This window comes from Pseudomonas sp. B21-056, from assembly GCF_026016325.1.
In the GTDB taxonomy this organism is placed as follows: domain Bacteria; phylum Pseudomonadota; class Gammaproteobacteria; order Pseudomonadales; family Pseudomonadaceae; genus Aquipseudomonas.
The window spans coordinates 343,795-574,480 of the sequence record NZ_CP087203.1 but is presented as its reverse complement, the minus strand read 5'-3'; the positions used below and the strand labels follow the sequence as shown (position 1 = coordinate 574,480).

At 61.3% G+C, this 230,686-nt stretch carries 194 protein-coding genes, 2 tRNA genes and 3 pseudogenes (2 of these 199 running past the window's edge); 97 read left to right on the top strand and 102 right to left on the bottom strand.

The window, feature by feature from the left end; translation table 11 throughout:
• From LOY67_RS02480 to glnE, 11 genes are all read right to left on the bottom strand, one after another.
• Nucleotides 1-577: the 5' portion of an antimicrobial resistance protein Mig-14 gene (locus LOY67_RS02480; protein ID WP_265065800.1), read on the bottom strand. Its footprint begins 320 nt before the window's first position; the window shows 577 of its 897 coding nt (coding positions 1-577); its start codon is at nt 575-577; its stop codon lies off the left edge, out of view.
• The gene (locus LOY67_RS02475) at nt 577-1,707 is read right to left on the bottom strand and encodes a glycosyltransferase (RefSeq protein WP_265065799.1); all 1,131 of its coding nucleotides are present in this window, start codon (nt 1,705-1,707) and stop codon (nt 577-579) included. Before LOY67_RS02475 ends, LOY67_RS02480 begins: the two co-directional genes overlap by 1 nt.
• Nucleotides 1,691-3,448: a carbamoyltransferase gene (locus LOY67_RS02470; protein ID WP_265065798.1), complete on the bottom strand. Its 1,758-nt coding sequence runs from the start codon at nt 3,446-3,448 to the stop codon at nt 1,691-1,693. Before LOY67_RS02470 ends, LOY67_RS02475 begins: the two co-directional genes overlap by 17 nt.
• Nucleotides 3,449-3,736: 288 nt before the next feature.
• Nucleotides 3,737-5,188, bottom strand: coding sequence for a lipopolysaccharide kinase InaA family protein (locus tag LOY67_RS02465; RefSeq protein ID WP_265065797.1), 1,452 nt, complete (start codon nt 5,186-5,188; stop codon nt 3,737-3,739).
• On the bottom strand, nt 5,188-5,940 hold the full coding sequence (locus tag LOY67_RS02460) for a lipopolysaccharide kinase InaA family protein (RefSeq protein WP_265065796.1): 753 nt from the start codon (nt 5,938-5,940) through the stop codon (nt 5,188-5,190). The genes LOY67_RS02465 and LOY67_RS02460 overlap by 1 nt, the downstream gene beginning before the upstream one ends.
• Nucleotides 5,937-6,671: a lipopolysaccharide kinase InaA family protein gene (locus tag LOY67_RS02455; RefSeq protein ID WP_265065795.1), complete on the bottom strand. Its 735-nt coding sequence runs from the start codon at nt 6,669-6,671 to the stop codon at nt 5,937-5,939. Before LOY67_RS02455 ends, LOY67_RS02460 begins: the two co-directional genes overlap by 4 nt.
• Entirely contained in the window at nt 6,671-7,477 is an 807-nt protein-coding gene (rfaP, locus tag LOY67_RS02450; protein WP_265065794.1) for a lipopolysaccharide core heptose(I) kinase RfaP, read from the bottom strand. The genes LOY67_RS02455 and rfaP overlap by 1 nt, the downstream gene beginning before the upstream one ends.
• Nucleotides 7,477-8,598, bottom strand: a complete 1,122-nt coding sequence (locus tag LOY67_RS02445) for a glycosyltransferase family 4 protein (RefSeq protein WP_265065793.1) — start codon at nt 8,596-8,598, stop codon at nt 7,477-7,479. The genes rfaP and LOY67_RS02445 overlap by 1 nt, the downstream gene beginning before the upstream one ends.
• Complete coding sequence (gene waaC, locus LOY67_RS02440) at nt 8,598-9,656, bottom strand: lipopolysaccharide heptosyltransferase I (protein ID WP_265065792.1); 1,059 nt, start codon at nt 9,654-9,656, stop codon at nt 8,598-8,600. The genes LOY67_RS02445 and waaC overlap by 1 nt, the downstream gene beginning before the upstream one ends.
• Before the next feature lies 1 nt (nt 9,657).
• The gene (waaF, locus tag LOY67_RS02435; protein ID WP_265065791.1) at nt 9,658-10,692 is read right to left on the bottom strand and encodes a lipopolysaccharide heptosyltransferase II; all 1,035 of its coding nucleotides are present in this window, start codon (nt 10,690-10,692) and stop codon (nt 9,658-9,660) included.
• 599 nt (nt 10,693-11,291) lie between these two features.
• A complete protein-coding gene (gene glnE / locus LOY67_RS02430; RefSeq protein WP_265065790.1) occupies nt 11,292-14,228 on the bottom strand; it encodes a bifunctional [glutamate--ammonia ligase]-adenylyl-L-tyrosine phosphorylase/[glutamate--ammonia-ligase] adenylyltransferase in 2,937 nt (978 codons plus the stop codon).
• 382 nt (nt 14,229-14,610) lie between these two features.
• Between glnE and aceE the strand changes: the two genes are divergently transcribed.
• The 5 genes from aceE to msrA all read left to right on the top strand — a co-directional run bounded on the left by aceE (nt 14,611) and on the right by msrA (nt 24,159).
• Nucleotides 14,611-17,256, top strand: coding sequence for a pyruvate dehydrogenase (acetyl-transferring), homodimeric type (aceE, locus tag LOY67_RS02425; RefSeq protein ID WP_265065789.1), 2,646 nt, complete (start codon nt 14,611-14,613; stop codon nt 17,254-17,256).
• Between the two features lie 11 nt (nt 17,257-17,267).
• Nucleotides 17,268-18,902 carry a dihydrolipoyllysine-residue acetyltransferase gene (gene aceF / locus LOY67_RS02420; RefSeq protein ID WP_265065788.1) on the top strand — a complete coding sequence of 545 codons (1,635 nt, stop codon included), beginning with the start codon at nt 17,268-17,270 and terminating at the stop codon, nt 18,900-18,902.
• A gap of 264 nt (nt 18,903-19,166) precedes the next feature.
• Complete coding sequence (locus LOY67_RS02415) at nt 19,167-20,546, top strand: alkaline phosphatase D family protein (RefSeq protein ID WP_265065787.1); 1,380 nt, start codon at nt 19,167-19,169, stop codon at nt 20,544-20,546.
• Nucleotides 20,547-20,739: 193 nt separating this feature from the next.
• Complete coding sequence (locus LOY67_RS02410) at nt 20,740-23,433, top strand: GGDEF and EAL domain-containing protein (protein ID WP_265065786.1); 2,694 nt, start codon at nt 20,740-20,742, stop codon at nt 23,431-23,433.
• Nucleotides 23,434-23,511: 78 nt separating this feature from the next.
• Nucleotides 23,512-24,159 (top strand): peptide-methionine (S)-S-oxide reductase MsrA, encoded by a 648-nt coding sequence (gene msrA / locus LOY67_RS02405; protein WP_265067681.1) that lies wholly within the window; start codon nt 23,512-23,514, stop codon nt 24,157-24,159.
• Nucleotides 24,160-24,573: 414 nt separating this feature from the next.
• On the opposite strand, the gene LOY67_RS02400 is transcribed toward msrA, so the two are convergent.
• From LOY67_RS02400 to LOY67_RS02390, 3 genes are all read right to left on the bottom strand, one after another.
• Nucleotides 24,574-25,413 (bottom strand): 23S rRNA (adenine(2030)-N(6))-methyltransferase RlmJ, encoded by an 840-nt coding sequence (locus LOY67_RS02400; RefSeq protein WP_265065785.1) that lies wholly within the window; start codon nt 25,411-25,413, stop codon nt 24,574-24,576.
• 82 nt (nt 25,414-25,495) lie between these two features.
• Entirely contained in the window at nt 25,496-26,227 is a 732-nt protein-coding gene (locus tag LOY67_RS02395; RefSeq protein ID WP_265065784.1) for a DUF4123 domain-containing protein, read from the bottom strand.
• Nucleotides 26,224-28,281, bottom strand: coding sequence for a type VI secretion system tip protein VgrG (locus LOY67_RS02390; RefSeq protein ID WP_265065783.1), 2,058 nt, complete (start codon nt 28,279-28,281; stop codon nt 26,224-26,226). The genes LOY67_RS02395 and LOY67_RS02390 overlap by 4 nt, the downstream gene beginning before the upstream one ends.
• Before the next feature lie 262 nt (nt 28,282-28,543).
• On the opposite strand from LOY67_RS02390, the gene LOY67_RS02385 reads away from it, so the two are divergent.
• Nucleotides 28,544-29,038 carry a DUF2165 family protein gene (locus LOY67_RS02385; RefSeq protein WP_265065782.1) on the top strand — a complete coding sequence of 165 codons (495 nt, stop codon included), beginning with the start codon at nt 28,544-28,546 and terminating at the stop codon, nt 29,036-29,038.
• A gap of 142 nt (nt 29,039-29,180) precedes the next feature.
• On the opposite strand, the gene putP is transcribed toward LOY67_RS02385, so the two are convergent.
• Complete coding sequence (gene putP, locus LOY67_RS02380; RefSeq protein ID WP_265065781.1) at nt 29,181-30,665, bottom strand: sodium/proline symporter PutP; 1,485 nt, start codon at nt 30,663-30,665, stop codon at nt 29,181-29,183.
• 453 nt (nt 30,666-31,118) lie between these two features.
• Here putP and putA point away from each other — a divergent pair, with 453 nt between their 5' ends.
• The 3 genes from putA to LOY67_RS02365 all read left to right on the top strand — a co-directional run bounded on the left by putA (nt 31,119) and on the right by LOY67_RS02365 (nt 38,175).
• Nucleotides 31,119-35,072, top strand: coding sequence for a trifunctional transcriptional regulator/proline dehydrogenase/L-glutamate gamma-semialdehyde dehydrogenase (putA, locus tag LOY67_RS02375; RefSeq protein ID WP_265065780.1), 3,954 nt, complete (start codon nt 31,119-31,121; stop codon nt 35,070-35,072).
• Nucleotides 35,073-35,314: 242 nt separating this feature from the next.
• Nucleotides 35,315-37,117, top strand: a complete 1,803-nt coding sequence (locus LOY67_RS02370; RefSeq protein WP_265065779.1) for an acyl-CoA dehydrogenase — start codon at nt 35,315-35,317, stop codon at nt 37,115-37,117.
• A 710-nt stretch (nt 37,118-37,827) separates the two neighbouring features.
• On the top strand, nt 37,828-38,175 hold the full coding sequence (locus tag LOY67_RS02365; RefSeq protein WP_265065778.1) for a DUF6124 family protein: 348 nt from the start codon (nt 37,828-37,830) through the stop codon (nt 38,173-38,175).
• 112 nt (nt 38,176-38,287) lie between these two features.
• Here LOY67_RS02365 and LOY67_RS02360 read toward each other — a convergent pair whose 3' ends face one another.
• Nucleotides 38,288-38,590, bottom strand: a complete 303-nt coding sequence (locus tag LOY67_RS02360; RefSeq protein WP_265065777.1) for a cell division protein ZapA — start codon at nt 38,588-38,590, stop codon at nt 38,288-38,290.
• Nucleotides 38,587-38,817 (bottom strand): hypothetical protein, encoded by a 231-nt coding sequence (locus LOY67_RS02355; RefSeq protein ID WP_265065776.1) that lies wholly within the window; start codon nt 38,815-38,817, stop codon nt 38,587-38,589. Before LOY67_RS02355 ends, LOY67_RS02360 begins: the two co-directional genes overlap by 4 nt.
• Before the next feature lie 258 nt (nt 38,818-39,075).
• On the opposite strand from LOY67_RS02355, the gene LOY67_RS02350 reads away from it, so the two are divergent.
• From LOY67_RS02350 to LOY67_RS02340, 3 genes and pseudogenes are all read left to right on the top strand, one after another.
• The gene (locus LOY67_RS02350; RefSeq protein WP_265065775.1) at nt 39,076-40,701 is read left to right on the top strand and encodes a methyl-accepting chemotaxis protein; all 1,626 of its coding nucleotides are present in this window, start codon (nt 39,076-39,078) and stop codon (nt 40,699-40,701) included.
• 107 nt (nt 40,702-40,808) lie between these two features.
• Nucleotides 40,809-40,988: pseudogene (locus LOY67_RS02345) on the top strand (DUF3077 domain-containing protein); the annotation flags it as partial.
• The gene (locus tag LOY67_RS02340; protein WP_265065774.1) at nt 40,970-41,407 is read left to right on the top strand and encodes a hypothetical protein; all 438 of its coding nucleotides are present in this window, start codon (nt 40,970-40,972) and stop codon (nt 41,405-41,407) included. The pseudogene LOY67_RS02345 and the gene LOY67_RS02340, both read left to right, overlap by 19 nt.
• A gap of 112 nt (nt 41,408-41,519) precedes the next feature.
• Here the strand turns inward: LOY67_RS02340 and LOY67_RS02335 are convergent, their stop codons facing one another.
• Genes LOY67_RS02335 through LOY67_RS02325 form a run of 3 tightly spaced genes read right to left on the bottom strand, consistent with a single transcriptional unit; the run spans nt 41,520 to nt 51,391 of the window.
• Entirely contained in the window at nt 41,520-42,107 is a 588-nt protein-coding gene (locus LOY67_RS02335; RefSeq protein WP_265065773.1) for a hypothetical protein, read from the bottom strand.
• A gap of 8 nt (nt 42,108-42,115) precedes the next feature.
• The gene (locus LOY67_RS02330; protein ID WP_413776159.1) at nt 42,116-49,645 is read right to left on the bottom strand and encodes a DUF637 domain-containing protein; all 7,530 of its coding nucleotides are present in this window, start codon (nt 49,643-49,645) and stop codon (nt 42,116-42,118) included.
• Between the two features lie 39 nt (nt 49,646-49,684).
• Nucleotides 49,685-51,391, bottom strand: a complete 1,707-nt coding sequence (locus LOY67_RS02325) for a ShlB/FhaC/HecB family hemolysin secretion/activation protein (RefSeq protein ID WP_265065771.1) — start codon at nt 51,389-51,391, stop codon at nt 49,685-49,687.
• A gap of 303 nt (nt 51,392-51,694) precedes the next feature.
• On the opposite strand from LOY67_RS02325, the gene LOY67_RS02320 reads away from it, so the two are divergent.
• Genes LOY67_RS02320 through selO form a run of 3 tightly spaced genes read left to right on the top strand, consistent with a single transcriptional unit; the run spans nt 51,695 to nt 58,336 of the window.
• Nucleotides 51,695-53,437, top strand: coding sequence for a potassium/proton antiporter (locus LOY67_RS02320; RefSeq protein ID WP_265065770.1), 1,743 nt, complete (start codon nt 51,695-51,697; stop codon nt 53,435-53,437).
• A 36-nt stretch (nt 53,438-53,473) separates the two neighbouring features.
• Complete coding sequence (mscK, locus tag LOY67_RS02315) at nt 53,474-56,836, top strand: mechanosensitive channel MscK (RefSeq protein WP_265065769.1); 3,363 nt, start codon at nt 53,474-53,476, stop codon at nt 56,834-56,836.
• Nucleotides 56,837-56,872: 36 nt separating this feature from the next.
• Nucleotides 56,873-58,336: a protein adenylyltransferase SelO gene (selO, locus tag LOY67_RS02310; protein WP_265065768.1), complete on the top strand. Its 1,464-nt coding sequence runs from the start codon at nt 56,873-56,875 to the stop codon at nt 58,334-58,336.
• A gap of 58 nt (nt 58,337-58,394) precedes the next feature.
• Here selO and LOY67_RS02305 read toward each other — a convergent pair whose 3' ends face one another.
• From LOY67_RS02305 to LOY67_RS02295, 3 genes are all read right to left on the bottom strand, one after another.
• Nucleotides 58,395-58,796 (bottom strand): helix-turn-helix domain-containing protein, encoded by a 402-nt coding sequence (locus tag LOY67_RS02305; RefSeq protein ID WP_265065767.1) that lies wholly within the window; start codon nt 58,794-58,796, stop codon nt 58,395-58,397.
• Nucleotides 58,793-59,089 (bottom strand): type II toxin-antitoxin system HigB family toxin, encoded by a 297-nt coding sequence (locus LOY67_RS02300; protein ID WP_265065766.1) that lies wholly within the window; start codon nt 59,087-59,089, stop codon nt 58,793-58,795. The genes LOY67_RS02305 and LOY67_RS02300 overlap by 4 nt, the downstream gene beginning before the upstream one ends.
• A 167-nt stretch (nt 59,090-59,256) precedes the next feature.
• Nucleotides 59,257-59,535 carry a hypothetical protein gene (locus tag LOY67_RS02295; RefSeq protein WP_265065765.1) on the bottom strand — a complete coding sequence of 93 codons (279 nt, stop codon included), beginning with the start codon at nt 59,533-59,535 and terminating at the stop codon, nt 59,257-59,259.
• A 146-nt stretch (nt 59,536-59,681) separates the two neighbouring features.
• On the opposite strand from LOY67_RS02295, the gene trxC reads away from it, so the two are divergent.
• Nucleotides 59,682-60,116: a thioredoxin TrxC gene (gene trxC / locus LOY67_RS02290; protein ID WP_265065764.1), complete on the top strand. Its 435-nt coding sequence runs from the start codon at nt 59,682-59,684 to the stop codon at nt 60,114-60,116.
• A 120-nt stretch (nt 60,117-60,236) separates the two neighbouring features.
• Here the strand turns inward: trxC and LOY67_RS02285 are convergent, their stop codons facing one another.
• Nucleotides 60,237-61,007 carry a ParA family protein gene (locus LOY67_RS02285; protein ID WP_047700450.1) on the bottom strand — a complete coding sequence of 257 codons (771 nt, stop codon included), beginning with the start codon at nt 61,005-61,007 and terminating at the stop codon, nt 60,237-60,239.
• A 349-nt stretch (nt 61,008-61,356) separates the two neighbouring features.
• Here LOY67_RS02285 and LOY67_RS02280 point away from each other — a divergent pair, with 349 nt between their 5' ends.
• The 21 genes from LOY67_RS02280 to LOY67_RS02180 all read left to right on the top strand — a co-directional run bounded on the left by LOY67_RS02280 (nt 61,357) and on the right by LOY67_RS02180 (nt 83,223).
• Entirely contained in the window at nt 61,357-62,085 is a 729-nt protein-coding gene (locus tag LOY67_RS02280; RefSeq protein ID WP_265065763.1) for a beta-ketoacyl synthase chain length factor, read from the top strand.
• Entirely contained in the window at nt 62,061-62,870 is an 810-nt protein-coding gene (locus LOY67_RS02275) for a lysophospholipid acyltransferase family protein (protein ID WP_265065762.1), read from the top strand. The genes LOY67_RS02280 and LOY67_RS02275 overlap by 25 nt, the downstream gene beginning before the upstream one ends.
• Nucleotides 62,851-63,108 (top strand): phosphopantetheine-binding protein, encoded by a 258-nt coding sequence (locus LOY67_RS02270; protein WP_024779865.1) that lies wholly within the window; start codon nt 62,851-62,853, stop codon nt 63,106-63,108. The genes LOY67_RS02275 and LOY67_RS02270 overlap by 20 nt, the downstream gene beginning before the upstream one ends.
• 9 nt (nt 63,109-63,117) lie before the next feature.
• Entirely contained in the window at nt 63,118-63,372 is a 255-nt protein-coding gene (locus tag LOY67_RS02265) for an acyl carrier protein (protein ID WP_024779866.1), read from the top strand.
• Nucleotides 63,369-63,914, top strand: coding sequence for a hypothetical protein (locus LOY67_RS02260; RefSeq protein ID WP_265065761.1), 546 nt, complete (start codon nt 63,369-63,371; stop codon nt 63,912-63,914). Before LOY67_RS02265 ends, LOY67_RS02260 begins: the two co-directional genes overlap by 4 nt.
• Nucleotides 63,911-65,590, top strand: a complete 1,680-nt coding sequence (locus tag LOY67_RS02255) for an AMP-binding protein (RefSeq protein WP_265065760.1) — start codon at nt 63,911-63,913, stop codon at nt 65,588-65,590. The genes LOY67_RS02260 and LOY67_RS02255 overlap by 4 nt, the downstream gene beginning before the upstream one ends.
• A gap of 176 nt (nt 65,591-65,766) precedes the next feature.
• Nucleotides 65,767-66,501, top strand: a complete 735-nt coding sequence (locus LOY67_RS02250) for a glycosyltransferase family 2 protein (protein ID WP_265065759.1) — start codon at nt 65,767-65,769, stop codon at nt 66,499-66,501.
• Nucleotides 66,498-67,442, top strand: coding sequence for a glycosyl transferase (locus LOY67_RS02245; protein ID WP_265065758.1), 945 nt, complete (start codon nt 66,498-66,500; stop codon nt 67,440-67,442). Before LOY67_RS02250 ends, LOY67_RS02245 begins: the two co-directional genes overlap by 4 nt.
• Nucleotides 67,423-68,967, top strand: coding sequence for an HAL/PAL/TAL family ammonia-lyase (locus LOY67_RS02240; protein ID WP_265065757.1), 1,545 nt, complete (start codon nt 67,423-67,425; stop codon nt 68,965-68,967). The genes LOY67_RS02245 and LOY67_RS02240 overlap by 20 nt, the downstream gene beginning before the upstream one ends.
• Nucleotides 68,960-69,385 (top strand): acyl-CoA thioesterase, encoded by a 426-nt coding sequence (locus LOY67_RS02235; RefSeq protein WP_265065756.1) that lies wholly within the window; start codon nt 68,960-68,962, stop codon nt 69,383-69,385. Before LOY67_RS02240 ends, LOY67_RS02235 begins: the two co-directional genes overlap by 8 nt.
• Nucleotides 69,382-69,975: an outer membrane lipoprotein carrier protein LolA gene (locus LOY67_RS02230; protein WP_265065755.1), complete on the top strand. Its 594-nt coding sequence runs from the start codon at nt 69,382-69,384 to the stop codon at nt 69,973-69,975. Before LOY67_RS02235 ends, LOY67_RS02230 begins: the two co-directional genes overlap by 4 nt.
• A complete protein-coding gene (locus LOY67_RS02225) occupies nt 69,959-72,298 on the top strand; it encodes an MMPL family transporter (RefSeq protein WP_265065754.1) in 2,340 nt (779 codons plus the stop codon). Before LOY67_RS02230 ends, LOY67_RS02225 begins: the two co-directional genes overlap by 17 nt.
• Before the next feature lie 51 nt (nt 72,299-72,349).
• Complete coding sequence (locus tag LOY67_RS02220; RefSeq protein WP_265065753.1) at nt 72,350-73,597, top strand: NAD(P)/FAD-dependent oxidoreductase; 1,248 nt, start codon at nt 72,350-72,352, stop codon at nt 73,595-73,597.
• A 5-nt stretch (nt 73,598-73,602) separates the two neighbouring features.
• Nucleotides 73,603-74,331, top strand: a complete 729-nt coding sequence (locus tag LOY67_RS02215; protein WP_265067680.1) for a class I SAM-dependent methyltransferase — start codon at nt 73,603-73,605, stop codon at nt 74,329-74,331.
• Nucleotides 74,328-74,822, top strand: coding sequence for a DUF3261 domain-containing protein (locus tag LOY67_RS02210; protein WP_265065752.1), 495 nt, complete (start codon nt 74,328-74,330; stop codon nt 74,820-74,822). Before LOY67_RS02215 ends, LOY67_RS02210 begins: the two co-directional genes overlap by 4 nt.
• The gene (locus LOY67_RS02205) at nt 74,819-76,015 is read left to right on the top strand and encodes a beta-ketoacyl-[acyl-carrier-protein] synthase family protein (RefSeq protein WP_265065751.1); all 1,197 of its coding nucleotides are present in this window, start codon (nt 74,819-74,821) and stop codon (nt 76,013-76,015) included. Before LOY67_RS02210 ends, LOY67_RS02205 begins: the two co-directional genes overlap by 4 nt.
• Complete coding sequence (locus tag LOY67_RS02200) at nt 76,012-76,479, top strand: hotdog family protein (RefSeq protein WP_265065750.1); 468 nt, start codon at nt 76,012-76,014, stop codon at nt 76,477-76,479. The genes LOY67_RS02205 and LOY67_RS02200 overlap by 4 nt, the downstream gene beginning before the upstream one ends.
• Nucleotides 76,476-77,204, top strand: coding sequence for a 3-oxoacyl-ACP reductase FabG (fabG, locus tag LOY67_RS02195; RefSeq protein WP_265065749.1), 729 nt, complete (start codon nt 76,476-76,478; stop codon nt 77,202-77,204). The genes LOY67_RS02200 and fabG overlap by 4 nt, the downstream gene beginning before the upstream one ends.
• Nucleotides 77,204-78,430: a beta-ketoacyl-ACP synthase gene (locus LOY67_RS02190; protein WP_265065748.1), complete on the top strand. Its 1,227-nt coding sequence runs from the start codon at nt 77,204-77,206 to the stop codon at nt 78,428-78,430. Before fabG ends, LOY67_RS02190 begins: the two co-directional genes overlap by 1 nt.
• Before the next feature lie 30 nt (nt 78,431-78,460).
• A complete protein-coding gene (locus LOY67_RS02185) occupies nt 78,461-78,907 on the top strand; it encodes an excinuclease (protein ID WP_265065747.1) in 447 nt (148 codons plus the stop codon).
• A gap of 386 nt (nt 78,908-79,293) precedes the next feature.
• A complete protein-coding gene (locus tag LOY67_RS02180; RefSeq protein ID WP_265065746.1) occupies nt 79,294-83,223 on the top strand; it encodes a dermonecrotic toxin domain-containing protein in 3,930 nt (1,309 codons plus the stop codon).
• Nucleotides 83,224-83,275: 52 nt separating this feature from the next.
• Here the strand turns inward: LOY67_RS02180 and LOY67_RS02175 are convergent, their stop codons facing one another.
• Genes LOY67_RS02175 through LOY67_RS02165 form a run of 3 tightly spaced genes read right to left on the bottom strand, consistent with a single transcriptional unit; the run spans nt 83,276 to nt 84,824 of the window.
• Nucleotides 83,276-83,563 (bottom strand): addiction module antidote protein, encoded by a 288-nt coding sequence (locus LOY67_RS02175; RefSeq protein ID WP_041021981.1) that lies wholly within the window; start codon nt 83,561-83,563, stop codon nt 83,276-83,278.
• Nucleotides 83,560-83,865, bottom strand: coding sequence for a type II toxin-antitoxin system RelE/ParE family toxin (locus LOY67_RS02170; RefSeq protein WP_265065745.1), 306 nt, complete (start codon nt 83,863-83,865; stop codon nt 83,560-83,562). Before LOY67_RS02170 ends, LOY67_RS02175 begins: the two co-directional genes overlap by 4 nt.
• Nucleotides 83,866-83,909: 44 nt before the next feature.
• On the bottom strand, nt 83,910-84,824 hold the full coding sequence (locus LOY67_RS02165) for a LysR family transcriptional regulator (RefSeq protein WP_265065744.1): 915 nt from the start codon (nt 84,822-84,824) through the stop codon (nt 83,910-83,912).
• Between the two features lie 140 nt (nt 84,825-84,964).
• Between LOY67_RS02165 and LOY67_RS02160 the strand changes: the two genes are divergently transcribed.
• Nucleotides 84,965-86,221: an MFS transporter gene (locus LOY67_RS02160; RefSeq protein ID WP_413776193.1), complete on the top strand. Its 1,257-nt coding sequence runs from the start codon at nt 84,965-84,967 to the stop codon at nt 86,219-86,221.
• A 163-nt stretch (nt 86,222-86,384) separates the two neighbouring features.
• Here the strand turns inward: LOY67_RS02160 and LOY67_RS02155 are convergent, their stop codons facing one another.
• The 23 genes from LOY67_RS02155 to LOY67_RS02045 all read right to left on the bottom strand — a co-directional run bounded on the left by LOY67_RS02155 (nt 86,385) and on the right by LOY67_RS02045 (nt 113,411).
• Nucleotides 86,385-86,840 carry a type II secretion system protein M gene (locus LOY67_RS02155; protein ID WP_265065742.1) on the bottom strand — a complete coding sequence of 152 codons (456 nt, stop codon included), beginning with the start codon at nt 86,838-86,840 and terminating at the stop codon, nt 86,385-86,387.
• Nucleotides 86,840-87,943, bottom strand: a complete 1,104-nt coding sequence (gene gspL, locus LOY67_RS02150) for a type II secretion system protein GspL (RefSeq protein WP_265065741.1) — start codon at nt 87,941-87,943, stop codon at nt 86,840-86,842. The genes LOY67_RS02155 and gspL overlap by 1 nt, the downstream gene beginning before the upstream one ends.
• On the bottom strand, nt 87,915-88,787 hold the full coding sequence (locus LOY67_RS02145; RefSeq protein WP_265065740.1) for a type II secretion system protein GspK: 873 nt from the start codon (nt 88,785-88,787) through the stop codon (nt 87,915-87,917). Before LOY67_RS02145 ends, gspL begins: the two co-directional genes overlap by 29 nt.
• A complete protein-coding gene (locus tag LOY67_RS02140) occupies nt 88,784-89,317 on the bottom strand; it encodes a type II secretion system protein GspJ (RefSeq protein WP_265065739.1) in 534 nt (177 codons plus the stop codon). The genes LOY67_RS02145 and LOY67_RS02140 overlap by 4 nt, the downstream gene beginning before the upstream one ends.
• Nucleotides 89,310-89,693: a type II secretion system minor pseudopilin GspI gene (gspI, locus tag LOY67_RS02135; RefSeq protein WP_265065738.1), complete on the bottom strand. Its 384-nt coding sequence runs from the start codon at nt 89,691-89,693 to the stop codon at nt 89,310-89,312. Before gspI ends, LOY67_RS02140 begins: the two co-directional genes overlap by 8 nt.
• Nucleotides 89,686-90,153 (bottom strand): type II secretion system minor pseudopilin GspH, encoded by a 468-nt coding sequence (gspH, locus tag LOY67_RS02130; RefSeq protein ID WP_265065737.1) that lies wholly within the window; start codon nt 90,151-90,153, stop codon nt 89,686-89,688. The genes gspI and gspH overlap by 8 nt, the downstream gene beginning before the upstream one ends.
• Nucleotides 90,154-90,155: 2 nt before the next feature.
• Nucleotides 90,156-90,611 (bottom strand): type II secretion system major pseudopilin GspG, encoded by a 456-nt coding sequence (gene gspG, locus LOY67_RS02125; RefSeq protein WP_265065736.1) that lies wholly within the window; start codon nt 90,609-90,611, stop codon nt 90,156-90,158.
• 3 nt (nt 90,612-90,614) lie between these two features.
• Complete coding sequence (gspF, locus tag LOY67_RS02120) at nt 90,615-91,823, bottom strand: type II secretion system inner membrane protein GspF (protein ID WP_265065735.1); 1,209 nt, start codon at nt 91,821-91,823, stop codon at nt 90,615-90,617.
• A gap of 4 nt (nt 91,824-91,827) precedes the next feature.
• Nucleotides 91,828-93,300 carry a type II secretion system ATPase GspE gene (gene gspE / locus LOY67_RS02115; RefSeq protein WP_265065734.1) on the bottom strand — a complete coding sequence of 491 codons (1,473 nt, stop codon included), beginning with the start codon at nt 93,298-93,300 and terminating at the stop codon, nt 91,828-91,830.
• The gene (gspD, locus tag LOY67_RS02110; RefSeq protein ID WP_265065733.1) at nt 93,297-95,213 is read right to left on the bottom strand and encodes a type II secretion system secretin GspD; all 1,917 of its coding nucleotides are present in this window, start codon (nt 95,211-95,213) and stop codon (nt 93,297-93,299) included. The genes gspE and gspD overlap by 4 nt, the downstream gene beginning before the upstream one ends.
• 8 nt (nt 95,214-95,221) lie before the next feature.
• On the bottom strand, nt 95,222-95,737 hold the full coding sequence (locus tag LOY67_RS02105; RefSeq protein ID WP_265065732.1) for a type II secretion system protein N: 516 nt from the start codon (nt 95,735-95,737) through the stop codon (nt 95,222-95,224).
• Between the two features lie 67 nt (nt 95,738-95,804).
• Nucleotides 95,805-97,271: an N-acetylglucosamine-binding protein GbpA gene (gene gbpA, locus LOY67_RS02100; protein WP_265065731.1), complete on the bottom strand. Its 1,467-nt coding sequence runs from the start codon at nt 97,269-97,271 to the stop codon at nt 95,805-95,807.
• Nucleotides 97,272-97,607: 336 nt separating this feature from the next.
• On the bottom strand, nt 97,608-98,675 hold the full coding sequence (gene hemE / locus LOY67_RS02095) for a uroporphyrinogen decarboxylase (RefSeq protein WP_265065730.1): 1,068 nt from the start codon (nt 98,673-98,675) through the stop codon (nt 97,608-97,610).
• A gap of 271 nt (nt 98,676-98,946) precedes the next feature.
• Nucleotides 98,947-100,365, bottom strand: a complete 1,419-nt coding sequence (locus LOY67_RS02090; protein WP_003196992.1) for an FAD-dependent oxidoreductase — start codon at nt 100,363-100,365, stop codon at nt 98,947-98,949.
• Between the two features lie 33 nt (nt 100,366-100,398).
• The gene (gltB, locus tag LOY67_RS02085) at nt 100,399-104,847 is read right to left on the bottom strand and encodes a glutamate synthase large subunit (RefSeq protein WP_265065729.1); all 4,449 of its coding nucleotides are present in this window, start codon (nt 104,845-104,847) and stop codon (nt 100,399-100,401) included.
• A 349-nt stretch (nt 104,848-105,196) separates the two neighbouring features.
• Nucleotides 105,197-106,768 carry an AAA family ATPase gene (locus LOY67_RS02080; RefSeq protein WP_265065728.1) on the bottom strand — a complete coding sequence of 524 codons (1,572 nt, stop codon included), beginning with the start codon at nt 106,766-106,768 and terminating at the stop codon, nt 105,197-105,199.
• Nucleotides 106,769-106,778: 10 nt separating this feature from the next.
• Nucleotides 106,779-107,879, bottom strand: coding sequence for a 3-dehydroquinate synthase (gene aroB, locus LOY67_RS02075; RefSeq protein WP_265065727.1), 1,101 nt, complete (start codon nt 107,877-107,879; stop codon nt 106,779-106,781).
• Nucleotides 107,880-108,027: 148 nt separating this feature from the next.
• Nucleotides 108,028-108,546 (bottom strand): shikimate kinase AroK, encoded by a 519-nt coding sequence (gene aroK / locus LOY67_RS02070; RefSeq protein ID WP_265065726.1) that lies wholly within the window; start codon nt 108,544-108,546, stop codon nt 108,028-108,030.
• 4 nt (nt 108,547-108,550) lie between these two features.
• Nucleotides 108,551-110,623 (bottom strand): type IV pilus secretin PilQ, encoded by a 2,073-nt coding sequence (gene pilQ, locus LOY67_RS02065; RefSeq protein ID WP_265065725.1) that lies wholly within the window; start codon nt 110,621-110,623, stop codon nt 108,551-108,553.
• 13 nt (nt 110,624-110,636) lie between these two features.
• The gene (locus tag LOY67_RS02060; RefSeq protein ID WP_265065724.1) at nt 110,637-111,164 is read right to left on the bottom strand and encodes a pilus assembly protein PilP; all 528 of its coding nucleotides are present in this window, start codon (nt 111,162-111,164) and stop codon (nt 110,637-110,639) included.
• A complete protein-coding gene (pilO, locus tag LOY67_RS02055; protein ID WP_265065723.1) occupies nt 111,161-111,784 on the bottom strand; it encodes a type 4a pilus biogenesis protein PilO in 624 nt (207 codons plus the stop codon). Before pilO ends, LOY67_RS02060 begins: the two co-directional genes overlap by 4 nt.
• Nucleotides 111,781-112,347 (bottom strand): PilN domain-containing protein, encoded by a 567-nt coding sequence (locus tag LOY67_RS02050; protein WP_265065722.1) that lies wholly within the window; start codon nt 112,345-112,347, stop codon nt 111,781-111,783. Before LOY67_RS02050 ends, pilO begins: the two co-directional genes overlap by 4 nt.
• Complete coding sequence (locus tag LOY67_RS02045; protein ID WP_265065721.1) at nt 112,347-113,411, bottom strand: pilus assembly protein PilM; 1,065 nt, start codon at nt 113,409-113,411, stop codon at nt 112,347-112,349. Before LOY67_RS02045 ends, LOY67_RS02050 begins: the two co-directional genes overlap by 1 nt.
• A gap of 208 nt (nt 113,412-113,619) precedes the next feature.
• On the opposite strand from LOY67_RS02045, the gene LOY67_RS02040 reads away from it, so the two are divergent.
• A complete protein-coding gene (locus LOY67_RS02040; RefSeq protein ID WP_413776192.1) occupies nt 113,620-116,064 on the top strand; it encodes a penicillin-binding protein 1A in 2,445 nt (814 codons plus the stop codon).
• Nucleotides 116,065-116,270: 206 nt separating this feature from the next.
• A complete protein-coding gene (locus tag LOY67_RS02035; RefSeq protein WP_265064268.1) occupies nt 116,271-117,440 on the top strand; it encodes an IS4 family transposase in 1,170 nt (389 codons plus the stop codon).
• A 182-nt stretch (nt 117,441-117,622) separates the two neighbouring features.
• Here LOY67_RS02035 and LOY67_RS02030 read toward each other — a convergent pair whose 3' ends face one another.
• From LOY67_RS02030 to rpmE, 3 genes are all read right to left on the bottom strand, one after another.
• Complete coding sequence (locus tag LOY67_RS02030) at nt 117,623-118,891, bottom strand: malic enzyme-like NAD(P)-binding protein (RefSeq protein ID WP_265065719.1); 1,269 nt, start codon at nt 118,889-118,891, stop codon at nt 117,623-117,625.
• A gap of 171 nt (nt 118,892-119,062) precedes the next feature.
• The gene (locus LOY67_RS02025) at nt 119,063-119,857 is read right to left on the bottom strand and encodes a thermonuclease family protein (protein WP_265065718.1); all 795 of its coding nucleotides are present in this window, start codon (nt 119,855-119,857) and stop codon (nt 119,063-119,065) included.
• Nucleotides 119,858-119,898: 41 nt separating this feature from the next.
• On the bottom strand, nt 119,899-120,117 hold the full coding sequence (rpmE, locus tag LOY67_RS02020) for a 50S ribosomal protein L31 (RefSeq protein ID WP_024779913.1): 219 nt from the start codon (nt 120,115-120,117) through the stop codon (nt 119,899-119,901).
• A 280-nt stretch (nt 120,118-120,397) separates the two neighbouring features.
• On the opposite strand from rpmE, the gene LOY67_RS02015 reads away from it, so the two are divergent.
• The 10 genes from LOY67_RS02015 (at nt 120,398) to LOY67_RS01970 (ending at nt 133,401) form a co-directional block, all read left to right on the top strand.
• Nucleotides 120,398-122,617, top strand: coding sequence for a primosomal protein N' (locus tag LOY67_RS02015; RefSeq protein ID WP_265065717.1), 2,220 nt, complete (start codon nt 120,398-120,400; stop codon nt 122,615-122,617).
• A 210-nt stretch (nt 122,618-122,827) separates the two neighbouring features.
• Nucleotides 122,828-124,564 (top strand): arginine--tRNA ligase, encoded by a 1,737-nt coding sequence (argS, locus tag LOY67_RS02010; protein WP_265065716.1) that lies wholly within the window; start codon nt 122,828-122,830, stop codon nt 124,562-124,564.
• A gap of 1 nt (nt 124,565) precedes the next feature.
• The gene (locus tag LOY67_RS02005) at nt 124,566-125,261 is read left to right on the top strand and encodes an SPOR domain-containing protein (protein ID WP_265065715.1); all 696 of its coding nucleotides are present in this window, start codon (nt 124,566-124,568) and stop codon (nt 125,259-125,261) included.
• Between the two features lie 175 nt (nt 125,262-125,436).
• The gene (gene hslV / locus LOY67_RS02000; RefSeq protein ID WP_025110273.1) at nt 125,437-125,967 is read left to right on the top strand and encodes an ATP-dependent protease subunit HslV; all 531 of its coding nucleotides are present in this window, start codon (nt 125,437-125,439) and stop codon (nt 125,965-125,967) included.
• A gap of 44 nt (nt 125,968-126,011) precedes the next feature.
• Nucleotides 126,012-127,349 (top strand): ATP-dependent protease ATPase subunit HslU, encoded by a 1,338-nt coding sequence (hslU, locus tag LOY67_RS01995; RefSeq protein ID WP_265065714.1) that lies wholly within the window; start codon nt 126,012-126,014, stop codon nt 127,347-127,349.
• 170 nt (nt 127,350-127,519) lie between these two features.
• A complete protein-coding gene (locus LOY67_RS01990; protein WP_265065713.1) occupies nt 127,520-127,897 on the top strand; it encodes a DUF971 domain-containing protein in 378 nt (125 codons plus the stop codon).
• A gap of 273 nt (nt 127,898-128,170) precedes the next feature.
• On the top strand, nt 128,171-129,850 hold the full coding sequence (phaC, locus tag LOY67_RS01985; RefSeq protein WP_265065712.1) for a class II poly(R)-hydroxyalkanoic acid synthase: 1,680 nt from the start codon (nt 128,171-128,173) through the stop codon (nt 129,848-129,850).
• Nucleotides 129,851-130,074: 224 nt separating this feature from the next.
• Nucleotides 130,075-130,929, top strand: a complete 855-nt coding sequence (gene phaZ / locus LOY67_RS01980) for a poly(3-hydroxyalkanoate) depolymerase (RefSeq protein ID WP_265065711.1) — start codon at nt 130,075-130,077, stop codon at nt 130,927-130,929.
• A 108-nt stretch (nt 130,930-131,037) separates the two neighbouring features.
• Nucleotides 131,038-132,720 carry a class II poly(R)-hydroxyalkanoic acid synthase gene (phaC, locus tag LOY67_RS01975; RefSeq protein WP_265065710.1) on the top strand — a complete coding sequence of 561 codons (1,683 nt, stop codon included), beginning with the start codon at nt 131,038-131,040 and terminating at the stop codon, nt 132,718-132,720.
• Nucleotides 132,721-132,780: 60 nt separating this feature from the next.
• Nucleotides 132,781-133,401 (top strand): TetR/AcrR family transcriptional regulator, encoded by a 621-nt coding sequence (locus tag LOY67_RS01970; RefSeq protein ID WP_265065709.1) that lies wholly within the window; start codon nt 132,781-132,783, stop codon nt 133,399-133,401.
• A 170-nt stretch (nt 133,402-133,571) separates the two neighbouring features.
• Here the strand turns inward: LOY67_RS01970 and LOY67_RS01965 are convergent, their stop codons facing one another.
• The 3 genes from LOY67_RS01965 to LOY67_RS01955 form a co-directional block, all read right to left on the bottom strand.
• Nucleotides 133,572-134,495 carry a phasin family protein gene (locus LOY67_RS01965; protein ID WP_265065708.1) on the bottom strand — a complete coding sequence of 308 codons (924 nt, stop codon included), beginning with the start codon at nt 134,493-134,495 and terminating at the stop codon, nt 133,572-133,574.
• Between the two features lie 10 nt (nt 134,496-134,505).
• On the bottom strand, nt 134,506-134,928 hold the full coding sequence (locus LOY67_RS01960; RefSeq protein ID WP_265065707.1) for a phasin family protein: 423 nt from the start codon (nt 134,926-134,928) through the stop codon (nt 134,506-134,508).
• Between the two features lie 247 nt (nt 134,929-135,175).
• Entirely contained in the window at nt 135,176-135,451 is a 276-nt protein-coding gene (locus LOY67_RS01955) for a polyhydroxyalkanoic acid system family protein (RefSeq protein ID WP_265065706.1), read from the bottom strand.
• 140 nt (nt 135,452-135,591) lie between these two features.
• Between LOY67_RS01955 and ubiE the strand changes: the two genes are divergently transcribed.
• The 12 genes and pseudogenes from ubiE (at nt 135,592) to LOY67_RS01900 (ending at nt 144,383) form a co-directional block, all read left to right on the top strand.
• The gene (gene ubiE, locus LOY67_RS01950) at nt 135,592-136,362 is read left to right on the top strand and encodes a bifunctional demethylmenaquinone methyltransferase/2-methoxy-6-polyprenyl-1,4-benzoquinol methylase UbiE (RefSeq protein WP_024779926.1); all 771 of its coding nucleotides are present in this window, start codon (nt 135,592-135,594) and stop codon (nt 136,360-136,362) included.
• Nucleotides 136,362-136,986: pseudogene (locus tag LOY67_RS01945) on the top strand (SCP2 domain-containing protein). The gene ubiE and the pseudogene LOY67_RS01945 overlap by 1 nt, the downstream one beginning before the upstream one ends.
• Complete coding sequence (gene ubiB / locus LOY67_RS01940; protein WP_265065704.1) at nt 136,983-138,587, top strand: ubiquinone biosynthesis regulatory protein kinase UbiB; 1,605 nt, start codon at nt 136,983-136,985, stop codon at nt 138,585-138,587. Before LOY67_RS01945 ends, ubiB begins: the two are co-directional and overlap by 4 nt.
• Before the next feature lie 82 nt (nt 138,588-138,669).
• On the top strand, nt 138,670-139,068 hold the full coding sequence (gene hisI / locus LOY67_RS01935) for a phosphoribosyl-AMP cyclohydrolase (protein WP_024779928.1): 399 nt from the start codon (nt 138,670-138,672) through the stop codon (nt 139,066-139,068).
• On the top strand, nt 139,061-139,393 hold the full coding sequence (locus tag LOY67_RS01930) for a phosphoribosyl-ATP diphosphatase (protein WP_003186671.1): 333 nt from the start codon (nt 139,061-139,063) through the stop codon (nt 139,391-139,393). Before hisI ends, LOY67_RS01930 begins: the two co-directional genes overlap by 8 nt.
• A 24-nt stretch (nt 139,394-139,417) precedes the next feature.
• Nucleotides 139,418-139,705, top strand: a complete 288-nt coding sequence (locus tag LOY67_RS01925) for a twin-arginine translocase TatA/TatE family subunit (RefSeq protein ID WP_265065703.1) — start codon at nt 139,418-139,420, stop codon at nt 139,703-139,705.
• A 10-nt stretch (nt 139,706-139,715) separates the two neighbouring features.
• On the top strand, nt 139,716-140,132 hold the full coding sequence (gene tatB, locus LOY67_RS01920) for a Sec-independent protein translocase protein TatB (protein WP_265065702.1): 417 nt from the start codon (nt 139,716-139,718) through the stop codon (nt 140,130-140,132).
• The gene (tatC, locus tag LOY67_RS01915; RefSeq protein WP_265065701.1) at nt 140,129-140,935 is read left to right on the top strand and encodes a twin-arginine translocase subunit TatC; all 807 of its coding nucleotides are present in this window, start codon (nt 140,129-140,131) and stop codon (nt 140,933-140,935) included. Before tatB ends, tatC begins: the two co-directional genes overlap by 4 nt.
• The gene (locus LOY67_RS01910) at nt 140,932-141,639 is read left to right on the top strand and encodes a 16S rRNA (uracil(1498)-N(3))-methyltransferase (protein ID WP_265065700.1); all 708 of its coding nucleotides are present in this window, start codon (nt 140,932-140,934) and stop codon (nt 141,637-141,639) included. Before tatC ends, LOY67_RS01910 begins: the two co-directional genes overlap by 4 nt.
• Nucleotides 141,640-141,736: 97 nt before the next feature.
• Nucleotides 141,737-142,798 (top strand): annotated as a pseudogene (locus LOY67_RS28380) (methyl-accepting chemotaxis protein); the annotation flags it as partial.
• Nucleotides 142,790-143,653, top strand: coding sequence for a methyl-accepting chemotaxis protein (locus LOY67_RS28375; RefSeq protein WP_413776191.1), 864 nt, complete (start codon nt 142,790-142,792; stop codon nt 143,651-143,653). The pseudogene LOY67_RS28380 and the gene LOY67_RS28375, both read left to right, overlap by 9 nt.
• A gap of 454 nt (nt 143,654-144,107) precedes the next feature.
• On the top strand, nt 144,108-144,383 hold the full coding sequence (locus LOY67_RS01900; protein ID WP_265065698.1) for a DUF6124 family protein: 276 nt from the start codon (nt 144,108-144,110) through the stop codon (nt 144,381-144,383).
• 201 nt (nt 144,384-144,584) lie between these two features.
• Here the strand turns inward: LOY67_RS01900 and mdoH are convergent, their stop codons facing one another.
• The 15 genes from mdoH to hutC all read right to left on the bottom strand — a co-directional run bounded on the left by mdoH (nt 144,585) and on the right by hutC (nt 164,231).
• Nucleotides 144,585-147,155, bottom strand: a complete 2,571-nt coding sequence (mdoH, locus tag LOY67_RS01895; RefSeq protein WP_265065697.1) for a glucans biosynthesis glucosyltransferase MdoH — start codon at nt 147,153-147,155, stop codon at nt 144,585-144,587.
• Nucleotides 147,148-148,890 (bottom strand): glucan biosynthesis protein G, encoded by a 1,743-nt coding sequence (locus LOY67_RS01890; RefSeq protein ID WP_265065696.1) that lies wholly within the window; start codon nt 148,888-148,890, stop codon nt 147,148-147,150. The genes mdoH and LOY67_RS01890 overlap by 8 nt, the downstream gene beginning before the upstream one ends.
• 350 nt (nt 148,891-149,240) lie before the next feature.
• Entirely contained in the window at nt 149,241-149,678 is a 438-nt protein-coding gene (gene dtd, locus LOY67_RS01885) for a D-aminoacyl-tRNA deacylase (RefSeq protein WP_265065695.1), read from the bottom strand.
• Complete coding sequence (pip, locus tag LOY67_RS01880; protein ID WP_139646454.1) at nt 149,675-150,646, bottom strand: prolyl aminopeptidase; 972 nt, start codon at nt 150,644-150,646, stop codon at nt 149,675-149,677. Before pip ends, dtd begins: the two co-directional genes overlap by 4 nt.
• 248 nt (nt 150,647-150,894) lie before the next feature.
• Nucleotides 150,895-151,698, bottom strand: coding sequence for an N-formylglutamate deformylase (hutG, locus tag LOY67_RS01875; RefSeq protein WP_265065694.1), 804 nt, complete (start codon nt 151,696-151,698; stop codon nt 150,895-150,897).
• Between the two features lie 11 nt (nt 151,699-151,709).
• Complete coding sequence (hutI, locus tag LOY67_RS01870) at nt 151,710-152,912, bottom strand: imidazolonepropionase (RefSeq protein WP_265065693.1); 1,203 nt, start codon at nt 152,910-152,912, stop codon at nt 151,710-151,712.
• Between the two features lie 100 nt (nt 152,913-153,012).
• Nucleotides 153,013-154,545 (bottom strand): histidine ammonia-lyase, encoded by a 1,533-nt coding sequence (hutH, locus tag LOY67_RS01865; protein ID WP_265065692.1) that lies wholly within the window; start codon nt 154,543-154,545, stop codon nt 153,013-153,015.
• 112 nt (nt 154,546-154,657) lie between these two features.
• Entirely contained in the window at nt 154,658-156,181 is a 1,524-nt protein-coding gene (gene hutH / locus LOY67_RS01860; protein ID WP_265065691.1) for a histidine ammonia-lyase, read from the bottom strand.
• Between the two features lie 180 nt (nt 156,182-156,361).
• Nucleotides 156,362-157,192, bottom strand: coding sequence for a quaternary amine ABC transporter ATP-binding protein (locus LOY67_RS01855; protein ID WP_265065690.1), 831 nt, complete (start codon nt 157,190-157,192; stop codon nt 156,362-156,364).
• Nucleotides 157,189-158,040, bottom strand: coding sequence for an ABC transporter permease (locus LOY67_RS01850; protein WP_265065689.1), 852 nt, complete (start codon nt 158,038-158,040; stop codon nt 157,189-157,191). Before LOY67_RS01850 ends, LOY67_RS01855 begins: the two co-directional genes overlap by 4 nt.
• 71 nt (nt 158,041-158,111) lie before the next feature.
• Nucleotides 158,112-159,080 (bottom strand): ABC transporter substrate-binding protein, encoded by a 969-nt coding sequence (locus LOY67_RS01845; protein WP_024778089.1) that lies wholly within the window; start codon nt 159,078-159,080, stop codon nt 158,112-158,114.
• Nucleotides 159,081-159,149: 69 nt separating this feature from the next.
• Nucleotides 159,150-160,616, bottom strand: a complete 1,467-nt coding sequence (locus tag LOY67_RS01840; RefSeq protein ID WP_265065688.1) for a purine-cytosine permease family protein — start codon at nt 160,614-160,616, stop codon at nt 159,150-159,152.
• Nucleotides 160,617-160,756: 140 nt separating this feature from the next.
• Nucleotides 160,757-162,442, bottom strand: coding sequence for a urocanate hydratase (gene hutU, locus LOY67_RS01835; RefSeq protein ID WP_265065687.1), 1,686 nt, complete (start codon nt 162,440-162,442; stop codon nt 160,757-160,759).
• Between the two features lie 473 nt (nt 162,443-162,915).
• Entirely contained in the window at nt 162,916-163,485 is a 570-nt protein-coding gene (locus LOY67_RS01830) for a HutD family protein (RefSeq protein WP_265065686.1), read from the bottom strand.
• Nucleotides 163,482-164,231, bottom strand: a complete 750-nt coding sequence (gene hutC / locus LOY67_RS01825; protein ID WP_265065685.1) for a histidine utilization repressor — start codon at nt 164,229-164,231, stop codon at nt 163,482-163,484. The genes LOY67_RS01830 and hutC overlap by 4 nt, the downstream gene beginning before the upstream one ends.
• Nucleotides 164,232-164,336: 105 nt before the next feature.
• Here hutC and LOY67_RS01820 point away from each other — a divergent pair, with 105 nt between their 5' ends.
• Entirely contained in the window at nt 164,337-165,701 is a 1,365-nt protein-coding gene (locus LOY67_RS01820; RefSeq protein ID WP_265065684.1) for a formimidoylglutamate deiminase, read from the top strand.
• 118 nt (nt 165,702-165,819) lie between these two features.
• Here the strand turns inward: LOY67_RS01820 and LOY67_RS01815 are convergent, their stop codons facing one another.
• Together LOY67_RS01815 and bamE are read right to left on the bottom strand one after the other, a co-directional pair.
• Complete coding sequence (locus LOY67_RS01815; protein WP_265065683.1) at nt 165,820-166,389, bottom strand: lipocalin family protein; 570 nt, start codon at nt 166,387-166,389, stop codon at nt 165,820-165,822.
• A 31-nt stretch (nt 166,390-166,420) separates the two neighbouring features.
• Complete coding sequence (gene bamE, locus LOY67_RS01810; protein ID WP_024778082.1) at nt 166,421-166,675, bottom strand: outer membrane protein assembly factor BamE; 255 nt, start codon at nt 166,673-166,675, stop codon at nt 166,421-166,423.
• Nucleotides 166,676-166,959: 284 nt separating this feature from the next.
• Between bamE and LOY67_RS01805 the strand changes: the two genes are divergently transcribed.
• The gene (locus tag LOY67_RS01805) at nt 166,960-168,852 is read left to right on the top strand and encodes a methyl-accepting chemotaxis protein (protein WP_265065682.1); all 1,893 of its coding nucleotides are present in this window, start codon (nt 166,960-166,962) and stop codon (nt 168,850-168,852) included.
• Nucleotides 168,853-168,977: 125 nt separating this feature from the next.
• Here LOY67_RS01805 and LOY67_RS01800 read toward each other — a convergent pair whose 3' ends face one another.
• From LOY67_RS01800 to LOY67_RS01780, 5 genes are all read right to left on the bottom strand, one after another.
• A complete protein-coding gene (locus LOY67_RS01800) occupies nt 168,978-169,574 on the bottom strand; it encodes a DUF924 family protein (protein ID WP_265065681.1) in 597 nt (198 codons plus the stop codon).
• A gap of 3 nt (nt 169,575-169,577) precedes the next feature.
• Nucleotides 169,578-170,588: a class 1 fructose-bisphosphatase gene (locus LOY67_RS01795; RefSeq protein WP_265065680.1), complete on the bottom strand. Its 1,011-nt coding sequence runs from the start codon at nt 170,586-170,588 to the stop codon at nt 169,578-169,580.
• Nucleotides 170,589-170,800: 212 nt separating this feature from the next.
• A complete protein-coding gene (locus LOY67_RS01790) occupies nt 170,801-172,186 on the bottom strand; it encodes a DUF3999 domain-containing protein (protein WP_265065679.1) in 1,386 nt (461 codons plus the stop codon).
• Nucleotides 172,183-175,812, bottom strand: coding sequence for a DUF2339 domain-containing protein (locus LOY67_RS01785; protein ID WP_265065678.1), 3,630 nt, complete (start codon nt 175,810-175,812; stop codon nt 172,183-172,185). The genes LOY67_RS01790 and LOY67_RS01785 overlap by 4 nt, the downstream gene beginning before the upstream one ends.
• A 290-nt stretch (nt 175,813-176,102) precedes the next feature.
• Nucleotides 176,103-178,553, bottom strand: coding sequence for a glycogen/starch/alpha-glucan phosphorylase (locus LOY67_RS01780; protein ID WP_265065677.1), 2,451 nt, complete (start codon nt 178,551-178,553; stop codon nt 176,103-176,105).
• A gap of 254 nt (nt 178,554-178,807) precedes the next feature.
• On the opposite strand from LOY67_RS01780, the gene LOY67_RS01775 reads away from it, so the two are divergent.
• Nucleotides 178,808-179,245: a YkgJ family cysteine cluster protein gene (locus LOY67_RS01775; protein ID WP_024778075.1), complete on the top strand. Its 438-nt coding sequence runs from the start codon at nt 178,808-178,810 to the stop codon at nt 179,243-179,245.
• A gap of 176 nt (nt 179,246-179,421) precedes the next feature.
• Here the strand turns inward: LOY67_RS01775 and typA are convergent, their stop codons facing one another.
• Nucleotides 179,422-181,242, bottom strand: coding sequence for a translational GTPase TypA (gene typA, locus LOY67_RS01770; protein WP_139646412.1), 1,821 nt, complete (start codon nt 181,240-181,242; stop codon nt 179,422-179,424).
• A gap of 138 nt (nt 181,243-181,380) precedes the next feature.
• A complete protein-coding gene (gene thiI, locus LOY67_RS01765) occupies nt 181,381-182,835 on the bottom strand; it encodes a tRNA uracil 4-sulfurtransferase ThiI (protein WP_265065676.1) in 1,455 nt (484 codons plus the stop codon).
• Nucleotides 182,836-183,163: 328 nt separating this feature from the next.
• On the opposite strand from thiI, the gene glnA reads away from it, so the two are divergent.
• From glnA to ntrC, 6 genes are all read left to right on the top strand, one after another.
• On the top strand, nt 183,164-184,570 hold the full coding sequence (glnA, locus tag LOY67_RS01760) for a glutamate--ammonia ligase (RefSeq protein ID WP_265065675.1): 1,407 nt from the start codon (nt 183,164-183,166) through the stop codon (nt 184,568-184,570).
• Nucleotides 184,571-184,688: 118 nt separating this feature from the next.
• A complete protein-coding gene (locus LOY67_RS01755; protein ID WP_265065674.1) occupies nt 184,689-185,243 on the top strand; it encodes a chorismate mutase in 555 nt (184 codons plus the stop codon).
• Nucleotides 185,244-185,439: 196 nt separating this feature from the next.
• Nucleotides 185,440-185,955 (top strand): DUF4124 domain-containing protein, encoded by a 516-nt coding sequence (locus tag LOY67_RS01750; RefSeq protein WP_265065673.1) that lies wholly within the window; start codon nt 185,440-185,442, stop codon nt 185,953-185,955.
• A complete protein-coding gene (locus LOY67_RS01745) occupies nt 185,952-186,572 on the top strand; it encodes a DUF4124 domain-containing protein (protein ID WP_265065672.1) in 621 nt (206 codons plus the stop codon). The genes LOY67_RS01750 and LOY67_RS01745 overlap by 4 nt, the downstream gene beginning before the upstream one ends.
• A gap of 253 nt (nt 186,573-186,825) precedes the next feature.
• A complete protein-coding gene (gene glnL / locus LOY67_RS01740) occupies nt 186,826-187,911 on the top strand; it encodes a nitrogen regulation protein NR(II) (RefSeq protein ID WP_265065671.1) in 1,086 nt (361 codons plus the stop codon).
• The gene (ntrC, locus tag LOY67_RS01735) at nt 187,908-189,344 is read left to right on the top strand and encodes a nitrogen regulation protein NR(I) (RefSeq protein WP_265065670.1); all 1,437 of its coding nucleotides are present in this window, start codon (nt 187,908-187,910) and stop codon (nt 189,342-189,344) included. The genes glnL and ntrC overlap by 4 nt, the downstream gene beginning before the upstream one ends.
• Nucleotides 189,345-189,770: 426 nt before the next feature.
• Here the strand turns inward: ntrC and LOY67_RS01730 are convergent, their stop codons facing one another.
• Complete coding sequence (locus LOY67_RS01730) at nt 189,771-190,211, bottom strand: hypothetical protein (RefSeq protein ID WP_265065669.1); 441 nt, start codon at nt 190,209-190,211, stop codon at nt 189,771-189,773.
• On the opposite strand from LOY67_RS01730, the gene trmL reads away from it, so the two are divergent.
• Nucleotides 190,210-190,665, top strand: coding sequence for a tRNA (uridine(34)/cytosine(34)/5-carboxymethylaminomethyluridine(34)-2'-O)-methyltransferase TrmL (gene trmL / locus LOY67_RS01725; RefSeq protein ID WP_265065668.1), 456 nt, complete (start codon nt 190,210-190,212; stop codon nt 190,663-190,665). The two genes, LOY67_RS01730 and trmL, sit on opposite strands and share 2 nt — an antisense overlap.
• A gap of 135 nt (nt 190,666-190,800) precedes the next feature.
• On the opposite strand, the gene secB is transcribed toward trmL, so the two are convergent.
• Genes secB through LOY67_RS01710 form a run of 3 tightly spaced genes read right to left on the bottom strand, consistent with a single transcriptional unit; the run spans nt 190,801 to nt 191,989 of the window.
• Nucleotides 190,801-191,283 (bottom strand): protein-export chaperone SecB, encoded by a 483-nt coding sequence (gene secB / locus LOY67_RS01720; protein ID WP_041024716.1) that lies wholly within the window; start codon nt 191,281-191,283, stop codon nt 190,801-190,803.
• A gap of 36 nt (nt 191,284-191,319) precedes the next feature.
• Nucleotides 191,320-191,574, bottom strand: a complete 255-nt coding sequence (grxC, locus tag LOY67_RS01715; RefSeq protein WP_265065667.1) for a glutaredoxin 3 — start codon at nt 191,572-191,574, stop codon at nt 191,320-191,322.
• 1 nt (nt 191,575) lies between these two features.
• On the bottom strand, nt 191,576-191,989 hold the full coding sequence (locus LOY67_RS01710; protein ID WP_265065666.1) for a rhodanese-like domain-containing protein: 414 nt from the start codon (nt 191,987-191,989) through the stop codon (nt 191,576-191,578).
• Between the two features lie 152 nt (nt 191,990-192,141).
• On the opposite strand from LOY67_RS01710, the gene gpmI reads away from it, so the two are divergent.
• From gpmI to LOY67_RS01690, 4 genes are all read left to right on the top strand, one after another.
• Nucleotides 192,142-193,671: a 2,3-bisphosphoglycerate-independent phosphoglycerate mutase gene (gene gpmI / locus LOY67_RS01705; RefSeq protein WP_265065665.1), complete on the top strand. Its 1,530-nt coding sequence runs from the start codon at nt 192,142-192,144 to the stop codon at nt 193,669-193,671.
• Between the two features lie 344 nt (nt 193,672-194,015).
• Nucleotides 194,016-195,308, top strand: coding sequence for a murein hydrolase activator EnvC family protein (locus tag LOY67_RS01700; RefSeq protein ID WP_265065664.1), 1,293 nt, complete (start codon nt 194,016-194,018; stop codon nt 195,306-195,308).
• A 32-nt stretch (nt 195,309-195,340) separates the two neighbouring features.
• The gene (locus LOY67_RS01695; protein WP_265065663.1) at nt 195,341-196,657 is read left to right on the top strand and encodes a S41 family peptidase; all 1,317 of its coding nucleotides are present in this window, start codon (nt 195,341-195,343) and stop codon (nt 196,655-196,657) included.
• Nucleotide 196,658: 1 nt separating this feature from the next.
• Entirely contained in the window at nt 196,659-197,441 is a 783-nt protein-coding gene (locus LOY67_RS01690) for a divergent polysaccharide deacetylase family protein (protein ID WP_265065662.1), read from the top strand.
• Nucleotides 197,442-197,546: 105 nt separating this feature from the next.
• On the opposite strand, the gene LOY67_RS01685 is transcribed toward LOY67_RS01690, so the two are convergent.
• From LOY67_RS01685 to LOY67_RS01655, 7 genes are all read right to left on the bottom strand, one after another.
• Nucleotides 197,547-198,293 (bottom strand): substrate-binding periplasmic protein, encoded by a 747-nt coding sequence (locus tag LOY67_RS01685; RefSeq protein WP_265065661.1) that lies wholly within the window; start codon nt 198,291-198,293, stop codon nt 197,547-197,549.
• A gap of 63 nt (nt 198,294-198,356) precedes the next feature.
• Nucleotides 198,357-199,127, bottom strand: a complete 771-nt coding sequence (hisF, locus tag LOY67_RS01680; RefSeq protein ID WP_265065660.1) for an imidazole glycerol phosphate synthase subunit HisF — start codon at nt 199,125-199,127, stop codon at nt 198,357-198,359.
• A 9-nt stretch (nt 199,128-199,136) separates the two neighbouring features.
• Nucleotides 199,137-199,874 carry a 1-(5-phosphoribosyl)-5-[(5-phosphoribosylamino)methylideneamino]imidazole-4-carboxamide isomerase gene (gene hisA / locus LOY67_RS01675; RefSeq protein ID WP_265065659.1) on the bottom strand — a complete coding sequence of 246 codons (738 nt, stop codon included), beginning with the start codon at nt 199,872-199,874 and terminating at the stop codon, nt 199,137-199,139.
• A gap of 42 nt (nt 199,875-199,916) precedes the next feature.
• Nucleotides 199,917-200,171, bottom strand: a complete 255-nt coding sequence (locus LOY67_RS01670; protein ID WP_033034336.1) for a DUF2164 domain-containing protein — start codon at nt 200,169-200,171, stop codon at nt 199,917-199,919.
• Entirely contained in the window at nt 200,171-200,809 is a 639-nt protein-coding gene (hisH, locus tag LOY67_RS01665; RefSeq protein WP_265065658.1) for an imidazole glycerol phosphate synthase subunit HisH, read from the bottom strand. The genes LOY67_RS01670 and hisH overlap by 1 nt, the downstream gene beginning before the upstream one ends.
• Nucleotides 200,809-201,402 carry an imidazoleglycerol-phosphate dehydratase HisB gene (gene hisB / locus LOY67_RS01660; RefSeq protein ID WP_024778052.1) on the bottom strand — a complete coding sequence of 198 codons (594 nt, stop codon included), beginning with the start codon at nt 201,400-201,402 and terminating at the stop codon, nt 200,809-200,811. The genes hisH and hisB overlap by 1 nt, the downstream gene beginning before the upstream one ends.
• A 301-nt stretch (nt 201,403-201,703) precedes the next feature.
• Nucleotides 201,704-203,365, bottom strand: a complete 1,662-nt coding sequence (locus tag LOY67_RS01655) for an OFA family MFS transporter (protein ID WP_265065657.1) — start codon at nt 203,363-203,365, stop codon at nt 201,704-201,706.
• A 262-nt stretch (nt 203,366-203,627) separates the two neighbouring features.
• On the opposite strand from LOY67_RS01655, the gene panM reads away from it, so the two are divergent.
• The 9 genes from panM (at nt 203,628) to LOY67_RS01610 (ending at nt 210,659) form a co-directional block, all read left to right on the top strand.
• A complete protein-coding gene (gene panM / locus LOY67_RS01650; RefSeq protein ID WP_265065656.1) occupies nt 203,628-204,026 on the top strand; it encodes an aspartate 1-decarboxylase autocleavage activator PanM in 399 nt (132 codons plus the stop codon).
• Nucleotides 204,027-204,117: 91 nt separating this feature from the next.
• A complete protein-coding gene (locus LOY67_RS01645) occupies nt 204,118-206,334 on the top strand; it encodes an AsmA family protein (RefSeq protein WP_265065655.1) in 2,217 nt (738 codons plus the stop codon).
• Complete coding sequence (mutY, locus tag LOY67_RS01640; protein ID WP_265065654.1) at nt 206,331-207,398, top strand: A/G-specific adenine glycosylase; 1,068 nt, start codon at nt 206,331-206,333, stop codon at nt 207,396-207,398. Before LOY67_RS01645 ends, mutY begins: the two co-directional genes overlap by 4 nt.
• Nucleotides 207,395-207,667: an oxidative damage protection protein gene (locus LOY67_RS01635; RefSeq protein ID WP_265065653.1), complete on the top strand. Its 273-nt coding sequence runs from the start codon at nt 207,395-207,397 to the stop codon at nt 207,665-207,667. The genes mutY and LOY67_RS01635 overlap by 4 nt, the downstream gene beginning before the upstream one ends.
• Nucleotides 207,668-207,769: 102 nt before the next feature.
• Nucleotides 207,770-207,845: transfer RNA gene (locus tag LOY67_RS01630), tRNA-Phe, on the top strand.
• Between the two features lie 125 nt (nt 207,846-207,970).
• On the top strand, nt 207,971-208,300 hold the full coding sequence (locus LOY67_RS01625) for a DHCW motif cupin fold protein (RefSeq protein ID WP_265065652.1): 330 nt from the start codon (nt 207,971-207,973) through the stop codon (nt 208,298-208,300).
• Between the two features lie 66 nt (nt 208,301-208,366).
• On the top strand, nt 208,367-208,774 hold the full coding sequence (locus tag LOY67_RS01620; protein ID WP_265065651.1) for a hypothetical protein: 408 nt from the start codon (nt 208,367-208,369) through the stop codon (nt 208,772-208,774).
• Between the two features lie 241 nt (nt 208,775-209,015).
• Nucleotides 209,016-210,068, top strand: a complete 1,053-nt coding sequence (locus LOY67_RS01615) for a PDDEXK nuclease domain-containing protein (protein ID WP_265065650.1) — start codon at nt 209,016-209,018, stop codon at nt 210,066-210,068.
• A 144-nt stretch (nt 210,069-210,212) separates the two neighbouring features.
• Nucleotides 210,213-210,659, top strand: coding sequence for a hypothetical protein (locus tag LOY67_RS01610; protein WP_265065649.1), 447 nt, complete (start codon nt 210,213-210,215; stop codon nt 210,657-210,659).
• Nucleotides 210,660-210,668: 9 nt separating this feature from the next.
• On the opposite strand, the gene LOY67_RS01605 is transcribed toward LOY67_RS01610, so the two are convergent.
• On the bottom strand, nt 210,669-211,118 hold the full coding sequence (locus LOY67_RS01605; RefSeq protein ID WP_265065648.1) for a carboxypeptidase regulatory-like domain-containing protein: 450 nt from the start codon (nt 211,116-211,118) through the stop codon (nt 210,669-210,671).
• 161 nt (nt 211,119-211,279) lie between these two features.
• Between LOY67_RS01605 and LOY67_RS01600 the strand changes: the two genes are divergently transcribed.
• The 7 genes from LOY67_RS01600 (at nt 211,280) to LOY67_RS01570 (ending at nt 216,464) form a co-directional block, all read left to right on the top strand.
• Nucleotides 211,280-211,474, top strand: a complete 195-nt coding sequence (locus LOY67_RS01600) for a hypothetical protein (protein WP_265067852.1) — start codon at nt 211,280-211,282, stop codon at nt 211,472-211,474.
• 262 nt (nt 211,475-211,736) lie between these two features.
• Entirely contained in the window at nt 211,737-212,510 is a 774-nt protein-coding gene (locus LOY67_RS01595) for an ABC transporter ATP-binding protein (RefSeq protein WP_047699852.1), read from the top strand.
• 13 nt (nt 212,511-212,523) lie between these two features.
• A complete protein-coding gene (locus tag LOY67_RS01590) occupies nt 212,524-213,279 on the top strand; it encodes an ABC transporter substrate-binding protein (RefSeq protein WP_265065647.1) in 756 nt (251 codons plus the stop codon).
• 78 nt (nt 213,280-213,357) lie between these two features.
• Entirely contained in the window at nt 213,358-214,053 is a 696-nt protein-coding gene (locus tag LOY67_RS01585; RefSeq protein ID WP_265065646.1) for an ABC transporter permease, read from the top strand.
• Complete coding sequence (locus LOY67_RS01580; RefSeq protein WP_265065645.1) at nt 214,050-214,739, top strand: ABC transporter permease; 690 nt, start codon at nt 214,050-214,052, stop codon at nt 214,737-214,739. The genes LOY67_RS01585 and LOY67_RS01580 overlap by 4 nt, the downstream gene beginning before the upstream one ends.
• Complete coding sequence (locus LOY67_RS01575; RefSeq protein WP_265065644.1) at nt 214,720-215,973, top strand: SAM-dependent methyltransferase; 1,254 nt, start codon at nt 214,720-214,722, stop codon at nt 215,971-215,973. Before LOY67_RS01580 ends, LOY67_RS01575 begins: the two co-directional genes overlap by 20 nt.
• Nucleotides 215,974-216,388: 415 nt before the next feature.
• Nucleotides 216,389-216,464, top strand: a tRNA-Thr gene (locus tag LOY67_RS01570).
• A gap of 181 nt (nt 216,465-216,645) precedes the next feature.
• Here the strand turns inward: LOY67_RS01570 and LOY67_RS01565 are convergent.
• Both LOY67_RS01565 and LOY67_RS01560 read right to left on the bottom strand, forming a co-directional pair.
• A complete protein-coding gene (locus tag LOY67_RS01565; protein WP_265065643.1) occupies nt 216,646-217,287 on the bottom strand; it encodes a BRCT domain-containing protein in 642 nt (213 codons plus the stop codon).
• 161 nt (nt 217,288-217,448) lie between these two features.
• Complete coding sequence (locus LOY67_RS01560; protein ID WP_265065642.1) at nt 217,449-219,188, bottom strand: hypothetical protein; 1,740 nt, start codon at nt 219,186-219,188, stop codon at nt 217,449-217,451.
• A 615-nt stretch (nt 219,189-219,803) separates the two neighbouring features.
• Between LOY67_RS01560 and LOY67_RS01555 the strand changes: the two genes are divergently transcribed.
• On the top strand, nt 219,804-220,793 hold the full coding sequence (locus LOY67_RS01555) for an Abi family protein (protein ID WP_265065641.1): 990 nt from the start codon (nt 219,804-219,806) through the stop codon (nt 220,791-220,793).
• A 61-nt stretch (nt 220,794-220,854) separates the two neighbouring features.
• Here the strand turns inward: LOY67_RS01555 and LOY67_RS01550 are convergent, their stop codons facing one another.
• The 3 genes from LOY67_RS01550 to LOY67_RS01540 form a co-directional block, all read right to left on the bottom strand.
• Entirely contained in the window at nt 220,855-221,829 is a 975-nt protein-coding gene (locus LOY67_RS01550) for an alpha/beta fold hydrolase (protein ID WP_265065640.1), read from the bottom strand.
• A gap of 186 nt (nt 221,830-222,015) precedes the next feature.
• Entirely contained in the window at nt 222,016-222,330 is a 315-nt protein-coding gene (locus LOY67_RS01545) for a type II toxin-antitoxin system YafQ family toxin (RefSeq protein WP_265065639.1), read from the bottom strand.
• Nucleotides 222,296-222,586, bottom strand: a complete 291-nt coding sequence (locus LOY67_RS01540) for a type II toxin-antitoxin system RelB/DinJ family antitoxin (protein ID WP_265065638.1) — start codon at nt 222,584-222,586, stop codon at nt 222,296-222,298. The genes LOY67_RS01545 and LOY67_RS01540 overlap by 35 nt, the downstream gene beginning before the upstream one ends.
• A gap of 460 nt (nt 222,587-223,046) precedes the next feature.
• Here LOY67_RS01540 and LOY67_RS01535 point away from each other — a divergent pair, with 460 nt between their 5' ends.
• The 3 genes from LOY67_RS01535 to LOY67_RS01525 all read left to right on the top strand — a co-directional run bounded on the left by LOY67_RS01535 (nt 223,047) and on the right by LOY67_RS01525 (nt 226,484).
• Nucleotides 223,047-223,325, top strand: coding sequence for a DUF3077 domain-containing protein (locus LOY67_RS01535; RefSeq protein ID WP_265065637.1), 279 nt, complete (start codon nt 223,047-223,049; stop codon nt 223,323-223,325).
• Nucleotides 223,326-223,559: 234 nt separating this feature from the next.
• Nucleotides 223,560-225,167: a methyl-accepting chemotaxis protein gene (locus tag LOY67_RS01530; protein WP_265065636.1), complete on the top strand. Its 1,608-nt coding sequence runs from the start codon at nt 223,560-223,562 to the stop codon at nt 225,165-225,167.
• 159 nt (nt 225,168-225,326) lie between these two features.
• Entirely contained in the window at nt 225,327-226,484 is a 1,158-nt protein-coding gene (locus LOY67_RS01525) for an ATP-binding protein (RefSeq protein WP_265065635.1), read from the top strand.
• Nucleotides 226,485-226,517: 33 nt separating this feature from the next.
• On the opposite strand, the gene LOY67_RS01520 is transcribed toward LOY67_RS01525, so the two are convergent.
• Complete coding sequence (locus LOY67_RS01520; protein WP_265065634.1) at nt 226,518-227,195, bottom strand: RES family NAD+ phosphorylase; 678 nt, start codon at nt 227,193-227,195, stop codon at nt 226,518-226,520.
• Nucleotides 227,195-227,605 (bottom strand): MbcA/ParS/Xre antitoxin family protein, encoded by a 411-nt coding sequence (locus LOY67_RS01515; protein ID WP_265065633.1) that lies wholly within the window; start codon nt 227,603-227,605, stop codon nt 227,195-227,197. The genes LOY67_RS01520 and LOY67_RS01515 overlap by 1 nt, the downstream gene beginning before the upstream one ends.
• A gap of 959 nt (nt 227,606-228,564) precedes the next feature.
• On the opposite strand from LOY67_RS01515, the gene LOY67_RS01510 reads away from it, so the two are divergent.
• Entirely contained in the window at nt 228,565-229,491 is a 927-nt protein-coding gene (locus tag LOY67_RS01510; protein WP_265065632.1) for a LysR family transcriptional regulator, read from the top strand.
• Here the strand turns inward: LOY67_RS01510 and LOY67_RS01505 are convergent.
• The 3 genes in view from LOY67_RS01505 to LOY67_RS01495 are tightly spaced (each overlapping or abutting the next) and all read right to left on the bottom strand, a layout consistent with a single transcriptional unit that may run on beyond the window.
• Nucleotides 229,408-229,725 carry an AzlD domain-containing protein gene (locus tag LOY67_RS01505; protein WP_265065631.1) on the bottom strand — a complete coding sequence of 106 codons (318 nt, stop codon included), beginning with the start codon at nt 229,723-229,725 and terminating at the stop codon, nt 229,408-229,410. The two genes, LOY67_RS01510 and LOY67_RS01505, sit on opposite strands and share 84 nt — an antisense overlap.
• Nucleotides 229,704-230,417: an AzlC family ABC transporter permease gene (locus tag LOY67_RS01500; protein ID WP_041023453.1), complete on the bottom strand. Its 714-nt coding sequence runs from the start codon at nt 230,415-230,417 to the stop codon at nt 229,704-229,706. The genes LOY67_RS01505 and LOY67_RS01500 overlap by 22 nt, the downstream gene beginning before the upstream one ends.
• Nucleotides 230,414-230,686, bottom strand: the 3' portion of a protein-coding gene (locus tag LOY67_RS01495) for a GNAT family N-acetyltransferase (RefSeq protein ID WP_265065630.1). The gene runs 165 nt beyond the window's last position; only the last 273 of its 438 coding nucleotides appear in the window; the start codon falls outside the window, past its right edge; it ends in the stop codon at nt 230,414-230,416. Before LOY67_RS01495 ends, LOY67_RS01500 begins: the two co-directional genes overlap by 4 nt.

Genomic DNA, 230,686 nt, shown 5'->3' with positions numbered 1-230,686 from the left:
CGCCGGTCGCCGCAAACCCCCAACGGCGCAGGAACAGGTCGCAGTAGATCGAGGCCAACTGCGCGCTGGACAACTCATCGACCGAGCGCACCACGCCACCGGCCTCTTCCAGCAAACGCAATTCACGGCGCTGGTTGTAGCGAAATTTTTTGGAAAGCTCTTCCGGCGTACGTGCCATGGCCAGTTGTTCTGGCTGCACTTTCAGGCCACTGAAACGCCCTTCGTTGAGGGCCGACAGGTAACGCCCGCGATGGCGCAATGGTGCCTGGGTGTCGGGCGCCGCCGGCAGGATCAGTTCGGCATTGCCCAGGTCGAACAAGCCTTTCTTGCCGCGGCGCTTGAGCACATCCTTGGACAGCGCCAGATCCCGCCCCCAGGTGGGAATTGCCGCCTTCAACTCACCCTGATGTTCGTATGCCAGGTAACGCACGGGAATGCCGGCCAGGGCCGCCAGGCGCTCGACCACCAGGGGATGGGTCGCCACACTGCCACCAAAGCGCTGCCAGGCCTGGGCATAGGTGGACGCATCGATGACCGTCCAGCCGCGCTCGCGCCAGCCTTGAAATCGATTGAGCATCAGGCCCTCGGCGCCGGTTCGGTGACTTGGGGCAAACGCCAGAATGCCTCGCGTACCGCGCGATCCGAGAAGCGTTCACGCAGGCGGTCAAGCATCAGCTCGGCGCATTGGCGACGCTGCAAATCGTCCATGGCTGCCAGGTGTTGCAGCCCCTGGGCCAGGTGTTCGGCGTCGCCCAGCGGAAACAGAATGCCTACACCTTCGACCACTTCCTTCGCCCCGCCACAGGCCGTGGCCAGCAATGGCACGCCGGCGGCCATGGCTTCGAGCAACACCATGCCGAACGGCTCGTGATCGGAACTCAGGGCAAACACGTCGAAAGCCCGGAAGTAACGGCGCGCCTCAGGCACCTGGCCGAGCAACAGCACACGGTCGGCGATGCCCAGCTCCAGGGCCAGCTCCCGCAGGTCCTGTTCCAGGCGCCCCTTGCCGAGGATGGCCAACTGACTGTGGCCGGGCAGATACGCCAGTGCCGCGGCAAAACCTCGCAACAACGTGGCCTGATCCTTGTCCGGATGCAGGCGGCCGACGTTGCCGACGATCCAGGCGTGCGCATCCAATCCCAGGACGTGCCGCGCCTCCTCCCGCGACACCAGGCCAGCCCGCGCGGCCTCCAGGTCGATGCGGTTGTAGAGGGTCTGGATCCGGCCCGCTGGCCAATTCGGCAGGCAGCGGCGCATGTCGTCACGCACCGCATCGGAGACCCCGAGCAGGCTCAGGCGCTTGCGAAAGACATGGGCGAACAGCCGGCGAGTACGCCGCTGGTAATCCCCAAAGGCATGGTGCACGCCAATCACCGGCAGCCCGGTGCCGAGCAGAGCGATATAGATAGGCTTGAAACGGTGGGCGATGCAGAAGCTGAAATTGCGCGAAGCAGCGATCTTGCGCAGATCGCCAATGGCACCTAGCTTCAGGCCTCTCACGGCACTGGAGCTGTACTCCATGAACAGCACTTCGTCCGAGGCGCAACCGGCAGCGACCTCGGCATCGGCGGCCCCGGTAAGAAACACCGTGGTCACGCGATAGCCGGTGCCCGCGAACAGGCTGGCGTATTGACGGGCGCAGTCGAGGAACGGCCCGTCATAACCGTGGCAGAACTGCAGCACATGTCGCTCAGCCGAGCGTGTCATAAGCGTCCACGCCGTCTTTGACCACCAGAATGTCTTCCATGATCAGGTACTGCAGGTCGGAGCCATAGAACATGTTCAGCGCGTCAGTCGGCGAGCAGATCATCGGCTCGCCACGGCGGTTGAGCGAGGTGTTCAGGGACACACCGTTGCCGGTCAGGACTTCCAGGGCCTTCATCATGTCGTAGTAGCGCGGGTTGTATTCACGCTTGAGCACCTGGGCCCGGGAAGTACCGTCTTCATGGACGACTTCCGGCACGCGGGTTTTCCATTCTTCGGCCACTTCGAAGGTGAAGGTCATGAAGGGTGCGGGATGATCGACCTTGATCATCTGCGGCGCGACGGTGTCGAGCATCGACGGGCAGAAAGGCCTCCAGCGCTCGCGGAACTTGATCTGCTCGTTGATGCGATCCGCGACGCCGCTGGCGCTCGGGCAACCGATGATCGAACGCCCGCCCAGGGCCCGCGGGCCGAACTCCATGCGGCCCTGGAACCAGGCCACCGGGTTGCCGTCGACCATGATTTTGGCAATGCGCTCGGGGGTGTTGTCGATCTTGCGCCATACCGGTTTGCTCGGATGACGGGCACACGCGGCGATCACGTCTTCGTTGCTGTAGGCCGGGCCGAGGTAGACGTGTTCCATCTTCTCCACGGGCACGCCACGGGCATGGGAGACATACGCCGCCGCGCCCACCGCAGTACCGGCGTCGCCGGAAGCCGGCTGCACGAACAGCTCCTTGACGTCGTCACGGGCGATGATCTTCTGGTTCAGCTTGACGTTCAACGCGCAACCGCCGGCGAAAGCCAGCTTGCCGGTTTCCTTGAGCACGTCGCCCAGGTAGTGGTCGATCATCTGCAGCGCGAGCTTCTCGAACAGCGCTTGCATGCTGGCCGCGTAGTGGATGTACGGCTCGTCGGCGATGTCGCCTTCGCGTTTCGGGCCGAGCCATTCGATCAGTTTCGGCGAGAAGTAGAAGCCCTTGCCCTTCTCTTTATAACGACGCAGGCCGATCACGTTGGCGTATTCGGTATTGATCACCAACTGGCCGTTCTCGAACGAAGCCAGGCGGGAGAAATCATATTTGCTGGCATCGCCGTAAGGCGCCATGCCCATGACCTTGAATTCACCGTCGAGCATTTCAAAGCCGAGGAACTCGGTGATCGCGCCGTACAGGCCGCCCAAAGAATCCGGATCGTAGAATTCCTTGATCTTGTGGATCTTGCCGTTTTCGCCATAACCGAAGAAGGTCGTGGCGTACTCGCCCTTGCCGTCAATGCCCAGGATCGCGGTTTTTTCCTGGAAACCCGAGCAGTGGTAGGCGCTGGAAGCATGGGCCAGGTGGTGCTCGACCGGCTCGATCTTGATCTTTTTCGGATCGAAGCCCAGTTGCTCCAGGCACCAGACGATCTTGCGGCGATAGCGCTTGTAGCGACGGTTACCCATCAGGATCGCGTCGAGGGCGCGGTCCGGGGCGTACCAGTAGCGCTTGGCGTAGTGCCAGCGCGCTTCGCCGAACAGGCTGATCGGGGCGAACGGGATCGCCACCACATCGACGTCGGATGGCTTGATGCCGGCCTGTTCCAGGCAGAACTTCGCCGACTCATAGGGCATGCGGTTCTTTGCATGTTTATCGCGTACGAAGCGCTCTTCCTCGGCCGCCGCGATCAGCTTGCCGTCTATGTACAGCGCTGCGGAAGGATCATGGCTAAGGGCGCCGGACAGGCCAAGAATCGTCAATGCCACAGGGTCTAGCCTCTTATGTCTGCATACGGGCGACAAGCGCCGCAAAAAATGAATGTGCCGCTCGCTGGGGCGTGGGGCAGCTAAAGGGCGGGATTATAGCGTAAAAGCGGCGGTAAGCCTCTAGCGGTGAGTGGTGGGCGGTTTGGTGCCTGTAAACCTGGGCAGGCCCTGAACGCCCAGGTGCCTGGCACGCCGTCTTCGCGAGCAGGCTCGCTCCCACACTGGATTGAGTACGCTGCCGACCCATTGTGGGAGCGAGCCTGCTCGCGATAGGGCCGCAGGCCCGATTCAGGACTCGCCGGAAGTATCCTTGGGCAATCGCTGATCAATCACCCGATACAACGCACTGCCCTCAGGCCAGTTGCGCATGAACCGCGCCCGATCCCGGGCGTAGGCTGGGGCGAAGCTGGCGTGGGTGCGGTGCTGACACATGGAGTCCAGATCGATCAGTGCCCAGCGGTCCTGCTGCCAGAACAGGTTGTGGCCCTTGAAGTCGCCGTGGCTGATGCGTTCGCGGATCAGGTCGGCGAACAATCGGTCCAAAGCCAATAATTCCGATTCGGGCGCCTCGCCGCTTTCCACGTAAGGGGCAAAGCGCTCGATGATGTCCGGTCCAGACAGATGCTCGGTCACCAGGTAGGCACCACGACGCAACCACAGGCAACGCTTTTCCAGCAACGCCAGGGGCTTGGGCGTGGCGATACCAAGAAACATCAGGCGATGACCTTCGCGCCAGGAGTGCCAGGCACGGCTGGGGCGCCAGAAGCGCTTGAGCCAATGGGCGAAGTTCTTGATGTTGTAACGCTTGATGACCAAGGTGCGGCCACTGGCATCGACCTTGCCGACACTCGCCGCACCACCGGTCTTGTACAAATGGCCCCGGTCAAGCAAGGCATCGGCCTGCGCCAGCACCGGCGTCATGGCGACCTCTTCATCGCGACGGATTGCCCGCAGGCCGAACGGCCCATTTTGCACACTGAACAGGCTGCATTCGCGCCCGACCTTTTCCATGAAGTCCTTCAGACGCCAGGCGTGCACCTTGTCGATCTGCTTTTGCAGCGCTTCCATGGGCAGCGCGTGCTCGGCATTGCCCAGCAGATAATACACCAGCAACTCTTCGTTGAACGGCTCGATGGACTTGGGCAACTGGGCGAAAAACACCCCGAGGTTTTCCAGCACTTTCTGTCGCGACAGCGGCTTCCCGGGTGTCTCGGCACGGATGCCGGCACCGTCGATCAAATAGAGTTTGCCGTCGTGGCGCAGCAGGTTGTCCAGGTGCAGGTCTTCCTGCCATAAACCTTTGCCATGCAATTGGGCAATGGCTCCCAGGGCCTCGGCCAACACCGCCGTCTGCTCGTCGGCCAGCAGGGGCAGGTGTTCGACCTGTTTCCAGGCATCTCCCAGACTCTCGGCACCTTCAAGCAACTCGAACAGCAGCCAGCCGCCCTCACCTTCTTTCAGGCCATCGGCCAATAGCGCTGGCGTGGTCAGCCCTTGTTCGGCCAACAGATGCACGCCTTGGCGTTCACGCTGAAAATGCCGTGCGGCCCTGCTGCCCACCAGCAGCTTGGCCAGCACCGGCCGGCCGCGCCAGACGCCGGCGCCGACATAACGCTGCCCCGGCAATACTCGCAGCAGCGAAAGCAGTTGCAACCGCGCAGGCCCGGCAGCGTCTGCCAGTTCCAGACTCAGGGGCAGACCGGGGCTGCGGCCGGCGCTTTTCAACTCGGACAAATGCATCAATGGGCTTCCTTGTGGCTGCGCCGGGCGGTCAGGCGGGTCATCCAGCCGTCAACCAGCGCACCCTCGAGCGGCTGGTCCAGATACACAGACAGCAGTTGACGCACATCGTTGTCACTCCAGACGGACGCACGACGCAGCAAAGGCTCAAGATCCTTGACCCTGTCGCGCTGACCGAACAGCAGCGGGCGGGTCTTCTCCAGGTCGATCAACTGCGCCTGATAGCCATCGGCAGTCGCTTGCAGAAAGATGTGCTTGGGGTAAAAGCAACCATGAACCTGACGCATGCCGTGCAGGCGCCGCGCCAACTGACCGCAGGCTTTCAAGATGGTCGAACGTTGCACTGTCGTCAGCGCCGGCCAGTCCTGCAACAGCGAATCCAGGTCGTTCCAGCCGTCCAGGGCCCGGGTCAGCAGGATTGCCCGCACTTCGCCATCCACCTTGCGCTGGCCGTAGAACACTGCCTGCAAGGCCGGAATCCCCAACTGGCGATAACGGCTGATGTTGCGAAACTCCCGGGAAAAACTCGGCTCGCCGAACGGGTGCGACAGCGTACGTGTCAGGTAATTGCTCTGACGCTTGAGGTAGAAACCCCGTCCTTCCAGATCCAGCCGGAACACGCTGCTCCAGCCCTCGCCGGAGGTGTTGGGTTCGTCCACGGCCTCCAGTTGCCGCGCCCACAAGGCTTCGAAGCTGTCCAGGCCATGACGCTGCAACAGCGCACGGTCTTCAGCGGCCAGGAAATCAGTCATTCACGCCCCTCGAAAAATCTCAGCACGTGACGGATGCGTTTCTTGTCGTACGCATCGAGTCGGTCGCGCTGTCGGTACTGCAGGTAGAAGCGCAGGCGCTGGGTGGCCGACAAGTGATACTTGGCGACTTTATCCAGACATGCCAGATCCTTGGTGATTCGGTACTTGAGCCAGAAGCCACGCCAGAAATCACCGTTCGGGCAATCAATGAGGAACAACCGCGATTGGTCGTCGATCAGCAGATTGCGCCACTTCAGATCGTTATGGGTGAAGCGATGCTGGTGCATGGTCCGCGTATAGCCTGCCAGTTGCTGGCTCACGCCATCGACCCAGGCGCGATCGGCCAACCGCGAGTCATGACGGTCGGCCAGGGCCGAGAGGTCTTCGGTGTGGGGCAGTTCGCGGGTGATCATCGCTCCCCGGGCATAGGCCGCGCCGTGACGCTCCAGACCCCATGCCACGATCTCGGCCGTGGGGATGCCCCACTTGGCAAAGCGCTTGAGGTTCTGCCATTCGGACTTGACCCGCGGCCTGCCCAGGTAACGACGCAAACCCTTGCCGGCCCCGACGTAACGCTTGACGTAATAATTGACACCATTGCGCTGTACGCGGATCACCTCCGACAGCGGGTCACGGGTCAAGCGCTCCCCTTGCAAGGCAAACACCGCGTCGAGGCTGCCGAAATCCTGCGCCAGCTCGGCGTAGGCCGGTTCCAGTTTCCAACCCGACATCAGAGCGCATCCCCGTAACGCTGTTTGCGGGCGTAGAGCTTGTTGGCCTTGCCTTCGAGCCAGCTCAGCAACGCTGCCTCTTGCGCGAGGATCTGGCGCAGCGGTTGCTGAAAGTAGCCCTTTAAAAAGCGCAGCTTGTCGCGACGGGTCAGGCCGATATCCAGCGCCGAGAAATACAGCGCCGCCAGGTCCTTGTTGCGCCAGCGGGTGGTGATGGTCGGACGGGTCTGGGCGCGGTGCAGGTCGATCACCGAGAGCTTGAAGTCCTGCGGGGTCACCGGCTTGTCGGTGTGCAACAGGAAATGACAGATGTAGCAGTCGCGATGGTTGACCCCGGCACGGTGCATCATCCCGGTCATGCGCGCCACTTCGGCGATCAGGGCCCGCTTGAGTGTCGGTTGCGGTGGATGCCTGACCCAGTCGATGCTGAAGTCTTCAAGACTGATGGTCGGCGCCAGCTCTTCGGTGACGATGAAGGAATGCTGGTCCGCCGGATTCTGGCCCTTTTCGCCATACGCGACGGCGGTCATGGTCGGCACACCGACTTCCTGCAAGCGCTGGATGGCCTTCCATTCCTGTCCCGCGCCGAGTACCGGCAGCTTGGCGGTGACCAGGTTCTTGAGGATCTCGCCCCAACCGATGCCACGGTGGATCTTCACGAAAAAGCCGCGCCCGTCCACCTCCGTGCGCAAGGTGCGCCGGGCTTCCAGTTCGCGATAGACCTCGCCCTTGAGCGCCTCGACTTCGGCGAACGCATCGCGCCCGGCCCAAAGGCTCTTGAACGGTTCGGCCAGCATCAATTTCATTACGGGTGCTCCGCCAATATCACATCGGCCGCGTGCTGCGGCATGCTGTAGAGGTCGGCCGTTTCGGCGAAGGCCAGACCATTGCGGCTCCAGGCCGCCCGCGCGCCGGCATCACCCAGCATCCGCTGCAGATACTCGGTGAGCTGCGCCTGTTCGAACGGCTCGTCCAGCACCAGCCCACTGTCGGCCTCGGCGATGTAATGGGCATACCCGCACACCGCGCTGACCAGTACCGGCAAGCCGGCCACCAGTGCCTCGAGCAGCACGGTGCCGGTGTTCTCGTTGTACGCCGGATGGATCAACAGGTCGGCACCCAGGAGGAAGCGCGGGATATCGCTGCGTCCCTTGAGGAACCGTACATTGTCGCCGAGCCCCAACGCGGCACTCTGCAATTGGAATACCTTGGGGTCGTCCTGGCCGATTACAAACAGCCGGGTACGTTTTTTCAGTTCGGCGGGCAGCGCGGCGAGGGCCTTGAGGCTGCGATCCACGCCCTTGGTCTTGAACCCGGATCCGATCTGTACCAACAACAGATCGTCATCGGCCAGCTCGAACTCGGCACGGAACGCGGCACGGATCGCGTCGGCATCGGCGGGACGGCGGCGGTCCTGGGCGATACCCGGCGGCAACAGGTGGAAGCGCTCCAGCGGCGTGCCGTAATGCTTGATGAACAATGGCTGCTGGACTTCGGAGATCATCAGCACGTCAGTCTTGGCGTCCCTGGCGAACACCGCCCGCTCGTACTCGGCGAAATGCCGGTAGCGACCCCAGCGCCGATACAGGGAGTTGCGCAGGTTCTGCGCCTTGTCTTCGAAACAGCCGTCGGCGGCGTAATACACATCCAGGCCAGGCATCTTGTTGAAGCCGATCAGGCGGTCCACCGGGCGCTTGGCCAGGTCGGCTTCCATCCACGCACTGAGTTTCTCGTTGCGACGGTGGTTGAACAGCGCCTTGACCGGCGCCACCAGCACTTCAAAACCCGGTGGCACGTCACCTTCCCAGATCAACGTGTAGACACGGATCTCATGACCACGCCGCTGGCACTCCAGGGCGATGCGCATGAAGTCACGCTGCAGGCCGCCAAAGGGAAAATATTTATAAAGGACAAAAGCCAATTGCATCAGCGCGGCTCCTCAGCCAATAACGTGCTCAGGTGGCTGGCAACACGCTCGGGGTTCAGTCGCGTAAAGCACAAGGGCTGCTCGCGTTTCAGGTCAAACCGACGTGCGTCTTCGGCGGTCGGCGGATAGGTACATTGTTTCTGCATGCAGGGCGCACAGGGGAAATCGCTGGCGAGATGGATCTGGCCCTTGCCATAGGCGCCAGTCAGCACCGGGTTGGTAGGGCCGAGCAGCGAGATGGTCGGCACATCCAGGGCGGCGGCCAAATGACCGAGGCCGGTGTCTACCGCCACACAGGCCTGGGCACCGGCCAGCACCTTGCCCATCCCACCCAGGTTCAGTTTCGGCAATACCAAGGCATTGCGCAGCCCTTTGGCGATCCGTTCGGCCCGGGCCTTTTCCAGCGGGTTACCCCACGGCAACTTCACCACCACGCCGAACTGGCCCATGCGCTCGGTGAGCTGGCGCCAGTACAACTCCGGCCAGTGCTTGGATTCCCAGGTCGTGCCATGCAGGAACACCACATAAGGGTACGCGCGCGGCAGTTCCACCAGACGATCGACGCTCAGGCCGTAGTTGCCCAGGCTCTGGGGCAAGTCATAGCCCAGCGCCACGGCGAACAGTTGTCGCACGCGCTCTACCGCATGCTGACCGCGTGCCACCGCCAGGCGACGGGAATAGAAACGTGCAGCCAGGGGTTCACGGGCCGAGTTCTTATCCAGGCCAGCCACCGGGGCCTTGACGTAGCGGGTCAGCCAGGCGCTTTTCAGCAGACCCTGGGCATCGATCACCAGGTCATACTTTTCGGCACGCATGCCTTGCTTGAAACGGCGCCACTCGCCGCTCTTGATAGTCTGCCAGAGGTTCTTGCGCCAGCGACGGATCGCCACCGGGATGACTTTGCCCACGGCCGGGTGCCAGGTCGGAATCTCGGCGAAACCTTCCTCCACCACCCAATCGAAACGGATGCCGGGAATCGCCCGCGCCGCGTCGGTCAGCGCCGGCAGCGTGTGGACCACATCGCCCAACGACGAGGTCTTGATCAGCAATACCCGCAAGTTACTGGACCTCCACGGGGGTGCCCTGCAAACGTGCCAGGGCATCGTTCACCGACGACGGCATGAGCTGGCGCAGGCAATTGTAATGACCGAAGCGGCAGGTACGGTCGAAGCACGGGCTGCATTCGATGCCCAGGCGCACGACTTCGACCTTGTCGGCCAATGGCGGCGTAAAGCCCGGCGAGGTGGAGCCGTAGACCGCCACCAACGGACGGTTCAGGGCAGCGGCCACGTGCATCAGCCCGGAATCGTTGGACACCACCGAGTCGGCGCAGGACAACAGGTCGATGGCCTCCGCCAGGGAAGTGTCGCCACTGAGGTTTACCGACTCTTCCCGCAGGCCCGGGATCAGCCGCGAGCGGATGTCTTCACCCACCGAGTGATCGTTTTTCGAACCGAAGAGCCAGACTTGCCAGCCTTCACGGATCTTGGCTTCGGCCACCTGGGCGTAATGATCCGCCGGCCAGCGCTTGGACTCGCCGAACTCGGCACCGGGGCACAATGCCAACACCGGGCGGTCCAGGCTCAGGCCGAACTTGGCCAGCGCCGTTTCGCGGGTCACCGGGTCGATCCGTAGGTCGGGGCGTGGGTAGGGCTTGGGCAACTCGGCACCCGGCGCGTAGGCCAGGGCCATGAAACGCTCGATCATCAGCGGATAGCGCTCTTTGTCCAGCGTGCGCACGTCGTTGAGCAAGCCATAGCGGAACTCGCCGCGCCAGCCGGTACGCTTGGGAATACCGGCGAAGAACGGCACCAGCGTCGACTTCAACGAGTTGGGCAGCAGGATTGCCTGGTCATATTGACCGGCCAGGGACTTGCCGATGCGTCGACGGGTCGCCAGCTCCAGCACACCGTGACCGAGCGGAAAGCTCAAGGCCTTGCGTACTTGCGGCATACGCTCCAGGATCGGCCGGCTCCATTCCGGGGCCAGGACGTCGATTTCGCATTGCGGGTGGCGCTGCTTGAGACACTGGAACAGTGTCTGCGCCATCACCATGTCACCGACCCAACTGGGCCCAACGATCAGAATATTCATGTGCTTTCCAAAAACGATACGGGGAGGCCTACGCCTCCCCGCCTCGAGAATCACTGTGGCCCAGGTCGTTGCCTTTTGCCTTCAAAACACTCTCCCCCTGTGGGAGCGAGCCTGCTCGCGATGAGGCCGGCACATCCAACATCAATGTCGCCTGACACTCCGCTTTCGCGAGCAGGCTCGCTCCCACAGGGGGTCTCATCTACCCCAAGTGCCTCAAACACCACAAATCCATTGTGGGAGCGAGCCTGCTCGCGATGAGGCCGGCACATTCAACATCAATGCCGCCTGACACGCTGCTTTCGCGAGCAGGCTCGCTCCCACAGGGGTCTTCATCTACCCCAAGTGCCTCAAACACCACAAATCCATTGTGGGAGCGAGCCTGCTCGCGATGAGGCCGGCACATTCAACATCAATGTCGCCTGACACTCAGCTTTCGCGGGCAAGCCCGCTCCCACAGGGGGCCCTCATCTACCCCAAGTGCCTCAAACACCACAAATCCATTGTGGGAGCGAGCCTGCTCGCGATGAGGCCGGCACATTCAACATCAATGTCGCCTGACACTCCGCTTTCGCGAGCAGGTTCGCTCCCACATTCAATACTCAACTCAATCCCAGCTCACGCCAGATCCGCAGCACCTCTCGGCGCTCATTCACAAACTGGTCGCCGGTGATCACCCCGGCCTCTTTCTGCAAGGCCTGGCGGTGGGCGGCGGAGCGGTAGGCCTTATAGGCCTCGCGCAGCAGGGTGGCGTCTTCGGGCGGCATCAGGCCAACCTCTTGCAACCCCTCCAGAATGCGGATGTTATCGGTGTAGCGCGCCAGCGACGGGTGTTCCTCGGACCACGCCAGGGCCGCGTATTGCACCATAAATTCAATATCGACGATACCTCCGGCATCCTGCTTGAGATCGAAGGGCGCCGTGGCCTCGAAAGCGTTGGGCGCAGTCCCGGCGGCGGTGCCCTTGCTACCAAGGTTGTCGCGCATCTTGGCCCGCATCTCGCTGACCTCCTGGCGCAGCGTCGGCAGGTCACGCTTGCGCCCCAGCACCTGGGCGCGGACTTTCTCGAAGGCCTGGCCCACATCCTGGCTGCCCACCAGCACCCGGGCCCGCACTAGCGCCTGATGCTCCCAGGTCCAGGCTTCATTCTCCTGATAACGGGCAAATGCCCCAAGGGAACTGACCAGCAACCCCGATGCCCCCGACGGCCGCAGGCGCATGTCCACTTCATACAACTGTCCGGAGTTGGTCTGGGCCGTCAGCAAGTGGATGATCCGCTGGCCGAGCCGGGTGAAAAACTGGGCACCGTCGATGGGTTTCGGCCCGTCGGTTTCCGCCTGGGGGTCGCCGTCGTGGATGAACACCAGGTCCAGGTCGGAACCATGCCCCAATTCCAGGCCGCCGACTTTCCCGTAACCGACAATAATGAAGCCGGGATCGCACAGGCTGCCGTCAGTGCGCAACGGTACGCCATGCTTGGCCGCCGTCTGGCGCCAGGCCAGGGCCAGGACTTGTTCGAGAATCGCCTCGGCCAGCCAGGTCAGGTAGTCGCTGACCTTCATCAGCGGCAGGCTGCCGGCGATTTCCGACGCCGCCACCCGCAGCCGGTGCGCCAGTTTGAAATGCCGCAGGGCTTCCATCTGCTGCTCGAGGTCATCCTCGGGAATCCGTGTCAGGCGTTCGCGCAACTCCGCCGCCAGCTCCGGTGCCAGGGGCGGCTTGAACAGACGGCCTTCATTGAGCAATTCATCCAGCAGCAAGGGGAAACGGGTGATCTGCTCGGCGATCCACGGGCTCGCCGCGCACAGCGTCAGCAAGCGCCGCAGGGCGCCGGGGTTTTCCGTGAGCAGCACCAGATAGGCCGAACGACGAGCCACCGCCTCCACCAAGGGCAGTACCCGCTCAAGCACCAGGTCTGGATCGGCGTGCTCTACCGCCTGGGCCAGCAGGCGCGGAATGAACGCATCCAGACGCTCGCGTCCCAGGCGCTGCATCGCGCGCAACTGCGGGCTGCTGCGCAGGACAGCCAGGGCTTTCAGCGCTTTGGGCGCATCGACGAAACCACCTTCCTCCAACTGGCGGCACGCGGCTTCTTCATCCTGGCTGTCCTCCCACAACGGCAACCATTCGCCACCTACCACCACTTCACTCTGGCTGCCCTCTTCATCCGGATCAGCGATGACCTGGCCGAAATGCCAGGCCACGCGTCCACGCCAATACATCAACTGCTCATGGAACGCCGCCCAGTCGGCAAAGCCCAGCATGAATGCGATGCGCGCCTGATCCTGGGGACTGTCCGGCAGCATCTGGGTCTGGCGGTCGGCAATGGCCTGGATCGCGTGCTCGGTATAACGCAGGAATTCATAGCCCTGGCGCAACTCGTCGATCACTTTGGCAGGCAGATAACCTTGGCCTTCCAGGGTGCCCAGTACTTTCAGCAGGGGCCGCTGTTGCAGACTCAGGTCGCGCCCGCCGTGAATCAGCTGGAAAGCCTGGGCAATGAACTCCACTTCACGGATACCGCCCGACCCCAGCTTGATGTTGTCGGCCATGCCCTTGCGCCGCACTTCCTGCTGGATCAGCTGCTTCATGGTGCGCAGCGCTTCGATGGCGGAAAAATCCAGATACCGGCGATAAACGAACGGGCGCAGCATGTCGAGCAGTTGCGCGCCGGCCACCTGATCGCCTGCCACCACCCGCGCCTTGATCATCGCGTAGCGTTCCCAATCACGCCCCTGATCCTGGTAATACTGCTCCAGGGCGTTGAAGCTCAACACCAGCGCACCGGCCGAGCCGTAGGGACGCAGGCGCATGTCGACGCGAAACACAAAGCCGTCGACGGTCATCGGGTCCAGGGCCTTGATCAGCCGCTGGCCAACGCGGATGAAGAACTCCTGGTTATCCAGCGGCCGCTTCACGCCGACGGTTTCGCCGCCCTCGGGGTAGGCGAAGATCAGGTCGATGTCCGACGACAGGTTCAGCTCCACCGCGCCAAGCTTGCCCATGCCCAGGATGACCATATGCTGCGCGGTGCCGCTGCGCCGGCCGGTGGGCGTGCCGAATTGCAGGCAGAGACGCTGGTACAGCCATTGATAGGCCTGGTCGATGCAGGTATCGGCCATGTCCGAGAGATCGCGGCAGGTCTGGACGAGGTCTGCCTTGCGGTTCAGGTCGCGCCAGATGATCCGCACCTGCTGGCGGGTACGCTGGCGACGCAGCACACGTCCCAGCTCATCCTCACTCTCGGCGGCCTGCACGGCCGCGCCGATCTGCGCGCACATTTCGCCGGCGGCCAGGCTGCGGTCCAGTTCGCCACTGCGCACCAGTTCCAGTAGCATCGACGGCTCGCGGACGCTCTGCTCGATGACAAAATCACTGGCGGCCGCGACGCGATGGAACTCCTTCCAGCGTTCAGGCGTCCAGGTGGACAGTCCAAGGTCGTCGCCCAGCAAGGCAACCGCCGCACGGAACGACTGCTCGGCACGGCTGACCAATGACTGGAAAATTGCCGGCATTTCGGCAAGCAGGGGCAGGCTCATGGTCTATCCTTGATCGGCGCGGGAAAGGCTGGATGTAGTGTTTTTTCAAAAGCCACTACCTGATTGACTGTCGAACAAAGATGATAAATAGCTGAAAATCTGATTTTATTGGCAGCCGACATCAAGTTTTTACCTGTTCGAGTTAGCAAAAGACCAACAGTAACGATTATTCTCACAACGAAACGAGGGGCCAAAAGCCTTTCATGTGTAGTTTTACTACTCGTCTATACATCCGAAAGGCTGAAACAGCCGACGATTTGTAGTAAAACTACACGCCGCCGAAACAACCTTCGGCAATCCAAGAATTTATACCGTCTGCCCACAAGGCCAGTCGCAAACTCAGGCAACCGATTCTGGTAGCCTTTCCGCCCTGGAGCAAGCCATGCAAGACCTCGATCCCGTCGAAACCCAGGAATGGCTGGACGCCCTGGAATCGGTTCTCGACAAAGAAGGCGAAGACCGTGCTCATTATCTGATGACCCGTATGGGCGAACTCGCGACCCGCAGCGGTTCGCAACTGCCCTACGCCATCACCACGCCGTACCGCAACACGATCCCCGTTACCCACGAAGCACGCATGCCTGGCGACCTGTTCATGGAACGCCGCATTCGCTCGCTGGTACGTTGGAACGCGTTGGCCATGGTCATGCGCACCAACCTGAAAGATTCTGACCTGGGCGGTCACATCTCCAGCTTCGCCTCCAGCGCGACGCTGTATGACATCGGCTTCAACTACTTCTTCCAGGCCCCGACCGACGAACACGGCGGCGACCTGATCTACTTCCAGGGTCACGCATCGCCAGGCGTCTACGCCCGTGCGTTCATGGAAGGTCGTATCTCCGAAGACCAGATGAACAACTTCCGCCAGGAAGTGGACGGCAACGGCCTGTCCTCGTACCCGCACCCTTGGCTGATGCCAGATTTCTGGCAGTTCCCGACCGTTTCCATGGGTCTGGGCCCGATCCAGGCGATCTACCAGGCGCGCTTCATGAAGTACCTGGAAGCCCGCGGCTTCATCCAGCCAGGCAAGCAGAAAGTCTGGTGCTTCATGGGTGACGGCGAGTGCGACGAGCCGGAATCCCTGGGTGCGATCTCCCTGGCCGGCCGCGAGAAGCTGGACAACCTGATCTTCGTCATCAACTGCAACCTGCAGCGCCTCGACGGCCCGGTTCGCGGCAACGGCAAGATCATCCAGGAACTCGAAGGCGTGTTCCGTGGCGCCCAGTGGAACGTCAACAAGGTCATCTGGGGCCGTTTCTGGGACCCACTGCTGGCCAAGGACGTCGACGGTATCCTGCAACGTCGCATGGACGAAGTCATCGACGGCGAATACCAGAACTACAAGGCCAAGGACGGCGCGTTCGTCCGCGAGCACTTCTTCAACACGCCTGAACTCAAGGCGATGGTTGCCGATCTGTCCGACGACGAGATCTGGAAACTCAACCGTGGCGGCCACGATCCGTACAAGGTCTACGCGGCGTACCACGAAGCGGTCAACCACAAGGAACAGCCAACCGTCATCCTGGCCAAGACCATCAAGGGTTATGGCACCGGCGCCGGCGAAGCGAAGAACACCGCGCACAACACCAAGAAGGTCGATGTCGACAGCCTGAAGCTGTTCCGCGACCGCTTCGACATTCCGGTGAAAGACAGCGAGCTGGAAAACCTGCCGTTCTTCAAGCCTGAAGAAGGCAGCGCCGAGGCCCGTTACCTGGCCGAGCGCCGTGCCGCACTGGGCGGTTTCGTACCCCAGCGTCGCGCCAAGAGCTTCAGCGTTCCGACCCCGCCACTGGAAACCCTCAAGGCGATCCTGGACGGTTCGGGCGACCGCGAAATCTCCACCACCATGGCTTTCGTGCGGATCCTCGCGCAACTGGTCAAGGACAAGGAAATCGGCTCGCGCATCGTTCCGATCATCCCGGACGAAGCCCGTACCTTCGGTATGGAAGGCATGTTCCGCCAACTGGGCATCTACTCGTCCGTCGGCCAGCTCTACGAGCCAGTCGATAAAGACCAGGTAATGTTCTACCGCGAAGACAAGAAGGGCCAGATCCTCGAGGAAGGCATCAACGAAGCGGGCGCCATGAGCTCCTTCATTGCCGCCGGTACTTCGTACTCCAGCCACAACCAGCCGATGCTGCCGTTCTACATCTTCTACTCGATGTTCGGCTTCCAGCGTATCGGCGACCTGGCCTGGGCCGCCGGCGACAGCCGCACCCGTGGCTTCCTGATCGGCGGTACCGCCGGCCGGACCACGCTGAACGGCGAAGGCCTGCAGCACGAAGACGGCCACAGCCACATGCTGGCCGGGACCATCCCGAACTGCCGCACCTATGATCCGACCTACGGCTACGAGCTGGCGGTGATCATCCAGGACGGCATGAAGAAGATGACCGAAGAGCAACAGGACGTCTTCTACTACATCACCGTGATGAACGAGTCCTACCAGCAGCCAGCCATGCCGGCGGGTGTCGAGGAAGGCATCGTCAAGGGCATGTACCTGCTCGAGGAAGACACCCGCGAAGCGGCGCACCACGTCCAGCTGATGGGCTCCGGCACCATCCTGCGTGAAGTGCGTGAAGCGGCGAAGATCCTGCGTGAAGAGTTCAACGTCGGCGCCGACGTCTGGAGCGTTACCAGCTTCAACGAACTGCGTCGCGACGGCCTGGCTGTCGAGCGCAGCAACCGCCTGCACCCGGCCCAGAAGCCGAAGCTGAGCTACGTCGAAGAGTGCCTGAACGGCCGTAAAGGTCCGGTCATCGCTTCTACCGACTACATGAAGCTGTTCGCCGAGCAGATCCGCCAGTGGGTTCCATCCAAGGAATTCAAGGTGCTGGGCACCGACGGTTTCGGCCGTAGCGACAGCCGCAAGAAGCTGCGTCACTTCTTCGAAGTCGACCGTAAGTTCGTTGTGTTGGCAGCCCTGGAAGCCCTGGCTGACCGTGGCGATATCGAACCGAAGGTGGTGGCCGAGGCCATCGTCAAGTTCGGCATCGATCCGGAAAAACGCAACCCACTGGACTGCTGAGGAGAATTTCCGTGAGCGAACTCATTCGCGTACCTGACATCGGCAGCGGTGAAGGTGAAGTAATTGAACTGTTTGTGAAGGTCGGCGACCGCATCGAAGCCGACCAGAGCATCCTGACGCTTGAATCGGACAAGGCCAGCATGGAAGTGCCTGCGCCGAAGGCCGGGGTCATCAAGAGCCTGAAAGTGAAGCTGGGCGATCGCCTGAAAGAAGGCGACGAACTGCTGGAACTGGAAGTCGAGGGCGCCGCTGCGGCGCCTGAAGCTGCAGCGCCTGCGGCTGCCCCGGCTGCCGCTGAGAAGCCTGCCGCCGCTCCGGCTGCCGCAGCTGCTCCGGCTCCGGCCGCTGCGCCTGCCGCCGCCACTGTCCAGGACATCCATGTCCCGGACATCGGCTCGTCGGGCAAGGCCAAGATCATCGAAGTCCTGGTCAAGGTCGGCGACACCGTCGAAGCCGACCAGTCGCTGATCACCCTGGAATCCGACAAGGCCAGCATGGAAATCCCTTCGCCGGCCGCCGGCGTGGTGGAAAGCGTCGAGATCAAGCTGGAAGACGAAGTCGGCACCGGTGACCTGATCCTGAAACTGAAAGTGGCTGGCGCCGCCGCGCCTGCCGCTCCAGCACCTGCTGCTGCACCTGCCAAGGCTGAAGCCGCGCCGGCTCCGGCTGCCGCGCCCGCCGCCAAGGCCGAGGCTGTGCCAGCCCCGGTCGCCGCACCTGCACCAAGCGGCGCCAAGGTGCACGCCGGCCCAGCGGTACGTCAGCTGGCCCGCGAGTTCGGCGTCGAGCTGTCCGCCGTCGGCCCGAGCGGCCCACACGGTCGTGTGCTGAAGGAAGACGTGCAGGCCTACGTCAAGGCCATGATGCAGAAAGCCAAGAATGCACCGGCCGAAGGCGCCACCGGCGGCGCGGGCATCCCGCCGATCCCGGCGGTGGACTTCAGCCGCTTCGGCGAAACCGAAGAAGTGGCCATGACCCGCCTGATGCAGATCGGCGCGTCGAGCCTGCACCGCAGCTGGCTGAACATTCCCCACGTGACTCAGTTCGACCAGGCCGACATCACCGAGCTGGAAGCCTTCCGCGTCGCGCAGAAAGCCGTGGCGGAAAAGGCCGGCGTGAAGCTGACCGTGCTGCCGCTGTTGCTCAAGGCCTGTGCGCACCTGCTCAAGGAACTGCCGGACTTCAACAGCTCCCTGGCGCCAAGCGGCAAGGCTGTGATCCGCAAGAAATACGTGCACATCGGCTTTGCCGTCGACACCCCGGAAGGCCTGCTGGTACCGGTCATCCGCAACGTCGACCAGAAGAGCCTGCTGCAACTGGCTGCCGAAGCGGCTGCCCTGGCCGAAAAAGCCCGGAACAAGAAGCTCACCGCAGACGACATGCAGGGCGCCTGCTTCACGATCTCCAGCCTCGGCCATATTGGCGGCACCGGCTTCACGCCGATCGTCAACGCGCCGGAAGTGGCGATCCTGGGTGTGTCCAAGGCCACTATCCAGCCGGTCTGGGACGGTAAAGCCTTCCAGCCGAAGCTGATGCTGCCACTGTCGCTGTCCTACGATCACCGTGTGATCAACGGCGCCGCCGCCGCACGCTTCACCAAGCGTCTGAGCGACCTGCTGGGCGATATCCGCACCATCCTGCTGTAACCCGGACGGCCCTCCTTCACGGAGGGCCATTCGAACCGCTGTTTTCCGAGCGCCACGCTCGTACCTCAACCCCGCCGATGGCGGGGCTTTTTTTGCCTGCTATTCGACCAGCCCGGGGGCAAAGCGGATTGACTCCTACATCCGGCAGAGTCATTTCCCACAACCTCCGTCCCCTCTCCTTCGAATCTTCAGTGCGCATCGGGCATTAGCATGACCTCGGCGCAACACCGCCAGACCTCACTGAACTTTCGAATGGACTCGAACATGCTCAAACCTACCGTCGGCCCGATTGTCGGCCACACCACCACCGATCACGCACGCATATTCCTGCGCGGCGACAAGGACCCCAGGCAGCCGGTATTCGCAGGACTTCGTTACCGGCGCCAGGGTGATGCGAGCTGGACGAATGAGCACTTCATTCAATTGCATGCCTTTCGCGACATGACCGATGTAATCATTTTGAGGGGACTGCAAGCCGGCACCGTCTATGAGTATCAGGCCGGCTGGTTCAGTGCACCTCACAGCACCGTCCCGGAACCGGCGCGGCAATGGCCCATGGAGATCCATCGATTGCGCACGCCGGCCGCGGAAGCCAACACGCCTCGCGCTTACATCGTGGGGTCTTGCCGTTACCTGCGAATCACCGCCGGCAGCCCCTCAGCCCCCGAACTCGGGGACCGCACGTTCGCCGGCATCCAGCGCATCGTGGAGCAGGCCGATCCGCCGATCAGCGGCGTACTGATGACCGGAGACCAGGTTTATCTCGACGATTTGAACATCGTTGCCCCGGACCGGACCTATAAAGACATTCTGTTCAAATACCGCACTGTCTTTTCCCAGCCTCACATCAGCAAGTTGATGTCCGCCGTACCGACTTACATGATCCTCGACGACCATGAAATCGAAGACAACTGGCCGGCCAACAAACACGTCGATGACGACATTCTCTACGCCAATGCCATGAGTGCTTATGGCCTCTATCAAGCCAGCCATAGCCCGGCCCATGAACTGTCGAGCGACGGCCTGTTGAGCAGGTCGTTGTCGCACTACTGGTATCAGTTCGCTCACGGCGATATCGAATGGTTCGTCACCGACAGCCGGACCCGACGCAACTTGTCGATGGCCGACCGGCGCATCCTGGATGTCGAGCAGGAGCAGTCATTGCTCGAATGGCTCGTGAGCAGCACTGCCCGGGTCAAATTCATCGTCACCAGCGTCATGTTCTACCCCGACAGCAAACTCGACGATGGCGACGCCTGGCAGGCGTTCCCGCAACAACGCCTGCGACTGCTGGAATGCATTCGCCGCCACGGGGTTAAAAACGTGATTTTCGTGTCCGGTGACGTCCACGGCTCCATGACCAGCCGACTGTGTCACAGCCAGGATCCCGACTTCGAGGTGCATACCCTCGTTGCCTCGCCGTTCTGCAACAGTGAACTGCTGCCTTACGCCAGCGCCTCGGATTTTATTTTCGAGCCTCCCATGGCCCGGACTGAAAACGGTGACTACCACTATGAACTGACCAGTACGGTAGTCAGCCAGGATAACTTCGCGCATCTGCATGTCGCGGCCCAGAGTGTTCACGTGACTTTTCACGACCGCGATGGTTACCCTTTGCAGGTGGTCGAGATCCCGTTGCGCTGACGAACGGTATCCCCCGCCAGGCCCTCTGATCGGCTGGCGACTGGAGAAATCCGCTTGTCGGCCGATAAGGTTTATAGCACTTAGCCTTCATCTCTCTTGTCAGTCGGTGTCGCAATGATGCAACCTTGCGGCAATCCTTGATAACGAGGGGCGTCAGCCCGGCGCGATCAGCATTCTCGAAGCGAGTCTCCCCATGAAAAGCCAACCCGATGCCGCCAGCCGTATGGCGGCCGAGGTAGTGACGCAGTTACCGGTGCCCTCGCGGCTCGGTATGCTGCGTTTCGAGCGGCTGAATGAAGCGAGCTGGGCGCTGCTGTTCCTCGATCCAAACTGTGAACGTTACTTCGGCCTGCCGGCAGTGGAGCTCTGCTCGCTGGTCAGCTCGCCCTATGCCAGCCTGATGGAGCCTGAAGCGCGCTATCAACTGCATGATGCCATTCAAGAACAACTGGCCCAGGCCCCGCACTACCTGATCCGCTATACGCTGCACACCGCCAAGGGCCCCATGAACCTGCTGGAAATGGGTGAAGCGTACAAACAGCACAATCGCCACCTGCTGCGCGGCTATCTACTGGCGGTGGACGGCCTGCTGCAAAACGAGCCTTCGATGCCGGCCCTGGATCTGGAAACCCAGAACTCGCGCCTACAGATTGCGCTGGAGCTGAACCAGCGCGCCCAGCAAGAGCAACTCCAGCATCTGGACCGGGTGCGCGCCCAACAGGACCTCATCCTGCTGCTGACCCGCCAACGCTACAGCGCCACCAATTCCCTGCTGGAAGCCGCCGAACTCATCACCCGCAGCGCCTGCGACATCTACCAGATCGATTGCGCCAGCATCTGGAACCTGGACGATAGCAAGCTGGTACCGATCTCCGCCTATAACCGCGCCTCCCAGGAATACTTTCGACCGGACGTGATCGACGTCAACGAGTATCCCGACTACATGGAAGCGCTGCAGACCTGCCGCGCCATTGATGCTCATAACGCGCTACGCGACCCACGCACCCGCGAACTGGTTGAAAGCCTGCGTGCGCGCAACGTCAATGCCATGCTCGACGCCAGCGTGCGGATCGACGGTCAGGTGGTCGGTGTGCTGTGCCTGGAACAGGTGGGCGCCACCCGCGCCTGGCAGTCGGACGAGATCGCTTTTGCCGGTGAACTGGCGGACCAGTTTGCCCAGGTCATCAACAACCACAACCGCCGCATCGCCACCAGCGCCCTGCACTTGTTCCAGCGTGCCGTGGAGCAAAGCGCCAATGCGTTCCTGCTGGTCAACTGCGACGGCGTGGTGGAGTACGTCAACCCGAGCTTCACCGCCATCACCCAATACACCACCGAAGAGGTCCACGGCCAGCGTCTGTCCGAACTACCGGCGCTGGAAAACCTCAGCGAGCTGCTGTTCGACGCGCCCTCGGCCCTGGCCCAGAGCAATAGCTGGCAAGGCGAGTTCAAGAGCCGGCGCAAGAACCTGGAACCCTACTGGGGCCAGCTGTCGATTTCCAAGGTCTACGGCGACAACCGTGAACTGACCCACTACATCGGCATCTACGAAGACGTTACCCAGACCAAACTGGCCCAGCAGCGCATTGAACGCCTGGCCTACACCGACAACCTGACCAACCTGGGCAACCGCCCGGCGTTCATTCGCAACCTCGATGAACGCTTCGCTCGGGACAGCGACTCGCCCATCAGCCTGCTGCTGGTGGACATCGACAACTTCAAGCGCATCAACGACAGCCTCGGCCACCAGACCGGTGACAAACTGCTGATCAGCCTGGCCCGGCGCTTGCGCAACAGCCTGAGCCCGGGCGGCAGCCTGGCGCGCTTCGCCAGTAACGAATTCGCCGTGCTGCTGGACGACTCCGATCTGGAGGCCGGGCAGCAGGTCGCCAGCCAGTTGCTGATGACGCTCGACAAGCCGATGTTCGTCGACAACCAACTGATCAGTGTGACCGGCTCCGTGGGCCTGGCCTGTGCGCCGCTGCACGGCCGCGACCCCCAGACCCTGATGCGCAACGCCGGGCTCGCCCTGCACAAGGCCAAGGCCAACGGCAAGCATCAGGTCCAGGTCTTCACCGAAGCGCTGAACGCCGAGGCCAGCTACAAACTGTTCGTGGAAAACAACCTGCGCCGCGCCCTGACCCAGAACGAGCTGGACGTGTTCTACCAGCCCAAGCTGTGCCTGCGCAGTGGCCGCCTGCTGGGGATGGAAGCGCTGCTGCGCTGGAATCATCCGGAAAAAGGCATGATCCGACCGGACCAGTTCATCAGCGTGGCCGAGGAAACCGGGCTGATCATCCCTATCGGCAAATGGATCGCCCGCCAGGCCTGCCGCATGAGCAAGCAACTGACCGCCGCCGGCCTGGGCAACCTGCAGGTGGCGATCAACCTGTCACCCAAGCAGTTCTCCGACCCGGACCTGGTCGCCTCGATCGCCAGCATCCTCAAGGAAGAACAACTGCCCTCACGGCTGCTTGAGCTGGAGCTGACCGAAGGCCTGCTGCTGGAAGCCACCGAAGACACCCACCTGCAACTCGACCAGCTCAAGCGCCTGGGCCTGACCCTGGCCATGGACGACTTCGGTACCGGCTACTCGTCCCTGAGCTACCTGAAGAAATTCCCGATCGACATCATCAAGATCGATCGCAGCTTCATCCATGAAATCCCGGACAACCAGGACGACATGGAGATCACCTCCGCGGTGATCGCCATGGCCCACAACCTGAAACTCAAGGTGGTGGCCGAGGGGATCGAAACCGCCCAGCAACTGACGTTCCTGCGCCGCCATCGCTGCGATGTCGGCCAGGGCTACCTGTTCGACCGGCCCATCCCCGGCGCGGAGCTGATCGAGAAGCTCAAGCGCTACCCGCGCGGTCCAATTGACTGACAGCGCTGTAACACTCGGGCACACTGACAGTCTTATTGCTTGAACTCGCTCAACTCAATCTGACTGAGAGGACTGATGATGGTCTTGCGCTCGGAAATTCTGGTGAACAAAAACGTGCTCCCTACTCAAGAACAAGCTCTGCCTGGCCGCGAAACCCCGATCAAGGTTCCGGATCAACACTTCGTCAACGGCAACCCGCTGCTCGGCCCGTTTCCGGGCAACGTAGAGTTCGCGATTTTCGGCCTGGGCTGCTTCTGGGGGGCGGAACGTCGCTTCTGGCAACGTGATGGGGTCTACAGCACCTCGGTGGGCTACGCCGGCGGCTTCACTCCCAACCCGACCTACGAAGAAGTCTGCTCGGGCCTGACCGGCCACAGCGAAGTCGTGCTGGTGGTCTACGAACCGGAAAAGGTCAGCTACGAAGAACTGCTGGCGATGTTCTGGGAACTGCACAACCCGACCCAGGGCATGCGCCAGGGCAACGACATCGGCACCCAGTATCGCTCGGTGATCTATTGCACCAAACCCGAACAACTGGAAGCGGCGAAGAAGAGCAAGGCGGTGTTCCAGGCTGAACTGACCAAGGCCGGCCTCGGTGAAATCACCACCGAAATCGATGAAGCGCCGACGTTCTACTATGCCGAGGCTTACCACCAGCAGTACCTGGCGAAGAATCCCGAGGGATATTGCGGCATTGGCGGGACCGGCGTGACCTGCCCGATCTGACTTCGAGCCTCGAAAAGCTTCGCGAGCAAGCTCGCTCCCACAAGTGATTTGCGTTCAGACGCAGATACCGGACTCACCCGGATCAGTGTGGGAGCGAGCCTGCTCGCGATGGCGGCGGCACAGTCAACATCGATGCAAGCTGACCCACCGCTATCGCGAGCAGGCTCGCTCCCACAGGGGATTTGTGTTCAGGCGCAGATGCCGGATTCACCCCGGATAACTGTGGGAGCCGGGCTTGCCCGCGATGGCGGCGGCACAGCCAACACCCATGCAAGCTGACCCGCCGCTATCGCGAGCAGGCTCGCTCCCACAGGGGATTTGTGTTTCAGGCGCAGATACCGGATTCACCCGGATCAGTGTGGGAGCGAGCCTGCTCGCGATGGCGTCCTGCCAGACACCTGAGCACTTGCCCGATCAACTCTCGGCAATCAACCAGTCCATCTGCCACCCACCCTGGGTCTGCCCGAGCTTTTTCGACAGCCACGGCAACAGCTCACGCAACTCCTCTTCCAGCCCCCATGGCGGATTGGCAATCGCCAGGCCGGAGCCGTTCAGGCTGTCGGGCGTGGCAAGCGGGTGCACCAGCAACTCCACTCGCAACAGCTTGGGCGCGCCCGTGCCGGCCAGGTCCTGGTAGAAGCGACGCAGCATCCGCTGATCCTTCACCGGGTACCAGATCGCTGCCACCGTCTGACGCATCCGCCCAATGGCCTCCTTGAGAGAGGCGGCGCAGCGCTGCATTTCGTCGAGCTTCTCGAAGGGCGGATCGATCAGCATCAAGCCGCGCTTTTCCGCCACCGGCAGCAAGGCACGAGGCACATGCCAACCTTCGCCCAGATGCACCGCGACGCGGCGGTCGCCCTTCATGTTGTCCTTGAGCAACACACCGTCTTCAGGGTGCTTTTCATTGAGCAGGACCCGATCCTGCGAACGCGTCAGGCGCCGCGCCAGCTCCGGTGAGCCCGGGTAATAGCGCAACTGTCCGTCCGGGTTCATCTCGTGCAGCACGTTCATGTAGTCGGCGGTCAGCGGCGGCAGATCGTCCTGCCCCCATAAGCGTGCGATGCCTTCCAGGTATTCACCGGTACGATTGGCCTGGTCGCCCTGCAAGTCATACAACCCGATGCCCGCATGGGTATCGAGGTAGGCGAAGGGCTGCTCCTTGCGCGCCATCAGCGCGATAAGGCGGGTCAGGGTCAGGTGTTTGAACACATCGGCGTGATTACCGGCGTGGAAGGCGTGGCGATAGTTCATGGCGGCTCCTGCGAAGGGCGACGAGTTTACCTCGAAGCGCGTCGAACGTCAGGGTCCACAGCCGAGCGGACGCAGCCGCCGCTCAGCCGAGTTCTTGCAGCAAGTACCCATGCAACAGCGCCTTGGGATCATGGAGCGGCCCATGCGTCCCAAGAAAATTGACGATCTTGCACCGCAGGATGCGCTCATCGACCCGCTCGGACAGGTACGGATGCTCTTCCCCCAGCCACCTGAGCAGGTTATCCAGCAGGCAGTCCGTCGTGCCGCCAGCCAGTTCTTTCAATAGTGCAGCGGGCACCTCCCACCAGGGAAAAGTCCGTGGCGGCCGCTGAGCATTTCCCCCGACCTCCAGGGCTCGACCGTTGATCAGGTAACGGCTGATGACCGGCAGCAACTGCCCTGCCTCGACTTCGTCGGACTGCAGGATGGGTTGCACGAAACGCCCATCCCAAAAACGGAAAAAACTCGACTTGCCGCCAGGCAACAGCACCTGGGTGAGCCCACGCAAATGTTCGACGAGAACTTCCTGGCCGACCGAAGACACCGCCAACCAACCCCAATCGAGCGAGTCGGTCGTCGCGATCCATTGAAGAAACTCACTGTCTACCGCGACCACGCCGACATAAGGCATGACGGGCTCCCAGTCAGCGTAAGGCGTATCGGCCCAGATCGGCCTGGGCACCAGTCCCATCGAGCGCCGCCAGGCCGTCAACGGCCTGGCGCTGCTGGCGTTGCCGAAAATGGCGAAGAGCTGCTCGGATGCTTGCAACGGATGCTGCCGAAGCCAGGCATGGGGCGACAGATCCGTACTCATGGACGCTCCTGAATATCAGTGGGTTTGGAAAACATGGGCAACGGCGAACAGACGCCGTCCTTGCACCGCTCACACTCTTCGCAGAACGGCGCCGGACCTTGCAGGCTGAGGATTTGCGCCAACGACAGTGGAGCGGTCACTGCGGCGACCAGCTTCTCGGCGTTACCCGGCGAGCCCGGCGCCGCGCGGGTGGCTGCCATCGGCGCGCCACCGACTTCGATCGGCACGCTGCTGAAAATGCCCCCGGCGCCGATGCTGATCCAATGCCCGCCGGCCTGGATGGTCGCACTGGCGCCGCCATCCAGCACGATCTGCTGGCCGGCGCTGACATGGAAATGCTGGCTGGCACTGAAAGCCTGGCTGGTCACGCGGATGTGCCGTTCGCCACTCACTATCAGATGGTCGTCCTGCCTGACTTCGACCTGGCGCCGCCCATGGGTGACACGCAGCTCTTCGGCCTTGAGTTCATGCCGCGCGGTGCCGGCAACGACAATGCTGCGCTCATGATCGACCTGCACGCGCTGGTCATGGAGCACATGCTGGGTCCAGTTTCGCTGGGCCCGCAGGTAGATTTCCTCGGCCCCCTTGCGATCCTCGATGCGCAACTCGTTGTAACCGCCCCCGCCGGGGCTGCTCTGGCTGCGCAATAAGCTGCGGGTCTTGTCCGCCGGCAGGTCCAGCGGCAACGGGTTGGCACCATTGGGCAAGCAACCCACCACCAGGGGCTTATCCACGTCGCCATCCATGAAACCCACCAGGACTTCCATGCCGACCCGGGGAATCATCACACTGCCATAGCGATCATGGGCCCAGCCGGTCGCTACCCGCAGCCAGCAACTGGAATGCTCGTCACCCTTGCCGTCGCGGTCCCAGATCAGTTGCACCTTGACCCGTCCGAACTCATCGCAATGAATTTCGCTGTCGACAGGCCCGGTCACCACCGCAGGCTGAAAACCGTGGGCCGGAGGTTTCTCATGCTGCAGCGGCGGACGAAAGAAAACCTCCCATGGCGTCGCAAGAAAGGTATTGCTGTAGCCTTGGAACTCATCCGCGCTGTCCGTGACTGTGTCCTCCAGCACTTGCGGCTGGCGACCACGGTGGGTGATCTGCGTCAGGAGCCAGAGGTCATTCCACTGCGCACGCGGGTGCCCGTTGATTTGCATGAAGTGCCCGCTGACGAGGGCGCTTTGATCGCTGCGAGCCTCGGCCAGACGGAAATCGGCACCATGACGTTCCAGGGCGCGCCGGGTCAGGTGCCGTCCATGATCGCGTTCCGAAAAAAGACCAGGGTAACGATAGTCTTCCAGCACGGGTTTCTGCTGGCTGTCGAGGCTGGTATGCAAGGACAGGCCAGGGTTGCGGAAATTGTAGTCGCACAGCGTCACAACGCTGGTCCGGGTCTGGAGCCGGACCGCCAGCCGCTTGATCGCCGGCTCCCCAGCGGCCATGCCACTGCCCGGCAGATACAGCGTCGACTCGGGCAAGCGCGGGAACACCGTCTGGTCGTCACCGAAGACCAGCAGGTGGCCGTCGGGACTGTGACGAAAGTGGTAATGAATACCGACCTCGGCACAGATCCGCTCGATGAAGGCCAGGTCACTTTCACCGTATTGCACGCAGTATTCCCGCTCGGGGTATTGCCCGCCGAGGCTGAACTGAAACGCATCGCCTTGGATGCCATGGTCTTTCAAGACCTGTGCAATGATCGACGGCACGCTCAAGTGCTGGAAAATCCGCCGGTTGATACGGTGATGCAGGTACGCCAGGCGCGGCACCAGGCTGATCTGGTAGCGGGTCAGGCGTTTTCCCGAATCGCCTTGGGCTACGCTGTAGACCTGGCCGTGGATGCCATGCCCCTGCTGATCGAAAGCCAGGTAGGCCTGGCGATGCAGCAGCGTTTCCAACGCCAGGTCCGGGCGCTCACTCACCAGTTCCAGGTCAAAGCGATAGGGTTGGCTGATGGCTTCCTGGCCTGTGAACTCAAGCACCTTGAGCTCATTCGGCGCGCTGTCGAGCGTCAGGGTGAAACGCGGTTGGTTGGCAGGCGCGAACATCCGATGTATCTCAGCAGAATGAAAGGCGGGGGATTCTGCATGAGCCGCACGGAGAGTTGATGGGACGTCATGAAAAACAGATTTCCCTTACAAGCAGCAAGATAAAAACCACAAAAACGCGCTGCATTTTCCGATAGACACTTTCTGCGTCGCCGCCAGCCGTCGCACGAATGAATCAGCGCTTTCTTACACCATGACGGCCCTCGGTACTTCACGGTGGCGTGATACCGTTCTTTCGTCGCAAAAAGCAAAGGATGCCCCCATGACGACTCGCTACGCAAAAATCGCAATGACCTTGGCACTCGCCGCATTCGCCTTCCTGACCGTGTTCAACAACGTCACGGACTACCGCTCCAATTTCAACTTCGTCCAGCATGTGCTGAGCATGGACACCACCTTCCCGGACAACGCCGCCCGTTATCGCGCCATCGTCCAGCCCTGGATGTGGCATGGCGCCTATTGGCTGATCATCCTCGGCGAAGCGATCACAGCCGGATTACTGGGCTATGGCGCCCTGGAGTTGTGGTTGGCACGCCGGGCTGAAAGCAGGGTTTTCGCGCAAGCCAAACGCTGGGTGATCGCCGGCCTGACGGTGGGATTCTTCGTCTGGTTCTTTGGTTTCATGGTCATTGGTGGCGAATGGTTTCTGATGTGGCAATCAGAGGTCTGGAACGGCCAGGATGCGGCGTTCAGGTTCTACATGGCGCTGCTGGGTGTGCTGATATTTCTCAATCAGCCTGATGCGGATCCGAGCTGACCCACCGCTATCGCGAGCAGGCTCGCACACAGGGTGGCGGTGTTCTCGGGAAATCGGGCATAAAAAACGGCCCGTCTCCATTGGCGACGGGCCGTTTTTTTGTACAACCTTCAGCGAGCCATCAAGGCCTCGCCGACAGGGCTTACTGGTTCAGGCGGAAATCTTTTTCGGCCGCTTCGAAGCGCTGCACCATACCGGCGGTAGGCGTGCCCATCTTGCTGACGAAGTAGATGGCCAGGCTGGCGAAGATGAAGCCCGGGATGATTTCGTACAGGCCCAGCAGTTCGAAATGCTTCCAGACGATCACGGTGACCGCGCCGACCAGGATACCGGCCAGTGCGCCGTTACGGGTCATACCTTTCCAGACCACGGAGATCAGGACAACAGGCCCGAAAGCGGCACCGAAACCGGCCCAGGCGTAACTCACCAGGCCCAGCACGCGGTTCTCCGGGTTGGCGGCCATGGCGATGGCGATCAATGCCACCAGCAGCACCATGGCGCGGCCGACCCAGACCAGCTCCAGTTGGGAAGCACTCTTGCGCAGGAAGGTCTTGTAGAAGTCTTCGGTCAGCGCGCTGGAGCACACCAGCAACTGGCAGCTCAGGGTGCTCATCACGGCGGCCAGGATGGCCGACAGCAGTACACCGGCGATCCATGGGTTGAACAGCAGCTTCGCCAGTTCGATAAACACACGCTCATGGTTCTCGGTCACGGGACCGGCCACTTCCGGGTGGGCCGAGAAGTAGGCGATACCGAAGAAGCCGACAGCCACGGTACCGCCCAGGCACAGGATCATCCAGGTCATGGAGATGCGACGGGCATTGGCGATGGATTTGACCGAGTCAGCCGCCATGAAGCGCGCCAGGATGTGTGGCTGGCCGAAGTAGCCCAAGCCCCAACCCATCAGCGAGATGATGCCGATGAAGGTGGTGTTCTTCAGCATGTCGAACGAGGTCGGGTCTTTCGCCTCGATGGCCAGGAACGTGGTGTCCACGCCGCCGGTGGCCAGCAGCACGATGATCGGTGTCAGGATCAGCGCAAAGATCATCAGGGTGGCTTGTACCGTATCGGTCCAGCTCACGGCCAGGAAACCGCCCACGAAGGTGTAGGCAATGGTCGCTGCAGCACCGGCCCACAGCGCGGTCTCGTAGGACATGCCGAAGGTGCTTTCGAACAGACGGGCGCCGGCCACGATGCCCGAAGCGCAGTAGATGGTGAAGAACACCAGGATCACCACCGCAGAGATGATCCGCAGCACGCCGCTTTTGTCTTCGAAACGGCTGGAGAAGTAGTCCGGCAGCGTCAGTGCATCGCCGTTATGCTCGGTCTGTACCCGCAGGCGACCGGCCACGAACAGCCAGTTCAGGTAGGCACCGACGATCAGGCCGATGGCGATCCAGCTTTCCGAGAGGCCAGACATATAGATGGCACCGGGCAAGCCCATCAACAACCAGCCACTCATGTCCGAGGCACCGGCGGACAATGCGGTCACGACGCTGCCCAGGCTACGACCGCCCAGGATGTAATCGGAAAGGTTGTTGGTGGAGCGGTAAGCCATCAGGCCGATCAGGACCATGGCTGCGATGTAGATCACGAAGGTGATCAGGGTGGGATTACTAACACTCATGAGTTACGCCCTGGCTTTGTTTTTATGTAGCGGTGGCAGTTGCAAGCGTCGACAGCAGGTGGCGACGATTTGCAGGCCCGCAAATGTATGACTGATGTTTCCCCAGGAAAGCCATCAGCCGATGCCCCGGTTTGGAACCGGTTGCACCTTGGCCACGAATCCTATTCAACAAACGAAATAAGGTGCAACCTGTTTCGCTCGAATCAGTTGCACCTGATCGGTTTTCTCAAAAAAAACCTGCTTTTTGCTCCTTTTTAGTGCAGTCAACTGCCTCTCGCTAGAAGCCAAAGCACTAAGGCAGTGCGAGATAGACGTGCTGGCGATTTATTCCGGATGAGCTACCTGATATTTCGTCAAAAAAAGGGTTGCACCCGGTTGCACCTCAATCAGCTCGCAGCTAATCTTGCCCGCAGCTGATGCCACGCCGTACGTGGTAAACATGAGGATAAAAATATGGCTACCACCACCCTTGGGGTCAAACTCGATGACCCGACCCGCGAACGCCTCAAGGCGGCCGCAACCTCGATTGATCGCACGCCTCACTGGCTGATCAAACAGGCAATTTTCAATTACCTGGAAAAACTCGAGGGTGGTGCAACCCTGACCGAGCTGAACGGCTCGGTCCGCGCCGATGGCGATGACGCTGGCGATGTCCAGGCCGACCACGCCCACCAGTGCTTCCTGGAATTTGCCGAGAGCATCCTGCCGCAATCGGTGCTGCGCGCCTCCATCACCGCCGCTTACCGCCGCCCCGAGCCGGAAGTGGTGCCGATGCTGATCGAACAGGCGCGCCTGCCGGCCGAAATGGCCGAGGCCACCAACAAGCTGGCGGCGTCGATTGCGGAAAAACTGCGCAACCAGAAGAGTGCCGGCGGACGTGCCGGTATTGTCCAAGGTCTGTTGCAGGAGTTCTCCCTGTCGTCCCAGGAAGGCGTGGCGCTGATGTGCCTGGCCGAAGCACTGCTGCGCATCCCGGACAAAGGCACACGTGATGCGCTGATCCGCGACAAGATCAGCACCGGCAACTGGCAACCGCACCTGGGCAACAGCCCGTCGCTGTTCGTCAATGCCGCGACCTGGGGCCTGCTGCTGACCGGCAAACTGGTCGCCACCCACAACGAAGCCGGCCTGACTTCGTCCCTGAGCCGTATCATTGGCAAAAGCGGCGAGCCGATGATCCGCAAGGGTGTCGACATGGCCATGCGCCTGATGGGCGAGCAGTTCGTCACCGGCGAAACCATCGCCGAAGCCCTGGCCAACGCCAGCAAATTCGAGTCCAAGGGTTTCCGCTATTCCTACGACATGTTGGGTGAAGCCGCGCTCACCGAACACGACGCCCAGAAGTACCTGGCTTCGTATGAGCAAGCCATCCATTCGATCGGCAAGGCCTCCCATGGCCGTGGGATCTATGAAGGCCCGGGCATTTCCATCAAGCTGTCGGCCCTGCATCCGCGCTACAGCCGCGCCCAGTACGAACGCGTCATGGACGAGTTGTACCCGCGCCTGCTGTCGCTGACCCTGCTGGCCAAGCAGTACGACATCGGCTTGAACATCGACGCCGAGGAAGCCGACCGTCTCGAACTGTCCCTGGACCTGCTGGAGCGCCTGTGCTTCGAGCCGAAGCTGACCGGCTGGAACGGCATCGGCTTCGTCATCCAGGCGTACCAGAAGCGCTGCCCGTATGTGATCGACTACGTCATCGACCTGGCCCGCCGCAGCCGCCACCGCCTGATGATCCGCCTGGTAAAAGGCGCCTACTGGGACAGCGAGATCAAGCGCGCCCAGGTCGAAGGCCTGGAAGGCTATCCGGTGTATACCCGCAAGGTGTACACCGACGTTTCCTACATCGCTTGCGCGCGCAAGCTGCTGTCGGTACCGGAAGTCATCTACCCGCAGTTCGCCACGCACAACGCCCACACGCTGTCGGCCATTTACCACATCGCCGGTCAGAACTATTACCCGGGCCAGTATGAGTTCCAGTGCCTGCACGGCATGGGCGAACCGCTGTACGAACAGGTTGTAGGCAAGGTTTCCGAAGGCAAGCTGAACCGTCCGTGCCGCGTGTACGCTCCGGTCGGTACCCACGAGACACTGCTGGCCTACCTGGTTCGTCGCCTGCTGGAAAACGGCGCCAACACCTCGTTCGTCAACCGCATCGCCGACCAGTCGATTTCGATTCAGGAACTGGTGGCCGACCCGGTTGCCAGCATCGAGCAGATGGCAACCCTGGAAGGTGGTTTCGGCCTGCCGCACCCGCGCATTCCCCTGCCGCGTGACCTGTACGGCAGCGAACGCGCCAACTCCAGCGGCATCGACATGGCCAACGAACATCGCCTGGCTTCGCTGTCCTGCGCCCTGCTGGCAACCGCTCACAACGAATGGAAAGCCGCGCCGATCCTTGGTTGCGCCGCCAGCGAAGAAACGCCGGCACAGGTTTTGAACCCGTCCGATCATCGCGACGTGGTTGGCCAAGTGCAGGAAGCCACGGTCACCGACGTCGACAACGCCATCCAGTGCGCCCTCAACGCCGCGCCGATCTGGCAAGCCACGCCACCGGCCGAGCGCGCGGCGATTCTCGAGCGTGCCGCCGACCTGATGGAAGGCGAGATCCAGCCACTGATGGGCCTGCTGGCCCGCGAAGCCGGCAAGACCTTCGCCAACGCCATCGCCGAGGTCCGTGAAGCAGTGGACTTCCTGCGCTACTACGCAGTGCAGGCGCGCAACGATTTCAGCAACGATGCCCACCGCCCGCTGGGCCCGGTGGTCTGCATCAGCCCATGGAACTTCCCCCTGGCGATCTTCAGCGGCCAGGTCGCTGCCGCGTTGGCCGCCGGTAATCCGGTACTGGCCAAACCTGCCGAGCAGACCCCATTGGTGGCGGCCCAGGCCGTGCGCCTGATGCTCGAAGCCGGTATTCCGGAAGGTGTTCTGCAACTGCTGCCGGGTCGCGGCGAAACCGTCGGTGCCCGCCTGGTGGGTGACGAGCGGGTCAAGGGTGTGATGTTCACCGGTTCCACTGAAGTCGCCCGCCTGCTGCAACGCAACATCGCCGGTCGCCTGGACAACCAGGGTCGTCCGATCCCGCTGATCGCCGAAACCGGCGGCCAGAACGCCATGATCGTCGACTCCTCGGCCCTGACCGAACAAGTGGTGATCGACGTGGTGTCGTCGGCCTTCGACAGCGCCGGTCAGCGTTGCTCGGCCTTGCGGGTCCTGTGCTTGCAGGAAGATTCCGCAGACCGTGTCATCGAAATGCTCAAGGGCGCCATGGCTGAATCGCGCCTCGGTAACCCTGAGCGCCTGTCCGTCGACATCGGCCCGGTGATCGATGCCGAAGCCAAGGCCGGCATCGAGAAGCACATCCAGGCCATGCGCGACAAAGGTCGCACCGTGTACCAGATGGCAATCGCCGACAGTGACGAGTGCAAGCGCGGCACGTTCGTGATGCCGACCCTCATCGAACTGGAAAGCTTCGATGAGCTGCAACGCGAGATCTTTGGCCCGGTGCTGCACGTGGTGCGCTACAAGCGCAAGGAACTGGACCAGTTGATCAGCCAGATCAATGCCTCCGGCTATGGCCTGACCCTGGGCGTGCACACCCGCATCGACGAAACCATCGCCAAGGTGATCGACAACGTCCATGCCGGTAACGTCTACGTGAACCGCAACATTGTCGGTGCCGTGGTTGGTGTCCAGCCGTTCGGTGGCGAAGGCCTGTCGGGCACCGGTCCGAAAGCCGGCGGTCCGCTGTACCTGTACCGTTTGCTGTCGACACGTCCTACCGATGCGATCCAGCAGTCCTTCGTGCGTGGCGATGCCGTCAGCGCACCGGACATGCGTTTGCGTGAAGCCATGAGCAAACCGCTGACCGCCCTGCAAGCCTGGGCCGACAGCCAGAAGCTCGCCGAACTGAGCGCCCTGTGCGTGCAGTTCGCGGCCCAGTCGCAAAGCGGCATCACCCGCCAACTGACCGGCCCGACCGGCGAACGCAACAGCTACGCCATCCTGCCACGCGAACACGTGCTGTGCCTGGCCGACGTGGAAGGCGACCTGCTGACGCAACTGGCGGCCGTACTGGCCGTGGGCGGCTCGGCCGTGTGGCCGGAAACCGATACGAGCAAGGCCTTGTTCGCACGCTTGCCGAAGGACATTCAGGCGCGCATCCAGCGGGTTTCCGACTGGACCAAGGACGATGTGGTGTACGACGCGGTCCTGCATCACGGCGACTCGGATCAACTGCGCAGCGTTTGTCAGCAAGTGGCCAAGCGTGCCGGCGCCATCGTCGGGGTCCATGGTCTATCCCAGGGCGAAACCGGCATCGCACTGGAGCGCCTGGTGATCGAGCGGGCGTTGAGCGTCAACACCGCTGCGGCGGGTGGTAACGCCAGCCTGATGACCATCGGCTAACGCCATAGGCTGGGTGGCCGCAATGACCGCCCAGCCTGCACAGCCTTTGTGGGAGCGAGCCTGCTCGCGATAGCGGAGTCACACCCAAAGCAGATGTGACTGACAGACCGTCATCGCGAGCAGGCTCGCTCCCACATGGGATTAGTGTTGCCCTCGCCCCTCCATCACTGTCATCAATCATCCTGTTCAACCTCTATTCCCGGTTCTAGACTCGGCCCCATTCCAAAGAAAGGTAGGCCGCCATGTCCGAGACGCTGCTCAGTTCCCGCAATCTGGCTTTCGAGCTGTATGAAGTCCTCGATGCCGAGGGCCTGACCCAGCGCGAGCGGTTCGCCGAGCACAATCGCGAGACCTTCGATGCGGCCATCGGTACGGCCCGCAACATCGCCGAAAAGTACTTCGCGCCCCACAACCGCAAGAACGATGAAAACGAACCGCGCTACGAAGACGGCCAGGCCATCCTGATTCCAGAGGTGAAACCCGCCGTAGACGCCTTCCTGGAGGCCGGTTTCCTCAACGCCGCACGCAGTTTCGAGGCGGGCGGCATGCAACTGCCGACGCTGCTGTCCCAGGCCTGCTTCGCACATTTTCAATCGGCCAACGCCGCATCGACCTCCTACCCGTTCCTGACCATGGGCGCAGCGAACCTGATCGAAAGCTTTGGCGACGAGGCGCAGAAACGCCGCTTCCTGCAGCCGATGATCGAGGGTCGCTTCTTCGGCACCATGGCCCTGACCGAGCCCCATGCGGGTTCTTCGTTGTCGGATATTCGTACGCGTGCAGAACCGGCGTCCGACGGCACTTATCGACTCAAGGGCAACAAGATCTTCATCTCCGGTGGCGATCACCCACTGTCGGAAAACATCGTGCACATGGTCCTGGCAAAACTGCCGGACGCACCGCCGGGCGTTAAGGGCATCTCGCTGTTTATCGTGCCCAAGTTCCTGGTCAACGACGACGGCAGCCTCGGCCGGCGTAACGACGTGCTCCTGGCCGGGTTGTTCCACAAGATGGGCTGGCGCGGGACGACTTCCACGGCGCTGAACTTCGGTGACAACGGTGAATGTGTCGGTTACCTCGTGGGAAAACCGCACCACGGGTTGAGCTACATGTTCCAGATGATGAACGAAGCGCGGATCGGTGTCGGCATGGGCGCGGTGATGCTGGGTTATGCCGGCTACCTGTACTCCCTCGAATACGCCCGCGAACGCCCGCAGGGCCGGGTGCCCGACAGCAAGGATCCGACCACCGCGCCCGTGGCAATCATCCAGCACGCCGACGTGCGTCGCATGTTGCTGACCCAGAAAGCTTACGTTGAAGGCTCGTTTGACCTGGGCCTGTACGCGGCGCGGTTGTTCGATGACACCACCACCCTTGAAAGCGAGGCCGAGCGCAGGCGCGCCCATGAGCTGCTGGATTTACTGACCCCGATCGTCAAATCCTGGCCCTCGGAGTTCTGCCTGAAGGCCAACGAACTGGCGATCCAGATACTTGGCGGGCACGGCTACACCCGCGAGTACCCGGTCGAGCAGTATTACCGCGACAACCGTCTGAACCCGATTCACGAAGGTACCCACGGCATCCAGTCCCTGGACCTGCTGGGGCGCAAACTGGCGCAGAACGGCGCCGCCGGGCTCAAGCAGTTGATCCGCCTGGTGGCCGACACCACCGAACGCGCCCAGGCGCATGCATCATTGACGCCCCTGCGTCAGCCGCTGGAAGCCTTGGTGGCACGGCTGCAATCGGTCACCCTTGGGCTGCTGACCGACCTGGCCCAAGGCAAGGTCAACAGCAGCCTCGCCAACTCGGCGCTGTACCTCAAGGTGTTTGGGCATATGGTGATTGGCTGGCGTTGGCTGGAGCAGGCGATCCGTGCCGAGGAAGGCCTGGCCAGGGGTAATGCAGCCGATAGCGACTTCTATAACGGCAAGTTGCAGGCGGCGCGGTATTTCCTGACGTGGGAAGTGCCCGGTTGTCATCATGAGCTGGCGCTGCTCGAGGCTCGGGATGACACTTGTCTGGAGATGCGGGATGAGTGGTTCTGAGGCGGATCGGCCTATCTGTTATGGACTAAGTACATATCCATTGCTGCGGTAACGGCCACTTAGGGTTCCGCCCTGACGGCGGCTCACTTTTGAACAGCGCAAAAGTAAGCAAAACGCTTTAGCCCCACCACTCGGTGCCTCGCCTAGGCTCGGCATGCCCTCACTCCGGCATTGCTCCGTGGGCCCGCCGCGAAGGGCCATCCATGGCCCAGCGCGGCTATCCCGGCATCCATGCCGGGATGCCCACTACGCAATACCTGCGTTCGGCCAGCGTGGTTAACGGGGCGCCGAGATCAACGTCCACCGCGAGGCGGCCTTACAGCCGGCCTGACTCTTTCGGGTATACGCCACTCCCATTGTGGGAGCGAGCTTGCTCGCGAAGGCGGCCTGACAGCCGCCCTATCTCCCCCGGTTGTACTTCATCCCCCTGTGGGAGCGAGCCTGCTCGCGATGGCGGCCTGACAGCCGCCCTATCTCCCCGGTTGTACTTCATCCCCCTGTGGGAGCGAGCCTGCTCGCGATGGCGGCCTGACAGCCGACCTACATCTGTGGGAATGGTCGGACAACCCGGCCGATTTTTCCGACGATCCCTGGCGGTTGCCGGGTGGGAAAGGTTCTCGCTAACCTTTTCCGGTCGCTGCAATTCAGCGACCGGGCCTGGAAAACCCGAAGAGTAAAAGGCGCAACCGAAACCGATATGGAGCGCCAACATGTCTGAACAAACCTCTCGATCAAAAAAAGCCAATCCCGTTTCTAACCTTAAGCCCAAAAAACTAGATGAAACAGCCGAGCGTGCCCTGGACTTTTATCTAAAGCCCAAACCGGATTTTTCCCGATCGCCTGACTCATGCTCAATTTTCACAGTCAACGAGACTCTCGACAGCGAAACCCTCCTGGCCAACCTCAGCGAAACCCTGGCCTCGGCCAATGCCATGCTCAGCGACCTGGCCTTCAACCTGGAAGGCTCCAACCGGCATGTAGCCTTCGGTGTCCAGCAGATGGTCGAACTCAGCGAGTTGCTGGCAAACCGAGCGCTGGATGTCGTCGACCCCCGATAGGTCAGGCAACCTTTTGTGGCGAGAGGATTTACTCCCTCGCCACAATGAACCGGGCAAGTCTTAAGTGAACAGCATTACCACAGTGAGTTCGCAGGACCGGCAGACATCACAATCAAGCCTGCTGAATCGTCTTGGCAATCACATCGACCGTGGCACTGACCTGCTCCTGATACCGGTCAAGTTCTGCCTGGTGCCGCTTCTGCATTTCCATCTGCTGCGAGCACAGGTTCATGGCCGCCAGGACCAACAGACGGTCACCGATCAGGGTCGGGTATTTTCTCTTGGTTTCGGCCAGGGCGGCCTTGAGCATCGCGGCAGCGTCCAGCAGGGCCTGTTCCTGCCCGGCCGGCGCCTTGATCGAATAGTCTTCTCCCAGGATCGAGACGACCGTTACCCCATCGGCGCCGGGCTTCATGCGCTGACAGGACCGGTGCTGGCCCGCTCGATCAACGCCTGGATGCGGGCGGCGGTGGTGCCGTGGAGTTCTTCCTGTTCCATCAGGCTCAGTTGCAGGCTTTCATTTTCATCCTTGGCCCTGGCAAGTTCCGTGCTCAGGGTTTCGTTCAGGCCGGTGAGGTGACGATTCTGTTGCACCAGGTCATTGACCAGTTGCTCCAGCTGGCTGAGGGATGTTTCCAACATATTGATTTCCAGGCTTTTTCAGGGGGCGCGTACGATAAAGAAAAGTCACCGTCGATGCCATGGCTTGCAAGGCGACGGTGCTTCGCTGGCGAGCTGTAGAGACTGCGAATGGGGGATCTGGTTCCTGCCCTTCGTCGCGCCGGCGATGTTGCTCTGCGACAAAAGCACGCAGCCGCCTCAAGACTTCAGGCCCACGACCGATAAGTCAGTGATCATCAGTCACAGCCCGCACGGACGCGCCTCTTCCCGGTACCCTCCATGTCCTTACGTAATATGAATATCGCGCCGCGGGCGTTCCTGGGCTTTGCCCTGATCGGCGCCCTGATGCTGGCTCTTGGGGTGTTCGCCCTGACCCAGATGAGCAAAATCCGCAGTTCCGGCGAAGATATCGTCGAAAACACCGTTCCCAGCATCAAGGCCCTGGGAGACTTCACTCAGCTCAGCCTGCGTTTGCGCGTGCTGTCCTATCGTCTGCTGGTGAATCGCGAGCCGGACATCCAACAGAAAACCTACGAGCTGTTCGATCAACGCAACCAGCAGATTCGCACCGCCCAGGCCACCTATGAAAAACTCATCAGCGCTCCGGAGGAACGGGCCGCCTACGATCAGTTCGTACAACTGCTCGGCCAATACCGCCAACTTGAAGAGCGGATGAAAACCCTGTCGCGCAACAATCAGCTCGATGAGCTGCGTGCGTTGCTCAACACTGAACTGCTGAGCAATTCAGACGCCGTTAATGCGGTCATCAGTCGCCTGGTAGACATCAACAACCAGCAAGCGGAGAGCCTCAACCAAGGCGCAACGCAACAATATTCAACGGCATTCAACTGGGTCGTCACCCTGCTGGTCATCGCCACCGGCCTGACGCTACTGTTCGCCTGGCTGCTGACCCACAGCATCACCCAACCAATCGGCAGTGCCCTGAACGCCGCCGAGGAAATTGCCAAGGGCAACCTGACCCGACCGATCACCGTGGATGGCAGTGACGAAGCCGGTCGCCTGCTGCGAGCGATGTCGACCATGCAGGAAAAGCTGCGCGATACCCTGCAGCGGATCTCCGGTTCGGCCACGCAACTGGCTTCCGCCGCCGAAGAGCTCAACAGCGTCACCGACGAAAGCGCCCGTGGCCTGACCCAACAGAACAACGAGATCGAACAGGCCGCCACCGCGGTCAACGAAATGACCAGCGCCGTGGAAGAAGTGGCGCGCAATGCGGTGAGCACGTCCGAAGCGTCGAAACACGCCACCACCTCCGTGGGCGATGGTCGGGACCTGGTACAGGAAACCGTCAGTGCCATCGAGCGCATGAGCGCCGACGTGCAGGGCACCGCCACGCTGATCGGCAACCTGGCCGATGAATCCCGCGACATCGGCAAGGTGCTGGATGTGATCCGTGGCCTTGCGGATCAGACCAACCTGCTGGCCCTGAACGCCGCCATTGAAGCCGCTCGTGCCGGTGAAGCCGGTCGCGGCTTTGCCGTGGTGGCGGATGAAGTGCGCGCCCTGGCCCATCGCACCCAACAGTCGACCAGCGAAATCGAACGCATGATCGGCAGCATCCAGAGCGGCACCGAACAGGCCGTGGACTCGATGCGCAACAGCACCGAACGCGCCGAGTCGACGCTGAACATCGCCCGCGGCGCCGGCATGTCCCTGGACACCATCAACACCGCCGTCGTCGAAATCAACGAACGCAACCTGGTGATCGCCAGCGCCGCCGAAGAACAGGCCCAGGTGGCCCGTGAAGTGGACCGCAACCTGGTGAACATCCGCGACCTGTCGGTGCAATCGGCCACCGGCGCCAACCAGACCAGCGCCGCCAGTGCCGAACTGTCGCGCCTGGCGGTGGACTTGAACAGCATGGTTGGGCGGTTCAGCCTCTGAACCTTGGGCATTGAAATACCTCGCTCCGTGCCCCCCTCTCGGGTCACGGAGCGCTCCCTCATCGGCCTAAATCAGTGGCTGTGCAACGGCTTCAGCAGGTTTAGGGATCGTGTTATTTACAGGATATGAGCAAAGCCGTCATCGATGATGTGGTGAAAGTGCAGGAATTGCCGGGAAGCCCTTTAGATTCAAAAAGTACTGTCTCGCCTGTAGGAAAAACGTATTCTGTCATCGCAACACCTCCACCGAACAACCAGGACGTTCATCAATGTATAAAAAACACGTAGGGGTCATTTTTCTGCTGCTGAGCGGCTGCTCGCTGCATCCGTATACGAAAGATGACCTGATGAGCACTGGCGTAGCCAGCCCCGAGTATTGCTTAACGCAGGAGCGGAAAGTGGTCGAAGAAAGGGTGCAAGGTTATTTGAATCACTGCTACCACCCTCAAGTGACCGATCTCACAACCGGCGGAACACTCGTCAACACCATTCAATTGAAAATCGACAACAACGCAGAAAGAAGCGACATGGTGCTCTGGGCGCCGACGATCTACGGTAGCCAGTTCTATATGAACGTGATCGTCTCGGAAAAAAATCCCGCCTGCAAAACCACTCTAACCGCCGTTGCGTCCGGCTGGAGCTTTGGACGTAATTTTCCGAAAGTATTGGAGAGCGCTAACGGTGGGAATCCGTGGTGTCCGTTTTAAAAGTAAAAACAAGTAAAAACCGAACGAGAAAAATGCATAATTTTACTTACCTCCTAAAAAAACAAATTCCTTTTCTATAAACCGCACATCAAAAACAGTACTGGTTAATTTTTTACACCGACTCACTCATTAACACCGCCAAAGCCATTACAACCTGACTAGGATTATCTTCCAAACTGACACCATAACCAGAAACTTCCAAACCACTATAATCACCACTAGCAACATACCATTCCTCTTCGGCATCAAACTCTAGCTTAGCGTGAGCCAGAAGATCACCTAACGCATCACCCAAGCCTATATCACAATCCAACTTTCCCTTGTATGAATTTACTGGACTACCGCCCTCCCTATACTTTTCAAACATCCAAGCCTTAACAGCATAAACTTCCCAAGACCGAACGATTACATATAACGCTCGAGGGTCAGCGCCCGCATGTTCTGGAGTATTAAAAAACAACCGCCAATTTGTTAACTCTCTGTCGAAGACAGAGAACCCATACCCACCATCACCATTCGAGTCGATACCTTTTACCATGGAGAGTACTGGCGAATCTCTAAATCGGTAAAGAGCTTTATCCTTATCAACCAAATACCGATCAAGCACTTTTTCGAATTCGACAACTGATATCGCCAGAGGAATTCCCGCCAGAGATTTGGCGGGAACTATCGGCGCCAGCCAAGAAATTTCGAATCCCATATTGCATCTCATTCTGGAACCCACCTATTTTTTGACGAGTCGAATATAACTTTAACACCTTGAGAGTTCAAATATTTTGTATTTTTATCGTATTGCGGATTACCGTCACTTTGGAATGTAGGCTTATACTCCAAAGAGTCAATCACCTTGACCTTATCACCATTAGAGTAGTCAATTTTATAATACTCACCCACGTGCTTTGATGGCGTCTCACTTCCAACAGTTGAGGGGCTATATTGAACCTTCACGATACCAGTGGCACTTCCTTTTATGTCGAATGCTTGAGCGTTACCAGTGGTTCCTTTTTTTACTGAGGGAGTCACAGTTGCGCCTTCCAGCGTAAAAAATTGCTTAAGGTTGTCTATCGACGCTCCCCAGACGCTCGAGGGAGCCTCCACCATATTTACGGGCACACCCGATAGCTCGGCCAAGGCATTGCGCAGCCCCTCCCGGGAAATCGCGGAAGTTGCAGGAAGCTCGTTAGAGGTCCGTCCAACATTACCCGGCAAAACATCAAAATACCCATTATCCGCAGATACAGACGTACTGGTCTTGATTCCCCCCGGGACTACCGTGGCCGACAACCCAGGCGCATTGATAGAGAACGGACTGAACCCCGACTGATCCAACCATTGCCCAAACGACGGCGCCCACCCAGAATCTCCGTCAACATACATTTGAGCAACCTGCTCAATATGAAGCTGACCGACTGTCGTCCAATCGCGGGTATTGCCACCACCTATTCCAGTAAATTTCCCCAGAATATCAGCAGATTTTCCCTCAGGTAACGTAGCAACCAAATTGTCTATGGCTTTAGAGCCAGCATCTATTTCCGCACGAATTTCAGGGCAGTTGCCAACCTTTTGACAATCCATAAGCCGCTGGCGATTTGCCGCGTCTCGAGCATTCGCCTCAGCCTGTAAAGCATCGCAGGTGCCTTCGAGCTCACAGTTTTTGGCTTTCTCAGCAAGCTCCTGAACATCTCGATGGTTTAAGAAATTGTACCGCGTGCCATTTTCAGCCACTTGCGCCGCAACATCGAGATCCCCATTGGAGGCCGCTGCCCCCAGCACACCGGCTATCTTCGAAAGCGCGACCAGATTCTCTTGGGCCTGAATATATTCAGGCGTACCAGGCTTGAGGTTAGAAGGCAGTAACGTATCCCCGAGCAAGCCGATCAGGGCCTCGTTGGCACCACCCGCTATCGCCCCCGTGCGGAAGTCACCTCCCATGACCTCGGCCATCAGCCCGCCCAAGGCCGAGTGCAGGAGGATCTTCTCCAGACCTCCCTCAGCTAGACCCAGGTCCCCGATTTTACCGGCACCGTATGCCCCACCAATGCTTGCCGCCGTTCCGGCCAATGAAGTTGCAAGGTTGTCCTTGAAGCTGCCGCCATAGACGGCTGTTTTAATCGCAGCATCCGCCGTCACTTTCATGGCGACGGTCTTCAAGCCCTCAGTATTGAAACCAACGGTGCTGGGGTTGTAATTGAGTCCTTGTGCAACCCCTGCCGTAGCGATCGATACGGCGTAGCCTTTCATGCTGTCCTTGGAGGTGACGTCCTTGAGCACCGCGCCCAGATTGCCTCGGTTATCGATGGTACTGACCGTCGCTTTGGTCGCAACGCTGATGGCTCCCGCCTGAACCATGGTGTTCAAACCAGCCATCATCGGTCCCATCACCGCTGCCAAGGCAATGGCAATGATCAGCTGCGAAGCGGGGCCCAGTCCCGAGGTGTTGTATTTGAAGGACTCATGGATTTCCTTCACTTGTCGCCAGTCAACATCGCCGCGCTGCTCAGCTTCCTTGATCCAGGCCAGTTGCGGATCGGCTTTTACCATCGCATCAATGGTCTGGCTGACCGTTTGCCGGTCGACATGCTTGATATCGATCTTCAGGCCTTCAACCGCCTTGATGGTGATCGCACCTGCCGCCGCCATCTGGGTTTGACGCAAGGTTTCGTCGGTGTTGCCCTTACCCTTCGCGGAGTTCCAGAACGCATTGTTATTGGTCTTGGTATGAGTCTCGTCATGCAGGTCCTTGACGCCCTCGAAAATAATGGCACCACCACTGTCAATGGTCAGATCCTTGCCGCTCTGCAACTTAGCGACTTGGTAGCGCTGATCGTCGCCGCTCTTGAGAGTCAGGTCGCCGCCTGTCTGGATTTGGCTACCAACATGGGTAATTTGCGTCACTTCGTCGTGCCGCATCTTCAAGCTGCCCCAACCACCCTTCTTCTTCATGTCATACAGCGAATAATCCCGATTCTGCTCAGCCAGCAGACTCAACTGCTTACCCGCGACCAGATAGGCCTCGTCACCCGCCTTGATCCTGCTCGCAACCATCGACAGATCATTGCGTGCAGCCACCGTTACATTACCGCCGGCATCCAGTGTCGTTGCCTGCTGCTGGACATGGTCTTCTTCCTTGTTGATCTTCTTGCCGCTGCGTTTGTAACGGTATTCGCTGGAGTCTTCGTTCGCCGCCGATATCAGGGATACGTCGGTACCGGACAGATTGATATCGCCCTTGGCCTCGAGATGGCTGGCGACGACGGTCAGGTTGTTGCCGGCCGTGGCATTCAGGTCGCCACCGGCTTTAACTTCGCTGGCGTGCTGGACGGTCTGGCTCTGTTCCCAGAAGTGGCGTTTGTCCTTGCGCATCGAGCCGTTTTCTTCGCGGGCGGCGGAGATGACGATGTCTTTTCCCGCGCTCAGGTCAACGTCGTTGCCCGCCGTGATCGCTCCGCCCACGTTCAGTAAATCGCCCGCCGCTTTCACGGTGAGGTTGTTACCGGCCTCGATGCGTGCCGCAGTGTCGACGACCGAGGTTTTCGAGCTGAAGCCCTTGCCGCTGTTCTCGATGATGCTGACGGTCCGGTCGTTGCGGATGTCGCCGGTCAAGGTCGACAGCTCGACGTCCTTGCCCTTGAGAATGCCCCCTCGCATGTTGACCAGGTCTTTGCCGGCGACCAGCTTGAGCCGCTCCCCGGCTTCGGCCAGGCGTGTGTTGACCAGATTGTTGCCGGCCGCTGCCGAGAGGTTTTCGCTGGCACGCAAGGTTCCGGCGTTCTTCAGGTCGGCGCCGGCAATCAGGGTGACGTCCTTGCCCTGGATCAGCGCGCCATCGGCCATCAGCCGGTTGTTGGCCTGGGCCAGATACAGCACCGGCACCAGTACGTGTTCGCCATTGACGACCTGGTCCTCCATCCAGACGATGTCGTGGGTCAGTGCGGCGACCTGCTGCGAGGTGAGGGTCACGCCGACGGCCAGGTTCAGTTGTTCCTTGCTGGCGATGGCGTTGTTCATCAGGTACTTGAACGTGCCCTCATCGCTGGTCTGCCCATCGATGAACCGTTGCCCGGTGCGGGCAAGCATCGCCTGTTGGATCAAGCGTTGCTCGTACAAGCCATCGCCCAGGCGTTTCCAACTGGTGTCAGGGTCATAACCCAGCTTGTCCAGCAGGTAATCCGAGCTCATGAACTGCTTGAGGTCGGTCAGCGCGGGATTGGTCTCGATCAGGTACTTGGGGCCAACGATGACCCGGCTCGCATCCGAACCCTGGACAGTGGCCAGGCTCTGGTCACGACTGCCTTGCGCAGCCGCCGCGCTGTCGACGACGTGGAACAGGCCATTGTCGCCCGTCGGCAAGGTGAACCCGGGCAGGGTAGTCGGGTTCACCTGTTGCTGGGCCAGATCGGGTGGCAATTGCGGGTTGAGCACCACGACCGCTGGTTGTGCGGATTGGGCCACCCCGGTTGCCACTGATTTTGCCGTACCCGCCACTGGCATCTGGAACTGCGCGACGCTGCTGTTTTCCAGCTGCTGCGTCGCCTGGATGCTGATGTTGCCCCCGGATTGAACCACCGCCGCCGACATCGGCACACCCGGCGTTACGGTCGTGATGTCACCTACCTGAAGAAAGCTGTTGAGTGCGCTGACAGGGACTTGTTTCGGGTTGGCCTGGGCGTTGTAGGGAACGATGTACCGGTCCCGGAAACGCTCATCGGTTCCGTCGGTGACCCTGCCGGTGTTCCAGGTCCGCGTTCTGACGCTGGTACCGGAAGCGGCGCCGACGTTGGCAAAGTTATCGGCCTTGATCAGCAGGTCGGCAGCCGAGGCCATCACGCTGTATTTATTGGTGACAATGGAGCCGTCAACGGTCAGCTTCGCGCCACTTATCAGGGTGGCGCTGGCCGAGTCCGCAAGCACTACGCTCTGATAGGTTTCATTGGCTATGTAGTCGACATTGTGATGATCACCGCTACAGTCATAGCACTTGACACTGATGGAGCCCGACACCAGCTCGTCGGTCGTGGTGAAGACGTCCTTGCGATTGATCAGCACGTCGCTGCGCAGCGACATGTCCCTTGCCGACTCGAGGGTGCCGGAGATGTTCTCGAGCAGTTCGCTGCGAGCGACACCATCGCGCGCCGCGACATTCAGCTCGCCAAGGCTGTAGACGTCCGCAACGTAGTTGGTGAAGCGGTTGAAGCGCAGCGCCATGTCGGCGCCGCTGAACATCAGGCCGTGATCGTTACTCGCCTCGTTGGCAACCAGTTCGACGGTGTCGGCGCCGCCCAGCGTGCCCGTGTTGGTCAGGTTGGCGGCTGTGAGGGAGAACTTGCCGCCACCGGTGATTCGCCCGGCATTGTTCAGTGCACCGAGACTGGTGACGGTGGTGGCGCCGCCTCCAGTCAGGCGCGAGCCGCTCGATACATCGAGGCTGGCGGCGCTCAAGTCGAACTGACCGACGCTACTGACCCGACTGTTTCCGCTGCCGACATAGGCCCCGATCAGCGTCAGGTCCAGATCACCGTCGCTGCTGATGAGGCCTGCGTTGTTCCAGGTGCCACCCGTGGCGAGCATGCTTTGCACTGCAACCAGCTTGCCGTCACTGGATTGGTTGAGCTGACCGACCTTCAGATCCAGCACATCGGCCTGGATCTGCGAGCTGTTATCCCAACGCGCCGCATCGACGGTCAAGGTGCCCGAGGTCGTCAGACTGCCGCCGACGTTGCTGAACCTGGCGAGGTCCACATCTAACGTGCCGGTCCCCACATGACGGACATTGCCGCCAGCATTCTTGAAGCCAGCCATCTGCAAGGACAGGTCCTGGGTAGCCGCCTCAATGCTGCCGCTCTGGTTATCCAGCAATTGGCCAACCGTCAGGGTCGCGGAGCCCAGTTTGCCCACCGAGCGTAGCTTGCCGCCCTGGTTGTCAATCGACGCTGCGCCGATCAGCAGGCCATTGGCGCCCTCCACCAAACCATCCAGATTGGTCAGTGCCCCGGTCAGACCGAAATCGACGGCGTCTGCCGCAGCCCGTCCGCCGCTGTTATCCAGATCATGGGCGCGTACCGTCAGAACCTGCTTGGCAAGCAGTGCGCCGTTGCGATTTTCGAGCGTGGCGGTGGTGATTTCGGCAGCCCCGGACAAGGCCGACACCTGCCCGCCATTGTTGAGCACCGCCTGCGTCGCAGCGAGGTTGACGGACTGTGCCTGGATCAATCCGGCATCGCCGCCTGCGGTGAGGGACTCGCCGTTGTTCAGCACCTTGTCGAGAGTGGTTTTCAGCCAGCCATCGACACTTGCCAGGACACCGCCCCGGTTATCGAGACTGCTCGCCTCGACATCCACGTTTCCGGCCTGGGCGATGGCGCTGCCGTCGCGATTGACGAAATCACCGGTGATATCGACCGTCAGGTTGCCTTGGCTAAGCAGACTGCCATTGGCGTTATCGAGACCGCCGCCGCTGATCGTCAGCCCCTGCTCGGTGCTGATGATGGCTTTACCGTTATTGAGCAGGTGCTTGCGAGCGGTCAGGCTCATGGCCTTGACCGAGGCCATATAGCCATCGGCACTGTTGTCGATACTGTCCGCAGTCAGGGTCAGTTTCCCCTGGCTGATCAACTTGCCGTTCTGCTGGTTGAAGCTGTTCAGCGTGGCAACGATGTCGCCCTGGCTGGTGATCTGTCCGCCACCATTTTCGACACTGTCACCGTCAAGGGTCAGCCCGGCGTTGGCGGCAATTTTGCCTCCGCTGTTATCCAGGGCTGTTGTTTCGAACTCCAGGGTGTCTTTGCTGCTGATGACACCGTCGGTGTTTTTTAGCGTTTCAGCAACAAGGCTCTGCTTGCCATCGCTGGCGATAATCCCGTCATCACGGTTATCCAGCGTTCCAGTCGCCACCGCTTTCATTTCACCCTGGCTGACCAGCGTGCCGGCGCGGTTGTCGATGTCTTTGCTGTTGAGTGTCAGGGTTTTCCCTGCAGCAAAGGTGCCGCCGCGATTGTCGAGGGTTTGTGTGGTCGTGGCTTTCAAGTCTCGACTGGCGATCACGCTTTGCCCACGGTTGTCGATGTTGGCCGCCGTGAGCACGACGTCGCCGATCTGGTTGCGGGTGTTGTCGGCGTTGACCCCGGCTTCGACGATGCCCAGGTTGTTGAGCTGGCCGTTCGTCGTCAGCGTGACACTGTCGCGCGCGGCAATGGCGCGCCGGTTGTCGATGGTTCCCTGGGTCGTCGCCTGGACATGGCTGCCGGCATAGATCGTCTCCCGGGCGTCCAGACTTGCAGCCTTGATATCGACGGCCCCTGCCGCCGTGGCTTGCGCCAGGCTCAAATGACCATTGGCGTCGAGCTGGATGTCGCCGCCGCTGGCGATCATCTGACCGTCCAGTTTCACGCCGACACCGGCCTCGGTGCCCACCAGTTTGATGGCGCCTGCGTACATGCCGCCCAGCGCCGAGGAATCGATGGCGAGTTGCGGTTTGGCGCTGCCGTCGTCGGCGCGGGCGGTGGCGTTGAGGGTGGCAGCGTCGACGTCGTTGCGGCCGGCAACGATGGTCAGGTTTTTCGCCTGGATCTCGGCGTTGATCTTGGCGCTGCGGGTGATGATTTCGAAGCGGTCGACGTTGTTGGCGTTGAGGCCCGCACCTTCGATAGCGATGCTGCCCTGGTCGACCTGGTAGCGACTCACCTGGCCGTTTTCAATGATCGGTTTACCCGTGGTCAGGGTCGCCTTCGGGGTGTTGATGAAACCGCAGCCGTTACAGGTGATGCCATAGGGGTTGGCGACGATGACATGGGCCGACTGCCCTGCCACTTCGGTGTAACCGCGTAATTGGCTGGGGCTGCCGCCGTTGACTTCGTTGAGAATGACCCGGGCGGCCGTGCCCTTGAGGTTCGGGTTGCCAAGGATGATTCCGCCCAGTTGCGTGGCTTGGGCGGGGTTGGTGGCGTTGTTGAGGATGACGCCGTTGCTGCCGACGTTGTAGTCCTTGAACTGGTTGTGGGACAGACCATTGCCGTTGGGCTTGGCGATATTGACGATGGGCACGCCGTTGCCCGCCTGGCCGAGGCTGGTGCCCGGTGCGCTGACGACGATGCCGTCGGCCTGGGCCCACATCGGTTGCCAGAACATGACGTTCGCCAGCAGGAACGCCAGGCCGCGCTTGGGCATGCCGCAGAACAGGTCGCGGGGTTTCAGGGCAGCAGAGGGTTGGCGGGCCAGCAAGGCGTATTGACGATCGTCCATGTTCAAGTCTCGTTGCAGCAGAATTTAAAGAAGCCGGAATCAAAAAAAGGCGTCCACTCGGAAGTAGATCGGCGCCTCACGCTCGGTCAGGGCATCCGGGCGTTCCAGGGAGTGGGCGAAGGTGACGCTGGTGGTGAGGTGCTGGCCGCGGGCGAACAACTCCACCGAGTTGCTCGACATGCGCCCATGCTGATCGCCGTTGTAGCGGGTCCCGCTGATCACACCCTGGTCATAGCCCAGGCTGGTGCCGTATTCGGCAAATACCGGACGCAGCCATTCCAGGGTCACCGGGCGGCTCCAGCGCAGGTCGTTGCGCCAGTAGCCACCGTTGTCACCGGCCAGCGACTGGTCCTTGTAGCCCCGAATCGAAGACTCCCCGCCCAGGCTCATGCGCTGCGGGCTGAACAGCACGTCTTCGCTGTGCTGGCCGGTCATCAGGCTGCTGAAGCTGAACGACTCGTCCCACAGCTGGAACGGTTGCAGGTAGCTGGCAGTGGCGGTGTATTTGCGATAGCGGGCGTCAGCCTGACCGGGGGCCGGGTCGTGGTTGGCCTGGGCATCGAAGGCGCCGATGCCTTGCTGCATGCCCAGGTCCAGGTTGACGAAAGCACCGCCGACCCGTCGCCCGTGGTTGATGCCGAACTGCGCTTCGCTCAGGCGATTGCTGCTCAGAGCCAGTTTGCTGTCTTCGATGAAGTTGTTGCTGCGCAGGTAAGCCAGACCGGTGTTGAGGGAGGTCTTGCTCAGGGCGTCGCGGTAGATCACCCGCTCGACCCGCAACTGATGGTTCTGACTGTCGCCGGTCTGCTTGAAGTTGAAACCATTGGCCGCGATCTGCGAGCGGTACTCGCTCTGGCTGTAGGTGTAGCTGACATTCCACCAGCCAAACGGCAGGTTGTAATAAAGCATGGCGTTGCGCGAGGTGTGCTGGTGATCGGTCATCGCGTCATGACCACCGCGCAGCATCAACTGATCGGCCAGGCCCAGCGGGCTGTCCCACTCGAAGCGGGTACCCCACTGCTGCTCGCCGGTGCTGCGCTGGCCGTCGTTGCTGCGGGACAGGCCGACGCGCCAGGGCTTCTGCGGGGTATTTTTAACCAGCACTTCACTGCCGCCGACGTTCTGGCCGGGGGTCAGCTCCATCTGCGCCTGATTCGACGGCAGGCGATTGAGCTGGTCGACCATCTGCTCGATCTCCCGCAGGTTGACCAGCTCCCCGGTCTTGCCGGGAAACGCCATCGCCAACTCACGCTCCGACAATTGGCTGTTCTCGGCGCCTTTCAAACCTTCGAGGCGGCCCTCGACCACCAGCACTTGCAGGTGCCCGCTGGAGAGGTCCTGTTGCGGCAAGTAGGCACGGCTGGTGACCAGGCCTTTCTCGATGTAGTGGTCGGTGATGACCTTGAGCAGTTCATTGAGCTGGGGCACACCCAGGCATTGGCCGAGGTAGGGCTGGAGCAGACGCTCGCGCTCACTGGCGGAGAGGCTGTCGGCGCCTTTGAGTTCGATGGTCTTGATGGGGAAGCAACGGGTGTCGACCGGGGCGGGCGGCTGGGTCGGCTTCGCTTGCTGGCCGGGCAGGTCCTTGAGTTCTTCCAGACGGCGACGCTGCTCTTCGAGCAAACGGTTCTGGCGCTCGCGGATGAGGTCGGTTTCACCGGGAGTCGGGGCGGCGTGAGCCAGGGTAAGCGGAGACAGGCACAGCAAAGCCAGGCACAACCTCGCCCAATGGGCGGGTGTAAACATGTTCGATCCCTCGGAAATGACCTCCAAAAAACGGCGCGATGTTAGGTAGCCATCTTTTTTTCGTCAATTGAATATTTGAGCACTGAGGATATTGTTGGAATCGCTTTTTCAAAATCAGGCGCCTCCGGTACGAAGGTAAGAAAGGTTTCTGTGCAAAGCCGGAAGTTTCCTGCGAAACGGTCAGAGATGCCGAGCAGCCAAAAGCTTTTTTGACAGCATCACATTTCAACAGGTTAGAATCGCTGGCACGCAGACTGCATGGTCAGTCCGTGCCCGTCTTTCAGTTTTTCCGGAGTACTGCCTTTGACTGCGACGACCATCAACAGCCTGTTCTTGATCGGCGCGTTGCTGGTGGGTGCGAGCATCCTGGTCAGTTCTCTTTCGTCGCGCCTGGGCATCCCGATCCTGGTGATCATCCTGGCCGTGGGCATGGTCGCCGGTGTCGACGGCGCCGGTATTCTTTTCGACAACTACGCCACGGCCTATCTGGTCGGTAACCTCGCTCTCGCCGTCATCCTGCTGGACGGTGGCTTGCGTACGCGGGTCTCGAGTTTCCGCGTGGCCTTGTGGCCGGCACTGTCGCTGGCGACGGTCGGGGTGTTGATCACTACCGGGCTGACCGGCCTGGCGGCGGCGTGGCTGTTCAATCTGAACCTGATCCAGGGCCTGCTGATCGGCGCCATTGTCGGCTCGACCGATGCCGCGGCGGTGTTCTCGCTGCTGGGCGGTAAAGGCCTGAACGAACGGGTCAGCGCCAGCCTCGAGATCGAGTCCGGCAGCAACGACCCCATGGCGGTGTTCCTGACCGTGACCTTGATCGGCATGCTCGCCAGCGGCCAGACCGACCTGGAATGGAGCCTGGTGGGGCATCTGGTGCGTGAGTTCGGCATTGGTGCGGTGCTGGGCCTAGGTGGTGGCTGGCTGATGTTGCAACTGGTCAACCGCATCAACCTGGCCAACGGTCTTTACCCGATCCTCGTCATCAGCGGCGGCCTGGCCGTGTTCGCCCTGACCAACGCCCTGCACGGCAGCGGCTTCCTGGCGGTGTACCTGTGCGGCCTGGTCATCGGCAATCGTCCGGTGCGCAGTCGCCACGGCATCCTGCACATGCTCGATGGCATGGCCTGGCTGGCGCAGATCGGCATGTTCCTGGTGCTGGGGCTGCTGGTCACGCCCCATGACCTGCTGCCGATCGCCCTGCCCGCCCTGGGCCTGGCGTTGTGGATGATCCTGTTCGCACGGCCCTTGTCGGTCATTGTCGGCCTGCTGCCCTTCAAGGCCTTCCATGGTCGCGAGAAAGCCTTCATCTCCTGGGTCGGCCTGCGTGGCGCGGTGCCGATCATCCTGGCGGTGTTCCCGCTGATGGCCGGCCTGCCCCATGCCCAGCTCTATTTCAACCTGGCGTTCTTTATCGTGCTGGTGTCGCTGCTGGTCCAGGGCACGAGTCTGCCCTGGGTGGCCAAGTTGCTGCACGTCACGGTCCCGCCGGAACCCTTGCCGATTTCCCGGGCGGCGCTGGAGGTTCATGTCACCAGCGAGTGGGAGCTGTTCATTTATCGCCTCGGGGCGGAAAAGTGGTGCATCGGCTCGCCCCTGCGAGACCTGAAAATGCCCGATGGCACCCGTATCGCGGCGCTGTTTCGGGGCCAGCAACTGCTCCATCCGTCGGGTAGTACGGTGCTGGAAACCGACGATCTGCTCTGTGTAATCGGTCATGAACATGACCTGCCGGCCCTTGGAAAACTCTTCAGCCAGGCACCACAACGGGGCCTGGATCTGCGTTTTTTCGGCGACTTCGTACTCGAAGGCGACGCCCAGCTGGCCGCGGTTGCAGCGCTGTACGGCCTGCAACTGGACGGCATCGATCCGGACATGTCCCTGGGCCGCTTCATTGCCCAGAAAGTCGGTGGCGCGCCGGTGGTCGGCGACCAGGTGGACTGGAACAACACCTTGTGGACCGTCGCGGTCATGGACGGGAACAAGATCGGCAAAGTGGGCGTCAGATTCCCCGAAGGAAGTCGCCCGGGTCCCGGCTTGTTCCTCTAAACTGCTCCCATTCTTTAATTTGCTCGTCCGGTCTCTATGCCTACCCTGCGCTCCTTTTTCGCCATCGCCCTGCTGGGCCTGAGTCTTTCCGTCTGCACGCTGCAAGCTGCTGAACCGCCCACGAGCGACTCGGTGCAGGCCAGCCTGGACAAGATCGCCGACCGAAAATTGCCGGAAGCCGACCAGAAAGCCTTGCAAGCGGTATTGCAAGACACCCTGGCCCAGCTCACCAGCAAGGCCGACTACGAGCAGAAACTGCTCGCCCTCAAGCAACAATTGGCCAGCGCGCCGAAACAGAACATCGAGAACCAGCGTGAGCTGGCGCGGCTCAAGAACACCGCCGTGCTACCGGTGGCACAGCGCTACGCCAACCTGCCGATTCCCCAGCTCGAGCAGATGCTGACGGAGCGCTCCACACAGCAGGGTGCCCTGCAAAAAGCCCTCGCCGATGCCAACAGCCTGATCATCACCGCCCAGACCCGCCCCGAGCGCGCCCAGGCCGAAATCGCCAGCAGCCAGACCCGCATCCAGCAGATCAATACCACCCTCAAGGCCGGCCGAGACGCGGGCAAAGCCCTGAGCGCCGAACAGCGCGACCAGCTCAACGCCGAACTGGCGGCCCTCAACGCGCTGATTCCGTTGCGTCGCCAGGAACTGGCCGGCAACAGCCAGTTGCAGGACCTGGGCAATGGTCAGCACGACCTGTTGATGGAAAAGATTGCCCGCACGGAGCAGGAAATCCAGGACCTGCAGAACCTGATCAACCAGAAACGCCTGGCCCAATCCCAGGAGACGGTGACCCAGCAGTCCATCGAAGCCCAGAAGGCCGGCGGCAGCAGCTTGCTGGCAACCGAAAGCGCGACCAACCTGAAGCTCTCCGACTACCTGCTCAAGAGTACCGACCGCCTCAACGAAGTGACCCAGCAGAACCTGCAGACCAAGCAACTGCTGGACAGCGTCACCCAGACCGACGCGGCCCTGGACGAGCAGATCAGCGTGCTCAAAGGCAGCCTGTTGCTCTCCAAGATCCTCTACAAGCAGCGCCAGACCCTGCCGCGCCTGAAGCTGGACCAGAACCTCGCCGACCAGATCGCCGACATCCGCCTGTACCAGTTCGAGGTCAGCCAGCAACGCGAGCTGCTGAACAACCCGAGTGCCTACGTGGACAGCCTGTTGGCGTCCCAGCCGTCGGAACAAGCCACCCCGCAGTTGCGCAAGACGTTGCTGGACCTGGCCCTGACCCGTATCGACCTGCTGGAGCGCCTGAGCCGCGAATTGAGCGCGGTCCTCAACGAATCCATCACCCTGCAGCTCAACCAGAAGCAATTGCTCAGCACCGCGCAAAACCTGCGGGCGACCCTCGAAGAACAGATGTTCTGGATTCCCAGCAACAAACCGCTGGATTTCGAATGGATGCGTGCGGTGCCGACGCGCCTGGAAAAACAGGTCGACTCGTTGCCCTGGGCTTCGAGTCTCAGTGAGCTGGCCGATGGCCTGACACAGCGGCCGCTGCTGTTCCTGCCCCTGGCCTTGCTGATCGGTGCACTGCTGTGGCGGCGCAAGCACCTCTACGCCCGGCTGAACAAGGTTCACCAGGACGTGGGTCACTTCAAGCGCGACAGCCAGTGGCACACGCCCCAGGCGATCCTGATCAACATCCTGTTGGCGATGCCGGTAGCCCTGGGGCTGGCCTTGTGCGGTTTTGCCTTGCAGATCGACGCCCGCGGCCAGAACGCCAACCTTGGCGCGGCCTTACTGCAGATCGGCCAGGCCTGGCTGGTGTTCTATACCGCCTATCGCATCCTGGCACCCGGCGGCGTGGCCGAGTTGCACTTCCGCTGGGAGAAACCCCAGGTCGAATTCCTCCAGGGCTGGATCCGTCGGCTCGGGCTGGTGGTGCTGGCGCTGGTGGCCGTAGTGGCCGTGGCCGAATTGCAGCCCGCGACCCTGGCCGACGACGTGCTGGGCATGCCGGTGGTACTGACCTGCTATGCCTTGATGGCCTGGCTGCTCAGCCGCCTGCTGCTGAGCAGCCCGACACACCGCAATGCCTCGCTGTTCCGCAAGGCCGTCGGGGTGATTTTTACCGCGCTGCCCATCGCGCTGTTCGTGGCAGTGTGCTTCGGCTACTACTACACCGCGCTGAAGCTCAGTGACCGTTTGATCAATACCCTGTACCTGCTGATGTTCTGGCTGGTGATCGAGGCCACCTTCGTGCGCGGCCTGTCGGTTGCGGCCCGGCGCCTGGCCTACCAGCGCGCCCTGGCCAAGCGCCAGGCGGCCAAGGAAGCCGGGGATGGCGAAGCGGTGGTCGAGGAGCCGACCCTGGATATCGAGAAGGTCAACGAGCAGTCCCTGCGCCTGATCCGCCTGGCCCTGCTGGGCGGCTTCATCGCCGCGCTGTACTGGGTCTGGTCGGACCTGATCAGCGTGTTCTCGTACCTGGACAACGTGACCCTCTACGAATACACCAGCGGCACCGGCGTCAACATGAGCATGGTGCCCATCAGCATCGGCGACTTGCTTGGGGCGCTGATCATCATCGGCATCACCTTCGCCCTGGCGCGCAACCTGCCGGGTTTGCTGGAAGTGTTCGTGCTGTCGAAACTGAACCTGGCCCAAGGCAGCGCCTACGCCACCACCACGCTGCTGTCCTATGTGATCGCCGGCGTCGGCTTCGTCACCACCCTGTCCACCCTGGGCGTGAGCTGGGACAAGTTGCAATGGTTGGTGGCCGCGCTCTCCGTGGGCCTTGGCTTCGGCATGCAGGAGATCTTCGCCAACTTCATTTCCGGGATCATGATCCTGTTCGAGCGTCCGGTACGGATCGGCGACACCATCACTATCGGCAACCTGTCGGGCACGGTCAGCAAGATCCGCATCCGCGCGACCACCATCACCGACTTCGACCGCAAGGACATCATTGTCCCGAACAAGACCTTCATCACCGGGCAACTGATCAACTGGTCGTTGACCGACACCGTCACCCGGGTGACCCTGAAGCTCGGCGTGGACTACGGCTCGGACCTGGATCGGGTCCGCGAACTGCTGCTCAAGGCCGCCCGCGACAACCCGCGGGTGCTGAAGGAGCCGGAACCGATAGTGTACTTCCTGAACTTCGGGGAGAGCACCCTGGACCATGAGTTGCGCATGCATGTGCGCGATCTTGGCGACCGCAACCCGGTGCTGGACGAGATCAACCGCTTCATCAACCGTGAGTTCAAGAAGGAGCACATCAACATCTCCTTCCGGCAGATGGAAATCTACCTGAAGAACCTGAGCGGCCAGGAATACAAGCTGGTGCCCGCCGAGCCCGACAAGAAAACCCTCACGCCCGTGCCCTCGACCGTAGCCAGCATCAAGCCGGTGCCAGAGCCGCCGCAAGACACACTCGACTGATGCGCGGTGCCACAGGGCATCGCGCCGGAGACGGCCATGAAAACGCTGGAAACCTTGTCCTTCGATAACCGCTTCGCCCGCCTGGGCGACGGTTTTTCCGCCCATGTGCTGCCCGAACCCATCGACAACCCACGACTGGTCGTCGCCAGCCCGGCCGCGATGGCGCTGCTGGACCTGGACCCGGCCGAAGCCCAGGCGCCGCTGTTCGCCGAGCTGTTCGGCGGGCATAAGTTGTGGGCTGAAACCGAGCCTCGGGCAATGGTCTATTCCGGGCATCAGTTCGGCCATTACAACCCGCAGCTGGGGGATGGCCGGGGGTTACTGCTGGGCGAGGTGTACAACGAAGCCGGCGAACACTGGGACCTGCACCTCAAGGGCGCGGGCCAGACGCCGTTCTCACGGATGGGCGACGGGCGGGCGGTGTTGCGCTCCTCGATCCGTGAATTCCTCGCATCCGAAGCGCTTCACGCCTTGGGCATCCCCACCACCCGCGCCCTGTGCGTGATCGGCTCGGACACCCCGGTCTGGCGAGAAAAACAGGAGCGCGCCGCCATGGTGCTGCGCCTGGCACCGAGCCATGTACGCTTCGGCCATTTCGAGTATTTCTACTACACCAAGAAACCCGAGCTGCATGCAGCCCTCGCCGAACACGTACTGAACCTGCACTTTGCCGAATGCCGCGAACAGCCGGAACCGTACCTGGCAATGTTCCGCGAAATCGTCGAGCGCAACGCCGAACTCATTGCCAAATGGCAGGCCTACGGCTTCTGCCATGGCGTGATGAACACCGACAACATGTCGATCCTGGGCATCACCTTCGACTTCGGGCCATTTGCCTTCCTCGACGACTTCGACGCCAATTTCATCTGCAACCACTCCGATGACCAGGGTCGCTATTCGTTCAGCAACCAAGTGCCCATCGGCCAGTGGAACCTCAGCGCCCTGGCCCAGGCCCTGACGCCGTTCATCAGCGTCGAAGCCCTGCGCGAGACCCTGGGCTTGTACCTGCCGCTTTACCAGGCCCATTACCTGGACCTGATGCGCCGTCGCCTCGGCCTGACCAGCGCCGAGGAGGATGACCAGAAACTGGTGGAGCGCCTGCTGCAACTGATGCAGAACAGCGGCGTCGACTACAGCCTGTTCTTCCGCCGATTGGGCGATCAATCTCCCGAACAAGCCGTCGCCAGGCTGCGGGACGACTTCGTTGACCTCAAGGGTTTCGACGCCTGGGGCGCGCTTTATATCGCCCGCGTCGGCCGTGAAGGCAGCATCGATCAAGAACAGCGCCGAGTCCGCATGCATGCAGTGAACCCGCTGTATGTGTTGCGCAACTATCTGGCCCAGAACGCCATTGATGCCGCCGAGTCAGGCGACTACGAAGAGGTCCGCCGCCTGCATACCGTGCTGAGCCGCCCGTTCGAGGACCAACCGGGCATGGACAGCTACGCGCAACGGCCGCCGGAGTGGGGCAAGCATCTGGAGATCAGTTGTTCGTCGTAACACAGCCCACTGACTGGAATCGGCCTCCAGCCAAACATGCTCCGTTGTGGCGAGACCATCAGATGAAGGTCTCGACAGACACTCCGAAACGCTCAGCCAACCAGCGGACCTGTCTCAAGTTGAGCTGACGCTTGCCACCTAATATTTCCGATACCACCGATTGGGTGCCGACACCCGGTAAGTCACTCTGGCTCATGCCGTGCTCGCGCATCAGATAACGAAGCGCTTCGACGCCGCTCGCCTTGGGCATGGGCCGGTGCTGATGGTCCCAAGCCTCGATCCATTCTCCAATGATGTCCACCAGACTCATCAACGGATGCGCCTCGTCTTCACCCACCCACTCCAATAACTCATCAAGAGCACCGGCCAGCCGGTCGTAATCCTCTTCGTTCCTGGGTTTGCGCAGCAGAGGCGACACAAACTCCCAATGAGCGGCCACTTGTTCTATCAGTGCACTCATCCCTTTTCCTCCTTCCACATGCCTCTGTCATATTCCTGATGATCCAGCACACATTTGATATACAAGCGCTGAGGCCGGTATCGAACCACAGCGATCAGTCGCAACTTGTTCCCACCTATATCGAACACATTCAGCGGGCCGACTTTATCGGTAGCGGGAAAAATGGACTTCATCGCCGCGAAGTCCGACGGATTGTTGCGCTCGATCAGCCGATACCATTGATCCAATGCGCCGGCTGAGCGTGACCACTTCTCCTTTGCTTCCCAGATGCGCTTCTCAGTGATCACGTGCACGCAATGTCCTTATCGCATTTTGCTATGGAAGAGTTAAACACACATGCGGCGCATCGCAAATTGCGATAGAGCCGAACAGACAGACGGCTCTCTGCCGCCTCGTTCAGCCTAGTTATCCAGAGCTTGAAGCTTCGGTTAAAAATGTGAGTGGATATGAAAGTCCCTATTCACCCAACCTTATCGTTCCCCTGCTCAGGCGTTTCGATTCCCGGCTCAGTCTCGGCGGCGTCCTTGTCAGTCGGTTTGGCCGGCGGTTTTTTCTCGGGGTAGCCGGGCATACCGCGGGAATCTTCGGGGGTCAGTTCATCCAGTTCATGGCGGCGATCAATTGCATAGGCGGGGGCGGCATTCGGGTCTTCGTCGCGACCGGCGGTGCCGAGTACCCAGCCGTCGTCGTTGGGGTTGTCCTGCGGGGCGCGAGTGACAGGTTCTCGAGGATGGCGCATGGGACCTCCATGGGTTGCGAACAGATGCGTTGTGGTTTTTTGAGGCCGCCAGGGGCCTTCAGTGCGGCGCATCTGATGAATGGCAACCTTGATAAACCGCCTCGGCGACACCAGATCAGGGTCATGACTGTCTTTTGGAGACCACCATGCCTGAGTCGATGCTGATCCCCTGCCCCCATTGCAACGGGCTCAATCGCATACCTGCCGAACGTTTGGGCGACCAGCCCAAGTGCGGGCGTTGCAAGGCCCCGGTGCTATTGGACAAGCCGTTCGAGCTCAAACAGGGTGATTACGCCAGCCAGATCAAGGGCGACCTGCCGTTGCTGGTGGATGTGTGGGCAGACTGGTGCGGGCCCTGCAAATCCTTTGCGCCGGTGTTCGAACAGGCCGCCACGCAACTGACCGGCAAATGCCGGCTGGCCAAACTCGACAGCGAAGCCAATCCGCAGCTGTCGGCGCAACTGGGGATTCGCTCGATTCCCAGCCTGATCCTGTTCAGGGATGGCAAGGAGGTCGCGCGCCAGAGCGGCGCGTTGCCCTTGCCGCAACTGATGAGCTGGTTGCGCAGCCAGGGGATCTGAGCCAGGCCATTGTGGGAGCGAGCCTGCTCGCGATGCGCAGGCACATTCAACATCGAGGTTGCCTGTCAATCCGCTATCGCGAGCAAACTCGCTCCCACATGGGCGACTGAGCCTATTCAGTCAGGCATTTTCCAGCAACCCATGCAACTCCACGAACTGCTGGGTCAGCTTGTGCCGCGCGTCCAGGTGAATCAGCGGCAGGCTGGCCTGATGGGATTCGCGCATACGCACCGAACTGCTCAGGTACACCGGCAACACCGGCAAGCCCTCGGCGATCAGTTCATCGAGCATCTGCTGCGGCAGGCTGGCCCTGGCCTGGAATTGGTTGACCACGATGCCTTCGATCTCCAGGCCGTCGTTATGATCCTCCTTGAGCTCTTCGATTTCCGCCAGCAGGCCGTACAGCGCCTGACGAGAGAAACTGTCGCAATCGAAGGGGATCAACACCCGATCTGCCGCAATCAACGCTGAAACCGCATAGAAGTTCAGGGCCGGCGGGGTATCCAGGTAAATCCGATCGTAATCTTCGTCCAGCTCTTCGAGCAATTTGCGCAGCTTGTTGATCTTGTGCTTGGCCTCAAGCTTGGGCTGCAGGTCCGTCAGCTCGGCAGTGGCGGTGATGACATGCAGGTTGTCGAATGGCGTTTCGTAGATATCGACCTTGTTCTTCTTCGAAAAGGGCCCGGACGACAGGGTCTGCTTGAAGAAGTCGGCAATGCCCATGGGGATATCGTCGCCGGTGAGACCGGTCAGGTATTGAGTGGAGTTGGCCTGTGCGTCCAGGTCCACCAACAACGTGCGATACCCTTCGCTGGCGCTGACCGCCGCCAGATTGCAGGCGATGCTGGACTTGCCCACGCCACCTTTCTGATTGAATACCACGCGCCGCATGTCAAAACCTCCGTGTATCAAAGATTCCCGAGTGTAGTAGGCGATGACACCGCTTCGCTACCTTCAGCATGGGTGGACTACAGCGTTAGAGGCTTTTTCCGCTAAAGAAGCGTCAGTTCGCCCGGTAGATGTCGGAAGCAGCCGACAGACAGGCGCGTCATAATCGCCACAATAAGCCATCTGAGCCGGGACGAACCCACGGTCAGATTTTCCCGCTTAGATGTAACCATTATTTGCTACAAGCCAACGGCACCGGGATAATGCGCGCCATTTGGGTCGCAAGACCATGCTGGGTTGGACGCGGGTCAAACCACTGAGCCGTGACAATAAAAAAGCCCGCAGGGATGGGATGAATTTTGTGATCAATTTCAATATCGCCCAATGGCGCGCATGGGCCCCTGGGCTCGAAAGCGTGGACGACTGGCAGGCCTGGAGCCGACAGCCGGTGATATTGCCCGCCAACGATGCCGCCCCTGATGTCTCGTTTCTGCCGGCCATGCAGCGCCGCCGTCTCAGCCGCCTGGCACGGATGGCCTTCAGTGTCGGCTGGCCCCTGGCCGAAGGCCGGCCGAACCTGCCGTTGGTCTTTATTTCCCGCCACGGTGAAACCCCGCGCACTTTCGAGATTCTCAAGGACCTGGCAGCCGAGCAACCGTTGTCGCCCACCCAGTTCAGCCTGTCGGTGCACAACGCGGTGATTGGCCTGTGGTCGATCATGCGCAACGAAACCAGCGAGATGACGGCCCTGGCCGCCACGGGCGACGGGTTGGAGCATGGCGTACTCGAAGCCGCCGCGCTGCTGAATGAAGGTGCGCCAGCGGTGCTGCTGGTGATTACCGAAGAGCAACCGCCCCAGGTCTATGCGCCTTGGGTCGACGACGTGCCGTTTCCCTATGCGATGGGGCTGCTGCTGACCCGGGGCGACGACTGGCAACTGGCCTTGTCCACCCCGCGGGCCCAACCGCCCGGCAGCGACTGGCCCCATGCCCTGGATCTGCTGCGTACCCTGCTGAACAACGAAACCACCTGCCAACATGCCTGGAAGAATCGTGTATGGACCTGGCAACGCAACCGGTGACCGGCAAGCATCGCGACGCTTATTACTGGCGCCTGCTCGCAACCGCCGCAAGCTTCGCCCTGTTCGGGCTGGGCGGGCTGTGCCTGCGGTTGCTGGTGTTTCCGCTGCTGGCCTGGTGGCCCGGCGATGCCCAGGCTCACCGGCAACGGGCCCGACGCACGGTTGGCCGGCTGTTCTGGTTCTTCATCCGGTTCATGGCTCGCACCGGTGTACTCACCTACCGGATCGACGGCGCGGAAAAGCTTGGCCGGCCCGGGCAGATGATCATCGCCAACCATCCGTCGTTGATCGACGTGGTGTTTCTGATCGGGCTGGTGCGCGATGCCAACTGCGTGGTCAAGCAAAGCCTCTGGGACAACCCCTTCACCCGCGGCCCGTTGCGCTCGACCCAATACATCAGCAACGACGGCAGCATGGACATGCTTGACGCCGCCAGCGACGCCCTCAAGGAAGGCCAGACCCTGATTGTGTTCCCCGAGGGCACCCGCACCCAGCCGGGCCAGGCGCCGGCCTTTCATCGGGGCGCCGCGGCCATCGCTCTGCGGGGTGCGAAAATCCTCACGCCCGTGACCATCAAGGTCAGCCCGACCACCCTGACCAAGGCCGAACCCTGGTATCGCATTCCCCAGCGCCGCGTGCACTTCAGTTTTCATGTGGGGGCCGATATAGATCCACAAGCGTTCGCCACGCTCGGGCCCCCGCCCCTTGCTTCGCGCAGGCTCAACGACTTTTTGCATCACTATTTCATCAAGGAGCTCGCCGAAGATGAGCGATCTGCACCGTGACATCAAACAGCTGATCATCGACGCCCTCGGCCTGGAGGACATCGAGGTCGACGACATCGGCGACCACCAGACCCTGTTCGGCGAAGGCCTGGGCCTGGACTCGGTGGATGCCCTGGAGCTTGGCCTGGCGATCCAGAAACAGTACGGCATCAAGATAGATGCCGACGCCAAGGACACCCGCAACCATTTCAGCAATGTGGCAAGCCTTGCGGCCTTCGTCACTGCAAAACGCGCTTGAGACCGGACCATGCAAACTCGTGACGACATTTTCAACACCCTGCGCGATGCCCTGGTGGAGCTTTTCGAACTGGACCCTGAGCGCGTGACGCTGGAATCGAACCTGTATCAGGACCTGGAAATCGACAGCATCGACGCGGTCGATCTCATCGACCACATCAAGCGCCAGACCGGCAAGAAAATCGCCGCTGAAGAATTCAAGACGGTACGCACCGTCAATGACGTGGTCGAGGCAGTCTATCGACTGGTCCAACCGGCCGCATGAGCCGGCTGATTGGCCTTGGCCTGCTATTGGCGGGCCTGCTGTACCCCTTTGCGGTGTATTTCGGCATGGAGCACTTCGCCCCATGGCAGTTCGGCCTGCTGCTGGGTAGCCTCTGGCTGGCCCGGGCACTGCTGGTTAACCGCGGGCCCGGCAATCTCTGGATGGCGGTCGCGGCGATCGTGTTCTGCGGGTTGCTCGCGCTGTTCGATAATCCGCTGCTGCTGCGTTGGTATCCGGTACTGATCAGTGCCTTCATGCTCGGGATGTTCGCCCTGAGCCTGAAATACGGCCCGCCGATGATCGAGCGCATAGCCCGCCTGCGTGAACCGCAGCTGCCGGCAAAAGCGGTGGTGTATACCCGCCAGGTCACAGTGGCCTGGAGTGTGTTTTTCCTGTGTAACGGTTTGCTCGCCGCTGCCCTGACCCTCTGGGCGCCGCTGAGTTGGTGGATGTTGTACACCGGCCTGATTTCCTACGGGTTGATGGGGCTGCTGTTTGCCATTGAATGGCTCATACGACAAAGGGTAAGAGGCCGCCCATGAATTGGATAACACTTGAGCAGATGTTGCTCAAGGCTCAGCCGGAGCGCGCAGTTGCAGTCGATCCGGCACTCAGTCATTCGCAACTGCGGGACGCGGCGCTGTGCCTGGCTGCGGGCCTGTGCGCCCGGGGCGTACAGCGCATGGCCGTGCACCTGGAAGACGCCGCCGACCTGGCCATCGCCCTGCTCGGCGCCTGGCGGGCCGGGGTGCGCGTCCTTCTGCCGGCAGACCTGCAGGCCCAGACCCGCCAGCGCTGGTCGGCCGAGGTCGACCTGTGGCTGACCGACCAGCCCGGCGACACCCATCCCGGCGATTTGCGACAGGCCCCCTTGGAGCCTGTCGAGCTGGACCTCGACCAATGCTGGCTGAGCCTGTGCACCTCCGGCTCCAGCGGCGAGCCCAAGCGCATCGAGAAAAACCTGCGTCAGTTGAGCAATGAAGTCCAGGCCCTGGAGCAACTGTGGGGCGCCGACCTGGGCCCGGCCTGCATGATCGGCAGCGTCGCCGCCCAGCACATCTATGGCTTGCTGTTCCGGGTGCTGTGGCCGCTGTGCGCCGGGCGGCCGTTCGTGCGTCGGCAATTGGCGTTCCCGGAAGACCTGCAACGCACCAGTCGCGAACACCCGGTCTTCGCCTGGGTCGCCAGCCCGGCGCTGCTCAAGCGCATGGGTGACAACCTCGACTGGCCGGCCCTGAGCAGCGTGCGCCGGGTATTTTCCTCCGGCGGCGCCTTGCCGGCCGAGGCCGCTCAAAGCCTGCAGCAGCGCCTGGACCAATGGCCGACGGAAATATTCGGCAGCTCGGAAACCGGCGGCATCGCCTGGCGCCAGGGCGATGAACGGTGGCAGCCCTTTGCCGGTGTCGAACTGAGCCAGGACAGCGACGGTGCCTTGCTGATCGCGTCGCCCTATCTGCCGCCCGGCCATGTAGAACACACCGCCGACGCGGCGCGGATTGACGCCGACGGGCGCTTCGAACTGCTCGGACGGCTGGACCGCATCGTCAAGCTCGAAGAAAAACGCATTTCCCTGCCGATGCTGGAACAGGCACTGATGGCCCACGACTGGGTGAGCGAAGCGCGGCTGGGCGTGGTGCGGGAAAATCGCGCCTCCCTCGGCGCCCTGCTGGTGCTGAGCGAAACCGGTCTCCATGCGTTGCGCAACCTGGGCCGTCGCGCCGTGACCGAAGCCTTGCGCCGCCACCTGAGCGGGCATTGCGAAACCCTGGCCCTGCCACGGCGCTGGCGCTGGTTGCGGCAGTTGCCCCTCAACGCCCAGGGCAAGTTGCCCCAGACCGAGGTCGAAGCCCTGCTGACGGAACCGCGTGCAAAAACGCCTGACGTGCTGGAGCAGCTCGAGACCGACGGCGAATGGAGCCTGCAATTGGTCGTGCCGCCGGACCTGGCGTACTTCAGCGGCCACTTTCCCACCGCCCCGGTCTTGCCCGGCGTGGTGCAGGTTGACTGGGCCCTGAACCTGGGCCGACAACTGCTGGACCTGCCACCGCGATTCGTCGGAATGGAAGTGCTGAAGTTCCAGCAACTGGTGCGCCCCGGCGATGAAATCCAGCTGCACCTGCGCTTCGACCGCGAGCGCAGCAAGCTGTACTTCGCCTACCGCAACGATACGGCAGCGTGTTCCAGTGGGCGGATTGTGCTGGGGGCGGCTGATGCCTGATTTTCCTGAACACATCGCCCCACTGTGGCGAGGGGATTTATCCCCGCTGGGTTGCGCAGCGACCCCAAGTCCTGTGCAACACCACAATTCGTTGGCGAGTGCTTCGCACTCGAGCGGGGCGGTGCGACGCTTCGCTGAATCCCCTCGCCACAAGGATTCGGTGGAAGGCAAAAGACATGCATAACCCCTGCGCCGTCATCCCCGTCTACAACCACGAAACCGCCATCGCCGCGGTGGTCCAGGCGTTGCTCGCCAACAACCTGCCCTGCGTATTGGTCGACGACGCCAGCAGCCCGACTTGCGCCGCCGTGCTGGAACGGCTGGCCGAGGATGAGCGGGTTCATCTGGTCCGGCTGGCCATCAACCAGGGCAAGGGTGGCGCCGTCATGTCCGGCCTGCGAGAAGCCTCGCGCCTGGGCTTCAGCCACGCCTTGCAGGTGGACGCCGACGGGCAGCACGACCTCGGCGACGTGAAAACCTTCATCGACCAGTCCCGCGCCCACCCGGAAGCGCTGATCTGCGGTTACCCGCAATACGACGCCAGCGTGCCGAAAGGTCGCCTGTACGCTCGCTACCTGACCCACGTCATGGTCTGGATCAACAGCCTGTCCTTGCAGATCCGCGACTCCATGTGCGGCTTTCGGGTCTACCCCCTGCCAGCGACCCTGGCGCTGATCAATTCGGCGAACATCGGCAGGCGCATGGATTTCGATTCGGACATCCTGGTGCGACTGGCCTGGCGCAACCAGCCGATGTGCTGGCTGCGTACCCGGGTCCACTACCCTCAGGACGGGGTTTCGCACTTCCGCCTGTTCCACGACAACGTGCTGATTTCCAGCATGCACACGCGGTTGTTCTTCGGCATGCTGGTGCGTTCTCCCCTGATTCTCTGGCGACGGTGGCGGACATGAGTATTGAGGCAGACAAACAGCATTGGGCCGACCGCCAGGAGCGCGGCAGTTTCTGGCTGATGAAACTCACGGCATTCGCCGCCAAAGTGCTGGGCCGTCGTCTGCTGAGCCCGGTGCTGTACGGCATCGTCCTGTACTTTTTCATTTTCGGTCGCAGCGCTCGCCAGGCCGCCTGGCAATATCAGCAGCGCCTGGCCGACTGGAGCGGCCGCATCGAACTGCGTCCTACCCACCGGAAAGTCTTCGGGCAGTTCATGGCCTTCGCCGACTCGCTGCTGGACAAGCTCGACGTGTGGAACGGCAAGCTGAGCATCGAGCAGATCGAAATCGTCGATACCGCACTGCTACGCAATCACCTGCGTGGCGCTCGCGGGCAGATGCTGGTGGGGGCACACCTAGGCAACCTGGAAATGTGCCGGGCCCTGGCCGAGCTGGGGGAAAAAGTCACCATGAACGTGCTGGTGCACACCAAGCACGCCGAACAATTCAATCGCCTGCTGGGTGAAGCCGGCGCCACGCACCTGCGGCTGATCCAGGTCAGCGAGCTGGATCCGGCGGTGATGCTGCAACTGAGCGAACGCCTGGAGCGCGGCGAGTGGCTGGCGATTGCCGGCGACCGCGTACCGCTGCACGGCGGGCGCAGCGTGACCGTGGACTTCATGGGTCACCCGGCCAACTTTCCCCAGGGGCCGTGGCTGCTGGCCGGCCTGCTGAAATGCCCGGTCAACCTGCTGATGTGCCTCAAGCACGAGGGGCGCTACCGCGTCACCCTCGAGCCTTTCGCCGATGCCGTACTGTGGAAGCGCACCGAACGCGAGCAAGTGATCGCCCACTGGGCCGGTCGCTACGCCGAGCGCCTGGCGCAATACTGCCTCCAGGCCCCCCAACAGTGGTTCAACTTTTACCCATTCTGGAAGACCGATGACGATGCCCACTCTTGAGCCGGTAACCTTCGGCGAACGCCCCTTGCGCATCGAAGACGTGCTGGCCCTGGCCAACCGTCAGGCGCCGACGCAGTTGCAGGATGATCCGGCGTTCCGCCAGCGCATCGCCAAGGGTGCGCAATTTCTCGACTCCCTGCTGGACAAGGAAGGGGTGATCTACGGCGTGACCACCGGCTACGGCGATTCCTGCGTGGTGGCCGTGCCGTTGCACCACGTCGAGGCGCTGCCGCGCCACCTCTATACCTTCCACGGCTGCGGTCTGGGCAAGCTGCTGGATGCCCAGGCCACCCGCTCGGTGCTGGCCGCGCGCTTGCAGTCGCTGTGCCACGGCGTGTCCGGGGTGCGGGTGGAACTGCTGGAACGGCTCCAGGCGTTTCTCGAACACGACATCCTGCCGCTGATTCCGGAAGAAGGTTCGGTGGGCGCCAGCGGCGACCTGACGCCGCTGTCCTATGTGGCGGCGACACTCTCCGGCGAACGGGAAGTGATGTTCCGTGGCGAACGCCGGATGGCCGCCGATGTGCACCGCGAACTGGGCTGGACCCCGCTGGTGCTGCGGCCCAAGGAAGCCCTGGCGCTGATGAACGGCACCGCCGTGATGACCGGCCTGGCCTGCCTGACCTTCGCCCGGGCCGACTACCTGCTGCAACTGGCAACCCGCATCACCGCGCTGAACGTCGTCGCCCTGCAAGGCAATCCGGAGCACTTTGACGAGCGCCTGTTCGCCGCCAAGCCACACCCGGGGCAGATGCAGGTCGCCGCGTGGCTGCGCAAGGACCTGGCGATCGACGCCCCGACCGCGCCGCTGCACCGCCTGCAGGATCGCTACTCCCTGCGCTGCGCACCTCACGTGCTTGGTGTGCTGGCCGACAGCCTGGGCTGGTTGCGCGCGTTCATCGAAACCGAACTCAACAGCGCCAACGACAACCCGATCATCGACGCCGAAGCCGAGCGGGTGCTGCACGGCGGGCATTTCTATGGCGGTCACATCGCCTTCGCCATGGACAGCCTGAAGAACCTGGTGGCCAACGTCGCCGACCTGCTCGACCGCCAACTCGCCCTGTTGGTGGACGAGCGCTACAACCATGGCCTGCCGAGCAACCTGTCCGGTGCCAGCGCCGAGCGGGCGATGCTCAACCATGGCTTCAAGGCTGTACAGATCGGTGCCAGCGCCTGGACCGCCGAAGCCCTGAAAAACACTATGCCGGCCAGCGTGTTCTCACGCTCCACCGAGTGCCACAACCAGGACAAGGTCAGCATGGGCACCATTGCCGCCCGGGATGCGATCCGCGTGCTGGAGCTGACCGAACAAGTCGCCGCCGCGACATTGCTGGCCGCCAACCAGGGCGTGTGGCTACGCAGTCGCGCCGAGGACGCGCGACCGCTGCCGCCGGCCCTGGCCGCCATGCGCGAACAACTGGCCGGGGACTTCCCGCCGGTCATCGAAGACCGCGCCCTGGAAGGCGAACTGCGCCTGTGCCTGCAACGCATCGCCGAGCAACACTGGAGGCTGCATGCGTAGCCAGGGCGTGCTGCATGTCGAGACACCGATTGTCGTGCCGTTTTTCGATGTCGATTCGATGAACGTGGTCTGGCACGGTCACTACGTCAAATACCTGGAAGTGGCCCGCTGTGCCTTGCTCGATGAGATCGGCCACAACTACAACGACATGCTCGCCGCCGGGTATGCGTGGCCGGTGATCGACCTGCAACTGCGCTACGTGCGCAGCGCGGTGTTCGGCCAGCCCCTGACCGTGCGCGCCAGCCTGGTGGAATGGGAGAACCGGTTGAAGATCAACTACCTGATCAGCGACACGGCCACCGGCGAACGCCTGACCCGCGCCAGTTCGGTGCAAGTGGCTGTGGACGTCACGACTCGCGAGATGCTGTTGGCCTCGCCCCGGGTGCTGGTCGACGCCGTCGAAAGGAAACTGTCATGAAACGCCTGACCCTCTGGTTGTCGCTGCTCTGCCTGTCGCCCCTGGCCCAGGCCTTCGACTTGCAGCAACTGAGCGAACAGTTGGCCCGCCCGGACGTCATTCACGGCCAGTTCATCCAGGAAAAGCACCTGCGCGCCCTGCCACAACCGCTCGTCAGCAAGGGGCATTTCGTGCTGGCGAAGAAACACGGCCTGCTGTGGCTGCTGCAGACGCCGCTGCAACAGGACTACCGCATCACCGCCCAGGGCATCGCCCGGCGGGACGGTAGCGCTTGGCAGATGCTGCCGAACAAGAGCGCCGGGGCCGAGCAGAACCGACTGTTCCTGGCCGTTCTGCAGGGCGACAGCAGTGGCCTGCTACGGGATTTCGAGTTGAGCCTGGCGGGCGAACCACAGCACTGGAAGTTGACCCTGACCCCGCGCTCGGTGCTGCTCAAACAGGTTTTCAACCAGATCAACATTGACGGCGGTGAGCTGGTGCAGCGCATCGAACTGCTGGAAACCCAGGGCGACAGCACGGTCCTGCGCATGCAGGACAACGTCGCCACGCAACCCTTGAGCGAAGCGGAGCAACATGACTTTGCCGAGTGAACGCAGGCTGCCACGGCTGTTCCTGATCCTGCTGCTGGCGGTGCTGGCGCTGGCCGGTTGGCAATGGCGCCACGGTGCGCCACTGTCGGCCAATCTCATGGAACTGGTACCGGGCACCTCCCCCGATGCCCTGGAGCTCGTCGCCGAACAGCGCATGCAAGAGCCACTGAATCGCGAGGTGCTGGTGCTGGTCGGTCACGCCGACCGCCAGCAAGCCATCGTCCTGGCGCAAACCCTTGGCGAGCAATGGCAGGCCAGCGGCCTGTTCGACCGGGTCCAGTGGACGCTGCAAGCCGATCTGCCGGCGCTGCGCACGCAATTACTGAATGGACGACTGGCGATGCTCTCGGCCGCGGACCGGCAGCAATTGATCGACCAGCCCCAGGCGTTCATTCAGCAGCGGGTGCAGGCCCTGTTCGACCCGTTCAGCGGTTTCAGCCTGGTACCGAGCCAGGATGACTGGCTGGGCCTGACCGGGCGCATCCAGAACAGCCAGCCCCAACGCGGCGCGATACAGCTGGACGTGGGCAGCGGCGCCTTGATCGCCGATGCCGATGGCAAAAGCTGGGTGATGCTACGGGCCCGCACCCAAGGCAACGCGTTCGACATGAACCTGCCGCTGCAAGTGGCCGATCTGCTGCAACGCAGCCGCGACCAGGCAGGCCAGGCCCAGGGGCAACTGTTGGCAGCCAGCGGCTTGCTCTACGCCGCCAGCGGCCAGCAACAGGCATCCAGGGAAATCACCTGGGTCGGCGGTGGCGCGACCTTCGGCATTCTGTTGCTGTTGCTGCTGGCCTTCCGACGCCTGCAGGTATGGCTGGCGTTCGTGCCGGTGCTGGTGGGCATGCTGTTCGGCGCGGTGGCCTGTGTGGCGCTATTCGGACGCATGCATGTCATGACCCTGGTGCTGGGCTCGAGCCTGATCGGCGTAGCGGTGGACTATCCGCTGCACTACCTGTCCAAGAGCTGGAGCCTCAAGCCCTGGCGCAGTTGGCCGGCCCTGCGCCTGACCCTGCCGGGGCTGAGCCTGAGCCTGGCGACCACCTGCATCGGCTATCTGGCCCTGGCCTGGACGCCCTTCCCGGCCCTGACCCAGATCGCGGTATTTTCCGCCGCCGGGCTGCTCGGCGCGTACCTGACCGCGGTCTGCCTGCTGCCGGCACTGCTCAAGGGCACGGACCTGCGTCCTGCCCAGTGGCCGCTGCGGCTTTGCGAACAACTGCTCAAGGTCCGCGAAGCGCTGCTGGCTCGGGTACGCACACCCATCCTGCTGGCGCTGCTGCTGATCTTCTGCGCCGGTGGGCTTTGGCACCTGAGCACGAAAAACGACATCCGCCAGTGGATCGGCACGCCCCAGCACCTGACTGACGAGGCCCGCGATATTGCCCGTATCACCGGTTTCCAGCCCACCAGCCAGTTCTTCCTGATTCGCGCCGACAATCAACCCCAACTGCTGGAACGCCAGACCGCCCTCAACGAGCGGCTGGACCAGTTGATCGGCCTGGAAAAACTCCAGGGCTACCTGTCGCTGAACCAGTTGGTCAGCCCACCGGCCGAACAGCAGAAAGTGCGCGAGGCCCTGGCTCGGCTCCCGGCGTTCTGGCAACCGCTCCTGGACCTGGGCGTGCCGGTCGCCGCGCTGCAAGCGGAGCTGACCCAATTGCAAGCCTTGCCGGTGGAAGACATCGATGCCGCGCTGACCGGTCCGTTGGCCGAGCCATACCGCACACTCTGGCTCGGCCCGACAGCGCAAGGCGTGGCCGCGATGGTCAGTTTGCAAGGCTTGAACGACGCCGCGCTGCTGCGCTTGCAGGCGGTGGACCTGCCCGGCGTGCAACTGGTGGATCGCCTGGGGGACCTGAACCGGGTGTTCGCTGCCACACAGATCAGCGCCGCCGAACTGAAACTGGCTTCCTGCGTGCTGATCGTGCTGGTGTTGATCTGGCCGTTCGGCGTCGGCGCAGCCCTGCGCATCGTCGCCCTGCCTTTGCTGGCCGCACTGTGCAGCCTGGCGAGCCTGGGCTGGCTGGGGCAGCCGCTGACACTGTTCAGCCTGTTCGGCCTGCTGCTGGTGACGGCTATCGGTGTCGACTACGCGATCCTGATGCGCGAGCAGATCGGCGGCGCCGCCGTGAGCCTGCTGGGCACGTTGCTGGCGGCGGTCACCACGTGGCTGTCGTTCGGCCTGCTGGCGCTTTCCAGCACGCCGGCGGTGAGCAACTTCGGCCTGGCGGTGAGCCTGGGGCTGGCGTTCAGCTTCTTGCTGGCGCCGTGGGCCGGGCGCCAGGCGCATGCAATGTCAGCGTTGGAACCCATCCAATGATGATCACGCCCCCTTCTCATTCAAACATCGCTGCCTCGGCAAGGAGTCCAAATGCCTGCAACTGAAATGGAACGTCGCCAGGTCGTCATCATCGGCGCAGGGCCGTCCGGCGCCATCGCGGCCGCGCTGCTCAAGCGCAAGGGGCACGATGTGCTGGTCATCGAACGCCAGCATTTCCCAAGGTTCTCCATCGGCGAGAGCCTGCTGTCCCATTGCCTGGACTTCGTCGAAGAGGCCGGCATGCTCGACGCGGTGAATGCCGCCGGTTTCCAGCGCAAGAACGGCGCGGCCTTCGCCTGGGGCGAGCGCTACAGCGCCTTCGATTTCGGCGACACCTTCAGCGAAGGCAAGCCCACCACTTTCCAGGTACAGCGCGCCGACTTCGACAAGCTGCTGGCCGATCAAGCCGCGTTGCAAGGCGTAGAGATCCGTTATGGCGAAGCCATCGCCAACGTCGACTTCAACCTCGCCAAACCACAACTGGGCGTGCAGCGCGAGGATGGCAGCGAATACCGGATCGAAGCCGGGTTCGTCCTCGACGCCAGCGGCTATGGACGGGTCCTCCCGCGTTTGCTGGACCTTGAGGCACCGTCGAACTTCCCGCTGCGCCAGGCGGTATTCACACACATCGAAGACCGTATCGATAACCCGGCCTTCGATCGCGAGAAAATCCTCATCACCACCCACCCGACCCAGCGTGATATCTGGTTCTGGACCATTCCGTTCAGTGGCGGGCGTTGCTCGGTGGGCGTGGTCGCGGCGGCGGAACATTTTGCCGGCCGCACCGACGACCTCGACGCCTGCCTGCGGGGCTTCATCGACGAGACCCCAAGCCTCGCCGGGGTGCTGGACAACGCGGTGTGGGATACCCCGGCGCGGACCATCGGTGGCTACTCGGCCAACGTCAAAACCCTGCACGGCTCAGGCTTCGCCCTGCTGGGCAATGCCGCGGAATTCCTCGACCCGGTGTTTTCCTCCGGCGTGACCATCGCCATGCGTTCGGCAAGCATGGCTGCCGACGTATTGCATCGTCAGTTGCAAGGTGAACCCGTGGACTGGCAAAGCGAGTTCGCCGAACCGCTCAAGCGCGGCGTCGATACCTTCCGCTGCTATGTCGAGGGCTGGTACGCCGGCACCTTCCAGGACGTGATCTTCTATACCGAAGGTTCGTCCGACATCCGCCGCATGATCAGCTCGATCCTGGCCGGTTATGCCTGGGATCAACGCAACCCGTTCGTCAGCGAACCCAAGCGACGCCTGCGCATGCTCTCGGAAATCTGTGCGAGCCCGGCCCCATGAGCGAGATGAACTACCTGAGCGACAGCTACGTCGAAGAAACCCGCTTCGGCTTCTGGTTCCTGCGCAGCCACACCTGGCAGCACCATGTGTTGCGCGTGGCGATCAATGACCTACGCGGCCTGTTCAGCACACCATTGCCGGCCTACCCGGTGTTGCTGGACGCCGGTTGCGGCCAGGGCAAGTCGTTCCAGTACCTGCGCCAGGTGTTCGCGCCACAGCGGCTGATCGGGGTCGATGCCGATCCCCACAGCCTGGCGCTGAGCGCCGAAGAAGCGGCCCGCCAGGGCATGGCCGTGGAACTGATCGGCAGCGACTGCGCAACCCTGGCGATACCGGATGCCAGCGTCGACCTGCTGTTCTGTCACCAGACCTTCCATCACCTGGTGGAACAGGAAAAGGCCCTGGCCGAGTTCTATCGCGTGCTCAAGCCCGGCGGTTATTTGATGTTCGCCGAATCCACCGAGGCCTACATCGATACCTGGGTCATCCGCTGGCTGTTCCGTCATCCCATGCAGGTACAGAAAAGCGCGGCGCAGTACCTGGAGATGATCCGCCAGCAAGGGTTCCAATTCGAAGCCGGCAACGTGTCCTATCCCTACCTGTGGTGGAGCCGCTCCAAAGATTTCGGCCTGCTGGAACGTTTTGGCCTGCGCCGCCCCCGGCCGTTCGGCGAGCGGGAAGAAACCCTGGTCAACGTCGTGGCCCGCAAGCCCGTCGAAGGAGCAGGCGAATGATTCGTACCGGCCTCGGCAGCCTGCTGATCGGCTGCTTGTTGCTGCTCAGTGCCTGCGCCAGCCACGCGCCACTGCCCGAGCGCACGCCAACCCTGGCGCTGCCGCTGCAATTGCACATCGAGCGACAAATGGCCGGCCAGCGCCAGGACTGGCTACTGGTGATCCAGCGCGAAGACGCTGGCATTCGCTGGTCGATGATGGACCCGCTGGGCATTCCCCTGGCCCGTCAGCGCCTGGTCGACGGCCAGTGGCAAGCCGACGGGCTGTTGCCCCCCAACGCCGAAGCGCGAGAACTGTTTGCCGCGCTGCTGTTCGCCCTGACACCGGAAACCGAACTGCCCGGCAACTACCCGACCGCCCGGCAACAGACTGGGCAACGAACCCTGGATTCCCGCTGGCAGGTGCGCTACAAGCAGCCGCTGGATTTTCAGCTAAGCCTGCCCCAAGGTCCCCACTACCGCATCACACCGTTGACCGAGAGCGCGCCATGACCGCCTATTTGAATGCCCTGGGTGTGATCTGCGCGCTGGGCCGCGATAAAGATGAAGTGGCGCGCAATCTGTTCGCCGGCGACTGCTCGGGCCTGCGTGTCGAAGCCGGGTGGGTGGCCGAGCGTGCCTTGCCGGTTGCCTCGGTGACCGGCGAACTGGCGCCCATCCCCGAAACCCTGGCCGTCCATGGCAGTCGCAACAATCAGTTGCTGCTGGAAGCCTGCATGCAGATCCGTGCCGAGATCGACCAGGCCATCCAGGCCTACGGCCGTGCTCGCATCGGCATCGTCCTGGGCACCAGCACCTCGGGGATCGACGAGGCCAGCCAGGGCATTGCCCATTACCTGCGCGAGCAGCGCTTCCCGGAGGGCTACGACTACCAGCAGCAGGAACTCAGCGCCCCGGCCAACTTTCTCTCCGACTGGCTCGGCCTGAGTGGTCCGTCCTATGTGATTTCCACCGCCTGCACCTCCAGCGCCCGCGCCTTGATGAGCGCCCGGCGCTTGCTCGACCTGGGCCTGTGCGATGCGGTGCTCTGTGGTGGGGTGGACAGCCTGTGCAAGCTGACCCTTAACGGTTTTTCGGCGCTGGAAGCGGTATCGGACGAACGCTGCAATCCGTTTTCGGTGAACCGTAGCGGCATCAACATCGGCGAGGCGGCCGTGCTGTTTCTCATGAGCAAAGCGCCAGGCAATGGAACGTCGATTGCCTTGCTCGGCGATGGCGCCAGCTCTGACGCCCATCATATTTCCGCCCCGGAGCCCAGCGGCCGTGGCGCTCGCCAGGCCATGGAGAAAGCCTTGCTCTGCGCGGGCCTCGAGGCCAGTCAGATCGATTACCTGAACCTGCACGGCACCGCCACGCAACACAACGATGCCATGGAAAGCCATGCGGTGGCCGGGCTGTTTCCGGACGGGATACCCTGTTCCTCCACCAAGCCCATGACCGGCCACACCTTGGGCGCGGCCGGGGCATTGGAAGCGGCATTCTGCTGGCTGAGCCTGAGTGCGGAAAACACCGCCGGGGCCCTGCCGCCGCATGTCTGGGACGGCCAGGCAGATCCTGAACTGCCGGCCCTGGCCTGGACCCGCGCCGACAGCCGCCTGAACCCGACCGGCCCCCGTCGCCTGATGAGCAATTCGTTTGCCTTCGGCGGCAACAACGTCAGCCTGATTATCGGAGATGCCCCATGATTGACTGGCCACTCGCCGAGCTGCTGCCCCACGCAGGCGACATGATCCTCATCGACCGCGTCGTGGCCTTCGATGACGAGCAGATCCGTACCCAGGCCACCGTCCGGCCCGGCGGCTTGTTCAACCGTGAAGACGGTGACCTGCCGGCCTGGGTCGGCATCGAACTGATGGCCCAGAGTGTCGCCGCGTTTGCCGGTTGCCATGCGCGCCGACGTGGTGATGCGGTGGAGCTGGGCTTCCTGCTCGGCACCCGCAAGTTCGAATGCAATGTCGACTGTTTTCCGGTCGGCACCGAGCTGGACATCCGCGGCGTGCGCTCGCTGGAAGACGACAACGGCATGGGTGTGTTCGAATGCCATATCGAAGCGCCCGGCATTCGCGCCACCGCCCGGTTGAACGTGTTCCGTCCGCCGCAGTCCGCCCACTACCTCCATGAACCGTCCGCAACAGGAAACCCGCCATGACTGAATCCGTACTGGTCACCGGCTCCAGCCGTGGCATCGGCCGCGCCATCGCCCTGCGCCTGGCCCAGGCCGGGCATGACATCGTGCTGCACTGCCGCAGCGGTCGTGCCGAGGCGCAAGCCGTCCAGGCCGAGATACAGGCCCTCGGACGCCAGGCCCGGGTCCTGCAGTTCGACGTGTCCGACCGTGCTGCCTGCAAAGCCATTCTCGAGGCCGACGTCGACACCCACGGCGCGTATTACGGCGTGGTGCTCAACGCCGGCCTGACCCGCGACGGTGCGTTTCCAGCGCTGAGCGAAGAAGATTGGGACGCGGTGATGCGCACCAATCTCGACGGTTTCTATAACGTGCTGCATCCGGTGATGATGCCGATGATCCGTCGTCGCGCCGCCGGACGGATCGTCTGCATCACCTCGGTTTCAGGGCTGATCGGCAACCGTGGCCAGGTCAATTACAGTGCGTCGAAGGCCGGACTGATCGGCGCGGCCAAGGCGTTGGCAATCGAGCTCGGCAAGCGCAAGATCACCGTCAATTGCGTCGCGCCAGGGCTGATCGATACCGCCATGCTCGATGAAAACGTACCCGTGGAAGAACTGATGAAAATGATTCCCGCCCAGCGCATGGGCACCCCGGAAGAAGTGGCTGGTGCGGTGAATTTCCTGATGTCCGCCGAAGCCGGCTACATCACCCGGCAGGTCCTGGCCGTCAACGGGGGCTTGTGCTGATGAAGCGTGTCGTCGTCACCGGCATGGCCGGCATCACTTCCGTGGGCAGCGATTGGGAGACCATCGCCGCCAACTTCGCCGCCAACCGCAGCGGCATCCGGCGCATGGACGAGTGGGACCGTTTCACTGAACTGAACACCCGCCTGGCCGGCCCCATCGATGACTTCCAGGTCCCCGCCCACTGGACACGTAAGCAACTGCGCAGCATGGGCCGGGTTTCGCGCCTGGCGGTGGGCGCGGCGGAACAGGCCCTGGCCGACGCCGGCCTGTTGGGTGACGAGTCGATCAAGGACGGACGCATGGGCGTATCCTGCGGCTCGTCCACCGGCAGCACCGACGAGGTCAAGGCGTTCGGCAACATGCTGCTCAACAGCGTGGCCGAAGGCCTGAACGCCAACTCCTATGTGCGGATGATGCCCCATACCACGGCGGCCAACATCAGCATCTTCTTCGGGCTTACCGGACGGATGATTCCCACCTCCAGCGCTTGCACCAGTGGCAGCCATGGCATCGGCTATGCCTACGAGGCGATCAAGTTCGGGCGCCTGCCGTTGATGATTGCCGGCGGCGCGGAAGAACTGTGCCCGACCGAAGCGATGGTCTTCGATGCGCTCTACGCCACCAGCCTGAAAAACGATGCGCCACAGACCAGCCCACGCCCTTACGACAAGGGCCGCGATGGCCTGGTGATCGGTGAAGGCGCCGGCATGCTGGTCCTTGAAGAACTGGAACATGCCCTGGCCCGCGGTGCGCGGATCCACGCCGAAATCGTCGGCTTCGGCAGCAATGCCGACGGCCAGCATGCCACCCGTCCCGAACTGGTTACCATGCGCCGGGCCATGGAACTGGCCCTGGAAGATGCGGGCCTCGAACCCTCCGCCATCGGCTATGTCAACGGTCACGGCACCGCCACCGAACAGGGCGACATTGCCGAAACCCTGGCCACCAGCAGCCTGTTCGGCGAACGCATGCCCATCAGTTCGCAGAAAAGCTTCCTGGGTCATACCCTGGGTGCCTGCGGGGCACTGGAGTCCTGGTTCAGCATCGAGATGATGAACCGCGACCGCTATGCGCATACCTGCAACCTCGACGAAGTCGACCCTCAATGCGGCCAGCTCGATTACCTGCGCCACGAGTTCCGGTCGATGAGTAACGAATACGTGATGAACAACAACTTCGCCTTTGGCGGGGTCAACACCTCGTTGATCTTTCGTCGCTGGCGCTGACTCCCGCTCCCTCTGGTCAAGGAGACCATGATGTCGTTGAAGAAAATCGCCGTTACCGCCGCCCTGTTGCTCAGCACCCTGCCGACCCTCAGCCAGGCCCGTGATACCGCGCTGTTCCTGCCTTTCGACAAGGTTGTCGCCGAAGCCATCCGCACCGGCAAGATCGACGGCAGCGTGAAGTTCTACCTGGCGGGCAACAAGCCGGCCGGCAACGTCACGGTGATCAGTCCTGGCGCGGTGACCAACAAGAAAACCAACGCCTTCAACAAGTCCGACGAAGTGGCCTGCGAATGGGTGCTGCAATCGGCGCTGATCAGTCTGCACCAGGCGGCCAAGAATGCCGGCGCCAATGCCGTGACCAATATCGTCAGCTTCTACAAGAGCAACGAGCGCAAAGACCCTGCAACCTATGAATGCCACGCCGGCGCGATCATGGCGGGAGTGGCATTGAAAGGGGATCTGTCGAAGGTGCAGTGAGCCTTTCGGCATTGATGTAGCCTGGCCTGCCGTCATCGCGAGCAGGCTCGCTCCCACAAGGGTTCTGTGCCCGGCGCAGGCGTTTGGTTCACTGAGAATCCCTGTGGGAGCGAGCCTGCTCGCGATAGGGGCAGGTCAGTCGACAGCGATGCCAACTGATCCACCGCTATCGCGAGCAAGCTCGCTCCCACAGGGATGTGTGCCAGGCACACTTCCTACCCTGCCTGACACCGCCACGTGCGGTATCTATCTACCACCCAGTCATAGCCCATCTTCAATAGGTTGTTCTTCCGAAAATTTCTCAGGAAGAGCACATGTTGGAAAACCCACCCTTACAGACCCATGGCGCCCCGCTGGTCAGCCTGCTGGAAAACTCGCAGCAAAAGATGATCCGCCTGAACGACACCGTTCCACGTGCCTCGAAGCAGCTTGAGATGCATCTGGATGACTGGCTCGGCAGAACCTTTCCCGCCTTGCCCGGCAACGTCGCCGCCAAGGAAATATTCGTATGCAGGCGCAAGGAAGGGGGCAGGACCACGACCCGTCTCGACACGCTTTTCTGGCGGGCAATCGCGGGCAAACTGAACGTCCGCGAGCTCTTCGACGCACCAGGCAACATTGACCTGGTCATTCAGCAGAATAACGCCACGGATACTCCCCCAGCCCTGAACAACAGTGACGCAAAGGAAAACCTCAGGCAGTTGCTCAGCATCACGCCGGATTCGTGCAAGCAACTGTTGACCCAGGCGCTGGACGACTTCTGGAGACCTGCCGATTCGAGGGTGGGCCGCAGTATCAGCGCCTGGCTGTCCGGTGAACTGGCGACACAGCTCAAGGCCCAGGCGGATCTGCACAAGCTGGACGGAACACTGAGCCCGTCAATGCACAGGGCCGTGACGGAGCGTGCGTTGCCGGCACCGAGCGCGGCGTCGCGTGCCCACATGACCGAATACCAGCGTCCCGGCGTGCATAGCCTGAGCCTGATCCCGCACCGCTGGGCTTTCAGCGTGCCCATGCCGGGAGCCGTCGTGCTGACGCAACATGACAATGCCAGCGAACCGGGAAGTGCGCTGCTGTACCGTCCGGGCGAGCCACTGCACATCTACGAGAACCTGGAAGCGCTCAAGGCCAGCCTGCTGGAAGACGGCAATCCCGGGGACGAGATCGACACCGCACCGATAGCCGAAAACTTCCTTGTCCGCTTGATCACTGAACTGCGGGCGTCGCAAAAGAACGCCGTAAGCAGTGTCCTGCTCAGCGGCCCCGCAGAGGCAGAGGAGATTGCGGCGTGGGTGAACAGGCTGGATGCGGCGGTGGACCTGGGGGATCGGCTGGATCTGGCGGCTGCCCTGGATGAGCGTGAGTTGCGATTGGGCCTGAAAAAGCTCGACGACTGGTTGCACGATAATCCGCACGTCACCGGTAGCGACCGTCTGGCGTGGTGGGAGGCGACCCGGGCATTGCAGGCAATCATGGTGGAAACGGTCCCTGCGCCAGATCCTGTGACGCTGGCGACCCCGGACGCCCTGCATGCCCGGACCCGCACTTTGTTGGCGGGTGTCATTCGCGAGAAATACCCGCCAGTCGACCCTGAAGACGTGTCGCTGAATATCAGGAAGCAGTTGAGCGATCCCCATGCCCCCACCGGCGGGTCACCGTTTGGGTCCGGAATATCCCAAGGCAGCGTCAGGGGAGTCATCGATGACCGCCGTTCACTGACGGAGTGGGCGATGTCCAACCTGACGCTGGACGAACGCAATGCCCCTCAGCCCACCGTAGAAGGGCCGCTGAGTTTTGCGCAGATTGTAGAGGTCATCGAAAGGGCCAATGTCGGCGCCCGACTGCCGACCGAGCTGCAGGTTGCGGCCCGGCAAACGCAGGCGCAATGGATGGCCCTGAAAGCCAAGCAGATGCGAGCCCAGGTCTGGGCAGCGCACATCTCCGGCGACCTGCGGCAGGACCGCGACAATACCGGGCTGAAACTGGTTCTGGCGGCGCTGGACAACCCCGTTGCGGCAGGGCGCGCCAAGGTCGGCGGGCACGAAGTGGTGGTCCGTCAGTTGCACTGGGGCGATAGCGTCCTGAAAGAAATACTGGCGTTTGGGGTCAAGACCCTGGCGAGCCGTCCCTCGCTGACGCTGTACACGCCGGGCGCGCCGGACGGCAAGACGTTCCGCGACGTGGATGCGACCAGCAGCCGAACCTTGGAAACCACCCTGGTGCAGACGCTTACCGCCACGCCGGAGATGACCCGCTGGCTCATCTCGCAGTTGCCGTTACTGGAACAGGCCGAACAGTTTGCGAGCCTGGTCCCCCTGTCGGAAGAGCTGACATTCGAGCAGAAGATCAAGCAAGTCGCGCAGTCCGTCTTCGCGTGGGTGAAGGACCGGGCACAGAATGATTTCGCCAGGAAAATCGCTTCGCCCGCGCTTGAGTCGAACCTGCTCCAGGTGCTGCATGAAACCCAGATAACCCACGCGATCAAGACCACGGAAATGCTGACGGTGACCAATGCCGAGCGCGACAGCGCTGCCGCGCAAGAGGGTCGCCGAAACGGCGTCATGCTGTTGACCGGTGCCATGTCGATGTTCCCGGTGGGGCGGCTGGGCGGCCTGTTGGGTCGCGCGATCCTGCCGACCATGGCGGGCGGTGCCGCGGTGTCGGCGATAAATGATGAAAATGGCAGCCTTCGCCAGTGGACTTCTGATTTCATCGGCGGGCTGGGAGAGGTCATGGCCGAGGCCGGGCAGGACTTGATCATGGCCCGCGCGGGACGTCGCCGGCGCCAGGCTCGTCCGGCGCTCTCCCCCGTCCCCCGCATGCCGGATCCGGAGCTGGAGCCCTATCGTCTCAAAGGGTTTGACGGACATGGATTGATCGCCGAGGGACGCCACCGCTACCGCGACGCAGGCGGACAGGGCTACCTGATGCTGGGGAAGGGTTACTACAAAACGGCGGTCCAGGCAGGCGAGCAGATCATTTACGCACCGAACAATCGCTCGAACCAGCGCACAGTCACTTGGGAAAACGACGGCTGGCGCGTTGAAGAGCGGCATCGGTTACGCGGAGGCGGCGCGCTCCAGAGCCTTCTCGGTAGGCCCCCGGAAACCCCGCAACAACGAACCTGCAATGCCTTGGTGGAGGGGGTGCTGGTCATGAATCGCTACCCTTCCCTCGAAGCAGTCAGCACCGCCAGGGACATTTTCCAGTCCATGCCTGACGCCCTGGCCGAACGCATATTTCGCGAGAGCATGGCGGATATAGGTTCACCCGACATAAACCGCTACCACGCCCAGATACTCGATTGGACTCAGGGGCGAGGCAACCTGTCCAGGCGCAAAGCCTTCCAGCAGGAACTATTGGACAAGATGAACACGTGGAGCATCGTCGTCCTTAGCAGTAAGGACATCGAAGCAAACGTGTTCAACGTTGCCCTGAACGACATCCAGAAAATAAAAATCTACGACACGATCCTGTCACACCGGAGCATGTTCTTTACCGAAGACCGGATTCGGGTCAATACAACGATCATCACGGATAACATCACCGGCGCCATATTCATGGCCTTCACCTCCAAAGGAAGCAGGAAGAAGGTGGCCATGGATAAGATCGCACAAGACACCCGGGAAATGCTCAATGCCGTGGAGGACAAGCTGGCTGCCAAGGCACAGGCGCTATTCCCGGGTAATGAGCCAGAAGCAAAGGCCGCCCGGGAAAAATACCTGGCTTCGGACGAATGCTATGACGAGTTGATTGCGGCTCTTCGGGAGGAGAAGCAACGCCGGCACAAACCCGGGCTGTTGACGGAAATAAGGAACAATCGAGTCCCTTATATCATCGCCAACAAGGGCCAGACGCAGCGCAATGTCATGTTGCTTACCGGAGATGACATTACAAACTTCACCAAGACGCTCGCCAACTACGAACCGTTCGATATCGACCTCGTGACCCAGGCCCGATCCCATAAAGTGACGGGCATCCAACCTCCCACCACGGCCCCGGCTCTACCCGCGCCATTACCGGCGGCGGACAAGTTCTCCGTCAACATCAGCACATTGGCTGAAACGCAGATGTCATATGCCAACTTTCCAGAAGCGGCCAAAACAAAAGTGAGGGAAATCACCGAAGATATTCGCGCCGGCAGGGTAACGACCAAGAGAATCAACCGATATTACTGGTACGACCTGGCCCAACTGGCCCCCGGTAGCGGCAGAAGTGCATGGCGCGCCGCGTTTGAACGCAAGGGCGACACCTGGATACTCCAGGGCTTTTACGATTACCACGTCAACAGGGCTGCGACGGTCTGGGAAGGCTAAGAAAAAAAAGGGCGCCTTTCGGCGCCCTTCTACATGCAGGTTGGTCATCCTCTCAGGTGCTGGCATGCAGCTTCAGCCCCAACGCTCTGACAACTTTCAAAATGGTGCCAAATTCAGGATTCCCCTCTCCCGACAAGGCACGATAAAGATTTTCCCGTGATAGCCCTGCATCTCGGGCCACTTGAGTCATTCCGCGAGCTCGTGCAATGGTCCCCAGGGCTTTTGCGATGAATGCGGGATCGTCTCCGGCCTCCTCCATGCATGCATCCAGATAATTGGCCATGTCCTCTTCGGTCTTGAGGTACTCGGCAGAGTCCCAACGAGTGAATTGTTCGGTCATGGGTTTTGCTCCTGCCAGGATTTCGCTATGAGCCTGGCTTGTTTGATATCACGGGTCTGACTGCTTTTATCACCGCCACACAGCAAAATGATCAACTGTCGGCCTTGCTGCATGAAATAGATTCGATAGCCGGGACCATAATCGATACGAGCTTCGCTCAAACCTTCCCCTATAGCTTTGACATCTCCCAGATTTCCATCAGCCATGCGATCGATTCGAACCTGAATGCGAATTCTGGCGCGGCTATCTGCCAGCTTTGAGAGCCAGCCGGAAAAGGTACAGCTTCGAATAAGCTCCGTCATATCGCGCAGTGTAGCTCTTGCGCTACAAATCATTCAAGCCAACATCAAGCCGTCCTTTCAGAACCGGAAATACCGGTATTTTCAGCCAACAACTCCACAAACGCCTTCGCCATCGGCGAACGCTGGTCCTTGCGCTGTACCAGCCACACCGCCGACACCGCCGCCGGGTCGAGCAATGGCCGATAGACCACGCCATCGACCCGTATCCGCTGGTAGGACGCCGGCAACACCGAGACGCCCAGCCCCGCCGCCACCAGGCCGATGATGGTCATGGCTTCGCCGGCTTCCTGGGCGAAGTGGGGGCTGAAGCCGGCGTCGCGGGCCAGGCTCAGGAGTTGGGCATAGAGGCCGCTGCCGTAGCTGCGGGGGAAGAACACGAACGGTTCCTGCGCCAGGGCCGAGAGCAACAAGCCTTCGTCGCTGCTTTGGGCCAGCGGGTGTTTGGAGCTGAGTACCGCCACCAGCGGTTCGCGGCTGAGTTCAATTTCGCTCAAGGCGTCGGGCAGCGGCAGGGGGCGCATGATGCCGATCTCGATCGTTTCGTCCAGCAACGCATCGGCCACCTGGGTACTGCTCATTTCCCGCAGGTTCAAGTGCACGGCCGGGAACCGCTGGCGGAACGAAAAGATTGCCTGGGGAATGGTGGAGTTGAACGGCGCCGAAGAGGTGAAACCGATCTTCAGCTCACCCAGCTCCCCCTGTTGGGCACGACGCGCCACGTCGGCGGCCTTGTCAACCTGGGCCAGCACCCGCCGCGCTTCTTCGAGGAACAGTCGACCGGCTTCGCTCAACTCGACCCGACGATTGGTGCGCTCGAACAAGCGTGCGCCGATCTCCTGCTCCAGCGCCTGGATCTGCTGGCTCAGGGGCGGTTGGGAGATCCCCAGTGCCAGGGCGGCGCGGCCGAAATGCAGCTCTTCGGCCACGGCGATGAAGTAACGCAGGTGACGCAGTTCCATGGGCAATCCAATAGGTCGAAAAACGTCTTAAACAGGTCGAACAATATATTGGATAGAAACATTAGCCGGCTATATGCTTTTTTCATTGCCTGCCTGATCGTGCTCTTGCGAGGTCCATCGTGAAAACTGCTGTCGCGCCACTGGCCCATGAAATCCCTTCTCGCGTACAGGACGACGTCGTCACTGAATTGAAGGACATCTACATCGAGAAAGGCACGCCGATGTTCATGCACACGGTGCTGGCGCTGTTCTGTGGCGGCTTCGCGACCTTCGCCCTGTTGTATTGCGTACAGCCGATGATGCCGCTGTTGTCCAGGGAGTTTTCCATCAACGCGGCCCAGAGCAGCCTGATCCTGTCGGTGGCGACCGGCCTGCTTGCCATCGGCCTGTTGATCACCGGGCCGATCTCCGACCGCATCGGCCGCAAGCCGGTGATGGTCGCAGCGCTGTTCGCCGCCGCACTGTGCACCGTTGCCAGCGCGATGATGCCGACCTGGCACGGCGTACTGCTGCTACGGGCCCTGGTAGGGCTGTCGTTGAGCGGATTGGCCGCCGTCGCGATGACCTACTTGAGTGAAGAAATCCACCCCAGACACATCGGCCTGGCGATGGGGCTGTACATCGCCGGCAACGCCATCGGCGGCATGTGCGGGCGCCTGATCGCCGGGGTGCTGATCGACTTTGTCACTTGGCACACCGCGATGCTGGTGATCGGCGGGCTGGCCCTGATCGCCGCAGCGGTGTTCTGGAGGATTCTTCCCGAGTCGCGCAACTTCCGTCCGCGCTCGCTGCATCCACGCAGCTTGCTGGACGGCTTCACCCTGCACTTTCGTGACGCCGGCCTGCCGCTGCTGTTCCTGGAAGCCTTCGTGCTGATGGGCGCCTTCGTGACGCTGTTCAACTACATCGGCTATCGCCTGCTGGCCGCGCCTTATCGCATGGACCAGGCGTTCGTCGGACTGCTGTCGGTGGTGTACCTGTCGGGCATCTACAGCTCGGCGAAAATCGGCGCACTGGCCGACAAGCTCGGCCGTCGCAGGATGCTCTGGGCCACCATCGCACTGATGCTGGCCGGTCTCGCGCTGACCATGTTCACACTGCTGCCCCTGGTGATCCTGGGCATGCTGGTGTTCACCTTCGGTTTCTTCGGTGCCCACTCGGTCGCCAGCAGTTGGATCGGCCGCCGCGCCCTCACCGCCAAGGGCCAGGCATCGTCCCTTTATCTGTTCAGCTATTACGCCGGCTCGAGCGTGGCCGGCACCGCCGGCGGCGTGGCCTGGCACCTGGGTGGATGGAACGGTGTCGGCCTGTTCATCGCTGCCTTGCTGGTCGTGGCGTTGTGGGTGGCGGTGAAACTGGCGAAGTTGCCGGTGCTGCCAGGCAACATGCAGGTCTGACCCCCTTGTGGCGAGGGGATTTATCCCCGTTGGGCTGCGAAGCGGCCCTTGGATTCGATGAATAATTCAGTTCGAAGGCGAGCGCTGCGCACTCGAACGGGGATAAATCCCCTCGCCACAAGTCCTCTTTTTGACCAAGGAGTGAGGACACATACCCGGCCAATCATTGACGCAACACCACCCGCGCCTCCAACACGCCATCTCGCGCTTCCAGGGCCAGCGATTGCATGACCACGCCGTCCCGCTCGTGACGATCCAGCCAATGCAGCAGCGCATTGGTATCCCCCGTGACGGTGAGCCGCAATGAATCGCCATCGATCTCCATTTCGGCTATTTCCAATCCCGCCGCTGTCGCGCTGTCGTTGACGCGTACCGACAACGGACGGGAAGCGGCGAGCGTGTCCTGGTCGGGCTCGGCACGCTGGATCCGGGCATTCAGTTGCACCTGTTGGCGATATTGTCGTTCAGCAATCTCCAGGCGTTGGCGAGTGGGTTGCCAGATCGCGGTATAACCCACGACCACCAGGACCAGCCCCGCGAGGCCCAGCAACAACCGTTGTTCGCGGCAGGACATTGCTCCCCAGGCCTGCTTCAGCCGCGTCCATCCAATGATGCTCATCAACTGTCCTCCAGGGTGAGGGTCGCCTGTACCCGGTTGTTCTGCTTGCTGGCGCTGCCCAAGGTGAGGGGCAGGCCGTTTTGCTGCCCGCGTTCACGCAGTTGCTCAAGTTCGATGAAGCTGTTGGCCGTCAGCTGGATCTTCCAGCCTTCGTGCTCTCGAAACTCGATGCGCTGCACCTCGACATGACTGGCGCCAACCACCTGCTCCGTCAGGCGGGCCAGCCGGGCGACCTGGGTGTCCTGGTTTTGGCCGCGACGCTGCTGCAAAGCCTGGAACTGCGCCGCCAGGTCGACAATATGATCCTGCCCGGGATACAGCGACCTGAATCGCTGCTCGCCCTGGGCATGCAAACGACGGGTTTCGCTTTGCAGAAAACCGATGCGGGTTTCGCCAAACGCCCAGGTCAGCACAAACACGCCCAGCACAGCCGTCGCTGCAACATGCCAGGGCAGACGCTGGCGCCGCCGCCGGAACTCGCCCTGCAGCAGGTTGATGGGATGCCCGTTGGTGTTTAGCAGCCAGTCATCGATACCAGAGCGGTCGGTCGCCTCGTCCAGCCAGTGAATGTCTTCGGACAAGCTCGGCTTGAGCGTTGCCAAAGCTTGGGCCGACAGTGCCATCCGCGCCGCCAGCGCTCCGCCCAACAGCCAGCGACCGAACCAGCGCACCCCGAAAGCCTGGTCCTCGGCAATCAGGTCGGCATCGACATGGATCCCACGCACATCGACGCCATGGTCATCGAGCAACGCCAGCAGTGCCTGGAACCGGGCCCGCTGAATCACCAGCAACGGATAGCGCTGCTGACGGTCTCGCAGGCCGATGGCGAGGTGCAGTGCCTCCAGGTTCTCGCTCAGTTGCTCTTCGATGGCGAATGCCAAAGCCTGGGGCCGGGGCTGGCGTCGAGAGGGCCACGGATCGCTGCGCATCCAGCTGCACATTTCCATCGGCAACAGCACATCGACGACCCGCCCGTTCAACTCGCGGGCGGCTTCATGCAACGGCAGGCAGCGTCGTTCGCCCGAGGGCGACCACACGCTGCATCGCCAGTTGGCACAAGGGGTGCCCATGCCTTCAGCGGTCAGGTAAAGCCAGGTTTTCATAAGGAAGCTCACGGGGGCTGATGGGTAGAAAACGGCGCTGGCGAACCGTCCAGTGCCCGGTCACCGGATCTCGTTCGATATCCGAGGCCAGCCGCAGATGGCGGTCCGCTTGAGTCACGCTCACGGTGATCCGAAACCAGCGGCTGCTCACGTCCAGGCCATGGCTGCTCAGGCCCAGGCCGGACAGCAGCGGGTCGCCGGTGAACGCCTGGACACTGGCATAGGGCGTGTCGGAACGCCGTGCGATCACGGCCTTTGCAGGTCCGGCGTCCAGGCCATCCAGGGTCATCAGGATCTGCTGCGGTGCGGTGTTGATATTCAGCCGTGCGTCCTTGGGCAGCAGTGCCACCCAAGGCTCCAGGCGTTGCAGGGTGTGACCGTCGATACCGGGCAACAGGCGCAGCTGACTCAATTCCTCCAGCGCGCCGACCTGGGGCAGCGACAGCGCCGGTAGATCCAGCAGGGCGAGCAATCGGCTCCAGCGCCCCAAGGTCACTTGATCGATCTGTCCGTGGGCCAGCAGTGGGTTGAGGTTCAGACGCCCGGACAGATCCTCGATATCGACGTCTACCCTGGCGTCTTCCAGCGTCAGTGCAGGCGCCAGCCGGGCCCAGTCCTGGCTCAGGTCAACCGGCCCGGCCAGGGTTTTCAAGCTGTCTTCCAATACGACTTGCCCCCAGGCCTCAGCGGCCAGCCCCAATTGACGCAGCTGGACCTGTTGCAACTGCTGCGCGCTGCTGTGCAACAACAGGCGATGGCTGCGCAACATGCCACCGACCAGCAGCAACGCCAGACTCAACACCAGCAGCACACTGATCAACGCCACCCCGTCTTGGCGCCTCATGGCAACGCTCCCGGCAACAACAGCACCCGACGAACCTGCTCGAAGCGTCCCGCCGACACGGTCAGCTCCAATGCCAGCGGTGGGGCATCGCCCGCCGTTTCGCCGTGCCAACCCCGTTGCGGGTCAAACAGACGCCAGCCCAGGCTGCGGACATCGTCGAGCAACCTCTGCCGCTGCACACTGGTCGTTCCCTCACCGAAGCTGTCGCGCCACAACACTGCGCCCTCAAGTCGATAGCTCACCGTCTGCCGTTCGCTGCGCGGCTGATCCAGCGGATTGCGCCAATGGCTACGTTGCAATTGCAGGCGTTCCGGCGCGAGCACAACGGAATCGGCGACGGCCTGCCACACATCGCGCTCGATCACTGCCACGGCGCGCTGCAAGGCCCTGACTTCCCGCTCATGCTGACCGGCCCCTTGCTGAGTACGTACGACAGCGTCGAACAGACGCCAACCGGCGAGGCCGAGCAGCGCAAAGAGCGCGATGGCGATGACCAGTTCCAACAAGGTGAACCCCGACTGTCTATTCATGACGGTTGCGGATCCACCCGGTCACCTGGTGTACGGCGGACGTGCTGCCGGCGCGGCTGACCTGGATGTCGACTTGCAGCAGACGCGGGTCGCGGGCCGGGGCGATGTGCTGTTGCAGGGCCCAGTCGCGACGATCCAGCGACCGGGTCAGGTGCTGTCGGCCCGGCGGCGTGACGGCTTGCAGGCGCAGCTCGCTCAATTGGTTGTCGGCCAGCCAGGCACCGAACAGGCGGTCCTCGAGCGCGGCACTTTGCCTGAGCACGAACTGGCTGGCCGACAGCACAGCCGCTGCCACCGTCGCAAAAATCGTCAGGGCGATCATGACCTCCAGCAAGGTAAATCCCCTGCAAGCGGCCGGTCGGCGAAACTCACTCATCAATCGACGGCTCCGCCAGACCATCGCTCGACACCTGGGCGATACGCTGGCCGGCAATCTTCACGAACAACCTGAACGGGCTGATCTCGTCGCTGCTGAGCATCAGCAATTGCGGTGCGCCTGGCGTCTCGTCGAGGACCCAGACGTGGCCGTCCTGCTCCAGCCCAAACGTCATGCCTTCAGGTAACCGGTGCATGGCCGTCACCGCTGTCCAACCCCGGGCGTCGAGTCGCAATGCCTGATAACCGCGAGGCTGGACCCGCACACCGTATTCCAGCCCATCCAGCACCGCCCGCTCGCGCAACTGTTGCACCACTCGGACGAAGTCCTGGGCCTGCTGGCGGGCCTCACGCGCCGGGCTCGGCCCGATGGCGAGGCTGACCATGCCCGCCAACACGCCGATCAGGACCATGACCACCATCAACTCCAGCAAGGTGAAACCTCGACAATGACGGCTCATGCTCATTCGGCCCAGTTGCCGATGTCGGCCGCTGCGCCATCACCGCCCGGCTCACCATCGGCGCCCAGCGAGTACAGGTCGTAGCTGCCATCGAGTGCCTTGAGGCCAGGGTTGAGATACTGGTAGGGCGTGCCCCAGGGATCGACCGGCAGGTTTTTCAGATAACCCTGTACGTTCCAGTTCTTTGCGACGGGGGTGCCGGAGGGACGTTTGCTCAGCGCCTCGAGACCCTGCCGGGTCGACGGGTACTGGAAGTTATCGAGCCGGTACATTTCCAACGCGGTGGAAATCGCCTGGATATCGGTGCGGGCGGCCGTGACCTTGGCCTGGTCGGGCCGGCTCATGAACTGCGGCACCACCATGGCGCCCAGCACGCCGATGATGACCACCACCACCATGATTTCGATCAGGGTAAAGCCGTGTTGGGAGCGTACGGCTCGGTTGCTTTGAAGTTTCATCGGTCAATTCACCAATTGGTTGAGGCTCAAGACAGGCAGGAGAATGGCCATGACGATCAGCAGCACAACGCCGCCCATCACCACCAACATGGCCGGTTCGAAAAGACTCACCACCAGCGCGATTCGCGCCGCGAGGCTGGCCTCCTGTTGTTCGGCGGCGCGGGCCAGCATGCGGTCGAGTTCACCGACCCGTTCGCCGCTGGCGATCATGTGCAGCATCAGCGGCGGGATATCGCCGCCCAGTTCCAGGCCGCGGGTGAGAGTCCCGCCTTCGCGCACCGAACGGGCAACATCGGCCATGCGAGCGCGGATGGTCAGGTTGCCGATGACCTGCGCGGCGATGTGCAACGCGTCCACCAAGGGCACGGCGCTCCGGCTCAGGATCGCCAGGGTGCTGGCGAATCGGGCCGCTTCCATCGCCCGCAACACCTCGCCCAACAGCGGCAGCCGAAGCAGCAGGCGATGCCAGCGCAGGCGCCACAACGGTTGCCGCAGGCTCCAGCGCCACAGCCCGAACAAGCCGGCCAGGGCCACGAACATCAGCGCCCCATGGCGGCGCAACCCATCACTCACCGCGATCAGCGCCTGGGTGAGCCAGGGCAACGGCTGACCGCTGTCGATAAAAATCCTGACCACATCCGGCACCACGTAGCCCAGCAGGAAAGCGACAATCGCAACACAGGCCAACAGCAGAATCAGCGGATACACCAACGCCAGTTGAATGCGCTGGCGCGACGCCTGACGCGCCTGGGTGTACGTCGCCAGTTGCTCCAGCACCTGGCCCAGGTGACCGGATTGTTCGCCCGCCGCGACGGTGGCGCAGAACAGCTCGGGGAAGGCCTGGGGAAACGCTTTCAGGGCCGTGGCCAATGCTTGGCCTTCCATTACACGAGTGCGCACCGCCGACAGCAGATGGACCACGCGGCGCTTCTGGCTCTGTTGCGCCACGGCCAGCAAGGACTCTTCAAGAGGTAATCCGGCCTGGATCAGCGTGGACAGCTGCAATGTCAGCAATGCCAGGTCGGCCGGGCCCAGACGCCCCCCGGCGAAGCGGGTGCCCAAGGTGGCTTGCGCCTCGCCCTCGCGCAGTTCCCAGGGCAGCAACCCGCGCTCGCGCAATAACTGCCGGGCATGACGGGCGCTGTCGGCCTCCACCCGTCCCTTGCAGCGCCGGCCATGGGCGTCTTCGGCCCGATAGTCGAAGGTCGGCATCGCGCTAATCCTCCTGGGTGATGCGCAGCAATTCATCGACACTGGTCAGGCCTTCCAGGACCCGCTGGCGCCCGTCCTGGAACAGACTGCGGGAGGTCTTGCGCGCCTCGAACGCCAGCGCCTGTTCGGCCGCCCCCAGGTGAATCAGTTGCGCCAACGGGCTGCTGACACTGATCAGCTCATAAATGCCAAAACGCCCGCGATAGCCCGCCTGGCATTCATCGCACCCCCGAGGCCTGAACAGCCGTGGCGCGATATCGGCCTCGAGCCCGAGACGCCGACAGGTCGCGGCGTCGGCCACATAAGGCGTCTTGCAGGACGGGCACAGGGCCCGCAACAACCGTTGCGCGACGATGCCGGCCAGGGACGAGGCCAGCAGATAGGCATCCACGCCCATGTCCACCAGCCGCGTGATCGCGCCGACGGCGCTGTTGGTATGCAGGGTCGACAGCACCAGATGACCGGTCAAGGATGCCTGGACGGCGATTTCGGCCGTCTCGCGATCGCGTATTTCGCCCACCATCACCACGTCCGGGTCCTGGCGCAAAATGGCCCGCAAGCCACGGGCGAAGGTCATGTCGACCTTCGGGTTGACCGGCATCTGGCCGATGCCCGGCAGGTGATATTCGATCGGATCTTCGACGGTGAGGATGTTGCGGCTCTGGTCGTTGAGGCTGCTGAGCGCCGCGTACAGGCTGGTGGTTTTCCCCGAGCCCGTGGGACCGGTCACCAAGACGATACCGTGGGGTTTGCCAAGCAACCGGTGCAGGCTCGCCAGGGTGTCGTCCGGCAGGCCCAGGCGCGGCAGATCCAGGCGCCCGGCCTGCTTGTCGAGCAGACGCAACACCACGCGCTCGCCATGGGCCGACGGCAGGGTCGAGACCCGCACATCGACCTCATGCCCGGCCAGCCGCAACGCCATCCGCCCGTCCTGGGGCACGCGTTTTTCAGCGATATCCAGGCGTGCCATGACCTTGATCCGCGAGACCAGCAGGCTGGCCAGCTCACGGCGCGGACGCAGCATTTCCCGTAACTGACCGTCGATCCGCATGCGTACCGACAGGTACTGTTCGAACGTTTCCAGATGCACGTCCGACGCCTGCTCGCGGACCGCTTCGCTGAGCAGGGCGTTGATCAAGCGGATAATCGGCGCGTCGCCCTGCTGCTCCAGCAGGTCGGCGGTCTGTGGCAACTGATCGGCCAGGCTGAGCAAGTCCAGTTCCTCATCCAGCCCTTGGGCCACCTGTTCGGCAGCGCTCTGGCCCTGGCGATAGACACAGGCCAGACGCGTCGCGAACGGTGCGGGCTCCAGCACCTGGATCGGCAGTTCCCGGCCACACAGCCGACGGACCTCAGCCAGCGCGGTCAGCGGCGCGTCGCGACGCATCACCAGGTTCACGGTCGCCCCTTCACCGTCCAGCAGCACGCCGTGGCGCCGAGCAAAACCGAAGGGCAGCGGGACCAGGGACTCGCTCACAGATCACCCCGATTCTGCGGCAACGGATCTGCCGACGACGCTTCCACGGAAGGCTCGAACAACTGGCGCGCATCTCGGGGCAGCAGCAGAGAATTGTTCTGCCGCGAGCCCGGCTTGCTCAGTTCCCGCAGCGCGTCGTAGCGCTGGCGACTGACATCCGCCAGGTCTTCCTTGCCGCGCACGATGGTGGGCCGCAGGAACACCATCAGGTTGCTTTTGGTCTGGGTGTCGCGGGTCCAGCGAAACAGGGCGCCCAGGTACGGAATGCTGCGCAGCAACGGCACGCCGCTTTCCTGGGAACGGACATCGTCGCGGATCAGGCCACCGATGACGATGATCTCGCCGTCGTCCGCCAGGATCGTGCTCTTCAAGGCACGCTTGTTGGTGATCAGGTCCGACGAATCCACGCCCGCAACAGACGGGGCAATGTCCGAGACTTCCTGCTGGACCTCAAGGCGCAAGGAGGAACCCTGGTTGATATAGGGTTTGATCTTGAGGCTGATGCCGACGTCCTTGCGCTCCACCGTGGTAAAGGGATTGTCCGCGCCGCTGCCGTTGGTGGCGTAGGAACCGGTCTTGAACGGCACGTTCTTGCCGACAATGATTTCCGCCTCCTGGTTATCCAGGGTCAGCAGGCTGGGGGTGGAAAGCAGGTTGCTGCGGGTATTGCTCGCCAGGGCCGAGATCAGTGCGCTGAAGCGATCGCCGCCCAACCGCAGGAGCACGCCATCGACGTCCTTGGGGTTCAACTCGCCGATGATCGGAGTGTTGGTTCCCGAAAAACTGATGACCCCCTCCGCGCTGCCACTCTTGATCCCCCACTGCACCCCCAGCGCTTCGGCAATGTCTCCGGAAATCTCGACGATGGCGGCATGGATAAGCACCTGGGCCCGGGGTTGGTCCAGTTCCCGGACGATGTTCTCGATGGTGCGGACCTGGGCCGGTTCGGCGATCAGCACCAGGGCATTCTGGCTTTCATCGGCCTTGATCATGAACGGGCTGGCGGAAGCGCTTTCCCGGAGAGTCGCCTGGGCCGACGCGCCCTTCTTGTCCTGCCCGAGACCTTCCAACACCTCGGCCAATTGCTTGGCATCGCTGTGGCGCAAGCGGATGACCCGGGCATTGTCCTGGGACGCGGTGGCCGGAACGTCCAGGGCCCGGGCCAGCTTGGCCAGGCGTTGACGCACCAACGGAGCGCCGATGATCACCAGGCGATTGCCGCGCGCGTCGGCGATCACTGAACCGGCGGTGTCACCCTCGCGCTTACCGGCGGAGGCGTCCAGGATCGACGCGATATCCCCGGCCCGGGCATGACGCAACTGCACCACCTCATGATTGCGGTTGCGCCCCGCGTCCAACTGCTGCACGACCCGGGTGATGCGCTGCACATTGGCGGCCGTGTCGGTCACCACCAGCGCGTTGGAAGAAACCGAAGGCCCGATGTAGCCACCACCCGATACCAGGGGGCGGATCAGCCCGGCGACGTCGGCTGCGATGCTCGATTGCAGGTCGATGACCCGGGTGACGAACTGCGATGGCGCCGGATCTTTCATGTCGCCGGCACCGGCCCGGGTCCGGGCATCGGCGACCGGGGTGATCAGGATCCGCTCGCCTTCATCGATCACGGTGAAGTCGTGGGCATCGAGCACCGAATAGAACAACCGGCGCACACCTTCGCGATCCAGTGCCTGGCGGGACATGACGGAGATGCGCCCCGACACCTTGGGATCGAGCACCACGGTCTTGCCCAGGATCCCGGAGATTTCTTCGACCACGTCGCGCAATTCTGCATTGTTCATCGCCAGTTGCCAGCGCGCTTCCTCGGCCCGCGACACGCCGGCAAGCATCAGCGGGCAGGACGCGGCAAGACAGAGCAAGGCGCGCCAGACACGGCCCCGGATAAAGCTGTTCATCAATTCGATCACTCTGATTGCCCGGCCACCGGGCGTATGTATTGCGAGGACTGCGCCGTTGCAGGGCGCTCAGCTTCGAGGCTCACCCGGCGCAGCCAGGGCTTTGCCTCTTGTTGCAGGGCCAGGCGTTCTTCACGCCCGCTGCGCCACAACGTCACATGATCGGCCTCCACCCGGCGCAGCACGCTGCCACTGGGCAAGCGCTCCCCCACCCGGTAGATGCGTGCGCCTGCGGCGTCAGCCAGCAACGCCCGCGACAGCCCCCGGGCGATGACAAAACTGGCTTGCAAGGTCATCGGCTCGGCACTGGGCGAGTGGGCGCCTTCAGGTACGAGGCCGAGCACGATCGCCACGGCTTGTACGTTGGGTCGGCTGGCAACCGGAACGACCGGCGACTCGGCGACCGCCGGGATTTCACGGCTCAATGCCTGGCGAAAACGCCACTCCTGCCCGGCCAGGAACAGGCCATGCAACAGCGGCACGAGCCACATCACGTGCCGTGCGAAGGAATAACTTGAATGCATGACCGCGCTCTCGCTTGAAGGCCCCAGGCAACCCCCGCGGATTGCCCGAAGCCATCCCTGTCAGGACTTACAACTTGTCCCAGGCGCTTTGCCAGGAGGCACCGACACCCGGCTCGAAACCGTTCGCCGTCGGGCTGTACTGCTTGCAGTAACCGGACGCAGGGAACGGCTTGCACTCGAAGACTTCGTTGGTCTTGGGCTGCAACACCTTCGTACCGGCGGTGTATTCACCGAGGCTTTCAGGGAACACGAAGTCGTATTCGATATCCGCGCCCTCACCGGTCAGGACAACGCTGCGGGTCTCCTGGCGAGTGGTCCGCCCGTCCTCGGTGGTACCCAGCAGCGTCAGGGTATGGGCACCCGGAGCACTGCGCACATCCATGCTCAGCCCGATATTGCCTTCACCCGCGGATTGGCTGACGACACCGACCGGCTTGTTTTTCTCATCGAGCAACGTGGCTTCAAGGTTCATCCGGCGGTTTGTCTGCGCGGCGAACGCCAGGTTGACGCGGCCCTTGTCGAGTACATATTCCGGTTGCAGGGACGCAATGGTCATGCTGGCGCCGGCGTCTTCCTGCATGTCCAGCTGCACTTCATACCGGCTCACGCCGCTTTCTTTCTGGGCGTACAGGTTGTTGGTGCCTCGGACCGGGGTGATGTTGCCCTCATCGTCGCGAATACCTGCACGGATCAGGGGATGCGCCTCGTTGATGGCTTCGGCCAGTTTGAACGACCAGTTCTCAGGCCTGCCTTCCTCGGCGGAGTCAATGCTGATAGCCACGCTGTACTGGGGATTTTCGCCGGTGGCGGAGAACGCCCGCGCCTTGACCTTGTCGCCCGCCAGCAGTGGGGTCGACGATGCAATGCTGCCCACCGGCGACCAGCCACCCGGCAGTGCGGCTTCGACGAGGATGTTCACATCCGCCGGGTCGTAGAACGCGTTGTCGGTATCACCCACCGTCCAGACCGCCAGGATCACATGATGTCCCGACTTGCTGTCGGGTATGAGGCAGTGGTGCCTGGCACCCGGTTTCGGGGTCTGGTTGCCGCCGTCTACGGTGCAGAACGGCGCACTGTCGAACGAAGCACGCTTGAGGGCTTCGTTCGGGTTCCAGCCGTCGCGGGTAATGAAATACTCATGCCGGGTCGCCGGGTGCACGGCAGTGTATTGCCATTGGAAGGCAATGTTGCGGTCGCGGATTTCAGTCAGGTGCCAGCGCGTGGCCGACTGCGCATCAAGGGCGGAAAACAGCGGGTGACCACCGCTGGCAATTTTTCCGTCAATGGGCCCTTGCAGAGGTGCGCCGCCCGCTCCGTTGGGAAAGCCCTTGAAGGTTTCACCCGTGCTCTGGGGCTCGTATTGCGCGCCACCGCAGTTCTTGTTTTCACCTTTCTGGCACAGCAACGCACGCGAAGGCGGTACTTCAAGGAAGCCATGGGAGAACGCCCCCTGGGACACCATCATGGTCGACAAGAGGACGAGTGACGAGGCACATCCCGTTAATACCGTGCTCTTGTTGAAGTTGCTTTTCATATAAGTTCCAGACTAGTCATTCGAGATTGGGAAAGACGGATCACCGTCATCTTGAAAGGCACGCAGGAGTGCTCAGCGCCGTACCTCTCAGGCGCAGAACCTTATCGAAAACCCAATGTTTGCTATGTAGGGTAAATCTCTCTAGGTAGAAGGAAGGATCTCTGAATCTATTTTTCTTACATGACGAATGAAACTTCTTACACCAAAGACCTCAGCCGATATAAACAACAAACACGCTGGACAAAATAACCGCTTAGTTGATGTTGAATAGATAAACAGCACGCAAAAAAAAGCCTGTCCGACGCAGGGCCGGACAGGCTGCTTTAACGGGCTGGGCTAGGCGTGATATTGCGCCGACAGCTCATGCACCGCCCGCAGGAACGCACCGGCATGCTCCGGATCGACTTCCGGGGTAATGCCATGGCCAAGGTTGAACACATGGCCACTGCCCTTGCCATAGCTGGCGAGGATACGCCCGACTTCAGCACGGATGGCCTCGGGCTTGGCGTAGAGCACGGTCGGGTCCATGTTGCCTTGCAGCGCAACCTTGTGCCCAACGCGTTCGCGAGCGTTGCCGATGTCGCAGGTCCAGTCCAGGCCCAGGGCGTCGGCACCGGCCTCGGCGATGCTTTCCAGCCACAGGCCGCCGTTCTTGGTGAACAGGATCACCGGGACCTTGCGGCCTTCATGCTCGCGGATCAGGCCGCTGACAATCTTGCGCATGTAGGCCAGGGAGAACTCCTGGTACGCCGCCGCCGACAGGTTGCCGCCCCAGGTGTCGAAGATCTGCACCGCTTGCGCACCGGCCAGGATCTGGCCGTTGAGGTAAGAGGTGACCGACTGCGCCAGCTTGTCCAGCAACAGGTGCATGGCTTGCGGGTCGTCGTAGAGCATGGCCTTGGTCTTGCGGAAGTCTTTCGACGAACCACCTTCGACCATGTAGGTGGCCAGGGTCCACGGGCTGCCGGAGAAACCGATCAGCGGCACGCGGCCGTTGAGTTCGCGGCGAATGGTGCTGACCGCGTCCATGACGTAGCCCAGGTCTTTTTGCGGATCGGGAATCGGCAGGGCCTCGACGTCGGCCAGGGTGCTGACGACTTTCTTGAAGCGCGGGCCTTCGCCGGTCTCGAAGTACAGGCCCTGGCCCATGGCGTCGGGAATGGTGAGGATGTCGGAGAAGAGGATCGCCGCGTCCAGCTGCGGGTAGCGATCCAGCGGCTGCAGCGTCACTTCGCAGGCGAACTGGGGATTCATGCACAGGCTCATGAAGTCGCCGGCCTTGGCACGACTGGCGCGGTACTCCGGCAAATAGCGACCGGCCTGACGCATCATCCACACCGGGGTGACGTCTACGGGTTGCTTGAGCAGGGCGCGAAGGAAACGGTCGTTCTTCAGGGCAGTCATGTCGGCATCCGGAAAAAAAGTGCGGGCATTTTCTCAGAGCGCGACGCAAAAGGCACGGCAAGAGCCGTGCCTTTTATCTATCGGGGCAATTTGTCGCGGTGCAACACCCTAAAACCAATGTGGGAGCGAGCCTGCTCGCGATGAAGGCTTCACACTCAACATCTCTGTTGACTGATCCACCGCTATCGCGAGCAGGCTCGCTCCCACAAGGTTGTGTGTCGCCTGGTCAAATATCAAAACATCCAGACCCACAGGGTTTTGTGGCGCCTGGTCAGACTTGCAGGTAATCCAGGATCCCTTCAGCCGCGTTGCGGCCTTCGAAGATCGCCGTCACCACCAGGTCGGAACCACGGACCATGTCGCCACCGGCGAAGATCTTCGGGTTGCTGGTCTGGTGCTTGTACTGGCCTTGTTCCGGGGCCACGACACGGCCCTGGCTGTCAGTCTGGATGCTGAACTGCTCGAACCATGGCGCCGGGCTTGGACGGAAGCCGAAGGCGATGACCACGGCATCGGCCGGGATGATCTCTTCGGAGCCCGGGATCGGCTCGGGGCTGCGACGGCCACGGGCGTCCGGCTCGCCGAGACGGGTCTCGACCACTTTCACACCTTCGACCTTGTCTTCACCCACGATGGCAATCGGCTGGCGGTTGTAGAGGAACTTCACGCCTTCTTCCTTGGCGTTTTTCACCTCTTTGCGCGAGCCGGGCATGTTCGCTTCGTCACGACGGTAGGCGCAGGTTACCGACTTGGCACCCTGGCGGATCGAGGTGCGGTTGCAGTCCATCGCCGTATCGCCACCACCGAGCACCACGACCTTCTTGCCTTTCATGTCGACGAAATCTTCCGGCGACTTTTCAAAGCCCAGGTTGCGATTGACGTTGGCAATCAGGAAGTCCAGTGCGTCATAGACGCCTGGCAGGTCCTCGCCGGCAAAGCCGCCCTTCATGTAGGTGTAGGTGCCCATGCCCATGAATACCGCATCGTATTCTTCGAGCAGTTGCTCCATGGTCACGTCCTTGCCCACCTCGGTGTTCAGGCGGAACTCGATGCCCATGCCGGTGAAGACTTCGCGACGATTGCTCAGTACGGTCTTTTCCAGCTTGAACTCGGGGATGCCGAAGGTCAGCAGGCCACCGATTTCCGGGTTCTTGTCGAACACCACCGGGGTCACGCCACCGCGCACCAGCACGTCGGCACAGCCCAGGCCCGCCGGACCGGCACCGATGATGGCAACCCGCTTGCCGGTCGGCTTGACCTTGGACATGTCCGGACGCCAGCCCATGGCGAACGCGGTGTCGGTGATGTACTTCTCCACCGAACCGATGGTCACCGCGCCAAAACCGTCGTTCAGCGTACAGGCGCCTTCGCACAGGCGATCCTGTGGGCACACCCGGCCGCAGACTTCCGGCAGGGTGTTGGTCTGGTGGGACAGCTCGGCGGCCTGGAGGATGTTGCCCTCGGCCACCAGCTTCAGCCAGTTGGGAATGAAGTTGTGCACCGGGCACTTCCATTCGCAGTACGGGTTACCGCAACCCAGGCAGCGGTGGGCCTGGTCGGCCGACTGCTGGGGTTTGAACGGTTCGTAGATCTCGACGAACTCTTTCTTGCGTTGACGCAACAGTTTCTTCTTCGGATCCTTGCGCCCGACATCGATGAACTGGAAGTCGTTATTCAGACGTTCAGCCATTGTTAAAACCTCATCAAACTCTTCAGGCGCATATCACTGCGGGTTGGCACGGGTGCTGGAAAGCAACGACTTCAGGTTGGCAGCCTTCGGCTTGACCAGCCAGAAACGACGCACGTAGTCATCGAGGTTTTCCGCGAGTTCACGACCCCACTCGCTGTCGGTTTCCTCGACGTACTCATTCAACACGCGTTGCAGGTGGCTGCGGTAGGCTTCCATCGCCTCGCCGCTGATCCGCTGGATTTCCACCAGTTCGTGGTTGACCCGGTCAACGAAGCTGTTGTCCTGGTCGAGCACGTAGGCGAAACCGCCGGTCATGCCAGAGCCGAAGTTGTAACCGGTCTTGCCCAGCACACAGACGAAACCACCGGTCATGTACTCGCAGCAGTGATCCCCGGTGCCTTCCACCACGGTGTGGGCCCCGGAGTTACGCACGGCAAAACGCTCGCCCGCGGTACCGGCGGCGAACAGCTTGCCGCCCGTGGCGCCGTAGAGGCAGGTGTTGCCGATGATCGCACTGTCCTGGGTCTTGTAGGCGCTGCCCTTGGGCGGAACGATGACCAGCTTGCCGCCGGTCATGCCCTTGCCCACGTAGTCGTTGGCATCGCCTTCCAGGTACATGTTCAGGCCACCGGCGTTCCACACACCGAAGCTCTGGCCGGCAGTGCCCTTGAAGCGGAAAGTGACCGGCGCCTGGGCCATGCCCTGGTTGCCATGCCGGCGGGCGATTTCGCCGGAGATCCGCGCGCCGATGGAACGGTCGCAGTTGCAGATATCCAGGCTGAACTCGGCGCCGCTCAGGTCGTTGATCGCCGAAGCGGCCATGTCGACCATCTTCTCGGCCAGTTCACCCTTGTCGAACGGCGGGTTACGGTCAACCCCGCAGAACTGTGGCTTGTCTGCCGGGATCAGGTCGCTGCCCAGCAACGGAGTCAGGTCCAGGTGATGCTGCTTGGCGGTCTGGCCTTCGATCACGTCCAGCAGATCGGTACGGCCGATCAGCTCTTCGAGGGAGCGCACGCCCAGCTTCGCCAGCCACTCACGGGTTTCTTCGGCCACGTAGGTGAAGAAGTTCACCACCATGTCGACGGTGCCGATGTAGTGGTCCTTGCGCAGCTTCTCGTTCTGGGTCGCCACGCCGGTGGCGCAGTTGTTCAGGTGGCAGATGCGCAGGTATTTGCAGCCCAGGGCGATCATCGGCGCGGTGCCGAAGCCGAAGCTCTCGGCGCCGAGAATGGCTGCCTTGATCACGTCGAGGCCGGTTTTCAGGCCACCGTCGGTCTGTACCCGGACCTTGCCGCGCAAGTCGTTGCCACGCAGGGTCTGGTGGGTTTCAGCCAGGCCGAGTTCCCACGGCGCGCCGGCGTACTTGATCGAGGTCAGCGGCGATGCACCGGTGCCGCCATCGTAGCCGGAGATGGTGATCAGGTCGGCATAGGCCTTCGCCACACCGGCGGCGATGGTGCCGACGCCGGCTTCCGCCACCAGTTTCACCGAGACCAGCGCCTTCGGGTTCACCTGCTTGAGGTCGAAGATCAGTTGCGACAAGTCTTCGATCGAGTAGATGTCGTGATGGGGCGGCGGCGAAATCAGGGTCACGCCGGGGACTGCATAACGCAGCTTGGCGATCAGGCCGTTGACCTTGCCGCCGGGCAACTGGCCGCCTTCGCCGGGCTTAGCGCCCTGGGCAACCTTGATCTGCAGCACTTCCGCGTTGACCAGGTACTCCGGCGTCACACCGAAGCGGCCGGTGGCAACCTGCTTGATTTTCGAACTCTTGATGGTGCCGTAGCGCGCCGGATCTTCGCCACCTTCGCCGGAGTTGGAACGCGCACCGAGGCGGTTCATGGCTTCGGCCAGGGCTTCGTGGGCTTCCGGGGACAAGGCGCCGAGGGAAATGCCGGCGGAGTCGAAGCGCTTGAGCACCGATTCCAGGGGTTCCACTTCGCTGATGTCCAGCGGCGTGTCCAGAGTCTTGACCTTGAGCAGGTCGCGGATCATCGACACCGGACGGTTGTCCACCAGTGACGTGTATTCCTTGAACTTGCCGTAGTCGCCCTGCTGCACGGCGGCTTGCAGGGTGTTCACCACATCCGGGTTGTAGGCATGGTACTCGCCGCCATGGACGAACTTCAGCAGGCCGCCTTGCTGGATCGGCTTGCGCGGACTCCAGGCTTCGGTTGCCAGGGCTTTCTGTTCGGCTTCGATGTCGACGAAACGCGCACCCTTGATGCGGCTCGGCACACCACGGAAGCTCAGCTCACAGACTTCTTCGGACAGGCCGATGGCCTCGAACAGCTGCGCACCGCGGTACGAGGCGATGGTCGAGATGCCCATCTTCGAGAGGATCTTGAGCAGGCCCTTGGTGATGCCCCGGCGATAGTTCTTGAACACCTCGTAGAGATCGCCCAGCACTTCACCGGTACGGATCAGGTCACCGAGCACTTCGTAGGCCAGGAACGGATACACCGCCGAGGCACCGAAACCGATCAGCACCGCGAAGTGATGCGGATCGCGGGCGGTGGCGGTTTCGACGAGGATGTTGGAATCGCAACGCAGGCCTTTTTCGGTCAGGCGATGGTGCACCGCACCGGTGGCCAGCGACGCGTGGATCGGCAGCTTGCCCGGTGCGATGTGACGGTCGCTGAGCACGATCTGGGTGCGACCGGCGCGCGCGGCTTCTTCAGCCTGATCGGCGACGTTGCGGATGGCCGCTTCGAGGCCGACGCTTTCGTCGTAGTTCAGGTCGATGACCTGACGCGCGAAGCCCGGACGGTCGAGGTTGGTCAGCGAGCGCCACTTGGCCGGGGAAATGACCGGCGAGCTGAGGATCACCCGCGAGGCGTGTTCCGGCGACTCCTGGAAAATATTGCGCTCGGCGCCCAGGCAGATTTCCAACGACATCACGATCGCTTCGCGCAGCGGGTCGATCGGCGGGTTGGTCACCTGGGCGAACTGCTGGCGGAAATAATCGTAAGGCGTGCGCACGCGCTGCGACAGCACGGCCATCGGCGTGTCGTCGCCCATGGAACCGACCGCTTCGTAGCCCTGCTCACCCAGCGGACGCAGCACCTGGTCGCGCTCTTCGAACGTCACCTGGTACATCTTCATGTACTGCTTGAGCTGGTCGACGTCATAGAAAGCCGAACCGTGGTCGTTGTCTTCCATGGTCGCCTGGATGCGCAGGGCATTCTTGCGCAGCCATTGCTTGTACGGATGACGGGACTTGAGACGGTTGTCGATGGCGTCGGTGTCGAGGATCTGGCCGGTTTCGGTGTCCACGGCAAAGATCTGGCCCGGGCCTACGCGGCCCTTGGCGATGACATCTTCGGGCTGGTAGTTCCAGACGCCGATTTCCGAAGCCAGGGTGATGAAACCGTTGGTGGTGGTGACCCAGCGCGCCGGGCGCAGACCGTTACGGTCCAGCAGGCACACGGCATAGCGGCCGTCGGTCATGACGATACCGGCCGGGCCGTCCCACGGCTCCATGTGCATGGAGTTGTATTCGTAGAAGGCGCGCAGGTCCGGGTCCATGGTCTCGACGTTCTGCCACGCCGGCGGAACGAGCATGCGCACGCCACGGAACAGGTCGATGCCGCCGGTCACCATCAATTCGAGCATGTTGTCCATGCTCGAGGAGTCCGAGCCCACGCGGTTGACCAGCGGGCCAAGCTCTTCGAGGTCCGGCATCAGGTCGTTGGCAAACTTGGTGCGACGGGCCAGGGCCCAGTTGCGGTTGCCAGTGATGGTGTTGATCTCGCCGTTGTGGGCGAGGAAGCGGAATGGCTGGGCGAGCGGCCATTTCGGCAGGGTGTTGGTGGAGAAGCGCTGGTGGAAAACGCAGATCGCGGTTTTCAGGCGCTCGTCGCTCAGGTCCGGATAAAAGGCGGTGAGGTCCGCCGGCATCATCAGGCCTTTATAGATGATGGTCTTGTTGGAAAAGCTGCAGATGTAGTGATCGGTGTCGGCGGCGTTGGCCACGGACGAGCGACGACGGGAGCTGAACAGCTTGATCGCCATTTCCTGGTCGCTCAAGCCTTCACCGGCGATGAACACCTGTTCGATCTGCGGCAGGCGCGCCAGGGCCAGGCTACCGAGGACACTGGTGTCGATCGGCACTTTGCGCCAGCCAACCAGTTGCAGGCCGGCGGCCAGGATCTCGCGGTTCATGTTCTCGCGAGCAGCCTGGGCCTTCACCGGGTCCTGGTTGAAGAACACCATGCCCACGGCATATTGCTTGGGCAGGGTCACGCCAAACGTTTCCTGGGCAATGGCACGCAGGAACTCATCGGGCTTTTGAATCAGCAAGCCACAGCCGTCACCGGTCTTGCCATCGGCGTTGATCCCACCACGGTGGGTCATGCAGGTCAGGGCCTCAATGGCCGTTTGCAAAAGGGTATGGCTGGGCTCGCCCTGCATATGGGCTATCAGGCCAAAACCACAGTTATCCTTGAATTCATCTGGTTGGTACAGACCTGCTTTCATAGACACTTTCTCACCAGGCTGCCCCTTATCGAGGCAAATTTCTTTTCAATTCAACCAGTTGCGCTCCACGCCGAACGTACGCCGGCTTTGCGGGGGCAAAAGGGAGGTCATTGTACATGCCGACACAGACGCCCACAAATTTGACGACGAAACGTCGCAAATTCATGTCGCATTTGTGAAAGGTTTAAAGCTATATGCTGTGCTAGTCAAAACTTTTTTGGGTTCGACCGTTACGACTCAAACGCTACTGTGACGCAGACACCACAAGGCGCGCGGCCTGAAAGGTCGCTCGCTCTTGCGGAAATGTTGAGGTGCCGGGAGAGGCGGCCTGGGTAAGGCCGCCGAATCTTCAGCGAGTTGCAGCCAGTTCCTGTTGGACGCTGGCGACAGTGCGAGGCCAAGGTTTACCAGCCTGAACCTTCGCTGGCAAGGCCTTGATGGCGGAAACAGCCGCATCACGGTTGGCAAAGCTGCCGTAGGTGATGACATACAGCGGCTTGCCGTTGAGGACTTTCTTGAAATAACGGTACTCGCCGCCCTGCTCCTTGACGAAGTTCTGCGCGGTGGCTTCAGAGCTGGTGCCGAGAATCTGTACGACGTAGTTACCCGGTGCCTGGCCGGCGTACCAGTTACCGCCCGCGGCCTTGGCCGGTGCGGCAGGCTTGGCGGCAGGTGCTGGCGTCGGCTTCGCAGCCGGTGCCGGGGCAGGCTTGGCCGTCGCCACCTGGGTCGGAGCCGGGGTCGGCTTGGCGGCCGGAGCAGGTGCGGGTGTCGGAGCCGGGCCGGCAGGCACGCCCGCAGGTGGTGCCGTGGTGGTTACGGTCGGCGGCGTGTCGCCGTCGTCGATCGGTGGTGCTGCGCCATCGTCGCCCTCGGTGATGCCACCGGCGGCTTCAGCCAGGGGCCCGCGCATGACCGGTTGCGACTGGCCGACCAGCGGCAGCGGCATCGGCTGGGTGCTGCCGGCAAATTCCACTGCCGGCGCGCCGCCGTTGGGTTTCGGCGAACCCTGGCCGAGGGGCAGTTGCGCCTGTTCGTTGGCCGGAGTGCCAGTCGTCGGCGCTTTGTTGCGACCCGGCATCAGCCAGGCGGCAACGACCGCGACCACGACGACGGCGGAAATCGCCAATACGTGTTTCTTCGGCATGTTGAACCCCATAGTTGGACGCTTCACCGCTGAGCGGCTGGCAATCATGACTTCGATCAAGGCGTCACGGGCGACCTGGTTGATGTTGCCAGGCCAGCCGCCGGAGCCTTCGTGAATCTCAGAGATCTGATCGGCGGTAAAAAGTTCGATACCCCGGCCCGCGCCTTCAAGCCGTTGGTCCAGATATTCACGGGTTTCTTCTTCGGTATAGGGCGCCAGCTCGATGATATGGAAGCGCTCTTCCTCGAGTTCCAGCTGGTCCAGATCGGCGATCAGCGACGACTCGCCAAACAGGAACACATGGGGACGCCCTTCCGGTGCACCGGCCGCCAGCGCCAGCAAGGCTTCCAGCGCGGACTCGTCGAGCTGCTCGGCATCATCCACCAGCAGATAGACTTCCTGCCCGGTCAGCGCCAACTGGACGATCTGGTCGAGAATCGCGCCCACTTCGGCCTGGGCCAGGTTCAGCGCCTGGGCGACCTGACGCAACACACCGGCAGCATCACCGGCGCCACGGGCCGAAACCACCACGCTTTGCACCGATTGTTTGTTGGTGCTGGCTACCAGGGCCTGGCGCAACAAGGTCTTGCCACTGCCCTGGGGTCCGGTGACCACCAGCAGCAACTGGCTGTAGCGCGCCAGGTGATGCAACTGACCGAGCACCGGCTTGCGCTGGGCCGGGAAGAATTTGAAGCCCGGGACCCGTGGAGCGAAGGGGTCATGACTCAACTGGAAATGGCCGAGGAAAGCCTCGTCGGCATGCAAACTAGTCATCGGAATCTTATTAACCTTTAAGCTGAGCCAGGGCGTGGTAATCCGCGCCCAGCGTGGCCTGTAGAACCTCTTTCGGATAATCGTCGGTCACCACCGCTTCGCCCATGCGGCGCAGCAGCACCAGACGCAGACGACCATCGATCACTTTCTTGTCGATTGCCATGTGTTCGAGAAAATCGGCCTCGGTCATTTCCTCGGGAGGCACCACCGGCAGCCCGGCGCGCTGGAACAGGCGAATGCCGCGATCACGCTCCTGCTCGCTGATCCAGCCCAGGCGCGCGGACATTTCCAGGGCCATGACCGTACCGGCCGCTACCGCCTCGCCATGTAGCCAGACACCATACCCCATGTGGGTCTCGATGGCGTGGCCAAAGGTGTGGCCGAGATTGAGCGTGGCCCGTACACCCGATTCACGCTCATCGGCGCCGACCACTGCGGCCTTGGCCGCGCAGGAGCGTTCGATGGCATAGGTCAGGGCGGCCTGGTCCAGCGCCCGCAGGCGATCGACATTTTCTTCAAGCCAACCCAGGAACGGCTCGTCGCAGATCAACCCGTACTTGATGACTTCCGCCAGCCCTGCGGACAGCTCGCGGGCCGGCAAGGTGTTGAGGGTAGCCGTGTCGATCAGCACCACATTGGGCTGATAGAAAGCGCCGACCATGTTCTTGCCCAGCGGATGGTTGATCCCGGTCTTGCCGCCCACCGACGAGTCGACCTGGGACAGCAGCGTGGTAGGGATCTGGATGAAATCGACGCCGCGCTGGTAGCAGGCCGCGGCAAAACCGGCCATGTCGCCGATGACGCCCCCGCCCAGGGCCACCACCGTGGTGCGACGGTCATGCCGTGCGGTCAGCAGGCCGTCGAAGATCAGTTGCAGGGTCTCCCAGTTCTTGAACGCCTCGCCGTCGGGCAACACCACGGAAATGACCGAAAAAGCTGACAGGCTGCGGGTCAGGCGCTCCAGATACAGGGGGGCGATGGTTTCGTTGGAGATGATCGCCACTTGCCGCCCGGCGATATGTGGCGCCAGCAGTTGCGGCTGGTCCAGCAAGCCTTCGCCAATGTGAATCGGGTAGCTGCGCTCGCCCAGGTCGACCTTTAGTGTCTGCATGTGTCCCCACGGTGAAGATGGAATCAGGCGTCCTGCCTGCAATTAACGAAAAGTCCACGGTGTCTGCTGTGACGCCACTCAAGCGCCATCGGCCACGCACCGGCGGATGACGACGAGACGCCGAGGATAGCGCATTTCCCGGGGCGCATTAACGGGGAGGTAGTTGCTGCAGACGCTCGAGGATGTCCAGCACCACCATCCTCGGAGGCCGTTCGTCGGTTTCCACCACCAGGTCGGCGATCTCCCGGTACAGCGGATCACGCAGCTCCAGCAGGTCCCGCAGGGTCTTGGCCGGATCGGCGGTACGCAACAACGGACGGTTGCGGTCCCGGGCGGTACGGCCGACCTGCTGTTCGACGGAGGCATGCAGATAGACCACTCGTCCGCCGGCATACAGCGCCCGACGATTGGCTTCGCGCATCACGGCGCCGCCACCGGTAGCCAGCACCACACCTTCGAATGCGCACAGCTCGGCGATCATCGCCTGCTCGCGATCACGAAAGCCTGGTTCGCCTTCCTTGTCGAAGATCCACGGGATATTGGCGCCCGTGCGCAATTCAATTTCCTTGTCGGAATCTTTGAACGGCAGGCGCAGCTCTTTGGCCAGCAAACGGCCGATGGTGCTTTTTCCAGCGCCCATCGGCCCAACAAGAATCAAATTTCGCACAGAATCAACGACTCACAGCAATCGCCTGGTTGTTCATGATACGCGGAGTGAGGAATACCAGCAGCTCGGATTTTTTCTCCGAAACCAGATCACGCCGGAAAAGGCGGCCAAGATACGGCACATCGCCAAGAAATGGCACCTTATCTACAACCTTGCTCTGAGTATTTGAGAAAACGCCGCCAATCACAATGGTCTCGCCGTCATTGACCAGCACCTTGGCGTTGACTTCGTTCTTCTTGATCGGTGGTACTTCCTGCACCTTGTTCAGGTAGTCCGGCTCGTCCTTGGTGACCTTGACCTCCATGATGATGCGGTTGTCCGGGGTGATCTGCGGGGTCACCTCCAGCGACAGCGAGGCCTCCTTGAACGACACCGAGGTGGCACCGCTGGAACTGGCTTCCTGATAGGGGATCTCCGTGCCCTTGAGGATTTTTGCGGTCTCCTTGTCGGACGTCACCACCTTGGGCTGGGAGACGATTTCGCCGTTGCCGGTCTTCTCCATGGCCGTCAGCTCCAGGTCCAGCAATACGTTGTCGGTGATGAACGCAATGCCGATGCCCGAGGTATTGCCCGACGCGCCCATGTCGACGAACGGCTGGTTGGTGCTGGTGCTGCCTGGCGTGCCGATGGTGGTGGAGCTGCCGTTGGTCACACCGGAAGAATTCCAGTTGCCCTGGTTCTGCACCGAGCCGCCCCAACGCACACCCAGGCTCTTGTCGTAATCGACGTTGGCCTCGACGATCCGGGCCTCGATCATCACCTGGCGCACCGGAATATCCAGCTGCGCCACGATCCGGCGCAATTCGTCGAGCCGGTCCTGGGTCTGGTAGGCAATGATGTTGTTGGTTCGCTCATCCACCGTGATCGTGCCGCGCTCATCGGCCTTCGCCTCGGCGCTGGTCACCGACTGGAACAGCTTGGCAATGTCCGCCGCCTTCGCATAGTTGACCTGCAACAGCTCCCGTCGCAGCGGGGCCAGGTCGGCAATCTGCTTCTGGGACTCCAGTTCCTGGCGCTCGCGAGCGGCAATCTCATCGGCCGGGGCCACCAGCAAGACGTTGCCGACCTTGCGCTTGTCCAGCCCCTTGGTCTTCAGCACCAGGTCCAGCGCCTGGTCCCATGGAACATTCTGCAACCGCAGGGTGATACCGCCCTGCACCGTGTCGCTTGCCACCAGGTTCAGGTTGGTGAAGTCGGCAATCAGTTGCAGGACCGAGCGCACCTCGATGTCCTGGAAATTCAAGGACAGCTTCTCACCGTTGTAGGCGGCACGGTCGGTGTCGCGCTTGCGCAGGTCCTCTACAGTCATGGGCCTCACACTGACGGTCAGCTTGTTGTCGGTCTGGTAGGTCGAGTAATCGAAGGTACCGCCGGGCTCGATGCTGATGGTGGCCCGGTCGGAGCCGGCGCTGGCATTGACGAACTGTACCGGGGTGGCGAAGTCCTTGACGTCCAGGCGCACCCGCAGCGGTTCAGGCAATTGGGTCCTGGCGAAATTGAGGATGATCTTGCCTTCGCGCTCCTGGATATCCGGCGCAATGGACGGGTCCGACAGGTCGATCACGACATTGCCTTCGCCCTGGGTCCCGCGCTGGAAGTCCACGCCACGGATGGCCCGGCCCGCCGGTGCGTTACTCCTGGCCGGCATCGCACCGGCAACCGCCGGGCGTGGGGCCTGGGCGGCGGTTTTCGGTTCCGCGCCCTTGCCGACCACCACGAACAGGTTATTGCCCTCGACCCGGGCGTTATACGGCACCAGCTGGGTAAGACCGATGATCAGCCGGGTGCGGTCCCCCGCCTCGACCACGGTGGCGCTGCGTGCATTGCCGCTGCCAAGGTCCTGGGTCTTGCGCGCCAGCTGGTTGGTCACCCCGGGCAGGTCCAGGGCAATCCGGGCCGGCTGTTCGGTGGTATAGCCACGGGGCGTTGGCGGTGGTCCGTCGAACGTGAGCTTCAACTCGACACGGTCCCCCGGCAGCGCCGCGACATCCAGGGTCTTCAGGCTCGCCCCAAGGACCATCGGTGACATCAGCGCTATCCATAGCGAAACACCGAGGGCGGTAAGAATCCTGTTCATTGTTCGAGTTCCACTATGAGTGCTCTTTCAAAGGAATGGTCCGTGGTCGCTCCAGCCAGGCGCCTTCGCCATCGGGAACGATTTCGACCACATCGACCTGGGTGGCACTGATGGCGACGATTCGCCCGTCGTTGCGCCCCAGATAGTCACCGACCTTGAGCCGATGCACCCCGCCCGCGCCGCGCAGCAGCGCATAGGAGCCACTGGCGTTGGCGATCGTGCCGACCATTTCAAACTGTTCGATGTTGAAGCCTTCGAGGTACTGCTTGACCCGGTTCGGATCGGGCCGGACATTGCGCGAGCCTTTTTGCCGCTCGGCCTGGTCCACCCGGACCTGCCGCGAGAACGGACTGCGCAGGTCGGAAGCGCCATAGGTGAAGGTTTCGTTTGGCTTGAAGGTCGGCGTCGGCTCGATCTTGCCGGGCGGGCGCAACCGCACTTCGTTCATGTAGGCGTCCAGGTCACCAAAGCCGTTGTCGTTGTTACAGCCGGCCAGTACGACCAGCCCGGCCAGCAGGCCAATGCAGCGGAGCGGCTTCATGGCTGCGCCCCCTGCTCGTTGTAGCGGTAGGTCTTGGCCTGGATGCTCATCCGCAGCTTCGAGCCCGCTTCGGGGTCCGCGGGCGCAATGTCGAAATCGTGCAAGGTGACAATCCGGGGCAGCCCGGCAACACCGCTGACGAATGTGGCCAGGTCATGGTAGTCACCGGTCACGGTGATCTGGATCGGCAGTTCGATGTAAAACGGCTGGGTCACTTCGGGCAGCAGTTTGATTTCCTCGAATTCCAGGCCGCTGCCCAGGCCGGTGCGGGTGATGTCTTCCAGCAGGCCTGGCACCTCGGTGTCGCTGGGCAATTGCCGCAGCAGCACGCCAAAGGAGGTTTCCATCTGCTTCATCTGCTCGGTATAGCGTTCCAGGTTCGCGGCCATGTGGGCCTTGCCGGCAAATTGCGTCTTGAGGGTATTTTCTTCCTCGCGCACCTGCTGCAACTGATCTTCCAGGTCGCTTACGGCAAAGTTGTAGCCCAACCCCAGGACCAGGATCACCAGCAGCACACCGGCCAGCCATTTGACAGGCATCGGCCAGGAGCCGACGTTGTTGGTATCCAGGTCACTGAAGTCGACCTTGCGTAGCGCGTCGAACCACTCTCCCGGCTTCATTGGGCGTCCTCCGCCTCGGCCGGCTGGGTCTGGCGGACCGTCAGCTGGAACACATTGGCCTGGTCGAGCTGCCCGGCCGTCGTCGCCTTGACTTCCGTCAGGCTCGGCGCATCGAACAGATCCGACGCGTCCAGGTTGCGCATCAGGTCCGAGACCCGGTGGTTGGACTCTGCGGCCCCCTTGATGGAGAGCGTCTTGTCTTCCATTTTCACTTCGGTGAAATACACCCCGTCCGGCAACGTCCGCACCAACTGGTCGAAGATGCGCCCGCTGACCGGTCGGTTACCCTGCAGGTCCTGGATGATGCGCATGCGTTCCAGCAGTTGCTGGCGACGGGCTTTCAGCTCGCTGATCTGCTTGATGCGCTCGTCCAGCACCGCTATCTGCTCGGAGATATGCCCGTTGCGGGCCAGTTGGTGATTGATGGCACTGTGCAGGTACTGAACCCCGATCAAGGTCACTCCCACCGCACCGACCAGCGCCCCCACCAATGCCAGCAGAAAGCGCTTGCGGCGCTCTTCGCGCAGTTCTTCGCGCCAGGGAAGAAGGTTGATCCGTGCCATCAGTCGAAACTCCTGAGGGCCAGCCCACAGGCGATCATCAGCGCCGGCGCATCACTGGCCAGGGCACCGGCATTGACCTTGCTGCCCAGGGCCATGTTGGAAAACGGGTTGGCCACCTGGGTCGGCGTGCCCAGGCGCTGTTCGATCAGCCGGTCCAGCCCGGCGACCGACGCCGTGCCCCCGGCCAACAGGATATGGTCCACCGCGCTGTACTGCCCCGAAGCGAAGAAAAACTGCAGGGACCGCGAAACCTGCTGCACCAAGGCCTCGCGAAACGGTTGCAGCACCTCGCTGAGGTAATCGTCCGGCAAGCCGCCCTGCTTCTTTGCCAGGCCGGCCTGTTCGAGGGTCAGGCCGTAGCGCCGCTGGATTTCCTCGGTGAGCTGGCGACCGCCAAACAATTGCTCGCGGGTATAGATGATGCGGCCGTTGTGCAGCACGCTGAGGGTGGTCATGGTGGCGCCGATGTCGATCACCGCAACGGTCAGCCGCTCCTGGGACGCGGCCAGTTGCGTGGCGAGCAGGCCGAAGGCACGTTCCAGCGCGTAGGCTTCCACATCGACCACCCGTGCCGTCAGCCCCGCCAGCGCCAGCGCAGCCTCGCGCACCTCGACGTTTTCCTTGCGACAGGCTGCCAACAGCACCTCGACCCGCTCGCTGCTGCGCGGCGACACACCCAGGACCTCGAAATCGATGGCCACTTCATCCAGTGGATAAGGAATGTACTGATCCGCCTCGATCTTGAGCTGGTTCTCCATCTCATCGTCGGACATCCCGGCGTCCATCTCGATGGTCTTGGTGATCACCGCCGAACCCGCCACGGCTACCGCCACGTTGCGCGAGGGCGTCCTGGCCTTGACCAGTAGCCGGGACAGCGCCTGTCCGACCCCCTCGAGCTCGGCGATGTTCTTCTCGATCACGGCGTTGGCCGGCAACGGTTCGACCGCGTAGGACTCGACCCGGTAACGGTCACCCTGGCGGCTCAATTCGAGCAGCTTCACCGACGTGGAGCTGATGTCGATGCCCAGAAGCGTATGGGCCTTTTTATTGAAGAGTCGTAGCACTACCAATTCCCTATGACTATCCGTGAGTTACGGACTCTCTAATACGCATTGCGTTCAATCACCGGGGCCCGACGGACGTCCGGATGGCGTTTGCAACGAAAAAAAATGCTTATAATGCGCAGCGTTTTTTTCGCTTTGTTGCAAGCACGGGTCCTTCCCTGCACCTGGCGCCTTTTTTCATTCTTTGCCTGGATATCCAAAAGCCTTGATTCGTCTGCTGAAATTTTTCGGATGGTCCATCATCGCCGTTTTCTGCGGACTGCTCCTGGGTCTGAGCGGTGCGTTTCTTTACCTTAGTCCGGGATTGCCATCCGTGGAGGCGCTGAGAAGCATTCAGTTGCAGATTCCTCTGCGGGTGTACAGCAGCGACAACAAGCTGATCGCCGAATTTGGCGAAATGCGCCGCACGCCGATCCGTTTCGCCGACATCCCCCCCAATTTCATCAATGCGTTACTGAGTGCTGAAGACGACAACTTCGCCAACCACTATGGTGTCGATCCGAGCAGCCTGATGCGTGCCGCCAGCCAGTTGGTCAAGAGCGGGCACATCCAGTCCGGCGGCAGCACCATCACCATGCAGGTGGCCAAGAACTTCTTCCTGAGCAGCGAGCGCAGCTTCTCGCGCAAGACCACCGAGATTCTCCTGGCCCTGCAGATCGAACGGCAGCTGACCAAGGATGAAATCCTCGAGCTGTACGTGAACAAAATCTACCTGGGCAACCGCGCCTATGGCATCGAGGCGGCGGCCCAGGTGTACTACGGCAAGTCGATCCGCGACGTCAGCCTGGCGCAGATGGCAATGATCGCCGGCCTGCCCAAGGCGCCGTCGCGCTTCAACCCACTGGCTAACCCGGCGCGCAGCAAGGAGCGTCGCGACTGGATCCTGGGGCGCATGTACAAGCTCGGCAAGATCAGCGAAGCCGACTACACCGCCGCGATCAACGAGCCCTTGAACGCCAGCTATCACGTGCCGACGCCGGAAGTGAACGCCCCGTACATCGCCGAAATGGCCCGGGCCGAGATGGTCGGACGCTACGGCAGCGACGCCTACACCGAAGGGTTCCGCGTCACCACCACGGTGCCGAGCAACCTGCAGGAAATGGCCAACACCGCGCTGCACGAAGGCCTGATGACCTACGATCAGCGCCACGGCTACCGTGGCCCCGAATCGCGCCTGCCGGGCAAGACCAAGGAAGCCTGGGCCCTTGAGCTGACCAAGCAGCGCACCATCAGTGGCCTGGAACCGGCGATCGTCACCCAGGTGGACAAGGACGGTATCAAGATCCTGACGCGCAACGGTGAGCAGGAAGAGCACGTGAAGTGGGACACCATGAAATGGGCCCGTCAGTTCCTCAATACCAACAGCATGGGCGCCGTCCCCCGGCAGCCATCGGACGTGGCCCAGGTCGGCGATCTGATCCGGGTACAGCGCCAGCCGGACAGCACCCTCAAGTTCAGCCAGATCCCGGCCGCCCAGGGCGCGCTGGTGTCCCTCGACCCGCAGGACGGCGCGATCCGCTCCCTGGTGGGCGGCTTCGCCTTCGAACAGAGCAACTACAACCGCGCATTGCAGGCCAAGCGTCAGCCAGGCTCGAGCTTCAAGCCGTTCGTCTACAGTGCCGCGCTGGATAACGGCTATACCGCCGCCAGCCTGGTGAACGACGCGCCGATCGTGTTTGTCGACGAGTACCTGGACAAGGTCTGGCGACCGAAGAACGATACCAACACCTTCCTCGGTCCGATCAGGCTGCGCGAGGCGCTGTACAAGTCGCGCAACCTGGTGTCGATCCGTCTGTTGCAGGCGCTGGGCGTGGACCGCACCATCGACTACATCGCCCGCTTCGGCTTCAACAAGCAGGACCTGCCGCGCAACCTGTCCCTGGCCCTCGGCACCGCGACCCTCACCCCGATGGAAATTGCCACAGGCTGGAGCACGTTCGCCAATGGCGGGTACAAGATCACCCCGTACATCATCGACAAGATTGAAAGCCGCACCGGCGAGACCCTGTTCGTGGCCAACCCGCCACGGGTGCCTACCGGCGAGCAGGCCAGCGACGGCATCGCCGCCCCGTCTGCCGAGACGTTCACGGTGAACCCGACGCCGGGCGAGGCCCCGACTGCCACGCCAGCCGCCCAGGCACCGGCTGTCGCCGAACGCATCGTTGACGGGCGCACCACCTACATCCTCAACAGCATGCTCGAGGATGTGATCAAGCTCGGTACCGGCCGTCGCGCACTGGCCCTGGGCCGCACCGACCTGGCAGGCAAGACCGGCACCACCAACGAATCCAAGGACGCCTGGTTCTCCGGCTACAACGCCGACTACGTGACCACCGTCTGGACCGGTTTCGACCAGCCCGAAAGCCTGGGTCGTCGCGAGTTCGGCGGCACCGTGGCGCTGCCGATCTGGATGAGCTACATGGGCGCGGTCCTCAAGGACAAACCGCCACACACCCAACCGGAACCGGAAGGCATCCTCAGCCTGCGCGTCGACCCGGTCAGCGGTCGTGCGGCCACGCCAGGCACACCGGGCGCGTACTTTGAACTGTTCAAGAGCGAAGACACCCCGCCGTCGGTCAACGAGTTGGGCAATGGCACTGCCCCAGGCAGCCCGTTGCCGGCGGATGAAGCGGCGCCTATCGATCTGTTCTGATATGGCATCGCGAGCAGGCTCGCTCCCACAGGGGTATGTATTCCAAATGTGGGAGCGAGCCTGCTCGCGATGGCGCCCCCAAGGTCGATGATCGTTCCCACGCGGAAGCGTCACTAGTGTCCGGTAAAAACTGAAGGGGGAGCTTGCTCCCCCTTGCTGTACCTGCCTTTGAGCGATACTCGGCTTTTTCAGACTCGATTCCGGCTATGTTCAGCAGCACTCGCTTTTCACAAATGCTCCAAGCACTCCCTCATCAGTTGTTCAAAAATGCAGTCAAACGCTGTGGCGCTGATCGTTATGCCAAGCAATTCAGCTCTTGGGATCTGCTCGTCACGCTGATCTTTGGTCAGATAACACAAGCCAGCAGCCTGCGCGCCTTGGCGACAGCATCGCAATCGCTGGAACCTCACCATTATCATCTCAACGCTCGCAGCATGGTTCGCTCAACGCTTTGTGATGCCTTGAGCAAACGCAGTTCAGAGCCTTTTCGGCTGGCCTGCGAGCACTTGCTGCAGGGCGTTGGCCGCAAGCAGCGCAAGTCCCTGGAAGCGATGGTCACGCTGATCGACTCGACCTCAATCACCTTGCGCGGTCCCGGCTTCGACGACTGGACCGCTGCGACGAAAACCCGCATAACACAAGGCCTGAAGGTGCATGTGGCAATTGATCCACGACAAACAGCACCCACTTACGTGAACATCACTGCCGCCAACGTCAATGACCTGAGTGACGCCCTGACCATGCCGCTTGAAGCAGGCATCACGTACGTTTTCGACAAGGGATACTGCGATTACAACTGGTGGCACCAGATTGATCAGGTGGGGGCGTTCTTCGTCACACGACTCAAAAAAAATGCCAATGTGAATCACGTAGAGGATCTGAACAGAGGGGAAAATGCCGACTTCATAGAGTCGGACGAAGCCGTGCGATTTGGCAAAAAACACCTGAATACACGACGGTTAAATCACTATCACGACCAAACCGTACGTCGGGTCCAGGTTCGTCGAGATGATCACGAAACGCCGCTGATCCTGGTGACTAATGATTTTTCACGCTCAGCTGAAGAAATTGCCGACCTGTACAAGCAGCGCTGGCAGATCGAGTTGTTCTTCAAGTGGATCAAGCAAAAACTCAAGCTCAAACGGTACTTCGGATTCTCTGAAAACGCGGTGCGTCTACAAATCTACAGCGCGCTGATCACATACCTTTTGCTGCTCCTGTATCAACAACGTTCGGCCTGCTCAGACTCGCTTTCAAACTTCACTATCCGGCTGGCTCATAGCTTGTTTGAGCGCCCGCTCAGCGACACACACCGCGGATATCGAAGGCAAGAACGAACAGAGCTGAAGGCTGCCCAGGGTAGCCTTCAGCTATGAAAAGGTTTTACCGGACACTAGTGACGCTCCTGCGTGGGAACGCCGCTACGGACGCACCGCGTTCGGCTCTTGATGGGGACGCGGAGCGTCCCGGGCTACATTCCCACGCAGAGCGTGGGAACGATCAATAAAAAACCCCGGCTCACAGGAGCCGGGGTTTTTCGTTGAAGCGCTACAACCGCTTAGCCGTTGAACACGTCATCCACGCTCTTGAGCGGGTAGTTTTTCGGGTACGGCAGGGTTGCCACGCCAGTCTCGATCGCAGCCTTGGCCACGGCGTCGGAGATCAGGGTGATCAGGCGGGCGTCCATTGGCTTCGGAATGATGTACTCACGACCGAATTCCAGCTTGATGCCACCGTAGGCGTCGCAGACTTCCTGGGGTACCGGCAGCTTGGCCAGTTCGCGCAGGGCGTTGGCGGCCGCGACTTTCATCTCTTCGTTGATGCGCTTGGCGCGAACGTCCAGGGCACCACGGAAGATGAACGGGAAGCCCAGTACGTTGTTGACCTGGTTCGGGTAGTCCGAACGGCCGGTCGCCATGATCACGTCGTTGCGGGTGGCATGGGCCAGTTCCGGGGAGATTTCCGGATCCGGGTTCGAGCAGGCGAACACGATCGGGTTCGGCGCCATGCGCAGCAGGTTTTCCGGGCTCAGCAGGTTCGGACCCGACAGGCCGACGAATACGTCGGCGCCGTCCAATGCGTCCGCCAGGGTGCGCTTGTCGGTCGCGTGGGCGAAGACAGCCTTGTACTGGTTCAGATCGCTACGACCGGAGTGGATCACGCCGGTACGGTCGATCATGAAGATGTTTTCGATCTTGGCGCCCATGCTCACCAGCAACTTCATGCAGGAGATGGCCGCAGCGCCAGCACCCAGGCAGACGATCTTGGCTTCCGGCAGGGTCTTGCCGGCGATTTCCAGGGCGTTGATCATGCCGGCCGCGGTCACGATCGCGGTACCGTGCTGGTCATCGTGGAACACCGGAATGTCGCACTGTTCGATCAGGGCGCGTTCGATTTCAAAGCACTCAGGCGCCTTGATGTCTTCCAGGTTGATGCCGCCGAAGGTGATGGAGATGCGCTTGACGGTGTCGATGAAGGCTTGCGGGCTTTCGGAGTCGACTTCGATGTCGAACACGTCGATACCGGCGAAACGCTTGAACAGCACACCCTTGCCTTCCATGACCGGCTTGGAGGCCAATGGACCCAGGTCACCCAGGCCGAGAATCGCGGTGCCATCGGAAATGACCGCAACCAGGTTGCCCTTGCCGGTGTATCGGTAGGCCAGCTCAGGGTCGCGAGCGATTTCGCGGACTGGTTCGGCTACGCCGGGGCTGTAGGCCAGCGACAGGTCGCGGGCAGTAGCGGTGGCCTTGGTGAGCTCGACACTCAGCTTTCCTGGACGAGGATTGGCGTGATATTCGAGAGCGGCGGTTTTCAGATCAGACATGTGGGCATTCCGCTTTTTACTGTGTTGGACAGACGGACCGCCGAGGATACGCGCCTCGCAAAGTCCCTACAAGACTGACCGGTCACCGCTGTCAAGCGCCCTGCCCTACGACTTTGGGCCAAGAGCCACGAAACACAAGGGCTCAGTGCATACAATCAGCAGAAAAAATGTCTACAATTTTTTATCCGACACTGGGCTGAGCATCGTCGGATCGGTCAACGGCAGCAGCCATCGGCCCTGCCCCTGCTCCGCGTTCTTACGTCGCGATCGGTCAACCACCCAACCACGTGCCTCCACTTGCCTGCCTGTAAGGCGCTCAAGCGAAGCCATATCGAAGCGGCCCAGCAGATTGGGCGCAATGCGCAATACAACCGAATCCTCCAATTGCAGCCAAACACCGCCACGATTGCGTTTGACCGCATTGACGCGCCCGCTGAGCACGGCGAAACCGGATGCCTTGATCTGCCCGGTCTTGAGCACGGGCGAACGCTTCCACAGCCCGGGCCGCGCTTCACGCGCCTGACGTTCGGCGGCTTGCTGGCAGCCCGCCAAGCCGACATTCGGTGCCACTGCCACCTGAAAGCCCAGGCCCTCGGAGAGCATCTGCGCCTCGAGATTGCGGCCAGCGGCATCGTAGGCATGGGCCAGTGTCCGGCCATAGCGGTCCTTGCTTTCCCTGCCGGGAACCAACCCTACACGCCCGTCATTGGCAGCCACCAAGGCTTCCAGGCGTCGCCGCGCCGCAATGGCAAAGGGTTCGTCGGAACGGCCCTGCCGGCCCAGCTCAGGGGTGTTGAGCCCGATCAAGCGTACGCTGCGGCCATCTGCCAGGCGCAGGGTATCGCCATCCACCACCCGCTGGACCGCCACCTCGGTGGCGTCCGTCGGTGTCGGGCAGAAGGCCTGGGCGCTGGCCAGCCAAATCGCGGACACAAAAAAGGCGCCCACAAGGGACGCCTTTTTCATCACTTTGCAGCCGTCGAAACGACCCGCCAAAATGATCAGTCTCAGGCCTTTTTGGCGCCGAAAGCACCGAAACGGTCGGCGAACTTCTGAACGCGACCACCGGTATCCAGAGTTTTTTGCTTACCGGTGTAGAACGGGTGGCATTCGTTGCAAACGTCGATCGCCAGGGCTTTGCCGTAGGTCGAACGGGTTTCGAACTTGTTGCCGCAGCTGCAGGTTACAGCAATGGCTGGGTATTCCGGATGGATATCGGCTTTCATGGTGTTTTCCTCAGGCTAGCGTGCCGCCACCCAACACTATTGTTGAATACCGCACGTAATTAGGGCGCGGATTCTACCAGACATCGACAATGACGCAAGCTATGCCTTGCACCAACCGTCTGCTAGGCTCCCGGCCTCAAGCACAATCCTTGTGGGAGCGAGCTTGCTCGCGATGGCGGTGGATCAGCAGCATGAATGTTGACTGGCACGCCGCCATCGCGAGCAAGCTCGCTCCCACATGTGCATGGTCCTTTAACCGCTTGTGTCGAGATCCCCCCGCGTGCCCGACGCCATTCTGCGCCTCGCCCTGCCTTCGCCCCTGCGCCGCCTGTTCGACTATCGCGCCCCGGCCGGAGTCCCGCGTGACCGGCTGCAGCCGGGCATGCGCTTGCGGGTGCCCTTCGGTCGGCGGGAGATGATCGGCATCCTGGTGGAAATCACCGACCACAGCGAGGTCCCGGCCGACAAGCTCAAGCCGGCCCTGGCGCTGCTCGACGCCACGCCGCCGCTGCCGGCCTCGTTGTTCAAGCTATGCCTGTGGACCGCCCAGTATTACCAGCACAGTCTCGGCGATACGTTGAGCTGGGCGTTGCCGGTGCTGCTGCGCCAGGGCGAGCCGGCCGAGGCGCGCCAGGAGCGGTTCTGGTCGGTGGCGCCGGGGGCTTCGCTGGATGACCCACGTATCGCCCGCGCGCCCCGTCAACGCGAAGCCCTGGCGACGCTTGCCCAGCATCCCCACGGCGTGGCGCATCAGTTGCTGAGCAAGCTGATGCTCAGCAAGGACAGCCTCGACCTGCTGCTGGCCAAGGACCTGGTCCAGGTGGAAGTCCGCCGGCATGCCCCGGGCGCCCGTCACGAACATTGGCTGGCCCAGCCGGAACTGCCGCTCAACGCCGAACAGCGGGCCGCCTGCGAAGCGATCCGCGCAGGTTTCGACAGTTATCACGCCTTTTTGCTGGCAGGCGTCACCGGCAGCGGCAAGACCGAAGTCTATCTCCAGCTCATCCGCCAGACCCTGGAAGCGGGCAAGCAGGCCCTGGTGCTGATTCCGGAAATCAACCTCGGCCCGCAAACGCTCGCGCGCTTCGAACAACGTTTCAACGCCCGGATTGCCCTGGTGCACTCGGCGGTCAATGATCGCGAACGCCTGGAAGCCTGGCTCGCCGCCCGGGATGGCGAGGCCGACATCATCATCGGCACCCGCTCGGCCCTGTTCACCCCGATGAAGAACCCCGGCCTGATCATCATCGACGAAGAACACGACGGCTCGTATAAGCAGCAGGAAGGCCTGCGCTACCATGCCCGCGACCTGGCCCTGGTACGCGCCCGCCAGGAGGACATTCCCATTGTCCTCGGCTCGGCGACGCCGTCCCTGGAGAGCCTGCACAACGCCTACACCGGTCGCTACGGGCTGCTGCGCCTGAACGAACGGGCCGGCGGCGCCAGGCAGCCGCGGTTCTTGCGCCTGGACGTGAAGAGCCGCCCACTGGACAGCGGCATTTCCGGGCCGATGCAGCAAGCCATCGGTCAGACCCTGGCTGCCGGCCAACAAGTACTGGTGTTTCTCAACCGCCGCGGGTTCGCCCCGACGCTGCTATGCCATGACTGCGGCTGGATGTCCGGTTGCGAACGCTGCGACGCACGGATGACCGTGCATCAACGCTACGGCGAGCTGCGCTGCCATCACTGCGGCCACACCGAGCGGGTGCCGAGGCATTGCCCGCAGTGCGGCAAAGTGGACTTGCGCCCGGTAGGTGCCGGCACCGAACGCGCCGAAGAACGCCTGGGCATTCTCTTTCCCGATTACCCGGTGCTACGGGTGGATCGCGACAGCACGTCGCGCAAGGATGCGATGAACCAGCTGTTCGCCACGATCCAGAAGGGCCAGCCCTGCATCCTGGTGGGCACGCAGATGCTCGCCAAAGGTCATCACTTCCCTCGGGTCACCCTGGTGTCGATCCTCGACGCTGACGGCGGGCTGTTCTCCGGCGACTTCCGCGCCAGCGAACGCATGGCGCAACTGATCGTCCAGGTCGCCGGCCGTGCCGGGCGGGCCGAGGAACCGGGCAAGGTGATTATCCAGACCCACCTGGCGGACCATCCGCTGCTGATACAACTGACCGAGCAAGGTTACTTCGCCTTCGCCGAGCAGGCCTTGAGCGAACGCCGCAGCGCCGGCCTGCCACCGTTTGCCCATCTGGCGCTGCTGCGGGCCGAGGCCCACAAGCCGGGGCAGGCCGAAGGCTTCCTTGACGACGCCTGCAGCGAGGCTGAGCGCTTGCTGGCCGAGCAGAATCTGACTGGTATCGAGCTGCTCGGCCCGGTACCGGCCCCGATGGAGCGACGGGCGGGGCGTTATCGGGCGCAACTCTTGTTGCAAGCCAATGCCCGGGCGCCGTTGCATCGATTGTTGAGTGCCTGGCTGCTGGTGCTCGAACAGATACCCAGCGGACGAGCGGTGCGCTGGTCGCTGGATGTGGATCCGGTGGATTTGTACTGAATGGGATATCGCCATCGCGAGCAGGCTCGCTCCCACATTGGAATGCGATCTTCTGTGGGAGCGAGCCTGCTCGCGATGGGGCCGGAATAGTCACCACACAGCCCCAACCGACCCGCTACAGTTGGCAAGCCCGTCTTCCCCACGGATAATGCCCAGTTTTTCCACCAGCGCCTCGAAGCGCCGCCGCGCCTGCGGTTGAAAGAGAAGACCATGAAAGACACCATTCGCCAGCTCATCCAGCAAGCCATCACCCAACTCGTCACTGAAGGTGTGTTGCCAGAAGGCCTGTCGCCGGCGATTCAGGTCGAAAACACCCGCGACAAGACCCATGGCGACTTCGCCAGCAACATCGCGATGATGCTGGCGAAACCGGCCGGCATGAAACCACGGGACCTGGCCGAGAAAATCATCGCCGCGCTACCGGCTGATGAAAACGTCAGCAAGGCGGACATCGCCGGCCCCGGTTTCATCAACTTTTTCCAGAACACCCAGGCCCTGGCCTCGCGCCTGGACGCCGCCCTGGCCGACGAACGCCTCGGCGTGCGCAAGGCCGGCCCGTTGCAGCGCACCGTGGTCGACCTGTCCGCCCCGAACCTGGCCAAGGAAATGCACGTCGGCCACCTGCGCTCGACCATCATCGGCGACGGCGTGGCCCGGGTCCTGGAGTTCCTCGGCGACACCGTGATCCGCCAGAACCACGTCGGCGACTGGGGCACCCAGTTCGGCATGCTGATGGCCTATCTGCAGGAAAACCCGATTACCAGCGACGAGCTGTCGGACCTGGAGAACTTCTACCGCGCCGCCAAGCAACGCTTCGACGAGTCGCCGGAGTTCGCTGATCGCGCCCGTGGCCTGGTGGTCAAGCTGCAGGCCGGCGATGCCGAGTGCATGGCGCTGTGGACCAAGTTCAAGGACATCTCCCTGTCCCACTGCCAGAAAATCTACGAGCTGCTGAACGTCAAGCTGACCATGGCCGACGTGATGGGCGAAAGCGCCTACAACGACGACCTGATCAACGTGGTCAACGACCTTCGGGCCAAGGGCATGCTGGTGGAGAGCAATGGCGCCCAGTGCGTGTTCCTCGATCAGTTCAAGACCGCCGACGGCGAGCCGCTGCCGGTGATCATCGTCAAGGCCGACGGCGGCTACCTCTATGCCACCACCGACCTGGCGGCCGTGCGCTATCGCAACGGCGTGCTGAAGGCGGATCGGGTCCTGTACTTCGTCGACCAGCGCCAGGCCCTGCACTTCCAGCAAGTGTTCGAAGTGGCCCGCCTGGCCGGCTTCGTGCCGCGCCCGATGGAAATGGAGCACATGGGCTTCGGCACCATGAACGGCGCCGATGGCCGCCCGTTCAAGACCCGCGACGGCGGCACGGTGAAGCTGATCGACCTGCTGACCGAAGCCCAGGAGCGCGCCTACACCCTGGTCAAGGGCAAGAACCCGGACCTGGCCGAAGACGAACTGCGCCAGATCGCCAAGGTGGTGGGCATCGACGCGGTGAAATACGCCGACCTGTCCAAGCACCGCACCAGCGACTACAGCTTCAACTTCGACCTGATGCTCAATTTCGAAGGCAACACCGCGCCGTACCTGCTGTACGCGTACACCCGTGTGGCGGGTGTATTCCGCAAGCTCGGCAAAAGCTTCGATGAAGTGCAGGGCCGGATTGTGCTGCAGGCCGCCCACGAACAGGAGTTGGCCGCACGGCTGGCGCAGTTTGGCGAAGTGCTGAACAACGTCGCCGACAAGGGCACGCCGCACACCCTGTGCGCCTACCTGTATGACGTGGCCGGCCTGTTCTCCAGCTTCTACGAGAACTGCCCGATCCTCAGCGCCGACACCCCGGAGCAAATGCAGAGCCGCCTGCGCCTCGCCGCGCTGACCGGACGCACACTCAAGCAAGGCCTGGAACTGCTGGGCCTGGAAACGCTGGAGCGCATGTAAGTTGGCCGCCAAGAAAAAACCAGCACCCAAGCGCGGCGCCAGTCGTTACCAGGCCCCGGCCAAGAAGCCGATTCCGGGCTGGTTGTGGATGGCGATCGGCCTGAGCGTCGGCGCCTTCATCGTGTTCCTGATGAAACTGGAGCCGGGCCAGGGCGATGACGTCAAGCGCGTCCGCCAGGAGCAGCAGAAGGCCACGCGCATCGCCGAGGCCAACAAGACCCCGCCGAGCCCGACGCAACCGGTGAAGCCGAAGTACGACTTCTACACCCTGCTGCCGGAGTCGGAAGTCATCGTGCCGCCCGATGCGGTGCCGGAGAAAACCCTGCCGACGCCGCAGGTGCCCGCCACGCCGGTCACGCCGGCCGAAGCCGCGAAGATCGACACCGCCCGCGCCCAGGCCGCCCTGGCCGGGATCACGCCGCCACCAGCGCCGCCGGTACAGAAGGCCGCGCCGGTGACGAAGTTCTTCCTGCAGGCCGGTTCGTTCCGCAAGGAGGCCGACGCCGACAAGGTCCGGGCGCAGATCATCCTGCAGGGCCAATCCGTATCGGTGGAATCCGGGACCGTGAAGGACGAAACCTGGTACCGGGTCATGGTCGGCCCGTTCAGCAACCGCGAGGAGCTGACCAAGGCGCAGAAACAACTGGCTGGCAGCGGCTTCAGCAACCTGTTGTTACAACAACGCCAAAGCCGCTAGGGCCATGATCGTTCCCACGCTCCGCGTGGGAACGATCAAAGAAGCGAAAGATCAAAAGATCGCAGCCTCGCTCCGCTCGACAGCTCCTACGTACCCCGCAGTTGAAAAACCCCACGCCACCCCCATATGAGTTTTCATCCGGGCATTTTCGCCCCGCTGCGTGGAGACTCTTCCCTTGACCACCATCGTTTCAGTCCGCCGTCATGGCAAAGTCGTCATGGGCGGCGACGGCCAGGTTTCACTGGGTAACACCGTGATGAAAGGCAATGCGAAGAAAGTCCGTCGCCTGTATCACGGCCAGGTCATCGCCGGCTTCGCCGGGGCCACTGCCGACGCCTTCACCCTGTTCGAACGTTTCGAAGGCCAGTTGGAAAAACACCAGGGCCATCTGATCCGTGCCGCCGTGGAACTGGCCAAGGAGTGGCGTACCGACCGCTCCCTCAGCCGTCTCGAAGCCATGCTCGCGGTCGCCAACAAGGACGCCTCGCTGATCATCACCGGCAACGGCGATGTGGTTGAACCCGAAGATGGCCTGATCGCCATGGGTTCCGGTGGCGCCTACGCCCAGGCCGCCGCCAGTGCACTGCTGAAAAAGACCGACCTGTCGGCCCGTGAGATCGTCGAGACTGCCCTGGGCATTGCCGCCGATATCTGTGTCTTCACCAACCACACCCAAACCATTGAGGAGCAGGATCTCGCGGAGTGAAGCCCGTACCCCGGCTCATTCTTGCTTGAGGACCGCCAATTACTATGTCCATGACTCCCCGCGAAATCGTCCACGAACTCAACCGCCATATCATCGGCCAGGACGATGCCAAGCGCGCCGTCGCCATCGCCCTGCGTAACCGCTGGCGCCGGATGCAGTTGCCCGAAGAGCTGCGCGTCGAAGTGACCCCCAAGAACATCCTGATGATCGGCCCGACCGGTGTCGGCAAGACCGAAATCGCCCGTCGCCTGGCGAAACTCGCCAACGCCCCGTTCATCAAGGTCGAGGCCACCAAGTTCACCGAAGTCGGCTATGTCGGCCGTGACGTCGAGTCGATCATCCGTGACCTGGCCGACGCCGCCATCAAGCTGCTGCGCGAACAGGAAATCACCAAGGTCCGCCACCGCGCCGAAGACGCCGCCGAAGAGCGCATCCTCGATGCCCTGCTGCCGCCGGCGCGCATGGGTTTCAACGCTGACTCCGCCGCGACCCAGGATTCCAATACCCGCCAGCTGTTCCGCAAACGCCTGCGCGAAGGCCAGTTGGACGACAAGGAAATCGAGATCGAAGTGGCCGAAATGGCCGGCGTCGACATTTCCGCGCCGCCGGGCATGGAAGAGATGACCAACCAGTTGCAGAGCCTGTTCGCCAACATGGGCAAGGGCAAGAAGAAAAGCCGCAAGCTCAAGGTCAAGGAAGCGCTGAAACTGGTGCGCGACGAGGAGGCCAGCCGCCTGGTCAACGAAGAAGAACTGAAGGCCAAGGCCCTGGAAGCCGTCGAGCAGCACGGCATCGTGTTCATCGACGAAATCGACAAGGTTGCCAAACGTGGCAATGTCGGCGGTGCTGACGTGTCCCGTGAGGGCGTGCAACGCGACCTGCTGCCACTGATCGAAGGTTGCACGGTCAACACCAAGCTGGGCATGGTCAAGACCGACCACATCCTGTTCATCGCCTCCGGCGCGTTCCACCTGAGCAAGCCGAGTGACCTGGTGCCGGAACTGCAAGGTCGCTTGCCAATTCGTGTGGAGCTCAAGGCGCTGTCGCCGGAAGACTTCGAGCGCATCCTGAGCGAGCCCCATGCGTCCCTGACCGAACAGTACTGCGCGCTGCTCAAGACCGAAGGCCTGAACATCGAGTTCACGCCCGAAGGTATCAAGCGCCTGGCGCAAATCGCCTGGCAGGTCAACGAGAAGACCGAGAACATCGGTGCTCGCCGCCTGCACACGCTGCTTGAGCGTCTGCTCGAGGAAGTGTCGTTCAGTGCCGGTGACCTGGCGAGCAAACACGACGAAACGCCGATCCTCATCGACGCCGAGTACGTCAACAGCCACCTGGGTGAACTGGCGCAGAACGAAGACCTGTCGCGGTATATCCTGTAACCCATCACTACAGGCATGCGCGGTTCCGTGTGGGAGCGAGCCTGCTCGCGAATGCGGGGTATCAGTCACATCATTGTTGGCTGACACTGCGCCTTCGCGAGCAGGCTCGCTCCCACATTTGACGGTGTCGCTGCGTAGATCAGGGCTCTTTCAGCTACGGACCACAGGCCATGACCAGACTCCCCACCGCCATCAACCTGCACAAGGCCTCCAAAACCCTGACGCTGAAATACGCGCCGGACGAGGAGTATCACCTGCCCGCCGAATTCCTGCGGGTGCATTCGCCTTCCGCCGAGGTTCAGGGCCACGGCAAGCCCATCCTGCAATACGGCAAACTCAATGTCGGCCTGTCCAAGATCGAGCCGGCCGGCCAGTACGCACTGAAATTGACCTTCGACGACGGCCACGACAGCGGACTGTTCACCTGGGAGTACCTGTACCAGTTGGCAGTGCGTCAGGAGGACCTGTGGAGCGATTATCTTGCCGAGCTCAAGGCGGCCGGAAAAACCCGCGACCCGAACGCGTCCGTCGTCAAGCTGATGCTCTAGCTCAAGGGCTGGCGCTTTAGGGCGAACTTTCTAGACGCATCTGTTTGAATGTCCACCCGGCAAGGTCAATGACTGGCCTGCTTGCGAAAAAAATTAAACTCGGGTAACCAATGGAGCTGGCAAGTTCCCTGCAAAGGAACCGGCGAGTTCCCTTGCACATGTTTCCTCATTGGCCACGATGCGGAATTAACGGTCACCCGAGCAGCGTACTGGTATTGGCTGTGTGGCTTTGCGGCACGGTCCCGGTACTCGTCTGACAATGGAGCGTCGTAGATGAGCAACAAGAACAACGATGACCTGAAATACCAGGCCTCGGAAAATACCCTGGGGTTGAATCCTGTTGTCGGCTTGCGCAGAAAAGACCTGCTGGCCTCTGCTCGTATGGTCCTGACCCAGACCCTCAAGCAACCGCTGCACAGCGCCAGGCACGTCGCCCATTTCGGTGCCGAGCTCAAGAACGTCCTGTTCGGCAAGTCCGAGCTGCAACCTGCCGCCGATGACCGTCGCTTCAACGACCCGGCGTGGAGCCAGAACCCGCTCTACAAACGCTACATGCAAACCTACCTGGCATGGCGCAAGGAACTGCACGCCTGGATCGATGACAGCAGCCTGACGCCCCAGGACATCAGTCGTGGGCATTTCGTGATCAACCTGATGACCGAAGCCATGTCGCCGACCAACTCGGCGGCCAACCCGGCGGCGGTCAAGCGCTTCTTCGAAACCGGTGGCAAGAGCCTGCTGGACGGCCTGTCCCACCTGGCCAAGGACCTGGTGCACAACGGCGGGATGCCGAGCCAGGTGGACATGGGCGCGTTCGAAGTCGGCAAGAGCCTGGGCGTGACCGAAGGCGCCGTGGTGTTTCGCAACGACGTGTTGGAGCTGATCCAGTACCGCCCCATCACCGAGCAGGTCCATGAGCGGCCCCTGCTGGTGGTACCGCCGCAGATCAACAAGTTCTACGTATTCGACCTGAGCCCGGACAAGAGCCTGGCGCGCTTCTGCCTGCGCAGCAATGTGCAGACCTTCATCGTCAGTTGGCGCAACCCCACCAAGGAACAGCGCGAGTGGGGCCTGTCGACCTACATCGAGGCGCTCAAGGAAGCGGTGGATGTGGTCACGGCCATCACCGGCAGCAAGGACGTGAACATGCTGGGGGCCTGCTCGGGCGGCATTACCTGCACCGCGCTGCTGGGCCATTACGCCGCCCTCGGCGAGAAAAAGGTCAATGCCCTGACCCTGCTGGTGAGCGTGCTCGACACCACCCTGGACACCGATGTGGCGCTGTTCGTCGACGAGCAGACCCTCGAGGCCGCCAAGCGTCATTCCTACCAGGCGGGCGTGCTCGAAGGCCGCGACATGGCGAAGGTCTTCGCCTGGATGCGCCCCAACGACCTGATCTGGAACTACTGGGTCAACAACTACCTGCTGGGCAACGAGCCGCCGGTATTCGACATCCTTTTCTGGAACAACGACACCACGAGGCTTCCGGCAGCGTTCCACGGCGACCTCATCGAAATGTTCAAGACCAACCCGCTGACCCGGCCCAATGCACTGGAAGTGTGCGGCACACCGATCGATCTCAAGCAGGTCACTGCCGACATCTTTGCCCTGGCGGGCACCAACGACCACATCACCCCGTGGAAGTCCTGCTACAAGTCGGCGCAGTTGTTTGGCGGCAAGGTGGATTTCGTGCTGTCGAGCAGCGGTCATATCCAGAGCATCCTCAACCCGCCGGGCAACCCCAAGTCGCGCTACATGACCGGTGAAGACATGCCCGTCAAGGCCGAGGACTGGCAGGAAAACTCCACCAAGCACACCGACTCCTGGTGGCTGCACTGGCAGGCCTGGCAGGCCGAGCGCTCGGGCAAACTGAAAAAGGCCCCCACCGTCCTGGGCAACAAGAGCTATGTGGCGGGTGAAGCGGCGCCTGGTACCTATGTGCATGAGCGATAACGGATGCGACTGGCCTGCCGATATCCTGATGTGATGCAGGGCTCGCCCGCTGCGAACCCAACCCCATACCCGCAGCAAATCCCCTGTGGGAGCGAGCCTGCTCGCGATGGCGTCGGGTCAGTCGGTATGGATTTGACTGGCCTGGCGCTATCGCGAGCAGGCTCGCTCCCACAAGGACTCGGGGAAAAATGAAAGAGCGCGACATAACCCACAGGGCTTGAAGCATGCCGCAACCGTACATCTTCCGTACCGTCGATCTGGATGGCCAGACCTTGCGCACCGCGGTACGTCCCGGCAAGCCTCACTTGACGCCCCTGCTGATTTTCAACGGCATCGGCGCCAACCTGGAGCTGGTGTTCCCGTTCATCGAGGCCCTGGACCCGGACCTGGAAGTCATCGCCTTCGATGTGCCCGGTGTCGGCGGCTCCTCGACACCCAGCCGCCCCTATCGCTTTCCCGGCCTGGCAAAGCTTGCCGCACGCATGCTTGATTACCTCGACTACGGCCAGGTCAGCGTGGTCGGCGTGTCATGGGGCGGCGCCCTGGCCCAGCAGTTTGCCCACGACTACCCGGAGCGCTGCAAGAAGCTGATATTGGCGGCCACGGCCGCTGGCGCGGTGATGGTGCCGGGCAAGCCGAAGGTCCTGTGGATGATGGCAAGCCCCAGGCGCTACGTTCAGCCCTCCCATGTGCTGCGCATCGCGCCGCTGATCTACGGCGGCTCGTTCCGCCGGGACCCGAGCCTGGCGGCCAGCCACGCGGCCAGGGTCCGCTCGGCGGGCAAGCTCGGTTATTACTGGCAACTGTTTGCCGGCCTGGGCTGGACCAGTATCCACTGGCTGCACAAGATCCATCAGCCGACCCTGATCCTGGCCGGCGACGACGACCCGCTGATCCCCTTGATCAACATGCGCATGCTGGCCTGGCGCATCCCCAACTCCCAGCTGCACATCATCGATGACGGCCACCTTTTCCTGATCACCCGGGCCGAGGCCGTGGCGCCGATCATCATGAAATTCCTGGAGGAAGAACGACAGCGTGCGGTCATGCATCCGCATCCCACGCCGCAGGGTGGCTGACGCCCCATCGCGCCTGGCAGGAAGCCGGAACGCGCAACTTCCGAAACAGCGACTATGTTGTCTGGTTCGGTGTGTTTGTTTTTAGCCTGATGATGAAGGAGTTGACTCATGCGCGACAAACCGGCGAAGGGTTCCACGCCCGCCCCTGCCAGCTTCATCAATGCGCAAAATGCGGTCACCGGCCTGCGCGGCAGGGATCTGCTGTCCACCTTGCGTGACGTTGCCGTCCATGGTTTGCGCAACCCGGTGCACAGTGCCCGGCATGCGTTGAAGCTGGGCAGTCAGTTGGGGCGCGTGCTGCTCGGGGAGACCGTGCATCCCACCAACCCCAAGGACAAACGCTTCGCCGATCCCACCTGGGAGCTCAACCCCTTCTACCGTCGCAGCCTGCAGGCCTACCTGAGCTGGCAGAAACAGGTCAGGAGCTGGATCGACGATTGCGGCATGAGCCCGGATGATCATGCACGCGCACATTTTGCCTTCTCCTTGCTCAACGATGCCGTAGCGCCCTCCAACACCTTGCTCAACCCACTGGCGGTCAAGGAACTCTTCAACTCCGGTGGTACCAGCCTGATTCGCGGTATCAGTCATCTGGTCGACGACCTGCTGCACAACGATGGCATGCCACGGCAGATCACGCCCCATGCCTTCGAGGTCGGCAAGACCCTGGCAATCACACCCGGCGCGGTGGTGTTTCGCAACGAAATGCTCGAGCTGATCCAGTACCGGCCCATGAGCGAAAAACAGTACGCCAAGCCGTTGCTGATCGTGCCGCCGCAAATCAACAAGTTCTATGTTTTCGACCTGACGCCCTCCAACAGCCTCGTCCAATACGCCCTGAAGAACGGTTTGCAGGTGTTCATCATCAGTTGGCGCAACCCGGATGTGCGTCACCGCGAATGGGGCCTGTCCAGTTATGTGGAGGCCACCGAAGAAGCCATGAACGTCTGCCGGGCGATCACCGGCGCCCGCGAAGTCAATCTCATGGGCGCCTGCGCCGGCGGCATGACCATCGCGGCCCTGCAAGGCCATCTGCAAGCCAAGCGCCAGTTGCGCCGGGTTGCCAGTGCCACGTACCTGGTGAGCCTGCTGGACTGCCAGATCGACAGCGCGGCCACACTGTTCCTCGACGAACAGGCTCTAGAAGCCGCCAAGCGCCGGTCCTACCAGAAAGGCATCCTCGATGGCCGCGACATGGCCCGGGTCTTCGCCTGGATGCGGCCCAACGACCTGGTCTGGAACTACTTCATCAATAACTACCTGCTGGGCAAGGAGCCTCCGGCCTTCGACATCCTCTACTGGAACAACGATTCCACCCGGTTGCCGGCGGCCTATCACGGCGAGCTGCTGGACCTCTTCAAGCACAACCCGCTCACCCGCCCCGGCGCGCTGGAGGTGTGTGGCACGCCGATCGACCTGCAAAACGTGACGGTGGACAGTTTCAGCGTGGCCGGTATAAACGACCACATCACCCCGTGGGACGCGGTGTATCGTTCGACGCTGCTGCTGGGAGGCGAGCGACGCTTCGTGCTCTCCAACAGCGGTCATATCCAGAGCATCATCAACCCACCGGGCAACCCCAAGGCCAATTACGTCGAGAGCCCGCAACTGAGCGGCGACCCGCGGGCCTGGTATTACGACGGCAAACACGTCGATGGCAGTTGGTGGCCCCAGTGGCTGGAATGGATTCAGGCGCGCTCCGGTACCCGGCGTGAAACCCGGATGACCCTGGGCAACGCCAAATACCCACCCCTGGAGGCGGCACCCGGAACCTATGTACGCGTGCGCTGAACGCCTCACTCCACGGTCGAGCTGTCGACCGTGGCACGACTCCATCATTAAGAAGACCGGATGAAAACCCGCGACCGCATTCTTGAATGCGCCCTGCACCTGTTCAATGAAAAGGGCGAACCGAACGTTTCCACCCTGGAGATCGCCAACGAAATGGGCATCAGCCCGGGCAATCTCTATTACCACTTTCATGGCAAGGAACCGCTCATCCTCGGGCTGTTCGAGCACTTCCAGGCGCAACTGTCACCGCTGCTGGATCCGCCCGCCGATGCGCAACTGGCGCCGGAGGATTACTGGCTGTTCCTGCACCTGATCGTCGAACGCCTGGCCCAGTACCGGTTCCTGTTCCAGGACCTGTCGAACCTGGCCCGGCGCCTGCCGAAACTGGCCAAGGGTATCCGCCAGTTGCTCAATGCCCTGAAGCGGACCCTGGCCTCGCTGCTGGCGCAACTCAAGGCCCAGGGGCTTCTGGTCAGCGATACCCAGGCCCTGGGGCAACTGGTGGAGCAGATCACCCTGACGCTGCTGTTCTCGCTGGACTACCAGCGGATTCTTGATCGCGAAGGGGAGGTTCGGCTGGTGGTCTATCAGATCATGATGCTGGTGGCCCCGCACCTGCTGCCTGCGGCCAAGGTAGCGACCGAACGGTTGGCGTTGCGATACTTGGAGGACCACGAATAGTTCTCCCTATGGGAGCGAGCCTGCTCGCGATAGCGGTGGGTCAGCGGCATGGATATCACTGATACATCGCTATCGCGAGCAGGCTCGCTCCCACAAGGGGCCCTGCGCCACCCATGAACAAAAACGCCCGACCTTCACAGGCCGGGCGTTTTCTTGTGTGCCCTGGAAAATCAGGACTGACTGGTAGGCGTCGATGGAGCCGGCGCTGGAGTCGGGGTGGCAACCGGGGTCGGCGCCGAGACGGAATTTGCCGTGCTCGTCGGGGTAGCCGGTTTTGCGACGGCTGCCGGTGCCTTGGGTGCTGCTGCTTTTGGCGCGGCCGCTTTCTTCACGGCAGGCTTTTTCGCTGCAGCAGGTTTGGCTGCTGCTTTTACCGCTGGCTTGGCCGCTGCTTTTACTGCTGGCTTCGCTGCCGCTTTGGCCGCAGCAGGTTTCGCCGCTGCGGTTTTTGCCGCGGGTTTCGCCGCTGCCTTGGCGGCGGGTTTGGCTGCCGCTTTGGCCGCTACCGGTTTGGCCGCGGCTTTGACTGCAGGCTTGGCCGCTGCGGTTTTTGCAGCTGGCTTGGCCGCCGCTTTCACCGCCGGTTTGGCGACGGTTTTTGCCGTCGCTTTAACCAATGGCTTGGCCGCCGTTTTGGTGGCCGGCTTGGCCGCTGCAGTCTTGGCCGCCACCGGTGTGACCTTGGCCCCGGTGAGTTTTTCGATCTGCCTGGTCAGGGTATCGACCTTGCTGTGCAGTGCCTTGACTTCATTGCGGCTTGGCACGCCCAGGCGCGAGATCGCGCTGTTCAGGCGCTTGTCGAAAGCCCCTTCCAGTTCATCCCATTTGCCCAGTGCACGATCCTTCACGCCGCTCATTCGCGACTTGGCGGACTCGGCAGAGTCCTTGGCTGCATCGACTTGTTTGCCGACCGCCGTCTTGGTGAGTTTTTCGGCCTTCTCGCCGTCCTTAACCAGGGTCTCGAAGAGTTTGCTGCCGTCAGTGTCGATCTTCGAGTACACGCCTAAACCAGCAAGCCAGATTTTGCGGGAGTATTTTTCAATCTTCCCGGCCCACGAGCTGCTTTCTTTTTCGGTTGTTTTTTTGCCAGCCATCCCGTTCTCCTTAATGTTTACGCGTCTCACGTTCGAGCAGTGCCGTCAGCTCATCGAGCTTGGCAGAGAGTGCCTCAACGTCATGTTTAGACGGAATGCCGATACGATTCAAGGCACTTGCAACACGGGCGTCGAATACCTTCTCGACTTTATCGAGTTGTACTTCAACCCGGGCCTTGAAAGTACTGACATCGGTCCTGGCTTCAATCAGTTCGCTATTGGCCGCTTCAAGTTTTCCGGCGATGTTCTTTTTGCCTTTGCTTTCAACAACTTCGCCAGCCTTTACCAACTCCTGGAAGTACTCGCTGCCTTCCTGGCCGACCTTGGTGTAGGCGCCCAGGCCAGCCAGCCAGATCTTGCGCGCGTATGTTTTCACGTCGCTGAGCGTGGAAGATTCAACGTCGGTTTTTTTCTTCAGAATAACTTTGGCCATGGTGCACCTCACTCGAAAACGGGTTGGAGGAACTGCCCGCATGCGGACGGGCTCAGGCACAAAGTAGGGAGAATAATTAGAAACGGCACCCTAACAACCCACACAAATACTGAAAGCGACAACTTCCCTGTGGGAGCGAGCCTGCTCGCGATGGCGGTGTCACCGTCAACGCCATCGTTGAATGACCCACCGCCATCGCGAGCAGGCTCGCTCCCACAGGGGGGGAGTGCCAGACATGAGTCCGGCGTCAGGCCAACGCCTTGTCCAGCGCCTTTTCGATCTCCGTCTTGATCATCCCGCTCATCGCCGACATCAACAGGCCCAGCTTCACGTCGACGCGAATAAGGTCCTCACCAACCTCCACCTTGCCCTCGACGCCGGAACCCTTGAACTCCAGCGTATCGCCGGACCACTGCGGCTTCAGGCCATAGCTGTCGGATAACTTCTGCGCCAACTGGTCGGCCTTCGCCCGGGCCGCTTCCTTGCCCAGGTCATGGGTACGTTCAACACTGATTTTGGCCATTTGCTGACTCCTGTTATATCGGCAATTGCCCGGACTGCGTCAAAACGTCCCGGCGGTGGTTCATCTTACCTTCAGCCTTGCCAAGACAAAGCCCTCCACCGGGATTAGAATGTCCCGCATTCTTTTTTGGTGACAGCGATATGACTGATCAGCGCAAAGGCAGCGATGCCGAACCCACCACTCACTTCGGCTTCAAGAACGTGCCGGAAAGCCAGAAGGCGGAAAAAGTCGCTGAGGTTTTCCACTCGGTAGCCGCCAAATATGACTTGATGAACGACCTGCTCTCGGGCGGCATGCACCGGCTGTGGAAGCGCTTCGCGATCGAGCTGTCCGGCGTGCGCAGCGGCAACCGTGTGCTGGACATCGCCGGCGGCACCGGCGACCTGACGAAAAAATTCTCCCACATCGTCGGACCGACCGGCCACGTGGTGCTCGCCGACATCAACGAATCCATGCTCAAGGTCGGTCGCGACCGCCTGCTGGACCTGGGTGTGGCCGGCAATGTCGAATTCGTCCAGGCCGACGCCGAGAAACTGCCGTTCCCGGACAACCACTTCGATTGCGTGACCATCGCCTTCGGCCTGCGCAACGTCACCCACAAGGAAGACGCCCTGCGCTCGATGCTGCGGGTGCTCAAGCCCGGTGGCCGTCTGCTGGTGCTGGAATTCTCCAAGCCGACCAACGCGCTGATGTCCAAGGCCTACGACGCCTACTCGTTCGCTTTCATGCCGCTGATGGGCAAGCTGATCACCAACGATGCTGAAAGCTATCGCTACCTGGCTGAATCGATCCGCATGCACCCGGACCAGGAAACCCTGAAGTCGATGATGGTCGAGGCCGGCTTCGACCGCGTGACCTACCACAACATGACCTCGGGCATCGTGGCCCTGCACCGCGGTATCAAGCCCTGATGCTGCTCACCGGCCTGCTCGCCAGCGTCGAACTCGGGATCAACCGGGTATTGCGCCTGGACAGCACGGCGCTGGCGCGCCTGGCGCATCTGGACGGCAAGGTGATTGCCGTCGACTGCCGCAGCCCGGCGTTGCAGTTGTTTATCCTGCCCAGCGACGAAGGCCTGATGCTCGCCGCCCACTGGGAGGCCGAGGCTGACTGCACCTTGCGTGCCCCGGCATCGGGCCTGCTGAACCTGGCCCTGAGCAAGGACAAGACCGCGGTGCTGCATAGCCCCGACGTCGAGCTCGAAGGCGACAGCGGCGTGCTGCTGGACCTGGCGGCCATCCTCCAGGACTTGGAGCTGGATTGGGAATATGAAGTGTCCCGCTGGCTCGGCCCGGTAGCCACCCAGTTGATCAGCGGCCATCTGCGTAGCCGCACGCGCTGGTATCGGCAGGGGTTCGCCAGCCTGGGGCAGAATCTGAGTGAATACCTGGCCGAAGAATCGCGTACGCTCGTGGGAAAACGCGAAGCCGAAGCCCGTTTTAGTGAACTGGACCGGATCAAACTTGATCTGGAACGTCTCGAGGCGCGTTTCGAGCGCCTTTCCCGATCCCTTGAAACCAAGCGATAACGCATGAAGCTGCTTGCCGTCCGCCGTTTGTTGCGCATCCAGCGCGTCGTGATCCGTTACCGCCTCGATGACCTGCTGTTCGCCCTGCCGCTGCCCTGGTTTCTGCTGGCACTGCGCTTCGTACTGCCGTGGCGCTGGTTTCCCCGGCGAACGCTGGACTTGAGTCGCGGCGCCCGCCTGCGCCTGGCCTTGCAGGACCTGGGACCGATCTTCATCAAGTTCGGGCAGATCCTCTCGACCCGCCGCGACTTGTTGCCCGAAGACATCGCCGATGAGCTGATGCTGCTGCAGGACCGGGTGCCGCCGTTCGATTCCAGACTGTCGGTGGCCCTGATCGAGGAGCAACTGGGCAAGAAGATCAGCGAAGTCTTCAGCCGTTTCGATGTCGAGCCCCTGGCTTCCGCCTCGGTGGCCCAGGTTCACGCCGCACAGCTCAAGAGCGGCGAAGAAGTGGTGGTCAAGGTCATCCGCCCGGGCCTCAAGCCGGTCATCGCCCAGGACCTCGCCTGGCTGTTCATCCTGGCCCGCGCCGCCGAGCGCCTGTCTGCCGATGCGCGCCTGCTGCACCCGGTGGACGTGGTGCTGGACTACGAGAAAACCATCTACGACGAACTCGACCTGCTGCGCGAGGCCGCCAACGCCAGCCAGTTGCGCCGCAACTTCGAGGGCTCGCCGCTGCTGTACGTGCCGCAGGTCTATTGGGACTGGTGTCGCCCCAAAGTCCTGGTGATGGAGCGCATCTACGGCATTCAGGTCACCGACCTGGCCACCCTGGCCGACCAGCGCACCGACATGAAGATGCTCGCCGAGCGCGGCGTGGAAATCTTCTTCACCCAGGTGTTCCGCGACAGCTTCTTCCACGCCGACATGCACCCCGGCAACATCTTCGTCAGCACCGTGCAGCCGTGGAGCCCGCAATACATTGCCATCGACTGCGGCATCGTCGGCAGCCTGACGCCCGAAGACCAGGATTACCTGGCCCGCAACCTGTTCGCGTTCTTCAAGCGCGACTACCGGCGCGTCGCGCAGCTGCACATCGATTCGGGCTGGGTACCGGCCGAGACCAAGCTCAACGAATTCGAAGCAGCGATCCGCACCGTGTGCGAGCCGATCTTCGAAAAACCATTAAAGGATATTTCCTTCGGCCAGGTGCTGATGCGCCTGTTCCAGACTGCGCGGCGCTTCAACATGGAGGTTCAGCCGCAGTTGGTGCTGTTGCAGAAAACCCTATTGAACATCGAGGGCCTCGGTCGCCAGCTGTACCCGGACCTGGACCTGTGGAACACCGCCCAGCCTTTCCTCGAACGCTGGATGCGCGAGCGCGTCAGCCCCAAGGCCTTGTTGGGCAACGTGCAGAGCCAGCTCGAGCAACTTCCGCACCTGGCCAACATGACCCGCGACCTGCTCGAGCGCATGTCCCAGCCCCATGCCCAAGACCCCGCCCCGCCGTGGAAACGCCGCAAGGACGACTGGCTGCTGCGCCTGCTCGGCGCTGCACACCTGGGTGGCGGCGCGGTACTGGCGGCCGGCGGACCGCTGAGCGAACTGGGGCATTGGCCTGCCGCGGTAATGGTGATTGTCGGCTTGTATCTGGTCGTTCGCCGATAGCCAGCACCGGTTCGCACTGGCACACTGTTTCAACGCTGGGCCCACCCACTTGAGGGTGCGAGGCCCATGGTCGGAGTCGAAGATGAAGAACTGGCAGGACGAGATCAAATGGGACGCTGACGGCCTGGTGCCGGCCATCGCCCAGGATCACAAGACCGGGCGCGTGCTGATGATGGCCTGGATGAACCGTGAAGCACTGGCCCTGACCGCCAGCGAGAACCGCGCCATCTATTGGTCACGTTCCCGTGGCAAGCTGTGGCGCAAGGGCGAAGAGTCCGGCCACGTGCAACATCTGCATGAAATGCGCCTGGACTGCGACGGCGACGTCATCATCCTGATGGTCGAACAGGTCGGTGAAATCGCCTGTCACACCGGCCGTCAGAGCTGCTTCTATCGCGTCTTCGAGAACGGCGACTGGAAAACCGTCGATCCGGTGCTCAAGGACCCGCATGCCATTTATTCAGGACATACCCATGAGTGATACCCTCACCCGCCTGGCCCAGGTGCTGGAAGAGCGCAAAGGCGCAGCGGCCGACAGTTCCTACGTCGCGAGCCTGTACCACAAGGGCCTGAACAAGATTCTGGAGAAAGTCGGCGAGGAATCGGTCGAGACCATCATCGCCGCCAAGGACGCTGCCATCAGTGGCGACTGCAGCGACGTGATCTACGAGACCGCCGATCTGTGGTTCCACAGCCTGGTCATGCTGGCCCAACTGGGACAGCACCCGCAGGCTGTACTGGATGAACTGGACCGTCGCTTCGGTCTGTCCGGGCACGTCGAGAAAGCCTCGCGCCCGTCCGCCTGATCAATTATCGAGAGGAATAGCCACATGGGTATTTTTGACTGGAAACACTGGATCGTCATCCTGGTCGTCGTGGTGCTGGTGTTCGGGACCAAGAAGCTGAAGAACCTGGGCACCGATGTCGGCGAATCGATCAAGGGCTTTCGCAAGGCCATGAACGACGACGAGAAACCGGCCGATCCGACAGCAGCACCAACCCAGCCTGTGCAACCGGCCCAACCGGTACCGCCTCAAGCCGCTCAGCCTGTGAATGCGCCGCACACCATCGATGTGCAGGCACAGAAAGTCGAAGAGCCGACCCGCAAAGACTCGTGAGCACTGACTAATGTTTGGGATCAGCTTCACTGAACTGCTGCTCGTCGGCCTCGTCGCCCTGCTGGTGCTGGGTCCCGAGCGCCTGCCGGGTGCTGCGCGCACCGCCGGCCTCTGGATCGGCCGGCTGAAGCGCAGCTTCAATGCGATCAAACAGGAAGTTGAGCGTGAAATCGGTGCCGACGAGATCCGCCGGCAACTTCACAACGAGCACATCCTGTCCCTGGAGCAAGAGGCGCGCAAGATCCTCACGCCGACCCAGCAGGAGCCGACACCGGTCCAGCCCACGGCCGAACAGCCAGCCGCGTCCCCAGCGCCGACAGTTGAACCGGCAGCAGTGCCGGCTGACCCAGTCAAGCCAGTCGAGACAGCCCAAACGGTGCCCACACCGGCCCCCAACGACCCAACACAGCCGCCGCGAGCATCATGAGCAATATCCCAGAGAACGATCAGCCGATGCCGCTGGTATCGCACCTCACCGAGTTGCGCACCCGCCTGCTGCGTTGCGTAGCGGCGGTTTTCATCATCTTCGCCGGGCTGTTTGCCTTCACCCAGCAGATCTACACCTTCGTCTCCACGCCCCTGCGCCAGTATTTGCCGGTGGGCGCGACCATGATCGCCACCGACGTGTCGTCGCCGTTCCTGACACCGTTGAAGCTGACGATGATGGTCTCGCTGTTCCTGGCGATCCCGGTGATCCTGCATCAGATCTGGGGCTTCATCGCCCCGGGCCTGTACAAGCATGAAAAGCGCATCGCCGTGCCGTTGCTGGTCTCCAGCATCCTGCTGTTCTACACCGGCATGGCCTTCGCCTATTTCCTGGTGTTCCCGCTGATCTTCAAATTCTTTGCCGCCGCTACCCCCGCCGGCGTGGAGATGATGACCGACATCACCAGCTACCTGGATTTCGTCATGACGCTGTTCTTCGCCTTCGGCGTGGCGTTCGAAATCCCCGTGGCGGTGGTGCTGCTGGTGTGGATCGGCGTGGTCGACGTCGGGTACCTGAAGCGGATCCGTCCGTACGTAATCATCGGCTGCTTCGTGGTCGGCATGATCCTGACCCCGCCGGACATCTTCTCCCAGACCCTGCTGGCGGTACCGATGTGGCTGCTGTTCGAGATCGGTGTGCTGTTCGGCGGCCTGGTACGCAAGCGTAGCGAACAGCCGGACGAAGAGGCGGACAAGCAACCCGTCGACGACCACAACGACCAGCCGCCTGCGACCCAACCGTGAACCTGCTGCTGCTCGAAGAGGCCGATTTCATTGGCCCTGACCGGGTGATCCTGAGCGATCGCCGGTTGACGCACATGCAGGAAGTCCATCGCAGTGCCGTCGGCGACAGCCTGCGGGTCGGGCGCATCGGCGGGTTGATGGGCACGGCCCAGGTGCTGCGCCTGGAAGCCCGCGAGGCTGAACTGCAAGTGACGCTCGACCAGCCACCGCCGGCCAAGCTGCCATTGACACTGGTACTGGCCCTGCCACGTCCGAAGATGCTCCGGCGGGTGTTCCAGACCATCGCCACCATGGGCGTGCCCCGTGTGGTGCTGGTCAACAGCTATCGCGTCGAGAAGAGCTTCTGGCAAACGCCCTTCCTCGAACCCGAGGCCATCCGAGAACAATTGATCCTGGGGCTGGAGCAGGCCCGGGACAGTGTGCTGCCGGAAATCATCATCGAAAAACGCTTCAAGCCTTTCGTTGAGGACCGCTTGGCGGCCATGACTGATGGCACCCTGGGCCTGGTGGGCCATCCCGGCAATTACCCACCCTGCCCCCGCGCGCTGACGGAGCCGGTCACCCTGGCGATTGGCCCGGAAGGTGGCTGGATTCCCTACGAGATCGATCTGCTGGCCAAGGCCGGGTTGCAACCGGTGCAGTTGGGGGAGCGGATATTGCGGGTCGAAACAGCCGTGACGGCGCTGCTCTCACGCCTGTTCTGAGCGCGTTGCCACAGAAACACTGCAATTTCTACAGTTCTCTTCTAAATGGTCGATACTCTTCCCATAAAGTCTATGAAAGGCTCGCAGGAGTAGCGACATGTACCGTTGGCTGACCGAGAAGCTGGGAAATGTGAGCGTCAATCGCAAGCTGGGTGTCGGTTTCGGCCTGGCCTTGCTCATGACAATCCTGAGCACCTTTGCCGGCTGGAACAGCCTGAGCAGCGTGATCAGCCGTGCGGACAAGCAGGCCGCCATCGCCCATCTCAACGAGACGGCCAAGGATCTGCGAGTCGCTCGCCTCGAATACGAAATGCGTCGTGGTGAACAAGGCCCCACCGCCGTCAACGATCTCCTGGGCAAACTCCAGGACGGTGTACAAGCCGCTCTCAAACAATTTGTACGACCTGTCGACCAGCAAAAGCTCAATCAGCAGTCTGCGATCCTCGACGAGTACAAACGTGCCTTCACTGATCTGACTCAAGCCACGGACAAGCGCGAATCGGCCCGATCCAAGCTCGGTGCCACCGCCGACAACGCCGTGGCCAAGGTCGCTGAGGTTGAGAAGTCCGTGTTGCAAGGCGACAGCGTCGCGCAATTCAACAGCGTGATCGAGCTGAGCAAACTGATCCAGCAGGCACGCTTCCAGGTTCGCGGCTACACCTACAGCGGCAAGGCCGAAGCCGAGCAACCGGCACTGGATGCCATCGACAACGCCCTGAAAAACCTCGAAAGCCTGCCGACCAAACTGCCCGAACAACACATCGCCAACCTGCAACAAGCCAGCGAATCGCTAAAAGGCTACCGGGCCGCCGTCAGCCTGTTCCGTGACTCACAGGTTGCCAGCGCCGCCGCGCTCAAGAGAATGGTGGATCAAGACGCCCACCTGAACGAACTGAACAATGAGCTGACCGTCTCGCAAGTTGTAAAACGCGACCAGGAGACGACTCAAGCGAAAGACACGCTGGTCATCGTCACCATCCTGGCACTGGCGTTCGGCCTGCTTGCCGCATGGCTGATCACCCGGCAGATCGTCGTTCCGCTGCAACAGACGCTGGTTGCAGTCGAACGTGTCGCCTCGGGCGACCTGAGCAACAACCTCGAGGTCAGCCGTCGCGACGAGATGGGCCAACTGCAAGGCAGCTTGCAGCGGATGGTCGTCAGCCTGCGGGAGCTGATCGGCGGCATCAGGGACGGTGTGACCCAGATCGCCAGCGCCGCCGAACAGCTTTCGGCCGTGACCGAACAGACCAGCGCCGGGGTCAACAATCAAAAGATCGAGACCGATCAGGTTGCCACCGCCATGCATGAGATGACGGCCACCGTGCAGGAGGTAGCCCGCAATGCCGAGGAAGCCTCCGAGGCCGCCGTCGCCGCCGACCAGCAGGCCCGTGAGGGTGAGCGGGTAGTTGGCGAAGCTATCTCTCAGATCGAGCGCCTGGCCAACGAAGTCGGCAACTCCACCGAAGCGATGAGCCATCTCAAGCACGAGAGCGACAAGATCGGCAGCGTGCTGGACGTGATCAAATCCGTGGCCCAGCAAACCAACCTGCTGGCCCTCAACGCCGCCATCGAAGCCGCCCGCGCCGGTGAGGCCGGGCGTGGTTTCGCAGTGGTCGCCGACGAGGTCCGCAGCCTGGCCCAGCGCACCCAGAAATCCACCGAAGAGATCGAAGACCTGATCCTGGGGCTGCAAAGCGGAACCGAGAAGGTCGCGACCATCATGGACAACAGTCGCAGCCTGACCGACAGCAGCGTCGAACTCACCCGCCGTGCCGGTGGTTCCCTGGAAAACATCACCCGCACGGTCTCGGCGATCCAGTCGATGAACCAGCAGATCGCCGCCGCGGCCGAACAGCAGAGCGCCACGGCCGAAGAGATCAACCGCAGCGTGCTGAACGTGCGCGACGTCTCCGAACAAACCTCCGCCGCCAGCGAAGAAACCGCCGCCTCCAGCGCCGAACTGGCCCGCCTCGGTGTTCATCTGCAGACGTTGGTGGGGCGGTTCAAGGTCTAGGCAATACCCCTCCGGCGGGAGCCGAGCTTGCCGCGATTATCGTTCATCGCGGGCAAGCCTTGCTCTCACAGATAGTCATCAGCCAATCACGATCCCACCGACAACACCGCCCCCTGTGGGAGCGAGCCTGCTCGCGATGAAAGCGCCGCGGTTCTTCTGTCAGACCGCGTTATCGTTCATCGCGAGCGGGCTCGCTCCCACAGGATTGGGTGCTGTTGTCGGGAGTTGAGCAAGGCTACATCGTCTTGCTCCATTACCTACAACTGCGCCGGAATCCGCCGGCTTGTGCGCTTGGGGTCTGGGTCCTATCGTTTGCGGGTCATTGCATCATGCAGCGATCAGGTTTCGCAGCCTGGAATTATCAAGGCGCCTTGCGCCACCGTTGCCTTTCAGTTGGCGCTGTTTTCGTCTACTGGATCGTCATGGCGACTGTGCGCGGGATATACCTTCGGGTATGCCGGGTTCCTTGATTCCCGGTCTGCGAACCTGCGTACAGTTGCCGCCCTCGGACCAGCTATTCACCGTCGTGGACGATATCGACACCGAAAGCCTGTTGGCCAACCTCAGCGAAACCCTGGCTTCGGCCAATGTCATGGCCAGCGACCTGGCGTTTGAGCTGGAAGGCTCGCGACGGCATTTTGCCTTGGGTCTTCAGCAGCTGATTGAGTTGAGTGGTTTGCTGGCGGCTCGGGCGTTGGATCGGGTCGATCCACGAGCTGAAGCCGAGTGATGTTGTGGCGAGGGGATTTATCCCCGCTGGGCTGCGAAGCAGCCCCCCTCAACCTGTCTGACACACCGCATGCTCAGGTTTCAGGGGCGCTTCGCACCCCAGCGGGGCGGTGCGACGTTTCGCTAAATCCCCTCGCCACAGGGTATGGTGTCACCCAACAAAAAGCCCCGCTTCCTTTTGGGAAGCGGGGCTTTTTGAGTATCAGGCCACTTGAGTTTGTGCACTCACCGGCTGAAGCGGTAGCAGCGGTGCGTGGGGATCGGCCTTGACCGATGCGCGCCATGCCGCCAGCCATTCGGGATGGCCTTCGCTCCAGATCTGCTCATGCAGTCGGGACAGCGCCACCGGGTCGCTCAACAGCGCCAGTCGCTCGCCGTTGTTGAGCCCGGCCGGGCCGACCTTCAAGGCATGACGAACACGCTCGACCCGCAGCCATTCGATCGGCTCGGCCTGGCCGTGCCGGGACGTCGCCAACGCATACGCCAGGGCGTTCTGCTGTGGGTCGACCACTGCGCGAATGAAGCCGTCGTTCAATGCATGCCAGCGGTTCTCGTGAGTGTACTGGTCGGTCGACACCAGCTCTTGTGGTGGCGCGTATTCCTCAGGGATCAGGAACAGGCTTTCATCACGGGACTTCAAGCCCAGGCCGACACGACTGGAGATCACCGACACCGGGATCGACAGCATCAGCGATCCGACGATCGGCACCAGCCACCACAGGAAGCTCGGGTTCAACCAGATCACCAGCAGCGCCCAGAAGAAGCCCAGCAGGGTCTGCGGACCGTGGCGCTTGACCGCTTCGCTCCAGGGTGTCGAGTCGTCGTCACGTTGCGGCGAGTTCCAGGTGGCGGCCCAGCCCAGGAATGCGGCGAGCACGAAACGGGTGTGGAAAATCATCCGCACCGGCGCCAGCAACATGGAGAACAGCATCTCCAGCAGCATCGACAGCGTCACCTTGAACTTGCCACCAAACTCCTTCGCGCCCTTGGCCCAGATCAGGACGACGCTCAACAGCTTGGGCAGGAACAGCAGTACGATCGTGGTCGAGAACAGCGCGATGGCCTTCTCCGGATGCCATTGCGGCCAGAGCGGATACAGCTGGCGTGGCTCAAGGAAGTACTGCGGCTCCATCAGGGTGTTCACCGCCAGCAGCGCAGTGGACAGCACCAGGAAGAAGAACCACAAAGGCGCCGACAGGTAGGACATCACCCCGGTCAGGAACACCGCACGGTGCACCGGGTGCATGCCCTTGACCAGGAACAGCCGGAAGTTCATCAGGTTGCCGTGGCACCAGCGACGGTCACGCTTGAGTTCGTCCAGCAGGTTCGGCGGCAACTCTTCGTAGCTGCCTGGCAGGTCATAGGCAATCCACACGCCCCAGCCGGCACGACGCATCAGTGCAGCTTCGACGAAGTCGTGGGACAGGATCGCACCGGCGAACGCGCCTTTACCGGGCAGTGGCGCCAGGGCGCAGTGCTCGATGAACGGCTTCATGCGGATGATCGCGTTGTGGCCCCAGTAGTGGGATTCCCCCAACTGCCAGAAGTGCAGGCCGGCGGTGAACAGCGGACCGTACACCCGGGTGGCGAACTGCTGCATGCGCGCATACAGCGTGTCCATGCCCGAAGCCTTTGGCGCGGTCTGGATGATGCCCGCGTCCGGCGTGGCTTCCATCAGGCGCACCAGGCTGGTCAGGCATTCGCCGCTCATGACGCTGTCGGCGTCGAGCACGACCATGTACTTGTAGTCGCTGCCCCAACGGCGGCAGAAGTCGTCAAGGTTGCCGCTCTTGCGCTTCACGCGACGACGGCGACGACGATAGAAGATCTTGCCCAGGCCACCGGCTTCGCGGCAGACATCCAGCCAGGCCTGCTGTTCGGCAACACAGATATCGGACTCGTTACTGTCGCTGAGCACGAAGAAGTCGAAACGATCCAGGTCACCCGTGGCCTTCACCGACTCGAAGGTCGCGCGCAAACCGGCAAACACACGAGGGACGTCTTCGTTGCAGATCGGCATCACCAAGGCGGTGCGGGCGTCCTTGGGGATCGGCTCGTTGCCGGCGCTGGCGCCGGAAATGCGGTACTTGTCGTGACCGGTGAGCAATTCCAGAAAGCCCATCAGCGCGGTCCAGAAACCGGCCGATACCCAGCAGAACAGGATCCCGAACATGATCAGGATGCTGGTTTGCAGGGCATACGGCAGCACCTGCGTGGCTGTCTGCAGCAATGGTTGGTGCAGGACTTCGTCCAGGTCCACGAACGACCAGCCCTGGTACGGCATGATGCCTTTCATGTACCAGCCGGCGACGATGGTCTGGCCGAGCATCAGGATCAGCAGGATATAGCGGCGGATCGAGCCCACGGTTCGCCAGCGTGCATGGGGCAGCACCCGCTCATCCTTGGGTGGCTTCGGCGGGTTGGTACGACCGGTCATCCGCCGCCAGCCGCGTACCAGGATGTTGGTGCGCCATGGCTCCGGCACGACTTTGGTCCGACGAATCGGCGGCGTGGCTTTCAGGCGCACGCGACCACTGGAGTCGAGCCCCAGCATCTCTGCATCCTCGAGCTCTTCGGCAGTGCTCAGGACCAGGCGACGACCCACCGAGGCCTGTGCCGCCTCGGCGGGGGCGTCGAAGGTCGAAGACGAAAGACGTTCATGCAACTCGCTGAAGGACTTGCAGCCCGCCAACTCGGCGCGCTGCTGGTCGGTCATTGGCAAATGGGCCAGATATTCGCTGAGCGTCTCTGGCGGTACTGGCGTATTACTCATCGGCTGGCAACTGATAGCTCCAGGTCTCGGTCAGGACTTGTTCAGTCGATTCCGGTTCCTGCGGGGTTGGGGTCGCCTCAGCGGCGTCGGACGCCTTCACGGCCTTGGCTTCTTCTTTGGCTTCTTCTTTGGTTTTTTCTGCTTCTTTCTCGCCTTGTTGCTTGGCGATCTTGTCGGCCTTGGCCAGGGTGGCGGTCACGGAGTGCGAGGCGGCTGGCGCTTCGACAGGCGTCAGCGGACGGACCAGCGCCGCGCGCATTTCGGTGGCCTGCTTCGCATCCTTGATCTTCAAACGCAAGGTCAGGCGCCAGCCCTTGGTTTCAGGGTTGTAGCGCACACTGTTCTCGACAACCTCGGCGTTATCGCCGACGCTCACCTGGCTGCGCACTTCGGCATCTTCCGGCAGGGCCTGCAGGGAGGGGCCTTCGAAATCCACCAGATAGGCGACGCTGCCGTCCGGCTGGCGAATCAGGTTGGATTGCTTCACGTCACCGGTGGAACGCAGGGTCTGCTTGACCCAGGCGCTGTCAGGCGAGTGCAGGCTGGCTTCGTCGAGGGTCCAGTGCAGGCGGTAGGCGAAGTCCAGTGGCTGGCCTGGCTCAGGCAGTTTTTCCGGGCTCCAGAAAGCAACGATGTTGTCGTTGGTTTCGTCGGCGGTCGGGATTTCCACCAGGTCGACGGAACCCTTGCCCCAGTCGCCTTTCGGTTCGATCCAGGCACTTGGACGCTTGTCGTAGCGGTCGTCCAGGTCTTCGTAGTGGCTGAAGTCACGACCCCGTTGCAGCAGACCGAAACCACGCGGGTTTTCCACCGAGAAGTTGCTCACGGCCAGGTGTTTCGGGTTGTTCAGCGGACGCCAGATCCACTCGCCGTTGCCGGCATGGATCGACAGGCCACTGGAATCGTGCAGCTCGCGGCGGTAGTTCAGCACTTTGGACGGCTGGTTGGCGCCGAACAGGAACATGCTGGTCAGCGGGGCAACGCCCAGCTTGTTGACGCGGTCGCGCAGGAACATGCGCGCCTTCACGTCGACCACGGTGTCGGTACCCGGACGCAGGGTCAGGCGGTAGGCGCCGGTGGCCCGAGGCGAATCCAACAGGGCGAAGATCACCAGGTGCTTGTCGGTCGGTTTCGGGCGCTGGATCCAGAACTCGCGAAAACGCGGGAATTCTTCACCGGACGGCAACGCGGTATCGATCGCCATGCCACGGGCGGACAAGCCGTAGGTCTGGCCCTTGCCGATGACGCGGAAGTAGCTCGCGCCCAGCATGGTCATGATTTCGTCCTGCTTGTCGGCCTTGTTGATCGGGTACAACACGCGGAAACCCGCGTAGCCCAGCTGCTCGGTGGCCTTGGGATCGAACTGGACATCGCCGAAATCGAAGCGCGTCGGGTCGTATTTGATTTCTTCGACGTTGGTCGCGGTGATCTCGTTGATCTTCACCGGCGTATCGAAGTGCATGCCCTGGTGATAGAACGACAGCCTGAACGGCGTCTTCTGGTCGGCCCATTCGGCTTTTTCGGTGCGGAAACGGATTTTTTGATAGTCGCCGAATTTCATGTCGCGAAATTCGTTCGGCAGATTGCTGCGCGGGGCTTCGAATTTTTGCCCGGCCAGTTCTTTAGCCTTCGCCGATACATCATCCAGGCTGAATGCCCACAGTTGGCCCGCGCCGAGCAGGCACAACAGCGCCGAACCCGCTACCAGAGCACTTCTAAACCGTTTGGCAGTCATTTTTGGTGCATTACAGGGACTAACAATCACGAGCAACCCTCGCCGAAAACAGATCAAAAAACCAACGGCCAGATAAAGTATCCGCTTGGTAACGGCATTGAAAAACCGACCTTGCGGAGCACCCTTGCCAAGTTGGCGAGCATTGTTCCGACTCCGATGGGGCAAAATGATTCCCCAAACGGCTCAGGACAAGTCTCTACCTAAGTCAAATGGACCAGCGAACGCCGATCCCCCGTAGCGCGCGATTATCTAGCAGCCCGCGTGACAACGCATCAGGGGCAACGAAGTATTTATCGAGAAAACTCCCTGTTTAACCTCGAAACAGGGCCGAAAAGGTGTTTCAAACGCTTTCAGACCTGTAACAGGAAGGTTACCGGGCCATCATTGACCAGATGTACCTGCATGTCGGCGCCGAATCTACCTGATGCCACAGTGCCATGCACCTCTTTCGCCTGGCTGACCAGATAAGTGAACAGTTCCTCTCCCAACGCGGGAGCCGCGGCCGTCGAAAAACTCGGGCGCAACCCGCTTTTGGTGTCCGCCGCCAGGGTGAACTGTGACACCAGCAACAAACCGCCCCCGACGTCCGCCAGGGACAGGTTCATCTTGCCGTCGGCATCACTGAACACCCTGTAGTTAAGCAGCTTGTGCAGGAGTTTGTCGGCGCAGGCCCGGGTATCCTCGGGCTCGACCGCCACCAGGACCAACAAACCCTGGCCCACGGCCCCCACGATGTCGCCCGCGACCTCGACCCGGGCGCCGCGGACCCGTTGCAACAGCCCCTTCATGCTTCTTCGGGCGGCAGGTCAAGCAAGCGTCGGGCCATTTGCCCGGCGGCGCGCACCAATGCGTCGGTGATCCCCGGCTCAGAAGCGGCGTGGCCGGCATCGCGGATCACCTGCAGCTCACTGTTCGGCCAGTTCTGGTGCAGCTCCCAGGCGTTGTCCAGCGGGCAGATCACGTCATAGCGACCATGCACGATGACACCCGGCAAATGGGCGATCTTGCCCATGTCGCGAATCAGCTGGTTGGGCTCGAGGAAGGCATTGTTGGTGAAGTAATGGCATTCGATCCGGGCAATCGACAGCGCACGCTGGGGCTCGGAGAAGCGGTCGACCACCAGCGGGTTCGGACGCAAGGTCGCCGTGCGGCCTTCCCAGATGGACCAGGCCTTGGCGGCGTGCATCTGGGCGATCTGGTCGTTGCCGGTCAGGCGCTTGTGGAAGGCACTGAGCAGGTCGTCACGCTCGTCCAGGGGAATGGGTGCAATGTAATCCTGCCAGTAATCGGGAAACAGGCGACTGGCGCCGGCCTGATAGAACCACTCGATTTCCTGCGGGCGGCAGAGAAAGATCCCACGCAGGATCAGGCCATGGACCCGCTCCGGATGGGTCTGGGCGTAGGCCAGGGCCAGGGTCGAGCCCCAGGAGCCGCCGAACAGTACCCATTTCTCGATGCCCAGGTGCTTGCGGATGCGCTCCAGGTCTTCGACCAGGTCCCAGGTGGTGTTGTTTTCCAGGCTGGCATGGGGCGTGGAGCGACCACAGCCGCGCTGATCGAAAGTGACAATGCGGTACAGGTTCGGATCGAAGTAGCGACGGCTCTGCGCATCGCAACCCGCCCCAGGGCCACCATGGATGAACACCACCGGGAGGCCTTCCGGGGAACCGCTTTCATCGACGTAGAGCGTGTGGGTGTCATCGACAGCCAGATCGTGCCGGGCATGGGGTTTGATCTGCGGGTACAAAGTCTGCATTGCGCGCTCCGTAAGGGGTCGAGTCATCCCTGTAGGGACTTCTATTTAATCTGCCGTCCGGCATCATAAACCCGAATGACCTTAATGAGCATGTCCCCGGCTCAAACAATACAGAACCCCTGTGGCGAGGGGATTTATCCCCGTTGGATTGCGCAGCAATCCCAAAAATCTTGAACGCAATAGCTCTGGGGCCGCTTCGCGCCCCAACGGGGATAAATCCCCTCGCCACAAGGGTATTGCAATGACTTCTACCTACCGTACGTTGTCTGCCCCCAGGCCAGCAGGCCCTCGAGCAGCTCCCGGATGACAACCTGGGTTGGCGTCGCCAGGTCCGCCCGATAATTGAACGGTTCGAACTCTTCCATGTAGGTGCTCTGGCACAGTTCCAGTTGCACCGCATGGATGTCTTCGGCCGGGTGGCCGTAATGCCGGGTGATGTGTCCGCCCTTGAAACGCCCGTTGAGCACATGAGTGAACTCGCCGTGACGGGCGCAGATGGCTTCGAGCTGGCTCGCCAGCGTCGGGTCGCAGCTGGCGCCGTTGAAGGTGCCGAGGTTGAAGTCCGGCAGCTTGCCGTCGAACAAGTGCGGGATCACCGAGCGGATCGAGTGGGCGTCGAACAGCAAGGCATAGCCGAACTCGGCCTTGAGCCGCGCCAGTTCCTGTTGCAGGGTCTGGTGATACGGCGTCCAGATCTGTTGCAGGTACGTCGCCCGTTCCTCGGCAGACGGCTCCAGCCCTTCGCGAAACAACGGCACGCCATCGAACAGCGTGGCCGGGTACAAACCGGTGGTGGCACCGACGTACATCGGCTTGTCATCGGAAGGCCGGTTCAGGTCGACGACAAAACGTGAATACTCGGCGGCCAGGGTGCTGGCGCCCAGCTCGGCGGCAAACTCGTAGAGCCTGGGGATGTGCCAGTCGGTGTCCGGCAGGCTTTGGGCCTCGGGGATCAACCCGGCCTTTACCGCCGGGGTCAGGCGCAGGCCGGCGTGGGGCATGCTGATCAACAGCGGCACGCGCCCTTGTGCGAAATTCAGGACCTTCTCCACAACCCTTCTCCTCAATCGATTTCAACGCCGTGACGCACGACGCGCTTTTCCAGTTCGCCGCCCAGCCAGTATGAAAGATCAGCCGGACGGTCGATGCCCCAGGCAACAAAATCCGCCACCTTGCCGGCCTCCAGCGAACCGTGGGTCCGGGCCATGCCCAGGGCCTGGGCGGCATGGATCGTTGCGCCGGCCAAGGCTTCTTCCGGGGTCATCCGGAAGCAGGTGCAAGCCATGTTCAACATCAGGCGCAGCGACAACGCCGGTGAAGTGCCGGGGTTGAGGTCGCTGGCGACGGCGATCTTCACGCCGTGCTTGCGCAGGGCGTCCATCGGCGGCAGCTGGGTTTCCCGCAGGAAGTAGAACGCCCCCGGCAGCAGCACCGCCACCGTGTCGGATTCGGCCATGGCCCGGGCATCCTCCTCAGTCATGAACTCCAGGTGATCGGCCGACAGCGCCTGATAACGGGCCGCCAGGCTCGAGCCGTGTAGCGACGATAATTGCTCGGCGTGCAGCTTCACCGGCAGGCCCAACTTCTGCGCGGTGACGAACACCCGCTCGACCTGCGCCGGGGAAAACGCCAGGTATTCGCAGAAGGCATCCACCGCATCCACCAGCCCTTCGGCGGCCAGGGCCGGGAGCATTTCGGCGCAGATGTGCTCGATGTAGTCGTCGGCGCGGCCTACGTATTCCGGCGGCAAGGCGTGGGCCGCCAGGCAGGTGCTGCGCACGCTGACCGGCAGTTCGGCGCCGAGGCGACGGACGACCCGCAGCATCTTGCGTTCGTTGGCCAGGTCCAGGCCATAGCCGGACTTGATTTCCACTGTGGTTACGCCGTCGCGCATCAGGCTTTTCAGGCGCTTGGCGGCACTGGCGAACAGTTCGTCTTCACTGGCGGCCCGGGTGGCACGCACGGTGCTGGCGATACCACCGCCGGCAGCCGCGATTTCGGCGTAGCTGACGCCTTGCAGGCGCTGTTCGAATTCACCGCTGCGGTTACCGCCGAACACCGCGTGGGTGTGGCAGTCGACCAGCCCCGGAGTGACCCAGGCGCCGTTGAGATCCTGGACCGCCGGGTAGTCACCGGCCGGCAGTTGAGCACGCGGGCCGATCCAGTGGATGTGCTCGCCCTGGGTGACGATGGCGGCGTCTTCGATGATCGAGTAGGCGCCCTGGGCCATGGTGGCGGCGTGGCAGTTTTGCCAGAGGGTTTTCATCCCGGGTTTCCTCGTCTCATTCAGAATCGAATCGCGAGCAGGCTCGCTCCCACAGGGTATGCATTCCAATGTGGGAGCGAGCCTGCTCGCGATGGGGCCCTTACAGGCTCGGCAACAGGTTCGCCATGACCAGCCCGTTCAGGCAACGGCTCGCCAACAGCTCACTGGCGGCATTGATGTCCGGCGCAAAGAACCGGTCCTTCTCATAGAACGGCACTTCGGCGCGTAGGAGGCCGCGAGCCTGCTCCAGCTTCGGTGAAGTCTTCAAGCCACCGCGCAGGTCCAGCCCCTGGCAGGCCGCCAGCCATTCCACCGCGAGGATGCCACGGGTGTTTTCGGCCATTTCCCACAGGCGCTTGCCGGCAGCCGGGGCCATGGACACGTGGTCTTCCTGGTTGGCGGAGGTCGGCAGGCTGTCCACCGAGTGAGGGTGGGACAATGCCTTGTTTTCGCTGGCGAGAGCGGCGGCGGTGACCTGGGCGATCATGAAGCCGGAGTTGACCCCGCCATTGCCCACCAGGAACGGCGGCAATTGCGACATGTGCTTGTCCATCATCAGCGAAATGCGACGCTCGCTCAGCGAACCGATTTCGGCAATCGCCAGGGCCATATTGTCAGCGGCCATCGCCACGGGTTCGGCGTGGAAGTTACCGCCGGAAATCACGTCGCCCTCGGCGGCGAACACCAACGGGTTATCCGACACGGCGTTGGCCTCGATCACCAGCACCTCGGCCGCCTGGCGGAACTGGGTCAGGCAGGCGCCCATCACTTGTGGCTGGCAGCGCAGGGAATACGGGTCCTGGACCTTGTCGCAGTTCTGGTGCGAAGCGGACACTTCGCTGCGCTCGCCCAGCAGATCGCGGTACGCGGCGGCAGCGTCGATCTGGCCTTTTTGGCCACGGGCGGCGTGGATACGTGCGTCGAATGGCGAACGGGAGCCGAGCACCGCTTCCACCGTGAGACCGCCCAGGGCCAGGGCACCGGCAAACAGGTCTTCACCTTCGAACAGGCCGCGCAGGGCAAATGCGGTAGACACCTGGGTGCCGTTGAGCAGCGCCAGGCCTTCTTTGGCCGCCAGGGTCAGTGGCGCGAGGCCAGCGACTTTCAACGCCTCGACGGCCGGCAACCATTCACCTTTGTAGCGTGCCTTGCCTTCGCCCAGCAGCACCAGGGACATGTGGGCCAACGGCGCGAGGTCGCCGGAAGCACCGACCGAACCCTTGAGTGGAATGTGCGGATAGACCTCGGCATTGACCAGCGCAATCAGCGCATCGATCACCTGCCGGCGGATACCGGAGAAGCCCCGGCTCAGGCTGTTGACCTTGAGCACCATGATCAGGCGGACCAGCGCATCGCTGATCGGCTCACCCACGCCGGCGGCATGGGACAGCACCAGGGAGCGCTGCAGGTTTTCCAGGTCTTCGCTGGCGATGCGGGTCGAGGCCAGCAGGCCGAAACCGGTGTTGATGCCGTAGGCCGTGCGGTTCTCGGCGAGGATCTGCTCCACGCAGGCCACGCTGGCTTCGATCTGCGCCGAAGCGCTGGCGTCGAGGCTCAGCGTCACCGGTTGCTGATAGATGTCACGCAATTGAGCCAGGCTCAGTTGGCCGGGGATCAAGTTCAAAGCGGTCATTTCCTGCTCCTTTTGAGAGTTTTTATTTACCCGCCAGTCGCTCCGGAATGTTCCGTTATCCGTCATCTTCGCTTCATGGGCGATAGATGCCTTGGCACGCTGGCGGTTTTGATCAATTCAAATTCGGTAACGCGTTGTGCAGCACATTTGGATCTTTCAGCAGTGCAGCGGCATTGGCGATGTCCGGTGCCAACCAGCGGTCCTGGTCGTAGGCCGGAACGCGCTCGCGCAGCAGTTTCCAGGCGATGTCGGTACCAGCACCAAAGCGCTGCACCTTGAGAAATTCAAAGGCCTGGGCCGCCAGCAGGTACTCGATGGCGAGGATCTGCGTGCAGTTCTCCAGCGCCCGATGCAGCTTCAGGGCGGCGTTGGTGCCCAGGCTCAGGTGGTCTTCCTGTAGCCCGGAGGTGACGAAATTATCGAGCACCGCCGGTTGCGCCAATTGGCGATTTTCCGCGCACAGCGACGCCGCGACGTATTGCACGATCATCATCCCCGAGTTCACCCCGGGATTGGCCACCAGAAAAGCCGGCAGGCCGCTGACGTGAGGGTTGATCAACCGGTCGAGACGGCGTTCGGCAATCGAGCCGATCTCGGCCATGGCAATCGCCAGCAGATCCGCCGCCATCGCCACCGACTGGCCGTGGGGATTGGCCTGGGACATGACCCGGAAGTTATCCGGCGTACCGAGCAGCAGCGGGTTATCGGTGGCGGCATTGAGCTCGGTTTCGATCTGTTGCCGGGCATGGACCAATTGATCGCGAGCCGCGCCGTGCACCTGGGGAATCGAACGGATGCTCAAAGCATCCTGGGTGCGAATGCCCAGACTCGAGGCGATCACTTCGCTGCCGTCGAGCAAGGCGCGCAGATTGACGCCGACCTGTTGCATGCCAGGGTGTGGCTTGAGGGCGATGATCTCGGCATCGAACGCGGCGATCTGACCGCGCTGGGCTTCGAAACTCATGGCGCCGATCACGTCCGCCCATTGCACCAGCCGTGTCGCATCGGCCAGGGCCAGGCAACTGAGACCGGTCATGCACGGCGTGCCGTTGACCAGGCACAGGCCGTCCTTTGCCCCCAGTTGCACCGGTTGCAGGCCTTCTGCGGCCAGGGCCTGTTGCGCCGCAACGATCTGACCGCGATAGCTGACCTGGCCGACACCCAGCAACGCAATGCTGATGTGGGCCATGTGGGTCAGGTAACCCACCGATCCCTGGGACGGCACTTGTGGGGTGATACCGCAATTGAGCAGCGCCAGCAGGGCTTCGACCACCCGACGATGAATGCCGGACTTACCCTGGCTGTAGTTGAGGATGGCCGCACAAAGAATCGCCCGGGTCTGTTCATCGGCCAATGGCGCGCCTACGCCACAGGCATGGCTGAGCAAGGTGTTGCGCGACAGTTGGCTGAGTTGTTCGTCCTTGAGCGACACATTGCACAAGGCGCCCAGGCCGGTGTTGACGCCATAGGCGCGCTCGCCGCTTTCGACGATACGCTGGACGATGGCCTGGGCATTGTCGATCCGCGCCCAGGCCTGGGCCGACAGCTCAAGCTCGGCACCGAAGCGGGCGACGGTGACCACGTCCTGCCAACGCAACGGGGCGTCGGCGATGATGATTTTTTCAGCCTGGGGCATCTAAAGCCTCATACACATAAAGTTGCCAATAACATTTGTGGCGAGGGGATTTATCCCCGCTGGGCTGCGCAGCAGCCCCAAACCAGGCAGTGGAATCAGCCTGACACAACTGGATGGAAATATTGGGGCCGCTTCGCAGCCCAACGGGGATAAATCCCCTCGCCACAACTGCGTCCGGCCTTACACCACCGCAGCCCTGCGCTGCACGAACCGATCGACATACTCATCCGCCGGCGAGTGCAGGATCTCCCGGGGCGTGCCGACCTGGATCAGCTTGCCGTCCTTGAGAATCGCGATGCGGTTGCCGATGCGCACGGCCTCGTCGAGGTCGTGGGTGATGAAGACGATGGTCTTGTGCAGGGTCTTTTGCAGCTCGAGCAACTGGTCCTGCATTTCGGCGCGGATCAGCGGGTCGAGGGCGCTGAAAGCTTCGTCCATCAGGATGATGTCGGTATCCGCCGCCAAGGCACGGGCCAGGCCCACACGCTGACGCATGCCGCCGGAGAGCTGGTGCGGGTATTTGTTCTCGTAGCCCTTCAGGCCCACAGTGTTGATCCAGTGCAGCGCGCGCTCGGCACACACCTGCTTGCTTTCGCCGCGCACTTTCAAACCGTAGGCGACGTTGTCCAGCACGCTCTTGTGGGGCAGCAGGCCGAAGCTCTGGAACACCATGCTGATCTTGTGCCGACGGAATTCGCGCAAGGCGTCCATGTCCAGTTGCAGAATGTCTTCGCCGTCCACCAGGATCGCGCCGCTGGTGGGGTCGATCAGTCGGTTGAAATGCCGTACCAGGGTGGATTTGCCAGAGCCGGACAGCCCCATGATCACGAAGATCTCGCCGGTGCCGATGCTCAGCGACAGGTCGTTCACACCGACCACGCAACCGGTGTCGGCCAGTACCTGGTCCTTGGTCTTGTTCTGGCGGATCAGGTCCAGGGCTTCCTTGGACCGGTTGCCGAAAATCTTGAAGACGTTCTTGACTTCGATCTTGCTGATGGCTGCGTTGTTCATTTGCTCACCTCATGCCGAGGACGACCATAGGCCTGGGTAATGCGGTCGATGACCACGGCGAGAATCACGATCGCCAGCCCGGCTTCCAGGCCGCGTCCGACGTTGAGGGTCTGGATCCCCACCAGCACATCCTCACCCAAGCCACGGGCACCGATCATCGAAGCGATGACGACCATCGACAGGGCCATCATGGTGGTCTGGTTGATCCCGGCCATGATGCTCGGCAGGGCCAGGGGCAGTTGCACGCCGAACAGCTGTTGCCAGCGGTTGGCGCCGAAAGCGTTGATGGCTTCCATCACTTCACCGTCTACCTGGCGGATGCCCAGGTCGGTCAGGCGAATCAATGGCGGCGCGGCATAGATCACCGTGGCGAAGATCGCCGGGACCTTGCCCAGGCCGAACAGCATCAACACCGGAATCAGGTACACGAAGCTCGGCATGGTCTGCATGATGTCCAGCAACGGCATCAGCACCGAACGCAGGCGATTGCTGCGAGCCGAGAGAATGCCCAGCGGGATGCCGATCAACACCGAGATCAGCGTCGCCACCAGCATCAGCGCGAGGGTCTGCATCAGTTTGTCCCACAGGCCCACCGCGCCCACCAGGAACAGCAGGCCGACGATCACCGCCGTGGCGACGACTTTGCGGGTCGCATGCCAGGCAACACCAGCGACGATGGCCAGCATCAACCACCAGGGCGCCATGCGCAGCAGGCCTTCGAGGTTGACGATGGCCCACAGCAGGGTGTCGGAGATGTGCCGGAACACATCGCCGTAGTTCGTCACCAGGGCGTCGACCCAACCGTTGACCCAGTCGGCGATGGAAAAGGTAAAGCTTTCGGGAAACATAAGAGACTCTCGATCAGGGGGATGCGGTGAATGTCCCGGCCAACCCCACGGGTGGCCGGGAAGTATTCAACCTACAGAGCCGCGTCGATTTTCTTGGCAGCGTCTGCGCTCACCCAGGCGTGCCAGACTTCAGGATGTTCCTTCAGGAAGATCTTCGCCAGTTTCGGCGACTCGATCCGCTCCTTGGCCATGCGTCCGAGGTTCTGGTTCAGGATGTCGATGGGCAGGTTGACCTTCTCCAGCACCGCCACCAGCTCCGGGGCCTCGTCATGGAAGGTCTTGGACAGGCCGACCTTGATGCTCACGCTTTTATCCACGCCCGGTTTTTCTTCCAGTTTCACCAGGTCCACCTGGCCCATCAGCGGGGTTGGCGACCAGTAGTAGAACAGGATCGGCTCGCCACGCTTGTAGCTCGACAACACTGCCGCATCCAGCGCCGGGCCGGTGCCTGGACGGAAGTTGGTGTAGGTTTTTTCCAGGCCATAGCTTTTCAGCATCTCGCTGTTGTCCAGCTCGCAGGTCCAACCGGCCGGGCAGTTGTAGAAACGGCCCTTGGACGGCTCTTCCGGGTCCTTGAACACGGCGGCGTACTGGCCCAGGTCGGCGATGTTCTTCAGGCCCGGGGCCTTGGCTTCCAGCTTGCGCTTGGCGTCGCCTTCGATCACGTAGCGCGGCACGTACCAGCCTTCGATAGCCCCCACCACCGGGGCACCGACGCCGACCACCTTGCCGGCCTTCTCGGCTTTGTTCCAGACTTCGCTGCGGCCGACCCACTCTTCGGCAAACACCTGGATGTCGTTGCTGCTCAGGGCGTTTTCCATGGTGATGGAGTTGCCCGGCAGGCTGTCGGTCTTGCAGTCGTAGCCTTTTTCCAGCACCACTTGCAGGACGTCGGTCAGCAGCATGGCGCTTTCCCAGTTCAGGCCGGCGAACTTCACCGGTTTGCCCGACTCGCACCAACCCGCCGCTTGCGTGGCCCCGGCGCTGGCCAGCAGGCCCATGGAAAGCAACGTGGTCAGCAGGGTCTTGTTCGATTTCATTGTGTGACGCTCCTAATCAGTGAATTGGCTTACGGCAGTCAAGAGGCATCCAGCCCTGTCAACGTCCCATCAGACCGCTTGGATGCGGCCCGCCCTGCTCGGTTGTGCGTCAACCGCGTCCTGCTCGACCGGCAGGATCAATTGATCGGGTACAGCGCTATGCCACTTCCTGGCGGCGATGTAATACAGCGTCGCCGGAACCACCAGGCCGATGATCCACGAGATGTCCACGTCCCCCATCGCTGCCACCAGCGGACCGGTAAAGAACTTGGTGGAGATGAACGGCAACTGAACCAGTACACCCAACACATAAACGCTGATACCGAGAACGTTCCAGCGACCGTAGCGACCGTTCGGGTCGGCCAGTGCCGGCACGTCATAGCGCTCGCGGGTGATGCAGTAATAGTCCACCAGGTTGATCGCGCTCCAGGGCGTAAAGAACGCCAGCAAGAACAGGATGAAGGACTTGAACGCACCGAGGAACGAGTGCTGGCCGAGCAGCGCGATCAGGGTCGCGGCACCGACGATGACCAGCACGAAGACCAGGCGCTGCAAACGCGTTACGTTCAGGTGTCCACGGAAACCGCTGATGATGGTGGCAATGCACATGAAGCTGCCGTAGGAGTTCAGCGTGGAAATGGTGACCTTGCCGAATGCGATGCTGAAGTACAGCAACGCAGCGGTGGCGCCGGCACCCCCCAGGCCAACGATGTAGGCCACTTCGTGACCCGCGAACTGCCCGTTGGCCGAGGCGGCGGCAAACACGCCGAGGATCATCGCCACCTGCGCGCCGATGACCGAACCGGCGCCTGCGGCCAAGAAGGTTTTCAGCGAGGAAGTCTTGCTCGGCAGGTAACGCGAATAGTCAGCCACGTAAGGGCCGAAGGCGATCTGCCAGGATGCCGCGAGCGACACCGCAAGCAGGAAGCTGCTCCAGCTGAAATGGCGGATTTGCAGGAGTGCGCCAACGTCCGTCTGGCTGATCAGGCGAGCGAACAGGTAAACAAAGGCAATCACACCAATAACACTGGCGACACGGCCAATGAAGTGAATCACCCGATAACCGAGCACCGTGACCAGCACGATCACACTGGCGAAAATCAGGATGCCGACACTGTCGCTGACACCAAACAACTGGCCCAGCGCCTGGCCGGACAGTACGGTTCCCGTGGCGGTGAAACCCAGGTACATCAGGCACACCAGCACGATCGGGATGGCCGCGCCATAAACACCAAACTGCACCCGACTGGAGATCATCTGCGGCAAGCCAAGCTTGGGTCCCTGGGCGGCATGCAACGCCATGACGCCACCACCGAGCAACTGGCCGATCAGCAAACCGATCAACGACCAGAACACATCCCCGCCCAACACCACCGCCAACGCGCCGGTGACAATGGCGGTGATTTGCAGGTTGGCCCCCATCCACAGGGTGAACTGGCTCAACAGACGACCGTGTCTCTCCGCCTCCGGGATGTAGTCGATCGAACGTTTCTCGATCAACGGCTTGCTGCTTGCACGTGTGCTGGTGACGGCCATGGTTCAACCTCTGTGGATTGTTCTGGTTATTGGACTACGCCTGTAGGAGCTGCCGAGTGCAACGAGGCTGCGATCTTGTCCTGGACGATTGAGTCGCAAGCGAAATATCAAGATCAAAAGATCGCAGGCTTCGCCAGCTCCTACCCGGTAATCATCGGCAGGTTCAGCCCCTGCTCCTTGGCGCAGTCGATCGCGATCTGGTAACCGGCATCGGCATGACGCATCACGCCAGTGCCCGGGTCGTTGTGCAGCACGCGAGCAATACGCTCGGCCGCCTCATCGGTACCGTCGCAGACAATCACCATGCCCGAGTGCTGGGAGAAGCCCATGCCGACGCCGCCACCGTGGTGCAGCGAGACCCAGGTCGCGCCGCTGGCGGTGTTGAGCAAGGCGTTGAGCAGCGGCCAGTCGGAGACAGCGTCGGAGCCGTCCTGCATGGATTCGGTTTCACGGTTGGGGCTGGACACGGAACCGGAGTCCAGGTGATCGCGACCGATGACGATCGGCGCCGACAGCTCGCCACTGCGCACCATTTCGTTGAACGCCAGGCCCAGCTTGGCGCGCTGGCCCAGGCCGACCCAGCAGATACGCGCCGGCAAGCCCTGGAAGCTGATGCGCTCGCGGGCCATGTCCAACCAGTTGTGCAGGTGGGCGTCGTCGGCGATCAGTTCCTTGACCTTGGCGTCGGTCTTGTAGATGTCCTGCGGGTCACCCGACAGCGCGGCCCAGCGGAACGGACCGATGCCGCGGCAGAACAGCGGACGGATATACGCCGGCACGAAGCCTGGGAAATCGAAGGCATTCTCGACGCCTTCTTCCTGGGCCATCTGGCGGATGTTGTTGCCGTAGTCGAAGGTTGGCACGCCCATTTTCTGGAAGGCCAGCATGGCTTTGACGTGCACGGCCATCGATTGCTTGGCGGCTTTCACCACGGCGGCGGGCTCGGTCTTGGCACGGGCACGGTATTCGTCCCAGGTCCAACCGGCCGGCAGGTAGCCGTTGAGCGGGTCGTGGGCGCTGGTCTGGTCGGTGACCATGTCCGGACGCACACCGCGACGGACCATTTCCGGCAGGATTTCAGCGGCGTTCCCACACAGAGCGATGGAAATTGCTTTGCCTTCGGCGGTGTATTTCTCGATACGGGCCAGGGCGTCGTCGAGGTCGGTGGCCTGCTCGTCGACGTAACGGGTCTTGAGGCGGAAATCGATACTGACCTGCTGGCATTCGATGTTCAGCGAGCACGCGCCGGCCAGGGTGGCGGCCAACGGCTGTGCGCCACCCATGCCGCCCAGGCCGGCGGTCAGGACCCAGCGGCCCTTGAGGTTGGAGTCGTAATGCTGGCGACCGGCCTCGACGAAGGTTTCATAGGTGCCCTGCACGATGCCCTGGCTGCCGATGTAGATCCAGCTGCCGGCGGTCATCTGGCCGTACATGGCCAGGCCCTTGGCGTCGAGTTCGTTGAAATGTTCCCAGGTGGCCCAGTGCGGTACCAGGTTGGAGTTGGCGATCAGTACGCGCGGGGCATTGCTGTGGGTCTTGAACACGCCCACCGGCTTGCCGGATTGCACCAGCAGGGTTTCGTCGTCATTCAGGTTGGTGAGGCTTTCGACGATCTTGTCGTAGCACTCCCAGTTGCGTGCCGCACGGCCGATGCCACCGTAGACCACCAGTTCCTTGGGGTTCTCGGCCACTTGCGGGTCGAGGTTGTTCATCAGCATGCGCAGCGGCGCTTCAGTCAGCCAGCTCTTGGCGGTCAGCGTGTTACCGCGAGGGGCGCGAATTTCAACGTCACGGTATTTTTCGGGTTTGCGGGTAGCGTCGGTCACAGCAAAAACTCCTCAGCGATCAATCCAGACCAGCCCGGGCAGTGGGCAGCGATTTTGCGAACGTTGCGTTGAATATCGGTGACTCATACGCATACGTCTTTACTTGTATGTACAAGCATATGCAATCAAGCGGCCAACTTGTTGAGGTCGTGCTTGAGAAGCATTTTTGAAATGGCTGGGAGGCGCGGAATTGAAGGGTTGCCGAGGTGAATTAAATTTTTTGAGGACTTTTTTGTGCAAAGCAGAGAGGGGTAAACAAGCGTGGTGTTGCGCCACGCTGGGGCATTCGGTAACAAACTGGTGCGGCTGAAGAAACAGTAAGGCGTGCTTCTGTGGCGAGGGGATTTATCCCCGCTGGGCTGCGAAGCGGCCCCTCTTGGTGCCAACTCAACAGCTTCGGAGCCAACTGATTTGGGGTCGCTCCGCGACCCAGCGGGGATAAATCCCCTCGCCACAAGGATGTACCGCTGAGACTAGCGGGCAGTCAGTTCGATCACGCAGCACTGGCCGTCCGTGGAAATCTCCAGCAATCCAGTGTTACCGCTCAATTGCAAACAATCGTATAGGGCCAGTTCTGCGGCGGACTCGCCGACCTTGACGTGCAGCGCCGGGTCCGCACTGAACACCAGCACCGTCCCCGCCTCGCTGAAAAACCGCTGCTCATCCGCCAGCCACTGTAACCGCGCCCGGTAACGCTGGGGCGAGTAGATCAGGTTGAAGTCGCGAATCGGCCCGCCCAGCAACGTGCAATGCACATGGCTCTCACCGCTGAACGCAAAGGGATCCAGGGGATGCAACGGCCGTGTGGCCTGGCCATCGACGGTCAGGGTCATGCCATCGCCCTGCAAGACGCTGATGACGCGCTCGTAACCGGGGAAGGTGGAAAAACCGCCCGACTCACCAATGTCGGCAATCGACAACCGCCAACCGAAACCCTCCAGGCCGGTGCCGGCGTCACGGGTGATTTCCTCGGTGCTGCCACCGCCGTTTTTCCAGGGCATGCGTGGGTAATCCGCCGCACGTAGAACCTTCAAGTCACTCACTTATGGAATCGCCCTTCCAGACTATGACGGGAGCCCGGGTGAATCAGCCGCGCGGCAGTCACCGGCTGGCGACCGGACCAGGTACGACGGCGGATCAGCAGGCACGGCTCGCCCTTTTCGATCTGCAGCAGTTTGCATTCATTCGGCTCGGCGAGGATCGCTTCCACCACATGTTCGCCTTCGGTCAGCGGCGCGACCTGGTTCAGATAGGCGTAGGGCGTTTGCAGGGTAAAGTCCTGCTTGAGGTATTCCGGCGCCACCAGTGCGTTGACGAAGCGGTCCTCGATCTGCACCGGAATGTCATTTTCGAAATGCACGATCAGCGAGTGGAACACCTTCTGGCCTTCACGCATGTCCAAGGCCAGGGCGCGTTCGGAACCGGCAGCCTCTTCTTCCAGGGTGATGACCTTGCAGGTGTGGCGATGGCCGCGGGAGGCAATCTCGTCGGCAATGTTATGCACTTCGAACAGCGCGGACTGGCTCTTGGGCTCGGCCACGAACGTGCCGACGCCCTGCATGCGCACCAACAGGCCATCGGCGGTCATTTCCCGCAGGGCACGGTTGATGGTCATGCGGCTGAAGCCCAGCTGGCTGACCAGTTCGCTTTCCGACGGCACGCGGTAATGCGGCGGCCAGTTTCCACTGTCGATCTGCTGAGTGATCATCTGTTTGACGCGGGCGTACAGGGGTGCCGGACTGTCACCCAGGTTTGCGGCCAGCGGCGGTTTGGCAGGCGGAGTCGGCACGGCGGTTCCCTGTTCTGCTTATGAAGGTTGCTAGCTTGCCGGAGTTTACCGGCCAGGCAAACGTCTGTATATGTATATACAAATTACGCACGATGAGGTTGAACCATGTCCGCCTTCTTTGCCGAACGCGCACTGCTGCCTAGTGGATGGGCCAATGATGTACGTCTTGAAGTCGACGCCGAAGGCGTCCTGACCCGTATCCAGGCCGGTTCCCACGCAGACGGCGCCGAACGGCTGGGCGGTCCGCTGCTGCCGGGCATGCCGAACCTGCACTCCCATGCGTTCCAGCGGGCCATGGCCGGGCTGGCGGAAGTGGCGGGCAATCCCAACGACAGTTTCTGGACCTGGCGCGACCTGATGTACCGCTTGGTCGGAAAAATCAGCCCCGATCAGCTCGGCATCATCGCCCGACAGCTGTACATCGAAATGCTCAAGGCCGGTTACACCTCGGTCGCCGAATTCCATTACGTCCACCACGACACCGACGGCACGCCTTACGCCGACCCGGCGGAGCTGGCCTTGCGCATCAGCCACGCCGCCAACAGCGCCGGCATCGGGCTGACGCTGCTGCCGGTGCTCTACAGCCATTCGGGTTTTGGCGGCCAGGCGCCCAATGATGGGCAGCGTCGGTTCATCAACAGCACCGAGAACTACTTGAAGCTCCAGTCACGCCTGCAACCGATCCTGGCCGGGCAACCGGCGCAGGCGCTGGGGTTGTGCTTCCATTCCCTGCGTGCCGTGACACCCGGACAGATCCAGGAGGTGCTGGCCGCCAGCGACGCCCACTGCCCGGTGCATATCCACATCGCCGAGCAGCAGAAGGAAGTCGACGACTGCCTGAGCTGGAGCGGCGCCCGTCCGCTGCAATGGTTGTACGAAAACACCGAAGTGGATCAACGCTGGTGCCTGGTTCACGCCACCCACGCCAACGCCCACGAAGTCAGTCTCATGGCCCGGAGCCGGGCGATTGCCGGCCTGTGCCTGACCACCGAAGCCAACCTGGGCGACGGTATCTTTCCGGCCGTGGATTTCCTCGCCCTGGGTGGGCGCCTGGGTATTGGCTCCGACAGCCACGTGTCATTGAGCGTGGTGGAAGAATTGCGTTGGCTGGAATACGGCCAGCGCCTGCGGGATCAACGACGTAACCGGCTGTATCGGGCGGATCAGCCGATGGTCGGGCGGACATTGTTCGATGCTGCGCTGGACGGTGGCGCCCAAGCCCTCGGACAACCCATCGGCGCTCTCGAAGTCGGCAAGCGTGCCGACTGGCTGGTACTCGATGGCAACGACCCTTACCTCGCCACGGCCCAGGGCGACGGCATTCTCAATCGCTGGCTGTTTGCCGGTGGGGATCGTCAGGTGCGGGATGTCATGGTGGCCGGGAAATGGGTGGTGCGTGACGGACATCACGCCTCGGAAGAAGACAGCGCCCGGGCGTTTACCCAGGTATTGCGCGAACTTCTAGGCTGACCACAATCCCCCTGTGGGAGCGAGCCTGCTCGCGATGAGGCCTTTACATTCAACAGAGATGTTGATTGAAAGTCCGTCATCGCGAGCAGGCTGCTCCCACAGGGTTATGATCTGGCAGTCAATCCGACGTCTTTGCCATCTGCCGGTCCGACGCGCGCCAGATCAACCGCGTCGTGTCATAGCCCTGCTGACGCGCCTTGCTCAGCAATTCTTCGCGCACCACACCGTTGACAGTCGGCGTACGGGACAACAGCCACATGTAGCGCCGGCTAGGATCACCAACGATGGCAGTCTTGTAGTCGTCGCTGACGTACAACACCCAATATTGTCCCTTCGACGCGCCCGGCAGGATCCGAGAGAACCAGGTATCGAATTCGACCCAGAGCTTGTCGGTCTTGCCTGGCACCTGGGGCGTGGCGGTGCCCTTGACTTCTTCCCACTTCCAGTCCGAGGTCAGGCAGCGATTGAACACCCCCATGTTGCCATCAGGCTTGAGGGTGTAATGGGCTTCGGATTGCGCGCAGTTGCGCTGGAAATACATTGGCAGGCGGGCCAACTCGTACCAGGTCCCTTGGTAACGCTTGAGATTGACGCTGTTGACGGTCTTGGGCGCCAACGGGTCTTCGCCAGAAGTGGCACAGCCGGCCAATACCAGGCCGGCTAAAAGCACTAACAATAACCGCATCATTATTTTTCTCCCGTGGGCACTTGGCCCCGGTTTACTTCAGGCCTTGGCCGGAAAACATCAACACTTTCTCACCGGCATACTGCACGCTGATAAAGCTTTTCTGGTCGCCCCAGGTGCAACTGGACATGCCGAGCGCGCCCGAACAGTCGGTCGGTTTTCCCAGTAACGTTTCGACTTCGGCCTTGGACATGCCGGCGGACAGCTTCGAATAGTTTTCCTGGTTGACCTTGCTGCATGCGGTCAACAAGACGCACAAAGACAACAACGCGATAGATCGCAGGGACATCGTGAAACTCCTGGAGCGGAAGGAAGGTGGCAGGGTGCCAACCTGAAGCTTAGAAGAGAAAACCCCTATCTGGTTCCCCGGCAACACTGGTATTTATTGGCTCAAAAGCAGGTGTTTCGTCGGTAAATCAAACCGTTTGTGATCGCGTCGTGCATTTCGTCGGGTTTACCCCGTTGACGCCTGAACTCTGGCGCTTGCGGGTCGATAAAAAGAACAGCGTGGAATCCTGCCTTATGGCAAATTGACACCCCTTCCTGACCAGCTCCTGTGCGGTAGCGCTCTTAATGACCAGAAACATGAAATTCAGCCACAAAATCCTGCTGGCCGCCGCTCTCGTGGTTGCCGTTGCATTCGCCTGTTTCATCCTGTTCAACGACTACCGTCAGCGCCAGAGCCTGCACAACAGCACCGAAACCTCCATGCAGGAACTCGGCAGCCTGACCAGCCGTAATATCCAGACCTGGGTCGACGGTCGTATCCAATTGCTGCAATCGCTGGCCCAGCAGATCGCCGTGGACGGCAGCAGCGCCACCAGCCTCAAGCGTGCAGTCGACCTGCCGGCCTATACCGGCAACTTCCAGCTCAGCTATTTCGGTGGCGTCGACGGCGTGATGTTCTCGGTGCCGGCGGGTAATCGCGCCGCCGACTACGATCCTCGCGCCCGTGGCTGGTACAAGGCCGCCAACAGCGCACAGCAAACCATTGTCACCGAACCCTACATTGCCGCCTCTTCGGGCAAACTGGTGATCACCGTTGCCACCCCGGTACAGCATCAGAACCAGATGATCGGCGTGGCGGGTGCAGACATCGACCTGTCGAGCGTCAGCGCCATCATCAACTCGCTGAACTTCGGCGGCCACGGCCACGCGTTCATCGTCAGCGCCGACGGCAAGATCCTGATCCATCCCGACAGCAAACGCATCCTCAAGACCCTCGCCGAGGCCTACCCCAACGGTGCGCCGCAAGTCAGCCCGGGCATGAAGGAAGTCGAACTCGACGGCAAGACCCAGTTCATCTCCTTTACCCGGGTCAACGGCGTACCGGGAGCCGATTGGTACGTGGCACTGGTGCTCGACAAGGACACCGCGCTGGCCATGCTCAGCGAATTCCGTACTTCGGCGCTGATCGCCATGGTCATCGCCGTGGTGTTCATCATCGCCCTGCTGGGCATGTTGATCCGCGTGCTGATGCAACCGCTGCTGACCATGGGTCGTGCAATGCATGACATCGCCGAAGGCGAAGGCGACCTGACCCGACGCCTGACCATTCACGGCCAGGACGAATTCGGTGCCCTGGGTACCTCCTTCAACCGTTTCGTCGAGCGTATCCACACCTCGATCCGTGAAGTGGCCTCGGCCACCGGCCAGGTCAACGAAGTGGCACTGCGCGTGGTCAGCGCCTCCAACTCCTCGATGTTCAACTCCGACCAGCAGGCCTCGCGCACCAGCAGCGTGGCAGCCGCTATCAACCAGCTCGGCGCCGCTGCCCAGGAAATCGCCCAGAACGCCGCCCTCGCCTCGCAACACTCCAGCGACGCCCGCAACCTGGCCGAAGACGGACAGCAAGTGGTGGATAAAACCATCGCCGCCATGCAGCAGCTGTCGGCCAAGATCAGCGATTCGTGCGGCAACATCGAAACCCTGAACAGCAACACGGTGAACATCGGCCAGATCCTTGAGGTCATCACCAGCATTTCCCAACAGACCAACCTGCTCGCCCTGAACGCCGCCATCGAAGCAGCCCGCGCAGGTGAAGCCGGGCGCGGCTTCGCCGTGGTGGCCGATGAAGTGCGCAACCTGGCCCACCGCACCCAGGACTCGGCGCAGCAAGTGCAGAAAATGATCGAAGAATTGCAAGTCGGCGCACGGGAGGCGGTACTGACCATGACCGACAGCCAGCGCCAGAGCGAAAGCAGCGTCGGCATCGCCAACCAGGCCGGCGAACGCCTGGGCAGCGTGACCCAGCGCATCGGTGAGATCGACGGCATGAATCAGTCAGTGGCGACGGCCACCGAAGAGCAGACCGCCGTGGTGGAGTCGATCAACGTCGACATCACCGAGATCAACACACTGAACCAGGAAGGCGTGGAAAACCTGCAAGCCACCTTGCGGGCCTGCACCGACCTTGAACAGCAGGCGGCGCGGTTGAAGCAGTTGGTGGGTAGCTTCCGGATCTAGAGTGTCTGCACTTGCCTCATCGCGAGCAGGCTCGCTCCCACAGTTGACCGGGTTCCGTCAGAGGAAACGCAATCGAATGTGGGAGCGAGCCTACTCGCGATGGAGGCATCAGCCACACCGAAAAATCAGAACCTGGACCCAGGCCTGTTCAGGAATTCCACTTCCTCAGCCGTAGACGCCCGCCCCAACACCGCATTGCGATGGGGAAACCGTCCAAACCGGGCGATGATCTTCTGATGCCGTTCGGCATAGTCCAGATTGTTTTCGAACACCGCCCGATCCGCTTCCGGCTGCTCTCGAAGCAGATCGATAAACCGGGATACGGCTTCGTTCTGCACGGCGAGGTTTTCGCAGTGCTCGAGCACCAGGTAGATGAATACGCGCTGGATGGGTTTGAGCTGCCGGTCCAAACCCGCCGCCAGCCCCTGGGCCACCAACGCCTGGGCGCGCAGATCGCCGGAGAAGGCCTTGGGCGTGTCGCGGAAGATCATCCGCGGGAACTGATCGAGCAATATCACCAGGGCCAGCCAACCTTCCGGGCGTTGCGCCCAGTCGGTCAAGTCGCCGGCCAGTGCCTGCTCGACCTGATCGCCAAAACGCTCGCGCGCCTGGCGATCATGGTGCTTGCCAAACCACAGCTTGTTCTTGTCAGCCGCTATTTCGTCCGGTGTATCGGCTGAACCAAACCACCAATCGAGTAACGGCTGCCAAGGCTCGGCCATGGTTTATTCCTTGTGGTACGCCGTGGCGCGGGCCACTTCTTCCTTCGAACCGAGGAACACCGCCACGCGCTGGTGCAAGCCTTCAGGCTTGATGTCGAGGATGCGCTGGTGACCATCAGTGGATGCGCCGCCGGCCTGTTCCACCAGGAACGACATCGGGTTGGCTTCGTACATCAGGCGCAGCTTGCCCGGCTTGGTCGGCTCGCGGCTGTCGCGTGGGTACATGAACAAGCCGCCACGGTTCAGGATGCGGTGTACGTCGGCAACCATCGCGGCCACCCAGCGCATGTTGTAGTTCTTTTTCAACGGGCCTTCTTCACCGGCCAGCAACTCGCCGACGTAGCGCTGCACCGGGGCTTCCCAGTGACGCTGGTTGGACATGTTGATGGCGAATTCCTGAGTGCTTTCAGGAATGGTGATGTTCTCGTGGGTCAGCACGAAGCTGCCCATCTCACGATCCAGGGTGAAACCCTTGACGCCGTCGCCCAGGGTCAGCACCAGCATGGTCTGCGGGCCATAGATGGCATAACCGGCGGCCACTTGCTCGGTGCCTGGCTGCAGGAAGGCCTTTTCGTTCAGGGCTTCGTTCTGGCTCAGGTATTCGTTCGGGCAACGCAATACCGAGAAAATGGTACCGACCGGTGCGTTGATGTCGATGTTCGACGAACCGTCCAGCGGGTCGAACACCAGCAGGTAGGCCCCCTTGGGGTATTTGCCCGGGATCTGGTAGGCATTGTCCATTTCCTCGGACGCCATGCCGGCCAGGTGACCGCCCCATTCGTTGGCTTCGAGCAGGATTTCGTTGGAAATCACGTCGAGTTTCTTCTGCACTTCGCCCTGCACGTTTTCGGTGCCCATGCTGCCCAGGACCCCACCCAGCGCGCCTTTGGACACGGCGTGGCTGATTTCCTTGCAGGCACGCGCCACCACTTCGATCAAAAAGCGCAGATCGGCAGGGGTATTGTTGCTGCGGGTCTGCTCAATCAAATAGCGACTCAAGGTAACGCGAGACATGGACGGCTCCGAAGAATAGGGGGCGGAAAAACCTGCGCAGTTTAGCGCGAGTCGGGACTTAATTCCTCCTATGAGACGGGATATGGAGGATTGAGTTCACGGGTGACGTCATCGCGAGCAAGCTCGCTCCCACAGTTGACCGGGTTCCGTCAGAGGAAACGCAATCAAATGTGGGGGCGAGCCTGCTCGCGATGGGTGCAAAGCACCCGCCTTCAGGATTTGACCGGCGGCTTGCGCAGCAGGCTGAACGCCATCGACCCAAGAAACAGCACGCTGAGCACCAGCACCGCCCACAGGCCGATTTTTTTCCAGTTGGTCCCGACGACCGCCGGTGCCGTTTCGACCGCCGGCGTCGAGGTCGTAGCCCCATTCACCGTCGCCATGCCCAGGGTCGCCAGGCGCGAAGGACGGTAATCGGGTACCAGCGTCGTCAGTGGCAGGCTGGCCGCCTTCACCGTCGCGCTGCCCAGCGCCAGACTGTAGGGGCCTTCGCCACGTGCGAGGAACACCACCTGGGTCGGGCGCACGGCAAAGCGCAGGGCCGGTGCTTCGGTACCAAGGCCGCCGCCGCGCTCATCCACCGTCAGCTTCAACTGCTGGACGGTCTGGCCGGACAACTGCAGTTGGTTCTGCACCACATCCTGACCATTCTGGGTCAGGCGATACAACAAACCGCTGCCCATCGACTGCCAGGGATGACTGCTCTCACGGCGCCCGGCCAGGGTCACCGGCGCCAGGCTGTTGGCCTGGCTCAGCTCGACCTGCACCTCCTCGATGTTCAGCCCCATGGGCAACTGCCAGGTGTATTCACCGGCCTTCGTGGTGCTGCCGGCCAACGGTTGCGACCAGGCCAGCGGCAACGGCAGGCTTTCGCGGCTGGCGCTCTGCAACTGCGCCGACGTCAGCACCGGCGCGGAGGACGGCGAATCCCACAGCAACCGCAGGTAACGCGCCGATTGTCCCGGCAGGTTCACTTCATGCTGCTCGACCCGCTCATCGGCAAAGGTCAGGCGCGCCACCTGGCCTTCGCCCCACGACTGCCAGCTCTGCAGGTCATCGCTGGCTTCGATGGTGAACCGCTGGAAGCCGTCGCGTTCACTGGTCCAGTCGAGAATCAGCTGCTGCAAGGGCGCCTTGATCGCGCTGGCATCCAGCAGCCAGCCGCGCAACTCCTCTTCCCCCGCCTCGAGCCGACTGGCCGGCTGGACTTCCACCAGCGTACCGTTGGCATTCGACTGCACCCGCACACTGGGCGCGCGCTCGTTGTCATCGGCAGCGTTGTACAGCGGGAACCATTTCACGTCGGTGAGGGTGCGGCTTTCCCGGCTCTGCGCCGCCTCGCGAACCAGCGCATAAGCCTGGGCCTGCCCGGCCGCGTTGAAGACCCGCAAGTCGCTCAGGTCGGTCTGTCGCGCTTGCAACTGGACCTCCAGCGGCAACGGCAGGCGATACCACGGCCCCTCGCCACTCAAGGTCAACGGCACCTGGTGGGCGAAGTCCGCCGGTTGCTCCTGGGCCGTAGCCGACGAAGCCAGCCATAAACATGCCACCCACAACCCGACCACACCCAGGCCGATCCGACTCAACTTGCGACTCAAGATGACACTCCCTCATTGACAGGCATCGGCGGCTCAGCCTCTGCAACCGTTTCCGGCCGTTTGGGCGGCAGCGGCGCGAAGTAGCCCACCACCAACAGCAGTACACCCACGCCGATAAACGACACGATCCGCGCCAGACCGCCACGGTTACTCAATTCGACAAAGAACAGCTTGGCCACTACCACGGCAATCAGCGCCGCACCGATCAGCCATACCTCGCGGCGATGCCGCAGATGTCCGCCGATCATCAGGCCCAGGGCGATCAAGGTCCAGACGAGGGACAACCCGGCTTGCACGAACATGGATTCGAGCAGCGCCTCCAACTCGAACGGCACGTCCAGCCAATGGTGGGCGCTGCGCATCACCAGGGCGGTGAAGAACGCGAACAACGATGCCCCGGCAATCAACTGGGCGACGTGTTCGGCATGGGCCCAACGGATCGCCAACTGCGCCAGCGCGCTACGGATCCATATGTAGACACCGAACAAGGCAAACAGCAGGCCCAGCTCCAGCGGGTTGAGCAGGGGTACGTACGGCAACGGCTCGGCGATGCCATTGCTGAAGGTGTTGGCCAGCCAGAACCAACCGAGCATCAACAGGGCCAGGGGCGCCGCCGCGTAGACACGGTATTCCCGCGGCTGGGCCGACACCGGCCACGGCCAGGCCCGCGGTGCGGCCATCAGCACCAGATACAGGCTCGGCAGGATCGCCCACCCCAACCAGCGCCAAGCGTTGTACTGCTCGGACAACAGCAACAGGCCATAACGCAGCTCAAGCGCCAATACGCCGATCAGCAGCCAGCAACCGAGCACATGGGCGGTACTGCGCGCCTGGGCCGGCAGCGTCGACGCCAGGCGTTTCAAGGACAGGAAATGCACGCCGAACACCGCCACCCAGGCCAGCCAGCCAAGGTCCGCCGCCGGGTGATAGCGATTGTGCCAGGTCGCGACGAGTACACAGCCCGCCGCCGGAATCAGTAACGTACACAGCAACCCCAGCGCCGACCACTTCAAGCGCAGCGCCAACACAGTCCATACCACCACACTGATGGCCGCGACCATCAGCAGCAAGCTGCCCTGCAGATTTTCCGGGGCAAACCGTAGCACTTCGCTGACCCAGGCCAGCGCCCACCAGCCGGCGCCCCAGACCAGCAACAGCTCGGACAAACGCCGCAGGCGCAAGGCTTCGAACACCGTCGCCGAATGGCCCCGCTGCAAGCGCCACGCGCCGACCAATGCCGCCAACCCCAGCACCAGTGGCGTCCAGAACCCGCTATGGGCCAGGGGCCGCAGCCCCTCGGCGTCGAGCGGCCCGAGCAACAGTGGCCCGGCAACGAGGAACGCCGCACCACCCAGCAGTTGCAACAACAGGCCGAAGACAAAACTCACGCGCTGTTTCAGATAGAGGCTCAGCCAGATGATCAACAGACCGCTGGCGGCCCACACACCGCTCGCCGTTTGCCACGGCAGAACGAACAGCACCGCGAGATTGATCAGCACCAGCCCCGCCAGCAACACCACGGACAATCCACGCAGCAAGCGCACATCGTTGCGCACCATCTCGTCGCGAGCCGCCAGCAACATGCCGCCGATCAATGCCAGGCCGATCAACGAGGCGCTGAGCAAGCCGCTCCAGCCGGCGTTGAGCACCGCCGCCGAATCCCCATCGGCGCCGCGCAAACGCATCAGGAACAGCGCGCCTCCCAGCAGTTGCACGCCAAACGCCGTGAACAGGAAGGCCCGCGATTGCAGGCGCAGACCGACAAACAGTGTCGCCAGACCGGCCAGCGCCCAGGCGATGGCGGTGCCATGGGTGAAGAAAAACAGCGGCGCCAGCAGATAAAGCGAGCCCAGGCCCAACACCGCCAGCACCGGCTGCACCTGACGCTCCCAACTCGCGGTGTGCCCGGGCGCCGCCTTACGCAACTGATAGAAGCTGAACAGCAGGGCCGCGCCCAGCATCAATGCGCCCAATGGGGCGCCCTGAAGCAGGCTGCCTTGGCCGAGCTGTAACTCGCCGAAGAACGCCCGTGCCGCACCTAGCTGCAGCAGCAAGGCAAACGCCCGCGCCAATGGCCGCTGCTGACGCAGGCCCAGCCAGAAAATCCCCGCGCCTTCCACCGCCCACGCTGCCGTGGTCCAACGGGCGTCGAGGCCCAGGGGAATCGCCAGGCTGGTAAAAATCACCCCCAGCGCCAGGCAGGTTTCAGCCAGCAACAAGGCACGTCCCCGCATCAACACACGGGCCAGGCCCATGTAGATCATGCCCAGGAACAAAGCACTGAACGCTGCGGCCAGGTCCAGGAACATCACCAGCGTGAGCTGCAAGCCGAAGGCCAGCAACGGCGGGCCGAACAGCATCGTGCCGTCCACGTAATCGCCCTTGCGCACCGACCAGCGCAGCAGCGCTTCACGGCTGTCATCCTCGGGGCCGTCGCTCATTTCCAGCAATTTGCGCCGGGTGAACAGCAAACCGATCGCCAGGTACATGAGGAAGAAGATGATCAGGAACGGCTCGGTGCTGAAGAACAGTTCCGGGGAATACGAACGCAGGCCCCAGGCGATGCCGATACCGAAGGTGCCGACAAAACCGATCAGGTTGAGCAGGCGCCAGGCCTTGAACCAGGCAATCGCGAGAATGCCGGTATTGAGCAGGATGAAGTAGCTGAACAGCGCGACATGGTTACCGCTGCCGGTGGAGGTCAGGATCGGCGCGGCAAAGCCGCCCAGCGCGGCGGCGGCCGCCAGCCCCAGGGCGTTCTGGGTCACCGCCAGGATCGCCGAGAACACCGTGACCGCCACCAGCAGCCCCAGGGCGGCCTTGGAATCGAGCAGTGGATGCAGGCGCATGGCGGCGAACACCGTCAGGTACAACACTGCAATGCCGGTACCCTGGAGCATCAGCGCATAACTGTTGTTGCGCTGGCGCAGCCACCAACCCAGGCCCAGCAGGCCCAACGCACTGGCCGCGACGCCGGCGTAACGCAGCTCGATCGGCACCACCATGCCTTCAGTGGCATAACGCAGCAGAAACGCCAGGCCGAGGAACAACAGCAGCACACCGACCCGCAACACGGTGTTGCCACCGAACAGCCAGTTGCGCGCACCGGCCACGGCACGCTCGATGAAACCGGGACCACGCGGGGTTGGCGGGGTGACAATCGGTTCCAGCGGCTGCGCTGCGCGGGCATCGCGCCGGGAAGTGACCGGCGCAGGAGTCCAGATGTCGTCGGGCAACGGTTGGCTGGCTTGGGTCGCCATCGCGGGAGTCGGTGCCAGGTCGGGCGGCAGTTCCCAGACCAATTCCGGTTCCGACTCGGGTTCTGCCTCGCTCCGGACCTCGGGCTGCGGGGCCTGTGCGACGACGATCTCGGGGGCCGGCACCGGTGCGCCCGGCGCAGATACAGTGCCGCGCTCAAGCACGGCAAGACGTGCTTCAAGCGTCAGCAGGCTTTGCTGGGCCGCTTCCAGCAGACTCTGTTGTTTGCCGGCCTGGGCCCCGAGGCGGCGCAGCCGCAAGACCAGAGCGATGCCGAGCCCCGACAACGCACCTATCAGCGCGTCGGCGAACGACTCATCCACCACCCAGCCGATTGCCAGGCCCAACAGCGTCAAAATCCATTGCATGGTTGATATCCCTGAGCGGCCCGTTGCGGGCATGACCGGGGTGATGCGGTGTCTGGCTCAGTCTAGTGGAACCGCACACAACCTGTGGGAGCGAGCCTGCTCGCGATGGGGCCGCCACATCCAACATTGATGCTGGCTGACAGTCCGCTATCGCGAGCAAGCCCGCTCCCACATCGATCATGAGGGTTTCCAGTACTGAATCCGGCCACACAGCCCGGCGAAACTGGCGCTCAGTATATCGACGAAGCCCATTTGCCGTTGGGCTTCGCTCACATTTCTTACAGCAAATGCTACTCGAGGGCTTTCCAGATGTCGGTGGCGTATTCGCGGATGGTCCGATCGGAGGAGAACCAGCCCATGCGCGCCGTGTTGAGCACCGCCGAGCGCCACCACTGCTTGGAATCGTGCCAGCGCTCTTCGACCTTGGCCTGGGCGTTCCAGTAGGCGTCAAAATCGGCGCAGACCAGGAAGCGGTCGTAGTCCACCAGCGAATCCACCAGGCCGGTGTAGCGCATCGGGTCGTCCGGCGAGAACACCCCGCCACGAATCGCCTGCAACACATCGCCGAGGCGATGGGACGCGGCAATGTCCGGCGCAGCGCTGAATTCACCGTTGCGCTTGCGAGCTTCCACCTGCTCGGCCGTCAGGCCGAAGATGAACATGTGCTCACCGCCCACCCGCTCATGCATTTCCACGTTGGCGCCGTCCATGGTGCCGATGGTCAGCGCACCGTTGAGGCCGAACTTCATGTTGCTGGTGCCCGACGCTTCGAAACCGGCCGTGGAGATCTGCTCCGACAGGTCCGCCGCCGGAATGATGCTTTCGGCCAGACTGACGTTGTAGTTGGGCAAGAACACCACTTTGAGCAGGCCACGCACGGTCGGGTCGTTGTTCACCACCCGGGCGATGTCGTTGGTCAACTTGATGATCAGCTTGGCCTGGTGATAGCTGGCAGCGGCCTTGCCGGCGAAGATTTTCACCCGTGGCACCCAGTCCACCTCCGGCTCGGCGCGAATCGCCTGGTACAGCGCCACGGTGTGCATCAGGTTGAGCAACTGGCGCTTGTACTCGTGGATCCGCTTGACCTGCACGTCGAACATCGCCGCCGGGTTCACCGCAATGCCCAGTCGCTCGTGGATCAGGTAGGCCAGGGCTTTCTTGCTGTGCAGGCGCTGCTCGGCGAACTGCTTGCGGAACGCCGGCTTGTCGGCGAAAGGCTCCAGTTCGACCAGGCGTTCTTCAGGGTTATCGAGCACGCTTGGGCCAAGCGCATCGACCATCATTGAGGTCAATTCGGCGTTGGCCTGGAACAACCAGCGGCGGAAGGTGATGCCGTTGGTCTTGTTGTTGATCCGCTCCGGGTAGAGCTTGTGCAGCTCCGAAAACACCGTGCTGCGCATCAGTTGCGTATGCAACCCCGACACCCCGTTGACGCTGTGGGAACCGAGGAATGCCAGGTTGCCCATGCGCACCCGGCGGCCGTTGTCTTCTTCGATCAGCGATACCGAGCGCAGCACGTCGAAATCGTGCACGCCCTTGGCCCGCAGCGAATCGATGTGCTGGGCATTGATCAAGTAGATGATCTGCATGTGTCGAGGCAGCATGCGCTCCATCAACCCCACCGGCCAGGTTTCCAGGGCTTCGGGCAGCAGCGTGTGGTTGGTGTAGGACAGCGTGTCCTGGGTGATCTGCCAGGCCGCGTCCCAGGCCACGTCGTAGACATCCACCAATTGGCGCATCAGCTCGGCCACGGCGATGGACGGGTGGGTGTCGTTAAGCTGGATCGCCGCGTGATCGCCCAGGGTCAGTACCGAAGTGTGCATGTTGCGATGGCGGCGCAGCAGGTCCTGCAGCGAAGCCGCAACGAAGAAGTATTCCTGGCGCAGGCGCAGCTCCTGCCCGGCCTCGGTGCTGTCGGCCGGGTAAAGCACGCGGGAAATGCTTTCGGCCCGGGCGACCTCAGCTACCGCCCCCAGGTGGTCGCCGGCATTGAAGCGTTCCAGGTGCAGGTCTTCCATCGCCCGGGCACGCCACAGGCGCAAAGTGTTCACACTCGCACCCCGCCAGCCCACCACCGGGGTGTCGTAGGCGATGGCCCGCACGGTTTCACCCGGAGACCAGACTTGCCGAGCCTTGCCGGTCTCGTCGGTGACGGTTTCGACGCTACCGCCGAAGCCGATCGGGTAGACCACTTCCGGCCGCTCGAACTCCCAGGGGTTGCCGAAATCCAGCCAATGCTCGGTCTGCTCCTGCTGCCAGCCATCGACGATCGCCTGGCGAAACAGGCCGTGCTCGTAACGAATGCCATAGCCATGGCCGGCGATGCCGAGGGTCGACATGCTTTCCATGAAGCACGCCGCCAATCGGCCGAGGCCACCATTGCCCAGCGCCGCATCGGGCTCGAGCAGGCGGATACGCTCCAGGTCCACGCCCAGTTCGGTCAAGGCTTCGCGAGCAGTGTCCAGCAGGCCAAGGTTGCTCAGGCTGTCGTAGAGCAAGCGCCCGATGAGGAATTCCAGGGAAAGGTAATAGACCCGCTTCTGGCCCTTGCGATAGATCTGCCGCGTGTGATCCATCCAGTGCTCGACCATGTGGTCGCGGGCGGCAAGGGCAATGGCTTCGAACCAATCGTGATCAAACGCATGATCCGGGTCCTTGCCAACGGCATAAGTGAGTTTGGTCAACACGGCGTCGCGAAATGCGGCCACTTCAGCTTCGCGAACAAGTGGTTCTTGAGTCATGAATAAGACCTCGAACGAGCATGGAATTGTCTGAGCCTAGACGGTCTGACAGACGGCAAAGGCTCTTGGTTCGGTGGTTTTTCCCCAAGTGCCGGAGAATTGCCGCCAGGGAATTGCCGATGACCGAATGAATGCAGGGGCCGTGCCGCCAAAGGAGGGGTTTTGCCGGGACGAAAAAAAACCGGCAGATGGTCGTTCAAAATTTCACCAGTCCCGGTATGATCGCGCGCCCTGATGCATGCTGGTACACCTAGATGATGAAGCCCAACCTGATCGCCGCCGCGGAGATCGACCGACTCGATACCTGGGCCAAGTATTCCGCCCCGATGTGCGGTTCCTGCGTATCGAGCTGCTGCACGCTGCCGGTCGAGGTCAAGATCAAGGACCTGATCCGGATCGGCATCGTCGATGAATTCGAGTTGGGCGACCCACCGAAAAACATCGCCAAGCGCCTGCAAAAGGAAGGGATCGTCGAACGGTACAACCAGAAGTCGGAAATTTTCACGCTCCAGCGCATGAGCAACAACGACTGCCTTTATCTGGACCGCAAGAGCCGCCTGTGCACCATTTACGAGAAACGCCCGGACACCTGCCGCAATCATCCGCGGGTCGGACCTCGGCCGGGGTATTGCGCGTACAAGCCCAAGGAAGTGGAGCGCGAGCGTAATCCGCGGACGCTGGACCGGTTCTGATCGGTTGATTCTGCGGCGCCGGGTCTGGCGCCATCGCGAGCAGGCTCGCTCCCACATGGACGGTGCTGAGCCTGCTCGCAATGAGGCCCGAATAGTCAGCACAAAAATCCCAGGCATAAAAAAACGCCCCCGATCTCACGACCGGGGGCGTTTTTCATTCAGCCGGGGCTAAACGATCAAGCCTTGGCTTTCTTGGCAGCGCGGGTACGCTCGCCTTCGTCCAGGATCTTCTTGCGCAGGCGGATCGACTTAGGCGTCACTTCACACAGCTCGTCATCCTGGATGAATTCCAGAGCCTGTTCCAGGGTGAAACGAACAGGTGGAACCAGGGCGATGGTTTCGTCTTTACCCGAAGCACGCATGTTGTCGAGCTTCTTGCCCTTGGTAGGGTTGACGCCCAGGTCGTTGTCACGGCTGTTCAGACCCACGATCTGGCCGTTGTAGATTTCCTGGCCGTGCTCGACGAACAGCTTGCCACGCGCCTGGAGGGTTTCCAGGGAGTAGGTCAGCGCCTTGCCGGTTTCTACCGATACCAGGACGCCGTTCTGACGGCCGGACATGTGGCCGGACTTCATGGTGTCGTAGCGATCGAAGATCGAGGTCAGGATGCCAGCACCGTTGGTCAGGGTCAGGAACTGGTTACGGAAACCGATCAGGCCACGCGCCGGGATGTTGTACTCCAGGCGCACGCGCCCTTTGCCATCCGGGGACATGTTGGTCAGGTCGCCTTTACGCAGGCCCATTTCTTCCATGACCTTGCCCTGGGATTCCTCAGGGATGTCGATGGTGACGTTCTCGAACGGTTCCTGCTTGTTGCCGTCGACGACGCGGATGATCACTTCCGGACGACCTACTGCCATTTCGAAGCCTTCGCGACGCATGGTTTCGATCAGTACCGAGAGGTGCAGCTCACCACGACCGGAGACCTTGAACTTGTCGGCCGAGTCGCCTTCTTCAACGCGCAGTGCCACGTTGTACAGCAGCTCTTTGTCCAGACGTTCCTTGATGTTACGGGACGTCACGAACTTGCCTTCTTTACCGCAGAACGGCGAGTCGTTGACCTGGAAGGTCATGGAAACGGTCGGCTCGTCGACGGTCAGCGGCTTCATCGCCTCGACCACGGTCGGGTCGCACAGGGTGTCGGAGATGAACAGCTCTTCGAAGCCGCTGATGCAGACGATGTCGCCGGCAGCCGCTTCTTCGACGTCCACACGGTGCAGACCGTGGTGACCCATCAGCTTCAGGATACGGCCGTTGCGCTTCTTGCCGTCGACGTCGATGGCAACGACCGGGGTGTTCGGCTTGACGCGACCACGGGCGATACGGCCAACACCGATCACACCCAGGAAGCTGTTGTAGTCCAGGGCCGAGATCTGCATCTGGAACGGACCGTCACGGTCAACGGCCGGCGCGGGTACGTTGTCGACGATCGACTGGTACAGCGGGGTCATGTCTTCAGCCATGTCGGTGTGATCCAGACCGGCAATGCCGTTCAGGGCCGAGGCGTAGACGACCTGGAAGTCCAGTTGTTCGTCGGTGGCGCCCAGGTTGTCGAACAGGTCGAAGATCTGGTCCAGAACCCAGTCAGGACGCGCGCCCGGACGGTCGACCTTGTTGATCACGACGATCGGCTTGAGGCCGGCTTCGAACGCTTTCTTGGTCACGAAACGGGTTTGCGGCATAGGGCCGTCCTGGGCGTCGACCAGCAGCAGCACGGAGTCGACCATCGACATCACGCGCTCTACTTCACCACCGAAGTCGGCGTGGCCCGGGGTGTCCACGATGTTGATGTGGTAGCCGTTCCAGTTGATGGCGGTGTTTTTCGCCAGGATGGTGATACCACGCTCTTTTTCCTGGTCGTTGGAGTCCATCACGCGCTCGTCGTTGAGCTCGTTGCGCTCCAGGGTGCCGGATTGACGCAAGAGTTTGTCTACCAGGGTGGTCTTACCATGGTCAACGTGGGCAATGATGGCGATGTTGCGTAGATTTTCGATCACTTGTGTATCTCGATCAGAGGATTCGGTGTGCTGACAGGTCGTGGCAGCGATTTACGTTGAGTCCGACAAAGCCGCTACAGCTTGTCGGCGGCGTCGGGGGGCCGGTGACGCAGGCCACAGGCAAACAGCCCCGGGCACTTAGCTCGGTCGATAAACGCGCACATTGGCATGCCCCTCACTGAGCAGATGGTGGGCATGCAGGCGACTCATCACGCCTTTGTCGCAATACAGCAGGTACTGGCGAGTAGGGTCCAGTTCCTTGAAACGCGCGTTCACTGCATAGAACGGCATCGTTTGTACCTCGATGCCGGCGACGCTCAACGGGTCGTCTTCAGCGTCATCCGGGTGACGGATGTCGATGATGATCTGACCGGCCAGTGCTTCGCCGACTTCTTCAATCTTGACGTCCTGGCCCAATTCGTCGATCACTCGATCGATCGGCACCAGCCTGGCGTTTTCGAGCGCACGCTCGAGCACCGCCATATCGAATTCCTTCTCTTCATGCTCCACGCGCCCGCGCTTGGCGGCCGTTTTCGGATTGACCGAGATGACCCCGCAATACTCCGGCATGTGCCGGGCGAACTCAGCGGTGCCAATCGCGTTGGCCGTGTCGATGATGTCCTGCTTATGACTGGCGATCAGCGGGCGCAGCACGAGCTTTTCGGTCACGCAGTCGATCACCGACAGGTTCGGCAGCGTCTGGCTCGACACCTGGGAAATCGCCTCGCCGGTAACCAGCGCATCGATGTGCAGGCGATCAGCGATGCTGGACGCGGCACGCAACATCATACGCTTCAAAATGACGCCCATATGACTGTCGTCAACTTTGCCGAGGATTTCGCCCAGGACTTCTTCGAACGGCACACTCACAAATAACACGCGTTGGGAGCTGCCGTACTTCTTCCAGATGAAGTGCGCCACTTCCATCACACCCAGCTCATGGGCGCGCCCGCCGAGGTTGAAGAAGCAGAAGTGGCTCATCAGGCCGCGTCGCATGATCTGGTAGGCCGCGACGGTGGAGTCGAAACCGCCGGACATCAGCACCAGCGTCTGCTCCAGGGCACCCAGCGGATACCCGCCGATGCCGTTGTGCTGGCTGTGGATCACGAACAACCGCTGGTCGCGAACTTCGATGCGTACTTCAATCTGCGGGTTCTTCAGTGAAATCCCGGCGGCGCCGCACTGCTGGCGCAGTTGGCTGCCGACATACCGGTCCACGTCCATCGAACTGAACGGGTGCTTGCCCGCGCGCTTGCAACGGACCGAGAAAATCTTGCCGGCCAACGCATCGCCATAATGCAGCTTGCATTTGGCGACGATGTCGTCGAAATCCCCCAATGGATATTCATCCACCTGCAGGAAATGCGCGATGCCTGGCATGCAGGTCAGGCGCTCGGTCATCTCCTTCAGGATCCTGGGTTCGCCGATGCGGGTTTCCAGCTCGAGGTTGTCCCACACGCCATTCACCACCACGACCGGGTCCAGATCACGGAGCACGGCACGGATGTTCTTCGCCAACTGCCGGATGAAACGCGTCCGGACCGGGCGGCTCTTGATGGTGATTTCGGGGAAGACTTTTACGATTAGTTTCATGAAAACAGCGCGCGAACGGCCAGCCGAAAAAGGGGGGCGCGGATTATAGCGGAATTGCTCAAGGTTTAACCAATTAATGTGCACCCAGTTTTTTAATGCACCAAAACAGGTCATTCTCCATTCATTGCGCTACATTACAGTGCGCTATTGTCTGACAATCCGCTGTTCAAGCCTTCAAAAGGCGTGGGTTTGGTGCAAAAAACCCAAGCTGGGGCACTGGCATGCAATTTGCTCCCTTGTGAGGCAGGTTGCCTTGGCAGAGTATTCGCGCCGGCATCACCCATATCTACGGGCACACCATTACCGCCCGAAGCCACCCGGAGGACATATGTCGAAGTCGGTTCAACTCATCAAAGATCATGACGTCAAGTGGATTGATCTGCGCTTCACTGACACCAAAGGCACTCAACATCACGTGACCATGCCGGCCCGTGATGCGCTGGACGAAGAATTCTTCGAAATCGGCAAGATGTTCGACGGTTCCTCCATCTCCGGCTGGAAAGGCATCGAAGCGTCCGACATGATCCTGATGCCGGACGACGAAACCGCCGTCCTGGATCCATTCACCGAAGAGCCGACCCTGATCCTGGTCTGCGACATCATCGAACCTTCGACCATGCAAGGCTATGACCGCGACCCACGCGCCATTGCCCACCGTGCCGAGGAATACCTGAAGTCCACCGGTATCGGCGACACCGCTTTCTTCGGTCCGGAGCCTGAGTTCTTCATCTTCGATTCGGTCAAATTCAAGTCCGACATCTCCGGTTCCATGTTCAAGATCTTCTCCGAACAAGGTTCGTGGATGTCCGACCAGGACGTGGAAGGCGGTAACAAAGGCCACCGTCCAGGCGTGAAAGGCGGTTACTTCCCAGTTCCACCGTTCGACTTCGACCACGAGATCCGCACCTCCATGTGCAACGCACTGGAAGAAATGGGCCAGACCGTGGAAGTTCACCACCACGAAGTGGCGACTGCCGGCCAGAACGAAATCGGCGTGAAGTTCAACACGCTGGTCAAGAAGGCTGACGAAGTCCAGACCCTGAAATATGTCGTGCACAACGTTGCCGATGCCTACGGCCGCACCGCGACCTTCATGCCGAAGCCACTGTACGGCGACAACGGTTCGGGCATGCACGTTCACGTGTCGATCTCCAAAGACGGCAAGAACACCTTCGCTGGCGAAGGCTATGCCGGCCTGTCGGACACCGCCCTGTACTTCATCGGCGGTATCATCAAGCACGGTAAGGCCCTGAACGGCTTCACCAACCCGTCGACCAACTCCTACAAGCGTCTGGTCCCAGGCTTCGAAGCCCCGGTAATGCTGGCCTACTCGGCTCGCAACCGTTCCGCCTCGATCCGTATTCCTTACGTGAACAGCCCTAAAGCCCGCCGTATCGAAGCCCGCTTCCCGGATCCGGCTGCCAACCCGTACCTGGCCTTCGCTGCACTGATGATGGCTGGTCTGGACGGTATCCAGAACAAGATCCACCCTGGCGATGCCGCTGACAAAAACCTGTATGACCTGCCGCCTGAAGAGGCCAAGGAAATCCCACAGGTTTGCGGCAGCCTGAAAGAAGCCCTGGAAGAGCTGGACAAGGGCCGTGCGTTCCTGACCAAGGGCGGCGTATTCAGCGATGACTTCATCGACGCTTACATCGCACTGAAAAGCGAAGAAGAAATCAAGGTTCGCACCTTCGTACACCCACTGGAATATGAGCTGTACTACAGCTGCTGATCCGGTAGCGCTCGCACACGCGGCGTGAAACAAGAGAGGCCTCCTTCGGGAGGCCTTTTTCATGGGCGCAGGTTACGTGCATGATGGCCGTCGCTCCCCATAGAAGACGAGACTGCCCATGACTTTGCGCTTGCACCTTGGCCTTGCCCTGTCCGCCGCACTGCTGACCAGCACCGCCCAAGCCACACCTGCTCCCGACGCCCTGACTCCTTTGCTCAATGCCATCGGCGAACGCATCGCCATCGCCGATCAAGTGGCGCTGAGCAAATGGGACAGCCATAAACCGGTGGAAGACCGTCAGCGCGAGCCAGAAGTCATTGCCGCCGCCGTCGCCCAGGCCCCGGTCTACAAGCTGACGGGTGAAACCGTGGAGGCATTTTTCACCGCCCAGATAGAAGCCAACAAACTGGTGCAGTACATCAACCTGTCCGACTGGACCCTGGAAGGCAAGGCCCCGGACCTCCCGCGTCCGGACCTGGTGGGGCAAATCCGCCCGCAGCTTGATCGCCTGCAAAAACGCCTCTTGCAACAACTGGCCGACTTCGCCCCCTACCGCACCGACCCGCAGTGCCCGCAATGGCTGGCCCGGGCCACCCACAACAACAAACAGCATCCGGTGCACCGGCTTGCCCTGATCCGGGCGACTGCAGAGCTGTGTATCGCCAAAAGCTGAGGCAACACACATTCCCCATGTGGGAGCGAGCCTGCTCGCGATAGCGGTGTGTCAGTCAACAGCGATGTGACTGATCGATCGCCATCGCGAGCAGGCTCGCACACAAGGGGATTTCAGTGTTTGAATTCTTTGGGTTGGGTCAACCGCCGCCTTGTCCTATGCTGCATCCAACACTTTCGGTTTCCGGTTGATTTTTATGGGTCGTGTCTTTCCTGGAGTTTTGTTGCTACTGGCACTGCCCGCAGCAGCCCAGATCTACAAATACACCGACGCCGACGGCAACACCGCCTACAGCAACCAGCCACCCCAAGGCGTACCGGCCCAGACGGTGGAGTTGCCGCCGCTCAATAGCATCGAACGCCAGTCTCCAACCAGCCCGGACACGCCGACAGCTCCCGCCAACAGTGAAGCGCCGCGCAAGGCCTACGAAGTACTCGAACTGACGGACATCCCCACCGAGCAAGCCTTACGCGCGAACAATGGCACCTTCACCGTCGGCGTCCGGGCGCAACCACGCCTGCAAAGCCCCCAGCAGTTCCGGCTGCTGCTGGATGATCAGCCCTACGGCCAACCCACCAACGTGCCGCGCCTGCAACTGGTGAATATCGACCGGGGCGAGCATCGCCTGGCGGTCCAGGTCATCGATGGGGAAACCCTTGTGCAACAGAGCGAAACCGTCACCTTCACCGTACAACGGGTGCACAAGCCATGATCCGCTGGGTGCTTGCCCTGGGTCTGTCGCTGGTCGTCCTGCCAGGGATGGCGCAGGTCTATACCTACATCGACGCCCAAGGCAACCGCGTCTTCACCGATCAGCCGCGCCCCGGCAATGCAAAGAAAATCCAACTGCCACCCGGCAACCGGATGCCGACGGCGCCCGCAGCGGTGACCACGGCGCCCGCCTCCGCAGAGCCGTCCACACCTCTGTTCCATTACGAAATGCTCCGGCTGCTGATCCCGGAGCCGGACGCCACGATACGCAGTACAGCGGGAGAATTGATCGTCACAGCCACCAGTGAGCCGAGACTGAAAAAGGGCCATCGCTACCGCCTGTTGCTCGACGGACAGCCCACCGGCGAACCGGGGCCAAGCCCGGTGTTTGCCTTGAGTAACATTGATCGAGGCACCCATCAGTTGGCGGTGGAAATCCTCGATGAGCAAGACCGCATCGTCGAACGCACTGCCAACCAACCCTTCCACATGCAACGCATATCGCTGGCACAGAAGCGTCGCATCAAGCCTTGCGCCACCGCCGACTATGGCCAGCGTCCCGAATGCCCCCTCGCCGACAAGCCTGAAGAAGAGAGCAGCATTCTGCCGTTCTTCTAACGCAGCCAAAGCCAAAGCACCATATTGGTGCACATCGTTGCACCCCTACCCAAGCACCAACCCATTTTGGTTCGAAAGTACCCGGAAAAACTGGCAGAACGCCACGCAATTGGGCGAAAGAAAGCCTTTTCAGGCTCTAAACGCTTCTTTTCGGAGCCTTGGTTTGGTTTTTGCATTTTCCTTCTATCAGCGCGTTTCTCGCGCGCGCAATTTGGGACCGGCCCCGAATTGCCACGCTTCAAAAGAGGTCCCGATGACCATTAGCGACGCATTACACCGCTTGCTACTCGACAACCTCACCACCGCGACCATTCTGCTCGACGCCGAACTGCGCCTCGAGTACATGAATCCGGCGGCGGAGATGCTCCTGGCTGTCAGCGGCCAACGCAGCCATGGACAGTTCATCAGCGAGCTGTTTACCGAGTCTGCCGAAGCACTGAACTCGTTGCGCCAGGCCGTGGAGCAGGCTCACCCGTTCACCAAGCGTGAAGCGATGCTCACCGCCCTGACCGGCCAGACGCTGACGGTCGACTACGCGGTAACCCCGATCCTGAGCAACGGCGCCACACTGTTGCTGCTGGAAGTCCACCCCCGTGATCGCTTGCTGCGCATCACCAAGGAAGAGGCGCAATTGTCCAAGCAGGAAACCAGCAAGATGCTGGTGCGTGGCCTGGCCCATGAGATCAAGAACCCCCTCGGCGGCATTCGTGGCGCGGCGCAATTGCTGGCCCGGGAACTGCCCGAAGAAAGCCTCAAGGACTACACCAACGTCATCATCGAGGAAGCCGACCGCCTGCGAAATCTCGTAGACCGTATGCTCGGCTCCAACAAGCTGCCGTCCCTGGCCCTGTGCAACGTCCACGAAGTGCTGGAACGCGTCGGCAGCCTGGTGGAAGCCGAAAGCCAGGGCTGCATCACGTTGGTGCGCGACTACGACCCAAGCATTCCCGACGTCCTGATCGATCGCGAACAGATGATCCAGGCCGTGTTGAACATCGTGCGCAACGCGATGCAGGCCATCGGCAGCCAGAACGAGCTGCGCCTGGGCCGCATCAGCTTGCGCACCCGCGCCTTGCGCCAGTTCACCATCGGCCACGTGCGCCATCGCCTGGTGACCAAGATCGAAATCATCGACAACGGCCCGGGCATCCCCGCGGAGTTGCAGGAAACCATCTTCTTTCCCATGGTCAGCGGTCGTCCGGACGGTACCGGGCTGGGCCTGGCCATTACCCAGAACATCATCAGTCAGCATCAAGGCCTGATCGAGTGTGAGAGCCACCCCGGCCACACCACCTTCTCGATCTTCCTGCCACTGGAACAAGGAGCCACATCGACATGAGCCGTAGTGAAACCGTGTGGATCGTCGATGACGACCGTTCTATCCGCTGGGTCCTGGAAAAAGCCTTGCAGCAGGAAGGCATGACCACCCAGAGCTTCGACAGCGCCGACGGCGTGATGAGCCGCCTGGCCCGCCAGCAACCGGACGTCATCATCTCCGACATCCGCATGCCGGGCGCCAGCGGCCTGGACCTGCTGGCGCGGATTCGCGAGCAGCATCCGCGGCTGCCGGTGATCATCATGACCGCCCACTCCGACCTGGACAGCGCCGTGGCGTCCTACCAGGGCGGCGCCTTCGAATACCTGCCCAAGCCGTTCGACGTCGACGAAGCGGTGTCCCTGGTCAAGCGCGCCAACCAGCACGCCCAGGAACAGCAGGGCCTGGAAGAAGTGCCGGCCCTGGCCCGCACCCCGGAAATCATCGGTGAAGCGCCGGCGATGCAGGAAGTGTTTCGCGCCATCGGGCGCTTGAGCCACTCCAACATCACCGTGCTGATCAATGGTGAATCCGGTACCGGTAAAGAACTGGTGGCCCACGCCCTGCATCGCCACAGTCCCCGAGCGGCGTCGCCCTTCATCGCGCTGAACATGGCGGCGATTCCCAAGGACCTGATGGAATCCGAGCTGTTCGGCCACGAAAAAGGCGCGTTCACCGGCGCCGCCAACCTGCGGCGCGGGCGCTTCGAACAGGCCGACGGCGGCACCTTGTTCCTCGACGAGATCGGCGACATGCCGGCCGATACCCAGACCCGCCTGTTGCGTGTGCTGGCGGACGGCGAGTTCTATCGGGTGGGCGGTCATACACCGGTCAAGGTCGATGTGCGCATCATCGCCGCGACCCACCAGAACCTGGAAACCCTGGTTCACGCCGGCAAGTTTCGTGAGGACCTGTTCCATCGCCTGAACGTGATCCGCATTCATATCCCGCGCCTGGCGGATCGTCGCGAAGACATCCCGACCCTCGCCAGGCACTTCCTCAGCCGCGCCGCCCAGGAGCTGGCGGTTGAGCCCAAGTTGCTCAAGAGCGAGACCGAGGAATACCTGAAGAACCTGCCGTGGCCCGGCAACGTGCGCCAGTTGGAGAACACCTGCCGCTGGATCACGGTCATGGCCTCGGGACGCGAGGTGCATATCGGTGACCTGCCGCCGGAACTGCTGAACCTGCCACAGGACTCGGCCCCGGTAACCAACTGGGAACAGGCCCTGCGCCAGTGGGCCGATCAGGCCTTGGCCCGGGGCCAGTCGAGCCTGCTGGACAGCGCCGTGCCGAGTTTCGAACGAATCATGATCGAAACCGCCCTCAAGCACACCGCCGGCCGCCGCCGCGACGCCGCCGTGCTGCTGGGCTGGGGCCGCAACACCTTGACCCGCAAGATCAAGGAATTGGGGATGAAGGTTGATGGTGGCGATGATGATGAGGGCGATGAGGGCTGACCTGCCGTTAGCGCTTCGCTGAATCTGAAGGCCAATCGCGAGCAGGCTCGCTCCCACATTGGATGGTCGGTGTCCGCAAGTTCCTGTGGGAGCGAGCCTGCTCGCGATGCTTTTGAAAGCGCCGTGCACCACACCAATGCACCACGAACCGCAACTGCGCGCTTCATACAGGCCCAAACCAATCGAGCCACCACAAAAAAATCCGTACCAAAGAAGCCAAAAGCCCCGGAATACGGGGCTTTGCGCAACATCAGAAGGTTTTTTGTGACAAGCCATTTAAAACTGGCACGCCCCCTGCAATAACCCAATCATTACCCAGTTTCGGGGACCTTGGTACAGGCAGGCCGGGGAATCCCCATTTTATCCGGGCTCATCGAGCCCACCGTTTTGGGGGCCTTGATACAGGCAGGTCAAGGTTTCCCTCTTTTATTGCTCCTGGAGACGGACCTCCAGCCGCCAGTGATCATCCACTTCGCTGCCGGTCCACTCACCCCGCAGTGGACGCGCCGCCACCAGTGTCAGCAACAAGCCCTTGTCACTCAAGCGCACCCGCCAGTTCACGTCCTTGCCATTGAGTTTCAATTGTCCCTTCTGCGCCGGGCCTTCGGCTTCGAACAACAGCGCCACGGAGCCATCGACGATTTCCCCGTGCAGCTTGGGTTCGTCATTGAACCAGGCCACCAGCACCCCATCGCTCACCTCGATCCGCTGCAACACGCTCGGTTCGGGATTGGTCAGGCGGCCGATCATCAGGCCAATCATCATCCCGAAGATTGCCAGGGAGCCCATGACCCGCGGGAATAGCTTCGAACGCTCATCGGTTTGCAGCGTAGAATGCGGGTCTTCTTTGTCTGCGGAGCCGTGCATGTTTCACGTCATCCTTTTTCAACCGGAAATTCCGCCGAACACCGGCAATGTCATCAGGCTGTGCGCCAACAGCGGCTGCCACCTGCATTTGATCGAACCGCTGGGCTTCGAGATGGACGACAAGCGCCTGCGCCGAGCGGGTCTCGACTACCACGAGTATGCCACCTTGCAGCGTCATGCCGACCTCGCCAGTTGTCTGGAAAGCCTCAGGCATCCGCGTTTGTTCGCCTTCACCACCAAGGGTTCACGGCCCTTCCATGACGCCAGTTTCGTTGCCGGCGATGCATTCCTGTTCGGGCCTGAAAGCCGTGGCCTGCCGGCCGACGTGCTGGACGCCCTGCCAGCGGACCAGCGCCTGCGCCTGCCGATGCGCGAAGGCTGTCGCAGCCTGAACCTGTCCAACACCGTGGCGGTGGCGGTCTACGAGGCGTGGCGGCAGAACGGTTTCGCCTGAACCCATAACGCCAGAAACTCCTATGGGAGCGAGCCTGCTCGCGATGGCGGTATATCAGCAACATCACTGTTGACTGACACACCGTTATCGCGAGCAGGCTCGCTCCCACAGGTTTTGTAGCCGGCTGGCGAACGCTTATTGAACCGTCGCGCCGCCTTCTTCCTGCATGCGCTGCAGTTCCTGGGCGTACAGGGCGTCGAAGTTCACCGGAGCCAGCATCAGGGCCGGGAACGAGCCGCGGGTCACCAGGCTGTCCAGGGCTTCACGGGCGTACGGGAACAGGATGTTCGGGCAGAACGCGCCCAGGGTGTGGCTCATCGAAGCGGCATCGAGGTTCTTGATCAGGAAGATCCCGGCCTGCTGGACTTCGGCGATAAACGCCACTTCGTCACCGTTCTTCACGGTAACCGACAGGGTCAGCACCACTTCATGGAAGTCTTCTTCCAGGGCTTTCTGGCGGGTGTTCAGGTCCAGGCCTACGCTCGGCTCCCACTGCTGGCGAAAGATCGCCGGGCTTTTCGGGGCTTCAAAGGACAGGTCTCGCACATAAATGCGCTGCAAGGAGAATTGCGGTGCGGCTTCTTCTTCGCTGGCAGCTGTGTTCTGTTGGTCAGTCATCGCAGATCCTTCTCACTTTCAGGTTCTTCAGGGGATTCAGGCCTGGAGCATCGCGTCGAGCTTGCCGGCGCGCTCCAGGGCATACAGGTCGTCGCAACCGCCCACGTGGGTGCTGCCGATCCAGATCTGCGGCACGGACGTACGGCCGGCCTTCTGGGTCATTTCGGCGCGCAGTTGCGGCTTGCCGTCGACCTTGATCTCTTCGAAAGCCACGCCTTTGTTCTGGAGCAGGAACTTGGCTCTGGAGCAATAGGGGCAGTAATCGCTGGAATAGACAACGACGTGGGTCATCTCACTTCACCAGGGGCAGGTTGTCGGCTTTCCAGGTCGCCACGCCACCGGACAGCTTGGCCGCGGTGAAGCCGGACTTCATCAGTTCGCGGGCATGGGTACCGGCCGTCTGGCCCATGGCATCGACCAGGATGATGGTCTTGGCCTTGTGCTTTTCCAGCTCGCCGACACGTGCGGCCAGTTTGTCGTGGGGAATGTTCAACGCACCGACGATGTGACCGGCGGCGAATTCCTTGCCCGGACGAATGTCCACCACCACGCCGGCGTCCTTGTTGACCAGTGCGGTCAGTTCGGCGGTGCTCAGGCTGCGGCCGCCGCCCTGCATCGTATGGGCAACCAGCAATGCCAGCAGTACGACGAAGATACCGACGAGAATGTAGTGGTTAGTGGCAAATTCAATCAGGTGAGCAACCATCGAAGGAGGTTCCAGGGCGTTAAAATGTCGGCCAGTATACACAGCACTCAGGGCCGGCCAAACCCCGCCCGGCGGTGACGGCACCGGAACTTACCTTTAAACTGCCCGTCCCTTTTCCATCGTCTTCTTTTAACCAGCCACGAGTGGATTCCATGACTACCACGCCTAAACCTTTGGTCCTGATGATTCTCGACGGCTTCGGTCACAGTGACAGCCACGAATCCAACGCTGTGTATTCGGCCAACAAGCCTGTACTGGACCGCCTGTGGGCCACCGTGCCGAACGGCCTGATCTCCGGCAGCGGCATGGACGTCGGCCTGCCGGACGGGCAGATGGGCAACTCCGAAGTCGGCCACATGAACCTCGGCGCCGGCCGCGTGGTTTACCAGGACTTCACGCGCGTCACCAAAGCGATCCGCGACGGCGAGTTCTTCGAGAACCCGACCATCTGCGCCGCCGTGGATAAAGCCGTGGCCGCCGGCAAGGCCGTGCATTTCATGGGCCTGCTGTCCGACGGCGGCGTGCACAGCCACCAGGATCACCTGATCGCCATGGCCGAACTGGCCTTCAAGCGCGGTGCCGAGAAGATCTACCTGCACGCCTTCCTCGATGGCCGTGACACCCCGCCGAAAAGCGCCGCCTCTTCCATCGAGTTGCTGGACACCACATTCCAGACCCTCGGCAAGGGTCGCATCGCCAGCATCGTCGGCCGTTACTACGCCATGGACCGCGACAACCGTTGGGACCGTGTGGCCCAGGCCTACAACCTGATCGTCGATGGCAACGCCGAATTCAGCGCCGCCACCGCCCAGGAAGGCCTGCAAGCGGCCTACGAGCGTGGCGAAAGCGACGAATTCGTCAAGGCCACCACCATCGGCGAGCCGGTCAAGGTCGAGGATGGCGACGCCGTGGTGTTCATGAACTTTCGCGCCGACCGCGCCCGCGAGCTGACCCGGGTCTTCGTCGAAGACGATTTCAAGGAATTCGAACGCGCTCGCCAGCCGAAACTGGCCGGCTTCGTGATGCTCACCCAGTACGCCGCCAGCATCCCCGCACCCTCGGCTTTCGCCGCCGGCAGCCTGGAAAACGTGCTGGGCGATTACCTGGCGAAGAACGGCAAGACCCAGCTGCGCATCGCCGAAACCGAAAAATACGCCCACGTGACGTTCTTTTTCTCGGGCGGCCGCGAAGAACCGTTCCCGGGCGAAGAGCGCATCCTGATCCCGTCGCCGAAAGTCGCCACCTACGACCTGCAACCGGAAATGAGCGCGCCGGAAGTCACCGACCGGATTGTCGACGCCATTGAAAACCAGCGCTACGACGTCATCGTGGTCAACTACGCCAACGGCGACATGGTCGGTCACAGCGGCGTGTTCGAGGCGGCGGTCAAGGCCGTGGAATGCCTGGACACCTGCGTTGGTCGCATCGTCGAAGCACTGGAAAAAGTCGGCGGCGAAGCGCTGATCACCGCCGACCACGGCAACGTCGAGCAGATGTCCGACGAATCCACCGGCCAGGCCCACACTGCCCACACCACCGAGCCGGTGCCGTTCATCTATGTCGGCAAGCGCGACTTCAAGGTCCGCGACGGCGGCGTGCTGGCTGACGTCGCGCCGACCATGCTGATGCTGCTGGGCATGGAAAAGCCGGCGGAAATGACTGGGACTTCGATTCTGGTGTGATCCAACACAGATCCCTTGTGGGGACTTGCTGCTCACCTAAGGAAGTAGATGAACCTGTGGCGAGGGGATTTATCCCCGCCGGGGCGCGAAGCGCCCCAAAACCTGAGCATGCGGTGTGTCAGATGGGTTAGGGGGACTGCTTCGCAGTCCAACGGGGCGGTGCGACGTTTCGCTAAATCCCCTCGCCACAATGAATCGGGCAAGCCTTAAGTGAACAGCATTGCTCCCACACTGGGCTTCCAGTGTTTTTCCGGCCAGTTATCACACAGCCCCAAATGGGCGTTTTTTTTGCGGCGTGGGGCGGGCATACTAGGCCGTCCCTTTCCCTGGTGTCGCCCGCCTCTATGCTTCGCGTCCTGATAGCCCTCGCTCTGACCTGCCTGCTCCAACCGGCCTTCGCTGACGAGCGCGCGCAGACCCAACAACAGTTGGAAGCCACGCGCCAGGACATTGCCGAGCTGAAGAAGCTGCTGGGCAAGCTGCAGGAAGAGAAAGCGGGTGTGCAGAAAGACCTGCGCGGCACCGAGACCGAGATGGGCAACCTGGAGAAACAGGTCGATGCCCTGCAAAAAGAGCTGAAGAAAAGCGAATCCGAGCTGCAGCGCCTCGATGCAGAGAAAAAAAAACTCCAGGGCGCGCGCACTGAACAGCAACACCTGATCGCCATCCAGGCCCGTGCGGCCTATCAGAGCGGCCGCCAGGAGTACCTCAAGCTGTTGCTCAACCAGCAGAACCCCGAGAAATTCGCCCGCACCCTCACCTATTACGACTATCTGAGCCAGGGCCGCCTGGAACAGCTCAAGAAATTCAACGAAACCCTGCGCCAGTTGGCCAACGTCGAAAAAGACATCGAACTGCAGCAAGCCCAGTTGCTGGTGCAGAAAAGCAGCCTCGACACCCAGCGCGAAGAGCTCGAGAAGGTTCGCAAGGAGCGCGCGGTGGCCTTGGCCAAGCTCAATGACGATGTGAAGGCGCGGGACAGCAAGCTCAAGGCCCGCGAGCAGGACCAGGCCGAGCTGGCAAACGTACTGAAGACTATTGAAGAAACCCTGGCCCGCCAGGCTCGAGAGGCAGAGGAAGCGCGGCAGAAAGCGCTGATCGCCCAGCAGGAAGCCGAAAAAAAGCGTTTGCGTGAAGCCCAGGCCGATGCGGACTCGGACGATGCACCGCGCAAACCAGCGAAGTCCAGCCCTGGCGCACTGGTTTCCAGCGATGGCGAAACCTTCGGCGGCGCTTTCGCTTCGGCACGGGGCAAACTTCCATGGCCGGTCAATGGTCGATTGCTTGCGCGCTTTGGTGAAACCCGCGGCGACGACACCCGGACCAAGTGGGACGGCGTGATGATCAGCGCCTCCGCCGGCAGCCAGGTACACGCCGTGCATGGCGGGCGCGTGGTGTTCGCTGACTGGCTGCGCGGCGCCGGCCTGTTGGTGATCCTCGATCACGGCAACGGTTACCTGAGTCTGTACGGCCACAACCAGACGCTGCTCAAGTCGGCGGGGGATGTGGTCAAGGCCGGAGAGTCCATCTCCACGGTCGGCAACAGTGGCGGGCAGGATACGCCTGCACTGTATTTCGCTATTCGTCAGCAGGGTCGCCCCAGTGACCCGGCCCAATGGTGTCGTGCGCAAGGATAAGCGCGCCCATCCAATTAAGGAGTTCGTTCGACATGCTGCATTTGTCCCGCCTCACCTCGCTGGCCCTGACGATCGCCCTCGTGATCGGTGCGCCCCTGGCTTTTGCCGCCGGCCCGGCTCCATCGGCACCTGCCGCTACGGCCGCGACCACCAAGGCCCCGCTGCCGCTGGACGAACTGCGCACCTTCGCCGAGGTCATGGACCGGATCAAGGCCGCCTACGTCGAACCGGTGGATGACAAGATGCTGCTGGAGAACGCCATCAAGGGCATGCTCAGCAACCTCGATCCGCACTCGGCCTACCTGGGGCCGGAAGACTTTGCCGAGTTGCAGGAAAGCACCAGCGGCGAGTTCGGCGGCCTGGGCATCGAGGTCGGCAGCGAAGACGGTTTCATCAAGGTGGTCTCGCCGATCGACGATACGCCTGCCTCCAAGGCCGGGATCCAGGCCGGTGACTTCATCGTCAAGATCAACGGCCAGCCGACCCGTGGCCAGAGCATGACCGAAGCCGTGGACAAGATGCGCGGCAAGATCGGCCAGAAGATCACCCTGACCCTGGTGCGCGATGGCGGCACGCCGTTCGACGTGACCCTCACGCGGGCGGTCATCCAGGTCAAGAGCGTGAAGAGCCAGTTGCTGGAGTCGGGCTACGGCTACATCCGCATCACCCAGTTCCAGGTCAAGACCGGCGAAGAAGTCGCCAAGGCCCTGGCCAAGCTGCGCAAGGACAACGGCAAGAAACTCAACGGCCTGGTCCTGGACCTGCGCAACAACCCCGGCGGCGTGCTGCAATCGGCGGTGGAAGTGGTGGATCACTTCATCACCAAGGGCCTGATCGTTTACACCAAGGGCCGTATCGCCAACTCCGAGCTGCGCTTCTCGGCCACCGGCAACGACCTGAGCGAAGCCGTGCCACTGGTGGTGCTGATCAACGGTGGCAGCGCCTCGGCCTCGGAAATCGTCGCCGGCGCCCTGCAGGACCAGAAGCGCGGCGTCGTCATGGGCACCACCAGTTTCGGCAAGGGCTCGGTGCAGACCGTATTGCCGCTGAACAACGACCGCGCCCTGAAGATCACTACCGCGCTGTACTTCACGCCCAACGGCCGCTCCATCCAGGCCCAGGGCATCGTCCCGGACATCGAGGTGCGCAAGGCCAAGATCACCAACGAGCAGGACGGCGAGTACTTCAAGGAAGCCGACCTGCAAGGCCACCTGGGCAATGGCAACGGCGGCGCCGACAAACCGAGCGGTTCCGGTGCCAAGGCCAAGCCGATGCCGCAGGATGACGATTACCAGCTGGCCCAGGCCCTGAGTCTGCTCAAAGGACTGAACATCACCTCCGGCCGCTGAGATGGGCCGGCGCTTCATCCTCGGCCTGTTGTGCTGTCTGGCGAGCGTTGCGTTTGCGGCGCCCGCCACGCCCGCCGCTTCACCGCACAAGGCTTACCTGAGCCTGATCATCGACGACCTGGGGCAAAACCTGCCCCGGGATCGCCGGGTACTGGCTCTTCCCGGCCCGGTCGCCACCGCGATCATGCCCGACACGCCCCACGCCGCCGAATTCGCCCGCGAGGCTCACCGCGCTGGCAAGATCGTCATGCTGCACATGCCCATGGATCCGGCGACCGGGCCGTTCGCCTGGCATCCCGAGCTATCGATCGAGGAGTTGGGAAAACGCCTCGACGCCGCGTTCGCTGCCGTGCCGTACACCAGCGGGGTCAACAACCACATGGGCAGCCGCATGACCGCCCAACCCCAGGCCATGGCGTGGTTGATGGCGAACTTGCAACAGCGCCACAAGTTCTTCGTCGACAGCCGCACCAGCGCCCAGACCGTCGCCGCCGCCGAGGCGCAGAAGATCGGCCTGGCCAGTGTGTCGCGGGATGTCTTCCTCGACGACGAGCGCACCGAAGCCGCCATCACCCACCAGCTCCAGACCGCCATCGACCTGGCCCGCCGCGAGGGCTCGGCCGTGATGATCGGCCATCCCTATCCACAAACCCTGGCGGTGCTCGAACGCGAACTGCCCCGGCTCAAGGACCAGGGCATCGAGTGGATCGACATCAAATCGATGATCAGCCTGCGCAGCAATCGGGCAATGATCGGGCATGGGAAGGATGGGGTTTATCGATAACCGCGTCGCTGACATCGCGAGCAAGCCCGCATTGATTAGCGACTGAGCTTCAATCCTGTGGGAGCGAGCCTGCTCGCGATGGGGCCAGACCCGTCGGCCAATCGCTCAGAGATACCGCGCCATGATCGCGTCCACCGCACCTTCCTTGCGCAGTTCATCCAGGGCTTTTTGCAGCCGGGCGACCACCTCGTCAGGCACATCCTTGTTCAACGCCAGGTACAACTCGGCACTGTTGAATCGCAGTACGGTCTTGAGATCGCTTATGCCTTCCTGACGGGCCAGGTAGCGGCCGGCCGGGTCTCCGGTGGCCCACAGGTCGATTTGACCGTTGACCAGTTTCCTCGCGTTGTCCTGATCGCGCAGCACGACAACGGGATTCAATCCTTGCTTGCCCAGTGTTTCGGCAATGGCGTCGCCCTTGTAGGCGCCAATTTTATATTTGCGCGCCTGTTCCAACGAGTCGAGGGCAATCTGGCTGTCCGCCCTGGCAAGCATGATCCAGTCGTCCGGGCCGATAGGGCCGACCCATTTGAAAAGCTTTTCACGCTCCGGCAACCGCGCCATGACAAACACACCGTAGCCGGGATTTTCCAGGGCGAGCTTGTAGATGCGCTCCCAGGGAAAACGCAGCGTCAGGCTGTAGGTGATATCAGCGCGCTTGAAGATCTCGCGGACGATGTCCACGGCAATGCCATGGATATTTTCGCCCTGGGCGAAGTTCTTGCCGTTCCTGGCCATGTTGTACGGCGGGAAGTTTTCCGTCAGCAGCACCAGTGACGTATCAGCGGAGCGGGCAGTGCCTGCGAGCAGCAACGTGGCGCCGGCGAAGGCAAGAACGAGGCGTTTGAGCATGTCGGGCTACCGCAATCCATGGTGTGCCCAAGAGTGCCTTGGGCCCGCCATGGTGTCCAGCGATCAGCGAATGCAAATACCGCGCTGTGCCATGTAGGCCTTGGCTTCCGGCACGGTGTATTCGCCAAAGTGAAAGATGCTCGCCGCCAGCACTGCGCTGGCGTGGCCTTCGAGAATGCCGTCGGCCAGGTGTTGCAGGTTGCCGACACCACCGGAGGCGATGACCGGGATACCCAGGGCATCGCTGATGGCGCGGGTGACGCCCAGGTCGAAACCGTTCTTCATACCGTCCTGGTCCATGCTGGTCAGCAGGATCTCACCGGCACCCAGGCCTTCCATCTTTTTCGCCCATTCAACGGCGTCGAGGCCGGTGGGCTTGCGGCCGCCGTGGGTGAAGATTTCCCAGCGTGGGGCTTCGCCCGGGCCGGAAACCTTCTTCGCATCGATCGCTACGACAATGCATTGCGAGCCGAAACGCTCGGCGGCCTCGCCGACGAACTCCGGGTTGAAGACGGCCGCGGTGTTGATGGACACCTTGTCTGCACCGGCGTTGAGCAGGTTGCGGATGTCCTGCACGGTGCGCACGCCACCGCCCACGGTCAGCGGGATGAACACCTGGCTGGCCATGCGCTCGACGGTGTGCAACGTGGTATCGCGACCATCGACACTGGCCGTGATGTCCAGGAAGGTGATCTCGTCCGCGCCCTGCTCGTCGTAGCGACGGGCAATTTCCACCGGGTCGCCGGCGTCACGGATGTTCTCGAACTTGACGCCCTTGACCACCCGGCCGTTGTCCACGTCCAGGCAAGGGATGATGCGTTTGGCCAGCGCCATGATGAGTCCTCAGCCTGTGTAGGAATCGCAGAAGGCCTGGGCCTCAGCGACGTCCAGGGTGCCTTCATAAATCGCGCGACCGGTGATCGCACCGATAATGCCGGGCGCCTTGGCGTCGAGCAGCGTCTTGATGTCGCCCAGGTTGTGGATACCGCCGGAGGCGATGACCGGGATCTTCGTGGCGGCAGCCAGGGCGGCGGTGAACGGGACGTTGCAGCCCTGCATCATGCCGTCTTTGGCGATGTCGGTGTAGACGATGGCAGACACGCCGTCAGCCTCGAAGCGCTTGGCCAGGTCGATCACCTGCACGGTGCTGACTTCGGCCCAGCCGTCAGTGGCGACGAAACCGTCCTTGGCGTCCAGGCCGACGATGACCTTGCCCGGGAAGGCGCGGCAGGCTTCGGCGACGAACGCAGGCTCCTTGACCGCCTTGGTGCCGATGATCACATAGCTGACGCCGGCCCTGACGTAGTGCTCGATGGTTTCCAGCGAGCGAATGCCGCCGCCGATCTGGATCGGCAGGTTCGGGTAACGTTTGGCGATGGCCGTGACCACTTCACCGTTCACCGGCTGCCCTTCGAAGGCGCCGTTCAGGTCAACCAGATGCAGGCGACGGCAGCCACCTTCCACCCACTTGGCGGCCATGCTCACCGGGTCATCGGAAAATACCGTGGAATCTTCCATCCGGCCCTGACGCAGACGCACGCAAGCGCCGTCCTTGAGATCGATAGCGGGGATAATCAGCATCTGGCAAACCTTCAAATACGAATGTTCAGCTTGGCTCGGGAATCAGTTTTTCTCGAGCGCCCACAGGTCGCTTTCGATGCTTTCGAACCTTTCCTTAAGGTGCGCCTGCACGTCGAAAATCGCCCTGTTGTAATAGTGCGGAGCAATTTCGCGGGTAAACAGGTCAAGAATTTCCGCCGCCTCGAACGAACCCAGGTCCAGTTCGAAGCGATCCTCCATGAACCGCTGGATCTTGCGGTTCGCCTCGCTCTCCTGCTCGGGCGTGAGGGTGAGGATTGGCGGTTTCTTGCGTGCCATTACCAGCGGCCGTCCCACGCGGCGAAATTCTGCAGCAACTGCAGGCCATGGGTGTGGCTCTTCTCCGGGTGGAACTGCACGGCGAATCGCGACCCGTCGGCCAGGGCCGCGGCAAAGTCGACGCCATAGTGACCGCTGCCCACCACCTGCCGCGCATTGCCGGCCGCGATGTAGTAGCTGTGCACGAAGTAGAAGCGCGCCAGGTCCGGGATGTTGTGCCACAGCGGGTGGTCCACCGCCTGTTTCACTTCGTTCCAGCCCATGTGCGGGACTTTCAGGTGTTCGGCGTCTTCTCGCAGGTCCTTGCCGAAAAATTTCACCTGGCCCGGGAACATACCGATGCAATCGACACCGGTGTTCTCTTCGCTGCGCTCGAGTAACGCCTGCATGCCCACGCAAATACCAAGGAACGGCCGATCCTGGCTGACTTCGAGGACCAGCGAGTCGAAGCCCAGGCGGCGGATCTCGGCCATGCAATCGCGAATCGCACCCACACCAGGGAATACCACCCGGTCGGCTTCGCGAATCACGGCGGCATCGCTGGTGATCAACACCTTGCCGGCCCCCACGTGCTCGAGGGCCTTGGCCACCGAGTGCAGGTTGCCCATACCGTAGTCGATAACCGCGACTGTCTGCATTACAGGACGCCCTTGGTGGAAGGCATCTGCCCGGCCATGCGGTCATCGAGCTCCACGGCCATGCGCAGGGCGCGGCCAAAAGCCTTGAACACGGTTTCGATCTGGTGGTGGGTGTTATGCCCACGCAGGTTGTCGATGTGCAGGGTCACATTGGCGTGGTTGACGAAGCCCTGGAAGAACTCCTGGAACAGGTCGACGTCGAAGCCGCCGACGGTGGCGCGGGTGTACGGCACGTGCATTTGCAGGCCCGGGCGACCGGAGAAATCGATGACCACCCGCGACAGCGCTTCATCGAGCGGCACATAGGCGTGGCCGTAGCGACGGATGCCTTTCTTGTCGCCGATGGCCTGGGTGAAGGCCTGTCCCAGGGTGATACCGACGTCTTCCACCGTGTGGTGGTCGTCGATATGCAGGTCGCCCTTGCTGACGATGTCCAGGTCGATCAGCCCGTGACGGGCGATCTGGTCCAGCATGTGCTCAAGAAAAGGCACGCCGATATCAAACCGGGCCTTTCCGGTGCCATCCAGGTTGATCGAGGCTTTGATCTGGGTTTCCAGAGTGTCGCGCTCGACAGACGCCTTACGTTCGGCCATCACCAGCTCCGCAAAATCATTGGGCGAAAAAGGCAGCCATTATAGGGGCGCGAGCGACAAACAGAAACACGGGAGACGATATCACTGACGGGTTGTTGCCCGTCCTGTCGGGGTTAGACATGTCCATACAAGTGATGAACGCAGGTTTTGCCATCACCCAAGAACAAATGTGGGAGCGAGCCTGCTCGCGATAGCGGTGGATCAGTCAATAATGATTCGACTGACACGCCCCCATCGCGAGCAGGCTCGCTCCCACAGGGTTCACCCGAAACCGATGGCTCCGGGATCGCCTCGATACTGCTTAGTGGAACAACACCGCCGTCTTCTGCAGGGTCACCCACACACCCCACGCCAACGGAATGCCCACCACCAGCCAGGCGGCGACCGCCAGGGGCTTGGTGCCCGGTGCGGCTTTCCATTCCAGGGACGTGCTGCTGTCGGCACCCTTGTCATGGCCCAGCGCCTGCTCGGCGGCCAGTTCGGCGTCGGTCATGAAGTACTTGTCGGCGACCGGGCGGACCATCAGGTTGCACAGGAAACCCAACACCAGCAGGCCGGCGAGGATGTACAGGGTGATGTCATAGGCCGCGGCACGTTCAACGCCAATGCTCAGCTGATATTCACGCAGGTAGTTCACCAGTACCGGACCCAGCACGCCGGCCGCAGCCCAGGCGGTCAACAGGCGACCATGGATCGCGCCAACCATTTGCGTACCGAACAGGTCCGCCAGGTAGGCCGGCACGGTGGCAAAACCGCCACCGTACATCGACAGGATGATGCAGAACGCCGCCACGAACAGCGCGATGCTGCCCAGGTGACCGAGGTTCGGGATCAGCGAGTACAGGACAACACCCAGGGCGAAGAACACGAAGTAGGTGTTTTTGCGACCCAGGTAATCCGAGAAGGATGCCCAGAAGAACCGCCCACCGATGTTGAACAGGCTCAACAGACCAGTGAAGCCGGCCGCGATGGCCGCGATCTGGCCCAGTTGGGTAGCGTCCAACTGGCCGAAAGGCAGGTCGTTGCCGAGCAGCTTGCCACCGAACACTTCCTGCAACAGTGGCGAAGCCATGCCGATGATGCCGATACCAGCGGACACGTTCAGGCACAGCACCAGCCACACCAGAACGAACTGCGGGGTTTTCCAGGCGACGTTCACGTGGACGTGGCGATTGGTGATCATTGCGTTCGCGGCTTTCTTCGGAGCCGGAGTCCAGCCTTCAGGCTTCCAGCCGGTCGGCGGCACGCGGTACGACAAGGCACCACCGATCATGAATACGAAGTAGATAGCGGCCATGACCAGGAAGCTTTGCCACACGCCCACGCTGGTTGGCGAGGCAAAATGGTTCATCAGCGCAGCAGCCAGCGGAGCACCGACCATCGCACCACCGCCGAAGCCCATGATCGCCATGCCCGTCGCCATGCCGCGTTTGTCCGGGAACCACTTGATCAGGGTGGACACAGGGGAGATGTAGCCCAGGCCCAGACCGATACCGCCGATCACGCCGGAGCCGACCCACATCAGCCAGATCTGGTGGGTATAGACCCCCAGTGCGGATATCAGCAAGCCGCCGCACCAGCACAGGGCCGATACAACGCCGGCCTTGCGTGGCCCGGCGTGTTCCAGCCAGCCACCCCAGATGGCTGCCGAGCAACCCAGGAAAATGAAGAACAGGGTGTAGATCCAGCCGAGCATCGAGATCGGCCAGTCGCACTGGGACGAAAAGACTTGCGAGATGAAGCTCATGTCCGGTGCGCAGGCCACCGGCTTGGTGATACCCAAGGCCTTGGACAGTGGCAACCAGAACACCGAGAAGCCATAGGCCATGCCGATGCAGAGGTGAATGGCCAGCGCGGCCGGTGGAACCAGCCAGCGGTTGAAACCGGACTTGGCGATGATGCGTTCCTTAGAGAGGAACGCAGGCTGGTCGGCTATGCCGTCCGCCGTGATGCTCGTGCTCATTGTGTATCCCCCAGTTGTTAGAATGGTTCGCCAGCCACGCATCACCCTCAGCCTTGTTTTGCACGCAGGCACGGCCGTATTTTCTGGTGAAGCTCCCTGTTGGTGTGACATCAAGTCGCAGAAGGACGGGCGAACGGGTAAAGGTTACCATCTGCTCGTGACAGAAAAACCAAAGTGACATCACCTTTTTCATGTCATTTGTCTTATCGCGCCCCTGTTTGCTTTCTGTAGGGCACAAGCCATTTATTTTTCAGGAATTTCCATGCCCATTGTTGTCGAGCACCTGAACGAGGCCTCCGGCCAGGATCGGCAGGACCTGCACAAAATCTACCTGGACGCCCCACCCTGGCTGCTCGAACCGTTCAGCGATGCCACGCAGTTGATACAGGATTACCTGCAGGATGGCTCATTGATTGCGGCCCGCTTCAATGATCGACTACTCGGCGCCGCACGCCTGCAACGGCACCAGAACGTCTGGTACTTGTCCCAGATGTGCGTGCGAAGCGTTACCCGCCGCCGTGGGGTAGCCGAGCGATTGGTCTGCGAAGCGCAACGAATGGCCCGGCAAGACGGCGCCGAACTGCGGTTGCTGGCCCCTGCCGGGCACTTGATGGCCCAGGCCCTGGCCGCCAAATTGAAGCTGGCGCTGGACGAACGTTGAACACCACGGAAAACGATCACCCCAACGCACCATCAATCCACAGCGTTATACTCGCAGGCTAAATTCTGAACTCAACCACAAGGACTCGCCCATGAAAGCGTTCGGCAAAATCCTGGGTCTGGTACTTCTCGGGCTGTTGCTGATCATTGTGGCCTTGGGCTTTGCCCTGACCCACCTCTTCGATCCCAACGACTACAAGGAAGAGATCCGCCAGATAGCCCGCGACAAGGCCCACATTGAGCTGACCCTCAATGGCGACATCGGCTGGAGCCTGTTCCCATGGCTGGGTCTGGAATTGCACGAAGCCAGCGTCGCCACGCTGGCCAACCCGACACAACCTTTCGCTGACCTGCAGATGCTTGGTCTTTCGGTGCGGGTGATTCCGCTGCTGCGCCGGGAAGTGCAGATGAGCGATGTGCGGGTCGAAGGCCTGAACCTGCGACTCAACCGTGACAAGAACGGCCACGGTAACTGGGAAGACATCGGTAAGGCATCCGTCTCCACAACAACAGCGGGCAACCCGGCACCGACCGAACAACCTGCACCGCCCGCCAGTACCCCGGCGGAAAAACCAGCCCAGCCGACCCGCCTGGACATCGACAGCCTGACGGTGAACAACGCCCGGGTCGAATACACCGACGAGCAGACCGGCAAGCAATTCAGCGCCGAAAGCATCCAACTGAGCACCGGCCCGGTCCACGACTCCACCAACATCCCGGTCACACTGACCGCATTCCTGTCCAGCAACCAGCCGGCCGTGCGCGTTCGCACCGAGGTCACCGGCGAACTGCGCTTCGAACGCGCCTTGCAGCGCTACAAGTTCGAAGACCTGAAACTGTCCGGCGAAGTCACCGGGGATCCGCTCCAGGGCAAGATCCTGAATTTCAACGCCCAGGGTCAGCTCTTCCTGGACAGGGCCGCGAACGTTGCCGAATGGACCGGCATCAAGTTGTCCCTGAACCAGCTGCGCGCCTTGGGCGAGCTGAAGGTCAACGACCTCGACAAGACGCCGCAGTTGAACGGCGGCGTATCGATCGCCCAGTTCGACCTGGCGAACTTCGTCGACAGCATCGGCCAGAAACTGCCGGCCATGGGCGAAGGCAGCCTGACCAAGGTCGAGCTGGCCAGCCGCATCGCCGGCACACCCACCAGAGTCGAATTCAACAACGTCAATCTGAAGGTCGATGACAGCAACTTCAGCGGTCGTATCGCCGTGGAAGACTTCGCCAAGCAGTCCCTGCGCGCGCAACTCAAGGCCGACACGTTCAACGTTGACCGCTACCTGCCGCCAAAATCCGCCGAGACCAACAGTGCCAAGGCCGCTCGCGAGGAAGAAGTCAGCGCCACCGAGGCCAGTGCCATGGCTGGCGCCGGCACCACACCGTTGCCAAGCGCCCCGACTCAGGGCGCCTGGAGCAACGACCGGCTCTTCCCGGTGGAACGCCTGAGCAAGCTGGACCTCGTTGCCGAGCTGAGCTTCGGCCAACTGACCCTCGACAAACTGCCAATCCAGGATGCCGCCCTCAAGGCCAGCGGCCAGGGCGGCCTGCTGACCCTGGAAAACCTGCGGGGCGATCTGTTCAACGGCAACTTCGAAGCCAAGGGCACGCTGGATGTACGCCAGCCCACGCCGCAGTTGAACCTGCAAACCCGGATCAACCGGGTGCCGGCCGAGAAGATCATCGAGAGCCAGGGCAAGACTCCACCGGTCAAGGGGTTGGTAACACTCAACAGCGCCGTGACCGCCAGCGGCAACAGCCAGAAAGCCTTGATCGAGAGCCTCAACGGCAACGCCGGATTCGTCATCAACGATGGCGTGTTGCTCAACGCCAACCTCGAACAGCAACTGTGCAAGGGCATCGCCCTGCTCAATCGCAAGAGCCTCAGCGGCGAACCTCGGGGCAAGGACACGCCGTTCCAGCAACTCGACGGCAACCTGACCTTCCACAACGGCGTGGCCAGCAACCCGGACCTGAAAGTCCGCATCCCCGGCATGACCGTCAACGGCAACGGTGACATCGACCTGCGCGTGCTTGGCATGGATTACCGCGTCGGCGTCATCGTCGAAGGCGACATGCCCGACCCGGCCTGCCAGGTCAACGAACGCTACGTCGATGTCGAATGGCCGCTGCGCTGCCGTGGCCCGCTGGAACTCGGCGCCAAGGCGTGCCGCCTGGACAACGACGGGCTGGGCAAGGTCGCGGCAAAACTGGCCGGCGACCGTCTCGGCGACAAGATCGACGAGAAGCTCGGTGACAAGGTCAGCCCCGAGCTGAAGGACGCGCTCAAGGGACTGTTCAAGCGATGAGAGCCGAGCAGTTTTCCAGCGTTGTCCTGGACTGGTTCGACCGCCACGGGCGCCACGACTTGCCTTGGCAACAGGACATCAACCCGTACCGGGTGTGGGTCTCCGAAATCATGTTGCAGCAGACCCAGGTCAGCACCGTGCTCAACTACTTCGACCGGTTCATGGCCTCGCTGCCCACCGTCGAAGCCCTGGCCGCCGCGCCGGAAGACGAAGTGCTGCACCTGTGGACCGGCCTGGGCTATTACACCCGCGCGCGCAATCTGCAGAAAACCGCGAAGATCGTCGTGGACCAGTACGGCGGCGAATTCCCGCGGGACGTGGAAAAACTCACCGAACTGCCGGGGATCGGCCTGTCTACCGCAGGCGCCATTGCCAGCATCAGCATGGGCCTGCGGGCACCGATCCTCGATGGCAACGTCAAGCGAGTGCTGGCGCGCTTCACGGCCCAGGAAGGCTACCCGGGCGAGCCCAAGGTCGCCAAACAGCTGTGGGCCACCGCCGAGCGCTTTACCCCTCAGGACCGGGTCAACGCCTACACCCAGGCGATGATGGACCTGGGCGCCACGCTCTGTACCCGCAGCAAGCCCAGCTGCCTGCTCTGCCCCCTCAAGTCAGGTTGCGAAGCCCACATGCTCGGCCTGGAAACCCGCTATCCGATTCCCAAGCCACGCAAGGACGTACCGAAAAAACGCACGCTGATGCCAATGCTGGCCAACCGTGAAGGCGCGATCCTGCTTTACCGTCGGCCTTCTACCGGCCTGTGGGGCGGATTGTGGAGCCTGCCGGAACTCGACGACCTCGACGACCTGCAACACCTGGCCCTGCAACACTCGCTGGAACTGGGCAAGCAGCAGGAGATGCCCGGCCTGGTACACACCTTCAGCCACTTCCAGTTGGCAATCGAACCCTGGCTGGTCCAGGTCCGGGAGAGCGGCCATCACGTGGCCGAGGCCGACTGGCTCTGGTATAACCTCGCCACCCCGCCGCGCCTGGGCCTCGCCGCCCCGGTCAAAACCTTGCTCGAGCGCGCGGCCGCCGTACTGAACGCAGGAGAGCCGTCATGACCCGCACCATCATGTGCCGTAAATACAAAGAAGAACTGCCCGCCCTGGAACGAGCTCCCTTCCCGGGCGCCATAGGCCAGGACATCTACGACAACGTCTCGGCCAAGGCCTGGGGCGACTGGCAGAAACACCAGACCCTGCTGATCAACGAAAAGCGCCTGAACATGATGAACGCCGACGACCGCAAATACCTCCAGGGCGAAATGGCCAAGTTCTTTTCCGGCGAAGAATACGCCAAGGCCGAAGGCTACGTGCCGCCGTCCGAATAAGCTGTCCAGACCGGGGGCGAATCGTAAGCGACGGTAATAATTAAATATTTTTTGAAAACTTGCTTGACGCCCCCCTGAAAAACCCGTTTAATGCGCCCCGTTGCCCAGATAGCTCAGTCGGTAGAGCAGGGGATTGAAAATCCCCGTGTCGGCGGTTCGATTCCGTCTCTGGGCACCAAATACCGAAAACCCCGATCAAGAAATTGATCGGGGTTTTTTATTGCCTGGGGTTTCTTCCTCCGCCCCACCGACTCAGCTACATTCGCCCCTCGTTGTTCCCCCTTCCCCAGCAGAAGAGTCGTCATGGACATCACCGGCATCCCCTTTGGCACCACCGACTGGTCAACCATCGAACCCACCGAACACAAAGGCGTCACCGGAACGGCGTACTGGCGGACCCGGCAGTTCGGGAACATCCGGGTGCGGATGGTGGAATATACAGCGGGGTATCTGGCTGACCACTGGTGCACCAAGGGGCACATCCTGTTTTGCCTGAAGGGTGAACTGAACACCGAGCTGGAGGATGGACGGCACTTCGTGCTCAAGCCGGGCATGAGCTACCAGGTGGCCGACCAGGCCGAGCCCCATCGCTCTTCGACGTCCCTGGGTGCCACGTTGTTTGTGGTGGATTGAGGTTCGAAGCATTCGCCTTGAGGCTGTAGGATATACAGCCTCATTTTCACGTCAGGAATCCGGCCCATGGCATCGGCGAACAAACAGCAGAAACGTAACCAGCGCGCCAAGGCGAAAGCCAAGCAGAACCGCGTTCAACGTGCCGCTGCACCGAACGACTTCCTGGACCCGAACGAAGAGCGCATCGATCTGGAAACGGTGGACCTGTCCGACCTGTTCAACCTGATGCGCATCGCTGAAAAAACCAGCCAGCAGGCCATGTGCGCAGCCTTCCTCGGGCACCCACTGTTGGCACTGGTGCTGGAACAGGAAGGTGAAGAAGAAGCCACGGACTTCATCTTTACTGCCCTGATCGAATACCGTCGCATGACCACGGGTGCCGACGAGCAGACTGCGCTGGACTGGGTCGAAAGCCCTCAGTTCCAGGCTGATTACCTCGCGGCATCCCGGGAGTTGGCGCAAGCGCCTGATTGATCCCGCGCCATCCAGAAAGAGGCTGCCCGGCCGACCTGGGCAGCCTGCGGCAAAGCCTTCCCCGGCTGACACCTTCCTCGGACCGTTCCTACGGGTTCAGACACAACTGACTTAACCCCACCTCAAACCGATCCTGCATGGATCTGTCGCTTTTCATCCTGAGCAATCAGCCTCGTCCGGCATCATCAAAACTCCGACTGGAACATCCTTTTGGACCGCCCACCACCTCGGCTGATACTCGATGAGTCCATTGCTACCCCAAGACGATCCAACGCTCGCGCCGCTGATCAACGAACTCGGCGAACTGATCCAGCAGGCACGTCGCAAAGTGCTGCGTGCCGTTGATACCCTTCAAGTACAGACCTGCTGGCAGATCGGCCGGCATATTGTTGAATTCGAGCAGCGAGGAGCAGAGCGGGCGGCCTATGGGGCACGGCTGCTGCCGATTCTGGCGAAAACACTTACAACGAAGTTTGGGAAAGGGTTCGATGCCTCGAATCTGCGCTATATGCGGCTTTTTTATCAGGCATTTCCAATGTGTGACGCACTGCGTCACGAATTGAGCTGGACCCACTACCGCACGCTTCTACGCGTGGAAAACGATAACGCCCGTCATTGGTACATGAACGAAACCGCCACGCAGAACTGGTCCACCCGCGCCCTGGAACGCCAGATCGGTACCCTCTACTACGAGCGCCTGCTGACCAGCCGCGACCGCTGCGCAGTGAAGCAGGAGGCCTCAGACAATCTGAAGAATTACGATCTCGGCCCAAGGGATATCGTCAGGGATCCGGTCGTTCTGGAGTTCCTCGGTCTGCCCAACGCCGGCCTCCTGCAGGAAACCGACCTGGAACAAGCCCTGATTGACCAACTACAGGGGTTTCTCCTCGAACTGGGCAAGGGCTTCGCCTTCGTTGCCCGCCAACAGCGCATCAGCACCGAGAGCAAGGACTTCTACCTCGACCTCGTCTTCTACAACTACCTGCTCAAGTGCTTTGTGATCGTCGACCTCAAGCGCGGCGAACTCAGCCACCAGGACATCGGCCAGATGGACATGTATGTCCGTCTCTACGATGACCTGAGACGCGGCCCGGATGACAAACCCACCGTCGGCATTATTCTTTGTGCGCAGAAGGACGAGGCGGTCGTGCGCTATTCCGTGTTGCAGGGCAACGAACAACTCTTCGCCAGCCAGTACCAACATGTACTCCCGACAGAAGAAGAACTGCGCAACGAGCTGGATCGTGAGCGGGCGCGGCTTGAACAATCGGGCACGGCGACTGAAGGCATTTGAACCCCTTACACCGATTCAGAGATGCGTTCCGAAGGCATTGTCCAAGCCCGAAGCGGTAAACTGCCCATCGAACAGACAACCGACCATGCCGTAAACGGCTTGAGCCGGGTATTGCCCACCTGACGAATTGGAAACCGAAGCCCGATGGCCTCACTGAATAAACAGCAGAAACGCGCCAAGCGCGCCAAGGACAAAGCCAAGCAGATCCGCATGACCGGGCGTAAATCCATCCCCATGTATGGCGACCCGGCCCACGCCACCGCGCAGCCGCCCGTCTACGTCCTGGAACTGTTCGCCAAACTGCGCGAAGCCGAGGCCGTCAGTCGAAGCGAACTGCTCGACACGCTGCTTGCTTCCCTGAGTGTGATGATCAGCGAACGTCCAGGCCTGCTGGACCTGAAGAACGCCGAGAACGAAAGCATGGCGGCGACCAACCTGGCCGCCGACATGCTGGTGGATTACCGCATGTGGGCCGACGACATGGACCGCGAAACAGCACAGCGCTGGCTCAGCACCCCGGAGTTCATCAAGGACTTCGGCGAAGCGCTGGACCGTTATCGCCAGTCGATGGAAGAGCCTGCCGGCGAATAAGCCGATCGGCTATTCGTCTCCGTTCCAATGAAAGACCAGATTGCGTGCGGCCCCGCGGCCTACGTCAGCGGTGTCGCGGCGCTCCTCGCCGTTGCGTGTCGCCATCACGGAGTACTTGCCCGGCGGCAGTTGCACATAAACCAGCGGCCCCGCCTCGTCCAGGGTCAGCAACGTTTGCCCTGACGCGTTATGGATCGTGACGTGGACATCCGGGATGTATTTGTTTTCAGCTCCGACGGCGAAGGTCATGTGCAGGTTGTAACCCTGAGCCTGCCCGATGGCCCGGGCTTCATCCTCGCCGATACCACCGGACAGGTAGGTGATGCCGTTTTGCTGTAGCGGCTGGACCTGTACTCCGGCGTTGTCTATTGGGACCAGTGAGGTGGCGCTGGACATGATGGGGAAGAGCAACGCGCCGAAGGTAATAGTGGACAGTAAAAAGCAATGAACAAGCTTCATGGTGAGTGCTCCCAGAGGCTGGAAAACAACTCCATATTGGTTCTCTTTCGATTCCGGCAGAGCCCCAATGTTTAGATCGATTGGAACTATTTATTACAGCGGAAAATAGGGAGGAAGGAGGGTGAGTCCACCAACTCAACGCATCATGAGGGAAAACTACAATGACGATGCCGAACGACGCAGAGGTATTCACTTTAGGCAAGGTAGGAAACACCACTCCAATCGACGAAATATGGGATAGCTGGTTCGATGGAAATGCTGTGACCGCAGACTTTATGACAGGCAGTGAACTGCCGTTCGATCAGGAACGTGAATCTTTCGGCTGCACGTCCACAGCAGCCCGTTCATCTCGTTAACCCTTCCACCCCCCGCCCAAAGCTGGCACCATCGCGCCTTTTTTTACGCGACTCCCCGGGACTTTCACCGGTAAGCAAGCTTCAAACGGCCGTTCGGTTGTTGATGGCGCGACAGTCTGCTGTGCCGATGCGACAAGCTGCCGCACATTGCCGGTTTACCACCCGTAGCGCTGTTGGCTGCCATTCGGACGCATGCTAGCTTGGCCGCCTCGCCAAGGAAGGCCGCCAACAGCAAGGGAGCACACAAACATGAGGACCGCACATGGCCCAGGCCACGCCCGCGCTTGAAATCCGCAACCTGCACAAACGCTACGGACAGCTGGAGGTGCTCAAAGGCGTCTCGCTGACCGCCCGCGACGGCGATGTGATCTCGATCCTGGGTTCCTCCGGTTCCGGCAAGTCCACGTTCCTGCGCTGCATCAACCTGCTGGAAAATCCCAATCAGGGCGAGATTCTGGTGGCCGGTGAAGCGCTCAAGCTCAAGGCCGCGAAAAACGGTGAACTGGTGGCCGCCGACGGCAAACAGATCAACCGCATGCGCAGTGAGATTGGTTTTGTGTTTCAAAACTTTAACCTCTGGCCGCACATGAGCGTGCTCGACAACATCACCGAGGCCCCGCGCCGGGTGCTCGGCCAGAGCAAGGCCGAAGCCGTCGAAGTAGCCGAAGCCTTACTGGCCAAGGTCGGCATCGCTGACAAGCGCCATGCCTATCCTGCCGAGCTGTCCGGCGGCCAGCAGCAACGCGCCGCCATCGCCCGTACGTTGGCGATGCAGCCCAAGGTGATCCTGTTCGACGAGCCCACCTCCGCCCTTGACCCGGAAATGGTCCAGGAAGTACTTAGTGTGATTCGCGCCCTGGCCGAAGAAGGTCGCACCATGCTGCTGGTGACCCATGAAATGGGTTTCGCCCGTCAGGTCTCCAGCGAAGTGGTGTTTCTCCATCAGGGCCTGGTCGAGGAACAAGGATCGCCACAGCAGGTCTTCGAAAACCCGCTTTCGGCGCGCTGCAAACAATTCATGTCCAGCAACCGCTAACGGAGCAGTACATATGCAGACTTACAAGAAATTCCTTTTGGTCGCTGCCGCCAGCCTGTTGTTCTCGGCCAACGCCATGTCCGACGAAAAGCTGAAGATGGGCATCGAAGCGGCGTACCCGCCGTTCAACAACAAGGACGCCAGCGGCCAGGTCGTCGGCTTCGACAAAGACATCGGCGATGCCCTGTGCGCCAAGATGAAACTCGAATGCGAAGTGGTCACGTCCGACTGGGACGGCATCATCCCGGCCCTGAACGCCAAGAAGTTCGATTTCCTGATTTCCTCTTTGTCGATCACCGAAGAGCGTAAGCAGGCCGTGGACTTCACCGACCCGTACTACTCCAACAAACTGCAATTCATCGCGCCGAAGAATGTCGAGTTCAAGACCGACAAGGCTTCGCTCAAAGGCAAGGTCATCGGTGCTCAACGCGCGACCCTGGCCGGCACCTGGCTGGAAGACGAACTGGGCAGCGATATCACTGCCAAGCTCTACGACACCCAGGAAAACGCCTACCTGGACCTGACCTCCGGCCGCGTCGACGCGATCCTGGCGGACAAATACGTGAACTACGACTGGCTGAAAACCGACGCCGGCCGTGCTTACGAATTCAAGGGCGACCCAGTGGTGGAAAGCGACAAGATCGGCATCGCCGTGCGCAAGGGTGACGACGAGCTGCGCAACAAGCTGAACGCCGCGCTGAAAGAAATCGTTGCCGACGGCACCTATAAGCGCATCAACGACAAGTACTTCCCGTTCAGCATCTATTGATGCGGACATGCCTGGTCGGCGCTGCAGCGATGCAGCGCCGACCTTTAGCAAAGCCTGCCGCGATATGAACACATACCCATGATGATCGACCTCTACGGATTCGGCCCGGCGCTTGCCGCCGGCGCACTGATGACCGTCAAACTGGCGCTCTCGGCCCTGTGCCTGGGACTGGTGCTCGGTCTGCTCGGAGCCCTGGCCAAGACTTCGGCCCACAAACCGCTGCAATGGCTGGGCGGCACCTATTCGACACTGGTCCGCGGCGTCCCGGAATTGCTCTGGGTGCTACTGATCTACTTTGGCACCATCAATCTGATGGGTGCCCTGGGTAAGTTCTTTGGCAACCCGGAGCTGGCCCTCGACCCCTTCTCTGCTGGCGTCATCGCCTTGGGCCTGTGCTTTGGCGCCTACGCCACGGAAGTGTTCCGTGGCGCGATCCTGGCGATCCCCAAAGGTCACCGCGAAGCCGGCGTGGCCCTGGGCCTGTCGAAATGGCGAATTTTCATCAAGTTGATCATGCCGCAGATGTGGCGCATCGCCCTGCCCGGCCTGGGCAACCTGTTCATGATCCTGATGAAAGATACGGCCCTGGTGTCAGTGATCGGTCTGGAAGAGATCATGCGCCACGCACAGATCGGCGTGACCGTGTCCAAGCAACCCTTCACTTTCTACATGGTGGCTGCGTTCATGTACCTGGGCCTGACGGTGCTCGCCATGACCGGCATGCACCTGCTGGAACGACGCGCCGCCCGCGGCTTTGCCAGGAGCACCCAATGAACTGGGAAGTCATCATCAAGTGGCTGCCGAAACTGACCCAAGGCGCGACCCTGACCCTGGAGCTGGTTGCCATCGCCGTGATCGCCGGCCTGTTGCTGGCGATTCCGCTGGGCATCGCCCTCTCCTCGCGCCTGTGGTACGTGCGGGCACTGCCCTACGCCTACATCTTCTTTTTCCGAGGCACGCCGCTACTGGTTCAGCTGTTCCTGGTCTATTACGGCCTGGCCCAATTCGACGCCGTACGCAGCAGCGCACTGTGGCCGTACCTGCGGGACCCGTTCTGGTGCGCCACTGCCACCATGACCCTGCACACCGCCGCCTACATCGCCGAGATCCTGCGCGGCGCGATCCAGGCCATTCCAAAAGGCGAGATCGAAGCCGCCCGAGCCCTGGGCATGTCACGGCCCAAGGCGCTGTTCTACATCATGCTGCCACGCGCCGCGCGCATCGGGCTGCCGGCCTACAGCAACGAAGTGATCCTGATGCTCAAGGCCAGCGCCCTGGCGAGCACCGTGACTTTGCTGGAACTCACCGGCATGGCCCGCACCATCATTGCCCGGACCTACCTGCCCGTGGAGATCTTTTTCGCGGCCGGCTTGTTCTACCTGTTGATCGCGTTCCTGCTGGTGCAAGGCTTCAAGCAGCTGGAGCGCTGGTTACGCGTCGATGCCTGCCAGGGACGCTGAAGCCGGCGTGTTGACGGGCGAAGCGTTGCTCGCCCGCTTCAGCGCATTGGATGGGTTTCTCACAGCGCACCAGGCGTTGTGGAAACCACGCCCATTTACCCACCTGCAACTGCCTTGGGAAGCGTCCTATCCGGAACTTGCCCAATGGCTACGTCGGCGTTCGCTGGAAGACGCGGAGAACGACCATCACCAGCCCTGGCTGATTGAACATGCGCCCGCGCCATTTCCGGAGCTGGCGGCACTGTCCCGTTCATTGAGCGCTGTCGCAGAATTACCGGGTAGACGACTCGAAACGCCAACCCAGCGCCTCAACGTCGATGTGCCTGGCCGCAAGTGGCAGCAGATCGAAGCCTTCGCCAGCCGCCTGCAATTCACCATCGAACCGAGCCACTGGCTCGACTGGTGCGCCGGCAAGGGCCACCTTGGCAGACGCTTGCTGCACAGTGACCAACAACTGACCTGCCTGGAATACGATCCAGCATTGGTCATCAACGGCCAACAACTCAGCCAGCGTCACCATCTGGCCGCCACGCACCTGCAACAAGACGTGATGGCACCGGAGGCAGCCCAGGCGATCCATGCCGAACACACACCGGTGGCCCTGCACGCTTGTGGTGACCTGCATGTTCGACTGATGCAACTGGCCAGCGCCGCCGGCTGCGCCCAACTGGCGATTGCACCCTGCTGCTATAACCGCATCAGCGCTGACCGTTATCAGCCGCTGTGCGACACCGCCCGAGGCTCCGCCCTACAGTTGTCCGTCGATGATCTCGGCCTGCCACTGACCGAAACCGTTACCGCCGGCGCTCGCGTGCGCAGACAGCGCGATCAATCCATGGCCCGGCGCCTGGGTTTCGACCTGCTGCAACGGCAAATACGAGGCCGTGACGACTACCTCCCCACTCCCTCGTTACCCACCGCTTGGCTGGAAAAATCCTTCGCTCAGTACTGCACCGATATGGCAACCCTGAAAGACTTATTCATCAGCGGCTCGCCGGATTGGGCCACTCTGGAAGCAGCAGGTCATCAACGCTTGGTCGAAGTGCGTAACCTGGAACTGGTACGCGGCCTTTTCCGACGGCCCCTGGAGCTTTGGCTGGCGCTGGATCGAGCCCTTTTCCTTACGGAAAAAGGCTACGACGTTCGTCTTGGCACTTTCTGCGAAACGCCCGTCACACCACGAAACCTGATGTTGCTGGCAGAGCGTTGCCGAGGTGAAACAGCCTGTGGATAACTCTGTTGATGGAATCTGCCGTGATCCAATAAATCCGCGTTTTCCTGGGCAAGTCACGACTGGTTATTTTTTGTTCATAAAATAAAAAAACCATTAAAACAGTCATTTGCAAACAAACGAGAAGGCTGTCACAAAATCGCAAGACGCCGCCCATCCAACCGTGCTCGTTGTGCATAAGCGCCCAAGCAAATGGACATAACGGTTGAAATCAGGGCAGTAATGCGCCAGCTATTACATCCCCGCCAGATGCCAAACAGCTCGAAGCCCAGCTACAGACATCGCGAACAGCGACACCGCCACGCCCTGCGAAAACCCCGAAAGCTCCTGCCCCGCACCCGACCTGCAGCCTCGGCAAAAATAGTCAGAATTCAGGGGTTTACAGAAATCCTCCAATCGCTATAATCGTCGCCCACACGCCGGTATAGCTCAGATGGTAGAGCAACTGACTTGTAATCAGTAGGTCCCGGGTTCGATTCCTGGTGCCGGCACCATACAAAACAAAGCCCTCGCAGAAATGCGGGGGCTTTGTTGTTTTTGGGGTGTCCACTTTTCGTCCACACGCGCAAACCCAATGTGGGAGCGAGCCTGCTCGCGATGAGGCCATCAAACTCAGCGACGATCGGCCAGCCAGAACAGCGCTGCTTTTTCTAGATCACAACCAATGAAGCAACCTCAACCAAATAGCATCTTTTGCCAATGATCCTCACCCACAATGGCAATCGAAGCACCCGCCTCCCGCAACTCCACAGCCTTTATGATCTTCGTTCCATAGGTACTGTGGCGCCACTGCTCATTACCCACGCTGCCGACCACCAGGTAATGCACCTTCTTACTCACCCCGCCCCCAATCAAACCGCCCCGCTCCTCGACCAATACCTGGCAATCTTTGCGCGGCCCAAAAGCCATGACGCCTGTAAATACAAATATCCGGCCATCCCATACCAAATCAGGGGCGGGTGAATTGAAGGGCAGGTCCGTTGGAGCAACGGCTACAGCTCCGCCGACCTTCGATCTCTCAATATCTACGCCAGAAAAACCACGCAGGATGTTAAGCAGCTCAAGCGATTCATCCGGGTCCAGAGCATCGTCCTGAAGCATGGATGCCAAACGCGAGTACAGCAGATTGATCACCGGGTCATTCAGATGGGCGAGGTTGGTTTCCAACCACTGCTTAAGAAAAATCGCTTCGTTGGTATTCACGACACCGTCCGCCGTGATCCCAGCGGCCAACCCCACCAAGGCATCGGCGGCGCGTCGATCAATGCGACTGCGGTGGAAGAATTTGCTGTTTTCGAACTCGTTGTGTAGGTCCATTACGGGGTTCCTTTGGGTGTGTGTTGGCTCGACACCGAAGCATCACTGACTTAGGAAATGTTGTATTAGAACGTAGCGCTCCTGTGCACGCCCCCTCATCTTTTGATCAGGAAAATAAATCTGTCCCCTTTTCTGAGCGTCGTACCAGTTGAAAAGACCGACTAGGTATTACAAAACAATTTAAACTTGGTATTATTTGAAGAACAAATACTGGACAAGTGGGACAGCAAAACATGCATTTTATTCCTAACACTTTTGTCCAGCCTAGCCTTGGATATTCCAGGCTGAACGATCCAACACTCGTTTTGAACTTGAATATCCGAAAGAGCAACCGTAATAAATTTCACAAGATTTTCAGGAGAGTTGCAACCAGAATTTAGATATATAGCATTATCAAAAAAACGCTGAGCCCGCTCCGTATGTGCGCTTGGAAAAAGATACCGAATATTCTTAATTAACTGCGAGGCCACCACCTGCAAATCATCAATACGAAGACCCTTTTGTGAACGCATTGAAAATTTCTCGTGCACTAAAATTAATCGATCTTTACATACCACTAGGTGGTCAGCAGCTTCATTCGCACCGTCATCTTTAATAATAGCTACAACACCAAACTTCTCTATCTGGTCATACAAATACAACTCAGTCTGTTCAGCGATACAAATTTTTGTTGCATCGTCAGGCGGAGAGGCTTCCTTGCGAATATCTACTTGACTCCAGTCTATATCTGTATATGAATCATTTTTAAACGGCGTAGTTAGCCGATTATCTTTCCAAAAAGAATGCTCGCGATAGGCATACCCTTCTTCAAATAAAATCGTGTAATTCTCTTCATTTAACAAATACTCTACAAAATCAAATCTTTTCTTACGTCTTAAGTTATTCTCATCATTTGCAATTATCACAGACGCGTTATTGGCTGGGCTAATGTAACTAATTTCGATGTGACTGTTAGATACTTTATCCACCCGAAACTCAATAAAGCTCTGCTCATTGCCAACACGAACGACCCCATTTCCAATAACAGAGCAACTCCACTCTCCCAAAATTGAATTATTGATTTCTAAAAGGACTACCCCCTTACTGGAGACTACATAATCTAGGTAAAATCCAAGCATTATTAGTGAGCCCGGATCTTGGACCTCAACTGGACTCACCAAAAAAGCTATGAAGTCTCCATCATTTTGCGCCGAAAGTGCCGCCTCTATATTTGAACACTGTGTACTAAACGAACGTACCCCATCAGTCCAAGTTCCCCAAAACTTCCTTTTCTTCGCCGAGCAACCAAAAACCTTGATATTTCCATTTTGATCTATTTGACTACCTAAACAATAGCTGAAGCTATAACCTGCGTCAAAGGAAGGTGTCAAAGAGAGCTTTGCGTTCTTACTAAAATAAGACTTTGCTTCTGCTGCGGTGCCGCCGGCGCCAAAGGTATTATTTATACCTAAGCTTTTTATTAGCAATTCAGACTCAGCAAGCGCCCTGAATATCTTTTTTATATCGACCTTAGATTGAGACCAGTCCTTATAAAAAATAGACTTTACAACCTCCTCAACCTTAGAATCGCTCGCATGTACGAAAACATGCTCATTTGAATCATCGATTAAAACTAATACGTTTTCGACATTCTCCAAATAAGCAACTTTATTTGGATCGATTTTTTGGGTTGCATCAAGCCATGATGGAAACTCTCTAAATGAGATCCATAATGCATAGACTTTATCGGTACTAGAATGCCATTTTATTACAGCATACTTCTTTTCTTTCTTTAGGCTTTCTACTCTTTTATATAAGGCTTCGCTAAATCGTCTTCTGCTATATGCATCTTTCGAAAAAACAAGAATCTGAAAGAAAGGGGAGATATTTTGAAGGGAAATAGGTGTAATGGGCTGATCCATCTGATTATCCCTAACCGGTGGGCAACTTTTGTGTTCTGATCAAGGATAGCACATAGCCATGAACGCGGAGTGCCAATCAGGTTCGCGGTGTCCAATAGCGGTCGCATGAAATCCGTCAAAGATTTGACTGCATAAATTATGAGGATTCACGGCTCAATGCTGGCACTGATCATTAATTATCTACAGTAAATTTCTAACTGAAGGGTAAGCTTTGAGGTAGTAAAAATTATCAGTGTAAATAAACTCTTTATTTACACTAGATTGAGCTTCAATTCGACTCCTGGTGCCCAAAACGAAGCCCTCGCAGAAATGCGGGGCTTTGTTGTTTCTGGCATTCAGAAAAATCCAAATGGTACAGCTCCGCTGCGTGAGAGCTGATGCCAGACTACGACGAAACCTGAAACATCGTCAGAATTGCAGCCTCTATCAGTGCCCAGCGAGCACTCCTCTCCCCGCCAAATCTGCCTGCTCCCGCCCCCGTTACAATTCCACTTCACCATGACGTTGACGACCTCCTCCAGCTACCTATAATGCCCCCCAACACACCCGCCAAGCCTAGGTTGACCCAGTCAGCAAGCTCAAATCGTGCGGGTTTTTTTGCCTGGAGAAAACTACATGAGGCCCTTCGACAAGCCGGCCCTCAGCGTAGAACAGCAATTGGAACTGCTAAAGCAACGAGGCCTGCACGTCGCCAACGACGATCGGGCCATGCGTTTTCTCGAAGTGGTCACGCTGTTTCGCCTGAGCCCCTATATGCGTCCCTTCCAGGAACCAGACCCTGAACACACCTTCAAGGCCGGTAGCACCCTGAAAGCGGTCGTCGACATCTACCGCTTCGATGGCTCATTGCGACGCATAACCATGGATGCCATCGAACGTGTCGAAGTCGCCATACGAGCGACTATCAGCAATCATATGTGCCCTAAGTATGGGTCTGACTGGATAGCTGACGCGTCAGTCTTCTACTCGTCATATCCGCATCCTGAGCTATTGCGCCCACTGCGGGAGCAATTGAATAAGGAGCGCAACAAACTCAGGCGTGATATCGAGCGCATAAAAAATGGCCGACAGGCCAATGGGCTCCAGCAACAGCGGATCGAAAACCGCATGCGCGATAACTATTTCCGATACTACGGAGCGACCTATGCCCACCCTGAGCTGCCGCCCGCTTGGGCGGTTCTGGAGGAGCTCAGCCTTGGGACAGTGTCCACCCTCTTCAATGCCATAGGCAGAAGTGCCGATAAGAAAGCTATCGCCGCCAGATTCAATCTGCCCTTCGATGTATTGGCCTCTTGGCTACACACGCTGACTTTCATTCGAAACTGCTGTGCCCATCACTCACGACTATGGAATCGAGAGCTCTCGATTCGACCAACCTTACCCAAGGAATGGGTCATCCCAAATGCATCTGCCGACAGGCCTCAGCCCAAGCAGCGGCTCTACATCGTGTTGACGATGCTGGCCTATCTTACCGACTTGGTCAGCCCGGACAGCCAATGGAAGCTTCGCCTGGCCAAAATCATGGATCGGCAGGAACCGGCTTATTTGAGACTCATGGGGTTTCCAGATGATTGGACACATCAGCAACAATGGTGCTTGGAATAGGGAAGCCAGAAATACGACCCCTGCACCCCACGCCGCCACACAGGGGCTTCGTTGACACTCGTTATTGATTATTTTGCAGAAAATCCAGAATCGCCTGAGTGGTAGCCTGCGTTTTCTCTTCCAATACCCAATGCCCTGTATTCTGCAATATCAATGAGTGTGGCTGGGCGCTGATATGGCTTACCTGCCCGGCCAACGTCTTGCCTCTTGAGTGATCTCCGCCGATGGTGAGAACTGGAACGGCCAGTTTGTTCTGGGCAAACGCCTGGTTGTCATTTGCATCGCTTTCCACCCAGGCTGAATACAGTTTGAATGCCGCTTCCATACGTCCAGGCCGGGAGTAATCCATTACCAGCGCGGCGCGCACCTCATCATCAACTTTGGGATTTCCCTTGAATACAAACTCGTCAAAAAACATGTCCAGATAATTTTTTTCCTGCCCTCGAATCATTTTCAGAGCTGTTTCGCCGAAGAAGCGAAAATGCCATTTACTGGCAACACCATTTGCTGGATTGCCGTTATAAGGAATTTCCCACCCTGGGATTCCCGGAATGAACCCATCCATTAAGATGAGGTGTTTGGTTTCCTGTGGATATTGCGCCCCATAGGCATAGGCGACGATCAGCCCCATGTCGTGACCGATGATATCCACTCGCTCCAGCTTCAGAACGGCGACCAATTCATGGAGGTCGCGTGCCATGTTCTTTTTATCGTATCCCCCCTTGGAAACATCCGTCTCCCCGGCGCCACGATAGTCTGGAACGATGGGCGTATAGCCCGCCCGCAGAAGCCTTCCCATGAGCGGCTGCCAATTTCGCCAGCTTCCTGGAAATCCGTGAATCAGCAGAACCGGCCTTTCACCATTGCCACTTACCAGGTAGTGCATGCGAATACCGTTTACATTCGCGTACTCACTTCTGAATGTCGCACCGTCAACGACGATATGACTGTTCGCCATAGATGGCATGCTTGCGTCTGACTGGCCGGATAGTGCGGATAAAGCCAAGGAAATGACTGAAAGAATAAGCTTGCTCATTCTGACCACCTTACTTGGGCCAGACGATCCGGAGCGTTACTCCGCACCTTGATTCCCGAAACTAAACAGGCAGATCAAACGTTAGCGACGGGGTCTGAAAAAAACGCCTTCAGGTACTAGCGTGCGTGGCTTCTTGATCAGACGACACTGTCAGGAATGACAGTTCCGATAAACGGCGTGAGGGTGTTATTCAAACAACTCGGCATGGCTACCCAAGTCTACAAATGTAATCAGGTCAGTTCGCGCACTCTCATAGATCATCAGGAAGTCACCTCCGATATGACACTCTCTGAAGCCATTCCAATTCCCTGTTAAAGCATGGTCACGATATTGTGCTGGTAGCTGTTCACCCAAGAACAGTATCACCATCACCGCGCGAACCTCATTCATGTCCCGTCGTCCGGCGCGCTTGTAGCGCTCCCAGGACTTTTTGAACTCTGGCGTCTGCGCGCATTGCTTCGGCAGGTCAGCGCGCTTTAGCTTTTTCTCCGGCTTCGCCATCGGCCCCCCCTAGCATTTCATCAACAGAGTCGAATTGGCGACGAATTTCACGCGCCTGTGCCATGGCACGGGCGGTTTTTTCGGAAGGGATACGAACCTCGAAAGGCAGCCCTTGCGTAGTCACTACCTGACGGAGAAAAAGACGCATAGCCTCGCTGAGACTCAGGCCACAGGCATTCAACACAGCAGTGGCACGCTCCTTCAAATCCTCATCGATGCGGCAACGCACATCAGTGGTTTTAAGTAGTGCAGTCATGATTTCACTCCTATAACAAAATGTAGCTACGTTGTAGCCACGCAAAAAGTATGGGTCACCCTGACAAATTTGATCAAGCGTTTTTTGCCATGAGATGTAAACGAATCCGCATGTTGGATTCAGAGAAGTGGATAACCCCAGTCATTCCCTACCATGAACTGACCCTGCCAGCACCGCGCCACGATTGCAGCCAATCCCATCGGCCGCTACTCTTCGACGGTCGCTGCAAATTCAGCGACCGGGCGTAGGAACCCGAAGTAATCAAGGCGCGACAGCAGCGCCCCGCGTATGATTGCAGGCGCTTTTTTTGTGTCTGCAATCATGCGTTATGGTGGCTGTGCGCGGGACACCTTCGGGTGTGCCGGGTACCTTGATTCCCGGTTTTCCTACCCTGCGCATGGCCGCCACCCAATCCCGTAGGAAAGGACGGTAGCGGCTCTCACAGTCAAGGAGCCAGACTATGCCAAACCCGCTGAACCTAAAAACCCCTGGTCTAACCCCCTTCTCCTTCCACTCCGACCGCCCACTCTTCCGCATCGCCAGCGGTGTCCCCATTGGCGAAGCACTGTCCCACGCCTCCGATCTGCTCCACGTTGCCAAACTGCTGGCCGAAGACGCGGCAATGATCCGCAGCACCGACCGCTATGCCTGGGCGTCGTGTTACTTGCAGGATATGAGCAAGGCAGTGATTGATGATGTGGTGAAAGTGCTGGAAGCGCCGGGAAATCATCCGGTTTAGTTACCACGTAGCCCAATGCTGCTCAACAGCATTGGGCTGGTCTGCGCTTCGGCATCCGGCCGAACCGGGGCCGCTTTGCAGCCCAGCGGGAGCAAGCTCCCTCGCCACGAAAGCGCTTTGCAGCATTCATATATTTTGTTTCTGGCCGATACCTCAAATAACAGCCCCGCCCCAAGGCCCCGCTGGCGCTCGACTACACTTTCCCAGAAATCCCCGCTCCAGGAGCAGCCAACAATGAAGATCCGTACCAAGATCATAGCTTCGGGGTTGGTCAGTCTTTTCTTTGCTCTTTTGCTCGGCGGTATCGGGTTGTGGGGCTATCACTCCATGACCGAGTCCCTGGTAGAGAACGAGACCAGCATTTCCGCCATGCGCAAGCACATGGAGGCGGACATGATGCACGATGCCATTCGGGCCGATGTGTTGGCCGCGTTGCTGGTGTCGCCGGGGGATGCCCAGGGCGCCAAGGAGGTACTGGAGGCTTTTGACGAGCATTCGCAACGGATGCGCAAAGTGATTGCGGAGAACGCCGAAGCGAAGTTGCCGGGAGAAGTCGCCAAGGCCATCGTCGAATTGAAACCACAAGCCGATACCTACATCGATAAAGCCAAGCAGGTGATTGGCAAGGTGCTCGGTGGTGCAAAGGATATGCAAGCGCTGCGGACTGAGTTCAACGCTGCGTTTTCTGCATTGGAGGAACGCAATGAGGCCGTGAGCGAGCTGATCGAGAACCAGGCCCAGGCTTCTCGCGAGAATCAGGATGACAGCATCCAGTCTTCGGGACGCTGGTTGGTCGTGACCTTACTGGCCACCTGCGTGGCACTGATCCTGTTGTCCTGGAGCCTGCTCAAGGCTGTGCTCACCCCGTTGAATAAAATCATCCTCAATACCCAGGCGATTTCCCAAGGCGATTTGCAACGGTCCATGGGGGCGCACGGCAAGGATGAGCTGGGCCAGTTGCAGAGCGTCATTGAACAGATGCAAGCCAACCTGCGGCAGATGATCGCCACGATCCGCAGTCAGAGTGACGAACTGCACGGCACCTCCCGTACCTTGGGCGACACCGCCCGACAAATCGTCTCCAGCGCCGACCAACAGGCCCAGAGCGCGACCAGCATGGCGGCGAGCATGGAGCAGATGATGGCGAACATCAGCCAGATCCATCAGCACGCCGACAGCGCGCGGACGATTTCGGCGCAGTCCGAACAACTGGCGAGCAGCGGCGGGCAAGTGATTCTCGGGGTGGTGGAAGGCATGAGCCGCATCGCCGAGGTGGTCAATCAGTCCTCCACGAAGATTACGGCGCTGGACGCCTCGTCCGAAGACATTCACTCCATCATCCAGGTGATCAAGAGCATCGCCGAGCAAACCAACCTGCTGGCGCTCAACGCCGCCATCGAGGCCGCTCGCGCCGGGGAGGCAGGTCGGGGCTTTGCCGTGGTCGCCGATGAAGTGCGCAACCTGGCGGCGCGTACCACCCAGTCCACCCAGGAAATCACCGCGATGATCGAACGCATCCAGACCAGCGCCCGGGATGCCGTGTCGAACATGCAGGCGTGCGTCAGCCGCGTGGACGAAGGGGTGAACCTGGCCCAGCAGGCCGGGGTGTCCATCAGCGAAATCCGCACCGGCGCCCGTCATGCCGCCGAAGTAGTGGAGGAAATTTCCCAGACGATTGCCGAACAATCGAAGGCCAGTGATGAGATGGCTCAGCGGGTGGAGTCGATTGCCGCCCAGTCAAGAGAAAACACACTTTCTATTCACCACCTGCAGCAAACCGCCAACCAATTGAACACTGCGGCAGGGTCGATGCAGTCTTCGGTGCAGCAGTTCAAGATCTAGCTCTGCGGTGAGGATATTTATAACTCAGGGCTGCATCAGCAGCCCTTTTTGCTTCCCGCTGATAACAACCCTCAGGTCTCGCTTTCAATTGCAGAAAAATCTTATGCTAAATTATGGATTAACAATAATTATGGCTAATCCATAAAATGGAATAATCGCATGAGCAGCATTTTTCAGCGCCCGGAACTGGCTGAAAGCATGGCAAATCAGCTTCTCAATCCGGGAGTCCTAGATGAAGGTTTGCGCTCAGGCTTGTTTCTATCCGGGCTGCGCAGAACCGGTAAAACCACATTCCTGCGGAGCGATCTGATTCCTGCTCTAGAAAAAGAAGGCGCGCTGGTTATTTACGTGGATCTGTGGAGCGATACCCTCGCCAACCCAGCCACGTTGCTGCAGGACGCTATCCGTAAAACCCTGCAGCAATTGCAAACACCCACGTCTAGCCTGCTTAAGAAGCTCAAGCGCGCCAGCGGCGTTGATATCGGCGCGGCAGGTTTCAAGTTCGGGTTCAAACTCGAGAGTATCGGTGACATCGGAGGCACGACCCTTGCCCAGGCGTTGACCGAAGTTGTCGATCAGGCCCGGACTGATCTGGTGCTGATTGTTGACGAGGTGCAACATGCCGCCGTCTCGGAGGACGGTAATCAGATGTTGCTTGCGCTGAAAGCTGTACGCGATGCGATCAACCCACGACCCAACACGCCGGGATATTTTCTATTTATAGGCACCGGTTCCCATCGAGCCCAGGTCAGCGAGCTCACCGCAAAACGTAATCAAGCATTTTCTGGAGCGACTTCCACACCCTACCCCGTCCTGAAAGCCGATTATGTGGAATACCTTCTGAACCGCCTGGCGAATACCGTTAGCCGACATAAACTGCCCTCGCTGGAAATCGCCACTGAAGCCTTCAATACGCTTGGCAATCGTCCAGAAGAAATGCTCAAGGCGCTTCGCCAGGTACTGCAGCAAGACGGAAATCCAGATCTGTTCTTGCCTGTCATTGCCAGCACTCTACGCTCTGCGGCGGCAAATATAGAACTGGAAAAAGTTGAACAGCTGGGCAGTTTGGCTCAGGCCATTTTCAAAAAAATCGCTTCGACAGAAGGAGATGCTCGCGGCATTTTTTCCGCTGATGCTGCAGCGGAATACTCAAAATTCGTAGGTCGCGACGTCCGTATCGAAGAGATTCAACCCGTGGTGATTGCGCTGGTGGCAGAGAACATCATCATGCGCCGCGGACATGGGATCTATGCGATTACCGATCCGTTCGTTCAAGAGATTTGGCGGGAAGAGCAAGCGTTGATTGACGCGAGTTGATCCAGCGCTATCGAATCAACACCTGCGCTCAGCTCACACCCGACTCACCTCAAACACAAACGAAATCTCCCGTTTCTGGGCACTCCAGACATACCGGATGTGCTTGCCCTGCACCGGAATCGAAACCGCCGGCGGGCGAAATGCGGCGACACATTCGTGGCCGGGCAGGCGGACGCTGTTGTAGAGCAGGCCCCAGGATAATGTTTCTCGCAGTTGCCGGGCGAATACCTGGGACGGTCCGTAGGCGGTGGGATCAGGGTCGTGGAGGTGGGGGTAATCGTGGCGGATGTCGTGCAGGGGCTTGATGACTTGGTTGACGTAGGTGCGCATGGTCAACTCCAGGTCCGGCTCATTGGTTGCCCCGAGAAAGCGCGCCTGGTGATAGCAGGTCTCGGCAATGGCAGCTTCCTGGCTGCTGGCGGCGTAGTAGACGCCGAAGGTGCCGTCGCTGAAACGACTGCTTTTGCCAATATGAGTGAACGCCGCCATCACCGGCGAGGAGCCTGGTCCGGAAACCCGGTCTTCAGGACGGACCCGCGACAACACGCCGGCCTCTTCCATCAATCGGTCATTGGTTAGGGCTTCCAGGGCATAGGCCGTGGGCAAGTCCTCGGGGTCGAGTACGTCCTCGAATAATGTGATCGGCGGGAAGCTGCTATTGACGATCCGATAGGCGCGCTTCCATTGCGGGTCCGTCAGCGGTGGCGTCATCAGCCGCGCACTCCGTCGAGGTAACGTCGCACATCCGCGATATCCACCACCCGCCCAACCAGCATGTAGGACAGCGCCGATTGACCGTTGAACGGCGCAGCGGCGTTGGGACTGCTGACCCATTGGTAAGCCCGGTCCCGGCTGTTGCTGAAGATGATGCTCAGCGCCTTGTGGATGCCCATGAGGTAGGAAATGCGCTCGAGGGTGTCGCGAGGCAACCTGACGTTGGCGGGTAATTGCTTGTATTTGTAGAAGGTGGTGTTTCCTATCTTGCCCAGCAGCGTGCGCTGTTGCTCGACGCTGCAGCCCCACAGCTCCATGAGGTTGAAGAAAAACTTCAACGCGATTCGACCCGCGTCCGGGGAATCCAGTTGTTGCTGTGCGTTGAGGGTGATGGAGGAAGTAGCCATGGGGTTTGGGCTCCTTTGTTACCGGGTGATGCTCAGAGAATAGTACACATATGGATATAAATTAAGTTTTAATTCGCAGACGGACAATCTAGCGCATCCATACTTTTCAAGCTTGTTACATTTCAGACATGAAGGCGTCTCGGCACGAGTTGACATAGAGCGGGCTCATGCCAGAAAAACGACCCCAAGAGCGCGAAATCGACTGCCTTCAGGTGGCAATAGTCGGCGTTAGGAACCCCGTTGATAACCTGAATATCAGCGCTCGGGTGAGACCTCTTCTCCCCCGCTTGAGGGAGCACAATATCAAGCAACTCTTCAGACAAAAGCAGCCTATGGCTGCTTTTATCATTTGGGGGCCAAGCAACACTGGTAGACCAAATGCCCATGCCCTCTCGCAGCCCAAACCCCAGAGCGACCTGCCTCAAGGCAATATCGAAATCAGCTGCACCGGGTAACTCCTGTACTGGCTCAGCAGTTGATGCGACAGCGACATCTCGAATATCGAGCAAGCCAAGGTCTTTCCAGGTTTTTTGACCAGACGCCTCCCTTACCCCGGGAAAACTCGTGCAAATGACCTTTAGCACCCACTTGCATGTTTCGTAGATGCTGGCTATTGCCACCATCCAACCGATCCAGACGTGGTGATGCTCCTCTAATGGAAGCGCCACATTTCAACCGTTCGAACCGCTGACGGGTATCAGCAGGCGTCTTTTTCTCTCCTGGGAAATTTCCGACAACGTTGCAGGCAACGCGATCAACAAGAAAAATGACACAACCCAACACACGCCAAACCAGCAAAAAACCAGAACTCCACATAAGCTCCAACCATCGCCTCCCGGAGCTTTTCGCCACAAAACCGCGACAACCGTGGCAAGCTGCACGATGATAGTCGCTGCACAGCCTGACCCGGGCCAGGTGCACAACAATAGCGAGCCCACTTAAGCAGAGGGCATTACCTCATGGATAGCAGAACCCTACGCAACCTCATGCGTATCGTGCAGACCGGCTCGTTGTCGGCGGCGGCGGAGCATTCGTGTCTCACAGTGCAAGCATTGGCGGCGCAGTTGAACAAGGTCGAGGAGCAATTCGGTTTCCGGTTGTTCCGACGTTCGAACAAGGGCCTGACGTTGACGAGCCAAGGCTCGGAACTGACGCCTTTCATGGATCAGGTGCTGGTGGCGACGCGGCAGCTCGAGGAAAAAGTCACGGCGCTCAAGAAACCCCGGCAGCGCACACTGAAGATGGCGCTCAATACCACCCTGCCGGCGGAGTTCAACCGGCGGATGATTGATCGATTGATAGCCGTCTTCCCTCAGTATCAGTTGGAATTCAGTTATGCCGAATCGATGGAGAACCTGAGCAAACTCAAGAATGAAGATTTCGACCTGGCAATCCTGATCGGGGCGCAGCAGAGCGGCTTTTCCAGCATCACGATGCCCGATGTACAGGTGCGGGTGGTCGGCGCCCATTGTGGCAATGAGGGCGATTCCCTAGGCGTGCTCGGCGACCGGTTCCAGGTACGTCCCGCAGAAGAATGCCCGTATTCCCACAGTTTCCTCCGCTTTCTCGACGCGGGGCTGAGCGACTACGGCTCAAGCCAGCGAATGGTGTACTCCTGCAGTGAAACGCTGACGTTGTCGTTGATCACTCAACTCGATGGCCTGGGGCTGGTATCCCGGGACGCGGCTCTGCGCAACGGCCTGACGATTTTCCCGGACTTCGAGGACTATCTCGAGGTACGCCTGGCGGTGAACAATCCCGAATTGTCCGGCCAGGCACTGCACGATGTGGTGGACCTGGCGCTACAGGAACGAACCGAGCGCGATATACGCCGCCGTGCCCACCGCCACACTGAGAAACAGGTTACGGCTGAAATACGCACATAACAGCGTCGGAATCGCGGCGTAGAACTCCGGGCGATCGAGTTGTATCTGCTGATCCTTGATCAACAACGGGGTGAGGCTGATGGCAGCGACAATCGCCACCGGCAGGTATTCCAGTGCACGGGCAACAAAGGGTGGCCAGTGTTCCGTGTTGACCTGCAACGGCAAGGCGCGCGGCAGGAAGGTCACGGCCATCATCAGGCCCACGACCAGGATCAGGAACGTTTGGTCAGGCATACGCCCACCCCGCAGCCAACGAACGTGGCGATGAAGACATTGAATGGCGAACTGCCCAGCAGGCTCAGCCCGCCCATACAGACAACAGCCGCCAGGGCCGCGATCAGCTTGTTACGGGTATTGCACAGCGAAACCAGCACATAGAGCATCATCGCGGTCAGGGCATAATCGAGCTGGTACTTGATCAGGTGCGCCGCGTATTGCGCACACACGGCGCCCAATAAGCCGCCGAGCACCCACGACGTATGGCAGAACAGGTTGAAGCCGATCAGATAACGCACACTCACCGGCGCCCCGCTACCCAGTTTGACGCTGTGGAAGGCGAACGACTCGTCCGTGAGCCCGGACGCGTAGCACCAACGCTCGAAACGACTGAGCCCCAGCGCACGCAGGGCCTTGGCCATGTAGACCGACATCAGCATGTGTCGCGCATTGATCAGGAATGTAGTGAGCACGATGGTGGTCAGCGAAGCCCCGCTGGAAATCAGCGCCAGCGCCGCGAACTGCGAAGCACCCGCATAGACGAACAGGCACATCGCTACCGGCAACCACAAGGGCAGCCCGGCGTTGACCGCCATCAGACCGAACACAAACGAAACCGTGAAATAACCCGCTACCACCGGACTGGCTTCGGCGAAAGTACGCGAGGCTTGTGGTTCGACCACCAGCGGCTGGCTGGAAGTCTTGCTCATAAATCCCTCTCGAAAGTGATTTCACCCCGAGGTTCGCAGAACCCCTGGGCCGCCCAGAAACGCTTGCCGGCCAGGTTAGCATCGTCGACGAACAGGAACATGCGCAACACACCGACCCGTTTCATGTCGGCGGATGCCGCTTCCACCAGGCGCTGGCCCAAGCCCCGGGTGCGATGCTCTGGACTGACCGCCAGGTGATTGATGGTGCCCCGGGTACCGAGCATGCCGCCAATCACCGCGCCCATCACGCTGCCACTGGCATCGATGGC

Bases quoted from the DNA above. Each gene is read 5' to 3' on its own strand.
- hisF (WP_265065660.1), bottom strand. From the start codon at position 199,127: ATGGCGCTGGCCAAACGCATCATCCCTTGCCTGGACGTGGACAACGGC.
- hutH (WP_265065691.1), bottom strand. From the start codon at position 156,181: ATGCCCCAGGCTGAAAAAATCATCATCGCCGACGCCCCGTTGCGTTGG.
- LOY67_RS01620 (WP_265065651.1), top strand. From the start codon at position 208,367: ATGGCATCGGCGAACAAACAGCAGAAACGTAACCAGCGCGCCAAGGCG.
- LOY67_RS02205 (WP_265065751.1), top strand. From the start codon at position 74,819: ATGACCGCCTATTTGAATGCCCTGGGTGTGATCTGCGCGCTGGGCCGC.
- LOY67_RS01965 (WP_265065708.1), bottom strand. From the start codon at position 134,495: ATGGCTGGCAAAAAAACAACCGAAAAAGAAAGCAGCTCGTGGGCCGGG.
- LOY67_RS02335 (WP_265065773.1), bottom strand. From the start codon at position 42,107: ATGGGATTCGAAATTTCTTGGCTGGCGCCGATAGTTCCCGCCAAATCT.
- LOY67_RS02170 (WP_265065745.1), bottom strand. From the start codon at position 83,865: ATGACGGAGCTTATTCGAAGCTGTACCTTTTCCGGCTGGCTCTCAAAG.
- LOY67_RS02285 (WP_047700450.1), bottom strand. From the start codon at position 61,007: ATGCGGCGCGTGGTATTCAATCAGAAAGGTGGCGTGGGCAAGTCCAGC.
- LOY67_RS01635 (WP_265065653.1), top strand. From the start codon at position 207,395: ATGACCCGCACCATCATGTGCCGTAAATACAAAGAAGAACTGCCCGCC.
- LOY67_RS01855 (WP_265065690.1), bottom strand. From the start codon at position 157,192: ATGAACAACGCAGCCATCAGCAAGATCGAAGTCAAGAACGTCTTCAAG.
- hutI (WP_265065693.1), bottom strand. From the start codon at position 152,912: ATGAAAACCCTCTGGCAAAACTGCCACGCCGCCACCATGGCCCAGGGC.
- LOY67_RS02475 (WP_265065799.1), bottom strand. From the start codon at position 1,707: ATGACACGCTCGGCTGAGCGACATGTGCTGCAGTTCTGCCACGGTTAT.
- waaF (WP_265065791.1), bottom strand. From the start codon at position 10,692: ATGAATATTCTGATCGTTGGGCCCAGTTGGGTCGGTGACATGGTGATG.
- LOY67_RS01510 (WP_265065632.1), top strand. From the start codon at position 228,565: ATGGATAGCAGAACCCTACGCAACCTCATGCGTATCGTGCAGACCGGC.
- LOY67_RS01970 (WP_265065709.1), top strand. From the start codon at position 132,781: ATGAAAACCCGCGACCGCATTCTTGAATGCGCCCTGCACCTGTTCAAT.
- LOY67_RS02220 (WP_265065753.1), top strand. From the start codon at position 72,350: ATGCCTGCAACTGAAATGGAACGTCGCCAGGTCGTCATCATCGGCGCA.
- pip (WP_139646454.1), bottom strand. From the start codon at position 150,646: ATGCAGACTTTGTACCCGCAGATCAAACCCCATGCCCGGCACGATCTG.
- LOY67_RS01820 (WP_265065684.1), top strand. From the start codon at position 164,337: ATGTCCGCCTTCTTTGCCGAACGCGCACTGCTGCCTAGTGGATGGGCC.
- glnA (WP_265065675.1), top strand. From the start codon at position 183,164: ATGTCGAAGTCGGTTCAACTCATCAAAGATCATGACGTCAAGTGGATT.
- LOY67_RS01845 (WP_024778089.1), bottom strand. From the start codon at position 159,080: ATGAAATCGAACAAGACCCTGCTGACCACGTTGCTTTCCATGGGCCTG.
- LOY67_RS01745 (WP_265065672.1), top strand. From the start codon at position 185,952: ATGATCCGCTGGGTGCTTGCCCTGGGTCTGTCGCTGGTCGTCCTGCCA.
- LOY67_RS02260 (WP_265065761.1), top strand. From the start codon at position 63,369: ATGAGCCGGCTGATTGGCCTTGGCCTGCTATTGGCGGGCCTGCTGTAC.
- LOY67_RS02230 (WP_265065755.1), top strand. From the start codon at position 69,382: ATGAAACGCCTGACCCTCTGGTTGTCGCTGCTCTGCCTGTCGCCCCTG.
- LOY67_RS02360 (WP_265065777.1), bottom strand. From the start codon at position 38,590: ATGAAGCCCGGCGCCGATGGGGTAACGGTCGTCTCGATCCTGGGAGAA.
- mutY (WP_265065654.1), top strand. From the start codon at position 206,331: ATGAGAGCCGAGCAGTTTTCCAGCGTTGTCCTGGACTGGTTCGACCGC.
- LOY67_RS02165 (WP_265065744.1), bottom strand. From the start codon at position 84,824: ATGGAACTGCGTCACCTGCGTTACTTCATCGCCGTGGCCGAAGAGCTG.
- LOY67_RS02140 (WP_265065739.1), bottom strand. From the start codon at position 89,317: ATGAATAGACAGTCGGGGTTCACCTTGTTGGAACTGGTCATCGCCATC.
- ubiE (WP_024779926.1), top strand. From the start codon at position 135,592: ATGACTGATCAGCGCAAAGGCAGCGATGCCGAACCCACCACTCACTTC.
- LOY67_RS02035 (WP_265064268.1), top strand. From the start codon at position 116,271: ATGTTCAGCAGCACTCGCTTTTCACAAATGCTCCAAGCACTCCCTCAT.
- LOY67_RS01685 (WP_265065661.1), bottom strand. From the start codon at position 198,293: ATGCTCAAACGCCTCGTTCTTGCCTTCGCCGGCGCCACGTTGCTGCTC.
- LOY67_RS02155 (WP_265065742.1), bottom strand. From the start codon at position 86,840: ATGAGCATCATTGGATGGACGCGGCTGAAGCAGGCCTGGGGAGCAATG.
- ubiB (WP_265065704.1), top strand. From the start codon at position 136,983: ATGAAGCTGCTTGCCGTCCGCCGTTTGTTGCGCATCCAGCGCGTCGTG.
- LOY67_RS01605 (WP_265065648.1), bottom strand. From the start codon at position 211,118: ATGAAGCTTGTTCATTGCTTTTTACTGTCCACTATTACCTTCGGCGCG.
- LOY67_RS01775 (WP_024778075.1), top strand. From the start codon at position 178,808: ATGATGAAGCCCAACCTGATCGCCGCCGCGGAGATCGACCGACTCGAT.
- LOY67_RS01585 (WP_265065646.1), top strand. From the start codon at position 213,358: ATGATGATCGACCTCTACGGATTCGGCCCGGCGCTTGCCGCCGGCGCA.
- LOY67_RS01990 (WP_265065713.1), top strand. From the start codon at position 127,520: ATGACCAGACTCCCCACCGCCATCAACCTGCACAAGGCCTCCAAAACC.
- gbpA (WP_265065731.1), bottom strand. From the start codon at position 97,271: ATGAAAAGCAACTTCAACAAGAGCACGGTATTAACGGGATGTGCCTCG.
- gspH (WP_265065737.1), bottom strand. From the start codon at position 90,153: ATGAGCCGTCATTGTCGAGGTTTCACCTTGCTGGAGTTGATGGTGGTC.
- LOY67_RS01805 (WP_265065682.1), top strand. From the start codon at position 166,960: ATGACCAGAAACATGAAATTCAGCCACAAAATCCTGCTGGCCGCCGCT.
- argS (WP_265065716.1), top strand. From the start codon at position 122,828: ATGAAAGACACCATTCGCCAGCTCATCCAGCAAGCCATCACCCAACTC.
- gspG (WP_265065736.1), bottom strand. From the start codon at position 90,611: ATGAAACTTCAAAGCAACCGAGCCGTACGCTCCCAACACGGCTTTACC.
- LOY67_RS02265 (WP_024779866.1), top strand. From the start codon at position 63,118: ATGCAAACTCGTGACGACATTTTCAACACCCTGCGCGATGCCCTGGTG.
- LOY67_RS01535 (WP_265065637.1), top strand. From the start codon at position 223,047: ATGCCAAACCCGCTGAACCTAAAAACCCCTGGTCTAACCCCCTTCTCC.
- LOY67_RS02255 (WP_265065760.1), top strand. From the start codon at position 63,911: ATGAATTGGATAACACTTGAGCAGATGTTGCTCAAGGCTCAGCCGGAG.
- LOY67_RS01515 (WP_265065633.1), bottom strand. From the start codon at position 227,605: ATGGCTACTTCCTCCATCACCCTCAACGCACAGCAACAACTGGATTCC.
- LOY67_RS01700 (WP_265065664.1), top strand. From the start codon at position 194,016: ATGCTTCGCGTCCTGATAGCCCTCGCTCTGACCTGCCTGCTCCAACCG.
- LOY67_RS02325 (WP_265065771.1), bottom strand. From the start codon at position 51,391: ATGTTTACACCCGCCCATTGGGCGAGGTTGTGCCTGGCTTTGCTGTGC.
- hslU (WP_265065714.1), top strand. From the start codon at position 126,012: ATGTCCATGACTCCCCGCGAAATCGTCCACGAACTCAACCGCCATATC.
- LOY67_RS02190 (WP_265065748.1), top strand. From the start codon at position 77,204: ATGAAGCGTGTCGTCGTCACCGGCATGGCCGGCATCACTTCCGTGGGC.
- panM (WP_265065656.1), top strand. From the start codon at position 203,628: ATGCCCATTGTTGTCGAGCACCTGAACGAGGCCTCCGGCCAGGATCGG.
- LOY67_RS01900 (WP_265065698.1), top strand. From the start codon at position 144,108: ATGCCGGGTTCCTTGATTCCCGGTCTGCGAACCTGCGTACAGTTGCCG.
- phaZ (WP_265065711.1), top strand. From the start codon at position 130,075: ATGCCGCAACCGTACATCTTCCGTACCGTCGATCTGGATGGCCAGACC.
- LOY67_RS02245 (WP_265065758.1), top strand. From the start codon at position 66,498: ATGAGTATTGAGGCAGACAAACAGCATTGGGCCGACCGCCAGGAGCGC.
- LOY67_RS01530 (WP_265065636.1), top strand. From the start codon at position 223,560: ATGAAGATCCGTACCAAGATCATAGCTTCGGGGTTGGTCAGTCTTTTC.
- LOY67_RS01555 (WP_265065641.1), top strand. From the start codon at position 219,804: ATGAGGCCCTTCGACAAGCCGGCCCTCAGCGTAGAACAGCAATTGGAA.
- LOY67_RS01750 (WP_265065673.1), top strand. From the start codon at position 185,440: ATGGGTCGTGTCTTTCCTGGAGTTTTGTTGCTACTGGCACTGCCCGCA.
- LOY67_RS01930 (WP_003186671.1), top strand. From the start codon at position 139,061: ATGAGTGATACCCTCACCCGCCTGGCCCAGGTGCTGGAAGAGCGCAAA.
- LOY67_RS02445 (WP_265065793.1), bottom strand. From the start codon at position 8,598: ATGCAATTGGCTTTTGTCCTTTATAAATATTTTCCCTTTGGCGGCCTG.
- LOY67_RS01580 (WP_265065645.1), top strand. From the start codon at position 214,050: ATGAACTGGGAAGTCATCATCAAGTGGCTGCCGAAACTGACCCAAGGC.
- trmL (WP_265065668.1), top strand. From the start codon at position 190,210: ATGTTTCACGTCATCCTTTTTCAACCGGAAATTCCGCCGAACACCGGC.
- LOY67_RS01615 (WP_265065650.1), top strand. From the start codon at position 209,016: ATGAGTCCATTGCTACCCCAAGACGATCCAACGCTCGCGCCGCTGATC.
- trxC (WP_265065764.1), top strand. From the start codon at position 59,682: ATGCCTGAGTCGATGCTGATCCCCTGCCCCCATTGCAACGGGCTCAAT.
- thiI (WP_265065676.1), bottom strand. From the start codon at position 182,835: ATGAAACTAATCGTAAAAGTCTTCCCCGAAATCACCATCAAGAGCCGC.
- LOY67_RS02105 (WP_265065732.1), bottom strand. From the start codon at position 95,737: ATGCATTCAAGTTATTCCTTCGCACGGCACGTGATGTGGCTCGTGCCG.
- LOY67_RS02030 (WP_265065719.1), bottom strand. From the start codon at position 118,891: ATGTCTGATCTGAAAACCGCCGCTCTCGAATATCACGCCAATCCTCGT.
- LOY67_RS01525 (WP_265065635.1), top strand. From the start codon at position 225,327: ATGAGCAGCATTTTTCAGCGCCCGGAACTGGCTGAAAGCATGGCAAAT.
- LOY67_RS02175 (WP_041021981.1), bottom strand. From the start codon at position 83,563: ATGACCGAACAATTCACTCGTTGGGACTCTGCCGAGTACCTCAAGACC.
- LOY67_RS28375 (WP_413776191.1), top strand. From the start codon at position 142,790: ATGGTCGTCAGCCTGCGGGAGCTGATCGGCGGCATCAGGGACGGTGTG.
- LOY67_RS01730 (WP_265065669.1), bottom strand. From the start codon at position 190,211: ATGCACGGCTCCGCAGACAAAGAAGACCCGCATTCTACGCTGCAAACC.
- gpmI (WP_265065665.1), top strand. From the start codon at position 192,142: ATGACTACCACGCCTAAACCTTTGGTCCTGATGATTCTCGACGGCTTC.
- LOY67_RS02280 (WP_265065763.1), top strand. From the start codon at position 61,357: ATGAATTTTGTGATCAATTTCAATATCGCCCAATGGCGCGCATGGGCC.
- mscK (WP_265065769.1), top strand. From the start codon at position 53,474: ATGCCTACCCTGCGCTCCTTTTTCGCCATCGCCCTGCTGGGCCTGAGT.
- glnE (WP_265065790.1), bottom strand. From the start codon at position 14,228: ATGAGCCTGCCCCTGCTTGCCGAAATGCCGGCAATTTTCCAGTCATTG.
- LOY67_RS02305 (WP_265065767.1), bottom strand. From the start codon at position 58,796: ATGAGTGCACTGATAGAACAAGTGGCCGCTCATTGGGAGTTTGTGTCG.
- LOY67_RS02235 (WP_265065756.1), top strand. From the start codon at position 68,960: ATGCGTAGCCAGGGCGTGCTGCATGTCGAGACACCGATTGTCGTGCCG.
- LOY67_RS02225 (WP_265065754.1), top strand. From the start codon at position 69,959: ATGACTTTGCCGAGTGAACGCAGGCTGCCACGGCTGTTCCTGATCCTG.
- putA (WP_265065780.1), top strand. From the start codon at position 31,119: ATGGCTACCACCACCCTTGGGGTCAAACTCGATGACCCGACCCGCGAA.
- LOY67_RS02295 (WP_265065765.1), bottom strand. From the start codon at position 59,535: ATGCGCCATCCTCGAGAACCTGTCACTCGCGCCCCGCAGGACAACCCC.
- LOY67_RS02460 (WP_265065796.1), bottom strand. From the start codon at position 5,940: ATGACTGATTTCCTGGCCGCTGAAGACCGTGCGCTGTTGCAGCGTCAT.
- fabG (WP_265065749.1), top strand. From the start codon at position 76,476: ATGACTGAATCCGTACTGGTCACCGGCTCCAGCCGTGGCATCGGCCGC.
- aroB (WP_265065727.1), bottom strand. From the start codon at position 107,879: ATGCAGACACTAAAGGTCGACCTGGGCGAGCGCAGCTACCCGATTCAC.
- LOY67_RS01890 (WP_265065696.1), bottom strand. From the start codon at position 148,890: ATGACTGCCAAACGGTTTAGAAGTGCTCTGGTAGCGGGTTCGGCGCTG.
- LOY67_RS02250 (WP_265065759.1), top strand. From the start codon at position 65,767: ATGCATAACCCCTGCGCCGTCATCCCCGTCTACAACCACGAAACCGCC.
- LOY67_RS02200 (WP_265065750.1), top strand. From the start codon at position 76,012: ATGATTGACTGGCCACTCGCCGAGCTGCTGCCCCACGCAGGCGACATG.
- pilO (WP_265065723.1), bottom strand. From the start codon at position 111,784: ATGAAGCCGGGAGAGTGGTTCGACGCGCTACGCAAGGTCGACTTCAGT.
- LOY67_RS01545 (WP_265065639.1), bottom strand. From the start codon at position 222,330: ATGGCGAAGCCGGAGAAAAAGCTAAAGCGCGCTGACCTGCCGAAGCAA.
- LOY67_RS02465 (WP_265065797.1), bottom strand. From the start codon at position 5,188: ATGCATTTGTCCGAGTTGAAAAGCGCCGGCCGCAGCCCCGGTCTGCCC.
- hutH (WP_265065692.1), bottom strand. From the start codon at position 154,545: ATGACCGCTTTGAACTTGATCCCCGGCCAACTGAGCCTGGCTCAATTG.
- LOY67_RS01960 (WP_265065707.1), bottom strand. From the start codon at position 134,928: ATGGCCAAAGTTATTCTGAAGAAAAAAACCGACGTTGAATCTTCCACG.
- LOY67_RS02370 (WP_265065779.1), top strand. From the start codon at position 35,315: ATGTCCGAGACGCTGCTCAGTTCCCGCAATCTGGCTTTCGAGCTGTAT.
- LOY67_RS01505 (WP_265065631.1), bottom strand. From the start codon at position 229,725: ATGCCTGACCAAACGTTCCTGATCCTGGTCGTGGGCCTGATGATGGCC.
- hisB (WP_024778052.1), bottom strand. From the start codon at position 201,402: ATGGCCGAACGTAAGGCGTCTGTCGAGCGCGACACTCTGGAAACCCAG.
- LOY67_RS01540 (WP_265065638.1), bottom strand. From the start codon at position 222,586: ATGACTGCACTACTTAAAACCACTGATGTGCGTTGCCGCATCGATGAG.
- LOY67_RS02415 (WP_265065787.1), top strand. From the start codon at position 19,167: ATGCTCAAACCTACCGTCGGCCCGATTGTCGGCCACACCACCACCGAT.
- LOY67_RS02180 (WP_265065746.1), top strand. From the start codon at position 79,294: ATGATCCGCCTGAACGACACCGTTCCACGTGCCTCGAAGCAGCTTGAG.
- pilQ (WP_265065725.1), bottom strand. From the start codon at position 110,623: ATGAACAGGATTCTTACCGCCCTCGGTGTTTCGCTATGGATAGCGCTG.
- LOY67_RS01795 (WP_265065680.1), bottom strand. From the start codon at position 170,588: ATGTCTCGCGTTACCTTGAGTCGCTATTTGATTGAGCAGACCCGCAGC.
- aceE (WP_265065789.1), top strand. From the start codon at position 14,611: ATGCAAGACCTCGATCCCGTCGAAACCCAGGAATGGCTGGACGCCCTG.
- LOY67_RS01780 (WP_265065677.1), bottom strand. From the start codon at position 178,553: ATGACTCAAGAACCACTTGTTCGCGAAGCTGAAGTGGCCGCATTTCGC.
- LOY67_RS02410 (WP_265065786.1), top strand. From the start codon at position 20,740: ATGAAAAGCCAACCCGATGCCGCCAGCCGTATGGCGGCCGAGGTAGTG.
- LOY67_RS01565 (WP_265065643.1), bottom strand. From the start codon at position 217,287: ATGGACCTACACAACGAGTTCGAAAACAGCAAATTCTTCCACCGCAGT.
- glnL (WP_265065671.1), top strand. From the start codon at position 186,826: ATGACCATTAGCGACGCATTACACCGCTTGCTACTCGACAACCTCACC.
- LOY67_RS01600 (WP_265067852.1), top strand. From the start codon at position 211,280: ATGACGATGCCGAACGACGCAGAGGTATTCACTTTAGGCAAGGTAGGA.
- phaC (WP_265065710.1), top strand. From the start codon at position 131,038: ATGCGCGACAAACCGGCGAAGGGTTCCACGCCCGCCCCTGCCAGCTTC.
- gspI (WP_265065738.1), bottom strand. From the start codon at position 89,693: ATGAGTGAGTTTCGCCGACCGGCCGCTTGCAGGGGATTTACCTTGCTG.
- mdoH (WP_265065697.1), bottom strand. From the start codon at position 147,155: ATGAGTAATACGCCAGTACCGCCAGAGACGCTCAGCGAATATCTGGCC.
- hemE (WP_265065730.1), bottom strand. From the start codon at position 98,675: ATGACTGCCCTGAAGAACGACCGTTTCCTTCGCGCCCTGCTCAAGCAA.
- tatB (WP_265065702.1), top strand. From the start codon at position 139,716: ATGTTTGGGATCAGCTTCACTGAACTGCTGCTCGTCGGCCTCGTCGCC.
- LOY67_RS02455 (WP_265065795.1), bottom strand. From the start codon at position 6,671: ATGTCGGGTTGGAAACTGGAACCGGCCTACGCCGAGCTGGCGCAGGAT.
- LOY67_RS02350 (WP_265065775.1), top strand. From the start codon at position 39,076: ATGTCCTTACGTAATATGAATATCGCGCCGCGGGCGTTCCTGGGCTTT.
- LOY67_RS01595 (WP_047699852.1), top strand. From the start codon at position 211,737: ATGGCCCAGGCCACGCCCGCGCTTGAAATCCGCAACCTGCACAAACGC.
- LOY67_RS01850 (WP_265065689.1), bottom strand. From the start codon at position 158,040: ATGTTTCCCGAAAGCTTTACCTTTTCCATCGCCGACTGGGTCAACGGT.
- LOY67_RS02080 (WP_265065728.1), bottom strand. From the start codon at position 106,768: ATGACTAGTTTGCATGCCGACGAGGCTTTCCTCGGCCATTTCCAGTTG.
- LOY67_RS01690 (WP_265065662.1), top strand. From the start codon at position 196,659: ATGGGCCGGCGCTTCATCCTCGGCCTGTTGTGCTGTCTGGCGAGCGTT.
- dtd (WP_265065695.1), bottom strand. From the start codon at position 149,678: ATGAAGGGGCTGTTGCAACGGGTCCGCGGCGCCCGGGTCGAGGTCGCG.
- LOY67_RS02400 (WP_265065785.1), bottom strand. From the start codon at position 25,413: ATGAACTATCGCCACGCCTTCCACGCCGGTAATCACGCCGATGTGTTC.
- hisA (WP_265065659.1), bottom strand. From the start codon at position 199,874: ATGCTGATTATCCCCGCTATCGATCTCAAGGACGGCGCTTGCGTGCGT.
- LOY67_RS01710 (WP_265065666.1), bottom strand. From the start codon at position 191,989: ATGGTTGCTCACCTGATTGAATTTGCCACTAACCACTACATTCTCGTC.
- ntrC (WP_265065670.1), top strand. From the start codon at position 187,908: ATGAGCCGTAGTGAAACCGTGTGGATCGTCGATGACGACCGTTCTATC.
- LOY67_RS01550 (WP_265065640.1), bottom strand. From the start codon at position 221,829: ATGAGCAAGCTTATTCTTTCAGTCATTTCCTTGGCTTTATCCGCACTA.
- tatC (WP_265065701.1), top strand. From the start codon at position 140,129: ATGAGCAATATCCCAGAGAACGATCAGCCGATGCCGCTGGTATCGCAC.
- LOY67_RS02270 (WP_024779865.1), top strand. From the start codon at position 62,851: ATGAGCGATCTGCACCGTGACATCAAACAGCTGATCATCGACGCCCTC.
- LOY67_RS02185 (WP_265065747.1), top strand. From the start codon at position 78,461: ATGTCGTTGAAGAAAATCGCCGTTACCGCCGCCCTGTTGCTCAGCACC.
- selO (WP_265065768.1), top strand. From the start codon at position 56,873: ATGAAAACGCTGGAAACCTTGTCCTTCGATAACCGCTTCGCCCGCCTG.
- LOY67_RS01590 (WP_265065647.1), top strand. From the start codon at position 212,524: ATGCAGACTTACAAGAAATTCCTTTTGGTCGCTGCCGCCAGCCTGTTG.
- rpmE (WP_024779913.1), bottom strand. From the start codon at position 120,117: ATGAAAGCCGATATCCATCCGGAATACCCAGCCATTGCTGTAACCTGC.
- LOY67_RS01840 (WP_265065688.1), bottom strand. From the start codon at position 160,616: ATGGCCGTCACCAGCACACGTGCAAGCAGCAAGCCGTTGATCGAGAAA.
- gspD (WP_265065733.1), bottom strand. From the start codon at position 95,213: ATGAACAGCTTTATCCGGGGCCGTGTCTGGCGCGCCTTGCTCTGTCTT.
- putP (WP_265065781.1), bottom strand. From the start codon at position 30,665: ATGAGTGTTAGTAATCCCACCCTGATCACCTTCGTGATCTACATCGCA.
- gltB (WP_265065729.1), bottom strand. From the start codon at position 104,847: ATGAAAGCAGGTCTGTACCAACCAGATGAATTCAAGGATAACTGTGGT.
- LOY67_RS01575 (WP_265065644.1), top strand. From the start codon at position 214,720: ATGCCTGCCAGGGACGCTGAAGCCGGCGTGTTGACGGGCGAAGCGTTG.
- LOY67_RS02215 (WP_265067680.1), top strand. From the start codon at position 73,603: ATGAACTACCTGAGCGACAGCTACGTCGAAGAAACCCGCTTCGGCTTC.
- msrA (WP_265067681.1), top strand. From the start codon at position 23,512: ATGGTCTTGCGCTCGGAAATTCTGGTGAACAAAAACGTGCTCCCTACT.
- hisH (WP_265065658.1), bottom strand. From the start codon at position 200,809: ATGCAGACAGTCGCGGTTATCGACTACGGTATGGGCAACCTGCACTCG.
- grxC (WP_265065667.1), bottom strand. From the start codon at position 191,574: ATGACCCACGTCGTTGTCTATTCCAGCGATTACTGCCCCTATTGCTCC.
- LOY67_RS02390 (WP_265065783.1), bottom strand. From the start codon at position 28,281: ATGTTCGCGCCTGCCAACCAACCGCGTTTCACCCTGACGCTCGACAGC.
- LOY67_RS02060 (WP_265065724.1), bottom strand. From the start codon at position 111,164: ATGAAGCCGCTCCGCTGCATTGGCCTGCTGGCCGGGCTGGTCGTACTG.
- LOY67_RS02385 (WP_265065782.1), top strand. From the start codon at position 28,544: ATGACGACTCGCTACGCAAAAATCGCAATGACCTTGGCACTCGCCGCA.
- LOY67_RS01815 (WP_265065683.1), bottom strand. From the start codon at position 166,389: ATGATGCGGTTATTGTTAGTGCTTTTAGCCGGCCTGGTATTGGCCGGC.
- LOY67_RS02275 (WP_265065762.1), top strand. From the start codon at position 62,061: ATGGACCTGGCAACGCAACCGGTGACCGGCAAGCATCGCGACGCTTAT.
- LOY67_RS01800 (WP_265065681.1), bottom strand. From the start codon at position 169,574: ATGGCCGAGCCTTGGCAGCCGTTACTCGATTGGTGGTTTGGTTCAGCC.
- LOY67_RS02395 (WP_265065784.1), bottom strand. From the start codon at position 26,227: ATGAGTACGGATCTGTCGCCCCATGCCTGGCTTCGGCAGCATCCGTTG.
- LOY67_RS01645 (WP_265065655.1), top strand. From the start codon at position 204,118: ATGAAAGCGTTCGGCAAAATCCTGGGTCTGGTACTTCTCGGGCTGTTG.
- bamE (WP_024778082.1), bottom strand. From the start codon at position 166,675: ATGTCCCTGCGATCTATCGCGTTGTTGTCTTTGTGCGTCTTGTTGACC.
- rfaP (WP_265065794.1), bottom strand. From the start codon at position 7,477: ATGAAATTGATGCTGGCCGAACCGTTCAAGAGCCTTTGGGCCGGGCGC.
- LOY67_RS01670 (WP_033034336.1), bottom strand. From the start codon at position 200,171: ATGGCACGCAAGAAACCGCCAATCCTCACCCTCACGCCCGAGCAGGAG.
- LOY67_RS02050 (WP_265065722.1), bottom strand. From the start codon at position 112,347: ATGGCACGGATCAACCTTCTTCCCTGGCGCGAAGAACTGCGCGAAGAG.
- LOY67_RS01655 (WP_265065657.1), bottom strand. From the start codon at position 203,365: ATGAGCACGAGCATCACGGCGGACGGCATAGCCGACCAGCCTGCGTTC.
- LOY67_RS01520 (WP_265065634.1), bottom strand. From the start codon at position 227,195: ATGACGCCACCGCTGACGGACCCGCAATGGAAGCGCGCCTATCGGATC.
- LOY67_RS01925 (WP_265065703.1), top strand. From the start codon at position 139,418: ATGGGTATTTTTGACTGGAAACACTGGATCGTCATCCTGGTCGTCGTG.
- LOY67_RS02240 (WP_265065757.1), top strand. From the start codon at position 67,423: ATGACGATGCCCACTCTTGAGCCGGTAACCTTCGGCGAACGCCCCTTG.
- LOY67_RS02365 (WP_265065778.1), top strand. From the start codon at position 37,828: ATGTCTGAACAAACCTCTCGATCAAAAAAAGCCAATCCCGTTTCTAAC.
- LOY67_RS01610 (WP_265065649.1), top strand. From the start codon at position 210,213: ATGGCCTCACTGAATAAACAGCAGAAACGCGCCAAGCGCGCCAAGGAC.
- LOY67_RS01755 (WP_265065674.1), top strand. From the start codon at position 184,689: ATGACTTTGCGCTTGCACCTTGGCCTTGCCCTGTCCGCCGCACTGCTG.
- LOY67_RS01560 (WP_265065642.1), bottom strand. From the start codon at position 219,188: ATGGATCAGCCCATTACACCTATTTCCCTTCAAAATATCTCCCCTTTC.
- LOY67_RS01500 (WP_041023453.1), bottom strand. From the start codon at position 230,417: ATGAGCAAGACTTCCAGCCAGCCGCTGGTGGTCGAACCACAAGCCTCG.
- secB (WP_041024716.1), bottom strand. From the start codon at position 191,283: ATGACTGACCAACAGAACACAGCTGCCAGCGAAGAAGAAGCCGCACCG.
- hisI (WP_024779928.1), top strand. From the start codon at position 138,670: ATGAAGAACTGGCAGGACGAGATCAAATGGGACGCTGACGGCCTGGTG.
- LOY67_RS02145 (WP_265065740.1), bottom strand. From the start codon at position 88,787: ATGAGGCGCCAAGACGGGGTGGCGTTGATCAGTGTGCTGCTGGTGTTG.
- LOY67_RS01625 (WP_265065652.1), top strand. From the start codon at position 207,971: ATGGACATCACCGGCATCCCCTTTGGCACCACCGACTGGTCAACCATC.
- LOY67_RS01785 (WP_265065678.1), bottom strand. From the start codon at position 175,812: ATGCAATGGATTTTGACGCTGTTGGGCCTGGCAATCGGCTGGGTGGTG.
- LOY67_RS02355 (WP_265065776.1), bottom strand. From the start codon at position 38,817: ATGTTGGAAACATCCCTCAGCCAGCTGGAGCAACTGGTCAATGACCTG.
- gspF (WP_265065735.1), bottom strand. From the start codon at position 91,823: ATGCCGACCTTCGACTATCGGGCCGAAGACGCCCATGGCCGGCGCTGC.
- LOY67_RS02090 (WP_003196992.1), bottom strand. From the start codon at position 100,365: ATGGCTGAACGTCTGAATAACGACTTCCAGTTCATCGATGTCGGGCGC.
- LOY67_RS01955 (WP_265065706.1), bottom strand. From the start codon at position 135,451: ATGGCCAAAATCAGTGTTGAACGTACCCATGACCTGGGCAAGGAAGCG.
- LOY67_RS01695 (WP_265065663.1), top strand. From the start codon at position 195,341: ATGCTGCATTTGTCCCGCCTCACCTCGCTGGCCCTGACGATCGCCCTC.
- LOY67_RS02025 (WP_265065718.1), bottom strand. From the start codon at position 119,857: ATGAAAAAGGCGTCCCTTGTGGGCGCCTTTTTTGTGTCCGCGATTTGG.
- LOY67_RS02340 (WP_265065774.1), top strand. From the start codon at position 40,970: ATGTATAAAAAACACGTAGGGGTCATTTTTCTGCTGCTGAGCGGCTGC.
- gspL (WP_265065741.1), bottom strand. From the start codon at position 87,943: ATGAAAACCTGGCTTTACCTGACCGCTGAAGGCATGGGCACCCCTTGT.
- LOY67_RS02330 (WP_413776159.1), bottom strand. From the start codon at position 49,645: ATGGACGATCGTCAATACGCCTTGCTGGCCCGCCAACCCTCTGCTGCC.
- phaC (WP_265065712.1), top strand. From the start codon at position 128,171: ATGAGCAACAAGAACAACGATGACCTGAAATACCAGGCCTCGGAAAAT.
- LOY67_RS02210 (WP_265065752.1), top strand. From the start codon at position 74,328: ATGATTCGTACCGGCCTCGGCAGCCTGCTGATCGGCTGCTTGTTGCTG.